Source organism: Pseudomonas sp. ASL3, assembly GCF_056680425.1.
The window spans coordinates 6,387,924-6,605,609 of the sequence record NZ_CM155281.1 but is presented as its reverse complement, the minus strand read 5'-3'; the positions used below and the strand labels follow the sequence as shown (position 1 = coordinate 6,605,609).

Annotated in this window: 196 protein-coding genes, 5 tRNA genes and 1 other RNA gene (1 of these 202 cut by a window edge); 79 read left to right on the top strand and 123 right to left on the bottom strand. The window is 58.2% G+C overall.

Annotated elements, in window-relative coordinates; all coding sequences use genetic code 11:
- Window positions 1–555 precede the first annotated feature (555 nt).
- From AC1MEE_RS30330 to gpgF, 5 genes are all read left to right on the top strand, one after another.
- Entirely contained in the window at window positions 556–753 is a 198-nt protein-coding gene (locus AC1MEE_RS30330) for a hypothetical protein (protein WP_480413094.1), read from the top strand.
- A gap of 240 nt (window positions 754–993) precedes the next feature.
- The gene (locus AC1MEE_RS30325) at window positions 994–2,466 is read left to right on the top strand and encodes an inorganic phosphate transporter (RefSeq protein ID WP_480413093.1); all 1,473 of its coding nucleotides are present in this window, start codon (window positions 994–996) and stop codon (window positions 2,464–2,466) included.
- A 202-nt stretch (window positions 2,467–2,668) separates the two neighbouring features.
- Complete coding sequence (gene gpgS / locus AC1MEE_RS30320; protein WP_480413092.1) at window positions 2,669–3,781, top strand: N-acetylglucosaminyl phosphatidylglycerol synthase; 1,113 nt, start codon at window positions 2,669–2,671, stop codon at window positions 3,779–3,781.
- Entirely contained in the window at window positions 3,774–4,544 is a 771-nt protein-coding gene (gene gpgD / locus AC1MEE_RS30315; protein ID WP_480413091.1) for an N-acetylglucosaminyl phosphatidylglycerol deacetylase, read from the top strand. The genes gpgS and gpgD overlap by 8 nt, the downstream gene beginning before the upstream one ends.
- Entirely contained in the window at window positions 4,541–5,536 is a 996-nt protein-coding gene (gpgF, locus tag AC1MEE_RS30310; protein ID WP_480413090.1) for a glucosaminyl phosphatidylglycerol flippase, read from the top strand. Before gpgD ends, gpgF begins: the two co-directional genes overlap by 4 nt.
- Before the next feature lie 18 nt (window positions 5,537–5,554).
- Here gpgF and AC1MEE_RS30305 read toward each other — a convergent pair whose 3' ends face one another.
- Window positions 5,555–5,731 carry a hypothetical protein gene (locus AC1MEE_RS30305; RefSeq protein ID WP_480413089.1) on the bottom strand — a complete coding sequence of 59 codons (177 nt, stop codon included), beginning with the start codon at window positions 5,729–5,731 and terminating at the stop codon, window positions 5,555–5,557.
- A 46-nt stretch (window positions 5,732–5,777) separates the two neighbouring features.
- On the bottom strand, window positions 5,778–6,629 hold the full coding sequence (gene purU, locus AC1MEE_RS30300) for a formyltetrahydrofolate deformylase (RefSeq protein WP_480413088.1): 852 nt from the start codon (window positions 6,627–6,629) through the stop codon (window positions 5,778–5,780).
- Window positions 6,630–6,990: 361 nt separating this feature from the next.
- Here purU and mvaT point away from each other — a divergent pair, with 361 nt between their 5' ends.
- Window positions 6,991–7,368 carry a histone-like nucleoid-structuring protein MvaT gene (gene mvaT, locus AC1MEE_RS30295; protein WP_480413087.1) on the top strand — a complete coding sequence of 126 codons (378 nt, stop codon included), beginning with the start codon at window positions 6,991–6,993 and terminating at the stop codon, window positions 7,366–7,368.
- A gap of 130 nt (window positions 7,369–7,498) precedes the next feature.
- Here mvaT and sbcB read toward each other — a convergent pair whose 3' ends face one another.
- Complete coding sequence (sbcB, locus tag AC1MEE_RS30290) at window positions 7,499–8,929, bottom strand: exodeoxyribonuclease I (protein WP_480413086.1); 1,431 nt, start codon at window positions 8,927–8,929, stop codon at window positions 7,499–7,501.
- A 200-nt stretch (window positions 8,930–9,129) separates the two neighbouring features.
- Here sbcB and AC1MEE_RS30285 point away from each other — a divergent pair, with 200 nt between their 5' ends.
- Genes AC1MEE_RS30285 through AC1MEE_RS30260 form a run of 6 tightly spaced genes read left to right on the top strand, consistent with a single transcriptional unit; the run spans window position 9,130 to window position 15,990 of the window.
- Entirely contained in the window at window positions 9,130–9,870 is a 741-nt protein-coding gene (locus AC1MEE_RS30285) for an RDD family protein (RefSeq protein ID WP_480413085.1), read from the top strand.
- Window positions 9,867–10,847 (top strand): stage II sporulation protein M, encoded by a 981-nt coding sequence (locus AC1MEE_RS30280; protein ID WP_480413084.1) that lies wholly within the window; start codon window positions 9,867–9,869, stop codon window positions 10,845–10,847. The genes AC1MEE_RS30285 and AC1MEE_RS30280 overlap by 4 nt, the downstream gene beginning before the upstream one ends.
- Window positions 10,834–12,423 carry a DUF4129 domain-containing protein gene (locus tag AC1MEE_RS30275; protein WP_480413083.1) on the top strand — a complete coding sequence of 530 codons (1,590 nt, stop codon included), beginning with the start codon at window positions 10,834–10,836 and terminating at the stop codon, window positions 12,421–12,423. The genes AC1MEE_RS30280 and AC1MEE_RS30275 overlap by 14 nt, the downstream gene beginning before the upstream one ends.
- On the top strand, window positions 12,420–13,628 hold the full coding sequence (locus tag AC1MEE_RS30270) for a DUF4350 domain-containing protein (RefSeq protein ID WP_480413082.1): 1,209 nt from the start codon (window positions 12,420–12,422) through the stop codon (window positions 13,626–13,628). Before AC1MEE_RS30275 ends, AC1MEE_RS30270 begins: the two co-directional genes overlap by 4 nt.
- Window positions 13,625–14,650 carry an AAA family ATPase gene (locus tag AC1MEE_RS30265; protein WP_480413081.1) on the top strand — a complete coding sequence of 342 codons (1,026 nt, stop codon included), beginning with the start codon at window positions 13,625–13,627 and terminating at the stop codon, window positions 14,648–14,650. The genes AC1MEE_RS30270 and AC1MEE_RS30265 overlap by 4 nt, the downstream gene beginning before the upstream one ends.
- Window positions 14,647–15,990 carry a DUF58 domain-containing protein gene (locus tag AC1MEE_RS30260; protein WP_480413080.1) on the top strand — a complete coding sequence of 448 codons (1,344 nt, stop codon included), beginning with the start codon at window positions 14,647–14,649 and terminating at the stop codon, window positions 15,988–15,990. Before AC1MEE_RS30265 ends, AC1MEE_RS30260 begins: the two co-directional genes overlap by 4 nt.
- Before the next feature lie 30 nt (window positions 15,991–16,020).
- Here the strand turns inward: AC1MEE_RS30260 and AC1MEE_RS30255 are convergent, their stop codons facing one another.
- On the bottom strand, window positions 16,021–16,380 hold the full coding sequence (locus tag AC1MEE_RS30255) for a PilZ domain-containing protein (protein WP_480413079.1): 360 nt from the start codon (window positions 16,378–16,380) through the stop codon (window positions 16,021–16,023).
- A gap of 14 nt (window positions 16,381–16,394) precedes the next feature.
- On the opposite strand from AC1MEE_RS30255, the gene AC1MEE_RS30250 reads away from it, so the two are divergent.
- Complete coding sequence (locus tag AC1MEE_RS30250; protein WP_480413078.1) at window positions 16,395–16,517, top strand: hypothetical protein; 123 nt, start codon at window positions 16,395–16,397, stop codon at window positions 16,515–16,517.
- Window positions 16,518–16,684: 167 nt separating this feature from the next.
- Here AC1MEE_RS30250 and AC1MEE_RS30245 read toward each other — a convergent pair whose 3' ends face one another.
- Window positions 16,685–17,059 (bottom strand): tetratricopeptide repeat protein, encoded by a 375-nt coding sequence (locus AC1MEE_RS30245; protein WP_480413077.1) that lies wholly within the window; start codon window positions 17,057–17,059, stop codon window positions 16,685–16,687.
- Window positions 17,060–17,216: 157 nt separating this feature from the next.
- Here AC1MEE_RS30245 and pyk point away from each other — a divergent pair, with 157 nt between their 5' ends.
- The 3 genes from pyk (at window position 17,217) to AC1MEE_RS30230 (ending at window position 22,178) form a co-directional block, all read left to right on the top strand.
- On the top strand, window positions 17,217–18,668 hold the full coding sequence (pyk, locus tag AC1MEE_RS30240; protein ID WP_480413076.1) for a pyruvate kinase: 1,452 nt from the start codon (window positions 17,217–17,219) through the stop codon (window positions 18,666–18,668).
- Between the two features lie 561 nt (window positions 18,669–19,229).
- Window positions 19,230–20,564, top strand: coding sequence for an IS110 family RNA-guided transposase (locus AC1MEE_RS30235; protein WP_480413075.1), 1,335 nt, complete (start codon window positions 19,230–19,232; stop codon window positions 20,562–20,564).
- Window positions 20,565–20,897: 333 nt separating this feature from the next.
- A complete protein-coding gene (locus tag AC1MEE_RS30230; protein ID WP_480413074.1) occupies window positions 20,898–22,178 on the top strand; it encodes an NHL repeat-containing protein in 1,281 nt (426 codons plus the stop codon).
- A 65-nt stretch (window positions 22,179–22,243) separates the two neighbouring features.
- On the opposite strand, the gene AC1MEE_RS30225 is transcribed toward AC1MEE_RS30230, so the two are convergent.
- From AC1MEE_RS30225 to AC1MEE_RS30215, 3 genes are read right to left on the bottom strand one after another with little or no spacing between them, the layout of a single operon-like run.
- Window positions 22,244–22,993 (bottom strand): enoyl-CoA hydratase-related protein, encoded by a 750-nt coding sequence (locus AC1MEE_RS30225; protein WP_480413073.1) that lies wholly within the window; start codon window positions 22,991–22,993, stop codon window positions 22,244–22,246.
- 25 nt (window positions 22,994–23,018) lie between these two features.
- Window positions 23,019–23,957 carry an iron-sulfur-binding ferredoxin reductase gene (locus AC1MEE_RS30220; RefSeq protein ID WP_480413072.1) on the bottom strand — a complete coding sequence of 313 codons (939 nt, stop codon included), beginning with the start codon at window positions 23,955–23,957 and terminating at the stop codon, window positions 23,019–23,021.
- Window positions 23,950–25,056: a GGDEF domain-containing protein gene (locus AC1MEE_RS30215; protein WP_480416385.1), complete on the bottom strand. Its 1,107-nt coding sequence runs from the start codon at window positions 25,054–25,056 to the stop codon at window positions 23,950–23,952. The genes AC1MEE_RS30220 and AC1MEE_RS30215 overlap by 8 nt, the downstream gene beginning before the upstream one ends.
- Before the next feature lie 353 nt (window positions 25,057–25,409).
- On the opposite strand from AC1MEE_RS30215, the gene AC1MEE_RS30210 reads away from it, so the two are divergent.
- Window positions 25,410–26,933: a fumarate hydratase gene (locus AC1MEE_RS30210; RefSeq protein WP_480413071.1), complete on the top strand. Its 1,524-nt coding sequence runs from the start codon at window positions 25,410–25,412 to the stop codon at window positions 26,931–26,933.
- Between the two features lie 109 nt (window positions 26,934–27,042).
- Here the strand turns inward: AC1MEE_RS30210 and AC1MEE_RS30205 are convergent, their stop codons facing one another.
- The 5 genes from AC1MEE_RS30205 to AC1MEE_RS30185 form a co-directional block, all read right to left on the bottom strand.
- Window positions 27,043–27,624: a DJ-1/PfpI family protein gene (locus tag AC1MEE_RS30205; RefSeq protein WP_480413070.1), complete on the bottom strand. Its 582-nt coding sequence runs from the start codon at window positions 27,622–27,624 to the stop codon at window positions 27,043–27,045.
- 115 nt (window positions 27,625–27,739) lie between these two features.
- Window positions 27,740–28,897, bottom strand: a complete 1,158-nt coding sequence (locus tag AC1MEE_RS30200) for a phospholipase D-like domain-containing protein (protein WP_480413069.1) — start codon at window positions 28,895–28,897, stop codon at window positions 27,740–27,742.
- Window positions 28,898–29,152: 255 nt separating this feature from the next.
- The gene (locus tag AC1MEE_RS30195; RefSeq protein WP_480413068.1) at window positions 29,153–30,601 is read right to left on the bottom strand and encodes an amidase; all 1,449 of its coding nucleotides are present in this window, start codon (window positions 30,599–30,601) and stop codon (window positions 29,153–29,155) included.
- A gap of 142 nt (window positions 30,602–30,743) precedes the next feature.
- Window positions 30,744–31,073, bottom strand: a complete 330-nt coding sequence (locus tag AC1MEE_RS30190) for an amidase (protein ID WP_480413067.1) — start codon at window positions 31,071–31,073, stop codon at window positions 30,744–30,746.
- Window positions 31,070–32,179: a serine hydrolase domain-containing protein gene (locus AC1MEE_RS30185; RefSeq protein WP_480413066.1), complete on the bottom strand. Its 1,110-nt coding sequence runs from the start codon at window positions 32,177–32,179 to the stop codon at window positions 31,070–31,072. Before AC1MEE_RS30185 ends, AC1MEE_RS30190 begins: the two co-directional genes overlap by 4 nt.
- Before the next feature lie 330 nt (window positions 32,180–32,509).
- On the opposite strand from AC1MEE_RS30185, the gene olsB reads away from it, so the two are divergent.
- Both olsB and AC1MEE_RS30175 read left to right on the top strand, forming a co-directional pair.
- Window positions 32,510–33,265, top strand: coding sequence for an L-ornithine N(alpha)-acyltransferase (gene olsB, locus AC1MEE_RS30180; RefSeq protein ID WP_480413065.1), 756 nt, complete (start codon window positions 32,510–32,512; stop codon window positions 33,263–33,265).
- The gene (locus AC1MEE_RS30175) at window positions 33,265–34,050 is read left to right on the top strand and encodes a lysophospholipid acyltransferase family protein (RefSeq protein ID WP_480413064.1); all 786 of its coding nucleotides are present in this window, start codon (window positions 33,265–33,267) and stop codon (window positions 34,048–34,050) included. The genes olsB and AC1MEE_RS30175 overlap by 1 nt, the downstream gene beginning before the upstream one ends.
- Here AC1MEE_RS30175 and AC1MEE_RS30170 read toward each other — a convergent pair.
- Entirely contained in the window at window positions 34,014–34,607 is a 594-nt protein-coding gene (locus tag AC1MEE_RS30170; RefSeq protein WP_480413063.1) for an acyl carrier protein phosphodiesterase, read from the bottom strand. The genes AC1MEE_RS30175 and AC1MEE_RS30170 overlap by 37 nt on opposite strands.
- 160 nt (window positions 34,608–34,767) lie before the next feature.
- On the opposite strand from AC1MEE_RS30170, the gene AC1MEE_RS30165 reads away from it, so the two are divergent.
- The 3 genes from AC1MEE_RS30165 to AC1MEE_RS30155 are packed head-to-tail and all read left to right on the top strand — an operon-like array spanning window position 34,768 to window position 37,334.
- Entirely contained in the window at window positions 34,768–35,070 is a 303-nt protein-coding gene (locus AC1MEE_RS30165; RefSeq protein WP_480413062.1) for an ArsR/SmtB family transcription factor, read from the top strand.
- Between the two features lie 26 nt (window positions 35,071–35,096).
- Window positions 35,097–36,263 (top strand): MFS transporter, encoded by a 1,167-nt coding sequence (locus AC1MEE_RS30160; protein ID WP_480413061.1) that lies wholly within the window; start codon window positions 35,097–35,099, stop codon window positions 36,261–36,263.
- Between the two features lie 21 nt (window positions 36,264–36,284).
- Window positions 36,285–37,334 carry an alkene reductase gene (locus AC1MEE_RS30155; protein WP_480413060.1) on the top strand — a complete coding sequence of 350 codons (1,050 nt, stop codon included), beginning with the start codon at window positions 36,285–36,287 and terminating at the stop codon, window positions 37,332–37,334.
- Window positions 37,335–37,735: 401 nt separating this feature from the next.
- Here AC1MEE_RS30155 and AC1MEE_RS30150 read toward each other — a convergent pair whose 3' ends face one another.
- The 3 genes from AC1MEE_RS30150 to AC1MEE_RS30140 form a co-directional block, all read right to left on the bottom strand.
- On the bottom strand, window positions 37,736–38,611 hold the full coding sequence (locus AC1MEE_RS30150) for an ATPase (RefSeq protein WP_480413059.1): 876 nt from the start codon (window positions 38,609–38,611) through the stop codon (window positions 37,736–37,738).
- Window positions 38,612–38,691: 80 nt separating this feature from the next.
- The gene (locus tag AC1MEE_RS30145) at window positions 38,692–39,684 is read right to left on the bottom strand and encodes an NAD-dependent epimerase/dehydratase family protein (RefSeq protein WP_480413058.1); all 993 of its coding nucleotides are present in this window, start codon (window positions 39,682–39,684) and stop codon (window positions 38,692–38,694) included.
- A gap of 85 nt (window positions 39,685–39,769) precedes the next feature.
- The gene (locus tag AC1MEE_RS30140) at window positions 39,770–40,669 is read right to left on the bottom strand and encodes a LysR family transcriptional regulator ArgP (protein WP_480413057.1); all 900 of its coding nucleotides are present in this window, start codon (window positions 40,667–40,669) and stop codon (window positions 39,770–39,772) included.
- A 177-nt stretch (window positions 40,670–40,846) separates the two neighbouring features.
- Here AC1MEE_RS30140 and AC1MEE_RS30135 point away from each other — a divergent pair, with 177 nt between their 5' ends.
- The 3 genes from AC1MEE_RS30135 to AC1MEE_RS30125 all read left to right on the top strand — a co-directional run bounded on the left by AC1MEE_RS30135 (window position 40,847) and on the right by AC1MEE_RS30125 (window position 44,903).
- A complete protein-coding gene (locus AC1MEE_RS30135; RefSeq protein ID WP_480413056.1) occupies window positions 40,847–41,449 on the top strand; it encodes a LysE/ArgO family amino acid transporter in 603 nt (200 codons plus the stop codon).
- 497 nt (window positions 41,450–41,946) lie between these two features.
- Window positions 41,947–42,543 (top strand): superoxide dismutase, encoded by a 597-nt coding sequence (locus tag AC1MEE_RS30130; RefSeq protein WP_480413055.1) that lies wholly within the window; start codon window positions 41,947–41,949, stop codon window positions 42,541–42,543.
- Window positions 42,544–42,851: 308 nt separating this feature from the next.
- Window positions 42,852–44,903, top strand: coding sequence for a putative bifunctional diguanylate cyclase/phosphodiesterase (locus AC1MEE_RS30125; protein WP_480413054.1), 2,052 nt, complete (start codon window positions 42,852–42,854; stop codon window positions 44,901–44,903).
- 105 nt (window positions 44,904–45,008) lie between these two features.
- Here AC1MEE_RS30125 and AC1MEE_RS30120 read toward each other — a convergent pair whose 3' ends face one another.
- The 4 genes from AC1MEE_RS30120 to AC1MEE_RS30105 form a co-directional block, all read right to left on the bottom strand.
- Window positions 45,009–49,964 (bottom strand): DNA repair ATPase, encoded by a 4,956-nt coding sequence (locus tag AC1MEE_RS30120; RefSeq protein ID WP_480413053.1) that lies wholly within the window; start codon window positions 49,962–49,964, stop codon window positions 45,009–45,011.
- 97 nt (window positions 49,965–50,061) lie between these two features.
- The gene (locus AC1MEE_RS30115) at window positions 50,062–51,984 is read right to left on the bottom strand and encodes a flotillin family protein (protein ID WP_480413052.1); all 1,923 of its coding nucleotides are present in this window, start codon (window positions 51,982–51,984) and stop codon (window positions 50,062–50,064) included.
- A 22-nt stretch (window positions 51,985–52,006) separates the two neighbouring features.
- Window positions 52,007–52,648, bottom strand: coding sequence for a hypothetical protein (locus AC1MEE_RS30110; protein WP_480413051.1), 642 nt, complete (start codon window positions 52,646–52,648; stop codon window positions 52,007–52,009).
- Between the two features lie 59 nt (window positions 52,649–52,707).
- Entirely contained in the window at window positions 52,708–53,418 is a 711-nt protein-coding gene (locus AC1MEE_RS30105; protein WP_480413050.1) for a PspA/IM30 family protein, read from the bottom strand.
- Window positions 53,419–53,791: 373 nt separating this feature from the next.
- Between AC1MEE_RS30105 and AC1MEE_RS30100 the strand changes: the two genes are divergently transcribed.
- Window positions 53,792–54,943 (top strand): efflux RND transporter periplasmic adaptor subunit, encoded by a 1,152-nt coding sequence (locus AC1MEE_RS30100; RefSeq protein ID WP_480413049.1) that lies wholly within the window; start codon window positions 53,792–53,794, stop codon window positions 54,941–54,943.
- Between the two features lie 14 nt (window positions 54,944–54,957).
- Window positions 54,958–57,993 (top strand): multidrug efflux RND transporter permease subunit, encoded by a 3,036-nt coding sequence (locus AC1MEE_RS30095; protein WP_480413048.1) that lies wholly within the window; start codon window positions 54,958–54,960, stop codon window positions 57,991–57,993.
- Between the two features lie 27 nt (window positions 57,994–58,020).
- Here the strand turns inward: AC1MEE_RS30095 and AC1MEE_RS30090 are convergent, their stop codons facing one another.
- The 3 genes from AC1MEE_RS30090 to colR form a co-directional block, all read right to left on the bottom strand.
- Window positions 58,021–58,248 carry a hypothetical protein gene (locus AC1MEE_RS30090; RefSeq protein WP_480413047.1) on the bottom strand — a complete coding sequence of 76 codons (228 nt, stop codon included), beginning with the start codon at window positions 58,246–58,248 and terminating at the stop codon, window positions 58,021–58,023.
- 158 nt (window positions 58,249–58,406) lie between these two features.
- Window positions 58,407–59,687 carry a sensor histidine kinase gene (locus AC1MEE_RS30085; protein ID WP_480413046.1) on the bottom strand — a complete coding sequence of 427 codons (1,281 nt, stop codon included), beginning with the start codon at window positions 59,685–59,687 and terminating at the stop codon, window positions 58,407–58,409.
- Window positions 59,677–60,360: a two-component system response regulator ColR gene (colR, locus tag AC1MEE_RS30080; protein WP_480413045.1), complete on the bottom strand. Its 684-nt coding sequence runs from the start codon at window positions 60,358–60,360 to the stop codon at window positions 59,677–59,679. The genes AC1MEE_RS30085 and colR overlap by 11 nt, the downstream gene beginning before the upstream one ends.
- A gap of 356 nt (window positions 60,361–60,716) precedes the next feature.
- Between colR and AC1MEE_RS30075 the strand changes: the two genes are divergently transcribed.
- Entirely contained in the window at window positions 60,717–61,466 is a 750-nt protein-coding gene (locus AC1MEE_RS30075; protein ID WP_480413044.1) for a phosphatase PAP2 family protein, read from the top strand.
- 194 nt (window positions 61,467–61,660) lie between these two features.
- Here the strand turns inward: AC1MEE_RS30075 and groL are convergent, their stop codons facing one another.
- The 4 genes from groL to AC1MEE_RS30055 all read right to left on the bottom strand — a co-directional run bounded on the left by groL (window position 61,661) and on the right by AC1MEE_RS30055 (window position 65,195).
- Window positions 61,661–63,304 (bottom strand): chaperonin GroEL, encoded by a 1,644-nt coding sequence (gene groL / locus AC1MEE_RS30070; RefSeq protein ID WP_480413043.1) that lies wholly within the window; start codon window positions 63,302–63,304, stop codon window positions 61,661–61,663.
- A 50-nt stretch (window positions 63,305–63,354) separates the two neighbouring features.
- Window positions 63,355–63,648, bottom strand: a complete 294-nt coding sequence (locus AC1MEE_RS30065) for a co-chaperone GroES (RefSeq protein WP_020292988.1) — start codon at window positions 63,646–63,648, stop codon at window positions 63,355–63,357.
- 267 nt (window positions 63,649–63,915) lie between these two features.
- On the bottom strand, window positions 63,916–64,398 hold the full coding sequence (locus tag AC1MEE_RS30060; RefSeq protein WP_480413042.1) for an FxsA family protein: 483 nt from the start codon (window positions 64,396–64,398) through the stop codon (window positions 63,916–63,918).
- 65 nt (window positions 64,399–64,463) lie between these two features.
- A complete protein-coding gene (locus tag AC1MEE_RS30055) occupies window positions 64,464–65,195 on the bottom strand; it encodes a HugZ family pyridoxamine 5'-phosphate oxidase (RefSeq protein WP_480413041.1) in 732 nt (243 codons plus the stop codon).
- Window positions 65,196–65,284: 89 nt separating this feature from the next.
- Here AC1MEE_RS30055 and AC1MEE_RS30050 point away from each other — a divergent pair, with 89 nt between their 5' ends.
- Window positions 65,285–66,043, top strand: a complete 759-nt coding sequence (locus AC1MEE_RS30050; RefSeq protein WP_480413040.1) for an SDR family oxidoreductase — start codon at window positions 65,285–65,287, stop codon at window positions 66,041–66,043.
- A gap of 55 nt (window positions 66,044–66,098) precedes the next feature.
- On the opposite strand, the gene AC1MEE_RS30045 is transcribed toward AC1MEE_RS30050, so the two are convergent.
- Window positions 66,099–67,106, bottom strand: a complete 1,008-nt coding sequence (locus AC1MEE_RS30045; RefSeq protein WP_480413039.1) for a DUF481 domain-containing protein — start codon at window positions 67,104–67,106, stop codon at window positions 66,099–66,101.
- A 136-nt stretch (window positions 67,107–67,242) separates the two neighbouring features.
- Here AC1MEE_RS30045 and AC1MEE_RS30040 point away from each other — a divergent pair, with 136 nt between their 5' ends.
- Window positions 67,243–67,611 carry an MGMT family protein gene (locus AC1MEE_RS30040; protein WP_480413038.1) on the top strand — a complete coding sequence of 123 codons (369 nt, stop codon included), beginning with the start codon at window positions 67,243–67,245 and terminating at the stop codon, window positions 67,609–67,611.
- Window positions 67,612–67,653: 42 nt separating this feature from the next.
- On the top strand, window positions 67,654–69,267 hold the full coding sequence (locus AC1MEE_RS30035; protein ID WP_480413037.1) for an AmpG family muropeptide MFS transporter: 1,614 nt from the start codon (window positions 67,654–67,656) through the stop codon (window positions 69,265–69,267).
- A gap of 69 nt (window positions 69,268–69,336) precedes the next feature.
- Here AC1MEE_RS30035 and AC1MEE_RS30030 read toward each other — a convergent pair whose 3' ends face one another.
- Both AC1MEE_RS30030 and AC1MEE_RS30025 read right to left on the bottom strand, forming a co-directional pair.
- On the bottom strand, window positions 69,337–70,179 hold the full coding sequence (locus tag AC1MEE_RS30030; RefSeq protein WP_480413036.1) for a mechanosensitive ion channel family protein: 843 nt from the start codon (window positions 70,177–70,179) through the stop codon (window positions 69,337–69,339).
- A gap of 11 nt (window positions 70,180–70,190) precedes the next feature.
- Window positions 70,191–70,670, bottom strand: coding sequence for a YajQ family cyclic di-GMP-binding protein (locus AC1MEE_RS30025; protein ID WP_480413035.1), 480 nt, complete (start codon window positions 70,668–70,670; stop codon window positions 70,191–70,193).
- Between the two features lie 175 nt (window positions 70,671–70,845).
- On the opposite strand from AC1MEE_RS30025, the gene AC1MEE_RS30020 reads away from it, so the two are divergent.
- The 3 genes from AC1MEE_RS30020 (at window position 70,846) to AC1MEE_RS30010 (ending at window position 74,440) form a co-directional block, all read left to right on the top strand.
- Window positions 70,846–71,763 (top strand): putative 2-dehydropantoate 2-reductase, encoded by a 918-nt coding sequence (locus tag AC1MEE_RS30020; protein WP_480413034.1) that lies wholly within the window; start codon window positions 70,846–70,848, stop codon window positions 71,761–71,763.
- Between the two features lie 62 nt (window positions 71,764–71,825).
- Window positions 71,826–73,862 carry a sensor histidine kinase gene (locus tag AC1MEE_RS30015; RefSeq protein WP_480413033.1) on the top strand — a complete coding sequence of 679 codons (2,037 nt, stop codon included), beginning with the start codon at window positions 71,826–71,828 and terminating at the stop codon, window positions 73,860–73,862.
- Between the two features lie 2 nt (window positions 73,863–73,864).
- Window positions 73,865–74,440, top strand: coding sequence for a cob(I)yrinic acid a,c-diamide adenosyltransferase (locus tag AC1MEE_RS30010; RefSeq protein WP_480413032.1), 576 nt, complete (start codon window positions 73,865–73,867; stop codon window positions 74,438–74,440).
- Window positions 74,441–74,549: 109 nt separating this feature from the next.
- Here the strand turns inward: AC1MEE_RS30010 and AC1MEE_RS30005 are convergent, their stop codons facing one another.
- The 4 genes from AC1MEE_RS30005 to secA form a co-directional block, all read right to left on the bottom strand.
- Complete coding sequence (locus AC1MEE_RS30005; protein ID WP_480413031.1) at window positions 74,550–75,488, bottom strand: Nudix family hydrolase; 939 nt, start codon at window positions 75,486–75,488, stop codon at window positions 74,550–74,552.
- Entirely contained in the window at window positions 75,485–76,117 is a 633-nt protein-coding gene (locus tag AC1MEE_RS30000; RefSeq protein WP_480413030.1) for a glutathione S-transferase family protein, read from the bottom strand. Before AC1MEE_RS30000 ends, AC1MEE_RS30005 begins: the two co-directional genes overlap by 4 nt.
- Window positions 76,118–76,322: 205 nt before the next feature.
- Window positions 76,323–77,540, bottom strand: coding sequence for a bifunctional glutamate N-acetyltransferase/amino-acid acetyltransferase ArgJ (gene argJ, locus AC1MEE_RS29995; RefSeq protein ID WP_480413029.1), 1,218 nt, complete (start codon window positions 77,538–77,540; stop codon window positions 76,323–76,325).
- Between the two features lie 125 nt (window positions 77,541–77,665).
- Entirely contained in the window at window positions 77,666–80,407 is a 2,742-nt protein-coding gene (gene secA / locus AC1MEE_RS29990) for a preprotein translocase subunit SecA (protein ID WP_480413028.1), read from the bottom strand.
- A gap of 306 nt (window positions 80,408–80,713) precedes the next feature.
- Between secA and AC1MEE_RS29985 the strand changes: the two genes are divergently transcribed.
- Window positions 80,714–81,169, top strand: coding sequence for a DUF721 domain-containing protein (locus tag AC1MEE_RS29985; RefSeq protein WP_480413027.1), 456 nt, complete (start codon window positions 80,714–80,716; stop codon window positions 81,167–81,169).
- 199 nt (window positions 81,170–81,368) lie between these two features.
- On the opposite strand, the gene ltrA is transcribed toward AC1MEE_RS29985, so the two are convergent.
- From ltrA to rsmI, 19 genes are all read right to left on the bottom strand, one after another.
- Window positions 81,369–82,790, bottom strand: a complete 1,422-nt coding sequence (gene ltrA / locus AC1MEE_RS29980) for a group II intron reverse transcriptase/maturase (protein WP_480413026.1) — start codon at window positions 82,788–82,790, stop codon at window positions 81,369–81,371.
- A gap of 483 nt (window positions 82,791–83,273) precedes the next feature.
- Window positions 83,274–84,185, bottom strand: coding sequence for a UDP-3-O-acyl-N-acetylglucosamine deacetylase (lpxC, locus tag AC1MEE_RS29975; RefSeq protein ID WP_480413025.1), 912 nt, complete (start codon window positions 84,183–84,185; stop codon window positions 83,274–83,276).
- Between the two features lie 112 nt (window positions 84,186–84,297).
- Window positions 84,298–85,485, bottom strand: a complete 1,188-nt coding sequence (gene ftsZ / locus AC1MEE_RS29970) for a cell division protein FtsZ (RefSeq protein ID WP_480413024.1) — start codon at window positions 85,483–85,485, stop codon at window positions 84,298–84,300.
- Between the two features lie 65 nt (window positions 85,486–85,550).
- Window positions 85,551–86,807, bottom strand: a complete 1,257-nt coding sequence (ftsA, locus tag AC1MEE_RS29965) for a cell division protein FtsA (protein WP_480413023.1) — start codon at window positions 86,805–86,807, stop codon at window positions 85,551–85,553.
- 14 nt (window positions 86,808–86,821) lie between these two features.
- The gene (locus AC1MEE_RS29960) at window positions 86,822–87,688 is read right to left on the bottom strand and encodes a cell division protein FtsQ/DivIB (RefSeq protein WP_480413022.1); all 867 of its coding nucleotides are present in this window, start codon (window positions 87,686–87,688) and stop codon (window positions 86,822–86,824) included.
- Between the two features lie 4 nt (window positions 87,689–87,692).
- Complete coding sequence (locus AC1MEE_RS29955; protein ID WP_480413021.1) at window positions 87,693–88,652, bottom strand: D-alanine--D-alanine ligase; 960 nt, start codon at window positions 88,650–88,652, stop codon at window positions 87,693–87,695.
- The gene (gene murC / locus AC1MEE_RS29950) at window positions 88,649–90,109 is read right to left on the bottom strand and encodes a UDP-N-acetylmuramate--L-alanine ligase (protein WP_480413020.1); all 1,461 of its coding nucleotides are present in this window, start codon (window positions 90,107–90,109) and stop codon (window positions 88,649–88,651) included. Before murC ends, AC1MEE_RS29955 begins: the two co-directional genes overlap by 4 nt.
- Entirely contained in the window at window positions 90,102–91,172 is a 1,071-nt protein-coding gene (gene murG / locus AC1MEE_RS29945; protein ID WP_480413019.1) for an undecaprenyldiphospho-muramoylpentapeptide beta-N-acetylglucosaminyltransferase, read from the bottom strand. Before murG ends, murC begins: the two co-directional genes overlap by 8 nt.
- Window positions 91,162–92,373 (bottom strand): putative lipid II flippase FtsW, encoded by a 1,212-nt coding sequence (ftsW, locus tag AC1MEE_RS29940; protein WP_480416384.1) that lies wholly within the window; start codon window positions 92,371–92,373, stop codon window positions 91,162–91,164. The genes murG and ftsW overlap by 11 nt, the downstream gene beginning before the upstream one ends.
- A complete protein-coding gene (gene murD / locus AC1MEE_RS29935) occupies window positions 92,373–93,719 on the bottom strand; it encodes a UDP-N-acetylmuramoyl-L-alanine--D-glutamate ligase (protein WP_480413018.1) in 1,347 nt (448 codons plus the stop codon). The genes ftsW and murD overlap by 1 nt, the downstream gene beginning before the upstream one ends.
- Window positions 93,720–93,724: 5 nt before the next feature.
- Window positions 93,725–94,807, bottom strand: a complete 1,083-nt coding sequence (gene mraY / locus AC1MEE_RS29930; protein ID WP_480413017.1) for a phospho-N-acetylmuramoyl-pentapeptide-transferase — start codon at window positions 94,805–94,807, stop codon at window positions 93,725–93,727.
- Window positions 94,807–96,174, bottom strand: coding sequence for a UDP-N-acetylmuramoyl-tripeptide--D-alanyl-D-alanine ligase (locus AC1MEE_RS29925; RefSeq protein WP_480413016.1), 1,368 nt, complete (start codon window positions 96,172–96,174; stop codon window positions 94,807–94,809). The genes mraY and AC1MEE_RS29925 overlap by 1 nt, the downstream gene beginning before the upstream one ends.
- Window positions 96,167–97,630 (bottom strand): UDP-N-acetylmuramoyl-L-alanyl-D-glutamate--2,6-diaminopimelate ligase, encoded by a 1,464-nt coding sequence (locus tag AC1MEE_RS29920; protein ID WP_480413015.1) that lies wholly within the window; start codon window positions 97,628–97,630, stop codon window positions 96,167–96,169. Before AC1MEE_RS29920 ends, AC1MEE_RS29925 begins: the two co-directional genes overlap by 8 nt.
- Window positions 97,630–99,366 (bottom strand): peptidoglycan D,D-transpeptidase FtsI family protein, encoded by a 1,737-nt coding sequence (locus AC1MEE_RS29915; protein ID WP_480416383.1) that lies wholly within the window; start codon window positions 99,364–99,366, stop codon window positions 97,630–97,632. The genes AC1MEE_RS29920 and AC1MEE_RS29915 overlap by 1 nt, the downstream gene beginning before the upstream one ends.
- A complete protein-coding gene (gene ftsL, locus AC1MEE_RS29910) occupies window positions 99,366–99,659 on the bottom strand; it encodes a cell division protein FtsL (protein WP_480413014.1) in 294 nt (97 codons plus the stop codon). The genes AC1MEE_RS29915 and ftsL overlap by 1 nt, the downstream gene beginning before the upstream one ends.
- Window positions 99,656–100,597 (bottom strand): 16S rRNA (cytosine(1402)-N(4))-methyltransferase RsmH, encoded by a 942-nt coding sequence (rsmH, locus tag AC1MEE_RS29905; RefSeq protein WP_480416382.1) that lies wholly within the window; start codon window positions 100,595–100,597, stop codon window positions 99,656–99,658. Before rsmH ends, ftsL begins: the two co-directional genes overlap by 4 nt.
- Before the next feature lie 2 nt (window positions 100,598–100,599).
- Entirely contained in the window at window positions 100,600–101,055 is a 456-nt protein-coding gene (gene mraZ / locus AC1MEE_RS29900) for a division/cell wall cluster transcriptional repressor MraZ (RefSeq protein ID WP_480413013.1), read from the bottom strand.
- A 309-nt stretch (window positions 101,056–101,364) separates the two neighbouring features.
- An RNA gene (rnpB, locus tag AC1MEE_RS29895) (RNase P RNA component class A) lies at window positions 101,365–101,723 on the bottom strand.
- Window positions 101,724–101,809: 86 nt separating this feature from the next.
- Window positions 101,810–102,664, bottom strand: a complete 855-nt coding sequence (rsmI, locus tag AC1MEE_RS29890) for a 16S rRNA (cytidine(1402)-2'-O)-methyltransferase (protein WP_480416381.1) — start codon at window positions 102,662–102,664, stop codon at window positions 101,810–101,812.
- 290 nt (window positions 102,665–102,954) lie between these two features.
- On the opposite strand from rsmI, the gene AC1MEE_RS29885 reads away from it, so the two are divergent.
- From AC1MEE_RS29885 to AC1MEE_RS29870, 4 genes are all read left to right on the top strand, one after another.
- Window positions 102,955–104,769: a penicillin-binding protein activator gene (locus AC1MEE_RS29885; protein ID WP_480413012.1), complete on the top strand. Its 1,815-nt coding sequence runs from the start codon at window positions 102,955–102,957 to the stop codon at window positions 104,767–104,769.
- A complete protein-coding gene (locus AC1MEE_RS29880; protein ID WP_480413011.1) occupies window positions 104,769–105,140 on the top strand; it encodes a YraN family protein in 372 nt (123 codons plus the stop codon). The genes AC1MEE_RS29885 and AC1MEE_RS29880 overlap by 1 nt, the downstream gene beginning before the upstream one ends.
- A 142-nt stretch (window positions 105,141–105,282) precedes the next feature.
- Window positions 105,283–105,876, top strand: a complete 594-nt coding sequence (locus AC1MEE_RS29875) for a phosphoheptose isomerase (protein ID WP_480413010.1) — start codon at window positions 105,283–105,285, stop codon at window positions 105,874–105,876.
- Complete coding sequence (locus AC1MEE_RS29870; protein WP_480413009.1) at window positions 105,873–106,451, top strand: BON domain-containing protein; 579 nt, start codon at window positions 105,873–105,875, stop codon at window positions 106,449–106,451. The genes AC1MEE_RS29875 and AC1MEE_RS29870 overlap by 4 nt, the downstream gene beginning before the upstream one ends.
- A gap of 118 nt (window positions 106,452–106,569) precedes the next feature.
- Here the strand turns inward: AC1MEE_RS29870 and AC1MEE_RS29865 are convergent, their stop codons facing one another.
- The 7 genes from AC1MEE_RS29865 to rplM form a co-directional block, all read right to left on the bottom strand.
- Window positions 106,570–106,980 (bottom strand): ClpXP protease specificity-enhancing factor, encoded by a 411-nt coding sequence (locus AC1MEE_RS29865; protein WP_480413008.1) that lies wholly within the window; start codon window positions 106,978–106,980, stop codon window positions 106,570–106,572.
- Window positions 106,981–106,997: 17 nt separating this feature from the next.
- The gene (locus AC1MEE_RS29860; protein WP_480413007.1) at window positions 106,998–107,615 is read right to left on the bottom strand and encodes a glutathione S-transferase N-terminal domain-containing protein; all 618 of its coding nucleotides are present in this window, start codon (window positions 107,613–107,615) and stop codon (window positions 106,998–107,000) included.
- Window positions 107,616–107,847: 232 nt separating this feature from the next.
- Entirely contained in the window at window positions 107,848–108,630 is a 783-nt protein-coding gene (locus AC1MEE_RS29855; RefSeq protein WP_480413006.1) for a cytochrome c1, read from the bottom strand.
- A complete protein-coding gene (locus tag AC1MEE_RS29850) occupies window positions 108,630–109,841 on the bottom strand; it encodes a cytochrome b (RefSeq protein ID WP_480413005.1) in 1,212 nt (403 codons plus the stop codon). The genes AC1MEE_RS29855 and AC1MEE_RS29850 overlap by 1 nt, the downstream gene beginning before the upstream one ends.
- On the bottom strand, window positions 109,841–110,434 hold the full coding sequence (petA, locus tag AC1MEE_RS29845; RefSeq protein WP_480413004.1) for a ubiquinol-cytochrome c reductase iron-sulfur subunit: 594 nt from the start codon (window positions 110,432–110,434) through the stop codon (window positions 109,841–109,843). Before petA ends, AC1MEE_RS29850 begins: the two co-directional genes overlap by 1 nt.
- Before the next feature lie 255 nt (window positions 110,435–110,689).
- Window positions 110,690–111,082, bottom strand: a complete 393-nt coding sequence (rpsI, locus tag AC1MEE_RS29840; RefSeq protein WP_480413003.1) for a 30S ribosomal protein S9 — start codon at window positions 111,080–111,082, stop codon at window positions 110,690–110,692.
- A 14-nt stretch (window positions 111,083–111,096) separates the two neighbouring features.
- Window positions 111,097–111,525 (bottom strand): 50S ribosomal protein L13, encoded by a 429-nt coding sequence (rplM, locus tag AC1MEE_RS29835; RefSeq protein ID WP_025166857.1) that lies wholly within the window; start codon window positions 111,523–111,525, stop codon window positions 111,097–111,099.
- A gap of 248 nt (window positions 111,526–111,773) precedes the next feature.
- On the opposite strand from rplM, the gene AC1MEE_RS29830 reads away from it, so the two are divergent.
- Entirely contained in the window at window positions 111,774–112,811 is a 1,038-nt protein-coding gene (locus tag AC1MEE_RS29830; RefSeq protein WP_480413002.1) for an NADP(H)-dependent aldo-keto reductase, read from the top strand.
- A 126-nt stretch (window positions 112,812–112,937) separates the two neighbouring features.
- On the opposite strand, the gene AC1MEE_RS29825 is transcribed toward AC1MEE_RS29830, so the two are convergent.
- Window positions 112,938–114,074: an acyl-CoA dehydrogenase family protein gene (locus AC1MEE_RS29825; protein WP_480413001.1), complete on the bottom strand. Its 1,137-nt coding sequence runs from the start codon at window positions 114,072–114,074 to the stop codon at window positions 112,938–112,940.
- Between the two features lie 218 nt (window positions 114,075–114,292).
- Here AC1MEE_RS29825 and AC1MEE_RS29820 point away from each other — a divergent pair, with 218 nt between their 5' ends.
- Complete coding sequence (locus tag AC1MEE_RS29820; protein WP_480416380.1) at window positions 114,293–115,213, top strand: GlxA family transcriptional regulator; 921 nt, start codon at window positions 114,293–114,295, stop codon at window positions 115,211–115,213.
- 301 nt (window positions 115,214–115,514) lie between these two features.
- Here the strand turns inward: AC1MEE_RS29820 and zapE are convergent, their stop codons facing one another.
- From zapE to AC1MEE_RS29805, 3 genes are all read right to left on the bottom strand, one after another.
- The gene (gene zapE, locus AC1MEE_RS29815) at window positions 115,515–116,609 is read right to left on the bottom strand and encodes a cell division protein ZapE (protein WP_480413000.1); all 1,095 of its coding nucleotides are present in this window, start codon (window positions 116,607–116,609) and stop codon (window positions 115,515–115,517) included.
- 67 nt (window positions 116,610–116,676) lie between these two features.
- Window positions 116,677–118,020: a tryptophan--tRNA ligase gene (locus AC1MEE_RS29810; protein WP_480412999.1), complete on the bottom strand. Its 1,344-nt coding sequence runs from the start codon at window positions 118,018–118,020 to the stop codon at window positions 116,677–116,679.
- Window positions 118,021–118,057: 37 nt separating this feature from the next.
- A complete protein-coding gene (locus AC1MEE_RS29805) occupies window positions 118,058–118,687 on the bottom strand; it encodes an alpha/beta hydrolase (protein ID WP_480412998.1) in 630 nt (209 codons plus the stop codon).
- A 145-nt stretch (window positions 118,688–118,832) separates the two neighbouring features.
- Here AC1MEE_RS29805 and AC1MEE_RS29800 point away from each other — a divergent pair, with 145 nt between their 5' ends.
- Window positions 118,833–119,267 (top strand): Z-ring associated ZapG family protein, encoded by a 435-nt coding sequence (locus tag AC1MEE_RS29800; protein ID WP_480412997.1) that lies wholly within the window; start codon window positions 118,833–118,835, stop codon window positions 119,265–119,267.
- Window positions 119,268–120,763: 1,496 nt separating this feature from the next.
- Here the strand turns inward: AC1MEE_RS29800 and AC1MEE_RS29795 are convergent.
- From AC1MEE_RS29795 to AC1MEE_RS29780, 4 genes are all read right to left on the bottom strand, one after another.
- On the bottom strand, window positions 120,764–121,264 hold the full coding sequence (locus tag AC1MEE_RS29795; protein WP_480412996.1) for a hypothetical protein: 501 nt from the start codon (window positions 121,262–121,264) through the stop codon (window positions 120,764–120,766).
- Between the two features lie 207 nt (window positions 121,265–121,471).
- Window positions 121,472–123,367: a sulfate adenylyltransferase subunit CysN gene (gene cysN / locus AC1MEE_RS29790; RefSeq protein WP_480412995.1), complete on the bottom strand. Its 1,896-nt coding sequence runs from the start codon at window positions 123,365–123,367 to the stop codon at window positions 121,472–121,474.
- A gap of 14 nt (window positions 123,368–123,381) precedes the next feature.
- Window positions 123,382–124,299, bottom strand: coding sequence for a sulfate adenylyltransferase subunit CysD (gene cysD / locus AC1MEE_RS29785; RefSeq protein WP_480412994.1), 918 nt, complete (start codon window positions 124,297–124,299; stop codon window positions 123,382–123,384).
- A 278-nt stretch (window positions 124,300–124,577) separates the two neighbouring features.
- A complete protein-coding gene (locus tag AC1MEE_RS29780; RefSeq protein ID WP_480412993.1) occupies window positions 124,578–125,336 on the bottom strand; it encodes a Nif3-like dinuclear metal center hexameric protein in 759 nt (252 codons plus the stop codon).
- A 114-nt stretch (window positions 125,337–125,450) separates the two neighbouring features.
- Here AC1MEE_RS29780 and algW point away from each other — a divergent pair, with 114 nt between their 5' ends.
- A complete protein-coding gene (gene algW / locus AC1MEE_RS29775) occupies window positions 125,451–126,608 on the top strand; it encodes a Do family serine endopeptidase AlgW (RefSeq protein WP_480412992.1) in 1,158 nt (385 codons plus the stop codon).
- Between the two features lie 114 nt (window positions 126,609–126,722).
- Here the strand turns inward: algW and hisC are convergent, their stop codons facing one another.
- The 10 genes from hisC to AC1MEE_RS29725 all read right to left on the bottom strand — a co-directional run bounded on the left by hisC (window position 126,723) and on the right by AC1MEE_RS29725 (window position 134,652).
- Window positions 126,723–127,775 carry a histidinol-phosphate transaminase gene (hisC, locus tag AC1MEE_RS29770; RefSeq protein ID WP_480412991.1) on the bottom strand — a complete coding sequence of 351 codons (1,053 nt, stop codon included), beginning with the start codon at window positions 127,773–127,775 and terminating at the stop codon, window positions 126,723–126,725.
- The gene (hisD, locus tag AC1MEE_RS29765) at window positions 127,772–129,106 is read right to left on the bottom strand and encodes a histidinol dehydrogenase (RefSeq protein WP_480412990.1); all 1,335 of its coding nucleotides are present in this window, start codon (window positions 129,104–129,106) and stop codon (window positions 127,772–127,774) included. The genes hisC and hisD overlap by 4 nt, the downstream gene beginning before the upstream one ends.
- Before the next feature lie 123 nt (window positions 129,107–129,229).
- Window positions 129,230–129,865: an ATP phosphoribosyltransferase gene (gene hisG / locus AC1MEE_RS29760; protein WP_219062288.1), complete on the bottom strand. Its 636-nt coding sequence runs from the start codon at window positions 129,863–129,865 to the stop codon at window positions 129,230–129,232.
- A 106-nt stretch (window positions 129,866–129,971) separates the two neighbouring features.
- Window positions 129,972–131,237 (bottom strand): UDP-N-acetylglucosamine 1-carboxyvinyltransferase, encoded by a 1,266-nt coding sequence (gene murA / locus AC1MEE_RS29755; RefSeq protein WP_480412989.1) that lies wholly within the window; start codon window positions 131,235–131,237, stop codon window positions 129,972–129,974.
- 22 nt (window positions 131,238–131,259) lie between these two features.
- Window positions 131,260–131,499 carry a BolA family protein gene (locus AC1MEE_RS29750; RefSeq protein WP_480412988.1) on the bottom strand — a complete coding sequence of 80 codons (240 nt, stop codon included), beginning with the start codon at window positions 131,497–131,499 and terminating at the stop codon, window positions 131,260–131,262.
- A gap of 109 nt (window positions 131,500–131,608) precedes the next feature.
- The gene (locus tag AC1MEE_RS29745) at window positions 131,609–131,917 is read right to left on the bottom strand and encodes an STAS domain-containing protein (RefSeq protein WP_480412987.1); all 309 of its coding nucleotides are present in this window, start codon (window positions 131,915–131,917) and stop codon (window positions 131,609–131,611) included.
- Complete coding sequence (locus tag AC1MEE_RS29740) at window positions 131,914–132,567, bottom strand: MlaC/ttg2D family ABC transporter substrate-binding protein (RefSeq protein ID WP_480412986.1); 654 nt, start codon at window positions 132,565–132,567, stop codon at window positions 131,914–131,916. The genes AC1MEE_RS29745 and AC1MEE_RS29740 overlap by 4 nt, the downstream gene beginning before the upstream one ends.
- An 11-nt stretch (window positions 132,568–132,578) precedes the next feature.
- The gene (gene mlaD / locus AC1MEE_RS29735; RefSeq protein WP_480412985.1) at window positions 132,579–133,046 is read right to left on the bottom strand and encodes an outer membrane lipid asymmetry maintenance protein MlaD; all 468 of its coding nucleotides are present in this window, start codon (window positions 133,044–133,046) and stop codon (window positions 132,579–132,581) included.
- Window positions 133,046–133,843: a lipid asymmetry maintenance ABC transporter permease subunit MlaE gene (gene mlaE / locus AC1MEE_RS29730; protein WP_480412984.1), complete on the bottom strand. Its 798-nt coding sequence runs from the start codon at window positions 133,841–133,843 to the stop codon at window positions 133,046–133,048. Before mlaE ends, mlaD begins: the two co-directional genes overlap by 1 nt.
- Complete coding sequence (locus AC1MEE_RS29725) at window positions 133,843–134,652, bottom strand: ATP-binding cassette domain-containing protein (RefSeq protein WP_480412983.1); 810 nt, start codon at window positions 134,650–134,652, stop codon at window positions 133,843–133,845. The genes mlaE and AC1MEE_RS29725 overlap by 1 nt, the downstream gene beginning before the upstream one ends.
- Before the next feature lie 309 nt (window positions 134,653–134,961).
- On the opposite strand from AC1MEE_RS29725, the gene AC1MEE_RS29720 reads away from it, so the two are divergent.
- The 11 genes from AC1MEE_RS29720 (at window position 134,962) to AC1MEE_RS29670 (ending at window position 143,774) form a co-directional block, all read left to right on the top strand.
- Window positions 134,962–135,936 (top strand): KpsF/GutQ family sugar-phosphate isomerase, encoded by a 975-nt coding sequence (locus AC1MEE_RS29720; protein ID WP_480412982.1) that lies wholly within the window; start codon window positions 134,962–134,964, stop codon window positions 135,934–135,936.
- 11 nt (window positions 135,937–135,947) lie between these two features.
- On the top strand, window positions 135,948–136,472 hold the full coding sequence (gene kdsC / locus AC1MEE_RS29715; protein WP_480412981.1) for a 3-deoxy-manno-octulosonate-8-phosphatase KdsC: 525 nt from the start codon (window positions 135,948–135,950) through the stop codon (window positions 136,470–136,472).
- Window positions 136,473–136,481: 9 nt separating this feature from the next.
- Window positions 136,482–137,054 (top strand): LPS export ABC transporter periplasmic protein LptC, encoded by a 573-nt coding sequence (lptC, locus tag AC1MEE_RS29710; RefSeq protein ID WP_480412980.1) that lies wholly within the window; start codon window positions 136,482–136,484, stop codon window positions 137,052–137,054.
- The gene (gene lptA / locus AC1MEE_RS29705) at window positions 137,041–137,583 is read left to right on the top strand and encodes a lipopolysaccharide transport periplasmic protein LptA (protein WP_480412979.1); all 543 of its coding nucleotides are present in this window, start codon (window positions 137,041–137,043) and stop codon (window positions 137,581–137,583) included. Before lptC ends, lptA begins: the two co-directional genes overlap by 14 nt.
- The gene (gene lptB / locus AC1MEE_RS29700) at window positions 137,583–138,308 is read left to right on the top strand and encodes an LPS export ABC transporter ATP-binding protein (protein ID WP_480412978.1); all 726 of its coding nucleotides are present in this window, start codon (window positions 137,583–137,585) and stop codon (window positions 138,306–138,308) included. The genes lptA and lptB overlap by 1 nt, the downstream gene beginning before the upstream one ends.
- A 185-nt stretch (window positions 138,309–138,493) precedes the next feature.
- Window positions 138,494–139,984, top strand: a complete 1,491-nt coding sequence (locus AC1MEE_RS29695) for an RNA polymerase factor sigma-54 (RefSeq protein ID WP_480412977.1) — start codon at window positions 138,494–138,496, stop codon at window positions 139,982–139,984.
- A gap of 79 nt (window positions 139,985–140,063) precedes the next feature.
- Window positions 140,064–140,372: a ribosome hibernation-promoting factor, HPF/YfiA family gene (hpf, locus tag AC1MEE_RS29690; protein ID WP_065832888.1), complete on the top strand. Its 309-nt coding sequence runs from the start codon at window positions 140,064–140,066 to the stop codon at window positions 140,370–140,372.
- A gap of 12 nt (window positions 140,373–140,384) precedes the next feature.
- On the top strand, window positions 140,385–140,849 hold the full coding sequence (gene ptsN, locus AC1MEE_RS29685) for a PTS IIA-like nitrogen regulatory protein PtsN (RefSeq protein WP_480412976.1): 465 nt from the start codon (window positions 140,385–140,387) through the stop codon (window positions 140,847–140,849).
- A gap of 2 nt (window positions 140,850–140,851) precedes the next feature.
- Window positions 140,852–141,709 carry an RNase adapter RapZ gene (gene rapZ / locus AC1MEE_RS29680; RefSeq protein WP_480412975.1) on the top strand — a complete coding sequence of 286 codons (858 nt, stop codon included), beginning with the start codon at window positions 140,852–140,854 and terminating at the stop codon, window positions 141,707–141,709.
- Between the two features lie 16 nt (window positions 141,710–141,725).
- A complete protein-coding gene (locus AC1MEE_RS29675; protein WP_480412974.1) occupies window positions 141,726–141,998 on the top strand; it encodes an HPr family phosphocarrier protein in 273 nt (90 codons plus the stop codon).
- Window positions 141,999–142,535: 537 nt separating this feature from the next.
- Window positions 142,536–143,774, top strand: a complete 1,239-nt coding sequence (locus AC1MEE_RS29670) for an ISL3 family transposase (RefSeq protein ID WP_480412973.1) — start codon at window positions 142,536–142,538, stop codon at window positions 143,772–143,774.
- A 144-nt stretch (window positions 143,775–143,918) separates the two neighbouring features.
- Here AC1MEE_RS29670 and pmbA read toward each other — a convergent pair whose 3' ends face one another.
- The gene (gene pmbA / locus AC1MEE_RS29665) at window positions 143,919–145,265 is read right to left on the bottom strand and encodes a metalloprotease PmbA (protein WP_480412972.1); all 1,347 of its coding nucleotides are present in this window, start codon (window positions 145,263–145,265) and stop codon (window positions 143,919–143,921) included.
- A 107-nt stretch (window positions 145,266–145,372) separates the two neighbouring features.
- On the opposite strand from pmbA, the gene yjgA reads away from it, so the two are divergent.
- Window positions 145,373–145,894, top strand: a complete 522-nt coding sequence (yjgA, locus tag AC1MEE_RS29660; RefSeq protein ID WP_480412971.1) for a ribosome biogenesis factor YjgA — start codon at window positions 145,373–145,375, stop codon at window positions 145,892–145,894.
- 51 nt (window positions 145,895–145,945) lie between these two features.
- Here yjgA and tldD read toward each other — a convergent pair whose 3' ends face one another.
- From tldD to mreB, 8 genes are all read right to left on the bottom strand, one after another.
- Complete coding sequence (gene tldD, locus AC1MEE_RS29655; RefSeq protein ID WP_480412970.1) at window positions 145,946–147,385, bottom strand: metalloprotease TldD; 1,440 nt, start codon at window positions 147,383–147,385, stop codon at window positions 145,946–145,948.
- Window positions 147,386–147,387: 2 nt separating this feature from the next.
- Window positions 147,388–148,239 carry a carbon-nitrogen hydrolase family protein gene (locus tag AC1MEE_RS29650; protein WP_480412969.1) on the bottom strand — a complete coding sequence of 284 codons (852 nt, stop codon included), beginning with the start codon at window positions 148,237–148,239 and terminating at the stop codon, window positions 147,388–147,390.
- A gap of 45 nt (window positions 148,240–148,284) precedes the next feature.
- Window positions 148,285–152,103 (bottom strand): YhdP family protein, encoded by a 3,819-nt coding sequence (locus tag AC1MEE_RS29645; RefSeq protein WP_480412968.1) that lies wholly within the window; start codon window positions 152,101–152,103, stop codon window positions 148,285–148,287.
- A 145-nt stretch (window positions 152,104–152,248) separates the two neighbouring features.
- Entirely contained in the window at window positions 152,249–153,706 is a 1,458-nt protein-coding gene (rng, locus tag AC1MEE_RS29640) for a ribonuclease G (protein ID WP_480412967.1), read from the bottom strand.
- Window positions 153,703–154,314, bottom strand: a complete 612-nt coding sequence (locus AC1MEE_RS29635; RefSeq protein ID WP_480412966.1) for a Maf family protein — start codon at window positions 154,312–154,314, stop codon at window positions 153,703–153,705. Before AC1MEE_RS29635 ends, rng begins: the two co-directional genes overlap by 4 nt.
- Before the next feature lie 118 nt (window positions 154,315–154,432).
- Window positions 154,433–154,924 (bottom strand): rod shape-determining protein MreD, encoded by a 492-nt coding sequence (gene mreD, locus AC1MEE_RS29630; protein ID WP_480412965.1) that lies wholly within the window; start codon window positions 154,922–154,924, stop codon window positions 154,433–154,435.
- Window positions 154,924–156,036 carry a rod shape-determining protein MreC gene (mreC, locus tag AC1MEE_RS29625; protein ID WP_480412964.1) on the bottom strand — a complete coding sequence of 371 codons (1,113 nt, stop codon included), beginning with the start codon at window positions 156,034–156,036 and terminating at the stop codon, window positions 154,924–154,926. Before mreC ends, mreD begins: the two co-directional genes overlap by 1 nt.
- Before the next feature lie 239 nt (window positions 156,037–156,275).
- Complete coding sequence (gene mreB, locus AC1MEE_RS29620) at window positions 156,276–157,313, bottom strand: rod shape-determining protein MreB (protein ID WP_020292894.1); 1,038 nt, start codon at window positions 157,311–157,313, stop codon at window positions 156,276–156,278.
- 208 nt (window positions 157,314–157,521) lie between these two features.
- On the opposite strand from mreB, the gene gatC reads away from it, so the two are divergent.
- The 6 genes from gatC (at window position 157,522) to AC1MEE_RS29590 (ending at window position 162,759) form a co-directional block, all read left to right on the top strand.
- Window positions 157,522–157,809: an Asp-tRNA(Asn)/Glu-tRNA(Gln) amidotransferase subunit GatC gene (gatC, locus tag AC1MEE_RS29615; RefSeq protein WP_480412963.1), complete on the top strand. Its 288-nt coding sequence runs from the start codon at window positions 157,522–157,524 to the stop codon at window positions 157,807–157,809.
- Between the two features lie 15 nt (window positions 157,810–157,824).
- A complete protein-coding gene (gatA, locus tag AC1MEE_RS29610) occupies window positions 157,825–159,276 on the top strand; it encodes an Asp-tRNA(Asn)/Glu-tRNA(Gln) amidotransferase subunit GatA (protein ID WP_480412962.1) in 1,452 nt (483 codons plus the stop codon).
- A gap of 11 nt (window positions 159,277–159,287) precedes the next feature.
- Window positions 159,288–160,733: an Asp-tRNA(Asn)/Glu-tRNA(Gln) amidotransferase subunit GatB gene (gatB, locus tag AC1MEE_RS29605; RefSeq protein ID WP_480412961.1), complete on the top strand. Its 1,446-nt coding sequence runs from the start codon at window positions 159,288–159,290 to the stop codon at window positions 160,731–160,733.
- 147 nt (window positions 160,734–160,880) lie between these two features.
- Window positions 160,881–161,252: a septal ring lytic transglycosylase RlpA family protein gene (locus AC1MEE_RS29600; RefSeq protein ID WP_480412960.1), complete on the top strand. Its 372-nt coding sequence runs from the start codon at window positions 160,881–160,883 to the stop codon at window positions 161,250–161,252.
- 45 nt (window positions 161,253–161,297) lie between these two features.
- Window positions 161,298–162,359: a calcium/sodium antiporter gene (locus AC1MEE_RS29595; RefSeq protein ID WP_480416379.1), complete on the top strand. Its 1,062-nt coding sequence runs from the start codon at window positions 161,298–161,300 to the stop codon at window positions 162,357–162,359.
- Window positions 162,360–162,372: 13 nt separating this feature from the next.
- Window positions 162,373–162,759, top strand: coding sequence for a carboxymuconolactone decarboxylase family protein (locus AC1MEE_RS29590; RefSeq protein ID WP_480412959.1), 387 nt, complete (start codon window positions 162,373–162,375; stop codon window positions 162,757–162,759).
- Here the strand turns inward: AC1MEE_RS29590 and AC1MEE_RS29585 are convergent.
- The 4 genes from AC1MEE_RS29585 to ptsP all read right to left on the bottom strand — a co-directional run bounded on the left by AC1MEE_RS29585 (window position 162,756) and on the right by ptsP (window position 169,539).
- Window positions 162,756–163,697: an AEC family transporter gene (locus tag AC1MEE_RS29585; protein ID WP_480412958.1), complete on the bottom strand. Its 942-nt coding sequence runs from the start codon at window positions 163,695–163,697 to the stop codon at window positions 162,756–162,758. The genes AC1MEE_RS29590 and AC1MEE_RS29585 overlap by 4 nt on opposite strands.
- A 246-nt stretch (window positions 163,698–163,943) precedes the next feature.
- The gene (locus AC1MEE_RS29580; protein ID WP_480412957.1) at window positions 163,944–165,683 is read right to left on the bottom strand and encodes a PTS fructose-like transporter subunit IIB; all 1,740 of its coding nucleotides are present in this window, start codon (window positions 165,681–165,683) and stop codon (window positions 163,944–163,946) included.
- Between the two features lie 11 nt (window positions 165,684–165,694).
- Window positions 165,695–166,636 carry a 1-phosphofructokinase gene (gene pfkB / locus AC1MEE_RS29575; RefSeq protein ID WP_480412956.1) on the bottom strand — a complete coding sequence of 314 codons (942 nt, stop codon included), beginning with the start codon at window positions 166,634–166,636 and terminating at the stop codon, window positions 165,695–165,697.
- Window positions 166,636–169,539, bottom strand: coding sequence for a phosphoenolpyruvate--protein phosphotransferase (gene ptsP, locus AC1MEE_RS29570; protein ID WP_480412955.1), 2,904 nt, complete (start codon window positions 169,537–169,539; stop codon window positions 166,636–166,638). The genes pfkB and ptsP overlap by 1 nt, the downstream gene beginning before the upstream one ends.
- Window positions 169,540–170,181: 642 nt before the next feature.
- On the opposite strand from ptsP, the gene cra reads away from it, so the two are divergent.
- Together cra and AC1MEE_RS29560 are read left to right on the top strand one after the other, a co-directional pair.
- Window positions 170,182–171,177 carry a catabolite repressor/activator gene (cra, locus tag AC1MEE_RS29565; protein WP_480412954.1) on the top strand — a complete coding sequence of 332 codons (996 nt, stop codon included), beginning with the start codon at window positions 170,182–170,184 and terminating at the stop codon, window positions 171,175–171,177.
- A gap of 1 nt (window position 171,178) precedes the next feature.
- Window positions 171,179–171,955, top strand: a complete 777-nt coding sequence (locus AC1MEE_RS29560; protein ID WP_480416378.1) for a TatD family hydrolase — start codon at window positions 171,179–171,181, stop codon at window positions 171,953–171,955.
- A gap of 9 nt (window positions 171,956–171,964) precedes the next feature.
- On the opposite strand, the gene AC1MEE_RS29555 is transcribed toward AC1MEE_RS29560, so the two are convergent.
- The 4 genes from AC1MEE_RS29555 to AC1MEE_RS29540 form a co-directional block, all read right to left on the bottom strand.
- Entirely contained in the window at window positions 171,965–172,669 is a 705-nt protein-coding gene (locus AC1MEE_RS29555; RefSeq protein ID WP_480416377.1) for a methyl-accepting chemotaxis protein, read from the bottom strand.
- A 1,740-nt stretch (window positions 172,670–174,409) separates the two neighbouring features.
- On the bottom strand, window positions 174,410–175,246 hold the full coding sequence (gene ampE / locus AC1MEE_RS29550) for a regulatory signaling modulator protein AmpE (protein WP_480412953.1): 837 nt from the start codon (window positions 175,244–175,246) through the stop codon (window positions 174,410–174,412).
- 16 nt (window positions 175,247–175,262) lie between these two features.
- Window positions 175,263–175,811 (bottom strand): 1,6-anhydro-N-acetylmuramyl-L-alanine amidase AmpD, encoded by a 549-nt coding sequence (gene ampD, locus AC1MEE_RS29545; RefSeq protein WP_480412952.1) that lies wholly within the window; start codon window positions 175,809–175,811, stop codon window positions 175,263–175,265.
- An 80-nt stretch (window positions 175,812–175,891) separates the two neighbouring features.
- The gene (locus AC1MEE_RS29540; protein ID WP_480412951.1) at window positions 175,892–178,123 is read right to left on the bottom strand and encodes a DUF1631 domain-containing protein; all 2,232 of its coding nucleotides are present in this window, start codon (window positions 178,121–178,123) and stop codon (window positions 175,892–175,894) included.
- 336 nt (window positions 178,124–178,459) lie between these two features.
- Here AC1MEE_RS29540 and nadC point away from each other — a divergent pair, with 336 nt between their 5' ends.
- Window positions 178,460–179,308: a carboxylating nicotinate-nucleotide diphosphorylase gene (gene nadC, locus AC1MEE_RS29535; protein WP_480412950.1), complete on the top strand. Its 849-nt coding sequence runs from the start codon at window positions 178,460–178,462 to the stop codon at window positions 179,306–179,308.
- 622 nt (window positions 179,309–179,930) lie between these two features.
- The gene (locus tag AC1MEE_RS29530; RefSeq protein WP_480410955.1) at window positions 179,931–181,265 is read left to right on the top strand and encodes an IS110 family RNA-guided transposase; all 1,335 of its coding nucleotides are present in this window, start codon (window positions 179,931–179,933) and stop codon (window positions 181,263–181,265) included.
- A gap of 113 nt (window positions 181,266–181,378) precedes the next feature.
- Here AC1MEE_RS29530 and AC1MEE_RS29525 read toward each other — a convergent pair whose 3' ends face one another.
- The 4 genes from AC1MEE_RS29525 to AC1MEE_RS29510 all read right to left on the bottom strand — a co-directional run bounded on the left by AC1MEE_RS29525 (window position 181,379) and on the right by AC1MEE_RS29510 (window position 183,141).
- Window positions 181,379–181,714 (bottom strand): hypothetical protein, encoded by a 336-nt coding sequence (locus AC1MEE_RS29525; RefSeq protein WP_480412949.1) that lies wholly within the window; start codon window positions 181,712–181,714, stop codon window positions 181,379–181,381.
- Between the two features lie 95 nt (window positions 181,715–181,809).
- Window positions 181,810–182,253 carry a Panacea domain-containing protein gene (locus tag AC1MEE_RS29520; RefSeq protein ID WP_480412948.1) on the bottom strand — a complete coding sequence of 148 codons (444 nt, stop codon included), beginning with the start codon at window positions 182,251–182,253 and terminating at the stop codon, window positions 181,810–181,812.
- A gap of 287 nt (window positions 182,254–182,540) precedes the next feature.
- Window positions 182,541–182,617 (bottom strand) — tRNA-Thr (locus AC1MEE_RS29515).
- An 86-nt stretch (window positions 182,618–182,703) separates the two neighbouring features.
- On the bottom strand, window positions 182,704–183,141 hold the full coding sequence (locus AC1MEE_RS29510) for a pilin (RefSeq protein WP_480412947.1): 438 nt from the start codon (window positions 183,139–183,141) through the stop codon (window positions 182,704–182,706).
- 221 nt (window positions 183,142–183,362) lie between these two features.
- Between AC1MEE_RS29510 and pilB the strand changes: the two genes are divergently transcribed.
- The 5 genes from pilB to yacG are packed head-to-tail and all read left to right on the top strand — an operon-like array spanning window position 183,363 to window position 187,978.
- A complete protein-coding gene (gene pilB / locus AC1MEE_RS29505) occupies window positions 183,363–185,063 on the top strand; it encodes a type IV-A pilus assembly ATPase PilB (protein ID WP_480412946.1) in 1,701 nt (566 codons plus the stop codon).
- Between the two features lie 2 nt (window positions 185,064–185,065).
- Window positions 185,066–186,283, top strand: a complete 1,218-nt coding sequence (locus AC1MEE_RS29500; protein WP_480412945.1) for a type II secretion system F family protein — start codon at window positions 185,066–185,068, stop codon at window positions 186,281–186,283.
- Window positions 186,284–186,285: 2 nt separating this feature from the next.
- Window positions 186,286–187,158 (top strand): prepilin peptidase, encoded by an 873-nt coding sequence (locus AC1MEE_RS29495; RefSeq protein ID WP_480412944.1) that lies wholly within the window; start codon window positions 186,286–186,288, stop codon window positions 187,156–187,158.
- Window positions 187,155–187,778 carry a dephospho-CoA kinase gene (coaE, locus tag AC1MEE_RS29490; protein ID WP_480412943.1) on the top strand — a complete coding sequence of 208 codons (624 nt, stop codon included), beginning with the start codon at window positions 187,155–187,157 and terminating at the stop codon, window positions 187,776–187,778. The genes AC1MEE_RS29495 and coaE overlap by 4 nt, the downstream gene beginning before the upstream one ends.
- A complete protein-coding gene (gene yacG / locus AC1MEE_RS29485; protein ID WP_480412942.1) occupies window positions 187,775–187,978 on the top strand; it encodes a DNA gyrase inhibitor YacG in 204 nt (67 codons plus the stop codon). The genes coaE and yacG overlap by 4 nt, the downstream gene beginning before the upstream one ends.
- A gap of 26 nt (window positions 187,979–188,004) precedes the next feature.
- Here the strand turns inward: yacG and AC1MEE_RS29480 are convergent, their stop codons facing one another.
- A complete protein-coding gene (locus AC1MEE_RS29480) occupies window positions 188,005–188,703 on the bottom strand; it encodes an energy-coupling factor ABC transporter permease (RefSeq protein WP_480412941.1) in 699 nt (232 codons plus the stop codon).
- Window positions 188,704–189,023: 320 nt separating this feature from the next.
- On the opposite strand from AC1MEE_RS29480, the gene AC1MEE_RS29475 reads away from it, so the two are divergent.
- From AC1MEE_RS29475 to AC1MEE_RS29465, 3 genes are all read left to right on the top strand, one after another.
- Complete coding sequence (locus tag AC1MEE_RS29475) at window positions 189,024–189,653, top strand: DUF1780 domain-containing protein (RefSeq protein ID WP_480412940.1); 630 nt, start codon at window positions 189,024–189,026, stop codon at window positions 189,651–189,653.
- Between the two features lie 91 nt (window positions 189,654–189,744).
- A complete protein-coding gene (locus AC1MEE_RS29470; protein ID WP_480416376.1) occupies window positions 189,745–189,918 on the top strand; it encodes a DUF3094 family protein in 174 nt (57 codons plus the stop codon).
- Window positions 189,919–189,992: 74 nt separating this feature from the next.
- Window positions 189,993–191,291: an NAD(P)/FAD-dependent oxidoreductase gene (locus tag AC1MEE_RS29465; protein ID WP_480412939.1), complete on the top strand. Its 1,299-nt coding sequence runs from the start codon at window positions 189,993–189,995 to the stop codon at window positions 191,289–191,291.
- Window positions 191,292–191,573: 282 nt separating this feature from the next.
- Here AC1MEE_RS29465 and AC1MEE_RS29460 read toward each other — a convergent pair.
- The 7 genes from AC1MEE_RS29460 to rluD form a co-directional block, all read right to left on the bottom strand.
- A tRNA-Pro gene (locus AC1MEE_RS29460) sits at window positions 191,574–191,650 on the bottom strand.
- Window positions 191,651–191,744: 94 nt separating this feature from the next.
- Window positions 191,745–191,820, bottom strand: a tRNA-Lys gene (locus AC1MEE_RS29455).
- A gap of 5 nt (window positions 191,821–191,825) precedes the next feature.
- Window positions 191,826–191,902, bottom strand: a tRNA-Pro gene (locus AC1MEE_RS29450).
- Between the two features lie 10 nt (window positions 191,903–191,912).
- Window positions 191,913–191,988, bottom strand: a tRNA-Asn gene (locus AC1MEE_RS29445).
- Window positions 191,989–192,236: 248 nt separating this feature from the next.
- Window positions 192,237–194,801 carry an ATP-dependent chaperone ClpB gene (gene clpB, locus AC1MEE_RS29440; RefSeq protein ID WP_480412938.1) on the bottom strand — a complete coding sequence of 855 codons (2,565 nt, stop codon included), beginning with the start codon at window positions 194,799–194,801 and terminating at the stop codon, window positions 192,237–192,239.
- Between the two features lie 322 nt (window positions 194,802–195,123).
- Entirely contained in the window at window positions 195,124–195,861 is a 738-nt protein-coding gene (pgeF, locus tag AC1MEE_RS29435) for a peptidoglycan editing factor PgeF (RefSeq protein WP_480416375.1), read from the bottom strand.
- An 8-nt stretch (window positions 195,862–195,869) separates the two neighbouring features.
- A complete protein-coding gene (gene rluD / locus AC1MEE_RS29430) occupies window positions 195,870–196,832 on the bottom strand; it encodes a 23S rRNA pseudouridine(1911/1915/1917) synthase RluD (RefSeq protein WP_480412937.1) in 963 nt (320 codons plus the stop codon).
- Between the two features lie 151 nt (window positions 196,833–196,983).
- Between rluD and AC1MEE_RS29425 the strand changes: the two genes are divergently transcribed.
- From AC1MEE_RS29425 to AC1MEE_RS29410, 4 genes are all read left to right on the top strand, one after another.
- Window positions 196,984–198,003 (top strand): outer membrane protein assembly factor BamD, encoded by a 1,020-nt coding sequence (locus tag AC1MEE_RS29425; protein ID WP_480412936.1) that lies wholly within the window; start codon window positions 196,984–196,986, stop codon window positions 198,001–198,003.
- A 117-nt stretch (window positions 198,004–198,120) separates the two neighbouring features.
- Window positions 198,121–198,372 (top strand): PP0621 family protein, encoded by a 252-nt coding sequence (locus AC1MEE_RS29420; protein ID WP_480412935.1) that lies wholly within the window; start codon window positions 198,121–198,123, stop codon window positions 198,370–198,372.
- Window positions 198,362–199,960, top strand: coding sequence for a sensor histidine kinase (locus tag AC1MEE_RS29415; protein WP_480412934.1), 1,599 nt, complete (start codon window positions 198,362–198,364; stop codon window positions 199,958–199,960). Before AC1MEE_RS29420 ends, AC1MEE_RS29415 begins: the two co-directional genes overlap by 11 nt.
- 2 nt (window positions 199,961–199,962) lie before the next feature.
- Window positions 199,963–201,303, top strand: coding sequence for a sigma-54-dependent transcriptional regulator (locus AC1MEE_RS29410; RefSeq protein ID WP_480412933.1), 1,341 nt, complete (start codon window positions 199,963–199,965; stop codon window positions 201,301–201,303).
- 162 nt (window positions 201,304–201,465) lie between these two features.
- Here AC1MEE_RS29410 and thiO read toward each other — a convergent pair whose 3' ends face one another.
- From thiO to AC1MEE_RS29375, 7 genes are all read right to left on the bottom strand, one after another.
- The gene (gene thiO, locus AC1MEE_RS29405) at window positions 201,466–202,569 is read right to left on the bottom strand and encodes a glycine oxidase ThiO (protein WP_480412932.1); all 1,104 of its coding nucleotides are present in this window, start codon (window positions 202,567–202,569) and stop codon (window positions 201,466–201,468) included.
- A 27-nt stretch (window positions 202,570–202,596) separates the two neighbouring features.
- Window positions 202,597–203,022, bottom strand: a complete 426-nt coding sequence (locus tag AC1MEE_RS29400; protein WP_480412931.1) for a type IV pilin protein — start codon at window positions 203,020–203,022, stop codon at window positions 202,597–202,599.
- Window positions 203,023–203,034: 12 nt separating this feature from the next.
- Window positions 203,035–206,106 carry a pilus assembly protein gene (locus AC1MEE_RS29395; RefSeq protein WP_480412930.1) on the bottom strand — a complete coding sequence of 1,024 codons (3,072 nt, stop codon included), beginning with the start codon at window positions 206,104–206,106 and terminating at the stop codon, window positions 203,035–203,037.
- Window positions 206,093–206,539 (bottom strand): pilus assembly PilX family protein, encoded by a 447-nt coding sequence (locus AC1MEE_RS29390; RefSeq protein ID WP_480412929.1) that lies wholly within the window; start codon window positions 206,537–206,539, stop codon window positions 206,093–206,095. The genes AC1MEE_RS29395 and AC1MEE_RS29390 overlap by 14 nt, the downstream gene beginning before the upstream one ends.
- Window positions 206,540–206,601: 62 nt before the next feature.
- Window positions 206,602–207,312: a PilW family protein gene (locus AC1MEE_RS29385; protein WP_480412928.1), complete on the bottom strand. Its 711-nt coding sequence runs from the start codon at window positions 207,310–207,312 to the stop codon at window positions 206,602–206,604.
- Window positions 207,309–207,791, bottom strand: coding sequence for a type IV pilus modification protein PilV (gene pilV / locus AC1MEE_RS29380; RefSeq protein WP_480412927.1), 483 nt, complete (start codon window positions 207,789–207,791; stop codon window positions 207,309–207,311). Before pilV ends, AC1MEE_RS29385 begins: the two co-directional genes overlap by 4 nt.
- A complete protein-coding gene (locus tag AC1MEE_RS29375; protein WP_480412926.1) occupies window positions 207,791–208,270 on the bottom strand; it encodes a GspH/FimT family pseudopilin in 480 nt (159 codons plus the stop codon). The genes pilV and AC1MEE_RS29375 overlap by 1 nt, the downstream gene beginning before the upstream one ends.
- 132 nt (window positions 208,271–208,402) lie before the next feature.
- On the opposite strand from AC1MEE_RS29375, the gene AC1MEE_RS29370 reads away from it, so the two are divergent.
- Complete coding sequence (locus AC1MEE_RS29370) at window positions 208,403–208,948, top strand: GspH/FimT family pseudopilin (protein WP_480412925.1); 546 nt, start codon at window positions 208,403–208,405, stop codon at window positions 208,946–208,948.
- Here AC1MEE_RS29370 and ispH read toward each other — a convergent pair.
- From ispH to murJ, 6 genes are all read right to left on the bottom strand, one after another.
- A complete protein-coding gene (ispH, locus tag AC1MEE_RS29365) occupies window positions 208,925–209,872 on the bottom strand; it encodes a 4-hydroxy-3-methylbut-2-enyl diphosphate reductase (protein WP_480412924.1) in 948 nt (315 codons plus the stop codon). The two genes, AC1MEE_RS29370 and ispH, sit on opposite strands and share 24 nt — an antisense overlap.
- A gap of 84 nt (window positions 209,873–209,956) precedes the next feature.
- A complete protein-coding gene (locus tag AC1MEE_RS29360; RefSeq protein ID WP_480412923.1) occupies window positions 209,957–210,424 on the bottom strand; it encodes an FKBP-type peptidyl-prolyl cis-trans isomerase in 468 nt (155 codons plus the stop codon).
- Window positions 210,417–210,935 (bottom strand): signal peptidase II, encoded by a 519-nt coding sequence (lspA, locus tag AC1MEE_RS29355; RefSeq protein ID WP_480412922.1) that lies wholly within the window; start codon window positions 210,933–210,935, stop codon window positions 210,417–210,419. The genes AC1MEE_RS29360 and lspA overlap by 8 nt, the downstream gene beginning before the upstream one ends.
- Window positions 210,928–213,759 carry an isoleucine--tRNA ligase gene (ileS, locus tag AC1MEE_RS29350; protein WP_480412921.1) on the bottom strand — a complete coding sequence of 944 codons (2,832 nt, stop codon included), beginning with the start codon at window positions 213,757–213,759 and terminating at the stop codon, window positions 210,928–210,930. The genes lspA and ileS overlap by 8 nt, the downstream gene beginning before the upstream one ends.
- Window positions 213,760–213,794: 35 nt before the next feature.
- Complete coding sequence (gene ribF / locus AC1MEE_RS29345; RefSeq protein WP_480412920.1) at window positions 213,795–214,721, bottom strand: bifunctional riboflavin kinase/FAD synthetase; 927 nt, start codon at window positions 214,719–214,721, stop codon at window positions 213,795–213,797.
- A 133-nt stretch (window positions 214,722–214,854) separates the two neighbouring features.
- Window positions 214,855–216,393 (bottom strand): murein biosynthesis integral membrane protein MurJ, encoded by a 1,539-nt coding sequence (gene murJ, locus AC1MEE_RS29340; RefSeq protein ID WP_480412919.1) that lies wholly within the window; start codon window positions 216,391–216,393, stop codon window positions 214,855–214,857.
- A 248-nt stretch (window positions 216,394–216,641) separates the two neighbouring features.
- On the opposite strand from murJ, the gene rpsT reads away from it, so the two are divergent.
- Window positions 216,642–216,920, top strand: coding sequence for a 30S ribosomal protein S20 (gene rpsT, locus AC1MEE_RS29335; RefSeq protein WP_029292043.1), 279 nt, complete (start codon window positions 216,642–216,644; stop codon window positions 216,918–216,920).
- Between the two features lie 139 nt (window positions 216,921–217,059).
- On the opposite strand, the gene AC1MEE_RS29330 is transcribed toward rpsT, so the two are convergent.
- Window positions 217,060–217,533, bottom strand: a complete 474-nt coding sequence (locus AC1MEE_RS29330; RefSeq protein WP_480412918.1) for a CreA family protein — start codon at window positions 217,531–217,533, stop codon at window positions 217,060–217,062.
- Window positions 217,534–217,574: 41 nt separating this feature from the next.
- Window positions 217,575–217,686: the end of a glutamate 5-kinase gene (gene proB / locus AC1MEE_RS29325; RefSeq protein ID WP_480416374.1), read on the bottom strand. Its footprint extends 1,007 nt past the window's final position; the window shows 112 of its 1,119 coding nt (coding positions 1,008–1,119); the start codon falls outside the window, past its right edge; the stop codon is at window positions 217,575–217,577.

Here is a 217,686-nt window from a genome sequence, read left to right as displayed (position 1 = left end):
CTACACCGCGAAAATCGTGGCTTATACCCGCCCCCCTATTGACCGCCCACCACTGGAAACAATGCAGTGGCCCGGATAAGGAAGTTCTTTTGATATTCGGATTCCCACGAAACTTCGGAACTGTCGTACAAAAAAAACAGTACAGATAGCAGACTTATCGTAACAAACCCGAACATAAAGTTGACGGCACCGAGTATCTTGGAGATAGTGTTCTTCACTCGACTGGCTATAATGCCCCGCAGTGATTGAAGCTCCACCGCGCTAAGCGTGGATCCAATCATATGAACCCCGCACGGAGTCAACGCAGGGTTCTGTTTGCAAGCGGATGAGTTGTCGAGTCATTGTTAGCCACCGCGCTTGCAACCCGTAACTGTTGCTACGACAGCTGTTTTTTCTGGTGCCCGTAGCCGCGTGCAGCAAGAAGGTGTTTACACGCAATTTGTAAAGGAGGGGCAGGCTGTTTAAACAGCCCGCCAGACTGGACATAGGCTGTGCAAGCACTTCCAGAGCTCTGCGTTTCCACCAGAATTAATCTCGACTTTATTAGGTAACACCGTGACGAAAGATGAACTGCGCGCGGAACTTGAGCGCCAGGAACAACGTTACAAGGATGTATACGGCGGGGAAGTCACCACCTACGCCGCACAACCAGAGCCCGAACGTAAGCCTTGGCGCAAAAGAGCCAGCCTTCTCGACCAGGCTTTCCAGCAAGAACTGCAGAAAATGGAAAAAGACCTCAAGGAAGAACCTTAACCGCTGCGACTGAAAGGAGTCACAGTGCACTGTTGCGCCCCCTGTCTTGATTGGCGCAGAGCCCGGTTTTGTTGAGGTTCGAGGCAAGCATGAGCGCAGGGCGACCTTGCCGGTAGCCCGAAAGGGCGGTAGCTGTGCATTAATTTCGTTGAAGAATGTTACCAACGAATAGCTAATGCATCGATTTGTAGGGTTTTCTGGCATAATCGCGCCCCCTTATGACCGGGTCAGAAAACCTTCATGATCGATTTATTCAGCGGGCTAGATGCTTGGGTGCTTGTGAGCTTGCTGCTTGCCCTGGCATTCGTCCTCACCTTCGAGTTCATCAATGGCTTTCATGACACCGCTAACGCGGTAGCGACTGTCATTTACACCAAAGCCATGGCGCCTCACCTGGCCGTATTCCTTTCCGGTGCGTTCAACTTTCTCGGCGTGTTGCTGGGCGGTGTCGGCGTGGCCTATGCCATCGTCCACCTGCTACCCGTCGAGTTGCTGATCAATGTGAATACCGGACATGGCCTGGCCATGGTGTTCTCACTGCTTGCAGCGGCGATTACCTGGAACCTGGGTACCTGGTATTTCGGGATCCCGGCTTCAAGTTCACACACCCTGATCGGCTCGATTCTGGGCGTCGGCCTGGCCAATGCACTGATCAACAACATCCCGCTGGCCGACGGTGTCAACTGGCAGAAAGCGATCGATATCGGGGCGTCTCTGGTATTTTCGCCCGTTGCCGGCTTCGTCGTGTCAGGTCTCGTACTGCTCGGCCTGAAGTGGTGGCGCCCGCTGTCGAAGATGCACAAGACGCCTGACCAGCGCCGCCTGCTCGATGATAAAAAACACCCGCCTTTCTGGAACCGTCTGGTATTGGTGGTTTCTGCCATGACCGTCAGTTTCGTGCACGGCTCCAACGATGGTCAAAAAGGTATCGGCTTGATCATGTTGGTATTGATCGGCATCGTACCGAGCCAGTTTGTTCTCGACCTGAGCAGCACCACGTACCAGATCGAACGCACCCGCGATGCGACCTTGCACTTGAGCCAGTTCTATCAACGCAACAACGATACCCTGGGCGAGTACCTGGCCTTGGGCAAATCGAAGGAAAGCGATCTGCCGGAGCGCTTCAGCTGCCACCCGGAGCAAACCGAGCCGACCATCAACGCCCTGCTCGGCACCCTCAAAGGTGTAGTGGACTACCACTCCCTGCCGGCCGAAAACCGCATCGAAGTGCGTCGCTACCTGCTCTGCCTGGATGACACGGCCAGAAAAGTCGGCAAGCTTCCAGGTTTGGCTGCTCGTGAAAAGTCCGACCTTGAAAAACTGCGCAAAGACCTGACCGCCACGTCAGAGTACGCACCGTTCTGGGTAATTCTCGCTGTCGCCCTGGCCTTGGGCCTGGGCACCATGATTGGCTGGAAACGCGTGGTGCTGACCATTGGTGAAAAAATCGGCAAGCAAGGCATGACCTATGCCCAGGGCATGTCGGCACAGATCACCACGACCCTGGCCATCGGTCTGGCCAACGTCTGGGCCCTGCCAGTGTCGACCACCCACATCCTGTCCTCGGGCGTTGCCGGGACCATGATTGCGAATAAAAGCGGCTTGCAGGGTGGCACCGTGCGCAACATTCTGCTGGCCTGGGTACTGACCCTGCCTGCGACCATTGCGCTGTCGGCCGGGCTGTTCTGGTTGGCCTCCAAAGCACTGGCTTAAACAGCAACATTCAAAAAGGCGCCCTCATCCGGCGCTTTTTTTTTGCACGCTGTCCCGAAAATGACGCTAGCGGACACGTCAAGCCACGCTCAGAAACTTTAAGTCCGGTTCTGCCCTCCGGCTTCTTACCTTTGTGCACCGAACATCTATTCTTGTCAGTGGTCAACCTTAGGAGTGACGACGAAATGGAGGGGCTATTACCGTGCATATCGCTGACATGACCATGTTCTACGCCCCTGCCAGCGGTGGCGTGCGCACTTACCTGGATGCCAAACATCGTCGCCTGGGACGTTATCCAGGAGTTCGTCACAGCCTCCTGATCCCCGGCGCCAGCCTGAGCCACAAGGACGGGATTTATAAGGTCCCGGCCCCGGCGCTGCCTTTCGGCAACGGTTATCGATTTCCTTTACGCCTCGCGCCGTGGCGAAACGTCCTGCAAGATTTACAGCCCGATCTGATCGAAGTCGGCGATCCTTACCTGACAGCATGGGCCGCGCTGGACGCTCGTCGCCAACTGGATGTACCGGTCATTGGCTTCTATCACTCCGACCTACCGCTACTGGTGAGCAATCGCGTCGGCAATTGGCTCGGCACCAATGTCGAAGCTTACGTCAGCAAGCTGTACAGCAACTTCGACCGGGTATTGGCCCCAAGCACCCTCATGGCCGACAAGCTGATTAGCCTGGGCGTGGAAAATGTGCATGTTCAACCGTTGGGCGTAGACCTTCAGACGTTTAACCCGAACTTGCGCGATCCTGGCCTCAAAACCGAACTGGGACTCGCCGAAGACACCCGACTGCTGATTTTTGCCGGACGCGGTTCGCGTGAGAAGCATCTGCCGGTGTTACTCGACTGCATGAAGCACCTGGGCGATGGCTATCACCTGCTGTTGGTCGGCTCACACATGCCAGCCGGGGTCCCGGACAATGTGTCGGTGATCGATCATTTTTGCCCGGCCAGCGAAGTCGCCCGCCTGTTGGCCAGCTCTGACGCCCTGTTGCATGCCGGCGATCAAGAAACCTTCGGCCTGGTAATTCTCGAAGCCATGGCCAGCGGCATTCCGGTGATTGCCGTGGCGGCGGGTGCCTTTACTGAAATCGTTCCTGATGCGTGCGGCCTGCTCTGCGAGCCGAACAACCCTTTGGCCATGGCCAGCGCCGTGCAGGAATTGTTCAGCCATGACAGCACGCAGAAAGGCGCCTTGGCGCGGCAATATGTCGAACAACAATACTCTTGGGAGACCGTGGTCGCAGGCCTGCTCGGCCACTATCAAGCCGTCCTCGGCCGTCGCTTGCCGGTGCTCGCTCATGGCTGAAACCGAGCGTAGCGTGCTGCTGGTGCTGCATGACGTGGCGCCTGAGACCTGGGTCGACTACCAGCCTTTTGTCGAGGCCGTGGACGCATTGGGCGACATTCCCATGACCTGGCTGGTGGTTCCCGACTTCCATAAACGCAATCCGTTGAGCAGCGACAGCCACTTTCAGCAGGTCCTGGAACGTCGCCTGACCCGCGGCGACGAGTTGGCCCTGCACGGCTACTACCACTGCGACGACGGCCCGCCGCCGCGCACCCCGCGTGACTATTTCATGCGGCGCATCTTTACGTGGGAAGGCGAGTTTTACGCACTCGACCGTGTTCAGGCGCTGGCCCGGCTGCACGCGGGTATCGAACTGTTCCAGCGGTTCGGCTGGCCGCTCCACGGGTTCGTCGCTCCCGCCTGGCTGATGAGTCAAGGCACGCGGGAAGCCTTGCGCGACCTGCCCTTGCGCTACACCAGCGACTCACAGCACCTGTATCGACTACCGGACTTTTCAGAGGTCGAAGCTCCGGGCATCGTCTGGAGCGCGCGCAGCCCTTGGCGTCGTGCCTTGTCGAAAGTCCTCAGCGATCGGCTCGAGCAAGAGTTTCAGACGGCATCGACCATTCGCCTGGGCGTGCATCCGGTCGACATGCGCCATGAGTTTTCCCGCAACTACTGGCTGAAAACCTTACAACGACTGATGGAAAACAGTCGTAAACCGATGACCAAAGCGCACTGGTTGAACACCCAGCGTCCGGCACTGAGGTCTGCGGCGTGAAACGGGTCGCCTGGTTGTTGGCGGGTTTGCTCGCCGCCATCCTGATTCCGTTTCTGTTGGGTGGCAGCGAAATATTCCAGCGCCTGCGCAGCTTCCCGCTGGACCTGTTGCTGGGAATGCTCGGCATGATCGTACTGTGCTGGAGCCTGAATGCACTGCGCTTGCGCCTGTTGCTGGGTGACAGTATTGGCAAAATAAGTCCGCTGAAAAGTCTCGGCGTGGTCATGGCCACTGAGTTTGCCATTTGCGCCACGCCGGGCGGCAGTGGTGGACCGTTGACCCTGATGGCCCTGTTGTCACGAAACGGCGTGCGCCCGGCCAAAAGCAGCGCAGTCTTCGCCACCGACCAACTCAGTGATCTGCTGTTCTTCCTGTGCGCCCTGCTGGGCATTCTGCTGTATGCGCTGTTTCACAAACTGAGTCAAAAGCTGGAATGGATGCTCGGCGTGAGCGCGATTCTGGTGCTCGGTGGGTTGTGCCTGTGCGTCGGCTTTGCCCGCTACCATCGACAGATCATCAAGTTCAACGGGTACCTGCTCAAGCGCTTCAAGACCAAAGCCATCTTCCGGAGGCGCTGGGCGCGCAAACTTCTGCACTTTCGCGATGCTTTCACCGACACGTTGAAGATGCCCCGAAAAAAACTGGTTCAGGTGTTCATCCTGACCTGCCTGCATTGGGGCTTGCGTTACAGCGTACTGTATCTGGCGTTACGCGGGCTGGGCGTGGATATCCAGTGGGCCTGGAGTTTCCTGATTCAGATGCTGTCCCTGAGTGCCGGGCAATTGAGCCTGTTACCGGGGGGCGCGGGCGCCGCCGAACTGACATCAGCCGCGCTGCTGGCTCCGATGGTCGGCAAATCCACAGCCGCCGCAGCGATCCTGATCTGGCGCGCAGTGACGTACTACTTTTACTTGATTGCCGGTGGCCCGGTGTTTTTGCTGCTGGTCGGACGCCCCTTGCTGAACAAGCTGATGCGTTTGAGAGAAGCTTAGTCATTTCGAGAAACGTAGCTATTTTGCGGCTTTATCAGGTTGTGGTGTTTCTTGCAATCGCTGCCACAGCTCCACAGCGCCCTCAAACTCGGTACCGTCCTCCGGACTCAGGGCATCCGGGTCGTAGCGGCTCAAGCAACCTTCGCCGAGGGTAGGTGGCGCACTTGAAGTGGCTTTGTCGAGTGGGTCGGTCATTTTCTGCTCCTGAAAAAAGGCCTTCTCATGGAAGGCCTTTGGCAGGTTAGTCGAACACCACCGTCTTGTTGTCGTGCACCAGCACCCGATCTTCCAGGTGGGCGCGAAGCCCGCGTGCCAGGACCATTTTCTCCACGTCGCGCCCGAAGCGCACCATGTTTTCGATGCTGTCACGATGGCTGACACGCACCACGTCCTGTTCGATGATCGGACCTGCGTCGAGCTCTTCAGTCACGTAATGGCAGGTTGCGCCGATCAGCTTCACGCCTCGCAGAGAGGCCTGATGATATGGCTTGGCGCCGACGAAGGACGGCAAGAAGCTGTGATGGATGTTGATCACTTTATGTGCATATTCGCGGCACAGTTGCGGCGGCAGAATTTGCATGTAACGCGCCAACACCACGACATCCGCCTGATGGTGTTTGACCAGACGCGAGACCTCGGCGAACCCAGGCTCCTTGTCCTTCGAATCCACCGGCACATGGTAGTACGGGATGTTGTGCCACTCGACCATGCTGCGCAGGTCTTCATGGTTGGAGATCACGCAGGCAATTTCGCAATCGAGCTCATCGCTGTGCCAGCGGTGCAACAAATCCGCCAAACAGTGGGATTCACGGCTGGCCATCAACACCACACGCTTCTTCTGCGCCGAATCGGTGATCCGCCAGTCCATGGAGAACTCTTCGGCAATCGGCGCAAAGGCCTCGCGGAACGCTTCAAGTTCAAGGGGCACTGTATCGGCACGAATCTCGTGACGCATAAAGAACCAGCCGCTGAGATTGTCCGAATGATGGCTCGCTTCGGTAATCCAGCCATTATAGGCGGCCAAAAAGTTACTGACTTTAGCAACGATGCCGACGCGGTCCGGGCAAGCAATCACTAGCCGAAAAGTGCGCATGTGGGGGAAACTCCAGAACTTCGCAAAGGCCACCATTCTAGCGATTACGCGGCAAAACTGCAGTACTCCTCTTGCCTTGATTGGAACCGCCCGGGCCATTGAGCGCCTGTCGGACGAAGCACGGTCATTTCTCCTCACTCGCCGCCCTGCCACCCTTGCAGCCCTGCGTTAGAAACGGGGGGCATTAGGCGCACGCGCTTTACCGCCTGCGGTGCATTATCTAGTGTCGCGCAGGCAGTAGCGTAGGCGAGGCTTTTAAATAATTGCCCTAAAACTTTTCTTTAATGTTTACTTGGCCAAAGTGTCTGACTATTATTACGCCACTGTCTCCCTATCACCTTCACAACATCGGGTAACCCTCATGTCCTTGATCAACGAATACCGCGCCACAGAAGAAGCTATCAAAGAACTGCAAGCCCGTTTGAAGAATCTGTCCCAAGACGACAAACTGCAAACTGAGCTGGAATTCGAAGGCAAACTGCGCACCCTGATGGGCGAATATCAAAAATCGCTGCGCGACATCATTGCACTGCTTGATCCACAATCCAAAGTTGACAAGACCCCTCGCGGCGCGGCGAAAACTACCGGCACCAAGCGTGCTCGTAAGGTCAAGCAATACAAAAACCCGCACAACGGCGAAGTCATTGAAACCAAAGGCGGCAACCACAAGACTCTGAAAGAGTGGAAAGCCAAGTGGGGCGGTGACGTGGTTGAAGGCTGGGCAACTCTGCTGGGCTAAGTGAATACCGGTCGTCAGTAATGACGGCTCATAAAAAACGCCAGCTTGCTGGCGTTTTTTATTACCTGGTTTTTCTTTACCAGCCCTTTATTACAACAAAAATGTCTCAAAGCCCCAGACAGCAAGGCCTTCAGAGGCTGAATCGCTCCCGCAACTGCTCTGCATAATCCTGCCACTGACCCAATACCTTAAGCTGGGCGGGCGTGGCACTAAGGGATAATTTGACCAGGGTGTCTGTAAAACTTTGTAAGGTATTAGGCGCTCCGCTCTCCGCCTCTGACAAACGCAGCCTACAAAACGCATGCCAGCGTTGTTGCTCCTCGACGGTCAAGGTGTCGGCAAAGTTTCGGGCGCGGTATCTGAATAATAATTCAGGCAGACGCTCGTCATCGAAGGGCCATTCGTCACGGGCCAGTTGTTCCGGCTCGGCAGTGCGCACTTGTTCACAGAGCCGTCGATCACGATCGCCAAGAAAACCGTCATATAACTGCTGTTCGGGATCTTCACTGGGCGTGAAATTTTCGCGGCCATAAACGGCTTTCAATTTATCCTGCCAGAGTTCCCGCGCATCGGTTAACCGTTGCACACGCTGCCGATAGTGCGCCATGTCCAATTGCAAGCGCTGCTGATCTTCAGGCCGCAGCACGTTGAGTGGCGCGATCACCGGGCAGCGGTTTATATGCAACAATTTGAGCGGAACCGGCAACTCGCCTTCGACCAGATCATCTCGCCGGGTATATAAACGCTGACGCAATGTATCGACGTCCTGTTCGAGCAACGGCGCAGGGTCCAGGTGCAGATCGCAGACAATCAGCGCATTGCGATTATGCGGATGCCAGGCCAACGGCAGTACCACCCCCAAGTAACTGCGAGCAGCGGAAAAACGCCCGGAGATATGCACCAACGGTTGCATCAAACGGATCTGATCCTGCACCCGTTGCTTACTGCGCAGTTGAAACAGGTAGTCATAAAGTTTCGGCTGTTTCTCGCGAATCAAACGCGCCAGAGCAATGGTGGCACGCACATCGGACAATGCATCGTGAGCCTGACCATGGTCGATGCCATTGGCTGCGGTCAAACGTTCCAGCTTCAACGTAACGCGCCCATCTTCCTCGGGCCAGACGATCCCTTCAGGGCGCAACGCATAGGCCGTTCGCACCACATCGATCAAATCCCAGCGACTGTTGCCGCCCTGCCATTCCCGGGCATAGGGATCGAAGAAATTGCGATACAGGCTGTAACGGGTCACTTCATCGTCGAAACGCAGCGTGTTGTAGCCGGCGCCGCAGGTGCCCGGTGCCGACAGTTCGGCGTGTACCCGGGTCATGAAGTTGGCTTCGCTCAAACCATGCTCGGCCAAACGGCCAGGGGTAATACCGGTGATCAAACACGCCGCCGGGTGCGGCAGGATGTCCTCGCTCGGCTGGCAATAGAGGTTGACGGGCGCGGCGATCTCATTGAGCTCAGCGTCCGTGCGGATACCGGCAACCTGAAGCGCGCGATCGTTGCGCGGGTTGATACCGGTGGTTTCATAGTCGTACCAGAAGATGCTGGAGGTCACGGGCTATTCCTGAACAGAAGACCGGCAAAGTGTAGGGCGTGTATGGCGCAAATGGCCAATCGGCTAATTCAGACGCACAGGTTTTGGCAGCCGACACGCTTGCTCACACGCTGACACCTACTCGTTTGGAGAGTCTGGTTGCTTCACTGGCCGGTGCTGGCTAGCATCGGACTTTGTCTTCAGGCGTGCACCTCTCGATAATGTCCCTCCCTTCCAATTCATCAGGAACTGCAACGCCAAAGATTGCAGCGCCGTACGCGCCATTGGATACCCGCGCCCGAATTGAAACCCCGGAAGGTATCGATTTGATGCTGCGCCCCGCAGGTCTGGTGCCGCGCACACTGGCTTTCACCCTCGATCTATTGATCCGCGGGCTGCTCATGGGCGGGCTGTTCATATTTCTCAGCCTGTTCGACAAGTTCGGCATGGGCCTGAGCGCGCTCGTGCTGTTTCTCGGGACCTGGTGGTACATGGTCCTGTTCGAGGTCTTGAATCAAGGGCGCACCCCCGGCAAACAGATTATGGGCCTGCGCGTGGTACACGACGATGGCACGCCGATTGGCTGGGCTGCTTCATTGACCCGCAACCTGCTGCGATTCGTCGACATGCTGCCCTTCGGGTACTTCTTCGGCGCAGTGAGTTGCCTGCAGCACCCCATGTTCAAACGCCTGGGCGATCTGGCCGCAGGCTCCCTGGTGATCTACTGCGACCCGCCCATCGTCCGTCCGATCCTGCCACAAGCCGTGCCGCGGGTGGCTCCGTTCGCCCTGACCCTGGATGAACAGCGCGCGCTGCTAGGCTTCGCCGAACGGCAGGCCAGCCTGTCCGCCGAGCGCACCCAGGAGCTGGCTGCAATCCTCGCGCAGCCGTTGCAGATCCCTGCGGATCAAGCCGTTGCGCACCTCAATGGGATCGCGCGCGGCCTGTTGGGACCGACATGAAACAGAGCCAGTTCGAAAGTCGCCACCAACCCGACTGGCAGCGCTTCGCCCAACTGTTGGACGCGCTGGAACGCGGCAAAGCCGAGCCTAAGGCGAGCGAGGCATTCGCCAGCGACTATCGACGAATCTGTCAGCAATTGGCGTTGGCGCAAGAACGTGGATACAGCAGCCATCTGGTCGACCCGTTGCAGCAGCTCGCGATGCGCGGCCATCAACAGCTCTATCGGCACCGCAGTCAATTGGGCGCTCATCTATTAAGTTTCATCCTCGCCGACTTCCCCAAGTTGGTCCGGGCGCAATGGCGCTTCGTGCTCGCCGCCAGCCTGCTGTTTTTCGGCAGTCTGATCGGCATGGGGTTACTGGTCTATTTCTTCCCGGATCTGGTCTACAGCGTCGTCAGCCCCGAACAGGTCGCGGAGATGGAAAGCATGTATGACCCCGCCGCGCGACGCCTCGGTCAGGCGGCAGTGCGCGGTTCCAGCGAAGACTGGATGATGTTCGGTTACTACATCATGAACAACATCGGCATCGCTTTTCAGACCTTCGCCACCGGGTTGCTGTTCGGCCTGGGCAGTCTGTTCTTCCTGTTCTTCAATGGGCTGATGATCGGTGCGGTCGCCGGCCACCTCAGCAGCATCGGTTATGGGCAGACCTTCTGGTCGTTCGTCATTGGCCATAGTGCGTTCGAGCTGAGCGCCATCGCCCTGGCGGGTGCGGCGGGCCTGAAATTGGGCTGGGCCTTGCTCGCACCCGGCTCTTTATCGCGCAGCGAGGCACTACGCCTGGCGGCAAAAACCAGCGTGCAGCTGATTTGCGGAGTCATGCTGTTTCTGCTGATCGCGGCCTTTATCGAGGCGTATTGGTCATCGATGAGCGCTATTCGACCACTGACCAAATACCTGATCGGCGCTGGCTTATGGATACTGGTCGCGTCTTATCTGATCTTCGCCGGACGGACTCGCCATGCGCCTGACTGATGCCAGCGTCGCGATTCGCCCGCGCAATCCCTGGGAAGCCATCGACCTTGGCGTGCTGTTGGCTCGCGAACATCGCGGTTTGCTGATGAGCAGTTGGGCCATCGTCACGCTGCCGATCTTCGCCCTGCTCACCCTGACGTTCTGGGACTCTCCAACGATTGCGATTCTGCTGTTCTGGTGGCTCAAACCAGCTTATGAACGCCTGCCGCTGCTGATTCTTTCGCAAGCGCTTTTTGGCTCGACACCCAGCCTCAAACAAGCCCTGAAAGCCTGGCCGCAAACACTCAAACCCCAGTTGCTGTCCAGCTTGATCTGGCGGCGGTTGAGCCTCAGCCGCAGCTTCAAACTGCCGGTACAGCAACTCGAACAACTGTCCGGCGCGGCACGCCAGCAGCGCATCGGCATTCTCAGCCAACGCAATCTGAACGCCGCCCGCTGGTTGACATCCGTCGGCAGCTCGCTGGAAATGACCTTGTGGCTCGGGCTGATGGTCGTTTTCTACTGGTTGATCCCGCAACAGGTCGAGCTGAACTGGAGTTGGAACAGCCTGCTCGACATTGAGGGCAATTGGAACTGGCTGGAACACTTGGGCAATGCCTTTTATGCGCTGGTGCTGATTTTCTGGGAACCGATTTACGTGGCCTGTGGCTTCACCCTCTATCTGAACCGGCGTACTGCGCTGGAAGCCTGGGACATCGAACTGGTATTGCGCCGCTTGCGCCAACGTCTGATCGGCAGCGCTTACGTCATGTTGATTGGGTTGGGTCTGGTTTTTTCAGCGTTCGCACCCCCCGTTTGGGCCGCTGAGCAAGGTTACAGTTGCCCGCTGCCGCCGCAGGATCCCGCATCGCTCGAGCGCACATCGGCCGGGCCCGACAGCCCACGCCTGACGCATCAAAAGCTGACCAGCAGCGCGGCACGCGACAGCATCAAGACGCAACTGGCGCAACCACCATTCAAGAACCCCAAGACCATGACCGGTTGGCGCCTCAGCGAAGACAAAGCCGCGACCAACATCGAAAAAACGGCGGATATCGTCCACTGGCTGCAGCGTTTGATCAGCGGGTTCGCGCAGGCAGCCAAGCTGTTTGCCCATGTGTTTGAAGTGTTGCTGTGGGCCGGGGCCTTCGTCTTGATCAGCGTATTGATCTGGCGATACCGGATCTGGATCAACACCTTCGTCAGCCGTCGCCGAGACGATAAAATTATTCAGCGCAGTGTTCCGCAGCAATTGTTCGGCTTACAGGTCAACGCCGAAAGTCTGCCCGATGATGTGGCAAGCACCGCCGAACAACTCTGGGCAACCCAGCCGCGCGAGGCGCTCGGTCTGTTGTATCGGGCGCTGCTCAGTCGTCTGCTGATCGACTACCGATTACCGCTGAAGAACGCCGACACTGAAGGCGAGGTTTTGCAGCACGTCGAGCAGCTCAAACTGTTGCCATTGAGTGAGTTCAGCCAAAGCCTGACCACCCATTGGCAGAACCTTGCCTACGGCCATCGCCTGCCCGCTGCGCACCTGCAGCAGGAGTTGTGTGAGGGCTGGCGCCAACTGTTCGGTTCAGGGGCTCCCCGATGAACAGGCGCAACCTTCTGCTGATTGGCCTGTTATTAACAGTCGCGTTCGGGCTGGCCGGGCATTATCTCTACACCCACCTGGAACGCTACAGCGAAGTCATTGATCTTGGCCTATCGCCCGAGGCGCGCGCCAATCCTTACCTGGCCGCCGAAAACTTCCTGCGCCAACGCTCCGTGCCGGTGCAGGTTACCAATACCCTTCAGAACCTGCCCGATGCCCGCCAGGAACAGCAGACTCTGCTACTGCTCGCCAGTCGCGAAAACATGACGCCCCGGCAAGTCGAACGACTATTGAGCTGGACCCAATCCGGCGGCCATCTGTTGTTCGTCGCCGAACAACTCTGGGATGAACAGAAAGGCCGCAGCGGCGACCTGCTGCTGGACCGAGTACAGATTCATCAATTCCTCAGCCCGGGCCTTGAAGCGCAGGACCGTGAAACCCCCAAAGCACCCAAGCCACCGAGCGGCACGCCACCTACCCTCTTGGCGCCAACGGACTACCCTGAGCTGACCAAGCTGTATTTGGAAAACGAAGACGATCCGGCCTATTTCAGTTTCGATACCCACTTTCACCTGGACGACCCCAAGGACCATGCTCAGTCCTGGGCCAACAGCGACGTGGCGACGCACATGATGCAACTGGCCTACGGCGACGGCTTGATCACCGTACTGACCGATAGCGACCTGTGGAAGAACAAAGCCATCGGCCGCTACGACAACGCCTGGCTGCTGTGGTACCTGACTCAGGACAGCTCGGTGACAATGCTGTTGCGCACTGAACACAACGATCTGTTCAGTCTCCTGCTGCGTTACTTCCCCGAGGCACTGACGACACTGGCGCTGCTGATCGGTTTACTGCTGTGGCATGTCGGCATGCGTCACGGGCCCTTGCAGGCCCCGGCATCACGGGCGCGTCGGCAGCTGACCGAACACCTGCGCGCCAGCGCCGACTTCCTGCTCAGACACAACGGACAACACGCCCTGTTGCGCGCGTTGCAGCAAGACATTTTGCGTCGCGCCCGACAGCGTCATCCCGGTTTCGAACACCTCGGCGTCGCCGACCAATGGCAGGCGCTTGCGCGCCTGACGCGCCAACCCACCAGCGCTATCAGTCAGGCCCTGCGCCCACGGCCCAGCCAGCGACTGTCGAGTGCCGAATTCACCCGCCAGGTTGCCCACCTGCAAACTCTCAGGAATGCCCTATGAGCGAATACCCGACGGACCCGGAAAGCACCACCGAGCCCACGACAGCGCCCAGCAACCAGGCCCAGCAACGACAACGCGCCAGCCATCTGGCTCAGACCCTGCGCCAGGAGCTGCAAAAAGTCGTGATTGGCCAGAATGCGGTGATCGACGATGTGTTGACCGCATTGATAGCCGGCGGCCACGTGCTGGTCGAAGGTGTTCCGGGGCTGGGCAAAACCTTGCTGGTCCGCGCCCTCGCCCGCTGCTTCGGCGGGGACTTCGCGCGGATTCAGTTCACTCCCGACCTGATGCCCAGTGATGTCACCGGTCACGCGGTGTACGACATGCATACCGAGCAATTCAAATTGCGCAAAGGCCCACTGTTCACCAACCTGCTACTGGCCGACGAAATCAACCGCGCGCCGGCGAAAACCCAGGCCGCGCTGCTCGAAGCCATGCAAGAACGGCAGGTCACACTGGAAGGCCGCGCCCTGCCCATCGCGCAGCCATTCATGGTACTGGCCACGCAAAACCCCATCGAGCAGGAAGGTACTTATCCCCTGCCTGAAGCCGAACTCGACCGCTTCATGCTCAAGTTGCGCATGGACTATCCCGATGCCGCCGAAGAGCTGAGCATGGTCCGTCAGGTCTCGCGCTCGACCAAGGCCGACATGCTTGATGTGCATCCTCTGCGCACCGTCCTGCAAGCCAAGGACGTGTTGGCACTGCAACGGATTGCCAGTGAATTGCCGCTGGACGAACAGGTGCTGGATTACGCCGTGCGCCTGGCTCGCGCAACCCGCAGTTGGCCAGGCCTGACCATCGGCGCCGGGCCTCGCGCGTCGATTGCGCTGGTTCGCGGGGCACGGGCGCGAGCGCTGCTGCGTGGCGGCGAGTTCGTGATCCCGGACGACATCAAAGGCTGCGCGCTGGCGGTGTTGCGTCATCGGGTCAGGCTCTCACCCGAACTGGATATCGAGGGACTGTCGGTGGACCAAGTGCTCAAGCAACTGCTCGATCAGGTTCCGGCGCCGCGCCTATGACGCAGGCGCTCAAGCCTTCTCGCTTATTGCTCTGGTGGCTCGGGGGGCTGACCGGCGTGGCCGTGATCCTCGGCACCCTGACCGCGCTGGGCATCGACCTGCCAGCAAAACTCTCGGCGGTGTGTTGGGGGTTGCTGCTGGCGCTGATCATGCTCAGCCTGATCGACGCCTTCAGACTCATCCGCGTGCCGTCGCCGCGCCTGCAACGCCAGCTGCCGGGCAGCCTGGCATTGGGACGCTGGAGCGAAGTGCGCATCAGCATCGAGCACGACTTCAATCAGCCTATGACGCTGAGCGTGTTCGATCATGTGCCCGAGGGCCTGACCTTTGAAAATCTGCCGCAGCCCATCACCTTGCACCCCGGCGAACACGGCCAGCTCGGGTATCGCTTGCGTCCGTTGAGTCGTGGGCACTTCGACTTCGAGCGTTGCGAAATCAGCCTGCCCAGCACCTTGCGCTTATGGACCACGCGCCGCTATTTGCCGCTCGTCGATGCGACCCGCGTCTACCCGGATTTCGCGCGCCTGTATGGCGGCCAGCTACTCGCGGTGGATAACTGGCTCAGCCAACTGGGCGTGCGCCAGCGTCAGCGCCGTGGTCTGGGACTGGAATTTCATCAACTGCGCGAATTTCGCGAAGGCGACAGCCTGCGTCAGATCGACTGGAAAGCAACGGCCCGGCAACGCACACCCATTGCCCGCGAATATGAAGATGAGCGTGATCAGCAGATTGTGTTCATGCTCGATTGCGGCCGGCGCATGCGCAGCCAGGATGGCGATCTGGCGCACTTCGACCATGCGCTCAATGCCTGCCTGCTGCTCAGTTACGTCGCGCTGCGCCAGGGTGACGCGGTGGGGATTACCACCTTTGCCGGCGAGCAGAACCATTACCTTGCACCCGTCAAAGGCACCGGCCAGTTGAATGTATTGCTCAACAGCGTCTATGACTTGAAAAGCACGCAACGCCCGGCCGACTACGGCGTCGCGGTGCAGCAATTACTCGCCCGGCAGAAGCGCCGGGCGCTGGTGGTGTTGGTCACCAATCTGCGTGATGAAGACGATGAGCAACTACTCGGCGCGGTCAAACAGCTGAGCCGTCAGCATCGGGTATTGGTCGCCAGCCTGCGCGAAGAAGTGCTCGACAGCTTGCGCCATACCCCGGTGCAGACCTGGCAGGACGCTCTCGCCTACTGTGGCACCATCGACTTTCTCAACGCTCGCGCGGGTTTGCACGAACGTTTGATTGCCCATGGCGTACCTGTACTGGATGCGCGCCCCGGAGAACTCGGGGCGCAATTGGTCAGCCGATATCTAAGCTGGAAAAAGGCCGGCACGCTTTAATTCAGTGCCCGCTTCAAACCCATTCCGCACTCAGGCCGAGGCTTCCAGAGGATAGAAGCTGAAGTAACGCTGCAACGCCCGAATCAACAGGACGTACTCGATGGGCGTGGCCTGCAACATGAACCCCGAGTCGTAGTTCCCCGGCGTTTCGTCTTCGCGACACCAGAGACAGTTGGCATTGATATCGATGGTCTTCTGTTCGCCATCGCTGCCCGGGATCTTCAGACGCAGCTCAAAATCGGCACCTACCAGAATCGGCAAGTCGCTGATCAACATCAAACCGTGTTCTGAAACGTTGCCCAGGCACCCCAGCGGTTTATCGGTATATCGATTGAAAACCTGCAAAAAGTAAGGCAGTTGGTGACGCTCGATTCGTCGCTCGATAAGCATGTCTGACGGTCGCTATGAATGAACCATTAAGCATGGTTGCGCTAGTGCTATTTGAGTTCGCGCTGGACATGTCGATGACCGCTGCCGAGGCGAAGTCTCCCTTTGTACCGCACGCCACCGAACGCCTCACCGCCTGACCAACCCATGCAGAGCCTTGTCACAGAGCGTTAGTTTGCGTGTTACACGCCTGTCCGTGGCTGCTTGTGCGACTGCACGTCAGTATCTTCAATCCTTGAACTCAGAGCCTAGCTCAACGCTGGCACACGGCCGCTCAAAAAACGACCGTCTATCCAATCGAGTGTAACTAAAATGAAGCAGGACTCGGTTGGGCAGGCACTCCACCACGGTAGTGCCCTAGCTGCTGCAAGGTCTCCAGACGCGCACGCGCCCGAAATGCATATTCGCTATCAGGGTACTGGGTAATGATGAATATGTAAGTCTGCGCCGCATCGACGAACAGCTTCTGGCGCTCCAGACATTGACCGCGCAGCATCGATACTTCGGGCTGGATGAACCGGCGCGAACGGCTTTCGCGCTCGACCCGGGACAACTCAAGCATCACGCTATCGCAATTACCATCGGCGTACGAGCGGTAAGCGCTGTTCAAATGCTCGTCCATCGACCAACGGGTGCAGCCGACGACACTGGCCATCAAGGCTAAAACGATCAAAATTCGCATGGGTCTCTCCTGGGCTCTGCAGTGTATCGACCCGAACGCCGATTTCTTCAGGCTGTTTATTGCCCAGTGACGGAGCGCTAAGGTAGTGCAAAGGAACAATGACTACAGGATCAGACAGTAGTAGCCTCACGCTGCGCTTCAACTCAGGAGTCTGTGCATGACCGTTCGTCGTACCAAAATCGTCGCCACCCTTGGCCCGGCCAGTAACTCGCCGGAAGTTCTCGAACAACTGATTCTGTCCGGCCTGGACGTCGCTCGTCTGAACTTTTCCCACGGCACGCCGGACGAGCACAAAGCTCGCGCCCGCCTGGTCCGTGAGATTGCCGCCAAGCACGGGCGCTTCGTCGCACTGCTGGGCGACCTGCAAGGCCCGAAAATCCGTATCGCCAAATTCGCCAACAAGCGGATCGAGCTGAAAGTCGGTGATCACTTCACCTTCTCGACCACTCATCCGCTGACTGAAGGCACCCAGGAAGTCGTCGGTATCGACTACCCGGATCTGGTCAAGGACTGCGGCGTGGGCGACGAGCTGTTGCTCGACGACGGCCGCGTGGTCATGCGCGTCGACACCGCCACCGCCGATGCATTGCATTGCACGGTGTTGATCGGTGGTCCGCTGTCCGACCATAAAGGCATCAACCGTCGCGGCGGTGGCCTGACGGCGCCAGCCCTGACCGAGAAAGACAAGGTCGACATCAAGCTGGCAGCGGAAATGGAGCTGGATTACCTGGCCGTTTCCTTCCCACGCGATGCCGCCGACATGGAATACGCGCGTCAACTGCGCGACGAAGCTGGCGGTACTGCCTGGCTCGTGGCGAAGATCGAACGCGCCGAAGCCGTGGCCGACGACGAAACCCTCGATGCCCTGATTCGCGCCAGTGACGCGGTCATGGTTGCTCGTGGTGACCTCGGCGTTGAAATCGGTGACGCAGAACTGGTCGGTATCCAGAAGAAAATCATCCTGCACGCACGCCGCCACAACAAAGCGGTGATCGTGGCGACGCAGATGATGGAGTCGATGATCCAGAACCCGATGCCGACTCGCGCTGAAGTGTCCGACATAGCCAACGCCGTGCTCGACTACACCGATGCGGTGATGCTCTCGGCGGAAAGCGCCGCAGGTGCATACCCTATCGAAGCGGTCCAGGCCATGGCACGGATTTGCGTCGGCGCTGAAAAGCACCCGACCAGCAAAACCTCCAGCCACCGTATCGGCAAGACCTTCGAGCGTTGCGACGAAAGCATCGCGCTGGCGGCCATGTACACGGCGAACCACTTCCCCGGTGTGAAAGCGATCATCGCCCTCACCGAAAGTGGCTACACGCCGCTGATCATGTCGCGGATCCGCTCTTCGGTGCCGATCTACGCGTTCTCCCCGCACCGCGAAACCCAGGCGCGCGCCTCGATGTTCCGTGGCGTCTACACCGTACCGTTCGACCCGGCGGCCCTGCCAGAGGGCAAGGTTAGTCAGGCGGCAGTGGACGAGTTGCTAAAACGCGGTCTGGTCGAGAAAGGCGATTGGGTGATCCTGACCAAGGGTGATAGCTATCACACCATTGGCGGTACCAATGGCATGAAGATCCTGCACGTCGGCGATCCAATGGTTTAACACCGCCTTCGGCAGTAACAAAAAGCCCCGGTTCGAAAGAGCCGGGGCTTTTTGCGTTTTAACGTCACAATCCTGTAGGAGATGCCGCCCCGTCTTCGACGCCGCGCTGTTGCGCAGCAAACACGGTCAATTGTAGGAGCGCGCTTGCCCGCGATGGACCGCGATGGACCGCGAAGCGGGCCCGAAAATGCTGAGCACAGTTCTATTGCCAGAATAGAGTTCGCTGATTTTGCGACTGCTCCGCAGCCGATCGCGGGCAAGCGCGCTCCTACAAAATAATCTTTTTACTTCAGCTGGTTATGCATTGTTTGATAGGAGGCCTCGCCGCGTCTTCGACGCCGCGCTGTCGCGCAGCAAACAGGGGCACGTCGTAGAATCGAAGTGCGCGCGGGGACCAAGACCGTAGCCATCACTGGTGTGTACGCACCCGCATGGGAGAGTGGTCCGCACGGTATCGGCGTGGAGTCGTTGTCGGCACAGCAAGCTGTGACCACGTATGAGAGAGTGAATCCATTCGCCACCGTGCTCCCCGCGCGCCCCTCAATCCTGCGAGGAATTGTCATGGCGCGCAAGAACCAGCAGAAACGTTTTGAAGTGGTTCACCCTCATTGTGCGGGTATCGATATTGGCAGTCGCGAGCATTGGGTGGGGGTCAACCCCGACCAGAGCGACACCCCTGTCCGCTCGTTTAAAACGTTCACCGACGAGTTGCTCGCATTAGCCGATTGGCTCGAAGCGTTGAAGATCAATGTCGTGGCCATGGAGGCAACCGGGGTCTACTGGATACCGCTGTTTGAAATCCTCGATGCACGGGGCTTCGAGGTGTATTTGGTGAACTCCCGCGCCACCCGCCAGACCTCCGGGCGCAAATCCGATGTGCTGGACTGCCAGTGGATTTGGCAGCTCATGACCCACGGCTTGCTCAGAGGCGCCTTTCGGCCCGCCGACGACATTTGCTCGATGCGCTCTCTGGTTCGCCAGCGCGCAATGAAAGTTCGCGATCAGGCCAAGAGCGTCAATCGCATGCAGAAAGCCTTGACCCAGATGAACATCCAGCTAGCCACTGTCATCAGTGACATCACCGGCCTGACGGGCAAGAAAATCCTCAACGCGATCATCGGCGGCGAGCGTGATCCGTACGTATTGGCCGGTTTTCGAAACGGTCACATCAAGGCCGATCATGAAACCATTGCCCGCAGCCTGCGCGGTAACTGGCGAACCGAGCATCTGCATGCCCTGGCTCAGGAAATGGCGACGCATGATTTTCTGGAACAGCAAATTGCCGAATGCGATCAGGCCATCGCTCACGCCATTGATCGACTGCCGGTATTGAACGATGAACCTATGCCGCCGGCCAAGGCACTGCGCAGCCCGCACCGCTCGTCAGCCGAGCAAGCCCGTTTGCACCGTGCGCTGGGAAAAATAATGGGCGTTGATTTGACCGCTATTCCCACCATCGGCGTCGAAACCGCTTTGGCACTGGCGAGCGAAATCGGGCCTGATTTATCGCGATTTCCCACGCAACAACACTTCTGTTCCTGGCTCGGCCTGGCACCTGCGACCCGGATATCCGGCGGCAGGCAGCTGCCTGGTAGTCCGCCAAAGGTCTCGAATCGAGCCGCGCAGGCCTTGAAGCAGGCCGCGTCCAACGCGCGCAACGACAAGAGCTTCATCGGCGCCAGCCATCGAGCCCGGTTGGCGCGCATGGATACCGCGTGCGCCATCAAAGCCACCGCGCATCAACTGGCCCGCCTGATCTACGTCATGTTGACCAAAGGCCAACCCTACGTGGAGCGAGGTATGGAAGCCTATGAAGCCGAGAGTCGACACCGTCAACTGCGTGCCCTGGAACGCAAGGCACACAAGCTTGGGATGCAGTTAGTTATGGCCAAATAAAAGGCATAAAAAACAATGCGTTATTTTTTGTTTGATGAGAGCAGGCTTGCCCGCGATGGCGATAGGCCTGAAACACCGCGATCGCGGGCAAGCCTGCTCCTACAACGGGCCTGCGGCGATCACGAAGTTCTTCCGAAGCAGTGATAGCGCTTGGCCCCCTGTCATTTCTGACAGCTTACGGCGGGCTGGCTTTGAGTGCAGAGTATTCCCAGCACAGTCATGAGCCCCGCCGTATTTCTCTGGACGCTGAAGTCTTGGCGTGCTTAACCCGAACCGGTCCAATTGGATTGTTCTGGTTGGGTAATGGACGCTTTATTTATCTGGAGAAAGAAAATGAACATCCCAAAAAAAGGAACCCAGGCGGCAGGTGACATTGACTCAAGCTTTGGTAACGGGGGAAAGATGATTCTGGACTTCCCGGACGCCATTTTTCAGTCGGTTTGGGGTATGGATTTAACACCAGAACGGAACATATTGGTCATCGGTTCAACGATGGGTAATAGATTTGTCGTGGGACGTTTGACCGAAAGTGGAGCAATCGATACTTCCTTCGGCAACGGCGGTGCAATAAAGGGCCAGTTTCAGGGCTATCCCTCGGTAGGCCGATCCGTCAAACATCTGGACGACGACAAAGTCTTGCTCGTCGGCACGTACATCATTAACTCGCAAATTTACCCGGCAGCAAGCCGCCTGCGCCCCAATGGCGACTTGGACCTAACGTTCGGAGACGGTGGCACCTTTCTTTTTCCACCCGTTATCGAGCCCGCTGGAAAAATTGCCATCAACGACCCGATATTAAAACACCGGGAATCAAGTAGCAGTTCAACCATTCGCAGCACCCTCCTCCCCGACGGAAAAATTCTCATCATTCACACGATGCTCGATTACGGCTACGGGCTACTTATTCGGCTGACAGCAGACGGTGTTCTGGATAAAAGTTTCAATAGCACCGGTTATACGACCATCCGCTACCCCCACGATCAAGCCTGGCGCACCGCCATATATTCTTTCATTGTGACTTCCAGGGGCGAAATAATCATCGGCGGGCAGGTGGATCTGGTGGAGAAAAGACATCGAGGGTTATTGGCCCGTTATCATGCAGATGGCCGCCCTGATGACAGCTTTGGCGATAAGGGTTTTATAGGGCTCAGCGTAGGACCGCGCTTTTTAAGAGTGGACGATCTGGTCCCAAGTGAAAATGGCAGTTTTGTTGGCGTTGGCGTTATTGGCGGGGTTAAGAAAAACGAAGCCATGATCTTCGGCAGAATCGCTAATGGTCTCAACGACCCTGCCTTCAATAACGGCGACATCATAGGGATTAAGCTTGCGAAAAACAGTGAGTGGTATTCGGCCGCAATAACGCCAATGACCAACACCATTCTCGCGACAGGTATCACCTATAACGCAGATCTTGAGGCCAAGGGGGTTATTGTAGGTCGCTACCTGAGAACGGGTGAGCTGGACAAAAGCTTCGGCAACGGTAATGGATGGGTAATACTTGAGCCCGGGCTGGAGCCACGCCTGATCTTGCAAGACGATGGCAAAATCCTTATCTGTTCTTCCCTGATTGTCGCAGGCCGGCAGATTCGTACCGTCACGCGCCTACTGAACTAAAACAGTCCCTCCCTATCAGCCTGCTCCCATAGATGTGGGAGCAGGTTTGCCTGCGAACAGCGCTTTCAGCGCCGAGCCAAAAACCCCGACAACGCCGCAATCGCTTCCGGTGAGCGCAGGCGTTCGGCGAACAGTTCGCCTTCGTGCTGGATCACTTTTAACAACGCCTCACGCTCGGGCGCTTTCATCAGTTGTTTACTGATGCGCACGGCCTCGGGGGCCAGTTGATCGAAGCGCGCAGCGACTTCCCGAGCTTTGTCCAACGCCGCCTGGCCGCTGTCCAGTGCGGCGGTGGCAATCCCCCACGCCGCCGCTTGCTCGCCTGTGAACGACTCACCCAGCAGCAACAACTCAGCAGCTTTGGCGTGGCCGAGCAGGCGCGGCAGGATCAGGCTGGAGCCGAATTCCGGGCACAAGCCGAGGTTGACGAAGGGCATTTTCAGACGCGCATCGCGGCTGACGTAAACCAGATCGCAATGCAGCAACAGGGTCGTGCCGATCCCCACGGCCGCGCCAGCGACGGCGGCGATCACCGGTTTGCTGCAATTGAACAGGCTGCGCATGAAACGAAACACCGGGTTGTCCTGACCGGTGAGCGGTTGTTCGACGAAGTCAGCGATGTCGTTGCCGCTGGTAAAGCATTCGTTGCCGCCGGTCAGCAGCACGGCATTAATGCCAGGGTCGGCATCGGCCTGCTCGAAGGCCACCGCCAGACGCTCGTACATCGCCAGGGTCAGGGCGTTCTTTTTATCCGGGCGGTTCACGCGTAGCGTCAGCAAGCTGCCTTCGCGGTCAATCACTATCGAATCAGGCATGGCGGTCTCGTTTGGGGATCAGCGCTCAACCCCGACTGAGAAACACATCGGCCAATAGTTGATTGCGCGGGAGGCCAGCGAGATAGAGGCGCTTGGCAAAGCACTCGACGCTGGCAGGGTGCCCGCAGAGTAAGGCCATGGTTTGTCGGGAGACAAGCCGCAGTTCAGCCAAAGCTGCCGGTAGCTCGGCCGAGCTGAGTAATTGAATCTGCACCTGCGGATGGCTCGCTGCCAGTTCAGCCAATGGGCCGGCGAGGTAATGCTCGCTGACGTCATGTGCCACATGGATGACGCGGATAGCGCCTCGATGCTCCTGACGCAGCGCCTCGCGCAGCACGCCCCACAGTGGACCAAGCCCGGTGCCCGCCGCCAAAAGCCACAACGGTCGATTGTGCCAGTCCGGATCGTATTGCAGGGCGCCGCCGCGCAGTTCGCCCAATCGTATCGGGTCGCCCGCTTGCAGCTGTCGCGCAACATCGCTGAAAGCGCCGGGGTGGCGGCAATCGAGATGAAACTCCAGGAAGCGGTCTTCTTCTGGCAGGCTCGCCAGCGAGTAAGGTCGGGCGATGCCGTTGGCGGTCCACAGCACCAGATGCTGCCCGGCACGATAACGCAATGGCCGCTCTGGGGTCAGACGCAAGCGTAGTACGGTCGGACTCAGCCAATCGCAGCTGGCGACCTTGGCAGGTAGACCATCGAGTAGGGGATCGAAGATTTCTAGCGTCAGGTCTTCGACCACCCGGCACTGACAGGACAACCGCCAGCCTTGCTGACGCTTGCCCGCGTCCAGCGCTTCGGGCTTGTCGTCCGCTGGTTCACCGCTCAGGCAACGAACCAGGCAGGCGTGACAACTCCCCGCCCGACAGCTGTAGGGCACGGCGATCCCGGCGTTATTCAGGGCGTCGAGCAGATTGCTGGCCGCAGCGACCGGCCATTGCCGGTCGCCAACACGGAGTTCAGGCATCGACGTTTTCCCAGGCCGCGGCACAGCGATTGCGTCCGTTGCGCTTGGCGCGGTAAAGCGCCTGATCGGCGCGTTGCAGGGCTTCGTCGAGGTCGTCGCCCATGTCCAGCAGGGTCATCCCCGCCGACAGGCTCAACTCAGTCACTGCCAGCCCCACCAGCTCGACACGGGTAAACGCCTCGCGCAGCCGTTCGCAGCAGCTGGTCAAGTGTTCGGGGGTACATTGCGGTATCAACAGCACGAATTCCTCCCCGCCGTAGCGGGCCAATACATCGCCCTCCCGCAGACAGGCGTTGGCGACCGCGGCAAAAGCCTGCAGCACCTGATCGCCGGCGGCATGGCCGTGGGCATCGTTGATGCGTTTGAAATGGTCCAGGTCGATCAGCGCCAGACCGTGGGAGTAGCTGTTGTCCATGGCTTCCAGTTCTCGGGAGGCCATGCGCAGAAAGTGCCGACGATTATACAAGCCGGTCAGCTCGTCGGTCGCCACCAAATCTTCGAGCTGACGCATCATCCCGCGCAAGGTGTCCTGATGCGCCTGAAGCGCAAAACGGCGCTGACGCATGCGCTGCTGGGAGGACTGGACATAGCGAGCGTACAGGCACAGCCAAAGCAAAACGATGAACAGTGCCAACACCTGCAGCGCGGCCAGACCTGGATCTGCCAGTGTCAGATGGAAGGCTTCCCACAGATTCAGACCGGCGAAGCTCAAGAACACAAACGCTACGCAGCGCACGAACACCTTCGGCCGCAGATGGAACAGACCGAACAGCATGATCAGCACGTACATCACCAGGAACGTGCCTCGAGCGCTGTCCAGATGGGCCAGCAAGTAGGTTTGCCAACCCAGCGCCAGCAGCACCTGAAGCTCGGTCAGACTCGGGTCCCTGAAGCGCAGGTTGTAGCCGCTGAGGAACACCACCAGCAACAACAATTGGCTGAGGATCACCAGACCGCTGCCAATAATGGCAGTGCGCAGGGGGGCTTGGTAAAAATCGGTAAGGATCGCCACCCAAACGAGTGCCAGCACTAGCACGTAGGTGCCAGCAGCCAAGGCAAACCGTTTTAGCAACAAATTCTGTATGGCTTTATCGGTCACTCGTTGACTCACCGTGCTCAAAGGGACTCCTTCCCGTACTGGCACAAACGGCCTATGTGGCGAATAGAGGCCACTTGCCACTTTAGTGGTACCACCCAAAAATGACTATTCAATTCTCACCCCTGCTTAACCTGAAGCTTTGCATGTCACGCAAAAAGGATGCCTGCCCAGAGGTCGACTTTGGTTTGCGACCAAGCGGATGTACCTGGGCCGGTGCCGCGTTATACTGCCGCGCCTTTTTTGCGTCGACGTTGTGGGTCGGCGCGCTTATTGAAGATGTTCTCAACGGATCACAGCGGTACCGTTGGAAACAGCTAATCGAATGTTCCCGTCCTATCAGAGGAGCGCGCCACATGACCGTGATCAAGCAAGACGACCTGATACAGAGCGTTGCCGACGCCTTACAGTTCATTTCCTACTACCACCCCGTAGATTTCATTCAGGCCATGCACGAGGCCTACCTGCGTGAAGAGTCGCCGGCTGCACGCGATTCCATGGCTCAGATCCTGATCAACTCGCGCATGTCCGCGACCGGCCATCGACCAATTTGCCAAGACACCGGGATCGTCACTGTATTCGTCCGCGTCGGCATGGACGTGCGCTGGACCGGCGCCACCATGAGTCTCGACGACATGATCAACGAAGGCGTGCGTCGCGCTTACAACCTGCCGGAAAACGTCCTGCGTGCTTCGATCCTGGCCGACCCGGCTGGCGCTCGCAAGAACACCAAGGACAACACCCCGGCGGTCATCCACTACTCCATCGTCCCAGGTAACACCGTGGAAGTGGACGTGGCGGCCAAAGGCGGCGGCTCGGAAAACAAATCGAAAATGGCGATGCTCAACCCGTCCGATTCGATCGTCGACTGGGTGCTGAAAACCGTTCCGACAATGGGCGCTGGCTGGTGCCCGCCGGGCATGCTCGGCATCGGTATCGGCGGCACCGCCGAAAAGGCAGCGGTGATGGCCAAGGAAGTGTTGATGGAGTCCATCGACATTCACGAGTTGAAAGCCCGTGGCCCGTCCAACCGTATCGAAGAGATGCGTCTGGAGCTGTTCGAGAAGGTCAACCAGCTGGGCATCGGCGCTCAAGGCCTTGGCGGCCTGACCACCGTGCTCGACGTGAAGATCATGGACTACCCGACCCACGCCGCTTCGTTGCCGGTGTGCATGATCCCTAACTGCGCCGCGACCCGTCACGCGCATTTCGTGCTCGACGGCAGTGGCCCGGCCGCGCTGGAAGCGCCACCGCTGGACGCTTACCCGGAAATCGTCTGGGAGGCTGGTCCGTCCGCGCGCCGCGTCAACCTCGATACCCTGACCCCGGCAGACGTGCTGGACTGGAAACCGGGCGAAACCATCCTGCTCAACGGCAAGATGCTCACTGGTCGCGACGCTGCGCACAAACGCATGGTCGAGATGCTGAACAAGGGTGAAACCTTGCCAGTGGACCTCAAGGGTCGCTTCATCTACTACGTCGGCCCGGTCGATCCGGTGCGTGACGAAGTGGTTGGCCCTGCTGGCCCGACCACGGCCACGCGGATGGACAAATTCACCCGTCAGATCCTCGAACAAACCGGCCTGCTGGGCATGATCGGCAAATCCGAGCGTGGCCCCGCCGCGATCGAAGCGATCAAAGACCACAAAGCCGTGTACCTGATGGCCGTCGGTGGCGCCGCTTACCTGGTCGCTCAAGCGATCAAGAAATCCCACGTCGTGGCCTTCGCCGATATGGGCATGGAAGCGATCTACGAGTTCGACGTCAAAGACATGCCGGTCACTGTCGCGGTCGACAGCAAAGGTGAGTCGGTGCACATCACCGGTCCTGCGATCTGGCAGAAGAAGATCAGTGAGAGTTTGGCGGTAGAGGTTCAGTAACACCGCCGTTCGCAGCGGGACGCGTAGTTGCAAGCCTGCGCCCACAGGGTTTATGCGGTCCCTGTGGGAGCAGGCTTGCCTGCGAATAGCTTCACCCGATACACCCTCCCTACAGAATGATCTCGGTCCCGAGCAGTTTCAGGAAGCCGCTCAGCCAGCTCGGATGCGCAGGCCAGGCCGGTGCAGTGACCAGATTGCCTTCGGTGTGTGCGTCGGTGACAGCAATGTCGACGAACTCGCCACCGGCCAGACGCACTTCCGGCGCGCACGCGGGATAGGCGCTGCATTGCCGGCCTTCGAGGATACCGGCAGCGGCCAATAGTTGCGCACCATGGCAGACTGCCGCGATCGGCTTATCGGCCTTGTCGAACGCGCGCACCCACTCCAGCACAGTCTCGTTCAAACGCAGATATTCCGGCGCGCGCCCACCAGGCACCAACAGTGCGTCGTAATCCTGAACGTTGACCTTGTCAAAATCGAAATTGAGCCCGAAGTTATGCCCCGGCTTTTCGCTGTAGGTCTGATCCCCTTCAAAGTCGTGAATCGCCGTGCGCACGGATTGGCCGCTTTTCTTGCCCGGACAAACGGCGTGCACGGTGTGACCGATCATTTGCAGCGCCTGGAACGGCACCATCACTTCGTAGTCTTCGACGTAATCGCCGACCAGCATAAGAATCTTTTTAGCGGCCATTTGAAGTTCTCCTTGGATGCGGGGCTTGGGGCAATAAGAGTAGTCAAGTTACGGCCGATGAGTACAAGGCAGGTAATAGGCAGGTACTGCGGTGCTGTCTGTCAGGCGCAGCCGATCAATCCCGACGATTGAGGACGTTGAGCACCAATCGATCGATCCAGCCCCAGAGTCGCTGTCTCACCCGCGGCCATAGCGGACGCAACTGCCAGGTTTCCAGATTGATCGGCGAACTGAGGGCGAAATCGTTTTCGAAGCTGGTGGCCACCGCCAGCGTCAAGCCGGGATCGAGGGCTTCGAGGTTGGCTTCCAGATTGAAGCGCAAATTCCAGTGATCGAAGTTGCATGAGCCGATGCTGACCCAATCATCGACCAGCACCATTTTCAAATGCAGAAAACACGGCTGGTATTCGAAGATCTGCACCCCGGCCCGGAGCAGGCGCGGATAGTAGCGATGGCCGGCATACCGCACTGATGGGTGATCGGTACGCGGGCCGGTCAATAGCAGGCGCACGTCAACGCCTCGCGCCGCCGCTTTGCGCAGGGAGCGACGGACTTTCCAGGTGGGCAGAAAATACGGCGTCGCCAGCCAGATCCGGCGTTTTCCACTGTTCAAGGCGCGCACCAGGGATTGCAGGATGTCACGGTGCTGGCGGGCATCGGCATAGGCCACCCGCCCCTGCCCCTGACCGATCAACGGCACCTTGGGCAGGCGCGGCAGGCCGAAGTTGTGCGCGGGCCGCCAGGCGGTGGGCCGTTCATTGGCGTGAAACTGTCGGTCGAACAGCGCCTGCCAGTCGAGAACCATCGGCCCAGTGATTTCCACCATCACTTCATGCCATTCACTGGTGTTCTGCGCCGGCTGCCAGAATTCATCTGTCGCGCCAGTGCCACCGACCACAGCCAGTTGTTTATCCACCAACAGCAGCTTGCGATGGTCGCGATAGAAGTTGCGCACCCCACGACGCCAGTACACCCGATTGTAGAAACGCAGGATCACACCCGCCTCGGTCATCCTTTTGCGCAGGCTCATCGTGAAGGCCCGCGCGCCGAAGTCATCGAACAGGCAGCGCACGATAACGCCACGTCGCGCCGCACGAACCAACACCTGAACCACCGCCTCGGCGCAGGCCCCGGTCTCCACTAGATAAAGCTCCAGTTCGACCTGCTGCTGCGCCTGCTCGATGGCGGCGATCATGCGCGGAAAAAACGCCGGACCGTCGATCAGCAGCGTGAACTGGTTGTCAGCCCGCCACGGAAAAATCGCTCCCCTCATGTCGGCGTGCCGTGCAGGCGGATGGTTTGGTGCATGCAAGCTCCCTGTACGCAATAGGCGCCAACCTTAAACGCCTGACGCTGCAAACGCGATCCCTTCAGTGAAGACCAGACAACGCGGTTTGTCGGACACACCGCAATCCTGTGGGAGCGAATTTATTCGCGAAGACGTCGGCACATCCAACATCCCTAGAGCCTGACCCACCGCATTCGCGAATAAATTCGCTCCCACAGTGGATCTGTGTCTGTTACAAAATCAGAGCAGCGGCGACGGCCTGCGCGTTACCCACTGCGTCAGCTGCTCATGGGCATGGGCCAGTTGCAACACCGCCCAATCCGCTTGCGCCGGGCCGATGATCTGCATGCCCATTGGCAAGCCTGCCAGGTTGAAGCCTACGGGAATGCTCATGGCCGGCAACCCTGCCAGGGTGGCGCCGACGACGACTTCCATCCAGCGGTGATAGGTGTCCATCGAGCGACCGGCAATCGCGCTCGGCCAATGCTGGTCGGCGTCAAACGGAAACACCTGAGCGCTGGGCAGTAGCAGGAAATCATAGCGCTCGAACAATGTGCTCAACGCGCGATACCAGTCACTGCGATCCTGGGACGCTTGGAACACCTGCTCGCCCGTCAGGTGCAAACCACCTTCGACTTCCCACTGCGCTTCCGGCTTGAGCAAACCGCGCAGTTGCGGGTGCGCGTACGCTCTGCCGAGGCTGCCATGGATCAGCCAGTGACGATGCACCAGCCAGCTGCTCCAGAGTGTTTCGAGCGGGTAATCGGGTTGGCAGGCTTCCACCGTGCAGCCCAACTGAGTGAAGTCCTGCAGCGCCGACTCGCACAGCGCCATGACGCCGTCTTCCATCGGCAGGTAGCCGTTGTAATCGCCCATCCAGCCAAGGCGCGCGCCTTTGAAGTCGCGCTGCAACGAACCGACAAACAGCGAGGGACTGTTCTGCGACAGCGGTGCACGTGGATCGAAGCCGGCCTGAGTACTCAGCAGTTGCGCGACGTCAGCCACGGTGCGGCCCATCGGGCCTTCGGTCGACAGTTGCGAGATGAACAATTCAGGCGCCGGCCCGTGTGGCACGCGGCCTTGAGAAGGGCGCAGGCCGAAGATGTTATTGAAGCCTGCCGGGTTACGCAGCGAGCCCATCATATCGCTGCCGTCGGCCACCGGCAGCATCCGTGTCGCCAGCGCAACCGCCGCCCCGCCGCTGCTACCACCGGCGACTTTGCTCAGGTCATAGGCGTTGCGCGTGGTGCCGAACAGGGTGTTGTAGCTTTGCGAACCGAGGCCGAATTCCGGGACGTTGGTCTTGCCAATGATGATCGCGCCACTGGCCCGCACACGCCCAACCGAGATGGCGTCGTGCTCGGGAATCTGGTCGGCGAACAGCGGCGACCCCATGGTCGTGCGCAGCCCGGCAGTGGCTGCCAGATCTTTGATCGCCTGCGGCATGCCGTGCATCCAGCCGCGGGATTGGCCGAGCGCCAATTGGCGGTCGCACTCATCGGCCTCAGCGAGCAACTGCTCGGCAGGGCGCAAAGAAACGATGGCGTTGACCTGCGGATTGATGCGCTCGATCTGCGCCAGATACGCCGCCATCACTTCGCGACAGCTCACCTCACGGGCGTGGATCATGCGCGACAATTCCAACGCGTCGACGTCGACGATCGGGTTGCCGGTTACAGTTGGGGACATGGTTATTTCACCGTTCGAAAAATTGAATGTTGCCCGGCAAATGCTCTGCGCCTGTCCGACCGCCTTCGCGAATGAATTCGCTCCCACGAAGTTGCAATCCCTGTGGGAGCGAATTTATTCGCGAAGGGCGCGATGCGGTGCATCAGGGCAACAACTGACAGCCCTGCCGCTGCCCTTTCCACACCGCGCTACTGGTCCGCCCCAGACCGCTGGCGGTCACGCGCTTCTGCGCGGCGTCATCGGTCAGGCTACTGGGCACGTACTGTTTCACATAGCCCACGCAATACTCAGCCGGGTTGTTCATCACGTAGCGGCACGAACAATATTCCTTGGCGGTGTAAGCGCTGATGATGCTCGGAAACGCCTGCAATGCAAAACGATTCTGCCAAGCGAGGAGCGCAATCGCCAAGGCCACCAGCAATAACAGACTGCTGAAGGGCCGACGCCGGATAAACGCGCTGCGACTGTTCATTGCGTGCCCTCCCCGGCAAATGCCGCAAGCGCTCGCTTGAGCAACTGGTCATGGCTGTAGCTGCCGTCGCGATCATCGGCGTAACGCACGATCACCAGATTGGCGCTGGGTATCACGTACAGCGCTTGCCCCCAATGGCCGAGCGCGGCAAAGGCATCCTGGGGTGCATCGGGCCAAGGTCGCGTGGCTTTATCGAGTTCGCCATCAGGCAAACGACTCAACCACCACTGCGCGCCCGGCACTTCATTCACCGATCCGGTTCTATAGTGAGCGAACGGCGTCAGGTTGAGGTCGACCCAGGCCTTGGGCAGCAGTTGTTTGTCTTGCCAGCGACCGCCGCGCTGCATCAGCAGGCCGATGCGCGCCAGATCCCGCGCCGTCATATAGGCATAGGACGAACCGACGAACGTGCCGCTGCCATCGGTTTCCCACACCGCGCTACGAATGCCCAACGGCTCGAACAACGCGGTCCAGGGATAGTCAGGGTAAGCCTTGTCGCCGACCATGGTTTTCAAGGCCGCAGACAATACGTTGGTATCGCCGCTGGAATAACGATATGAGGTTCCCGGTGCGCTGGCGATGCCATGCCAGCTGGTGAATTTAGCTATATCGCCGCGACCTCGGGTGTAAAGCATGGCCACCACGGATGAGTTGAGCGGCGCGTATTCATAGTCTTCCTGCCAATCCAGACCAGAGGCCCAATGCAGCAAATCCTGAATGCGGATGTCGGGATGGGTTTTGAACGGTGGATAGAATTTGGCCACCGGATCGCCGAGCTGAAAGCGCCCCTCGCCAAAGGCCACACCGAGCACACTCGCCATCACGCTTTTACTGACCGACCAGGTCAGATGTGGCGTGTTGACCGTGGTCACCCCGGCATAGCGCTCGTAGACCAATTGCCCGTCGCGGATTACCAGCAACGCATCGGTGCGGATGCCTTTGCGGGTGGCGTCCTCCCGCGCAGGGAATGCGTAGTCCTCCAACGCTTGTAACGCAGGGCTCTGCGCCACTGGCGCGGTTGACCATTGTTCGCCGGGCCAGTTTTGTGCCAGGGCTGAATAGGTGAACAAGGCCAGGACAACAAACAGACAAAGCCGTGGACTCATGAAGTGATCTCGTGCGGAGGGCTCCACAACCCTAGCAGTGATTCGTGACAGGTCAGGGACGAACCATCACCTGTAGGAGCTGCCGAAGGCTGCGATAAGGTCCGAAGGACCTTCATTAAAGATCAAACACGACGACCGGTTCCCGGCCGTTCGCAGCCTTCGGCAGCTCCTACAGGTGATTACTGGGTGTCAGATGGCCCTGTCATACAAGCATCACCAAAGCTTAATGGTGGTGACATCGGGTCTACCTAGCCTTCGTTTGTGTAGCTAAGCGCTTGAACAACAAAGTCAACCGGCCGCAAATCCCTGGCTGGCTTACGGAGACGACCCATGACCCAGATCGCCCGCACTTGCGACACCGGCGCCGAACGCCGCCTTCAGGCCGAACGCCTTATTGGCGCACAGGCGCTGCACGAAGCCCAGGCTTTGCGTTTCAGCGTGTTCAGTGGCGAGTTCAACGCCAAGCTCAAAGGCGCTGAACTTGGCCTGGATATGGATGACTACGATGTGCACTGCTCGCACATTGGCGTACGTGACCTCGCTACTGGCCGTCTAGTCGCGACCACCCGCTTGCTCGACCATAAAGCGGCCAACACGCTGGGACGTTTTTACAGCGAAGAGGAATTCAGTCTGCATGGCCTCGGCCATTTGCAGGGCCCGATTCTGGAACTGGGCCGCACCTGCGTCGACCCGGCTTATCGCAACGGCGGCACTATCGCGGTGTTGTGGAGTGAGCTGGCGGAAATCCTCAATGAAGGCTGCTACAGCTATCTGATGGGTTGCGCCAGCATTCCGATGCAAGATGGCGGCATCCAGGCCCACGCGATCATGCAGCGCCTGCGCGAACGTTATCTGTGTAACGAGCACCTGCGCGCCGAACCGAAAAAACCGCTGCCGACCATGGACCTGCCCAGCAACGTCATCTGTGAGATGCCGCCGCTGCTCAAGGCCTACATGCGTCTGGGGGCGAAGATCTGCGGCGAACCGTGCTGGGATGAAGACTTCCAGGTGGCCGACGTGTTCATCCTGCTCAAGCGCGACGAGCTGTGCCCACGTTATGCCCGTCACTTCAAGGCAGCAGTCTGATGAGTCGGGTACGCGGTTATGCCCGCGTCGCTAGAGTGTTGTGGGTGGTTGCCCTGGGTCTGACGATTGCTGGCGCGTTTGGCGTCCTCGAGCGCCTGCGCATTGGCAATTCCATGGCACGTCGGCAACGCTGGTCCAGTAGGTTCATGGCTCACCTGAGCAGCGCACTGCCCTTTCGCGTGACCGTCAGCGGCGAGCTACCGCGAGAGCCCATGTTGTGGGTCAGCAACCATGTGTCGTGGACTGATATCCCGCTGCTGGGGATGCTCGCGCCGTTGTCGTTTCTGTCCAAGGCCGAAGTGCGCACCTGGCCGGTGGCAGGCTGGCTGGCATTGAAGGCCGGCACGCTGTTTATCCGTCGTGGTTCGGGCGACAGCCGTTTGATCCAGCGGCAAATGACCCAGCACCTGCAGGCGCGCGATGCGCTGATGATTTTCCCGGAAGGCACCACCACCGATGGCCGCAGCCTGCGCACGTTCCATGGTCGTCTGATGTCCAGTGCCATCGACGCGGGTGTGCCGTTACAGCCGGTGGCCATTCGTTACATGCGTGACGGCAAGCCTGACCCCATCGCACCGTTCATCGGCGATGACGATTTGCTCTCGCACCTGCGTCGCTTGTTCGCCAATGAACAGGGCGATGTGCATATCCAGTTGCTCAAACCGATTGCCAGCCTGCATCAGGAACGCGCCGCCCTGGCATTTCAGGCTCAACAAGCAGTGCAGAGCGCGTTGTTTGGCGAAGTCGCTCAACCGAGGGAATCGCGCTCAGCCAAGGCGGCCTGAGCAAAGTTCTGCAACAACGGGTAAAACGCGGCGAAGTCCGCGCTCAATGGCTGATACAGCGCCTGCAACTCCTGCATGGCGCCGGCCAACCCTTCCGGCCGTGACAGGCGCCGGGAAATCCCGTTCAACACCTGCTCCAGCACATCGAACTCCCGATAAGAACCCAGCCAATCCTGAGCCGCCATACGCGGCGCGATCAATGCCAGTCGATCCGGCAACGCAGGCTCGGCGGCCAGCACCCGGTAAACCCTCGAGGTGAACTCATCCAGCGGTTGTTCGGCATACACCGACCAGTCCCGCGCCAGGCAATGATCGAAAAACACATCCAGCATGATCCCGGCATAACGTCGTCGCTCAGCCGGGAAGCGTGCGATGGCCTGCTTGATCAGCGGGTGCGCATCGGTGAATGAATCAATGCTCCGATGCAGCTGGATCGCCGCTTCAAGCTCAGGGGTAAAGCGCCCAGGCAGCGGCCCTTTGACGAAATCGCCATACAGACTGCCGAGCAATTGTGCCGGACGCTGACCGCCCAAATGGAGGTGTGCGAGGTAATTCATGGGGCGAAGCTTACGCCTATTCTGCATCGCGGCCCATATCGATATAACCCGATATAGCGTTTTATGCGATGCTTAGCACCCATTAATATTTGTATATCGCGAAATATAGATATAAAGTTCGCCACATCGCGATATACCGCTATACGGATTTGAGAACGACATGCCTATCGACCTCGACGAAATAATAAAAGCCCTCGCCCACCCGGTTCGCCGCGAGATTCTCGTGTGGCTCAAAGATCCTCATGCGTGCTTCCCCGACCAGGATCACTCGCTGGAAAACGGCGTTTGCGCCGGGCAGATCGACCAACGCGCCGGCCTTTCCCAGTCCACCGTTTCTGCGCATTTGGCGACCCTGCAACGCGCCGGTCTGATCACCAGCAAAAAGGTCGGTCAGTGGCACTTCTTCAAACGCAACGAAGACGCGATCCAGGCGTTCCTGCAAGAAATGAACAAGCAGCTCTGACTTTTTAACCTTCAAGGAGACGCGTCGTGCCCCTTTCGCTACTCATCCTGGCCCTGAGCGCCTTCGCTATCGGTACCACCGAGTTCGTGATCATGGGGCTGCTGCCCAATGTGGCGACCGACCTCGGTGTGTCGATTCCCGGTGCCGGATGGCTGGTCACCGGTTATGCGTTGGGTGTTGCCATCGGCGCGCCTTTTATGGCCCTGGCCACAGCCAAACTGCCGCGCAAGGCTGCGCTGGTTGTCCTGATGGGAATCTTCATCATCGGTAACCTGCTTTGCGCCCTGGCCAGTGACTACAACGTGCTGATGTTCGCCCGTGTGATCACCGCGCTGTGTCACGGTGCGTTCTTCGGTATCGGTTCGGTGGTGGCTGCGGGTCTGGTGCCCGCCAATCGTCGCGCATCGGCTGTGGCGCTGATGTTCACCGGTTTGACCCTGGCCAACGTGTTGGGCGTGCCATTGGGGACTGCGCTGGGTCAGTACGCCGGCTGGCGTTCGACCTTCTGGGCCGTGACCGTGATTGGCGTGATTGCGCTGATCGGTCTGATCCGTTTCCTGCCGGCCAAACGCGACGAGGAAAAGCTCGACATGCGCGCCGAACTGGCGGCCCTCAAAGGCGCCGGAATCTGGCTGTCACTGAGCATGACCGCGCTGTTCTCCGCGTCGATGTTCACCCTGTTCACCTACATCGCACCGCTGCTGGGCGAAGTCACCGGCGTATCGCCAAGTGGCGTGACCTGGACCCTGCTGTTGATCGGCCTGGGCCTGACCGTCGGCAACATCATCGGCGGCAAGCTGGCTGACCGTCGTCTGGCGGCGACCCTGATCGGCGTGTTCGTTTCCATGGCCGTGGTTTCCACCCTGCTGAGCTGGACCAGCGTGGCGCTGATCCCGACTGAGATCACCCTGTTTCTCTGGGCCACCGCTGCCTTCGCCGCCGTACCTGCGTTGCAGATCAACGTGGTGACCTTCGGCAAGGCCGCACCCAACCTGGTGTCGACCCTGAACATCGGCGCCTTCAACGCCGGTAACGCGCTGGGCGCCTGGGTCGGCGGCAGCGTCATCGCCCACGGCTTCGGCTTGACCCGCGTGCCTCTGGCCGCTGCAGCACTGGCGGTACTCGCACTGCTGGCGACCCTGATTACTTTTCGCCAGAGCGGCAATGCCGAGCTGGCACCGGCTACCAACTGATCATTTAGAGGGTTTCACACCATGACCACTATCTTTGACCCGATCACCCTGGGTGATCTGCAACTGCCAAACCGCATCATCATGGCACCGCTGACCCGCTGCCGCGCCGATGAAGGTCGCGTGCCCAATGCGCTGATGGCTGAGTACTACGTACAGCGCGCCTCGGCAGGCCTGATCATCAGCGAAGCGACCTCGGTCACGCCGATGGGCGTCGGTTACCCGGACACCCCCGGCATCTGGTCCAACGACCAGGTCCGTGGCTGGAGCAACATCACCAAAGCGGTACACGCTGCAGGCGGGCGCATCGTTCTGCAACTGTGGCACGTTGGACGGGTTTCCCACCCGTCGTACCTCAACGGTGAAACGCCGGTCGCCCCAAGCGCGATTGCCCCTGCGGGTCACGTCAGCCTGGTTCGCCCACTCGCTGACTACCCAGTGCCACGCGCCTTGGAATACGCTGAAATCGCCGAGATCGTCGATGCTTATCGTCAAGGTGCGGAAAACGCCAAGGCCGCAGGTTTCGATGGTGTCGAAATCCACGGTGCCAACGGCTACCTGCTCGACCAGTTCCTGCAGAGCAGCACCAACCAACGCACCGACGAATATGGTGGTTCTCTGGAAAACCGTGCTCGCCTGATGCTGGAAGTGACCGATGCCGTGGTCGAAGTCTGGGGCGCGGGCCGTGTCGGGATGCACCTGGCGCCACGTGCCGACTCCCATGACATGGGCGACGAGAACCTGTCTGAAACCTTCAGCTACGTGGCCCGCGAACTGGGCAAACGCGGGATCGCTTTTATCTGCTCCCGTGAAAAAGAAGCCGGTGACAGCCTTGGCCCACAACTGAAAAAAGCCTTCGGCGGCCACTACATCGCCAACGAGCGCTTTACCAAAGACAGCGCCAACGCCTGGCTGTCCAGTGGCAAGGCCGATGCGGTCGCCTTCGGTGTGCCGTTCATCGCCAACCCGGATCTGCCGGAGCGCCTGCAACAAGATGCGCCGCTGAACACGCCGAACCCGGAAACCTTCTACGGCAAGGGGCCGGTCGGCTACATCGACTACCCGCGCCTGTAAGGCAGCCGTGCTGACATGAAAAAGCCCCGGCTCCTGAGCGTCGGGGCTTTTTCATTTGGGCATCAGGCAAGACCGTGTCGCGACCTTTCGCAGCGGGACGCGTAGCTGCAAGCCTGCTCCCATCAAACAACCTATAAGCCGTTGAAAAATAAAGAGTATATTTTATGGAATTTTCAGCCTGACGCTAATTCCTTGTAGGAGCTGACTTGTCTGCGATCCAGTGCGAAGCGCTGGCAAAAATAGTGAATTCACCACCGCTGGAAGGTCCTTCGGCCCTTATCGCAGACAAGTCAGCTCCTACGCCCTCCGGGCAGAATCGAGACCGTGTTTGCTGCGCGACAGCGCGGCGTCGAAGACGGGGCGGGCCCTCCCACAAGTCTGAGTCGATCACAAATCCTGCATCACTGCCGCGCATGGATCTGCTGCTGCAAGTTTTGAATCTGGCTTTGCAGGGTGTTGATGTTGCGAGTGACTTGCCCGCGGAACGCATCGAACTCAGCCGTACTGCCACCTTGAGACGCGGCCGGACGATTGTCCTGTTGGCTTTTGAGCACCAATAGTTCTTGTTCAAGACGGTCGATGGCTACGCTTGGGTTACCCTGTTTTTTCAGCGCGGCCACCTCGGCATTCAGGCTTTTCAACTGAGTATCAAGCTGAGCCTGAGCGGACTGCAAGGCCTTCGAATCGGACTGGGCGGCTTTCAACTCCACGAGTTCGCTGCTCAGGCTTTTCACCTGATCTTGCAACTGAGCGTTGGCGGTCTGCAACTGAGCGTTGGAGGTCTGCAACTGAGTCGTCTGCGCAGACATCTGTTCCAGACGCTTGCCCAGGCCGCTTTGTTGGCCGACGACACCTTCTTGCTGTTTGTCCTGATCATTCAGTTTGCTTTCCAGCTTCTGGATTTGCAGCTTCAACGCTTCGCTGCCGGTGCTGGCTACCGACTCGGTCGCCACCACTTTGCCGGAGATGTCTTGCAACCGTCCTGCCGCGTCTTCACTGATGCGCGCAAAGCTTTCCTGGGTCGCGACCAGTTGCTGCTCCATCAACGAAATTTGCTGGAAACTCCACCAGGCCAGCCCCGCGAAGGCAATCAACAATGCGCCGACCAACGCCCAGATCGGCCCGGTATTAACGCGCTTGACCTTCACCACTGGCGTACTGCGCGAGTACACCGTGGTGCGTTCGCGGGCGCCGGCAGTTGGCACAAAATCATGATCGTCGTCTTTAGCACTGAGATTCGGCACATCATCGAAGTCGTCGTGAGGATCGTTGCGCATGGTTAAACCTTTAGGAGACCACTGAAGACTGAGAAGGATTGCAGTATAACCACTCAAACCGCAGGCTAAAGCGGCACGGGTCAAATCGATTGTTGCGCTTTCCACCAGGCGCAAAACTCGTCGAGTGCCGTCCACAGGCTGACCCGTGGTTGATAGTCCAGATAGTGCCGGGCGCGGCTGATGTCCAGGGTGAAGTCCTTGCTCATCACCTGCATGCCCAGACGTGACAGAGTCGGCTCCGGCCGACCCGGCCACAGCATACAAACGCCTTCACTCAAGGCCGCAGCACTGTAAGCCAGACCATAGGAGCGATAACGGGTGACCTGCGGCAGCTCCATCCGGCGCATGACATAGTTCACCGCATCCCACAGCGGGACAGGCGTGCCGTTGCTGATGTTGTAGGCCTTGCCCAAGGCGGAACCTGCGGCCAACAAGCTGCTGAGCATGGCCTCGTTGAGGTTCTGGATGCTGGTGAAATCGACCTTGTTCAGGCCGTTGCCGACAATCGACAGACGCTTTTTGCGCTGCATGTTCAACAACCGCGGAAAGATGCTGTTATCGCCTGCCCCAGTGACCAGACGTGGACGCAAGGCGATGACTTCCAGACCGAATTCTTCGGCACCGAAGACCTTTTGTTCAGCCAGGTATTTGGTCGCGGCGTAGTGATTGTTGAAACGTTTGGGCACTTGTTCTTCTTTGATGTCCAGATGTGAGCGGCCATCGAAATAAATCGACGGCGAGGACAAATGCACCAGCCGTCGCACCTGTTGTTTCAGGCAGCCTTCGACGACGTTCTCCGTCACTTGCACATTGCCCTGCTGGAAATCCTGACGCCGGCCCCAAACGCCCACCGCCCCGGCACAATGCACCACCGCCTCGACGTCGTGGCACAGCCGCTGTACCAGTTCGGGGTCGGACAAATCACCCTGGATGAATTCCGCACCACGGCGCACCAGATGTTCGACGCCCTCGGCACGACGGCCGTTGACTCGTACGCTCAAGCCCTGCTCTAACGCGAAACGCGCAAAGCGTCCGCCGATGAAGCCGCTTGCGCCGGTGACCAGAATCTTCATTTACCGCTCCGTTAACTGTGTGTTCGTGACGTGTGTCGTTTATTGCGTGTGCTGTTTGTTACAGGGGGCCAGAAACAGGTGACGCTCACTGACTGTTCAGCGGCACCAGCCATTGACCCGCCCGGTGGGTCAGATGCTCGGTCAACTGCGTCAGCAACCGACCACCATTACGCCAATAATGCCAATACAAAGGGACATCGATTGGCCGATCAGGCAGCAGCTCTACCAGCAAGCCCCGCTGCAGCTGATCGCGCACTTGCACCTCAGGCACCAACCCCCAACCGAGCCCGGCCTCGGTCAAGCGCAGAAAACCTTCGGACGACGGGCACAAATGATGCTCGAAGCCGCCTTCCACACCCAACGACGCCAGATAACGATGTTGCAGAAAATCATCAGGGCCGAATACCAGTGCCGGAGAACGTGCCAGTTGCACGGCCGTCACGCCCTGGGGAAAGTGCCGGGCGATAAAACCGGGGCTGGCCAACGCACGATAGCGCATGGCGCCGAGCAACACGCTGCGAGCGCCCGCCACCGGTCTTTCAGTGCCGCACACACACGCCGCCACTTCACCCGCACGCATGCGCTTGAGCCCCACGTCCTGATCTTCGACCACCAGATCCATCAATAGATGCTGTTCGGCACAAAAATCACCGACTGCTGCTGCCCACCAGGTCGCCAGGCTGTCGGCATTGAGGGCGATACGCAGGCGCTCAGGCATGCCTTCCTCGTCCAGCGCGGGCACCTGGCTTTGTAAATCCCGCTCAAGCAGACGCACCTGCTGCACATGGTTGAGCAAGCGTCGACCAATCTCCGTCGGGCTCGGCGGTGTCGCGCGTACCAGCACCGGTTGCCCGACCCGCGCTTCGAGCAATTTGATCCGCTGCGACACCGCCGACTGGGACAAACCCAGCACTTGAGCAGCCCGTTCGAAGCCGGCCTGCTCGATCACGGCCGCCAGCGCTGAGAGTAATTTATAGTCGAACATCAGTTTCTCTAATGAGCGATCAGCATTATTGGTTTTTCTTATACATCCAAGCGCCACACACTCGCCACACAAAACCACCACAAAAACCGCATCAATCGAGGACGCGCACAAAGCGCTGCCCATGTTGCGGCAATTGGCGGCCCAAGCGTGATGAGCATTACAGAGGAGTGATGGACTATGTGGCAAAGCTATCTCAACGGCCTGTTAGTAGCGGCAGGGCTGATCATGGCGATTGGCACGCAGAACGCGTTCGTCCTCGCACAAAGTCTGCGCCGTGAACATCACTTGCCGGTGGCTGCGCTGTGCATCGTGTGTGATGCCCTGCTAGTGGCCGCTGGGGTTTTCGGCCTGGCAAATCTACTGGCGCAAAACCCGCTGTTGCTGGCGGTTGCCCGTTGGGGCGGCGCGGGGTTCCTGCTTTGGTACGGCAGCCTGGCGCTGCGCCGTGCCTGCTCTCGGCAAAGCCTGCAACACAGCAATGGGACAGGCCTGCGTTCACGGCGCGCGGTGCTGCTCAGTGCGCTGGCGGTGACGTTGCTCAACCCTCATGTGTATCTGGACACTGTGTTATTGATCGGCTCGCTCGGCGCGCAGCAAAGTGTGCCCGGTGCATACGTCGTCGGTGCAGCCAGTGCCTCGTTGTTGTGGTTCACGACACTGGCCGTGGGCGCGGCGTGGCTCGCTCCATGGCTGGCGCGGCCCGCGACCTGGCGCCTGCTCGATCTGTTGGTGGCGGTGATGATGTTCAGCGTGGCGGCGCAGTTGATTCATGCCAGTTGAGTCAGGGAGACCGCGTGAATCTATTCGCAGGCAAGCCTGATCTCTCAAACAAGCTATAACCAATTGATAAATAAAATATAAATCTTAAGTCAGGCACCGATCCAATGTAGGAGCTGACTTGTCTGCGAAGACCATACGCTGCGGTCTTTCAGGCATACCGAGTCACGGCTTTCGCAGACAAGTCAGCTCCTACGCCCTCCGGGCAGAATCGAGACCGAGTTTGCTGCGCGACAGCGCGGCGTCGAAGACGGGGCGGAATCTCCCACAATCCAAGACTGTTATCAGCATCCAATTGCTGATCAATAATTGTCATCGACTTTGCGACAAGGCTCTGGAACCTCTATCCCACACAGTTGTTGCGTGGTTATGGCGCAAACCCGGTGCTATGATCCAGCCCCTGCGTCGCAAAGAGTACAAACTCCCCGGCGCATGTTTATGTCTGGCCGCCCGTGATCGGCCTTGCGCTCACCGCAACTGACCTGATTAGGAGATTAACCATGGCTTTTGAATTGCCAGCGCTGCCCTACGCACACGATGCTCTGCAGCCACACATTTCCAAAGAAACTCTGGAATACCACCACGACAAGCACCACAACACCTACGTCGTGAACCTGAACAACCTGGTGCCAGGCACCGCGTTCGAAGGCAAAACCCTGGAAGAGATCGTCAAGACTTCTTCGGGCGGTATCTTCAACAACGCCGCTCAGGTCTGGAACCACACTTTCTACTGGAACTGCCTGGCGCCAAACGCTGGCGGTCAACCTACCGGTGCTCTGGCTGACGCAATCAACGCTGCGTTCGGCTCCTTTGACAAGTTCAAGGAAGAGTTCAGCAAAACCTCCATCGGCACCTTCGGTTCCGGTTGGGGTTGGCTGGTGAAAAAAGCTGACGGCTCCCTGGCTCTGGCCAGCACCATCGGCGCCGGCAACCCGCTGACCAGCGGCGACCTGCCACTGCTGACCTGCGACGTCTGGGAACACGCTTACTACATCGACTACCGCAACCTGCGTCCAAAATACGTGGAAGCATTCTGGAATCTGGTCAACTGGAAATTCGTGGCCGAGCAGTTCGAAGGCAAAGCCTTCACCGCCTAAGCTTCGATCCAGACAAAAAACCCGGCAATGCCGGGTTTTTTTTCGTCTGCACTTTACTCTTTCCCCTATTGTCTCCGAGCAATAGCAGACTAATATCAGACTGTTCACGATTGTGTAGAACAACTCTCAAGTTCCACGGGCATTCGACCGACATAGTAGAGATAGCCCGACCTCGATCTTTTGAACGACCTCAAAGCCAGGCACACGCAGTTGACATTCAGGTGTGATTGTCCCTTTGACGAGCAGGTTGTATTTGCCAATACTCGTAGACGGTTACACGCTCCCGACACGGATTAAGGAATAACCATTTGAAGCTGGAACTCAAAAACAGCTTGTCGGTGAAGTTACTACGCGTGGTGCTGCTTTCGGCGCTGATCGTAGGGGTGGTATTGAGTTGTGCGCAGATCGTCTTTGACGCCTACAAGACCCGGCAAGCCGTCGCCAATGATGCTGGGCGTATCCTCGATATGTTCCGCGACCCGTCGACCCAGGCGGTCTACAGCCTGGACCGTGAGATGGGCATGCAGGTCATCGAAGGTCTGTTTCAGGACAATGCGGTACGCATGGCGTCCATCGGCCATCCGAACGAAACCATGCTCGCGGAAAAATCCCGCGAGCTGCAACAAACCCCAACCCGCTGGCTGACCGACCTGATCCTCGGCCAGGAACGCACCTTCACCACCCAATTGGTCGGTCGCGGCCCGTACAGCGAGTATTACGGCGATCTGCGCATCACCCTCGATACCGCCACCTATGGCGAAGGCTTTATCGTCAGCTCGGTGATTATCTTTATCTCCGGCGTATTGCGCGCCCTGGCCATGGGCCTGGTGCTGTACCTGGTCTATCACTGGCTGCTGACCAAACCGCTGTCGAAAATCATCGAACACCTGACCAATATCAATCCGGACCGCCCCAGCGAGCATCAATTGCCGCTGCTCAAGGGCCACGAAAAGAACGAACTGGGTATTTGGGTCAATACCGCCAATCAGTTGCTGGCCTCGATCGAACGCAACACCCATCTGCGCCACGAAGCCGAGAACAGCCTGTTGCGCATGGCCCAGTACGACTTCCTTACCGGCCTGCCCAACCGCAAGCAGCTACAACATCAGCTGGACAAAATTCTGGTTGACGCCGGCCGCTTGCAACGTCGGGTTGCGGTGCTGTGTGTCGGCCTTGATGACTTCAAAGGCATCAACGAACAATTCAGCTACCAGACCGGCGACCAATTGCTGCTGGCACTGGCTGATCGCCTGCGCGGTCACAGCGGCAGACTGGGCGCCCTCGCTCGCCTGGGTGGCGATCAGTTTGCGTTGGTGCAAGCTGATATCGAACAGCCTTACGAAGCGGCCGAGCTGGCGCAGAACATTCTCGACGACCTGGAAGCGGCCTTCGCCCTCGACCACCAGGAAATTCGTCTGCGGGCCACCATTGGCATCACCTTGTTCCCGGAAGACGGGGACAGCACCGAGAAACTGCTGCAGAAAGCCGAACAGACCATGACCCTGGCCAAGTCCCGTTCGCGTAACCGTTATCAGTTCTATATCGCCAGCGTCGACAGCGAAATGCGTCGGCGTCGCGAGCTTGAAAAAGACCTGCGTGAAGCCTTGCCACGCAATCAGCTGTACCTGGTCTATCAGCCACAGATCAGCTATCGCGATCACCGCGTCGTCGGCGTCGAAGCCCTGTTGCGCTGGCAGCATCCAGAGCATGGTCTGGTGCCCCCGGACCTGTTCATTCCGCTGGCCGAGCAGAACGGCTCGATCATCGCGATTGGCGAGTGGGTACTCGATCAAGCCTGTCGACAGCTGCGCGAGTGGCATGACCAGGGTTTCAGCGACCTGCGCATGGCGGTCAACCTGTCCACCGTGCAGCTGCACCACGCCGAGTTGCCGCGCGTGGTGAACAACCTGCTGCAAATCTACCGCCTGCCGCCGCGCAGCCTGGAACTGGAAGTCACCGAGACCGGTCTGATGGAAGACATCAGCACCGCAGCCCAGCACTTGCTGAGCCTGCGTCGCTCCGGCGCATTGATCGCTATCGATGACTTCGGCACCGGCTATTCGTCTTTGAGTTACCTGAAGAGCTTGCCGCTGGACAAAATCAAGATCGACAAGAGCTTCGTGCAAGACCTGATCGATGACGACGATGACGCGACCATCGTGCGCGCCATTATCCAGCTGGGCAAAAGCCTCGGCATGCAGGTGATCGCCGAGGGCGTGGAAACCGTCGAACAGGAGGCTTACATCATCTCTGAAGGGTGTCACGAAGGTCAGGGCTATCACTACAGCAAGCCACTGCCTGCCCGCGAATTGCTGGCCTATCTGAAACAGGCCCAACGCACCAACGCGGCGATTCTGTAACCAGAATCCCGCGCTTTCCCTGCTGTCATTTCACGGGCTGCTACCGGCGGGGCTCTGGGATAACCATCTGCATCGGGTTTGATGCGGGGTTATCCACAGCGTAGATCAACAGTTTTGCTTGCCCGCAATCAGGTGGATGCCCTGAACCAGGTCGTTCAGCTGGGCCACAATTCGATCTCCAACATAGGCATCGCCTCCACCGATGACCTTGTTGCGCATGAAATCTCTTTTGATCTGGCTCCAGCGCTCACGCTGATTATCAGTAGCATTGCCGCGCAACTCGGCCAGTTTGAGCACGTTTTCTTCCGCGCCCGAGGTGAGTAGCTGTGCTTCGCCTTGGTAGTGGTCCGAGATAAGTTGGTCGAGCTCCTCCTCGTTCATGACCGCCGATATTTTTTCAGCCATCTTGTTCATATTCCGATAGCTTCCCTGAAGCTTGAACGGTGGCTCGACTCGATAGCTGTCAGCCTGAGCCGCACTGGCGATGTAGTGCGAATTTACCTTCAGCACGACATCCCGGACCGTCATCAAGCGTTGCAGAACCGCAGTGATCTCCGAAACTTCTGCATCGCTGTACCCATGACTGAGTTCGCTGCTGTTGAAATCACGACCCTGTGCTTTTTCTACCAGTCGGTACAAATCATTTAGATCCCGGGTCACCAAGGGCGACAGAACCGGGTTGGAGGTCAGGCTGTTTTCGATGTAACTGAGCGCGAAGTCTTCTTCCATTCCGCCTGAAACGTCGCCCAGATTGTAAATATCCGCCCGGTTGACCAGCATGTCGGGGACTTTAAAAGCCTCGCCAGACTCGGTGTAGGGGTTGCCAGCCATGACCACGCAAAATTTCTTGCCGCGCATATCATAGGTTTTCGATTGGTCTTTCCAGACGCCTTCGATTCGTCGCGTCCCGTCGCAGAGCGAGATGAACTTCTGCAGCAGCTCGGCTGACAAATGCTGGATATCATCAATGAGCAGGCAGACGTTATTGCCCATTTCGAACGCCAGATTCAACTTTTCCAGCTCCATCCTCGAAGGACCATTCGACGCTTGAGCGGGATCCAGCGATGTCACAGCGCGACCCAATGATGGGCCGTTGATTTTGACAAAGGCCATACCAAGCCGGCTGGCCACATACTCCATCAGTGTGGTTTTACCGTAACCCGGCGGGGAGATCAGCATGAGCAACCCCATCAGGTCGCTTCGCTTATTTTCACCGACGGTCCCCATTTGCTTGGCCAGGTTGTCGGCGACCAGGGGCAAATACACCCCATTGATCAATTTGTTGCGGACAAATGAAGTCAGAGGCCTGGGGCTGAGGTCGTCAAGGCGCAACGCGGTACGTTCCCGGTTGAGGGTCACCTGCCTGAAGGCTTGATAACGCTTCATGCCGGGCAGGAATTGCTCTCTATGCTGACGAAGTCGGGAAAAAATGCCATCGACCGACAGCATGAGGACGCCCTCTTTAATTGAAGCGTGCTGTCCCAGAAGTCCGGTTACCTGAAACTGAAGCTCATCCGTGTTGCGCTTGAGCGTTTCGATGTTCGCTTCCCGGAGAAGCAGCAGTGCAACAGCCTCGGGGGCATAGCTGATAACTGGACTGAATGCAGGATCACTGCACAGACCGAGGATCCAGGTGTGGACAATTGTCCATTGCTCCCCAGGCTCGGATGCCAAACTCTTCAGTGCGTGGCGAAGGTCAAGCCAGTAACCCTCCTTGCTCAAGCGCTCGGTCAATTCGCAAACAATGCTTTGCGCGTATTTGCTGACTTCAAAACAAGGATCAGGCTGCGATAGGACCGCGATGAAATATTCCGCCGCCTCAGTCACCCGCGCGGAAGAAATCGTCAGGCGGGTAACGTTGGCGTAGCTCTCCAGCACACGCGCAACCTCGTCCTGCATGGACAGCAGACCTTCTCCTCGGTTGAACAGTTTGGAAATTGCGCTATTTGAACGCGCCTTTTCAGGCCACACCTGCATCTGAGCCTCAAACTCCCCAGGCATATGCCAGGCAAGCAATGCCAGGGCGCGAGCTGACGGTGCAAAGCGCAAATTGCCAGCCACTTTGATGCGGGGGAGCAACTGAGTCACGATCAGAGCCGCATCGTGATCATGAATACCTTTCTCATAACCCTCCTTGTACAGAGGGGCAGCAAAGTCCCGAATAAACCGCTCCAGACGACCCTGCGCACCGAGCAAAGATTCAAGTGTCCGGACAGTAATGCCATCGACACCGCAAGCCGCTGCATCCAGTAACTGGCCAACAAGGTATTCCGCACGGTAAAGGTCTGCTGTTTCGGACTCAAAACCTGACTGGAAGTAGGGCTTGAATGCGGTTATCTCATCGTCCATCAGCGGTTCGAGAAAATCAGTACCCGTGACATGCACGCATAACTGATCGGTCCGAGGGATCAGCGTCAAATCCAACGCTTGAACGTTGACGCTGAAGCGGTGGCGCGGACCGAGCTTGATGATGTTACCGCCCTCCTCGAACAGGTCCGCTTTGTCGCGCCAACTCCTTATCGCCTCATCCCGAGCGCTTTTGAGTCGAGCGTCGATATCGTCCGCTTTGACGGTGTCGTCAAGATCGCGCAAGCGGGCGCCAAGCTCACGTAATTTGATGACTTGGGGATCGCCGGCAAAGAACGCATTCAGCTGCTCCGTTGTCTTGAGCCTCGTGACCCGTTGCCCCAACCCCCTCAGGATTCTGGTGGCGGTCTCAGCCAGCGCCTGCGCCTGGACCTGTCGAGCGTCAATCAACGTTTGCTTATGCGTTTCGAACGACTCGATCATCTCCTCACGCTTGGTAAGGATGTCACTCAGGAACGAATCATGTCCTGCGAACTGACTCTCAAGCTCCTCCAACTGCACCAACAGTCTGGACAATTGTTCATCACAACTCTGGGCATCGGTGACCAAGCCCAACGAGTGGGCAATGCTCTGGCTGAAAAGCTTGAATTGGGCCGCGAATTGAGCGACGGACTCTATGGCATTCAGATCTTTGCGACGCTGTTCCGCTCGAGCCTTTGCCTGATTCAGGCGTGCATACACCTCTGCGATCAACTCCACGATCAGCGTTCGTTGAGTAGCATCGTCAATTTTCAAGGAGGCCATCAGACTGGACAGCACGTCCAAATGAGCGGCCATTTCTGAAAGCGCTGCCCAGGGTCCCTCAAGCATGAAGACTGTCTCCGCCATCAGGATCTTCGCGTCCAGTGCCTCCAGTTTTTTACGAAAAGGGATCATCGCGTCACTGGCGCTCAGGAACGTCGCGGTTTCAGCCGCGACTTGATCGTAGGCGCTGACAAGTTCGCGTTCCATCGTGTCGATACAGGCGACATCTATGTAGCGATACTCCCTGATCGTCAACAAATGACCGCGCTGTGCGGTGAGGCTATTGAGGCTTTCGACGAATTGCCAAATATCCGTCCAGGCGGTTGTGACAAGCTCACTCAGCAGCTTTGTTTGCTGCCCTTGCGCATCGTGCAGGACCGCTCCGGAGCGCCCACGAATCTGCTCGACCTTTTCGAACTCGTCAATGACGGCTTCGCTGGTATTGGAAATATCGCGCAGAAGGGGGGCGACCGCCCATTCATTGTCATCGGCAAGCCAGTGAAAGGTATCGAACAACTTTGAAGTATTGATACAGAGCTGACTGTAGCGCTGGGCGGAGACGGTCGGCGCCTCGATCTCCCGGGCGAGGTCGTATAGTTCTGAAATCCCCCGCACGAGTTCTGCATTACCGATTCGGCCCATGAACGTGTTGCTGGAAGGCTGGCGGGATGCAAAGTCATCAGTAAAAAATGGTGTTTGCCATATCTGCATCGGATGATTGCGGGTAGCCTCGTTTTCTGCGGAAAAAATGACCATCCGGCCATCCTCCATCCGGGCATAGCCATGACCGAAAATCGGCGTTTGAAGTTGTCGATTTATGGTGTTGTAAGTGAAGAGTGCAGAACGACCTTCGTCCGGGTGATAGAAGATATACAGCACGTCCTCGCCATTGGGAGAGCGGACTGAACGCTTGAATTGCATGCCCTTCATCGACTGATCGAAGGTTTTGTAGTCCCCGTTCTGAAGATAGATGCCACCGGGGAAGATAATGCCATGGTCTTCAGGAAGCTGCTGACAAGCAAACCCTATGGCGTCGATTCGTGTGATTGTCTGAGTCAGACTGTTGTAAACCAGATAGCGGCAATGGTCTTCCTTATAAGGACGGACTCTCAGCAGAACCAAAGACCCGAGCCGGGCGAACGCCATCTCCGCATCATCGAGAGATTGGGTCTTGTCGACCACCGACTCACGGTAAACCCCCAGCCCCGACTCGGTGTTGTTCTCGACCTTGATAAGCAGGTCGCCGCCTGCTGTCTGCACATAAACCATATCGAGAATATTTATGTGGGGGTGGCGACCACTGACCGTCATTTCCCGGGTAGTCGGAGTCCATTCAAAATCGTATAACGGTGCCGGGGCGATATCCCTTTCACCCCGATTATCGATGTAACGTATCTCCGTCCCATTGGCGGAAACAGACCAGCGAAAAACCCGAATATCGCTGACTCGCTCACCCACCTGGAAGCTGGCGAGCAGCTTACCGTTGCGCACGATGAGCTGCAGCAGCCGAGCATCGCGGTAGTAGGTGTAGAGCTCGTTGAAGTCCCGCTTAAAACCAGGGTCGTTCAGAAAACTGTCTTGGAACGCAACGGCCTGCGTGTCATACCCTTCACCGGTCTCGATCAGGCGATAAAGTGAAAAAACATCTTCGACCCTGGTTTCTTTCTTCAAGCCGAGAAAAACGTTATATCCGAACAAGAGACAATCACCCGCCTGTACGATATCGCGAGCCACGCAGTTGTTTTCCGTGCGGATTCGTACTCGGCCGAGCACACCCATTTGACTGGCACCAAATTCATCCAGCCGGCGAGTATTGAATCCTTCGACCATCTGTCGCAGGCGGCGGCCCTGTTCAGTCAGGCGTTTACGCAAAACTTCATAGGCACCCCCTTGGGCAACGGCTTTGTCCAACTCATCCTGATGGCGAGTTTCGACTTGATCTTGCGACATTGAATAGTCCCTGGGTGGGCCAGGCGGCCACTAATGTGGAAGGAGACTCCCACCTGTTACAGCGAGAGCCTTGGTGATGAAGGGCCGCAGCCCTCAGTCAGCTTTGTTCAGCAGTTGTAGCGTGTGCACCTACCCGCTTGCTCAGCATGCCCAACCCGGCCTGGATATCCTGAGCGGCAAGCGGGCTCGACTGATTCAGCCCTTCAATGGCTTTACCCACAGACAACGACTTCACAAACGCGTCAAAGACCGTATTGTCACCACCGCCGACAAATTGAATATTGGCTTTGCTCATTGCAGCTGAAAGCACCTCGGCCTGCTCCTTGGCAATGTTTTCGTTGGCGGCGATGCCAGCAAGTGTGATGTCGAACTGGTTCTGCAGCGCGAGTCGGAACTCTTCATGATCGCGCGCTTCGCCTGTCAGCTTTTTCATAGCCTCGAACTTCTCGGTAAGGCCGGCAGCTTCCGCTTCGAAACGCTTCTGCAGTACCTGAGCTTCGGCTGTACCTACATCGTGGATGGTGACCGCCTTCGCTTCTCCAATGGCTTTATCGCCTGCGGCTTGTGACAGCAGTCGCTCGCGCAGAACAGTTGCTTCGGCTAAACCTTCCTTTTCGACCGCCGCAGCGAGTTGCACACGGACTTCGGCTTCTGCAAGGCCCGGCGCAGCCGTTTCGGCGCGAATACCTTCAGCACGTTTCACGGCGGCTCGAGACTGGCGTTCAGCCTTGCTCAGATCGGCTTCAGCGAGTGTCACGAGTTCCTGAGCCTTGAACTCCGACACGGTGTTGTCGGCCTCGGCCTGCTTGACCAGACAAACAAGATCACGCTCAGCCTCAGCTTGTGCTGCGGTAACAACGACGATTTTTTTGCGGTCAGCCTCGGCGGTGACACGCAGGGTGGTGATCGCTTCTTCCTCTTGCGCCACAGTCTTCTCGACACTGACCCGCTCGCGGGTGACATTGGCGATCTCACCTCGTTTCTCTTCGAGCTGACGCTGACTTTCGATTTTATTCAGCGAAACCTCCCGCTCGCGTTCAACCTGGGCCAGCGCCTGCGCCCTGATCACCGTTTCTCTTTCAATGACGACTGCTCGCTCACTGTTTTGATCGGCGACATCGACGTCTCGCTGACGGTTAACTTCTGCGATCTCGATTTTCTGGGCCGTCACTATTCGAGCTTCTTCAGCTCGAAGATGCTCCTCGGACTGCACCTTCAATGTTTCGGCCTTCTCACGCGCAATCACAGAAGCAATTTCACGTTTCTGCCGGGCCTCTGCATCGGCCTGTTGCCGCTGCAACGCGAGGCTCGCCTCCGTCGACTCGACATTTTTTTTCTGGATTCTCAGTTCCTGATCACGCTCAAGCTCGTTGGTGATGACGTTATGCGCCGATGTCAGTTCAGTAATTTTGCGGATGCCTTCAGCGTCCAGGATGTTGTCTCGGTCCAATTCGACCTTAGGCGTCTGCTCCAGGTAGTCAATGGCAACGTCTTCCAGAACATAACCAGAAAGATCCTGGCCAATGACGTTCACGATTTCATCACGGAAGCGAACGCGGTCTTCAAACAACTCAACAAAATCGAATTGTTTGCCCACGGTCTTCAAGGCTTCAGAGAACTTCGCATTGAACAGTTCGTTGACCGCTGATTTATCCGATGCGCGCTCGACGCCGATGGCCTTGGCCACCTTGAGAACATCCTCTTGCGTTTCATTGACTCGCAGGAAGAACGCAACGGTGATGTCTGCCCGCATGTTGTCTTTACAGATCAGGCCACCTTTGCCTTTGCGTTCGATTTCCAGCGTGATGACGCTGATTTTCATTTTTTCTTTGAAATACAGATAAGGCAGCACCATGGCGCCGGTGAAGTACACCTTAGGCGTGCTGGACAGGTCGTTGACAATCAAGGCCGTGCCCTGGGGAACCTTGACATAGAAAGCCTTGATCAGCCCGATGATTCCGAATATCGAAAGAACTGCAACACCAAAAATGATCGCGAAGGGAATTATCACGTCCAGCATGTTCACTTACTCCGTTATGGGCTCAGCCCTTGAATTCTGACTCGCTAATGACCTGATAAACGCGCTCCTCAGCGATGTACTGAAGGAGCACCACCCGATCGCCACGCTTAAACCCCCTCGGTTCATCGGTACGCACTTGAAGGATCAACCCTGCTCCGCCGTCATGGAGCATGGCTTCACCTCTGAGCCCTGTGACCATCAAGCTTCTGACCACCGCAACCTGCCCTAACATCGATTGACGAGAAGTGCCTTCGAGCTTGCGCAAAAAGGGTCTGAGAGGGCGCATGACGACAGACGTCACCGGAACTGCGGCCATGAACGCAACGATGGCCAGAACCGCCCCCACCGGGTAATAAAGGAGGTCCAGCGACAGACGACTGAACAACAGCAGTTGCATGAAGTAGCTGAAGAACCACCCGATAAGGACCAGCAGCGTTAAAACGACACTCATGGGCATACCGGCCAATCCCACTTTGAGCAGCAAGCCGGCAATCCCTTCCGGATGCACTCCGTCAGCATCCGGGGTGGAATCTAATTCAAGGTCCAGAGCATCGAAATCGACCAGGCCGAAGCAGGCCAGGGCCCAGTAGAAAATGACAATGCAGAGCAAGAAGCTGAACACCACCACCGGAAATGAAAAGACCAGATCAAGGAAGTGATACATGCCGCTGGCCTCCCTTTAAGGCAAAAGATGGATGACTTTTTTCGTTGATCAGATCAGCACTACGAATGTCGAGAATCGTGGCCGCTCTTGGCTCTGATTCGATCCAGAACAGAGTGAGCACTGGCATCGCCTGGAATGATGTTGGCGTCGCGAAGCTTCTGCTCCAAGGCCGCTCCGCTGAATTGGGCGAACAGTTGTTCCTGCGCATCGAAACGAGCAGCGGTTTCTTGCTGTCGCATGCGCACCGCGTCCAGGGAGTCTGCCGCGGCCTGCAGACGGGCGGAGGAATCACGACTGGATTGAGAAAGTGCAGCCTGAGTTTTTTGGACGACATCGGTGGTTCTGGCCATATCCACTTGTTGCTTCAGTGCCTTGATCCGGGTCTCGCTCTTCTCTAGCGTTGCACGTAGATTTTTGACACTACTCGCGTAATCGTCCGCCTGGCTGATCTCCTCCACCAGGGAAAGCTCTAACTTTCCTATTTCTGCGGCGACCTCCAGAGCAAGGCTTTCCTTCCCTGCCATCAGCGCTTTTTCGGCACTGACGGTCAGCTCCGCGATTCTGATTCGCTTCTGGGTAACGCCTTTTGCCGCGAGGATACTTTTTGCCATGAGGTCGGCAAGACTGGATTTGCTTAGGCGCATTTGCGTATCGGCGTCACGGATTTCCTGGTCCAGTATGCGCAATGCCTGATTGCTCACAATGGCCTCTCCGACTTCGCTGGCTCCCCCGCGCAAAGCGGTCACGATTTTTGCCCAGATACTGCTCATGCCAACTCCCGACCCGAAAGGGTCTGATGTGTAAAGGGACGAAGTTTTTAAGCGAGGCTTAAAGGACGGCAAAAAGTGCCACATGCTAGCCAAATAAAATGCAGGCTAACTGCACCAGCTTTCGTAGGACTATTCACTTAAATTTGAAAGACATGTTTTACAAACTCAATAGTTGCCTCGAAACTCAAAGCCCTCCTGATACATCAGGTCTTTATATGTGCCGCTTTCATGCCACTATTTGCTCACCTGAAACTTCCACCTGTTCTTGCCAGCCAACAGCTGTAATATTTGGTCGCATAGCCCTTGGGCAACCCATGAGCCGTGGGATTAAAGTGCCCGCTTGATTCAACCTGTCTTTCCAAGGAAGTGGAATATGCTGCGTCGCCGCATGCTGATCATGTTGGGTGTTGTGCTGGTCGTGGTGCTGAGCCTGACGGGCTATAAAGCCTTTTCCGTCTACCGCCAGATCCAAGTGTTTTCTTTGCCCAAACCGCCCATCAGTGTTGGCGTGGCGACGGCCAGCGAACGGCCGTGGCAGAGCCTGCTGCCTGCCATTGGCAGCCTCAAGGCGTTGCAAGGGGTCAACCTGAGTCTGGAGATCGCCGGTACGGTCAAGGCCGTGCAGTTCGAGTCCGGGCAGAAGGTTACTGTCGGCCAACCGCTGCTGCAGTTGGACAGCGATGTGGAAAAGGCCCTGCTGGGCACCGCTGAAGCCGATCTCGGACTGGCCAGGATCGAACATGGTCGTGGCAGCCAGTTGGTCGGTAGCCAGGCCATTTCCAAAGGTGACTTCGACCGCCTTGCCGCGCAACTGAAAAAAGCCAGTGCCACTGTCGCGCAACTGAACGCCTCGTTGGCGAAGAAACGCATCCTCGCGCCCTTCACTGGCACCATCGGCATTCGTCAGGTCGACGTTGGCGATTACCTCCCCAGCGGAACGATGATTGCCACCCTGCAGGATTTAAGCAGCCTGTACGTCGACTTCTATGTGCCCGAGCAAGCCGTGCCGAAATTGGCCATCGGCCAGGTGGTACGGGTGAATGTCGCGGCCTACCCGGCGCAAACCTTCGAGGCCAGGATCAGCGCGATCAACCCGAAAGTCGACGATGCCACGCGCAACGTATTGGTCCGCGCCACGCTGCCCAACCCTGACAGCAAACTGCTGCCGGGGATGTTCGCCAACCTGCAGGTGTTGTTGCCGGGCGCCAGTATCCGTGTGGTGGTCCCGGAAAGCGCGATCACCTACACCCTTTACGGCAACGCGGTGTATGTCGTTGTGCCGAAGAAAACCGCTGACGGCCAGCCCGAAAAAGACGCCAAGGGCGAGCCGCAATGGGCCGTGGAGCGACGCTTCATCGAGACCGGGGAGCGCCGCGATGGCCTGACGGTGATCACCAAAGGGCTGCAAGCAGGCGAACAAGTGGTCAGCGCCGGCCAGCTCAAATTGAACAGCGGCGCCCATGTTGCGATCAGCGCCGACAAGACACTGCAAGCCGAACAGAGCAGCCAGCCGAACGCTGACTGATCAAGGAATTCTTCATGGCTTTTACCGATCCGTTCATCCGCCGTCCGGTGCTGGCAAGTGTGATCAGCCTGCTGATTGTGCTCCTGGGTTTTCAGGCGTTCAGCAAGCTGACCATTCGCCAATACCCGCATATGGAAAATGCCCTGATCACCGTGACCACGGCCTACCCCGGCGCCAATGCCGAGACCATTCAAGGCTACATCACCCAGCCGCTGCAACAGAGTCTGGCCAGCGCCGAAGGCATCGATTACATGACCTCGTTCAGCCGCCAGAACTTTTCGGTGGTGTCGATCTATGCACGCATCGGCGCGGACAGCGACCGACTGTTCACCGAGCTGTTGGCCAAAACCAACGCGGTCAAAAACCAGCTCCCGCAAGACGCTAAAGACCCGGTGCTGACCAAGCAAGCCGCCGACGCGTCAGCCTTGATGTACATCAGTTTCTACAGCAGCGAATTGAGCAACCCACAGATCACTGATTACCTGTCGCGGGTGATTCAGCCCAAGCTTGCAACCCTCCCGGGCATGGCCGAAGCAGAGATTCTCGGTAATCAAGTATTCGCCATGCGCTTGTGGCTAGACCCGGTGCGGCTCGCCGGTTTCGGCCTGACGGCCAGTGATGTCACCAACGCCGTGCGCCGCTACAACTTCCTCTCTGCGGCTGGCGAAGTGAAAGGCGAGTACGTGGTTACCAGCATCAATGCCGCCACCGAGTTGAAATCCGCCGAAGCCTTTGCCGCGATCCCGCTGAAAATCTCGGGCGACAGTCGTGTCCTGCTGGGCGATGTGGCCCGGGTGGAAATGGGTGCGGAAAACTACAACATTGTCAGCTCTTTCGACGGCACGCCGTCGGTGTATATCGGCATCAAAGGCACACCCAGCTCCAACCCGCTGGATGTGATCAAGGAGGTGCGCAAGATCTTGCCGGAACTGGAAAGCCAGTTACCGCCGAACCTGAAAGTTTCTGTCGCTTATGACGCCACGCTGTTTATTCAGGCATCGATTCATGGCGTGGTAAAAACCCTGATCGAAGCGGTGTTGATCGTGATCGTCGTGGTATTCCTGTTCCTCGGCGCCCTGCGTTCGGTGCTGATCCCGGTCATCACCATTCCGCTGTCGATGATCGGCGTGCTGTTCTTCATGCAACTGATGGGCTACTCGATCAACCTGCTGACCCTGCTGGCGATGGTGTTGGCAATCGGTCTGGTGGTGGACGACGCGATTGTCGTGGTGGAGAACATCCATCGCCACATCGAGGAGGGCAAAACACCGTTCAACGCGGCCATTGAAGGCGCCCGGGAAATCGCCATGCCGGTGGTGTCGATGACCATCACCCTGGCAGCCGTTTATGCGCCCATCGGCTTTCTCGAAGGCCTGACCGGCGCGTTGTTCAAGGAGTTCGCCCTGACGCTGGCGGGCGCAGTGGTCATTTCAGGAATCGTCGCGCTGACCTTGTCGCCGATGATGTGCGCCCTGCTCCTGCGTCACGACGAAAACCCCAGCGGTCTGTCACACAAGCTCGATCAGATCTTCGGCCACCTCAAAGCTCGCTACCAACGCATTCTGCACGGGACGTTGAATACCCGACCGGTAGTGCTGGTGTTTACCTTGATCGTGTTGTGCCTGATCCCGGTACTGCTCAAGTTCACCAAATCGGAACTGGCGCCCAATGAAGACCAGGGCGTCATTTTCATGATGGCCACTGCGCCACAGCCAACCAACCTCGACTACCTGAACACCTACACCGATGAGTTCATCGCGATCTTCAAGGCGTTTCCCGAATACTACTCGTCGTTCCAGATCAATGGTTTCAGCGGCGTGCAGTCCGGCATCGGCGGTTTCCTGCTCAAACCGTGGAACGAGCGCGACCGCACGCAAATGCAGATTCTGCCTGAGGTGCAGGCCAAGCTGGCGAAGATTGCCGGCTTGCAAGTGTTCGGCTTCAACCTGCCGTCACTGCCGGGTACGGGTGAAGGCTTGCCCTTTCAGTTTGTGATTAATACGCCCAGCGACTACGAGTCGCTGCTGCAAGTCGCCGAGCGGGTGAAGAAACGCGCTGTCGAGTCTGGCAAGTTCGCCTTTCTCGATATCGATCTGGCCTTCGACAAGCCCGAAGTGGTGGTCGATATCGATCGGGCCAAGGCCGCGCAGATGGGCGTGTCCATGCAGGACCTGGGGGGCACGCTGGCAACCTTGCTCAGTGAGGCAGAGATCAACCGCTTCACCATCGAAGGCCGCAGTTACAAGGTCATTGCGCAGGTCGAGCGGGCGTATCGGGACAACCCTGAGTGGCTGAACAATTACTACGTGAAGAACAACAAGGGCGAACTGTTGCCGCTGTCGACGCTGATCAAGGTCAGTGACCGGGCCAAGCCCCGCCAGTTGAATCAGTTTCAGCAGCTCAATTCGGTGATTATCCAGGGCTCCCCGATTGTCAGCATGGGCGAGGCCATCGAGACCATTCACCAGATCGCCACCGAAGAGGCGCCGCTCGGCTTCGCGTTCGACTACGCGGGTGGCGCGCGGCAGTTCGTGCACGAAGGCAACGCCTTGTGGGTAACCTTCGGGCTGGCGCTGGCGATTATTTTTCTGGTGCTGGCGGCGCAGTTCGAAAGCTTTCGCGACCCCTTGGTGATTCTGATGACGGTGCCGCTGTCGATCTGCGGGGCGCTGATCCCGCTGTTCCTCGGCCTGTCGAGCATGAACATCTACACCCAGGTGGGGCTGGTGACGTTGATCGGCCTGATCAGCAAGCACGGCATCCTGATCGTCGAGTTCGCCAACCAGTTGCGCCGATCCAAGGGCCTGAGCGCCCGAGATGCGGTGGAGGAAGCTGCCGCGATTCGTCTGCGCCCGGTGTTGATGACCACTGCCGCCATGGTTTTTGGCATGGTGCCGTTGATACTGGCTACCGGTGCCGGTGCGGTTAGCCGTTTCGATATTGGTACTGTGATCGCAACAGGCATGTCAGTTGGCACACTGTTCACGCTGTTCGTGCTGCCCTGCATCTATACCTTACTGGCGGCGCCGGACAAGAAAAAAGCCCCGTAAACGGGGCCTTTCAGGTACTGAGAACTTTTAATTGTCCTGCCTCTTTCCTTGAGTCAGGCCAAACATCAACAACAATAAATCATGATCTGGCTTCATCGACTCCTCGGCTTTGGCCACACGCGGCAACGGGCAATGACCCTCGCCAGCCTGTACGCTCAATATCCGTGGGCCAGGTTGCTCCCATACAGTCAGGGCCAAGGATGCTACGCCTAGAGCCCCCACTAGAAACAAACCTCTGGCTATTTCGAGTTTCATCACCGTAAGCCTATGATAGCGCTGCCGAACGCTGTCTCATAAAATTAGACCAGTTTCTGCCCATCTGCCGCGCTGAACGACGAGTGGCGGCGCAGTTCTCTGATGTATTTGGGTGACGTATTGGGGTGTCGTATTTAGGTGAAGAGTCCAGCTCTAAATCAATGTGGCGCCACTTTCAAATCAACGTAAAAACGACAACCGTTGGGGTCCATGTTGCTGAGGCTGACGCTCCATCCCTGGTTTTCACAAATCCGCTGAACCAGCGAAAGCCCCAGACCCAACCCTTCACCGCGCTGCTCGTTGCCACGCACGAACGGCTGGAACATGGCTTCGCGTTTTTCCTCAGGAATACCGACGCCGCTGTCCTCAACCACGAAGCCGTCGGCTTCGAGCCTCAGGCGGATGAATCCGTGGTCGGTGTAATGCAGGGCATTGCGCAGCAAGTTACCCATGACTGCATGCAGGAAGGTCGTGTTGTAGCACGTTTCAGAGGGCGTTCCGGGCTCGAAAACCAGCGTCAGCCCCTTACTCTCGATGGGCTCACGCCACAGAGCGATCAATTGCTCAGCCACGGTGCCGAGGGAGATCTTCGATGCCATACCGGCATCTTCACCCTGAGTACGCGCCAACATGAGGAAGGTCTGCACTAAATCACGCATCTCTTCGCAGGCACGGGCAATACGCTCGACCTGAGCGCGAGCGCGTTGATCGAGGGCAGGGTTTTCCAGCAGCAACTCACAGGAACTGGCGAGCACCATCAACGGCGTACGCAGTTCATGGCTGACGTCGCTGGTGAACAGTCGCTCACGGGTCAGGGCCTGACGCAAACGTCCCAGCGTCGCATCGAACGCCACCGCCAGCTCCCCCACTTCATCGGCTGCATAGTCCGGAGCCAAGGGCGGAGCCAGCCCCAACAGTTGGTCACGATGCCGAACCTGTCTGGCCAGCCTTACCACTGGCGCCATCACTCGTCGTGCCAATATCCAGCCCAGGAATACCGCCAGTGCCAGCGCCAGGACGAACCCCACCAGCACCACGGCGAACAACACCCGTTCGCGCTCTTCGAAATCGCTCTGATCCTGCAACAGCACATATCGACGACCGTCAACGATTTCCACAGCGGCGTGATAGGAAAGGCTCTCGCGAAAGACTTCGTGAAACCCTGCTTCCAAATGCCGTAAATCTTTGGGCAACGCAAAGTCACCACGGCCATTGCTGAAATAAAACAACTGATCCGGCTCGGGACGATGGTTCCAGTCATTCACGCTGTCCATCAGCAACAAGCGGGTCAGGTCGCCACCCAGGCCTGAGGAAATCAGTTTTTCTTCGACCAGGTGAACCGTCGCCACGATCCCCAGAGCAAACGACCCAGCGACCAACGCGCTCATCAGCGCAAAAGCGATGATGATCCGCTGGGCAAGGCTCTGCTTAAACTCCATCACGGCCCTCGGCCAAGCGGTAACCAACACCGTGTACCGTTTGCAGCAGTGGCTTGGCGAATGGCTTGTCGATCACCTGACGCAGTTGATGCACATGGCTTCGCAAGCTGTCGCTGTCCGGGCAATCGTCGCCCCACAAGGCCTCTTCGAGAATTTCCCGACGCAGCACATGTGGACTTTTTTGCATCAGCACCGCCAGCAGTTTGAGACCTACCGGGTTGAGCTTGAGCAAGCGCCCATCTCGGGTCACTTCCAGGGTATCGAGGTCGTAAATCAGATCAGCGACCTGCAAGGTACGCCGGCCGCCGCCCTGGGCACGGCGCAACACCGCTTCGATACGCGCGGCGAGTTCGGACAACGCGAAGGGTTTGAGCAGGTAATCATCGGCGCCAGAGCGGAAACCTTGCAGTCGATCATCCAATTGATCGCGGGCGGTCAGCATGATCACCGGCGTATCACGACGCGCATCCTCGCGCAGGCGCTTGCACAGGGTATAGCCGTCAATGCCAGGTAGCATGATGTCGAGCACGATCAGATCGTAATGCTCGGTGGCCGCCAGATGGAGACCGGAGAGACCATCCTGCGCGCAGTCGACGGTATAGCCCTTCAGCCCCAGGTAGTCAGCCAGGTTTGCCAGGATGTCGCGGTTGTCTTCAACCAGCAGAATTCGCATGGGCACTCTCTCCGTATACTGTTATGGCCTTTGAAGCTGGCGCAGCTTAAGGGGAAGTGACGCCCCCGACCAGATCTAACGGTCAGCTTGAGCCACTCAAAAAAGGGACATGGTCGCAGGTTCGAACTCACTTAACGATTTTTTCACAGTGGACTCACGCTCGGGGCACAGTGTTGCCGCCAGACTTTGCCCATTGCGACAGGGAGTCGACGCCAGATCGATCTGGCGCCTACGCTGCTCGGCTTATTGAATCAGAATTACCAATCGACCTTCTTCGGACGTAACCTGTTACAAGACAATAACAATGCTCCAGACCAAAAGGTCTGGAGTTTTTATCTACGCGCTCAGGATCTGTCATGCCCACCCCTTCTGCCCGCCCCTACTCTCGCCCGCTCAATCTTTGGGTGTGCCTGGGTATTCCCTTGATTACAGCGGTCGTTCTGATTCTTCTGGAACTGACCTCCCTGGATATGGATATTGCCAAACTCGCCTATGACCCGGTAGCGGGGGACTTTATCGGTCGGCACAGTGATTTCCTTGAAGACGTTCTTCACAATCGCGCCAAGCATGTGGTGATTGCGTTCAGTCTTTTGGCCCTCGCTGCCTTTGCCGGCGCTTTCTTTGTGCAACGTCTGAAACCGTTTCGTCGTGAATTGGGTTGCCTGGTGCTGTCCATGGCGCTCTCCACCGGTTTCGTGACGCCGATGAAGGTCGTCACCTCAGTGCAGTGCCCGTGGAGCGTGACTGAGTTCGGCGGCAAGGAAACCTACAGCGAGCTGCTGAGCCCGCGTCCTGCCACCGATAAACCCGGGCGTTGCTGGCCGGGTGGTCATGCCGCAACCGGCTTTACCCTGTTCGCACTGTTCTTCGTATTGCGTGATCGCCGCCCTCGCATGGCTCGAGCCGCACTGGTATTCGCCTTCAGCCTGGGCATAATTTTCTCGATTGGCCGGATGCTACAAGGCGCGCACTTCTTCTCCCACAACATATGGACAGCCGTGTTCTGCTGGCTGATTTCCATGGGGGCGTATTACGCCGTGCTGTACCGGCGTGAACCGAAGGACGCAGTGGATGAGCCTCTGAAGGCTGATCGGACGGCTGGCTGACTCTGTAGAGACTGGCTTCCTGATCGCTCCTTCCGGGCGCCGAACCTTCCGCGTGGGAACGCAGCCCGTGACGCTCCGCGTCACATTCGCAGCCTGCTTGATACGCCCCTTTCATCGCGAGCAAACCCAAAGCATAAAAAACCCCGCACAAGGCGGGGTTTTTTGGGTGTAGCTATTGGGAGGGTAAAGCTGGCTTACATCATGCCGCCCATACCACCCATGCCGCCCATGTCCGGCATACCGCCACCAGCGGCCTTGTCGTCAGCCACTTCAGCGATCATCGCTTCGGTGGTGATCATCAGGCTGGCGATGGAGGACGCCGCTTGCAATGCAGAGCGAGTCACTTTAGCCGGGTCCAGGATACCCATTTCGATCATGTCGCCGTATTCGCCAGTAGCAGCGTTGTAACCGAAGTTACCCGAACCCTGCTTGACCTTGTCGACAACTACGCTTGGCTCGTCGCCGGAGTTGGAAACGATCTGACGCAGTGGAGCTTCTACAGCGCGACGCAGCAGAGCGATACCGACGTCCTGATCAGCGTTGTCGCCTTTCAGGCCAGCGATTGCTTGCAGGGAGCGAACCAGTGCCACGCCACCGCCAGGTACCACGCCTTCTTCAACGGCTGCACGGGTTGCGTGCAGGGCGTCTTCAACGCGGGCTTTCTTCTCTTTCATTTCAACTTCGGAACCGGCGCCGACTTTGATCACTGCAACGCCGCCGGACAGCTTGGCCAGACGCTCTTGCAGTTTTTCTTTGTCGTAGTCCGAAGTGGTGTCAGCGACCTGGGTGCGGATCTGAGTGATACGCGCGTCAATGTCGGCACGAACGCCAGCACCGTCGATGATGGTGGTGTTTTCTTTGTTCAGCACAACGCGCTTGGCATTACCCAGGTGTTCCAGGGTAGCGGTTTCCAGGCTCAGGCCGATTTCTTCGGAAATTACGGTACCGCCAGTCAGGACAGCGATGTCCTGCAGCATGGCTTTGCGACGGTCGCCGAAGCCTGGGGCTTTGACGGCAGCAACTTTCACGATGCCGCGCATGTTGTTCACAACCAGAGTCGCCAGGGCTTCGCCTTCAACGTCTTCGGCAACGATCAACAGCGGACGGCCAGCTTTGGCCACTGCTTCCAGAACTGGCAGCATTTCGCGGATGTTGGAGATTTTTTTGTCGACCAGCAGGATCAGCGGGCTGTCCAGCTCGGCAACCATGGTCTCTGGCTTGTTGATGAAGTACGGGGACAGGTAGCCACGGTCGAACTGCATGCCTTCAACAACCGACAGTTCGTTTTCCAGGCCGGTGCCTTCTTCAACGGTGATAACGCCGTCTTTGGTCACTTTTTCCATAGCTTCGGCAATGATGTCGCCGATGGAGCTATCGGAGTTGGCGGAGATAGTACCCACCTGGGCGATGGCCTTGGTGTCGGTGCAAGGCTTGGACAGCAGCTTCAGCTGAGCAACGATAGCGATGGTCGCCTTGTCGATGCCGCGCTTCAGGTCCATTGGGTTCATGCCGGCAGCGACGGCTTTCAGGCCTTCGTTGACAATCGACTGAGCCAGAACGGTAGCAGTGGTGGTGCCGTCGCCAGCGTCATCGTTTGCACGGGAGGCAACGTCTTTGACCAACTGCGCGCCCATGTTCTCGAAGCGATCTTTCAGCTCGATTTCTTTGGCAACGGAAACGCCGTCTTTGGTGATCAGCGGAGCACCAAAGCTTTTTTCGATGATGACGTTACGGCCTTTAGGCCCGAGGGTCGCTTTAACTGCGTCAGCCAGGACGTTCACACCGGTGAGCATTTTCTTGCGAGCGGAGTCGCCGAACTTAACTTCTTTTGCAGCCATGATCGTTATTCCTTAAATACTTTGTAGTAACGGAAATTCGCGGGAAATACTCAGGCTTCGACGACTGCGAGAATTTCGTTCTCGCTCATCACCAGCAGGTCTTCGCCGTCTACTTTCACAGTGTTGCTGCCGGAGTACGGGCCGAACACCACTTTGTCACCCACTTTCACAGCCAGCGCACGCACTTCACCGTTGTCCAGCACGCGGCCGGTACCTACAGCGAGGATCTCGCCACGGTTAGGCTTTTCAGCAGCCGAACCCGGCAAAACGATACCGCCAGCGGTTTTCGATTCTTCTTCGCTGCGACGGATTACGACGCGGTCATGCAGAGGACGAAGCTTCATTGTCGAATTCTCCTAATTGTGGTTTTAAACGTCCGGTGACGACACCGGTGGGTTAGAACATCCGGCGTTGCCGGTTGCGGTTCGACGAGCGAACCGCAGAATACGGTCTGGCGAATCCACCAGAAACCTTGCGGTGACCCATACATAAGGGCGAGCAAGGTGATTACAAGGCTTGGAGCGTAATTTTTTTGCTAAAGGTTACTGCTTTTTATAGCGAACACGGCACCCGAAGGTGCCGTGCAGGTTGCGGCGTGCAGGATAGCGAGGTTACTTGTCGCGATGCTCGAATTCACCCTCGATCACGTTAGGCTGACGGTTGCCAGGGGATGCGGCTCCGGGACGGCCAGGACCACCATCCCCTTGCAGGTCATCGGCAAACGCACGCTGACGGATCGCTTGCTCTTCAGCGCGTCTGCGCAGCTTGTTCACCAATACTCGACGGGTGACTGGCAACAGGCAGATCAAGCCCAGCACGTCGCTGATGAAACCCGGCAGCAGGAGCAACCCACCACCCACGGCAACCATCAGCCCTTCCAGCATCTGCTGGGCCGGCAGTTCGCCACGGGCCAGACTTTCACGGGCACGCAGCGCCGTGGCGAAACCTGCGACTCGGATCAAAAATACGCCGAGCATGGAACTGGCGACCACCAGCAAGAAGGTCGGCAAAAAACCAATGGCCATGCCGACCTTGATCAGAACGAACAGCTCAAGCACCGGAAAAAGCAAAAAGAGCAACAGGAAAGCGCGCATCAAATGAGTTCCTTAACGGAAGAAGACTTCCAATAAACCCTATGTGACGTCGCGAAATCGTGAATTCAAGCTTCCTGGGCCTCATCGACCGGCCATTTTACGGCGTGAGCCAGCTGAACCAAGGCTTCGCGAACTTGTGTCGGGGTATTACAGGGCTGTGCAAAGGGCAACCAGTATACGCCCTGACCGATGCGCAGATGCATGCCTTCACCGTCGATCCCCACCATCTGCGCGGGCTGCGTCTGTGGCAGGCCGGACAGCTCCACGTAGTGAGCGATGGCTTTGGTGTGGTCGTCATTCATGTGCTTGACCATGCTCGCTTCGGCCGCGCCGGCAAACGGGTTTGCCAGAGCTACATCGTCAAGCCAGTGAATCGCGCCAAAACCGCCGATAAAGCGATAACGCACCGGGACCAGCACCCAGAAGTCGAAATCGTGAGCACTGTGATAGCTCTGCGATTCAGGGAAATAACGGTAGTAACGCTCGGCAGCCGCTTCGATGGCAGCGGCGTCGGCCAATTTCTCGGCCTCGGCCAACAGCGTCACACGGCCCACCGCCTGCACGTCTTCAGCACCGCGCTCACCCACCAGCAGCGAACATTTGGGGTCGCGCTGCAGGTTATGAGTGTGCTGGGCGATACGACTGATCAAAATCAGCGGCCTGCCCTGATCATCCAGGCAATAAGGCACGACCGAACCGAACGGGAAGCCAGGCATCGATTTGGAGTGTGTGGACAAAACGCCACGGTATTCCTTGAGCAACAGTTCTCGGGCATGCTTTGCGGCTTTCACGCTCATCTTGTGACTCCTTAGGAAAAAATCGTCGAAAACTGACGGATGCTCGACAATACTGTGTAGCACCACCAACTGTTTAGTGGGCCACGCACATGCAATTGAAAGACAAGATAATCATTATCACTGGCGGCTGCCAAGGTTTGGGCCGCTCCATGGCCGAATACCTCGCGGCCAAAGGCGCAAAGTTGGCGTTGGTCGATTTGAATCAGGAAAAGCTCGATGAGGCGGTCGCGGTCTGCAAAGCCCTCAACGTGGAAGCCCGTGCCTACCTGTGCAACGTCGCCAACGAGGACCAAGTAACCCACATGGTCGCTCAGGTAGCCGATGACTTCGGCGCGATTCACGGCCTGATCAACAACGCAGGGATTCTTCGCGACGGCCTGCTGCTCAAGGTCAAGGACGGAGAGATGACCAAGATGTCCCTCGCGCAGTGGCAGGCGGTGATCGACGTCAACCTGACCGGCGTGTTCCTCTGCACCCGCGAAGTGGCGGCGAAGATGGTCGAGTTGAAGAACCAGGGCGCGATTATCAACATCTCTTCGATTTCCCGCGCGGGGAATGTCGGACAGACCAACTACTCGGCGGCCAAAGCCGGTGTCGCTGCAGCGACCGTGACCTGGGCCAAGGAACTGGCGCGCTATGGCATCCGCGTAGCCGGCATCGCTCCAGGCTTCATCGAAACCGAAATGACCCTCGGCATGAAACCTGAGGCACTGGAAAAAATGACCTCTGGCATCCCGCTCAAGCGCATGGGCAAGCCTGAAGAGATCGCCCATTCGGCGGCTTATATTCTGGAGAACGACTACTTCAGCGGTCGGATTCTGGAGCTGGACGGCGGACTGCGGATTTAGGCCTTAATCGCGTCGAACCCTTCGCAGCGGGACGCTGCGAAGCGATTTCAGACACTTACCAAGCCACGCCAAAACCTGCGGTATAGCGGGTCTTGTTGAGATCACCTTCGGAGGCGCCGCTGATGATGTTCTTTTCAGCTTTCACGTTCAGTGAAGCCCAGTCGGTGACCTTGTAGCGCAGACCCACTTCGGAATCCAGGCTGAAATCTGCGGCACCGCTGAGCGGTTTACCCACTTCGCCATTTGTGAAGAACTCTACTTTCTTGCCGATCAGGTAGCGGTTGTAATCCCATTTGATCGCCGCAGAGTAGAAGTTGGTTGACCGGCCATCGGAGTAGTCGTAGTCAGTACGGTTGATCAATGAGCCCAGCGAGAACGCGCCCAATTCGTCATCCCAGAACTGGTAACCCGGACCGGTACCGACCACGCGCTGACGGGACAGGTCTTCGACCAGGTCGCGCTTGTAGGTCAAGCGACCCTGCCAGAACCATTGTTCAGTCAGAAAGCGGTCAATGGAGTACTCGGCACTCCAGTTATTCGTATTGACGACGTTATTCTGAATCTGGCGGTCGTACTCGCCTTTGGCGTTATGCCGCCAATAACCATGGCGCGCCGAGGTTTTGAAGGCGATGTTGTAATCATCGGTATTGTTTGCCGCACGCTGAAAATCCAGCGCGGCATCGATGCTGCCTTTCCAGATCAGATCCGTGATCACCGGTTTGGGCTTCATGATCTGCTGAATACTGGCTAACTCGACAGTCTTGGGTGCTTCGCCATTGGCCAAGGTCACCTTGCCGTCCTCGGCTGGCTGCAACGACTTGGCGATTTCGCCCTTGTACTTGTCCTGTTTGATCAGAAGCTTCTGGTCACTTTCCAGAGTTTTGATCTGCTTCCAGTCCAGCGGAATCGCTCCACCGTATTCGGTCTCTAATAACAGTTTGCCACCATCGAAAACTGTAATCTTTCCGGTTAAGCGATCACCGTTCTTCAACCAGACGGTGTCGGCAAGTAAAGGCATGGAGACAGCGGTGATAGCGATGCACAGCAAGATTCTAGACAGCATAAGCGACAACAAGACTCAAATTCGCGGGGAAAATCGGGCATCATCCCCCTGGACTCAACTAGCAATCAAAGACCGTAAGGAAAGGCTGTAGTTCCGCATAACCTGTTTTCAACGCCTTATAAACGGAAATAAACGCGTGACCGATCATCTGCTCGGGCAGGACGATATCGCTCAACCGACGCCCGCCGAAGTCCGGCGCACATCGCTTTATCTGACCCTCCATCAAGTCCCGGAAGGCAAGGTCGTGAGCTATGGGCAATTGGCTGAACTGGCAGGACTGGGGCGTGCAGCGCGCTGGGTCGGGCGCACGTTGAGCCAGTTGCCGCAGGGCACGACCCTGCCCTGGCACCGAGTGCTGGGAGCTGGCGGTAGAATCAGTTTGCCAGCAGGAACCGCCTCAGGCGACGAACAGCGTGCTCGTCTACGTGCAGAAGGCATCACTATCTCGAATAATCGGATAGATATGCAACGCCATGGCTGGCGCCCGATAGACCACAGCGGTTAGAGTGCGCCCTTTGTTTTCGTAACCTGAGGCAGACTTCAGCCCATGCCCCGTAAAACCTGGCGCGCCGCGCTCGCCGCTTATGCCAGCCCCTCGACGTTAGTGCTGTTGCTGCTCGGATTCGCCGCAGGCCTGCCTTACATGCTGGTGTTTTCCACGCTGTCGGTCTGGCTTCGCGAAGCCGGCGTTGCCCGTGAAACCATCGGTTATGCAAGCCTGATCGGCTTGGCATACGCCTTCAAGTGGGTCTGGTCACCACTATTGGACCAATGGCGCCTGCCGTTCCTTGGCAGGCTCGGTCGTCGACGATCGTGGCTGGTGCTGTCTCAAGCACTGATAGTGCTTGGCTTGATCGGCATGGCCTTTTGCGACCCACAAAAACACCTGTCCTGGTTGATCGCCATTGCCGTGTTGGTGGCTTTCTCGTCCGCGACACAAGACATCGCCATCGACGCCTATCGCCTGGAAATCGCCGAAGAGAGCAGCCAGGCCGCGCTGGCCGCCAGCTATATGTCCGGGTACCGTGTCGCAGCCCTGCTTGCCACTGCCGGTGCGCTGTACATTGCCGAAGGCTTCGGCTCTACAGGTTTCAACTACAAACATTCGGCCTGGGCTGGTACTTACATATTGTTCGGTCTGCTGATGCTGCCCGCGCTGATTACCACGTTTGTCATGCGTGAGTCGCCAGTGCCGTTGCGTACCCAGCTATCGGCGGCGCGCTATGGGTTCAGCCACCAATTGGCTTCAGTCTTCGTGCTGATCATCCTGCTGGTTTCAGTGCCAGCGATGTTCACCCAGCTGTACTACACCGACTTCGCCAGCGTGCTGTTCAACGGCGGCAGCTGGATCAACCTGCTACTCGAAGATCGAGCCTTTCTGCGCGCCCTCCTCTACATCACGCTCACTACTCTGTGCCTGTCATCCGTGGGCCGACTTGGACTGGCGCCTGTGCTGACCCCGGTCAACGACTTCATTCGGCGCTATCGCTGGCAGGCATTTCTGCTGCTTGGCCTGATCGCAACCTATCGAATGTCAGACACGGTCATGGGCGTCATGGCCAACGTGTTTTATATCGATCTGGGCTTCACCAAGGATCAGATTGCCAGCGTCAGCAAAATCTTCGGCCTGGTCATGACCCTGCTGGGCGCGGGTTTTGGCGGCTTATTGATCGTTCGTTTTGGCATTTTGCCGATCCTGTTCATCGGCGGCTTCGCCTCGTCGGCCACCAACCTGCTGTTTCTGATGCTCGCCGACATGGGTCCGAACCTGAAGATGCTGATCGTGACCATCTCCCTGGACAATTTTAGCTCCGGGATGGCCACCTCAGCCTTTGTCGCGTATCTGTCGAGCCTGACCAACCTGAAGTTCTCTGCGACTCAATACGCCCTGCTCAGCTCAATCATGCTACTGCTGCCGCGCTTGATCGGCGGCTACTCGGGTGTGATGGTAGAAAGGTTCGGCTATCACACCTTCTTCCTGATCACCACCTTGCTCGGCGTGCCGACACTAGTGCTGATCGCTATTCACTGGTCTCAAGAAGTGCGCCGCGCCAGGGTCGCTCAGGCGGTTAAAGCAGCTGAAGCAGCTGAAGCACCCCCTGCGCCCCCAGTAACCACGGCAAACACAGCCACTGAAGCGCCGGCCAGCGAACAGCCTTAAGGTGTGTACCCAAATCAAAAAGCCCCGACTCGCGAGAGCCGGGGCTTTTTAGTGTGGAGCCGGTTCAACTTATTTCACTGCCGATTCCTGCATCACGCGGATCATTCGCTGTGGAGCAGGTATAGCGATATCGGCTGCTTTCAAGCTATCTCGCGCCTCGACGTTGAAATACGCAACTACATCAGCGTAGTCGCCGGTCTTGGTCCAGGCCCGCAACGACAGGGTGATGGCATTCTCGCCCAACGCCGTGACCACCGCTTGTGGCGCCGGGTCCTGCAGCACACGCGGGTCTTGAGCCATCTCCAGCAGCACTTGCAGGGCTTGCTTGAGGTCGGCGTCGTGATCCACACCAATATCGAACACCACTTTGCGGGTCGGCTGACGGTTGGTGTTGGTGATGATGCCGTTGGACAGAATGCCGTTTGGCACGATCACTGTCTTGTTGTCACCGGTGCGTATAACGGTATGGAAAATCATGATGTTGTCGACCGTACCGCTGACGCTTTGGGCTTCGATCCAATCACCAATGCGAAACGGGCGGAACAGCAGAATCAGCACACCGCCGGCGAAATTCGCCAGGCTGCCTTGCAAGGCCAGACCGATGGCCAGACCCGCGGCACCGATGGCAGCCACGAACGAGGTGGTTTCGACCCCGATCATCGAAGCGACGCTGACGATCAGCAGTATCTTGAGGATGATGTTGGCCAGGCTGCCCATAAAACCCTGCAAGGCCAGATCGGCATTGCGCAACGCCAATAGCCCACTCAGCTTGCGAGTGACCACGTTGATCACCCACCAGCCGATACCCAGCGTAATCACGGCCAGCAGCACGCGGCTGCCGTATTGCAAGAACAACGGAATCCAGGCCTCGGTGACCTTTTCCAAGTGATCGACTTGAGCATTCAAATCCATTTATTTCTCCTTTAATCGCGGAAGTTGTTGAACTGCAGTGGCATGCCGAATTCATGGCCACGCAACACCGCCATCGCTTCTTGCAGGTCATCGCGCTTCTTGCCGGTGACGCGTACTTGCTCGCCCTGAATGGCGGCCTGCACCTTTAGCTTGGCGTCTTTGATGTGGGCGACGATTTTCTTCGCCATCTCTTTATCGATGCCTTCCTTGAGCGTGGCTTCCTGCTTCATCAATTTTCCGGACGGGTAAGCGTCCTTGAGTTCAAGACACTGCACATCGATCTTGCGCTTGACCAGGCACAGCTTGAGGATTTCGACCATCGCCTCGAGCTGAAACTCCGCCTCGGCGGTCAGGTTCACGGTCAATTCCTTGAACTCGAAAGTGCCTTTGCCTTTGAGATCGTACCGACGGTCCAGCTCTTTGATGGCATTATCGACGGCATTAGTGACTTCGTGTTTATCCAGTTCGGACACTACGTCGAACGAGGGCATGTAATTTCTCCAGATGAACGGCGCGGCTCGGCATGTAGATGGAGCACGCCTGACTTGACGGTATGAATGCGCCGTCATTATAACGAGACTTTCCCCACCTTCGCTGCGAGCCTGTCATGTTGAATTCCGATTCCTTCGTTCCGCAGCTCGTCAAATCCTCTCCAGTGAACAGCTAATGGCCATCACTTGGCATGTGTTGGGCGTCGGCAGCCTCGGCAGCTTGTGGGCAACTCGTCTGGCGCGAGCGGGACTTCCGGTGCGGCTGATCCTGCGCGACCCGGCACGTCTGGCGGCTTATGAAGCCGTCGGCGGTCTGACCCTGGTCGAGCAAGGCCAGAGCCAGCAGATGGCGATTCCCGCGCAAACCTTCGATGCCGTCGAACCCATCGAACGCCTGTTGGTGGCGTGCAAAGCCTATGACGCAGAAGACGCCGTCGCCCGCCTGGCGCCGCGTTTGAGCGCCAACGCCGAGTTGATCCTGTTGCAAAATGGCCTTGGCAGCCAGGACGCGGTGGCGGCGAAGGTGCCGCAGGCGCGCTGTATGTTTGCGTCGAGTACCGAGGGCGCTTTTCGGGATGACGACTGGCGCGTGGTGTTTGCCGGTCATGGCTACACTTGGCTGGGCGATGCCAGCGACCCGACACCGCCCTCCTGGCTGAATGAGCTGCAGGCCAGCGGCATCCCTCATCAGTGGACCCCGGACATCCTCACCCGTCTCTGGCGCAAACTGGCGCTGAACTGCGCGATCAACCCACTGACCGTACTCCACGACTGCCGTAACGGCGGCCTGCAAGCGCACCATTGCGAAGTCGCAACGCTGTGTGCCGAATTGACCGACTTGCTCGATTGCTGCGGTCAGCCCGCCGCCGCCGAAGACTTGCACAGCGAGGTCGAGAGAGTGATTCAGGCGACGGCAGCCAACTATTCGTCGATGTATCAGGACGTCGCCCACGGCCGGCGCACCGAAATCAGCTACCTGCTCGGCCATGCCTGCGCCATGGCGGCTCGTCACCACTGCTCGCTGCCGCACCTGAAACAACTGCAAACGAGGTTGATCACCCATTTGCAATCACGCGGTTTGCCCACGGACTAGATTGCTCAGCGACTGAACAGCGCGTTACCCTGCTAATTCATTAATCGCTTGTGATTCGCCCAATGCCATTGCGCCAGCGCCTAGAAAACTTGCCAGTGGGCCAGAAGCTCCTGGCAGCTCTGCTGGTCTTGCTGACCACTGTGTTGTTGGTGGCCAACCTGACGTTCATCAGTGCGGCCTATTACATTTCCCAGGAAAGCATGGCACCACAGGCCTTGCAGACCATCGGCCGGCTGATCAGCAACCCCAACCTCGCCACCCAGGCATTGAGCTCGGCCGCCAATGGCCAAGCTCTACTCAAGGAGCTGATAAATTACAGCCCACTGCGTGCGGCGGCGCTGTACGACAACAACGGTGACCGCCTGGCACAGTTGCAGCAAGGCAATAAACTCAAGCTACCCGAGCGCTTCCGGAACGTGGAAAACTGGCGCCTGACCGAATTTCGCAGCACCCAACTGATTAGCATCCCCAAAGACGGGCAGGCGCCGGGCCATTTGTTGCTGGTGGCCAGTAGTGAATTACCGACAGCGTTTTATACCGGCACCTTTACCGCCAGCGCGGGGATTCTGGTGTTCAGCGTACTGCTATGGCTGGTCGTCGCCCGGCAGATTCGGCGCCTGATCACCAAACCGATCTATCAGCTCGAAGAGCTCTCACGCCAGGTCACCCGCGAAGAGAACTACGCGCTGCGTGCCGAACCAGGCAACAACGATGAGATCGGCAGCCTGGCCGAAGCCTTCAACACCATGCTCTCGCGCATTGAGGCCCGGGAGCATCAGCTCAAGCGCGCACGGGACGACTCTCAAGAAGCCTACGATCAGGCGCAGGGGCTGGCGGAGGAAACCCGCCATACCAATCGCAAGCTTGAACTCGAAGTGCAGGTGCGCAGCAAGATCGAGAAAAAACTCACCGGATTTCAGAACTACCTCAACAGCATCATCGACTCGATGCCCTCAGCGTTGATCGCGCTGGACGAACAGCTGTATGTCACCCAATGGAATCAGGAAGCCAGCGCCCTTTCCGGCACGCCGCTGGACGAAGCGCTCAATCAACCGATCTTTCTCGCCTTCGAGCCAATGAAGGCCTTCCTGCCGAAGATCAGACACACGGTCGAACGGCACACTGTCACCAAGATCGAGCGGGTGACCTGGGTCAAAGATGACGTCCCCCACCACTATGCGCTGACCTTCTATCCACTGACCGGCGGGGCTGGCCGAGGGGTGGTGATCCGCATCGATGACATCACTCAGCGGCTGTCACTGGAAGACATGATGGTGCAGTCCGAGAAGATGCTCTCCGTCGGCGGTCTGGCGGCAGGCATGGCCCACGAAATCAACAACCCTTTAGGCGCGATCCTGCATAACGTGCAGAACATTCGCCGACGCCTGTCGCCGGATTTGCCGAAAAACATCGAACAGGCTGAACTAAGCGGCATCGAGCTGGCGACCGTCAATCAATACCTGCTAAGCCGTGAAGTGCCGCAATTGCTCGACGGCATCCAACAGGCTGGCGCACGTGCGGCGAAGATCGTTAGCCACATGCTCAGCTTCAGTCGGCTCAGCAATCGGCAAATGGCACCGTGCGACTTGCCGGCGTTAATCGATCAGGCCGTGGAGATCGCCAGCAACGACTTCGACCTGACCATCGGTTTCGACTTCAAGGGCCAGGCGATCACCCGTCAGTTCGACCCCAACCTTGGACCGGTGCCCGGCACCGCGAACGAGCTGGAGCAGGTGCTGCTCAATTTGTTGAAGAACGCCGCTCAGGCCATCCACCAACGTGAAAATGACCGTGAGCCGGGACGCATCACCCTGCGTACGCGGCTGAACCCGCCATGGGCAGAAATCCAGGTGGAGGACAATGGCATCGGCATGCCGGAAAACGTGCGCAAGCGCACCTTCGAGCCATTTTTCACCACCAAGGAGATCGGCCAGGGCACAGGGCTCGGCCTGTCGGTGTCGTACTTTATTATCACCAACAACCACAAAGGCCAGATGGAGGTGCAGTCGACCCCAGGCCAAGGTACGTGTTTCACCCTGCGTCTGCCGTTGTCTGGCAACATGATCAACGCCCAGGAACCGTCCCTTTCGGAGTTATAACCATGGGCTTTCGCCTGTCAAAAATTTACACGCGTACCGGCGACAAAGGCGAAACCGGCCTCGGTGATGGCCGCCGGGTACCCAAAGACCACCCGCGGATCGAGGCCATCGGCGAGGTCGACACCTTGAACAGCCAAGTGGGTTTATTGCTTGCGGGGCTGGCCGAGCAGGCCGAGCGCTATCCGGGCTTGAATGAACTGATCGAGGTGCTGACGCCTTGCCAGCATCGCTTGTTCGATCTGGGCGGCGAGTTGGCGATGCCGGTGTATCAGGCGCTCAACAGCGCTGAGATCGAACGACTGGAGGCCGCCATCGATCTGTGGAACGAGGAGTTGGGGCCGCTGAAAAACTTCGTTCTGCCGGGTGGTTCGGCGCTGATCGCTCAGGCCCACGTTTGCCGCAGCCTGGCCCGCAGCGCCGAACGTCGCTGTCAGCAGCTCAATGCCATTGAGCCGTTGACGGGGGTTGGCCTGGCCTACATCAACCGCCTGTCAGACCTGCTGTTCGTCGCTGCGCGCTTGATCGCCAAGCGTCAGGGGATTGCCGAAGTTCTTTGGCAGGCTGCGGTGAAGCCATAAATGTCGTGAGGGGACTGATTTATTTTCAGCGCTTCATCGAAAATTAATCTGTCCCCGTTTTTCCGGGACAGATTGATTTTTCAAAGAGCGCGAAAAATAAATCAGTCCCCTAGGGCCAAAACGCCCGAATCCCCGCCACCCCTTGCGCGCCGCTTTCCCAGGCGCGCTGCCGATCATCAGGCCCGACACCGCCGAGCAAAAACACTGGTTTGCTGAACCCGGCGATCAATTGCCTCGCCAGCTCCCAACCCAACGGCACTCCATCAGGATGAGTCTGAGTGGCCTGTATCGGCGATAGGGTGACGAAATCCACGCCCATCTGTTCAGCCAGCGATAATTCTTCAGTGTTGTGACAGGAGGCCGCCAACCAACGCGCTTTGGGGAACGGACGACCCGCGCTAGCAAGTTTTCGCAGCTGGGCTGCTGTCAGGTGCCAGCCAGCCGCCGGGAAGTCTCCCAGCCACTCCAACGGGCCTTTGAGCATCAACTGCGCTTTGCCGGCGCACAAGCCGACCGCATCCACGGCCAGATCGCGATATTGCGGGTCGTACCCGTTCGGCGAGCGCAACTGCACAAGCTTGATGCCGCCGGCTATGGCCTTTTGCAACCCGCGCAGCAACTGCGGGGTCTCCAGGCCATCGGGGGTGATCAGGTATTCGGCAGGCAAGCGCGCCGCAGCCACGATGGGTTGATTGGCCGCCGGAAAGTCGTAATCAGCCAGTTCCCGCCTGGAAACCCAAGCCAACGGCTGGCCTTCCGCGCCATGCGGCTCCCCGGTAAACGACGACACTTCCCAGACATCCAGCAACACCTGTTTGTCCGGGTAATCGTGCTGAACCTTGATCAGCGGACGAGCTGCGGTGACGACAATACCCAGCTCTTCCTGCAGCTCACGCGCCAACGCCGTTTCGACCGCTTCACCGGCCTCGACCTTGCCACCCGGGAACTCCCACAAACCGCCCTGGTGCTGAGTATCGGCACGTCGAGCGATAAGGATTTTGCCGTCATTGCCGCGGATTACCGCCGCTGCTACATGAACTCGTTTCACCGCACCATTTCCTCTAAACCTGCTTTCTGCCAGCGCTGAAAGGCGGGCCACTGGTAAATCGTCTCGACATACGCGGCGGCCTCGGCGGGCAATGCCACGCGATAGGTCCGCAGCCGCACCGCAACCGGGGCGAAGAACGCGTCAGCCAGGCTAACCCGACCGAACAGGTACGGACCGCTCTCAACGGCCGCTGCACGGCATTCAGCCCATAAAGCGATGATACGGTCGATGTCAGCCTGAGCGTCGGCAGGGATAACGTCCAATGCCTCATCACGTCGCAGGTCGAAGCCCATGTTCGAGCGCAAGGCCATAAAACCGCTGTGCATCTGCGCACAAGCCGAACGCGCCTGGGCCCGAGCGGCGATATCGCGCGGCCAGAGATCGGCCTCGGGGAAACGCTCGTTCAGGTACTCAACAATCGCCAGGGAATCGGAGATGGTGCCGTGTTCGGTTTTCAGCAACGGTACTTTGCCGGTGGGCCCGTGTTCGAGAATTTTTTGCAGGGTGTCCGGCTGATTCAAGCGAATCACTTGCTCGGTATACGCCGCGCCAGCCATGTCCAGCGCCAACGCCGGGCGCAAGGACCAGGAAGAAAACCGTTTGTCGCCGATGATCAGATGCAAGCTCATGTTCGGGGTTCTCCAAGAGAAGCTATAAGCCCACTGTAGGAGCGGGGGGGACGCCGAGTTCTTGCCCGCGATAAGGCCAGAATGGCCTTCATGCAATATTGAAGGATCCTGTGAGACAAGATTCAACACCGCGTTCAGCCGTTTTGCGAGCGCTGCGCACTCGATCGCGGGCAAGCCCACTCCTACAGGGGTTACGTCGTTTTTATCAGGTACGGTATTCGGCGTTGATCTTTACGTACTCGTGTGACAGGTCGGTGGTCCAGATGGTTTCGCGGCACTCACCACGGCCCAGCTCGATACGGATGGTAATTTCCGCTTCCGCCATTACCGCGGCGCCCTGCTCTTCGGTGTAAGTGGTCGCACGGCAACCCTGGCTGGCGATGCATACCGCACCGAGGAACACGTCGATCTTGCTCACGTCCAGGTCCGGCACACCGGCACGGCCTACCGCCGCGAGGATACGGCCCCAGTTGGGATCGGAAGCGAACAAGGCGGTCTTGATCAATGGCGAATGCGCCACAGCGTAACCGACGTCCAGGCATTCCTGATGATTGCCGCCGCCATTGACTTCGACGGTGACGAACTTGGTTGCGCCCTCGCCGTCACGAACGATGGCCTGTGCCACTTCCATGCACACGTCGAACACGGCTTGCTTCAGTGCTGCGAACAACGGGCCTTTGGCCTCGGTGATTTCTGGCAGCGCAGCCTGGCCGGTAGCGATCAGCATGCAGCAATCGTTGGTCGAGGTGTCGCCGTCGATGGTGATGCGGTTGAACGACTTGTTGGCGCCGTCACGCAGCAGATCCTGCAACACGCTCTGAGCGACTTTGGCGTCCGTAGCGATGTAGCCGAGCATGGTCGCCATGTTTGGGCGAATCATGCCGGCACCTTTGCTGATACCGGTGACGGTGATGGTCACGCCTTCGTGCTGGAACTGACGGCTCGCACCCTTGGGCAGGGTGTCAGTGGTCATGATCCCGGTGGCCGCAGCGGCCCAGTTATCCACAGACAAGTCGTCGAGGGCGGCTTGCAGTGCACCTTCGATTTTCTCCACGGGCAACGGCTCACCGATCACGCCAGTGGAATAAGGCAGTACTGCATGGGCGTCGACACCCGCCAATTCCGCGAGTTTGGCGCAGGTACGCGCAGCCGCGACCAGGCCCGGTTCGCCGGTACCGGCGTTGGCGTTGCCGGTGTTGGTCAGCAGATAACGCACGGGGCCTTGCACGCGCTGCTTGGCCAGGATCACAGGTGCAGCACAGAACGCGTTGAGGGTGAACACACCCGCCACGCTGGAACCTTCGGCACAGCGCATGACCACCACATCCTTGCGCCCAGGGCGCTTGATGCCGGCGGAGGCGATGCCAAGTTCAAAACCGGGTACCGGGTGCAATGTCGGCAAAGGACCAAGACCAACAGCCATTAAGTGCGCTCCTTGAAAGCTATCTGCGCCGCCCGCATCGGTACGGCTCAATCGATGGAAAAACGCCGCGACGGCTGGGGCCGGTCGCGGCGCGGGTGTTTCACATAAACAACGCCAGGCTGAACTTAGTTGATCTGACCGTGGCAATGCTTGAATTTCTTGCCCGAACCACACCAGCACAATTCGTTGCGACCGAGCTTCTGGTCGTTGCGAACCGGTACTGCTGCGACGGCGACATCATCGTCCTCCTCCAGCAGCAGTGCTTCTGATTGCTCCAGGCCTGGGGCTTCGGCGTGCTCGAACTGCATGCGCTGAGCCAGATCTTCGGCATCGCGACGCAGACGGGCTTCTTCTTCGATCGGATCTTCGCGGCGAACCTGGACGTGGGACAACACACGAATAGTGTCGCGCTTGATCGAGTCGAGCAGTTCCTGGAACAGGGTGAAGGACTCGCGCTTGTATTCCTGCTTCGGGTTCTTCTGCGCGTAACCACGCAGGTGAATACCGTGACGCAAGTGGTCCATGGTCGACAGGTGATCTTTCCACAGGTCGTCGAGGACACGCAGCAGAATCTGCTTCTCGAACGTGCGCAGCGCCTCGGCACTGGCTTGCTCTTCTTTCTCGTTGTACGCCGCCAGCAGCTCTTGCAACAGCTTCTCGCGCAGGGTTTCTTCGTACAGGTGATCGTCTTCGTCAAGCCACTGCTGGATGGGCAGCTTCACGCCGAAATCGGTGCTCAGCGCCGCTTCCAGACCCGCGACATCCCACTGCTCTGGCAGGGACTGAGGAGGAATGTGCTGGCTGACAAGGCTATTGAGTACGTCCATACGGAAGTCAGCGATGGTGTCACCAATGTTGGTCGCAGCCAGCAGGCTGTTACGCATGTGGTAAATCACTTTACGCTGTTCGTTGGAGACGTCATCGAACTCGAGCAGTTGCTTGCGAATGTCGAAGTTACGGCCTTCAACTTTACGCTGAGCCTTCTCGATCGCGTTGGTCACCATGCGGTGTTCGATCGCTTCGCCGGACTGCATGCCCAACGCTTTCATGAAGTTCTTCACCCGATCAGAGGCGAAGATGCGCATCAGGCTGTCTTCCAGCGACAGGTAGAAACGGCTGGAACCGGTGTCGCCCTGACGACCGGCACGACCACGCAACTGGTTATCGATACGACGAGATTCGTGACGCTCGGAAGCGATCACATGCAGGCCGCCCGCTTCGATCACTTGCTGATGGCGTTTCTGCCAGTCGGCCTTGATCTGAGCGATCTGCTCAGGCGTCGGCTCTTCCAGGCTGGCGACTTCCACTTCCCAGTTGCCGCCCAATAGAATGTCGGTACCACGACCGGCCATGTTGGTGGCGATGGTCAGCGCACCCGGACGACCGGCCTGGGCGATGATTTCGGCTTCTTTTTCGTGGAACTTGGCGTTCAGAACCTTGTGATCGATGCCTTCCTTGATCAACAGGCCGGACATGTGCTCGGAGGTTTCGATGGTCGCCGTACCCACCAGTACCGGACGACCCTGGGCCAGGCAGTCTTTGATATCGGTGACGATCGCGGCGTACTTCTCTTCGGCCGTCAGGTAGACCAGGTCGTTGAAGTCTTTACGCGCCAAAGGCTTGTTCGGCGGGATGACCGTCACGGCCAGGGAGTAGATCTGATGGAACTCGAACGCCTCGGTATCGGCCGTACCGGTCATGCCGGACAGCTTGTTGTACAGGCGGAAGTAGTTCTGGAAAGTGGTCGAAGCCAGGGTCTGGCTCTCGGCCTGAATATTCAGGACTTCCTTCGCTTCGATGGCCTGGTGCAGGCCTTCGGACAGGCGACGACCCGGCATGGTACGACCGGTGTGTTCGTCGACCAGCAGGATCTGACCGTCCTGGACGATGTACTCGACGTTGCGGTGGAACAGTTTGTGCGCACGCAGGCCGGCGTAAACGTGGGTCAGCAGACCCAGGTTGTGGGCCGAGTACAGGCTTTCGCCGACTGCCAGCAGGCCGACCTCAGTGAGCATCTCTTCGATGAACTGGTGACCGGCTTCGTTCAGCTCGACCTGACGGGTTTTCTCGTCAACGGTGAAGTGCCCGGCCTTGGTGACGACGCCTTCCACTTCCTCGATGTGTTGCTCGAGTTTCGGGATCAGCTTGTTGATTTCGGTGTACAGCTTGGAGCTGTCTTCAGCCTGACCGGAGATGATCAGCGGTGTACGCGCTTCGTCGATCAGGATCGAGTCGACTTCGTCGATTACGGAAAAGTTAAGCTCGCGCTGGAACTTCTCTTCCATGCTGAAAGCCATGTTGTCGCGCAGGTAATCGAAGCCGAATTCGTTGTTGGTGCCGTAGGTGATATCCGACGCATAGGCTGCGCGCTTCTCTTCCGGCGGCTGGAAAGGCGTGACAACGCCTACCGTCAGACCGAGGAATTCATACAGCGGACGCATCCAGTTGGCATCACGACGAGCCAGGTAGTCGTTCACCGTTACAACGTGCACACCCTTGCCGGACAATGCGTTCAGGTAAACCGCCAGTGTCGCCACCAGGGTCTTGCCTTCACCAGTACGCATTTCGGCGATCATGCCTTCGTGCAGGGTCATGCCGCCAATCAACTGGACGTCGAAGTGGCGCATACCCATGACACGCTTCCCGGCTTCGCGGGCAACCGCGAACGCTTCAGGGAGGAGTTTATCGAGGGTCTCACCTTTGGCTAAGCGGGCCTTGAACTCTTCGGTCTTGGCACGCAATTGCTCGTCCGAAAGGGCCACCATTTGCTCTTCGAAGGCATTGACGATTTGTACCGTCTTGAGCATGCGTTTGACTTCACGCTCGTTCTTGCTTCCAAAAAGTTTTTTTAACAAAGGCGCAAACATATCGACAGGATCTTCCACACATAGGGATGGAGGGCGGCCCCGTGAGTCGCCCGTGCAGCCCTCATGGCCGCATGCGAACGAGCATTCTACCCGGAAACGGTGGTGAGGAAAGTGGCGTTATTCCACGATGCTGGCACAGCGCTGTAACGGGGCAGTTTTACAATAGGGCCGTTTTTTCAGACTTCAACCCATCTGAGGGAGAAGTGACTCGTTGAATCTGCCTATGAAAGCACGGAAAGCCCATCTAACGAAGCCGCGCGAGCGCTTTCTGCTAACATGGCCGCTCTGTAACTCAAGGCGTCCACTATGGCATTTCGCCCCCTCTCGGCACGGGCACCGGCTGTCTTGCTTCGTGAAGCGAAGCCGCTCAAAGCCATATTCCACCACGCCCAACGCCTGGCACATCTGCAGCGCCTGCTTGAAAGCCAATTGCAGCCGGCCGCTCGCGAACACTGCCACGTCGCTTCCTGGCGTGAAGGCAGCCTGCTATTGATCGTGACCGACGGTCATTGGGCCACGCGCTTGCGCTATCAACAAAAACGCCTGCAACGACAGCTGGTAGCTTTTGATGAATTCGCCAGCCTGACGCGCATCCTATTCAAGGTACAGCCTCCGACCGTCCAGCAGGGGGCGGTGGGTCATACGATTAATTTGTCTGCAACTGCGGCGGAAAGTATTCAGGCCACGGCGGATGGTATTACTGATCCCAATCTGCGGGCGGCGCTGGAGCGGTTGGCGAGTCATGGGAAGCCGAAAAACTGAGTAAGGTTCGCTTTTGTAGGAGCGCGCTTGCCCGCGATGGCGGTGTGTCAGTCGCAGAAGGTCCTCCGTGTCGAGCGCGACCCCGGCCTATCGCGGGCAAGCGCGCTCCTACAATGGATTTGAGCCAGATCGAGTAGGAGGCGGATTTACATCCGCCGTCCTCTCACACCACCGTACGTACGGTTCCGTATACGGCGGTTCAGGTTATGCGGCTAAGCCGGTTTATCGTATCCAGTATCGAGACTAGCCCGAGTTGATCCCACAGTTTCTTCGGCAACACTTGATTCATATGTGACGCTCCCGAGTTCCACCAAGGGCCTCGACCATTGACTGCTGACTTCCAAGCGCGAGCCTCGTCGAGCCCCAGACGCTTCAGGTTGCGGGCCCTCGTCGAGGGTTGCTTCCATTGACGCCAGAAGACACAGCGAAGTTTGCGTCGCACCCAGCCATCAAGCTCTTCAAGTGGCCGCTTACTCTGGCTCAACTTGAAATAGCCCGCCCACCCCCTTAGCACAGGGTTGATTCGTTCGATGACGCTCGCCATCTTGTGGCCCCGAGCACCGCGCAGCAGCTCTTTGAGCCGGTCGCACAAGCGACCCAGACTCATCGTCGCTACTCTTAGTCTCGGCTGTCGATGCAAACTCATCCCATAACCCAGATAGTCACACTTCCACGGTCTTGCTACTCGGCTCTTTTCCCGATTCAACGTCAGTTTCAGACGCCGATTCAGGAAGCGCTCGACGCTGTTCAGCACACGCTCGCCAGCACGACAGCTGCTCACATAAATGTTCGCATCATCGGCATAGCGCACGAAGCGATGCCCCCGCCGTTCCAGCTCGCGGTCGAACTCGTTGAGCAGGATATTCGACAGTAACGGCGAGAGCGGGCCGCCTTGCGGCGTCCCTTCCTGCCGCTGGCTGGCGATCCCACCCGACATCACTCCGGCTTCGAGGTAACGGCGGATCAGCTTGAGTACCCGCTTATCTTCGACGTGGCGCTGCACATAGGCCATCAAGATGTCGTGATTAACTCGATCAAAGAACTTTTCCAGATCGAGCTCCACGCACCAACGGTGCCCCGCCGCCACATGGGCGCGGGCGGTTTCGACGGCTTGGTGGGCGCGTCTGTCCGGACGGAAGCCAAAGCTGTAGTCCGAGAACAGCGGGTCGAAGATCGGGGTGAGCTGTTGCAGCAATGCCTGTTGGATCAGGCGATCCACGACGCAGGGAATACCCAGCTGTCTTGTGCCGCCTTTGGGCTTGGGGATATCGACGGCGCGTACACCTTGCGGGTGATACTCGCCGGCCAGCAGCCGTGCCTTGAGGGTCGGCCAATACTGATTCACGTAGCCTGCCAATTCGTCGACCGTCATGCCATCGGCACCCGGCGCGCCCTTGTTGCTGACCACGCGTTGGTACGCACGCCGAAGGTTGGCCGGTGCAAGCACCCGCTCCAGCAGCGTTTCCGGCTCCGCTTTCGTCCACGTCACAGACGCCGCCGACACCTTTGCGCTGTCAGCCGTCATCCTCGGATTCTGTCCGGGACTCGGAGTAACAGTCTTCTCTTGGAGAAATTTCTGCATTTCGGTATTCAACGAGACTCTGTCGCCTACTGGCGGCATAACCTGTTCGGCCCTTGGTGACGGGGTTATTCGCCACTTACTACGGCCTCGGCTGACTTCTGCACGCTCATCCCGTCGCCTCTCGACGCTCGGTAGCACAGTGGCAAACGTGCAGATCTCCCAGGGTAATTCGCGCGACCTTCCTGCTTATGCCTGTCGGATCTACGTCACAGCGTTCCGTGCAAGTATCGGGCTTTGACGATTATGGCCGTCTCACCCCGCTGCGCCGCCTAATCCGCTTCCTGTTCGTCAGGCCAGCATTTTGCCTCGGGCTTCCTTCGGATTCGCAGTCACCCACGACACCCTTGCCTCTGGCTAACACTTCCCCTTGCCGGGTGTGTAGAGGACTTTCACCTCCAAGTCACCAGTGAGGCCACCACAGCCAAACTGGTTGCGCTGACGCGCAACGCGCCATGCCTGGCGCACCATAAAAAAAGGCCACCCGAAGGCAGCCTTAAAAAATAAAAGGAAAGAGAGTACTAATTACACGGCCGCGACAGGACGCATGTAAGAGATCGGTGCGGTGCTGGCGTCTTCGAAGGTCACGACTTCCCATGCGTCTTTCTGCGCGATCAATGCGCGAAGAAGTACGTTGTTCAGTGCATGCCCCGACTTGAAGCCTCGGAACTCGCCTATCAGGCTGTTACCCAGCAGGTAAAGGTCGCCGATTGCATCCAGGATTTTGTGTTTGACGAATTCGTCCTCGTACCGCAGGCCATCTTCGTTAAGCACGCCATCTTTATCGACCACGATGGCATTTTCTACGCTACCGCCAAGCGCGAGGTTGTGCTTGCGCAGGTACTCGATATCGCTCATGAACCCAAAGGTACGGGCGCGGCTGACTTCTTTAACGAAAGAAGTGCTGGAAAAATCCACGGTTGCGCTTTGTGTACGGTTGCGGAAAACCGGGTGGTCGAAATCGATCTCGAAGCTCACCTTGAACCCTTCGAAAGGCAGGAAAGTAGCGCGTTTACCGCCCTCTTCCACTGTGACTTCCTTCAGAATGCGGATGAATTTCTTGGCTGCGTCCTGCTCTTCCAGGCCGGCAGATTGAATCAGGAATACGAAGGGTCCTGCGCTACCGTCCATGATTGGAACTTCGGAGGCGGAGAGTTCGACGTAGGCGTTATCGATGCCAAGGCCAGCCATGGCCGAAAGCAAGTGCTCTACCGTGTCCACCTTGGCGTCCCCGCTGACCAGAGTGGTCGACAGGGTGGTGTCACCGACGTTTTCCGCACGGGCAGGGATCTGCACCACAGGGTCGAGGTCGGCACGACAAAACACGATGCCGGTATTCACAGGTGCGGGCTTGAGGGTCAGGTAAACCTTTTCCCCGGAGTGCAGGCCGACACCTGTGGCACGGATAATATTCTTCAGGGTGCGTTGTTTAATCATGGCATTGGCCGCTTCAGCGCAAGTTGCGAACTGGTATCAACAAAGGCTGGCGATAATAGCAGACCCGGCCTTTGCTGAACACCAATCACCCTAATACCCCTGATACATTTCATCAATCAGCCTGGCGACGCAGGAAAGCCGGGATGTCCAGATAGTCCAAGTCGTCATTCGGATTCATCTTCGCCGCGGCTTGCGCGCCGGCGTGAGCCTGATTGCGCATCACGGTCGGACGATCCAGGTCGCGGTAATTCACCGACGGCATTTCCTGACGGGCAGAAGGTTGTGCCGATACATGTTGCGCCGTTTGCATGGTGTTATCGATCACCTTCACAGGTTTCTCGATTTTCGCGCCCAGACCAGTGGCAACCACAGTCACGTGCAACTCGTCACGCATGTCCGGATCGATAACAGTACCGACCTTGACCATGGCGTGCTCGGAAGCGAACGCTTCGATGATGCTACCCACGTCCGAATACTCACCCAGAGACAGGTCAGGACCGGCTGTGATGTTGACCAGAATACCGCGAGCACCTTGCAGGTTGACGTCTTCGAGCAGCGGGTTGCGGATAGCTGCCTCAGTCGCTTCACGCGCACGGTTCGGACCGCTGGCGCAGCCAGTGCCCATCATCGCCATACCCATTTCGCTCATCACGGTGCGTACGTCAGCAAAGTCGACGTTGATCATGCCCGGACGTTTGATGATGTCGGAGATACCGCGAACGGCACCGGCGAGTACATCGTCAGCCTTGGCGAAAGCCGACAGCAGGCTGGCGTCTTTACCGAGGATGGTCAGCAGCTTCTCGTTGGGAATGGTGATCAACGAGTCGACGCTTTCCGACAGCAGGCGGATGCCTTCATCGGCGATCTGCATGCGCTTGCGACCTTCGAACGGGAACGGACGCGTCACCACTGCAACGGTGAGGATGCCCATTTCCTTGGCCACTTCGGCGATGATCGGTGCAGCACCGGTACCGGTACCGCCGCCCATGCCGGTGGTGATGAACACCATGTTGGTGCCTTGCAGCACTTCAGCAATACGCTCACGGTCTTCCAGTGCCGCCTGACGACCTACTTCAGGATTGGCACCCGCACCCAGGCCTTTGGTCACACCAGTGCCCAATTGCAGGATGGTCCGTGCGCCGATGCTTTTCAGCGCTTGCGCGTCGGTGTTGGCGCAGATGAATTCAACGCCTTCGATGTTGCTCTTAACCATATGGTTAACAGCGTTACCGCCACCACCACCAACGCCGATAACCTTGATTACCGGACTTTGCGGGACATTGTCTACGAGTTCGAACATTTTCCCTCTCCTTTCATTTCTCTAGTTTTTTCGCCTACTGCCGCCTGCCACTACCGCTTTGAATCTTAGAAATTGCCCTGCACCCAGCGCTTGAGGCGCTCGAGCACAGGTGCTTTAGGTTCATCGCTATAGCTATTGCTACTACTGATGCCGGACAGAGAAATGCCGTCGGATTGCTTTTGCAGTCCGTACAGCAATAGCCCCACACCAGTGGAATAGATCGGGTTGCGCACGACGTCCGCGAGCCCTTTGACACTGTGCGGCACGCCCAGGCGCACCGGCATATGGAAGATCTCTTCGGCCAGTTCGACCGCGCCTTCCATCTTCGAAGTACCACCGGTCAGCACGATGCCGGCCGGGATCAAATCTTCATAACCGCTGCGACGCAGCTCCCCCTGAATCAGGGTGAACAGCTCGTCATAACGCGGCTCGACCACTTCGGCCAGCGCCTGACGGGACAGCTCGCGCGGTGGACGGTCGCCGACGCTCGGCACCTTGATGGTTTCACCAGCGCCGGCCAGTTTGGCCAGGGCGCAGGCGTAGCGAATCTTGATCTCTTCGGCGTACTGGGTCGGTGTCCGCAACGCCATTGCGATGTCGTTGGTGACTTGATCACCCGCAATCGGGATCACCGCGGTATGCCGAATCGCACCCTCAGTGAAGATGGCGATGTCAGTGGTACCGCCGCCGATGTCCACCAGGCAGACGCCCAGCTCTTTCTCGTCATCGGTCAACACCGAATAGGCAGAGGCAAGCTGTTCGAGAATGATGTCGTCGATTTCCAGGCCACAACGGCGCACACATTTTTCAATGTTCTGCGCGGCATTGACGGCACAGGTCACCACATGGACCTTGGCTTCCAGACGCACGCCCGACATACCCAGAGGCTCACGCACGCCTTCCTGGTTATCGATCACGTAATCCTGCGGCAGAGTGTGAAGCACACGCTGATCCGCCGGAATCGCCACGGCCTGGGCCGCATCGAGCACACGCTCAAGGTCTGCCATGCTGACTTCGCGATCGCGGATCGCCACGATGCCGTGGGAGTTCAGGCTGCGGATATGGTTGCCCGCCACGCCGACGAAGGCCGAGTGGATGCGGCAGCCAGCCATCAGCTGAGCTTCTTCCACCGCGCGCTGGATCGACTGCACGGTGGACTCGATATTCACCACCACGCCCTTCTTCAGGCCGCGGGATGGATGGGTGCCGATACCGACGATTTCCAGCGTACCATCGGCCGCGACTTCGCCCACCAGCGCCACCACCTTAGAGGTGCCGATATCCAAGCCGACGATCATTTTGCCGCTTTGCACGTTTGCCATGGTCCTGCCTCTTGTCAATTCTTCGCGACGGCGGGTTTGTCCGTCGAAGGCGCTACCGGCTCACGCCATCCCACGGCCAGGCCGTTGGAGTAACGCAGGTCGATGCGCGCAATATTCGTGATCTGTTCTTTGAGCGTTTTTTCGTAAATGGCAATAAAGCGGCGCATTTTTTCCACCAGGTGGTCGCGGCCCAGCAACAACTCGATACCTGGCCCCGAACTGCCTGCACCAGTGGTCAAAAACCAACTGCCACGTTCACGTAACTCCAGGCGCACGATGGAAAAGCCCAAGGGCCGCAACATCTGACTCAACACCTGGTACTGCTGCATCACCTGCTGCTGGGCACGCTGCGGGCCGAACAATTGCGGTAGATGCTCGTAATTGGCCAGCTCGCGCGGGGCAAACGCCTGACCCTGGTTGTTCAGCAGAGCCTCATCCCCCCAGCGCGCCACTGGCAGTTGTTCTTCCAGATGAATCACCACCTGATCCGGCCAGACGCGTCTGACTTCGGCGTGGGCAATCCATGGCATCTGTTCCAGTTCGGTACGCATCCCCGCCAGATCGATGGTGAAGAAGCTCGCGGCCACGTACGGTGCGATGCGCTGCTGCACGGCTTGCTGGCTGATGTAGCTCAGATCGCCCTGCACATTGATCTTCGTGATCGGCCGGTCGGCATACGGCAGCAAACGCTGCGCGGCTTCGTAGGTACCGAAGCCGAGGACGACTAAAATCACCGGCCAGAACAGACGCTTGAAAAACCCGAAATTGGCTTTAGGCAGGCGCATCGAAAGCGGCTCTTTGGCCACCATTCGACTGGCACCACGCGGCACCGGCTTGCGGCCGGGAACGGGTTGCTGATGACGTAGCATCGCGCCTTGCATGGATTTAACCTCGCGCCTCGACACTGTCGGCCAGAATCGCCAACACCAACTGCTGGAAATCCAGCCCCGCAGCACGTGCTGCCATTGGGACCAGACTGTGATCGGTCATGCCCGGTACGGTATTCACCTCCAACAGCCAGAACTTGCCGTCGGCGTCCTGCATGACATCCGCCCGCGCCCAACCCGCGATGCCAACGGCCTCGCAAGCGCGCGCAGTGAGATCTTTAAGCTCTTGTTCTTTGGCGCCATCCAGCCCACACGGAATCCGATACTGGGTATCGGAGGCCAGGTACTTGGCGTCGTAGTCGTAGAAACTGTGGGGAGTGCCCAGACCGATGGGCGGTAATATCTGGTCACGCAGCGTAGCGATGGTGAACTCCGGACCTTGAATCCATTGCTCGACCAACACTTGCGAGTCGTAGGTACTGGCAGCTTTCCATGCGGCAATCAATTCATCAGCGCTGGTCACCTTGGCCATACCGATACTTGAACCTTCATGCGCCGGTTTGACGATCAAAGGGAAACCCAGTTCCCCAGCTGCAGAAATACAATCGGCTTCAGTACTCAAAACGGCGTGTCGAGGAGTCGGCAGGCCCAGGCTTTGCCAGACCTGTTTGGTCCGCAACTTGTCCATCGCCAGCGCAGAGGCCAGTACGCCGCTGCCGGTATAAGGAATCTCCAGGCACTCCAGCAAGCCTTGCATGCTGCCATCTTCGCCGCCACGCCCGTGCAGGACGATGAACGCGCGGTCAATTTTTTCGCTGACCAACCGCTGTAAAAAGTCGTCGCCGACGTCGATACCGAACGCGTCGACACCTGCGCCCTGCAGGGCTTCAAGCACCGCCCGACCAGACTTCAGCGAGACTTCCCGCTCAGCACTTTTGCCGCCAAACAGCACCGCGACCCGGCCGAAGGTTTTCGGCTCCAGCGTGGAGAACAGAGAAGATTGCACGACCACCGTCATTTCAGTTTCCCCTCGGTCGGGGCCACGACAGCGCCTGCAAACAGCGGGCTTTTAAGCAGTTGCGGCGCAAGGCCACCGATATCACCGGCGCCCTGGCACAGCAGAATGTCGCCCGCACGCAGCAGCGGTTTGACCAGCGGGGCCAGCTCGACGCCACGCTCGATGTAGATCGGGTCCAGTTGTCCGCGCTGACGGATGCTGTGGCACAGATGGCGACTGTCCGCCCCGGGAATCGGTTCTTCCCCGGCTGGATAGACTTCCATCAGCAGCAGCACATTGGCCTCGGTCAGCACCTGCACGAAGTCATCGTAAAGATCGCGGGTGCGGCTGAAGCGATGGGGCTGGTAAACCATGACCAGTCGACGGTCCGGCCAGCCGCCGCGTACAGCATTGATCACCGCAGCTACTTCACGCGGGTGATGACCATAGTCGTCGACCAGCATCACATTGCCGCCTTCGACCGGCAGCTCGCCATAGATCTGGAAGCGCCGTCCTACGCCCTGAAAACCTGACAGCCCCTGCACGATGGCCTCGTCGGAAACGCCTTCATCAGTGGCGATGGCAATGGTCGCCAACGAGTTGAGCACGTTGTGGTTGCCCGGCATGTTCACCGAAACATCCAACGGCTCGCGGTCACGACGCAGCACAGTGAAGTAAGTCAGCATGCCTTCCTGGCGCACGTTGATCGCGCGCACGTCGGCTTCTTCACTGAAGCCATAGGTCATGGTCGGACGTTTGATCAGCGGCAGAATTTCGCGCACCACTGGATCGTCGATGCACACCACGGCCAAACCGTAGAACGGCAGGTTGTGCAGGAATTCGACGAAGGTCTTCTTCAGTTTGTTGAAGTCGCCTTCGTAGGTCGCCATATGGTCGGCGTCGATGTTGGTGACCACGGCCACCAGCGGCTGCAAGTGCAGGAAGCTCGCATCGCTTTCATCGGCTTCGGCGATCAGATAACGGCTGGTGCCGAGCTGGGCGTTGGTTCCGGCAGCGTTCAAACGACCGCCGATGACGAACGTTGGGTCCAGGCCACCGGCCGCGAACACCGAAGCGATCAAGCTTGTAGTGGTGGTTTTGCCATGGGTACCGGCGACCGCGATGCCGTGGCGATAGCGCATCAGTTCGGCCAGCATTTCGGCACGCGGCACCACAGGAATGCGACGTTCCAGAGCGCTGGAAACTTCCGGGTTGGAGGTATTCACGGCGCTGGAAACTACCAGCACATCAGCGGTCGCGGTGTTTTCGGCACGATGACCAATAAAAATGTTCGCGCCGAACGATTCAAGCCGTTCAGTCACCGGTGAAGCTTTCAGGTCCGAGCCAGACACTTCATAGCCCAGATTGAGCAACACTTCGGCAATACCGCACATGCCCACGCCGCCGATACCGACGAAATGGATACGACGGATGCGGCGCATTTCTGGCTGGGGCATCGCTCTCTGATTCTCAACCATGAGCCACCTCCAGACAGATATCGACCACAGTGCGCGTTGCGTCAGGTTTGGCCAGGCGGCGAGCCGTGCGGGCCATGCTGTTCATTTGTTCGGGTTGCATCAGAACCTCTTTCAGGCGTGCAGCCATTTCGGCTACGCCAGTTGTCGCTTGTGGCATGACGAAGGCAGCGCCTTCGCGGGCCAGATAGTCGGCGTTACGGGACTGGTGGTCGTCGATCGCATGGGGCAACGGCACCAACAGCGACGGCAGTCCAGCCGCGGCCAGCTCACTGACGGTCAGTGCGCCTGCGCGACAGACCACCAGGTCGGCCCAGCCATAGGCTTGGGCCATGTCTTTGATGAAGGGCGCCACTTGCGCCTCGACACCGGCAGTGCGATAGCGCTCTGCGGTGATCTCGTCATGGTTCTTGCCGGCCTGATGGAACACTTCAGGACGTAACTCCAGCGGCAACAGCGCCAATGCGGCGGGCAGCAGTTTGTTCAGCGGCTCGGCGCCCAGGCTTCCGCCGAGGATCAGCAAACGGGCCTTGCGTCCGGCCAACGCCTGACGCGGCGTTTCGAGAAACAGCTCGGTGCGAACCGGATTGCCAGTGGTGCGCCGTTTTGCCGAAGCCGAAAAGGTTTCCGGGAAGGCTTCGCAAACACGGCTGGCGAACGGCACCAGACTGCGGTTGGCGGTACCGGCGATCGCGTTCTGCTCATGAATGATCAGCGGCACACCTGCCAGTTTCGCCGCCAGGCCGCCAGGACCGGTGACATAGCCACCCAGGCCGAGTACGCAGACAGGCTGCAACTGCTTGACGATCTTGCGTGCCTGCAACAAGGCCTTGAGCAGCACGAATGGCGCTTTGAACAAGGCCAACACACCCTTGCCCCGCAGACCCGTCATGTTGATCAAATGCAGCGGCAAACCCGCTTCAGGCACCAACTGATTTTCGATCCCGCGTGGCGTTCCGAGCCAATGCACGCTGTAACCACGCGCCTGGAATTCGCGTGCGCAAGCCAACGCCGGGAATACGTGCCCGCCGGTGCCGCCTGCCATGATCAGCACGTTAGCGCCCATGGTTGGACTCCTCAGCGAAGTCGCTTTCATTGAATTCTGTTTCTTCACTGCCAGTGTTGGTCCGCGCTTCCCACTCGATGCGCAGCAACAAGCCCAGGCTCGCACAGCAGATCACCAACGAACTGCCGCCATAACTGAGGAATGGCAAGGTCAGGCCTTTGGTTGGCAACAGCCCGACGTTCACCCCGATATTGATCAGGAACTGACCAATCCACAGGAACGCCAGGCCATAAGCCACGTAGGCGCCAAAATACTGCTTGGCCCTCTCGGCCCACATACCGATGTACATGGCCCGGATACTGACGAATACAAACAGGGCAACGGTAAGGAGCGAGCCAACCACGCCCAACTCCTCCGCCAATACCGAGAACACGAAGTCGGTATGCGCTTCGGGCAAATAGAACTGTTTCTGCACGCTGTTGCCCAGGCCGACACCAAACCATTCGCCACGGCCAAATGCGATCAGGGCCTGGGTCAATTGATAGCCAGAGCCGAACTGATCGGACCACGGGTCGGTGAAGGTGATCAGACGTGCCATCCGATACGGCTGTGCTTGAACCAGCACGAACACGGCAGCCACTGCCAGCACCACCATCAGACTGAAACGGAACAGACCGACGCCGCCCAGAAACAGCATCGCCGCGGCGGCGCCCATCATCACCACGGTGGCGCCGAAGTCCGGCTCCATCAGCAGCAAACCGGCCATGGGCAGCAAGACGATGAACGGCTTGAAGAAGCCCATCCAGCTTTCACGGACTTCCTGCTGACGCCGCACCAGATAGCCGCCAAGGAAGATCACCACGAAGACCTTGGCAATTTCCGAAGGCTGTACGTTGAACATACCGAAGCCGATCCAGCGCATCGAACCGTTGACCTCACGCCCCAGTCCCGGCACCAGCACCATCACCAGCAGGCCGAAGGCGCCGATCAGCATCAGCCAGCCCAGACGTTGCCAGGTAGAAACCGGAATCATCATGGTCGCGCCGCAGGCACCAAGGCCCAACACCATGTAAAACAGGTGGCGAATCATCATGTACAGCGGGTTGCCGGACTGCACGGCAGCCACTTCCGACGAAGCGGAAGTGATCATCACCAGACCCAGGCCCAGCAGCGCAAGGCAACCGGCCAGCATCGGGAAGTCGACATCGATGCCGCGGCCGCTGATCAGCGGTGATGGATAAGGCCGAATCACACCGAGGATCATGACAAGGCCCCCACGGCTTGAGCGAACAGGCGGCCGCGCTCTTCGTAATTCTTGAACATATCAAAGCTGGCACAAGCAGGAGACAGCAGCACAGCGTCCCCGTCTTGCGCGCATTCGGCGGCACGTTGCACGGCTTCTTCCAGGGTTTTGACGCGAATTAAAGTCACCGCATCGCCCACTGCCTGAGCAATCAGCTCGGCATCCCGGCCCAGCAACACCACGGCACGGCAATGAGCGGCGACCGGAGCACGCAATGCGCTGAAGTCAGCACCCTTGCCGTCACCACCGGCGATCAGCACCAATTTGCCACTGATATCCGCCCCCAAGCCTTCGATAGCGGCCAGCGCCGCACCGACGTTGGTGGCTTTGGAGTCGTCGTAGTAACTGACACCGGAACGCTCGCGCAGCCATTGGCAACGATGCGTCAGCCCGGTGAATGAACGCAGGCTGCTGAGCATGGCGTCGAATGGCAGGCCAACAGCGTGACCCAACGCCAGCGCAGCCAGGGCGTTGGCTTGATTGTGCGCGCCGCGAATTTTCAGCTCACGGACCGGCATCAACGTGTCGAACTGGAAGGCGAGGTATTTTTCGCCGTTCTCTTCACGCAGGCCGAAGCCGTGGAAATCGGGTTTGTTCAGACCGAAGGTCCAGCATGGCAGGCCCTCGCCGATCAGCGGCCGCGACAGCGCGTCCTGCCGATTGACCACCACCTGCCGGGCGCCACGGAAAATCCGGTGCTTGGCCAAGTGATACGCAGGCAGACCGCTGTAGCGATCCATATGGTCTTCGCTGACGTTCAACACGGTCGCCACTTCAGCGCCGAGTTGATCAGTGGTTTCAAGCTGGAAGCTGGAGAGTTCGAGCACGTACAGCTCGACCGTATCATCGAGCAGGTCCAGTGCTGGCGTACCGAGGTTGCCACCCACCGCGACACGCTTGCCGGCTGCGGCAGCCATTTCGCCGACGATGGTGGTGACGGTGCTTTTCGCATTCGAACCGCTGATTGCGACGATCGGCGCCTTCGCGTTACGCGCGAACAGCTCGATATCGCCCGACAATTTCACGCCGCGTGCCGCCGCTTGCTGCAACGCAGGGGTTGCCAACGCCAGACCGGGGCTCACGTACAGTTCGTCGGCGCGGCAGAGAAACTCCACATCCAGCTCGCCGCAACGCACTTCCACCTGCGGGTATTCCTGACGCAACGTCGCCAGCTCCGGTGGATTTTCCCGCGTATCGGCCACAGCAAACGACACGCCCCGGTTCGCCAGGAAGCGAACCAGGGACATGCCGCTCTTGCCGAGGCCGACAATGATGCGGAAGTGGTCAGAAGCGATCAGAGACACTCGTTCTACCTCAGCTTCAGGGTGGCAAGGCCGATCAGCACCAGAATCACGGTGATGATCCAGAAACGGACAATCACCCGCGGCTCGGGCCAGCCTTTGAGTTCAAAGTGGTGGTGAATCGGTGCCATGCGGAACACACGGCGACCGGTCAATTTAAAAGAGGCGACCTGAATAACCACTGAAAGGGTTTCCATCACGAACACACCGCCCATGATGAACAACACGATTTCCTGACGCACGATCACCGCGATGGTGCCCAGTGCCGCGCCCAGTGCCAGAGCACCGACGTCGCCCATGAAGACTTGGGCCGGATAGGTGTTGAACCAGAGAAAGCCCAGGCCCGCGCCGATCAATGCGCCGCAGAACACAATCAATTCACCTGCGCCCGGTACATACGGGATCAACAGGTATTCAGCGAATTTCACGTTACCCGACAGGTAGCAGAAGATGCCCAGCGCGCCGCCGACCATCACCGTCGGCATGATCGCCAGACCGTCGAGGCCGTCCGTCAGATTGACCGCATTGCTCGAACCGACGATGACGAAGTAGGTCAGCACCACGAAGCCAATGCCGAGCGCGATGCTGACATCCTTGAGCATTGGCACGATCAGGGTGGTTTCCACCGCTGATGGCGCAGTCATATAAAGGAACAGTGCCGCGCCGAGACCGAATACCGACTGCCAGAAATACTTCCAGCGGCTCGGCAAGCCCTTGGAGTTCTTCTCGATGACTTTGCGGTAGTCGTCGACCCAGCCAATGCCGCCGAACAGCAGCGTGACGATCAATACGACCCAGACATAACGGTTGGTCAGGTCGGCCCACAGCAGGGTGCTGATTCCGATCGCTGAAAGAATCAGCGCGCCACCCATGGTCGGGGTGCCCGACTTGGACAAGTGAGATTGAGGACCGTCGTTACGTACCGATTGACCGATCTGGCGATTCTGCAAGGTGCGAATCATCCATGGGCCCAGGCACAACGAGAGCGACAATGCAGTGAGCACGCCGAGAATCCCGCGCAGGGTCAGGTATTGGAAGACCGCGAAGCCTTTGTAGAACTGTTGTAGATACTCCGCCAGAAGCAGCAGCATTAATGTTTCTCCCCGCTCGACCCGCACAAAGCGGCCACGATGTTTTCCATCGCAGCACTGCGCGACCCTTTGATCAAAATAGTGGTGTTAGTGTGCTGCTCGGCGCCAAGCGCTGCGATCAGGTCGGCCTGGTTGGCGAAGTGGCGAGCATGCTGGCCAAAAGCGCTCACGGCATGGGTCATCAAAGGCCCCACCGCATATAACGCCGACACCTTGCCAGCCGCGTATGCGCCGACCTGGCGATGGCCTTGTTCAGCCCACTCGCCCAACTCGCCAATATCTCCGAGCACCAAGACGGTGCGCCCAGAAAAGCCGGCAAGTATATCAACGGCAGCGCACATTGAGGTGGGGTTGGCGTTGTATGTGTCATCAATTACGCGGAGGCCATTAGTGGCCAGTTGCGCCACTGCACGGCCTTTGACCGGTTGCACAGTGTTCAACCCGGCGACAATGCCTTCCAGCGAAACGCCCATCGCATGAGCAGCAGCCGCTGCAGCCAACGCATTGGCAACATTGTGCGCGCCCAGCAGATTGAGCTGGACAGACGCAGCTCCCGATAGACCGTGCAGCGTGAAGCTCGGGCAACCGCGCGCATCGCGAGTCAGATCACGTGCGTAGAAGTCGGCAGCATCGTCGCTCAAGGCGAAGCTCACGACCTGACGCCCATTGGCCCGGGCCTTCCAGATATCGAAGGCTTTGTCGTCACGATTGAGTACCGCGACACCTTTTGCGCCGAGGCCTTCAAGAATTTCACCTTTGGCCTGGACGATTTTTTCCGGCCCGCCGAACTCGCCAACATGGGCAGTCCCGGCATTGGTGATCAACGCGACATGGGGTTTGGCCAGCCTGACGGTGTAGGCAATTTCGCCAACACGCGAAGCGCCCAGTTCGATAACCGCCGCCATGTGTTCCGGCGCCAGTTCGAGCAAGGTCAGCGGAACACCCAGGTCGTTGTTCAAATTACCGCGCGTGGCCAGTACCGAACCGCGTGTGCGCAAGATGCTCGCGAGCATTTCCTTGACGGTGGTTTTGCCGCTGGAACCGGTAATCGCGGCCAGCGGTTTGTCGAAAGCATTGCGATTCAGGGCACCGAGCTGCGCCAACGCGTGACGAGTATCGCCAACCACCAGCTGCGGCAAGGCAGTGCCTGCAACTTCTCGCTCGACCAACGCACCGACCGCACCTTTGCCTGCAACTTCATCGAGATAGTCGTGGCCGTTGAAACGCGGGCCGGTCAGCGCAACAAACAGCTGACCCGGGACAATGGCGCGGCTATCGATGCTGACACCGGTAAATTTGCAATCGGCATTGACCTGCCGGCCATTAAGCGGTGCGATCAGCTCACTGAACGTCAGCGGCTTAAACATGTGCCACCTCCCATGCAGCCAGGGCTTTGCTGGCTTCTTCCAGATCGGAGAAGGCGTGGCGCTGGCCATCGATTTCCTGATAGTCCTCGTGCCCCTTGCCCGCCAACACGATCACATCGGCCGCATCGGCGCTGGCGATCAATTGAGCGATGGCCTGACCGCGACCCGCGACGAAACTGACGTTATCGACGGCGACAAACCCTTTGCGGATGTCGTCAAAAATCTGCGCGGGGACTTCTGTCCGTGGGTTGTCATCGGTGACCAGCACCGTGTCCGCCAACCGTTCGACCACTTCAGCCATCAACGGACGCTTGCCACGATCACGGTCACCGCCACAGCCGAACAGGCACATCAGGCGACCTTTGGCGTGCGGGCGCAGCGCTTCGAGGACTTTTTCCAGGGCATCGGGGGTGTGCGCGTAATCGACCACGACCAACGGCCGGGTGCCACCGCCCAAGCGCTGCATGCGACCGACCGGACCTTCCAGTTTCGGCAGCACGTTCAAAATTTCATCCAGCGGGTAGTCCAAGCCCATCAACGCCCCGACCGCAGCCAGCACATTGCTCAAGTTGAAACGGCCCAACAGGCTGCTACGCAGATGGTGTTCACCTTGCGCGGTGACCACCGTGGCGCGGACGCCATCGTCATCGAAGTGCGCATCGCGGCAGTACAGGGAAGCACTGGAATCGTTCAGGCTGTAGCTGATCAGGCGCGACGCGTGTTTTTCACTGGCCAGTTGCCGGCCGAAATCGTCATCCAGATTGATCACGCGGCAACGCAGATCGGACCAGGCAAACAATTTCGCCTTGGCCGCCGCGTAGGCTTCCATCGTGCCGTGGTAGTCAAGATGATCGCGGGACAGATTGGTCAGCACCGCGACATCGAACGCCAATGCGGTCGCACGCCCCTGATCCAGGCCATGGGAAGACACTTCCATCGCCACCGCGCGAGCGCCGGCTTTCTTCAGATCGGCCAGCATCGCTTGCACGGCAATCGGGTCTGGCGTGGTATGAAGGCCACTTTGTAGCGCACCATAAAACCCAGTGCCCAGGGTGCCGACGATCCCACAGCGTTGCCCCAGTTGATCCAGCGCTTGCGCGACCAACTGAGTGACACTGGTTTTACCGTTGGTGCCGGTGACGCCCACCAGATTCAAGCTGCGGCTCGGGTCGCCATAAAAACGCCCGGCAATATCGGAAAGCTGTGCAGCCAGGCCCTTGACCGGAATCAATGGTGCATCGGTGATGGGCAACACGGTTGCGCCTTCGGCTTCATAAGCAACCGCCGCCGCACCCCGCTTGAGTGCATCGGCGATATGCGCGCGACCGTCGAGCTTGCCACCCGGCACCGCCAGAAACAGATCGCCAGCGCGAACATTACGGCTGTCGAGGGTCAACTCGCGGATCAACAGATCGCGGTCGGCATGGGCAAAAATCTTGTTCAGACTAAAAGGCATTAACCACGTCCTCCTTTAACAACGGGAGCAGCATTGACCTGCTCCTGCGGTGGAAGTGCCGCCAGATTATCCGGGGTAACGTTCATCAGCCGCAGCGTGCCGGACATCACCTTGCTGAACACCGGCGCCGATACCAGACCACCGAAGTAGCCAGCCTTGCCGGGTTCATCGATCACCACGACGATCGCGTAACGCGGATTACTCATCGGACCAAAGCCAGCGAACAAAGAGCGATAGGCGTTCTCGGTGTAGCCCTTGGTACCCGAGGCTGTTTTACGTGCGGTACCACTCTTGCCAGCCACATGGTAGGACGGCACCCGTGCGCGGAACACACCACGCGGGTCTTCGATCACTTGCTGCAACATGCCCTGCACCGTTTTTGCGGTTGCTTCCGGAATCGCCTGAAGGGGCACTGGCGGCGTGTCGGTTTTCAGGATCGTCAGCGGCACGATGCGGCCGTTGTTGGCAATCGCGGAATAGGCGTGGACCAGTTGCAGCGCGGTAACCGACAGGCCGTAGCCGTACGACAAGGTCGCAGTCTCGGCTTTGCGCCACTCACGGTAATTAGGCAGGTTACCTACACGTTCGCCAGGGAAACCGAGACCGGTGTACTGCCCCAACCCGACGCGCTGCATGGCGTGGAAAATCGCTTCACCACCAATGTCGAAGGCTACTTTACTCATGCCGACGTTACTGGAGTTGATCAGAATGCCGGTCAAATCGAGGATCGGGCCCTCGGTCTTGGTCACGTCACGGATGGTGTATTTGCCGATCTGCAGCGTGCCCGGATAGACCTCGACCTTGTCGGAAGGCTTCCAGCGACCGCTGTCCAGCGCGGCGGTCATGGAGATCGGCTTCATGGTCGAACCCGGCTCGAACACGTCGATGATTGCGCGGTTACGCATCGCGGCCGGCACCATGGTGCGACGGTTGTTCGGGTTATAGGTCGGCGAATTGACCATGGCCAGCACTTCGCCGGTCTTCACGTCCATGATCACCAGGCTGCCGGCCTTGGCATCGTTTTCCTGGATGGCGTTGCGCAGCTCGCGGGTGGCCAGGTATTGCAGGCGCAGGTCAATAGACAACGCCAAGGTCTTCCCTGCCTTGGCGTTTTTGGTGACCTGGACGTCTTTGATCAACCGACCACGACGGTCCTTGATGACCTGTCGTTTGCCGGGCACACCCGCCAGCCAGTCGTCATACGCCAGCTCGACACCTTCGCGACCGTGGTCATCCAGGTCGGTGAAGCCCACCATGTGCGCCGTGACATCGCCCGCCGGGTAGAAACGCCGGAACTCTTCGATGCCATAGACGCCTGGGACTTTCAGATCGAGTACGACTTGACCCTGCTCCGGCGTCAGACCCCGGACCAGATAAATGAATTCCTTATCAGCCTGCGCCTCCAGGCGATCAGTCAGCAACTTGGCGTCCTGACCCAGGGCGGCGGCCAGCGCAGGCCATTTGTCTTTGGCCAACTGCATCTCTTTCGGGTTCGCCCACAGCGTGGTCACTGGCGTACTGACCGCCAACGGTTCGCCATTGCGGTCGGTGATCAAGCCACGGTGCGCCGGAATAGGAATGTGTCGAACGCTACGCGCGTCGCCTTGTTCCTTGAGGAACTTATGGTCGACGACCTGCAGGTCGATAATGCGCCAGCAGATCGCACTCACCATGATCGCAAGCAGACCCACCACCACGCGAAAACGCCAGGGATAGAGGGCGCCTTCGAGCTTCATCATGGCGCCACCATTCGTACTTCGGCAGCACTAGGGATGCGCATTTTCAGCTGTTCGCTGGCCAGCGTTTCGATACGGCTGTGGGCAGTCCAGGTGCTTTGTTCAAGAATCAGGCGACCCCATTCCGCCTGCGCCTTGTCGCGCACGCTCAGCTCGTTGTACAGGGAGTTCAGCAACTGCCGGTTCCAGTGCGCGCTGTACGACACACCAATCGCCGAAACCAGCACAGCGATAAACAACAGCAGCATAAAGAAACTGCCGCCAGGCAATGGCTTGAGGAAAAGCCGGCTCACCGAAGCTTCTCCGCCACACGCATGACAGCGCTGCGCGAGCGTGGATTGGCTTTGGTTTCAGCGTCGGAGGCGAACTGCGCTTTGCCGTGGATTTTGATTTTTGGATCGAACGCCTGAAAACGGATCGGCAGGTCACGGGGCATGTTGTCGGCTTCGCCTTTGGCGAGCTTGCGCATGAACAGTTTGACGATGCGGTCTTCCAGCGAATGGAAGCTGATTACAACCAGACGACCACCGATTTCAAGCGCTTCGAGCGCGGCTTCAAGCCCTGCTTCGAGATCGCCCAACTCGTTGTTGACATGGATACGCAACCCCTGGAATGCACGGGTCGCTGGATTCTTGCCTTTTTCCCAAGCCGGGTTGGCGACCTTGAGTACTTCCGCGAGATCGGCGGTGCGCTCGAAAGGCTGGGTCTCGCGGCGCAGGACTACGGCATTGGCCATACGCTTGGCAAAGCGCTCTTCACCGTATTCCTTGAACACGCGAGCGATTTCTTCGGCGGAGGCGGTCGCGATGAACTCGGCAGCGCTGACGCCACGACTCGGATCCATGCGCATGTCCAACGGACCGTCGTTCATGAAGCTGAAACCGCGCTCAGGATCGTCCAGCTGCGGCGAAGAAACACCGAGATCGAGCAAAATGCCGTTGACCTTACCAGCCAGACCGCGACTTTCGACTTCAGCGCCCAGCTCGGCAAAGCTGCGCTGCACAATGACAAAGCGGCCGTCTTCGGCCGCTAGCGCTTGCCCGGTGGCAATCGCTTGAGGATCTTTATCAAACCCCAACAGTCGCCCGTCGGGACCAAGGTGCTGCAATATCAAACGGCTGTGTCCGCCGCGCCCGAACGTGCCATCCAGATAGCAGCCATCGGTACGCACCGCGAGAGCCTCTACGGCTTCATCAAGCAGTACGGTGATGTGGGTAAAGCCGCTATTCATAGTCACAGGATCAAATCACGCAGTTCATCAGGCATAGCGCCCGGTTGTTGAATGGCCGCCAGATCCGCTTCAGCAAGAGCGTTCCAGGCGTCCTCGTCCCACAGTTGAAACTTATTAAGCTGGCCAACTAGCATCACGCGCTTATCCAACTTGGCATATTCGCGCAAACGCGGCGGGACCAGAAAACGGCCGCTGCCATCAAGTTCCAGATCGACCGCATTACCAATCAACAGCCGCTGCAGACGACGGTTTTCTTCACGGAATGTGGCCAGGTCACGCAATTTGGCTTCAATCAATTCCCACTCGGATAATGGGTACAGACATAGGCAGGGGTCGACGGCATCAATGGTCACAATCAATTGCCCGGCGCTTCGCGAATCCAGCTCGTCGCGGTACCGGCTCGGCATTGCGAGACGACCCTTAGCGTCGAGATTGATTGCATTGGCACCACGAAACACAGGCGCGATCTCCGAATATTAACTTTTTACGCTGAAAAAACCCACTTCATGCCACTTTCCGCCACTTGCGCACACTATAGGAATGCGCCCACCACACCGTCAAGGCGCGGTCCTAAGGAAAACCCTTACAGATCGGAGATTTAGGAGAGGAAAAACAGATGGCGGAACAATTTCTCAATTGTTTTGACAGATAAACCTGAATTGACTCAGAACGCTAAGGCTCGAAGTTAAAGTGATTTATCAAGAGTAAGATTTTTTTGGTATTACAAAAGCGCTTCTGCTGTGAAAAAGCAGAGAGGGGAAAAAAAGGTGGAGAGTCGATCTGTAAGCCGGGTTCTGTCGAGGACAGTCATTCCTCTACGACGGCCATCACTGGACGTCTTTAGCAACCTACCCGGTTCCAGCGCGGGCCACGCCTTGGAACCCTATTTGGTCTTGCTCCGAGTGGGGTTTACCTTGACCACGACCTGTTGCCAGACGTGCGGTGCGCTCTTACCGCACCTTTTCACCCTTACCGGCACCGAAGTGCTTAGGCGGTTATTTTCTGTGGCACTTTCCGTAGGCTCGCGCCTCCCAGGCGTTACCTGGCACTCTGCCCTATGGAGCCCGGACTTTCCTCCCCCCCCTATTGCGGAACAATAGAAGGCAGCGACTGTCCAATCGACTCTCCGCCGCCAAGGTTAGCGGCACGGACGCTCAAGAACAAGCTTTAATAAGTCCAGCGCACTTTGGCTATCAGGCCGAAGACATTCGTTTATGCGTCTTTTTGTTTGTCCAGCGCTACCTGATAAAGCAAATTCTTGCGCACCCCGGTGATTTCCGCCGCCAATGCCGCAGCACGCTTGAGGGGCATTTCTTCCAACAGCAAATCCAGAATACGCCGAGCTTCGTTGCCGATGACATCCTCACCTTCCGGCTCGCTCCACCCGCCTACCAGTACCACGCATTCGCCGCGCTGCTGATTGCTGTCGGCTTCGACGAAAGCGCGCAACTCAGCCAGAGGCAGGCCCTTGAGTGTTTCAAAGGTTTTGGTCAACTCACGAGCCAGTAACGCCGGACGCTCCGGGCCGAACACCAGCTCGAGGTCTTGCAGGCATTCGAGAATGCGGTGCGGCGCTTCGTAAAAGATCAACGTGCGGGGTTCTTCCTTAAGCAGCTCGAGTCGCGCCCTGCGTCCCACCGCTTTGGCCGGCAAGAAGCCTTCGAAGATAAACCGGTCCGAGGGCAAACCGGCTGCGGATAAGGCAGCGATCAGCGCACAGGCACCCGGAACCGGCACCACTTGAATGCCAGCGGCGCGCGCCTGACGTACCAGGTGATAACCCGGATCGGAGATCAGCGGCGTCCCGGCATCGGAGATCAGTGCGACGTCATCGCCGGCGAGCAGGCGCGTCAGAAATCGACTCCCCTCCTCACGCTCGTTGTGCTCATGGCAGGCAGCCAAGGGCGTGGAAATCCCGAAGTGCTGCATCAACCGTAACGAGTGGCGAGTATCTTCGGCGGCAATCAACACCACCTCACGCAACACTTTCAGCGCTCGCACGCTCATGTCATCCAGGTTACCGATAGGCGTGGCCACCACATAAAGCGAGCCAGCAGCGGAATTCAAAGGACCTGGAGCAGTCAAAGCGCACACCTCTTGTGTTAACCAAAAAAACGCATTGTACAGATTACGGTCTGAGCGAACGGGTAGCCGGCGAAGGCAAACGCTGAAAATAGAGCGAAAAAAGCATTTGCTTTCGTTGCCGCAAGAGGTGAATGACGCAAAAAAAGACCGGATTCACCCTTATTTACCTGCCCCACGACCAATATGACCGCTTTAACGCCACTAACATCGCGCCCCGGCCAGTGCTTGGGTACAATTCCACGCTAATTTGCTCGAGTATCAGGATCACACACATGATCGCTTGCCTGCGGCTGTTCTCTGCCCTCTGTCTCGCTGCCCTGTTGGCGGCCTGCGCCAGTTCGCCTTCGTCAAGCCTTGGCGAACTTCCACGCACTCCTGAAGCCAGCATCGAGCAACTGCTCGAACAAGCCGCTGCCGCCAAAACGCCCGATAAAGCTGCACTGCTGAGACTCAGTGCGGCCGATCAGGCCTACCGGCAACACGATGCGGGTCGCGCTGCACGCATTCTCGAGCAAGTGCCTCTTGATCAGCTCAAGCCCGCTCAACAGGTGTATGCCAGCACCTTGTCCGCCGAACTGGCTTTGGGCCGCAACCAGCCCAAGGCGGCCTTGGCGGCGCTGAACCATCCAAGCATGCAACGCCTGGCTGAACTGCCGGTCGAGCAACAAATCCGCACCGGCCTGGTCCAGGCTCGCGCACTGGAAGCGGATGGCCAGACACTGCCTGCCGCCAGGGAGCGGGTATTTATCGCCCCCATGCTCAAGGGAGCCGACGCCAGTGCCAACCATGAAGCGATCTGGGCACTGGTTGCCGCCCTGCCCCCAGAGCAACTGCAAAGCACCGGCAATGATGAGCTGGCTGGCTGGCTGAGCCTGGCCCGCGCAGTAAAAGGTGGCGGCACTCTGGAGCAACAGCAGGCGGCCATCGACACCTGGAAAGCACAGAACCCACAACACCCGGCGGCCCTGCAACTGCCGATCCCGCTGGTCAAACTCAAGGCGCTGACCAGCGAACCGCTGACCAAAATCGCCCTGCTGCTGCCGCAAGAAGGCCCACTGGCATCGGTAGCCCGCGCGCTACGCGAAGGCTTCATGGCTGCACACTACCAGGCGCAGCAGGCGGGTCAGAAGCCGCCAGTCATCGAAGTGTTCGACAGCTCGCGCCTGACCTCCCTTGATGATTTCTACCGTCAAGCCAAAGCCTCCGGCGTGCAACTGGTGATCGGTCCGCTGGAAAAACCACTGGTCAAACAACTGAGCAGTCGCCCACAACTGCCTATCACCACGCTGGCGCTGAATTACAGCGACTCGCACCAGGCCGGCCCTCCCCAGCTGTTCCAGTTCGGCCTTGCAGCTGAAGATGAAGCCCGTGAAGTTGCCCGCCGCGCCTGGGCCGATGGCAAGCGCAGCGCTGCAGCCATGGTGCCAAAAGGCGAATGGGGCGACCGCGTTCTGGATGCCTTCCGCCAAAGCTGGCAAGCCGCCGGCGGTACCTTTATCGTTGCTGAGCACGTTGACCAACCGGTCGCCCTGGCCCAGCAAATCGCTGATATGTTCCAACTGCGTAATAGCGAAGCCCGCGCCAAGAGCCTGCAAAGCACCGTTGGCACCCATGTAGCCGCACAACCGACGCGCCGCCAGGACATCGATTTCATCTTCCTCGCGGCAACGCCTCAACAAGCGCAGCAGATCAAGCCGACGCTGGTGTTCCAGTACGCGGGTGACGTTCCGGTATATGCCACTTCGCACCTGTTCACCAACAGCGGTGATCAGGCGCAGTACAAGGATCTGGAAGGCATTCGTTTCTGCGAAACCCCATGGCTGCTCAACACCAGCGATCCGCTTCACCAGCAAGTGGTCACACAATGGCCACAAGCAGCAGGCAGCCTTGGCCGGTTGTATGCCATGGGAATCGACGCCTATCGTCTGGCACCGCGCCTGGCCCAACTCAAAACCCTGTCTGACACCCGCATCGACGGTCTGACCGGCAGCTTGAGCATGAGCCAGGGGCAACGTGTCGAGCGGCAATTGCCATGGGCCGAGTTCACAGGCGGCAAGGTTCAGCGCCTGCCGGACACTGCGCACTGATGCCGAGCGAACCTCGCCAACAAGCCGGGCGTGAGGCCGAAGCCTTCGCCCTGCAGCATCTGCAACAACAGGGCCTGCGCCTGGTCACGCAGAATTGGTTATGCAAACGTGGCGAGCTCGATCTGGTCATGCTCGACGGCGATACAGTAGTATTCGTCGAAGTTCGCTATCGACGCTACGCAGGCTGGGGTGGAGCGCTGGAAAGCGTGGATTTTCGCAAGCGCGAAAAGCTCGTACTCGCCGCACAGTATTTTCTGCAACAAGAGTCGCGCTGGGCGGATTCTCCGTGCCGTTTCGATGTGGTGGCCATCAATGGCGATCCCGGCACCGCGCCTTCGTTGAACTGGCTCAAGAACGCATTTGATAGCTGATTCAGGGTGCCGGATTTGTCGACCCGGGACGTCGTGATTTAAAGCTCTGATTGATAGAAAGCCCCACACACCGATTTCGCTCTTTGCTTTGCAGGCTGCACATCCTTGTGCCTGGAGCAGCCGCCCTACTTAAGGTTACTAGATGGACATGCAATCCCGAATTCGCCAGCTTTTCCAGGCCAGCATCGATACCAAGCAACAGGCGATGGAAGTTCTTGCACCCTACATCGAGCAAGCCAGCCAGGTCATGGTCAACGCCCTGCTCAACGAAGGCAAAATGCTTTCGTGTGGCAATGGCGGCTCGGCCGGTGACGCACAGCATTTTTCCTCGGAGCTGCTCAACCGCTTCGAGCGTGAACGCCCGAGTCTGCCGGCCATTGCGCTGACCACCGACAGCTCGACCATTACCTCGATTGCCAATGACTACAGCTACAACGAAATCTTCTCCAAACAGATCCGCGCGCTAGGCCAACCGGGCGATGTATTGCTGGCAATTTCCACCAGCGGCAACTCGGCGAACATTATTCAGGCCATCCAGGCCGCACATGATCGCGAAATGATTGTCGTAGCCTTGACCGGTCGCGACGGTGGCGACATGGCCTCGCTACTGCTGCCCGAGGACGTGGAGATCCGCGTTCCGGCCAAAGTCACCGCACGTATCCAAGAAGTCCACCTGCTGGCGATCCACTGCCTCTGCGACTTGATCGACAGCCAACTGTTCGGGAGTGAAGAATGACCATTAATCGCCTCAGCCTACTGGCTCTGACACTGTGCCTCGGCCTCAGCGGATGCAGCTCGGTCCTGACTGCAACCCGTGACACGCCTATCGAGGATGACCGCGGCACTCGGACGTTCGGTAGCAAGATCGACGACTCCCTGATCGAAACCAAGGTCGCGGTCAACGTGGCCAAGGCCAACCCTGATCTCGACGTAGGCTCGCACATCATCGTCACCAGCTTCAACGGCATCGTCCTGCTCGCCGGTCAGACGCCACGCGACGACCTGAAAGCCCTTGCCGAACAAGCCGCCGGCTCCGTACAGCGGGTCAAGAAGGTCAACAACGAACTTCAAGTCATGCCGCCCTCTTCGATCCTGGCGCGCAACAACGACGCCTGGCTGACTACCAAGATCAAGGCGCAAATGCTGACTGATAACACTATCCCCGGCTCTCGAATCAAGGTCGTGACCGAGAATGGCATCGTCTACCTGCTGGGTCTCGTGACTCAACAGGAAGCCACCCGTGCGACCAATCTGGTGCAAGACGTGTCGGGCGTGCAGAAAATCGTGAAACTGTTTGAGTACATCGACTAGCCGAACGGCTGCGTATCACTGTGTGAGCAGGCTTGCCTGCGAATAGCTTGATGCGGCATGTCTGACACCGGAAATAAAAAAGGCGATCCCTGGGGATCGCCTTTTTTTGTGCTTCAGATTACTTGACCACTTTCAGACTCGGCCTGCCGGTCGGTCGCGGTGGTTCGCTACCCGGTGGCGGACCATCATCGTCCGGATCGATCCCGTCGTCCTCCAGGGGAGGCTCCAGATCGAAAACCATACCCTGGCCATTCTCCCGAGCATAAATGCCCAGGATCGCTGCGATAGGGACGTACAACGTGTGTGGCACGCCACCGAAGCGACCTTCGAAGCTCACGGCGTCGTTATCCATGTGCAGGTGACGCACTGCACTGGGCGAAACATTCAAGACGATCTGACCGTCATTGGCGAAGCCCTGAGGGACCTGTACCGACGGGTATTCCGCATTGACCAGCATATGCGGGGTGCAATCGTTATCTACAATCCACTCATACAGAGCGCGAATCAGATAAGGGCGACTGGAGTTCATCAACGGCTCCTTAAGCCTTAGCGCATATCACGTTCGGCACCAGACAGGCTTGTCTGGAAAGCTTCGCGTGCAAATTGGCGCTCCATGTAGTCAAGCAACGGCTTGGCTTGCCGCGGCAATTCTATACCCAGGACAGGGAGACGCCAAAGTATTGGCAATAGACAGCAATCGACCAGACTTTGATCTTCACTGAGGAAAAAAGGCTTATCGGCGAACAGTGGAGACACACCGGTCAGGCTTTCACGCAACTCTTTGCGCGCTTGAACGCGAGCGGCCTCTTTACTGCGTGAATCCAGGATCAAATCCACCAGACCACACCAATCGCGCTGAATGCGATGAATCAGCAAACGGCTGTTGGCACGGGCCACCGGATAAACCGGCAGCAAAGGTGGGTGTGGATAACGCTCATCCAGATATTCCATCACCACCGTCGACTCGTACAACGCCAGATCACGATCGACCAGGGTTGGCACGCTGCCATACGGATTCACCTCGATCAATTTTGGCGGATGACGACCCGCCACTACATCAATGATCTCGGCGCTGACACCTTTCTCTGCGAGCACAATGCGCACGCGGTGGGAATAGTGGTCGGCGGGGTCGGAGTAACAGGCCAACCGGTTGGTCACGCCCATGGCGGTCCTCCTCGCTTGTATAAGTTTTCAGAAGCAGAAAAACGAGCGCGCCCAGAGGGCGCCTCCGATATCGACTGCGCAGAAACAGGTGGCCGTTGAAAGTGGCCAGGCGACTCATCCATTGAACATGAATGACTCAACCCGACCTCCCTCGCCCCACCTGCCCCGCGCTCGTTATCTTTAAAGAGGCGCCCCAGGGCGCGCATCGTTAACAGCAGGGGTTACAACTTGATCAATGGACATCTTTCCAGTATTCGCGCTTGAGCAGGTAAGCGAATACGAAGAAGAAGGCCAGGTAGAGCAATACATACGTACCGATGCGCTGATGTTGCAGCTTCACCGGGTTCGCCGAGTAGGCGAGGAAGGTCACGAGATTCTTGACCTTCTCATTGAACTGCTCTTCGTTCAGCGAACCGGTTTTCGGCAACACGGTCAGTTGATCGCAGGCTTCGTGAGTCAGAGGCGAGCCGGTCAGTGGATCGTATTGCTTCTTGCCGCTCTCGACCACCTGTACTTGCTTGCAACCGACGACCTGACGACCTTGCAGGCCTGCCAGAACGTTCGGCATACCAACGTTCGGGAACACCTTGTTGTTCACACCCCAAGGACGCGCCGGATCTTCATAGAACGAACGCAGGTAGCCGTAGAGCCAGTCAGCACCGCGAACACGCGCCACCAGGGTCAAGTCAGGCGGAGCTGCACCGAACCAGGCTTTTGCGTCAGCAGGCTGCATACCGATAGTCATATGGTCGCCGATCTTGGCGCCGGTGAAGACCAGTTTTTCCAGCATCAGATCGTGAGGAATACCCAGGTCGTCCGCAACGCGTTCATAGCGCTGGAACTTGGCACTGTGGCAACCCATGCAGTAGTTGGCGAAGGTACGCGCACCGTCTTGCATCGCAGCCTTGTCAGACACGTCGATATCGACCTGTTCCAACTCGGGGCCGCCATGCTCGGCGGCGAAGGACAATACGGGCAGCAGTGCAAACATCAATACAGCAAATAGCTTTTTCATCAGCCAGTCACCCTTTCTGGAACCGGTTTGGTCTTCTCGAGCCGGGTATAGAACGGCATCAGAATGAAGTAGGCGAAGTACAGGAACGTACAGACCTGCGACAGCACCGTGCGCTCCGGGGTTGGCGGCAGAACACCCAGCACACCCAGAATCACGAAAGCCACACAGAACACCAGCAACCAGATCTTGCTCAGCCAGCCTTTGTAGCGCATGGACTTGACCGGGCTACGGTCGAGCCACGGCAACACGAACAGCACGGCGATTGCAGCACCCATGGCGATAACACCCATGAGTTTGTCTGGAATCGCACGCAGGATCGCGTAGAACGGGGTGAAGTACCAAACCGGAGCAATGTGCTCTGGGGTCTTGAAGGCGTTCGCCACTTCAAAGTTCGGCTTCTCGAGGAAGTAACCACCCATTTCCGGGAAGAAGAACACGATCGAGCAGAAGATGAACAGGAACACCACCACGCCGACGATGTCTTTAACGGTGTAGTACGGGTGGAAGGCGATGCCATCCAGCGGTACGCCGTTTTCGTCTTTGTATTTCTTGATGTCGACGCCGTCCGGGTTGTTCGAGCCGACTTCGTGCAACGCCAGGACGTGCAGTACCACCAGACCCAGAATCACGATCGGCAGAGCAACCACATGCAGGGCAAAGAAGCGGTTCAGGGTAATACCCGAAATCAGGTAGTCACCACGGATCCATTGGGTCAGGTCGCCACCGATCACAGGGATAGCACCGAACAGCGAGATGATCACCTGGGCACCCCAGTAGGACATCTGACCCCAAGGCAGCAGATAACCCATGAAGGCTTCAGCCATCAGCGCCAGGTAGATCAGCATGCCGAAGAGCCACACCAGCTCACGCGGCTTCTGGTAAGAACCGTAGAGCAGGCCACGGAACATGTGCAGATAGACCACGATGAAGAAGGCGGATGCGCCGGTGGAGTGAAGCAGGCGCAGGATCGAGCCGTATTCCACGTCACGCATGATGTATTCGACGGAGGCGAACGCCTCTTCAGCCGACGGCGTGTAACTCATGGTCAGCCAGACACCGGTAACGATCTGATTGACCAGCACCAGCAAAGCCAGTGAGCCGAAGAAGTAGAAGAAGTTGAAGTTTTTTGGCGCGTAATATTTGCTGAGATGGTCTTCCCACATTTTGGTGGCGGGAAAGCGCGCATCAACCCAATCCATGAACTTGCTCATCACGCTTTCTCCTGATCGACGCCAACGACAATAATATTGTCCGACTCATAGGAATGTGGCGGCACGGGCAGATTCAAAGGTGCCGGTTGCGACTTGTAGACGCGTCCGGCCAGATCGTAGTGAGAGCCGTGGCATGGACAGAAATAACCACCGACCCAGTCCTTGCCCAAGTCAGCCGGGGCTACTTCAGGACGGAACGTCGGAGAACAACCCAGGTGCGTACAAATACCGACCAGCAACAGAATTTCTGGCTTGATCGAACGCATCTCGGGGTCAACGTAGGTCGGTTGAGTCGAATTCTTGGAGGCCGGATCGGACAGTTGTCCCTCGATCTTCTTCAGATTTCCCAAAATCTCTGCGGTACGACGGACGATGAATACCGGCTGACCGCGCCACTCAGCAATCATCTGCTGACCCGGCTCGACCTTGCTGATATTCACCTTTACCGGTGCACCTGCGGCTTTCGCCTTGGCACTGGGAAACCATGACCCCACGAACGGGACCGCCGCCCCCACCGCTCCTGCAGCACCCACCACGGACGTGGCTGCTACGAGGAAGCGACGTCGGCCTGCATTCACGCCGTCATTGCTCATTCCGTCCTCTCCCATCAGCTCTGTGACCTGTTTAATCAGGCATCTACTTAATTAACATTCTGAACTGTGTAAAATTTTGCCGAATGGTAATGAAAAGCCCCTCAACTGACAAGGTAATTACCAACCTGAAACGAGCCCAAGCCTTATAACACGCGGCACTCACGGATGTGGCACGTTGTCACACCTAAAGTGAGCGCCCATAAAAAACGCCCAGCTCCGAAAAGGAAACTGGGCGCTTTTGAAAGTAGCAGCGAATTAACGCTTCGAGTACTGCGGACGCTTACGCGCTTTACGCAGACCAACTTTCTTACGTTCTACTTCACGAGCATCGCGAGTCACGAAGCCTGCTTTGCGCAGAGCGCCGCGCAGGGTTTCGTCATACTGCATCAGAGCGCGGGTGATACCGTGGCGGATTGCGCCAGCTTGACCACTCGTACCACCGCCGATCACGGTGACGTAGATGTCGAATTTCTCGGCAGTCTCAGTCAGTTCCAACGGCTGGCGAACTACCATGCGGGCAGTTTCACGACCGAAGAAATTATCCAGCGAACGGTTGTTGATGGAGATGTTGCCAGTGCCCGGACGCAGGAAAACGCGTGCGGTTGCAGTCTTGCGACGGCCAGTGCCGTAATTTTGAGTCGCCGACATAATGAACTATTCCGTTAAAACTTCAGTTCTTGGGGCTGCTGAGCAGTATGAGGGTGTGCAGTGCCCGCATAGACTTTCAGCTTACGATACATGTCGCGACCCAGCGGGTTCTTAGGCAGCATGCCTTTGACCGCGGTCTCGATCACGCGTTCTGGGGCTTTGGCGATCAGCTTTTCAAAGTTGATCGACTTGATCCCGCCCGGAAAACCGGAGTGTGAGTAGTAGATCTTGTCGGTGGTTTTAGCACCGGTAACGCGGATTTGCTCAGCGTTGATAACGACGATGTAGTCGCCGGTATCGACGTGCGGAGTGTACTCCGGCTTGTGCTTGCCACGCAGACGGCTCGCGATCTCGGTGGCCAGACGACCCAGGGTCTGACCAGCAGCGTCGACGACGAACCAGTCGCGCTTAACTGTTTCCGGTTTAGCAGTAAAAGTTTTCATTCTTTATAGCCTCAGGGGCCGCCCTGATAAATTAGACGGCGGATCTTACTGAATAGTGCGTACTTTGACAAGGTCAAAGGCAGCCGGAAACAGACGCTATCGGGGGCTCGGGTCGGCGCGTCCGTTATACGGCAAGATTCTTCGGCAGACGGCGCATCACTTCCACTGCAAAGAGCTGCGGAATTATGCAGATTGCGAAAAAAATTTCAACCTGCTTTTAGGTTTCCCCTCAATTTAAGGAGAAGAAGATGGATTACCGCCTACTGGGCCGGACCGACCTGCAGGTCAGCGCACTGTGCCTGGGCACCATGACCTGGGGCGAGCAGAACAGCGAGCCAGAGGCCTTTGCCCAGATCGAGAGAGCCAAGGCAGCGGGGATCAATTTCATCGATACCGCCGAAATGTATCCGGTTCCGCCAAAAGCCGAAACCTACGCCACCACCGAGCGTTTCATCGGTAACTGGTTCAAGACCCGGGGTGATCGCGCCGACTGGATTCTCGCCAGCAAGATCGCCGGCCCCGGCAACGGCATCGATTACATTCGTGACGGCAGCCTCAAACACAATCGCGAGCATATCGTTACCGCGCTGGACGCCAGCCTCAAGCGCCTGCAGACCGACTACATCGATTTGTACCAACTGCACTGGCCCGAGCGCAGCACCAACTATTTCGGGCAGTTGGGCTACACGCACAAGGAAGGCGAATTCACGCCGCTGGAAGAAACCCTCGAAGCGCTCGACGAGCAGGTCAAGGCTGGCAAAATCCGCCATATCGGCCTGTCCAACGAAACGCCATGGGGCACGATGAAGTTCCTGCAACTGGCCGAAAGCCGTGGCTGGGCGCGTGCAGTGTCGATCCAGAACCCGTACAACCTGCTCAATCGCAGCTTCGAAGTCGGCCTTGCGGAGGTCGCCATTCGTGAACAATGCGGTCTGCTGGCGTACTCGCCATTGGCCTTCGGCATGCTGTCGGGCAAATACGAAGGCGGCGCGCGACCACCCAAAGGCCGCCTGAGCCTTTACAGCCGCTTCACCCGCTATTTCAACCCGCAATCGGAAGCCGCGTGCAGCCGTTACGTCGCACTGGCGCGCGAGCACGGCCTGGACCCGGCGCAAATGGCCCTGGCCTTCGTCACTCGCCAACCTTTCGTCACCAGTAACATCATCGGCGCAACCTCGCTCGAACAACTGGACAGCAATATCGCCAGTTTCGAGCTCAATCTGTCCGATGAAGTGCTGGCCAGCATCGAAGCGATCCACAAGGATCACCCGAATCCGGCGCCGTGAACGCGAGGGGACTGATTTATTTTCAGCGCTTCATCGAAAATTAATCTGTCCCCGCTGTTGTGAGGCCGGGGACAGATTGATTTTTCAAAGAGCGCGAAAAATAAATCAGTCCCCTAACTACGCTAACTACAAAGTCCGGGCAATAATCTCTTTCATGATTTCGTTGGTTCCGGCATAAATCCGCTGCACCCGCGCATCCGCCCAGGCCCTTGCTATCGGGTACTCCCACATGAAACCGTAGCCGCCATGCAGTTGCACGCACTCGTCGAGCACCTTGCATTGCAGGTCCGTACACCAGTATTTCGCCATCGCCGCCGTCGGCACATCCAGTTTGCCTTGCAGATGCAACTCCAGGCAGCGATCGACGAACACGCGACCAATCTGCACTTCAGTGGCGATTTCAGCGAGCTTGAAACGGGTGTTCTGAAACTCGGCAATCGCCTTGCCGAATGCCTTGCGCTCGCGGGTGTAATCCAGCGTCCACTGCAAGGCCGCCTCGGCAGATGCCAACGCCCCCACAGCGACCGTCAGACGCTCCTGCGGCAATTCCTGCATCAGGTAAGCGAAGCCCATGCCAGCCTGCCCCAGCAGGTTCTCCTTGGGCACGCGCACGTCCTGGAAGAACAACTCGGACGTGTCCTGCGCCTTCATCCCGACCTTTTCCAGACGTTTGCCCCTGGCGAAACCTGGCGTATCGGCTTCGACCAGAAACAGACTGGTGCCTTTGGCGCCCGCTTTAGGGTCGGTCTTGGCCACGACTATGATCAAATCGGCCAGAAAGCCGTTGGTGATAAAGGTTTTCGAGCCGTTGATCACGTACTCATCGCCGTCCAGCACCGCCGTGGTTTTAACCCCTTGCAGATCAGATCCGGCGCCCGGTTCTGTCATGGCGATTGCGGTCACCATCTCGCCCGAGACCAATTTGGGCAGGTATTTGAGCTTCAGCGCTTCACTGCCGTAATGCAGGATGTAAGGCGCAACGATGTCCGAATGCAGGGAAAAACCGATGCCGGTCAAACCCAGCCGACCGATTTCCTCGATCACCACGGCGCTGTAGAGAAAGTCAGCCGCCATGCCGCCGTATTCTTCCGGCAGATGCGAGCAAAGCATCCCCTGCTCCCCCGCCTTGTTCCAAAGCGCACGGTCGATGTAGCCCTGCTTTTCCCATTGCGCATGAAAAGGCTCGGCTTCCTGTTCGAGGAATTTACGCACGCTGCTACGGAAAAGTTCGTGCTCGGAACTGAACAGGGTTCTAGGAATCATGCGGCACCTGCAAAATGGGGAAGCCCGGATTGGCATCCAGAGCCTAAGCCCATGAACTGCGCGAGGACACTGGACACATACGACAAAAAATAAGACGATCCAGCCGTTGCTTGACCACTTTCCCATATAAGAACAAAAGAATTATGTCTACCCAACCCTCAGCGCCATTACGGCGCGTCAGCATTCTGGCCATTGACGGGGTGTTCGCTTCGACCCTGATGCAAGCCAAAGACTTTTTCCACCTCGCCAGCCTGCGCTACGGCAAGCAGCTCGGCCAAGGCCTCAAGACCGCCTTCGAAACCCGTATCGTCAGCCCCGACGGGCTTCCGGTGCGCAGTTTCAGCGACGTTATCATGCCTGTAGAGGGCAGCCTGGAGCAGAGCGATGTGATCATCCTGCCTGCGTTCTGGGATGACTTCGATGCGTTGTGCCAGCGCTATCCACAAGTGCTGCCGTGGCTGCGCGAACAACATGCCAATGGCGCCGTACTCTGCGGTGAAGCCAGCGGCGTATTCTGGATGGCGCAAGCCGGCTTGCTCGATGGCAAAGAGGCGACCACCTACTGGCGCCTCTTCAGCGAGTTCGGCGAGCGCTTTCCTACGGTACTACTCAATCAGGAAAAGCACCTGACCGACGCCGACAACCTGTATTGCGCAGGCGGCACGACCTCAGCCTGCGACCTATATATCTACCTGATCGAGCGCTTCTGCGGGGCCAATGTCGCCCAGGCCGTGGCTCGCGACATTCTTTACGAAGTGCAACGCAACTATTCGCCGGGGCGTATGGGTTTTGGCGGTCAAAAGCTGCATCAGGACGTGATCATTCTGCAGATCCAGCAGTGGCTCGAAGAGCATTTTGCTGACAAATTCCGCTTCGAAGACGTCTCCCGCGAACACGGCATGAGCATCCGCAACTTCATGCGCCGCTTCCAGACCGCCACCGGCGACAAGCCCCTGCATTACCTGCAACGTCTGCGCATTGAAACCGCCAAGGGCCTGCTTTCCGCCACTCGCAAAAGCATCAAAACCATCAGCTACGAAGTCGGCTACGACGACGCCAGCTTCTTCGCCAGGCTCTTCCGCCAGCACACCGAGCTGTCGCCGAACCAGTATCGGCAGCAGTTCCAGCAAGCGGCTTGATTGGAATGGGCACGCTCTTGTACAGGCTGTGTGAAAACCCCAACAGAAAACTGAACTGCATGTTCGTACGTCAATTCTGAAATAGATCGGCTGTTGGACAGACCTGAATTTCACGTAGGAACGCGATTTTCAGGTCAGTTTTTAATCAGTTAATCGGTCGCGGAGGTTTTCACACAGCCTGTGTAGGAGCTGCCGAAGGCTGCGATCGACCGCGGAGCGGTCGCTGTATCGGAATTACCGAAGGCCGTACCGGCCTTATCGCAGCCTTCGGCAGCTCCTACAAAGGTTGTGCATCCAACCTTTACGGCTTATGCGGCCGTGACAGGAACTCGTGGGACTGCATTTCCAGCAGGCGGCTGAGGGTGCGCTGGAACTCGAAGTTCAGGCGGCCGCCGGTGTACAGATCCTTGAGCTCCACTTCGGCGGAGATGATCAGCTTTACGTTGCGGTCGTAGAACTCGTCGACCATGTTGATGAAGCGCCGGGCGATGTCGTCGGTGGTGACGGTCATCTGCTCGACGCCGCTGAGCAGCACGGCGTGGAAGATTTTACCGAGCTCGATATAGTCGTTCTGGCTGCGTGGGCCGTCGCACAGCTCACGGAAGTTGAACCAGGCCACGTCATCGCAGGTGAGCAACGCGCGAATTTCGCGGTTCTCGATCATCAGCACATCGTCTTTGACCGCCTGAGTACATTCCGGGGTCAGCGCGCGGAAACTCTTGCGCAGGCTTTCCTCGGCGGCGGCGTCCAGCGGGAAGTGGAACAGCTCGGCTTGTTCCAGATGCCGCAGACGATAATCCACACCACTGTCGACGTTAACGATGTCGGTGTTTTGCTTGATCAGGGCGATGGCCGGCAAAAAGCGCGCGCGTTGCAGGCCGTCCTTGTACAGGCCGTCCGGCACGATGTTCGACGTCGCGACCAGGGTCACGCCATTTTTGAACAGCTCTTCCATCAAGGTGCCGAGGATCATCGCATCGGTGATGTCCGAAACGAAAAACTCATCGAAACAGATCACCCGCGTTTCGTCGGAAAAGCGTTTGGCAATCAAGGTCAGCGGGTTTTTCTCGCCATTGAGGGTCTTCATCTCTTCGTGCACGCGCTTCATGAAGCGGTGGAAGTGAGTGCGGACCTTTTCCTTGAACGGCAAGGCTTCGAAGAAGGTATCGACCAGGTACGTCTTGCCCCGGCCAACGCCACCCCAGAAATACAAGCCTTTGACGGGCGCCTGCTCTTTCTTGCCGAACAGTTTGCCGAACATGCCCGGCTTGCTGTTGTGTGCGGCGACCAGATCGTCGTACAGGCGCTGCAAATGGCGCACAGCGGTTTCCTGCGCGGCATCGTGGAAGAAGTCAGGGCGCTTCAGATCAGCTTGATATCGTTCTAGGGGATTCATATTCGTTAGCAAGGCAACAAAAACGGGCCGCCACTGTAGCGACGGCCCTTGGAAATGGCAATCAGACCTATTGCGGGGTCAACGCCAGTTTCAGGTTTTCGATGGCCGCATCACGCTCGGCACTGTCGGCGAACTGCGGGCTATCCGCCACGCAGGCGTCATCGAGCCACAGCGTAAAACGGTCAGCTTCGCTGCGAATATCCAGCTCGCCGCCCTGCTGCAACTGCTTGCTGACGGCACCTGCCGCCTTGCCATCGGCAAAATTGCGCGACAACAGCAATTGCTCACCATCGGCAGCCAGCAGACGGAAACGGAAGCTGCCATCGTCTTCACGGAAACTGACGAAGCGCGCGCCCTTGCTCGCCTTTTTCTTGCCGCTGTCCGCACTTTGCACAGCGCTGCGGAAAGAACGCAGGCCGACAGCCTCACGCAACTCGCCCAGGAACGGTGTGGCAACGCTGCGCGCTTTCTCTGCGCCGGCCAGAAGAATGTCTTCCAGATCGGCCGGGCGCTCGATCAAACCGTAATAGTGTTCGCGCGCCTCACTCAGCTCGCGATCAAGCAGCTTGAACAACCGCTGCTTGGCATCGCCCCAACCCAAGCCCTGCAACAGCTCAGAACGGAACTCAGCGCCTTCCTCAGCCGTTGCGAAGGCCTGGTAGAGGGTGAACAGGTGCGAATTATCTGGATCCTTGGCTTCGCCCGGCGCGCGCGAATCGGTGACGATGCGCGAAATCGCCTCTTTCATCTCTTTGGGACTACTGAACAACGGGATGGTGTTGTCGTAGCTTTTGGACATCTTGCGCCCGTCCAGACCCGGCAGCGTGGCGACGCTTTCCTCGATCAAGGCTTCGGGCATGACGAAGAACTCTTTGCCCTTGCCGAACAGGTGGTTGAAACGCTGGCCAATATCGCGGGCCATTTCCACGTGCTGGATCTGATCGCGACCAACCGGCACTTTGTGGGCGTTGAACATCAGGATGTCGGCAGCCATCAGTACCGGGTAGCTGTACAAGCCCATGGTGATGCCGGCATCCGGGTCTTCGCCGGTTTCGACGTTTTTATCCACCGACGCCTTGTAGGCATGGGCGCGATTGAGCAAGCCCTTGGCCGCCACGCAGGTCAGTAGCCAGGTCAACTCAGTGATTTCCGGGATGTCCGACTGGCGATAAAAGGTCACCCGATTCACGTCCAGGCCGGAAGCCAGCCAGGTCGCGGCGATCTCCAGACGCGAGCGCTGAATGCGTAGCGGGTCATCGCATTTGATCAGGGCGTGGTAATCGGCCAGGAAGTAGAACGAATCGGCATCGCTCTGGCGGCTGGCGACGATGGCCGGGCGGATGGCGCCGGCGTAGTTGCCAAGGTGCGGCGTACCGGTAGTGGTAATGCCGGTCAGGATACGAGTGGTCATGGCGGGTCACTTACTTATAGGGGTAGGCAGGCTGCAATCAATTCGAAAGGCGTGGCAGGACCAGATCTTTGAGGTCGGTCAGCTTGCCATGAAAAAAGTGTCCGCATTCTGCCACTTTCAGCAGCTCATGGGGACGTTCGAGGGCATCGGACCAGGCGTAGACGGCTTGCGGGTCGATCACCTCGTCGGCTTCAGGCTGAATCAGGGTCAGCGGGCAATTCTGCGGCAGCACATCCTGATCGCCAAGACGCATCACTGCCGCCGCCACCATGAACAGATGAGTCAGCTGCTCACCCTTGGCTTCCAGGCGCCCGCCAAGGCTGGCGGCGACAAAACCGCCGAAGGAGAATCCAAGCAAGGTCATCGGCAGCTCGGGATGCTGTTCGCGTAGCCATTGCGCCGCCGCCTCGGCATCGTCGATTTCGCCGGACCCCATATCGTGCGTACCGGCGCTGGCGCCAACCCCGCGATAATTAAAGCGAAGGGTGATTAACCCGGCGTCGCGAGCAGTGCGTTGCAGCGTCGACACAACTTTATTGAGCATGGTCCCGCCCTGCACCGGGTTAGGATGGCAGATCAGCGCCAGGCCGCGGGCGCCTTCCAGATCGAGGTATAGGGCTTCAAGCTGGCCGACCGGGCCATCAATCAATACAGGGGTTTCGCGCATGAGCAAAAATGAACTCCGTGACCTCGAATTGGGTCGACTCGTCTAGCTGATTGTCTGTGACTTGCATATCCGTGAGCGTGTCGCGGTATACAGCGCAGGTTCGAGCCGTTAACGTAAAGCAAAGCCGTTTATAGAGGAAGGACTCGTGGAACACTCGCTCTTAGTTTGGTTGTTGCCGACTCTTGCCCTGGTTGCCGGTGTCGTCATTGGTTTCCTGGTCGCACGTCTGCTGCCCAACACCGCACCTAACAGCACACAGCGTCAGCTGGATGATGTTCAGGAGCGCTTCAACAGTTATCAGAACGAGGTGGTGACCCATTTCAACAGCACGGCTACGCTGGTGAACAAGCTTGCGCAGAGCCATCAGGAAGTACAGGACCATCTCGCCGAAGGTGCCAACCGTCTGGCTCTGGATGAACTGACCCGTCAACGTTTGCTGGCCACCCTGCATCCCGATGCCGCGCAAGCGCCTCGCGACCGCCTGACCCCGCCACGCAATTCCGAAGCGCCGAAGGATTACGCGCCCAAGACCCCGAATTCACCCGGCATGCTCGATGAGCATTACGGCTTGAAAAAATGATGTGAGCGTCACGCACTACAAAAAGCCCGCCGTTCTGATCGAACGACGGGCTTTTTATTGGCGAAATCACCTGTAGGAGCGGGCTTGCCCGCGATGGCGGCGTGCCCGACATACCGCGTCAAGTCATTCGCAGGCAAGCCTGCTCCCACAAAGGGACTGATTTTATTTTTCGCGCTCTTTGAAAAATCAATCTGTCCCTGGCCTCAGCTCTCTACCTTAGCTCCCGACCTCAACATCGGGGGACAGATTAATTTTCGATGAAGCGCTGAAAACAAATCAGTCCCCTACACAAGATATCGACCGAGCCCTATGCTTGCGAGTTGCCCCGCAACATAGAATCTCCCACAGGTTTTGTGCCGGATCACCAATTGTGTGTCAGCCACAAATCCTCGGCGGGAGCAGATATAGATTTTTCCTACATACCTTTCGGACGTCGGAGTCTATATAACATCTCGACCTGAAATTACGCTCTTCCGAAATTCGGAGGACATATGAAAACAATCGTAACAATCATCATCTGTATACTACTTTCAGGCTGCGTATCGGAAGACTGCTATCCCCGTTGCTTCCCCGATCTGAATTTCAAATGCGACATGAACCCTGACTTACCTGAATGTGCCGCACGCCGAGAACGCCTGACAGTGGAGTCTAGTCATGCCCCTTGAAAAATCACCAGATGTCAAACCTCCAGATGGAATATTCATCTGACTGAAACAAGACTTTATGCATTTTTGGCCCTGAGAGGCGGCCGGGTACAAACCCAAAGCGGGCTCAGCATAAGTGGCCTGTTCGGCCATCATAGGCGATCAAATTTCCATCATTCCACAAGGCGCTGACTTGTCACGCATGTAGTTGCTCTCCGCAATCCAAACACACCTGTTTGAGGGGGCATACAGGAAACCAAGGTTACTCACGAAAAAACGCAGTGGTCATCTACTTACCTCAAACAAATAACAACTGAGCATTTATCTGATCAAGTTAACACCCTGCAGATGCCATACATACAGAGAGAGAAATCAGACTATTGCCTTGCACTTCAATACCCCCTGCTTTGGCTTCTTCTCAAGGCATAACTCTCAAGCCATAAAAAACCCCACGAAGAATCACTTCTTCGCGGGGTTTTCGTCTACGGACAGCGATCAGATCACGCCGCGACCACGCAGCAACTCCAACACTTGCTTGACGCTGTCTTCCAGCGACAGCAATTTGATAGGGACTTTTCCTACATACCTTTCGGACGCCGGAGCCTATATAACATTTCGACTTGAAATTATGCTCCTCAAAAATCTGGAGGACATATGAAAACAATCGTAACGATCATCATCTGCATACTACTTTCAGGCTGCGTATCGGAAGACTGCTATAGCCGCTGCTTCCTGTTAAAAAAACACGACCCCGATCTGGATTTCAAATGCGACATGAACCCTATCAGACCTGAGTGTGCCGAACGCCGATAACGCCTGACAGTGGAGGCTAGTATCATTCCCCTTGAAAAATCACCAGATGTCAAACCTCCAGATGGGTAGCTCAGGTGACTCAAACGAGAATTTATGCATTTTTGGCCCTGGGAGGCGGCCGGGCACAAACCCGAAGCGAGCCCAGCATAAGCGGCCTGTTCGGTTGTCATAGATGATCAAATTCCCATCATCCTGCAAGGCCATAAAGCTGTAGTACCAGACTGATTTATCACGCGTGTGGGTGCTCTCCGCAATCCAGAGACGGTTCCTTGAGGGGTCAGACAGGAAACCACTATTACTCACGAAAAAACGCGGCGCCCCGACCATTCTCTTTTGATGCAGAGTCTTGCTGTAAGGCTGGTTAATGTTGGCGATCCAGGCAACCACTCCGTGATCCTTGATCACCAGATTTCCATCACCCTGCAACTCCAACCGAAAACGCCCATTCGGGGATACAAGGTATTGCCCTGGCGACATTATCTGATTGGGCGGTAGTACGGAAGAACCGCTACCTTGAAACGGAACATACTGAATACTCATTTACTTACCTCAAAAGCAATAATTGAGTACCCACTTGATCAGGTTAACACCACGCACATACCCTACATATATAGTTAATTCAGACTATTATCTTGCGCTTCAATACCTGCCCCCGTGCCTTGGCTTCTTCTCAAGGCATAATTCACAAGCCATAAAAAACCCCGCGAAGAATCACTTCTTCGCGGGGTTTTCGTCAGCGGGCAGTGATCAGATCACGCCACGACCACGCAGCAGTTCCAGCACTTGCTTGACGCTGTCTTCCAGCGACACGGTCTGAGTATCGATCACCAGATCGGCATTCAACGGCACGTCGTACGGGAAGGACTCGCCCGGGATGTTGTCGCCATTGGCGGCATACAGGCCCTGAGGATCACGCGCGCGGCAGGCGGCAGGTGAAGCCTGGACGTAGACGGTGATCAGACGATCGTCACCGATCAGCGCTTTAGCCTGTTCGCGACCTTCGGCATCCGGCGCGACGAACGCCGCCAGCGTCAGCAGGCCCGCTTCGTTGAACTGGTGCGCGATGTGCGCGGCACGACGCCAGTTTTCAGTGCGTCCGGCACGGTTCTGCGGCAGGCCTTTGTTCAGGCTGTGACGCAGGTTCTGGCCATCGAGCACGTAGACCGCACGGCCCATGTCGAACAGTTTGCGCTCCACGGCATAGGCCAGGGTGCTTTTTCCGGCACCCGACAAGCCACTGAACAGCACAGTAGCGGGCTGTTGACCGAAGCGACGCGCACGTTCTTCGGTGGCTACATGGGCTTTATGGTCGTGATGGCTTGCCCCCGGCAGAATCGGCCGAGCGATGATCATGCCGGCCGCGACGGTGCCGTTGGTCAAGCGATCGATAATGATGAAGGAACCGGTGGTGCGGTTGCTTTCATAACCGTCCAGCGCAATGGCGGAATCGAGGCTGATCTTGACCCGACCGATTTCGTTCAGCTTCAACTCGCTGGCAGGACCTTCGGCCAGGGTGTTGACGTCGATCTTGTGGGTAATGCTGGCAATCGAGCCCGGCACGTAGCTGGTGGCGCGCTTGATGTCGTATTTCTTGCCCGGCAGCATCGGCTCTTCAGCCATCCATACCAGCATCGCATCGAAGTTGTCGGAGATCTGCGGAATGCTGTCGGCGTGCACCAGCAAGTCGCCACGGGAAATGTCGATCTCGTCTTCCATGGTCAGGGTCACGGCCTGGCCTGGGCCCGCGTGTTCCAGCTCACCGTCGAAGGTAACGATGGACTTCACCCGGCTGGTCTTGCCAGACGGCAACACGACGACTTCATCGCCTTTGTGCACGATGCCGCTGGCCAAGGTACCGGCGAAACCACGGAAGTTCAGGTTCGGACGGTTGACGTACTGCACCGGGAACCGAAGGTCGGTGAAGTTGCGATCGGCGGCAACTTCCACGGTCTCGAGGATTTCCATCAGCGTCTGGCCGGTGTACCACGGCGAGCGATCGCTGTGATTGACCACGTTATCGCCCTTGAGCGCCGACATCGGCACGAAGTGCATGGTGGTCGGCTTGAGCGCGACGCCCTTGGCAAACTCCAGGTAATCCGCCTTGATCGACTCGAAGACACCTTCATCGAAGCCCTTGAGGTCCATCTTGTTGATGGCGACGACGATGTGTTTGATGCCCAGCAACGAAGCAATGAAGCTGTGGCGGCGGGTCTGGGTCTGCACGCCGTAACGGGCATCCACCAGAATGATCGCCAGGTCACAGGTCGAAGCACCGGTCGCCATGTTGCGGGTGTACTGCTCATGGCCGGGGGTGTCGGCAATGATGAATTTGCGTTTGGCGGTGGAGAAATAGCGGTAGGCGACATCGATGGTGATGCCCTGCTCGCGCTCGGCCTGCAGGCCATCGACCAGCAGTGCCAGGTCAATATCGTCGCCCGTGGTGCCGACTTTTTTCGAGTCGCGAGTAATGGCTTCCAGGTGATCTTCGTAGATCATCTTGGAGTCATGCAACAAGCGCCCGATCAGCGTGCTTTTGCCGTCGTCGACGTTACCGCAGGTAAGAAAGCGCAGCAGTTCCTTGCGTTCGTGCTGGCCCAGATAGGCGAGGATGTCCTCGCTGATCAATTCAGATTGATGCGACATGTGAGACACCCTGTTTAGAAATAGCCCTGACGTTTCTTTTCTTCCATGGAACCGGCGCCATCGTGATCGATGACTCGGCCCTGGCGCTCGGAAGTTCGCGTCAGGAGCATTTCCTGAATGATGTCGGTGAGGCTGGTCGCCTCGGACTCGACCGCGCCCGTTAACGGGTAGTCGCCAAGCGTACGGAAGCGGACTTTCTTCTTGACGATGCGCGCCTTGTCCTCGTCGCTGAGGTGATTCCGCAGGCGATCGTCGTCGATCATGATCCAGGTACCATTCATCTCGATCACCTCACGCTCGGCCGCGAAGTACAGCGGTACGATTGGGATGCCTTCGAGGTAGATGTACTGCCAGATGTCCAGCTCGGTCCAGTTCGACAACGGGAACACGCGGATCGACTCGCCCTTGTTGACCTTGCCGTTGTAAACGTTCCACAGCTCGGGACGCTGATTCTTCGGGTCCCAACGGTGCTTGTTGTCGCGGAACGAGTAGACGCGCTCTTTGGCGCGAGACTTCTCTTCATCGCGACGCGCACCGCCAAAAGCCGCATCGAAACCATACTTGTCCAGCGCCTGCTTGAGGCCCTCGGTCTTCATGATATCGGTGTGTTTGGCGCTGCCGTGGGTCAGGGGGTTGATGCCCTGCGCCACGCCTTCCGGATTGACGTGTACCAGCAGGTCAAGACCCAGCTCTTCGACCATACGGTCGCGAAAGCTGTACATCTCCTTGAACTTCCACTGGGTATCGACGTGCATCACCGGAAACGGCAATTTGCCGGGGAAGAACGCTTTGCGCGCCAAGTGCAGCATTACGGCGGAATCTTTACCGACGGAGTACAGCATCACCGGGTTATCAAACTCGGCGGCGACCTCGCGGATGATGTGGATGCTTTCCGCCTCCAACTGTTTCAGATGCGTCAGTTTGTCGACCATGATTACTCACGAAGAACGTTCATTTGGACCAGGCAGATTCAAAACGTAGCGAGCGAAGGCAAGACAAGGCGAAAACAGGCGAGGAAGCGGAATCTAGGGTTTCTAAATGAGCATTCCGAGCCTGTTTTCAACGCAGTATTGCCGAGCGCAGTAGTTTTGAAACTGCCTGGGCGGCCGGCGGGCCGTGTTCGAGGCCGCACTTTAGCACAGCGCCTACTTCTATTCAGGGACCCATCTAGATCGAAACAGCATATGAATAGATCGCCTCGTTTGGGTCTTCAAATCGGATTCGGACAATCGATGAACAGATGCTCCAGCGCAAAGCGTCGCGCCAGATAATCGCCCAGCGCCTGAATACCGTAGCGCTCGGTGGCGTGGTGACCGGCGGCGATAAAACTGATGTCGTTTTCCCGCGCGCTATGGAAGGTCTGCTCCGACGCTTCACCACTGAGGTACAGATCCACGCCGGCCAGCACCGCCTGATCGATATAACCCTGACCACCACCGGTGCACCACCCGACGCGACGAATCATCTCGCTGCCTTCGATCAGCAGCGGCTCACGACCCAGAGCATCCTGCACCCGGCGGGCGAAATCCCGGGGCGTCATGGGTTCGGCCAAAGAACCGACCAACCCGACAATGCGCGGGTTTTCCGGATCCAGCGGGCCTTCGACAGTGATGTCCAACTGGCGGGCCAGTTGCACGTTGTTGCCGACATCGGGGTGCAGATCCAGCGGCAAGTGGTAGGACAACAGGCTGATGTCATGCTTGAGCAATGTCTTCAGGCGGCGCTGCTTCATGCCGGTGATGCAAGGGTTCTCGCCCTTCCAGAAATAGCCATGATGGACCAGGATCAGATCCGCCTGGGCCTCGACCGCGGCATCGAGCAACGCCTGACTGGCGGTGACGCCACTGACGATGCGCATTACTTGCGGGCGGCCTTCGACCTGTAAACCGTTGGGGCAGTAATCCTGGATCCGCGAGCTGTTCAGATAGCGGTCCGTTTCCTCGACCAGGGTGCTCAGGGCAACAGCCATAAAAGACTCCTAAATATGCAGTTCAGAGCTGCTCGGTACTCGTATAATGCCCGCCATTATGGCGCAGACCCGGCAAAAAGCTGCTGCGCTTGGCATCCATCAGGACTTTGTTCAATGCTCAAGGCACTGCGTTTTTCCGGCTGGCCACTGCTGGCTGGTGTGCTCATCGCTATGCTGATTATTCAGCGCTATCCACAATGGGTGGGGTTGCCTAGCCAAGACGTCAACCTGCAACAAGCGCCGCAGTCGTCCACGGTACAGCAAGGCCCGGTGTCTTATGCCGACGCGGTGATCATCGCCGCCCCCGCCGTGGCCAACCTGTACACCACCAAAGTCATTGGCAAGCCCAGCCATCCATTGTTCGAAGACCCGCAGTTCCGGCGTTTTTTCGGCGACAACCTGCCCAAGCAACGTCGCATGGAATCGAGTCTCGGTTCAGCGGTCATTATGAGCCCGGAAGGCTACTTACTGACCAACAACCATGTAACCAGCGGCGCGGACCAAATCGTTGTGGCGCTCAAAGATGGCCGTGAAACACTGGCACGGGTGATCGGCAGCGACCCGGAAACCGACTTGGCGGTGTTGAAAATCGATCTGAAAAACCTGCCCGCGATCACCATCGGCCGCTCGGACAACATTCGCATCGGCGACGTTGCGCTCGCCATCGGCAACCCCTTCGGCGTCGGCCAGACCGTGACCATGGGTATTATCAGCGCCACCGGGCGTAATCAATTGGGCCTCAACACCTACGAAGACTTTATCCAGACCGACGCAGCGATCAACCCCGGCAACTCCGGCGGCGCGCTGGTGGATGCAAGCGGCAATCTGACCGGGATCAACACGGCGATTTTCTCCAAGTCCGGTGGTTCGCAGGGCATCGGCTTTGCGATCCCGGTCAAACTGGCGCTGGATGTGATGAAGGCGATCATCGAGCACGGCCAGGTGATTCGCGGCTGGTTGGGGATCGAAGTGCAGCCGTTGACTCAGGAGCTGGCTGAATCCTTCGGCCTCAAAGACCGCCCAGGCATTGTAGTCGCCGGCATCTTCCGCGATGGCCCGGCGCAAAAAGCCGGTCTGCAGCTGGGCGATGTGATTCTGAGCATCGACGGCGAGCCTGCCGGCGATGGTCGTCGCTCGATGAACCAGGTAGCGCGCACCAAACCAGGCGACAAGATTGCAATCCAGGTGATGCGCAACGGTAAGGAGCTCACCTTCAATGCTGAAGTCGGCCTGCGTCCGCCGCCTGCACCGGCGGCGACTGAAGTGCAGTGATCGCACACCGATCAACTGTAGGAGCGCGCTTGGTCTGGGCCGCATTCGGACGATGGCGGTGCGTCAGACACACCGCGTCAAGCTGATCGCGGGCAAGCGCGCTCCTACAAAAAACTACAGCGCCCCCAATCCATCCAGCAACGCCTGATTCTGCTCAGGCGTGCCGATGCTGATCCGCAGGAACTGCGCAATGCGCTCCTGCTTGAAGTGCCGAACGATAACGCCCTGCTCCCTCAATTTGGCCGCCAGCGCCGCAGCATCGTGTTGTGGGTGACGGGCGAAGATGAAGTTGGCGGCTGAAGGCAGCACGTCGAAACCTCTGCCTTCCAACTGCTCAACCAACGCATCACGGCTGTCGATCACCTTCTTGCAGGTGCCCTCGAAATACTCACGATCTTCGAACGCAGCAGTGGCGCCAACGATCGCCAGACGATCCAGCGGATAAGAGTTGAAGCTGTTCTTGACCCGCTCCAACGCCTCGATCAGATCCGGGTGCCCCACGGCCAGGCCAACCCGCAGCCCCGCCAGCGAACGCGATTTGGACAAGGTTTGGGTGACCAGCAGATTCGGATAACGGTCCACCAGACTGATAGCGGTTTCGCCGCCGAAGTCGATGTACGCCTCGTCGACCACCACCACCGACTCGGTATGGGCCTTCAACAATTGCTCGATGGCGTCCAGCGCCAGCAGGCAACCGGTCGGCGCGTTCGGGTTGGGAAAAATGATGCCGCTGTTAGGTCGCGCGTAATCCTCGACACGAATCTGGAACTGCTCGTCCAGCGGCACAGCGTCGAACGCGATGCCGTACAGGCCGCAATACACCGGATAGAAGCTGTAGCTGATATCAGGGAACAGCAGCGGCTGATCGTGGCGGAACAATGCGTTGAACACGTGTGCCAGCACTTCATCGGACCCGTTACCGAGGAATACCTGATTGCCCTGCACGCCGTAATACGTCGCGACCGCTTGCTTGAGCAGGTCGCTGTTCGGGTCCGGGTACAGGCGCAAATCATCGGTCAGCTCGGCACGCATCGCCGCCAAGGCTTTTGGCGATGGGCCGTACGGATTTTCGTTGGTGTTGAGCTTGACCAGCTTGGTCAGCTTCGGCTGCTCGCCTGGTACGTAAGGCACCAGACTGCTGACGAAAGGACTCCAGAATTTGCTCATGCTTTTTTTCCCTGTTCTTGATTGTCGACGATCCGGTATTCGGCGCTACGGGCGTGGGCGGTCAGCGACTCACCACGCGCCAGCACCGAGGCGGTCTTGCCCAACTCGGAGGCGCCTTGCTCCGAGCAATAGATGATCGACGAACGCTTTTGGAAGTCATAAACGCCCAGCGGCGACGAAAAACGCGCGGTACCGGAGGTTGGCAATACGTGGTTCGGCCCGGCGCAATAGTCGCCCAGCGCTTCGGAGGTGTGACGACCCATGAAAATCGCGCCCGCGTGACGGATCTGCGGCAACCAGGCCTCAGGGTCTGCCACCGACAATTCAAGGTGTTCCGGGGCAATCCGGTTGGCCACTTCAATGGCTTGCTGCATGTCGGCCACTTTGATCAGGGCGCCACGGCCAGTGATCGAGGTGTTGATGATCTCGGCGCGCTCCATGGTCGGCAGCAGTTTGGCGATGCTCGCCGCCACTTTGTCGAGAAAATCGGCGTCAGGGCTGACCAGAATCGCCTGGGCGTCTTCGTCGTGTTCAGCCTGGGAGAACAGGTCCATGGCGATCCAGTCTGGATCGGTCTGGCCGTCACATACCACCAGAATTTCCGAAGGACCGGCGATCATGTCGATCCCCACTTGGCCGAACACGTGACGCTTGGCGGTGGCGACATAGATGTTGCCAGGGCCGACGACTTTATCGACTTTGGGCACGCTTTCGGTGCCATAAGCCAGTGCCGCGACAGCCTGAGCACCGCCGATGGTGAACACGCGATCGACGCCCGCAATGCAGGCCGCCGCGAGCACCAGCTCATTGATTTCACCGCGAGGCGTGGGCACGACCATGACCACTTCGGTCACACCGGCCACTTTGGCTGGAATCGCATTCATCAAGACCGATGACGGATAAGACGCCTTGCCACCAGGCACATACAGGCCGGCGCGATCCAATGGTGTGACCTTCTGCCCCAACACCGTGCCGTCGGCTTCGGTGTAGCTCCAGGAGTCCTGTTTTTGCTTTTCGTGGTAGCTGCGCACCCGGTCAGCGGCTTTTTCCAGCGCTTCGCGCTGTGCCGGGGTGATACGGGTCAGGGCCAGCTCCAGTCGCTCGCGGGGCAGAATCAGCTCAGCCATGGACGCGACTTGAAGCCCGTCGAAACGCTGGGTGAACTCCACCAGCGCCGCGTCGCCGCGCTCGCGTACCGCTTTAATGATGTCGAGCACGCGCTGATTGACCGAGTCGTCAGACACACTTTCCCAGCTCAGCAGATGATCCAGATGGCGTGCAAAGTCTGGGTCAGCGGCATCGAGTCGGCGTATTGCAGTGGAAGTGGTCATAGCGAGGGCCTCAATAATTGGCGAATGCTCAGGTGCCTAAGCTACCAAGCCATCCGCGCAGGCACCTGAGAAATTTGGCTATGACACGGATAGATGGGCGCGACTCAACGTCGCGCAGGTGGGTCAGCCGCGGTGTCGCGACTCGACTGCTTTACGCAGCGTGTCGATCAGCGCCTGAATGCGCGCATGTTGCATCTTCATCGAAGCCTTGTTCACCACCAGACGCGAACTGATAGTTGCAATCAGCTCCTGGGGCTCAAGACCGTTGGCACGCAGCGTGTTGCCAGTGTCGACCACGTCGATGATCTTGTCGGCCAGACCGATCAGTGGCGCCAACTCCATCGAGCCGTAGAGCTTGATGATGTCGACCTGACGACCCTGCTCGGCGTAATAACGCTTGGCCACGTTGACGAACTTGGTCGCTACGCGCAGACGGCCTTTTGGCTCGACCGCGCCGATGGCACCGGCCGTCATCAACCGGCACTGGGCAATCTGCAGGTCCAGCGGTTCGTAAAGACCCTGGCCGCCGTATTCCATCAGCACATCTTTACCGGCGACGCCCAGATCGGCGGCGCCATGCTCGACGTAAGTCGGCACATCAGTGGCGCGTACGATCAGCAAGCGCACATCGGCCTGAGTCGTGGGGATGATCAACTTGCGGCTCTTGTCCGGATTCTCGGTCGGCACGATGCCTGCTTCAGCGAGAAGCGGCAGGGTGTCGTCAAGAATGCGGCCCTTGGACAGTGCGATGGTTAACATGGGAAACGTAAGTCCTTGGCAATGGGCACATCCTTGTGCCTCATGTGTCCTGTACTGAACGAATTCAGATTCAGGACATTAGTGCAGAACGATCAATACACACGCACTAGCCCGGAACGCGACGGATCTTGGCGCCGAGCATCTGCAGTTTTTCTTCGATGCATTCATAACCACGGTCGATGTGGTAAATGCGATCGATCAACGTGTCGCCTTCGGCAACCAGTGCCGCGATCACCAGGCTGGCCGAAGCACGCAGGTCAGTCGCCATGACTGGCGCACCTTTGAGCAATTCAGCGCCGGTCACAACGGCAGTATTACCTTCAACCAGAATCTGCGCGCCCATGCGGTGCATTTCGTACACGTGCATGAAGCGGTTTTCGAAGATGGTTTCGATGACTGCACCAGTGCCTTCAGCGATCGCATTGAGCGCGATGAACTGCGCTTGCATATCGGTCGGGAACGCAGGGTACGGAGCGGTACGCACATTCACAGCCTTCGGCCGCTTGCCATGCATGTTCAGCTCGATCCAGTCAGCACCGGTAGTGATTTCAGCGCCGGCTTCCTGAAGCTTGAGCAGCACCGCTTCCAGAATGGTGGGATCGGTGTCCTTGAGCTTGACGCGACCACCCGTGGCAGCGGCTGCTACCAGGTAGGTGCCTGTCTCGATACGGTCGGGCATCACCTTGTAGGTAGCGCCGTTCAAGCGTTTAACGCCATCAATGGTGATGGTGTCAGTACCGGCACCCGTGATTTTCGCACCCATGGCGATCAGGCAGTTGGCCAGGTCGACCACTTCCGGTTCGCGGGCAGCGTTTTGCAGCACGCTACGGCCGTTGGCCAGGCTCGCCGCCATCATGATGTTCTCGGTACCGGTCACGCTGACGGTATCGAAGAAGAAGTGCGCGCCACGCAAGCCGCCTTCTGGCGCCTTGGCTTTGATGTAACCGCCTTCGACGTCGATGCTCGCGCCCATGGCTTCAAGACCACGGATGTGCAGGTCGACAGGACGCGAACCAATGGCGCAACCGCCAGGCAATGCGACTTCCGCGTAACCGAAACGAGCGACCATCGGACCCAGTACCAGGATCGAGGCACGCATGGTTTTCACCAGCTCGTACGGTGCGACCAGGGTCTTGATGGTGCGAGCATCGATTTCAACGCTGAGCTTTTCGTCGATCACAGGCTCGATGCCCATGCGCCCGAACAGCTCGATCATGGTGGTGATGTCGTGCAGGTGTGGCAGGTTGCACACCGTCACCGGCCCATCGGCCAGCAAGGTTGCAGCAAGAATCGGCAGGGCGGAGTTCTTCGCCCCGGAAATGCGGATTTCGCCATCAAGACGAACCCCGCCAGTAATCATCAGTTTATCCATAAGAATCTCGACGCCAATTGGCTCAGGTGCGCTCGGCCCATGCAGCGCGGCTGAAAAATTTCATAGTGACCGCATGGATGCTGCCATCGGCAATCCAGGGGTTCAAATGGGCATAGATCTGCTGCTGACGTTTGACCGGGCTCAGGGCAGCCAGTTCGTCACTGATCACATTCAGCTGAAAATTGCAGCCTTCGCCTTCAACTTCTACCTGGGTTTCTGGCAGCTTTCCTTCAAGGAAGCTTTTAACTTCTACGGCCTGCATGCTAAACCTCAATCGGCGCCCTACGCGCGCGGGTCGGCCATCATACAAAAAAGCCCACTCGCTGCGAACCCCGGATTATGGGACTCGGACGGAAAGCTTTTTTGACAGCCTATTGATGTTGCTCAAACAACTCAGTCAACCCGGACACCTGGGCGATTTCGCGCATGTCGTCCGGCAGAGACTGAATGCTGACAATCTTTCCTACGGCCTTGGCGTCACGCATGAACGCCAGCAGCAAGGCCAGGCCGACACTGCTGGACTTCTCCACGGCGGAGCAGTCCAGAATCAGGGCCGGCGCATCGCTGGCCTTGATCAGGGCCTGACCTTGCTTGCGCAAGGCCGGCCCGGTGCGGTAGTCGAGCACGCCGCTCAGGTGCAACTCACCCGCCGCGCCAAGACGAACAGCTGTCTCACTCATTGGGCTGGCTTCTCTGCCGCTTTATCGGCCACATCCTTGGCCTTGGCGACTACGCCTGCCCAACCATTGATGGTCTTATCAAGGTCGTTGCCATTTTGCTGCATGGCGTCGGAGAACTGGTCACGGAACAGCTTGCCGATGTTGATGCCGTTGATGATGACGTTGCGCACTTTCCACTCGTTGTTAATCTTCTCGAGTGTGTAGGTCACAGGATAGATGGCGCCGTTATTGCCTTTAACCTGCATGTCAACGCTGGTACGCGTGTCGCCTTCATCCTTGGCCGGGGACACCGTGATGCCCTGGTTGTTGTACTCAAGCAACGCGTTGCCATAGAACTGCATCAGGCTGCGTTTGAAGTTTTCCTGGAAACGCTGCATCTGCTCAGGCGTCGCTTTGCGCGAATACTTGACGGTCATGATGCTTTTCGAGATGCCATCGGCATCCACCACCGGACCGACGATACGATTCAAGGCATCGTAGAAGGCGCCTGGATTGGATTTGTACTGATCTTTATGGGCTGCCAGATCGCTCAGCAACTCTTTGGTTGTGCGATCTACCAGGTCATGTGCGGTCTGGTCAGCCGCTGCGTTGGCTACCAATGGAAGGGCAGCCAGCAATATCAGCAGACCACGGCGCAAGGTTGAGATCATAGAGAAACTCCTCATTTGGCGTCTTTACTCACAGTGTTGAGCAGGAATTTGCCGATCAGGTCCTCAAGCACCAGCGAAGACTGGGTGTCATGAATCGTGCTGCCGTCTTTGAGCAGGGCTTGTTCCCCACCCACGCTGATGCCGATGTATTTCTCGCCCAGCAAACCGGCGGTAAGGATCGACGCAGTGGAGTCCGATGGCAGATTATTCACCTTCTTCTCGACCTCCATCGTCACCCGACCGGTAAAGCTATCGCGATCCAGATCGATTGCAGTGACCTTGCCGATGGTCACACCGGCCATGGTCACCTTGGCTCTGACAGTCAAACCGGCGATATTGTCGAAGTAGGCATAAAGTTTATAGCTGTCGCTGGTCGCGCTTACGCTCAGGCCACTGACCCGCAAGGCCAGCAACAGCAAAGCCAAGATCCCGGCCAGCAGGAACAGGCCGACACCGGTTTCCAGGGTGCGGTTTTGCATCAGAAGTCTCCAAACATCAAGGCTGTCAAAATAAAGTCCAGGCCCAACACGGCCAACGAGGCATACACCACTGTTTTAGTGGTGGCGCGACTGATCCCTTCTGAAGTGGGTTCACAGTCGTAACCCTGGAACACGGCGATCCAGGTCACTACAAAAGCAAAGACGATGCTTTTAATGACACCATTGATCACGTCGTCACTGAAAGAAACGCTGTTCTGCATGTTCGCCCAGAACGAACCCTGGTAAACACCCAGCCAATCGATTGCGACCCAGGACCCACCCCAGATCCCGACCACACTGAAAATCATCGCCAGCAACGGTAGAGAGATGAATCCGGCCCACAGCCGCGGCGCGATGATGTATTTGAGCGGATCGACGCCGATCATTTCCAGGCTGGACAGTTGCTCGGTGGATTTCATGTTGCCGATTTCGGCGGTCAACGCAGAACCTGCGCGCCCGGCGAACAACAGGGCGGTCACTACCGGCCCCAGTTCACGCAACAGAGTCAACGCGACCATCTGCCCGACGGCCTGCTCCGAGCCATATTTAGCCAGGATGCTGAAACCTTGAAGCGCCAGCACCATGCCGATGAAGGCCCCCGAGACCACAATAATCAGCAGGGACATGACGCCAACCGAATACAGTTGCCGAACCAACAGTTGAAAACCGCCGCCGATGCCGCCGCGACCGAACAATGCATGAACCAGAAACAGCCCGGAACGCCCCAGTACCGCAAGAATATCGATCGCAGCGCGCCCGAACAGGCTGACCCGGTCCAGTAATGACTTTCTGCGCATCAGCGCTTCCCCAAAAGATCTTCGCGATAATCCGGTGCCGGATAGTGAAATGGAACAGGGCCATCAGGCTCGCCGGTCATGAATTGGTGAATGCGAGGATTGTCCGAATTCATCAGCTCATCCGGTGTCCCCTGCCCCAGCACCTGCCCATCGCCAACCACGTAGAGGTAGTCAGCGATACTCGCTGTTTCAGCCAGATCATGGGAAACCACGATGCTGGTAATCCCCAACGCATCGTTGAGCAGCCGAATCAAACGCACCAGCACCCCCATGGCAATCGGGTCCTGGCCCACGAAGGGTTCGTCGTACATGAGGATCTGCGGGTCGAGAGCAATCGCCCTTGCCAGCGCCACGCGACGTTTCATGCCACCGGACAACTCGTCGGGCATCAACTCGATGGCACCGCGCAGCCCTACCGCCTGCAGTTTAAGCAGGACAATGTCGCGGATCATTTCTTCGGGCAACTCGGTATGCACGCGTAGCGGAAAGGCCACGTTCTCGAACACATCGAGATCAGTGAACAAGGCACCGCTCTGAAACAACACGCCCATTTGCTTGCGCGCGTCGAACAGGTCACTGCGCGACAATTCCGGCAAATTCTGACCGTTGACCCAAACCTCGCCTTTGCTGGGGCGCAGTTGCGCCCCCATCAAACGCAGCAAAGTGGTCTTGCCACAGCCGGAAGGCCCCATGATGCCGGTGACCTTGCCCCGTGGAATACGAATATCAACATTATCGAAGATGCTGCGCGTACCGCGCTTGAAGGTCATACCCTTCAGCTCGACCGCGTATGCGTTATCGGCGCTCATCTAAACTCCTTGCGATGCGGCCTCACTCTCAGACACCAAGTCCATGACGCAAGGCATGCACTGGCTGGATGGGCCGAACTGGCGGCGCACTATACCACTGCGCGCGCGCGCGTCCCACGGTAGAAGCCTTTTTCGTTCATGGGGTAGACAGATAATTCGAACAATTGCGAAGCGCTCCCCAGACAACGCAACCTGTCCACTGGCGCCAGAACTACCCGGACATAAAAGAAAGACCGACGATCAAGCGTGAGGGAATCGGTCATTACCGCTATAATCGCCGCCTTTTCATCAGGCTAACCGATTTCTGACATGAGCCAATCCAGCGACCTGATTCAAACAGCACAACGCACTATCCGTCTCGAAATAGAAGCCGTAGAAGGCTTGCTGGCCCATATCGACGCGGATTTCGTACGCGCTTGCGAGATGATTCTGGCCGGCAAGGGCCGCGTTGTAGTGGTTGGCATGGGCAAGTCCGGGCACATTGGAAACAAGATTGCCGCTACCCTGGCAAGCACCGGCACTACGGCATTCTTCGTTCATCCAGCCGAAGCGAGCCATGGCGACATGGGCATGATCACCGCTGACGATATCATTCTGGCGATCTCCAACTCGGGCTCGACGGCTGAAATCGTTACGCTGCTGCCGCTGATCAAACGCCTGGGCATCAAGATGATCAGCCTGACCGGCAACCCGGATTCCGCGCTGGCCAAGGCCGCCGAGATCAACCTCAACGTTCACGTCAAGCAAGAGGCCTGCCCACTGAATCTGGCCCCGACTTCGTCGACCACCGCTGCATTGGTGATGGGTGACGCGCTGGCGGTTGCCTTGCTCGAAGCACGCGGCTTCACCGCGGAAGACTTTGCTTTTTCCCATCCGGGCGGCGCCCTTGGCCGACGCTTGTTGCTCAAAGTCGAACACGTCATGCACACCGGTGAGGACTTGCCCAAAGTCCAGCGCGGCACACTGCTGCGCGACTCACTGATGGAAATGACCCGCAAGGGCCTGGGGATGACTGCCATACTGGAAGCCGATGGCCGTCTGGCCGGGATCTTTACCGACGGCGATTTGCGCCGGACCCTTGATCGCACCATCGACATCCGCCAGGCGACAATCGACGAAGTGATGACAGTCCATGGCAAAACCGCCCGTCCCGAGATGCTCGCGGCCGAAGCGTTGAAAATCATGGAAGACCACAAGATTGGCGCCCTGATCGTCGTCGATGAAAACGACCACCCTATCGGCGCCTTCAACCTGCAAGATCTTCTGCGCGCGGGGGTTATGTAATGAGCGATGCAATGACCACGGATCTGCTGCAACGCGGCAAGAACATCAAACTGGCCATTTTCGACGTCGACGGCGTGCTGACTGACGGCCGCCTATACTTTCTCGAAGACGGCAGCGAATTCAAAACATTCAATACGCTCGACGGCCAAGGCATAAAAATGCTGATCGCGTCGGGCGTGCGCACGGCCATCATCAGTGGACGCAAGACCCCGGTGGTCGAGCGACGCGCACAGAATCTGGGTATCCAGCATCTGTATCAGGGCCGCGAAGACAAATTAGTCGTTCTCGACGAGTTACTTGCGCAACTCAACCTAAGCTATGAACAAGTCGCCTATCTGGGTGACGATCTGCCAGACTTGCCGGTCATTCGGCGCGTCGGCCTGGGCATGGCAGTCGCCAATGCGGCCAGCTTTGTCCGGCAACATGCCCACGGAATTACTCAGGCTCGCGGCGGCGAAGGGGCAGCTCGCGAATTCTGCGAGTTGATCCTGAGCGCCCAAGGCAGCCTTGAAGCGGCCCATGCCGCCTACTTATAGAAGTCATTTATGCTGAGCAAAAAGATCCGCAGATTTTTGATTCTGGGTGTATTTGCCCTGCTACTCGCGGCGGTAGGCTACTGGAATATCAGCCCTGAAACCTTCCTGCAGCAAAAGGCTGCACCTGTTGACGCGGGTGCCATCGACTTTTACGCAATGAACGCTCACAGCCTGCAGTTCCTGCCCGACGGCAAACTTCAATACGATATGACGACCGACAAGGTCGAGCATCTCCAGGTTTCCGACGTCACCCTGCTGACCAAGCCGGATCTGCAGCTGTATCGCGGCGCTGCGTACCCCTGGCATGTGCAGAGCCTGAAAGGCGAGGTCTCGCCCGGAGGCACCCAGGTCGAACTGATCGACTCTGTTCGCGTAGCACGCACTGACGAAAAGAACCGGACAACCATTATTACCAGCAGTCGAATGACGGTATTCCCACAGAAGCAATATGCGGAGACCCAGCAAGCCGTTAGAATCGACGGCTTCGGTGGTGTATCTACCGGCGTGGGCATGAAAGCGTATTTGAACGACGGCAGGATGGACCTGCTGTCCAACGTAAGAGGACAGTATGAGGCTCGTTAAAACCCTCCCTTTTTTGCTCGGCCTGGGCACAGTACTGGGAAGCGTGAGCGCCTGGGCTCTGCCGACGGACCGCGATCAGCCTATTCATATCCAGTCTGACGATGCGCAGCTCGATGACAAGAAGGGCCTTGCGACCTACAAAGGCAACGTCATCATCACCCAAGGCTCGATGAAGATCACAGGCAACACCGTGACCATCACCCGAACTCCAACAGGCGAAGTCGACGTGTTTACCTCCGTTGGCAATCTCGCTTACTACGAGCAGAAGCCAGACCTGAACAAGCCCATAGTTCAGGCGTACGCCGTGACCATCCAGTACTTCGCCGCACAGGACAAGATCGTCCTGATCGACAAAGCCAAGGTCATCAACGACGGCAACACGTCCGAAGGCGAAAAAATCATCTATGACACGGTGAAACAGATCGTCAACGCCGGTCGCGCCAACGGCACCAAGGTGACGGCACCACGCCCGCGGATCGACATGGTCATCCAGCCGAAAAACAAACCCGACGCGCAGAAGGCCCCGTAATGGCGACGCTGAAAGCCCAGCATCTGGCTAAAAGCTATAAGGGCCGTCAGGTCGTACGCGATGTCAGTCTGTCCATTGAAAGTGGGCAGATCGTGGGACTGCTTGGCCCTAACGGTGCCGGCAAGACCACTTGCTTCTACATGATTGTCGGCCTGGTCCAGGCCGACCAGGGACGGGTGCTGATCGACGACCTGGACGTCAGCCACCAGCCAATGCACGGCCGCGCGCGCGCCGGGATTGGCTATCTGCCGCAGGAAGCTTCGATTTTCCGCAAGCTGTCGGTTGCCGACAACATCATGGCGATCCTCGAGACCCGCAAGGAACTCGACCGCACGGCACGCCGCAAGGAACTGGAAAACCTGCTGCAGGAATTCCACATCAGCCATATTCGCGACAACCTGGGCATGAGCCTCTCCGGTGGTGAACGCCGCCGTGTAGAAATTGCTCGCGCCCTGGCGACTTCGCCCAAGTTCATCCTGCTTGATGAGCCTTTTGCAGGTGTCGACCCGATTTCGGTCGGTGATATCAAACAGATCATCCATCACTTGAAAGCCAAGGGCATCGGCGTACTGATCACCGATCACAACGTTCGTGAAACCCTGGATATCTGTGAAACCGCTTACATCGTCAACGATGGGCAACTGATCGCTGAAGGTGATGCAGAAACCATTCTGGCTAACCAACTGGTTAAAGAGGTTTACCTCGGCCATGAATTCCGCCTGTAAGTTCTGCGGTGTTTCGCTCTTCATCGGCGACGGACACTAGGGTTAGCGCTGACAAAAACATTAATTGTCAGCACACTCTAGGCAAACACTTAGGTTTCAGGCATATAATTTGCTTAAGTTGGCGCTTCGGCGCCCTGTAGTGGATGGCGCATGTGCGCCGGCGAATAAGGTGTTAAGCCCCTGCCATGAAACCATCGCTAGTCCTGAGAATGGGCCAGCAGCTGACGATGACACCGCAGCTGCAACAGGCCATCCGCCTCCTCCAATTGTCGACCCTGGATCTGCAACAGGAAATCCAGGAAGCGTTGGAGTCCAACCCTATGCTCGAGCGCCAGGAAGAAGGCGACGACTTCGACAACGCTGATCCGCTGGCCGACAACATAGAGAAACCCAATCCTGACGTTCAGGAACCGACCTACCAGGAAACCGCCCCGACGGTGGATAACCTGGAGGATGGCGAATGGAACGATCGTATTCCCAACGAATTGCCAGTCGATACCGCCTGGGAAGACGTCTACCAGACCAGCGCCAGCAGCCTGCCCAGCAACGATGATGACGAATGGGACTTCACCACGCGCACCTCGGCCGGTGAGAGCCTGCAGAGCCATCTGCTGTGGCAGTTGAACCTGGCACCGATGTCCGACACCGACCGGCTGATCGCCGTCACGCTGATCGACTGCATCAACAATCAGGGTTACCTCGACGAGTCGCTCGAGGAAATCCTCGATGCGTTCGATCCGGAAATGGATGTCGAGCTGGATGAAATCGAAGCAGTTCTGCACCGTATCCAGCAATTCGAACCCGCCGGGATCGGCGCCCGCACCCTGAGCGAATGCCTGTCCCTGCAACTACGCCAGCTGCCCGCGAAAACCCGCTGGCTGGCTGAAGCACAGCGTTTGGTGAGCGATTTCATCGACCTGCTCGGCAGCCGTGACTACGCTCAACTGATGCGGCGCATGAAACTCAAGGAAGACGAGCTGCGCCAAGTCATTGAGCTGGTGCAGAGCCTCAACCCGCGTCCAGGCTCGCAGATCGAATCCAGCGAGGCCGAATACGTCGTGCCCGACGTGATCGTACGCAAGGACAACGAACGCTGGCTGGTGGAACTCAACCAAGAGTCCGTGCCCCGTCTGCGGGTCAATCCACAGTACGCAGGGTTCGTTCGCAGGGCCGACACCAGCGCCGACAACACCTTCATGCGCAATCAGTTGCAGGAGGCCCGCTGGTTCATCAAGAGCCTGCAAAGCCGCAACGAAACGCTGATGAAAGTGGCCACGCAAATTGTCGAGCATCAGCGCGGCTTTCTCGAATATGGCGACGAGGCGATGAAACCACTGGTCCTGCATGACATCGCTGAAGCGGTCGGCATGCACGAATCGACGATTTCACGGGTGACCACGCAAAAATTCATGCATACCCCTCGCGGCATTTACGAACTGAAATATTTCTTTTCCAGCCACGTAAGCACCTCTGAGGGCGGTGAGTGTTCATCCACAGCCATCCGCGCGATCATCAAAAAACTGGTTGCCGCGGAAAATCAGAAAAAGCCGTTGAGTGACAGCAAGATCGCTGGTTTACTGGAGGCACAAGGCATTCAGGTAGCCCGTCGCACAGTCGCCAAATACCGCGAATCACTTGGGATCGCGCCTTCGAGTGAGCGCAAGCGATTGATGTGATGATGGCCTAACGCCGCAGCGTTACAGTGGTAGGCACCAAGCCTGCTTCTATATGCACTGGCAACGAAGGAGAAGCTGTATGCAAGTCAACATCAGTGGACACCAGCTTGAGGTTACGAAGCCCCTGCGCGAATACATTGAGCTCAAACTCAAAAAGCTTGAAGGGCACTTTGACAAGATTACCAATGTGCAGGTAACGATGGCGGTCGAAAAACTGAAGCAGAAAATCGAAGCCACGCTGCACATCCATGGTGGGGAGGTAGTCGCTAACGCAGAACATGACGACATGTATGCGGCAATCGATCTACTCACTGACAAGCTGGACAGACAATTGCTCAAGCATAAGGAAAAGCAGCAGAACATCCTTAAAGGTGCGACGGCTCGCTAACACTCCCAACCCATGATCCGACTTGAAAATATCCTGACTCCCGGCCGTTCACTTGTGAACGTGTCGGGCGGCAGTAAAAAACGTGTACTCGAACAAATTGCAGCTTTGATCGGCAGTGAAGTGCCTGATCTGAATTCGCAAACCGTGTTAGAGAGCCTCTTCGCCCGTGAAAAACTGGGCTCGACCGGTTTCGGCAATGGCATCGCCATTCCTCACTGCCGACTGACTGGCTGCTCGACACCCATCAGCGCCCTCGTGTTGCTCAATGACGCCGTGGACTTTGATGCCATCGATGGCAGACCGGTGGACCTGCTTTTTGTTTTGCTGGTCCCCGAAGCAGCCACCGATGAACACCTGGAGTTGCTGCGCCAGATCGCCAGCATGCTCGACCGCGCAGACGTGCGCACCCGTCTACGCAGCGCCGAAAGCAATGAAGCGCTTTATAAAGTGGTGCTGGACGTGCAGAACGGTCATTAATCATGCGAATGATCATCGTCAGCGGCCGATCCGGCTCCGGTAAGAGCACCGCACTCGATGTGCTGGAAGACAATGGCTTCTACTGCATCGATAACCTCCCGGCCGGCCTGCTTCCCGAGCTGGCTGAACGTGCCCTGATTCACACCGAACTGGCTCAACCCCTGGTCGCCGTCTCCATCGACGCGCGCAACCTGCCGAGCCATTTGTCGCGCTTTCCGCAGTTATTGGAAGAAGTCCGTAGCCGCCATATCCAGTGCGATGTGCTTTATTTAGACGCTGATGAAGAAACCCTGCTCAAACGCTTCTCGGAAACCCGTCGTCGCCACCCACTGAGCAGCGCCAGCCGCTCGCTCGCCGAAGCGATACGTGACGAGAGCAACCTGCTCGGACCGATCGTCGATCTGGCTGACCTGAAAATCAACACCACGCTCCTGAACCTCTACCAGTTACGCGACATGATCAAGCTGCGCCTGCTGAACAAGCCGGAGCCGGGGACTGCGTTTCTGGTTGAGTCGTTTGGTTTCAAGCGCGGCATGCCAGTGGACGCCGACCTGGTGTTCGACGTGCGTTGCCTGCCCAATCCGTACTGGAAGCCTGAACTGCGCGAACAATCCGGGCTCGATCAACCCGTGATGGACTACCTGGCAGCCCAGCCGGATGTCGAAGAAATGTTTCAGGACATCTATACCTACTTGAATAAGTGGCTGCCGCGCTTCGCCGCCAGCAACCGCGCCTACGTCACTATTGCCATTGGCTGCACCGGCGGGCACCACCGCTCTGTCTACCTGACCGAGCGCCTGGGCCAGGTCCTGCAACAATCCCTCAAGAACGTTCAGGTTCGCCACCGCGACCTCAGCTGAAAGGACCTTCATCGCGATGCCCGCTCGTCAAATCACCATCATCAACAAGCTTGGCTTGCACGCGCGTGCCGCCGCCAAATTCGTCGGCGTCGCCGGAAGATTCCCCTGCCAGATCAGAGTGGGTCGCAACGCTGAAAGCATGGTTGACGGCAAAAGCATTATGGCCGTAATGATGCTGGCTGCCGGTAAAGGCACCGACATCCACCTGCACACCGAAGGTGAAGACGACCAGGCAGCGCTGGACGGCTTGATCGAACTGATCAACAACCGGTTTGATGAAGGCGAGTGACAGCATCAGGTCGAGGGGGAAAGGCACAAATCTCAAGTAGGAGATTCCGCCCGTCTTCGACGCAGCGCTTTCGCGCAGCAAACTGGATCTCGATTCCGTCCGGAGGGCGTAGGAGCTGACTTGTCTGCGATAAGGGCCGAAGGACCTTCCAGCGATATCGTGTCCAGCCCATTTACGACTGCTTCGCAGTCGATCGCAGACAAGTCAGCTCCTACAAATTTCGAAATATTCACTTCATATATTTCAATCACTTACAGGTTGTTTGATGAGAGGCCTCGCCGCGTCTTCGACGCCGCGCTGTCACGCAGCAAACTGGGGCTCGATTATGCCCGGAGGGCGTAGGAGCTGACTTGTCTGCGAAAAGGGCCGAAGGACCTTCCAGCGGTGGTGAATTCACCATTTTTGCCAGCGCTTCGCACTGGATCGCAGACAAGTCAGCTCCTACAAATTTTGAAATATTCACTTCATACATTTCAAATACTTACAGGTTGTTTGAGGGGCTTCACCGTTTTGAGTGGGTAATCTATTCTCCTCCCCATGAGAGATATCGATTTATACACCCAAATCCTTGGGCTCCAGGCACCGTGGAAAGTGGTCGCAGTTAACCTTGACCGTGCGTTGGGGCAAGTCGTTGTCGGCGTTGGAGTATCTGATGCTGCTGCGTTCACCTGTCCGCAATGTGGCCTGCACGCTTCGCGTTATGACAAACGCAAACGTCGTTGGCGGCATCTTGATACGTGTCAGTTCGTGACCATTCTAGAGGCTGAGGTGCCCAGAGTTCATTGCGCCGAGCATGGCGTGGTGACTGTCGAGGTCCCGTGGGCAGACGCGGGTTCAGGTTTCACCTTGATGTTTGAAGCATTGGTGATCAACTGGATCCAGGAAGCCAGTATTCAGGCGGTCTCGCGTCAACTCCAGACGAGCTGGGGCAGCATTGACCGGATCATGGCTCGCGCCGTCAGACGCGGATTGGCGCGTCGAAAACCGTTATCGCCGACCCAGATATGTGTGGACGAGACTTCGTTTCAAAAGCGTCGCGAGTACGTCACCGTGGTGACCGACCCCGCAACGGGTCAGGTCTTGCATGTGGAAGACGGCAACCTCACCCAGAGCCTGGAAGCGTTTTATACGAAGCTCAATAGCGACCAGAAGCAAGCTATTACGGGCGTTTCGATGGACATGTGGCCCGCCTTTATCAGCGCGACCCAACGTCATATTCCGGATGCCATGCACAAAATAGCGTTCGACAAGTTTCATGTGGCCAAGCTGTTGAGTGAGGCGCTGGACAGGGTGCGTCATATGGAGAACCGCGAGTTGCTAAAGGCAGGCTCCACGGTGCTCAAGAACACGAAATACGTCTGGCTTAAGCGGGCCGAAAACATGACCGAGCGGCAACAGGCAACCTTCGAGTCGTTGCGAGAGGGTTCGTTGCGTACAGCCAAAGCGTGGGCGATCAAGGATCTGGCCATGCAGTTGTGGCGAGGTAAGGATCGGGATGAGGTCGAACAACAGTGGAACCACTGGCTGGAATGGGCCTTGAACAGTGGGCTGCCACCGATGTGGAAAGTCGCCAAAACGATCAAGCGACGACTGTGGGGCATCGTCAACGCCATCGTGTTGAACCTGCATAACGGTCATGCAGAAAGCATGAACGCACGCATTCAACGGCTCAAGCAACGCTCTTGCGGGTTTCGAAATCGGGAGCGTTTTCGCAATGCCATTTACTTTCATTTTGGTGGTTTGGATTTATACCCGGAACGTCTCCAAAACTCATAACACCCACTTGATCCGGTGAAGCCCCTTGTTTGATAAGAGCTGATTTGTCTGCGATCGACCGCGAAGCGGTCGCCGAGGGCGCAGATGTTCAACCGAAGCTCGAACAAGGCGCCTCATGCGGGGAGCATAAGGCGCACTGATGGATCAGCTACCCGCCACCATCATTCGCTCGATCAACACCGAGCCAGTCCGGATATTGCTGCGCAGTTCCAGATCACTGCCAACGGCGACGATCTGCTTGAACATGTCGCGCAGATTGCCGGCAATGGTGACTTCTTGAACCGGGAACTGGATTTCGCCGTTCTCGACCCAGAAACCCGCCGCGCCACGGGAGTAGTCGCCCGTCACCATGTTCAAACCACTGCCCATCAACTCGGTGACCAGCAAACCGCGCCCCATACGGCGCAATAACGCTGCCTGATCTTCAACCCCATGGGTCACGAACAGGTTATGCACGCCGCCAGAGTTGGCGGTGCTCGGCAAGCCCAGCTTGCGCCCGGAGTAAGTGCCCAAGACATAGGAGACCAGATCGCCGTTTTCCACGAATGGCTTGGCGTAGGTTGCCAGGCCATCGCCGTCGAACGCCGAGCTGCCCATGGCACGCATCAAGTGCGGCCGTTCGTCGATAGTCAGCCATTCGGGGAACAGGCGTTGACCCATGGTGCCTTCGAGGAACGACGATTTGCGGTACAGATTGCCGCCAGAAATGGCCGACAGGAAATGGCCGAACAAGCCACCCGCCAATTCCGCAGAGAACAACACCGGGACTTCGCATGTCGGTACCGGACGCGCACCCAGCCGGCCAGCCGCTCGCTCTGCCGCGCGGCGACCAATGCTTTGTGCGTCCGCCAGCAGCTCACCCTGGCGATTCACGTCGTACCAATAGTCGCGCTGCATCTGCCCTTCGCCCTCTGCGATCATCACGCAGCTCAGGCTGTGACGTGTCGAGGCATAGCCGCCGATAAATCCGTGGCTGTTGCCATACACGCGGCAACCTTGGTGGGTATTGAGCGTGGTGCCATCGGCATTTTTGATCCGACTGTCGGCATCGAACGCCGCCGCTTCACAGATCAAAGCGCGTTCGATAGCTTGTTCCGGGCTGATATCCCACGCGTGGAACAGATCGAAATCCGGCTGTTCCTTGGCCATCAGCGCGGCATCGGCCAGACCCGAGCTTTCGTCTTCGGAGGTGTGTTTGGCGATCGCCAACGCAGCAGCGACCGTTTCGCGAATGGCGTCAGCGCCACTGGCCGATGTGCTGGCCGAGCCTTTACGCTGGCCGACATACAAGGTGATACCAAAACCCTGATCGCGGTTGAATTCGACGGTTTCTACTTCGCGCTGACGAACCGAAGTCGACAGGCCCTGCTCCAGCGATACCGCGACCTCACAGGCGCTGGCGCCCTGACGCTTGGCTTCGGCGATGATGTGTTCGACTTGTTCTTGCAGTACCGGCAACGCTTGCGGGCCGACGCTTTGAGATTCACTCATGACTTTCTCCATCAAATTCTGCTTTCGGCACAGGCCGAATACCGACCGGGCCGGACAAGCGGCCCCCGACTGGTTATCATGGCGGCGTTTATTTACGGACTGCCCCCATGGTTGATTCTTACGACGACTCCCTCGACGGGGAGAAAAGCAAAACTCAGGTCAAACGCGAGCTACATGCTCTGGTTGACCTCGGTGAGCGCCTGACCACACTCAAGCCTGACCTGCTGGCGAAGCTGCCCTTGACCGACGCTTTGCGCCGGGCCTTGGCCGAAGCGCCCAAGCACACCGCAAACATTGCGCGTAAACGGCATATCCTGTTCATCGGCAAACTGATGCGCGATCAAGACCTGGACGCCATTCTGATGTTGCTTGATCAACTCGATGCCTCCACGCGGCAATACAACGAACGCTTCCACGGTCTGGAACGCTGGCGTGATCGTTTGATCACAGGCACCGACGACGTACTCGAAAAGTTTGTCGGCGACTATCCGGAAGCGGATCGTCAGCAACTGCGCTCGTTTATCCGCCAGGCTCAGCATGAGCTTGCGCAAAGCAAGCCACCGGCTGCCAGCCGTAAACTGTTCAAGTACATCCGCGACCTGGACGAAACCAAGCGCGGCTTGCGTTAGCACTCATGCACCGGATGAATCGCACTGCGCGATTCATCCGGTGCAGCTTTTTCAAGAACCCGTACCGCCTACTGTAATCGCATCGATCTTCAAGGTCGGCTGGCCGACGCCTACTGGCACTGACTGACCGTCCTTGCCGCAGGTGCCTACGCCACTGTCCAGCGCCAGATCGTTACCGACCATCGACACTCGACTCATGGCTTCCGGCCCGTTACCGATCAAGGTTGCACCTTTGACCGGCGTAGTGATTTTGCCGTCCTCGATCAAATAGGCTTCACTGGTCGAAAACACGAACTTGCCGCTGGTGATGTCCACCTGGCCACCGCCAAGGTTGGCGCAGTAGATGCCCTTTTTCACCGAGGCGATGATTTCCGCAGGATCACTCTGCCCGCCAAGCATGTAGGTGTTGGTCATGCGTGGCATCGGCAAGTGCGCGTAAGACTCGCGACGACCGTTGCCGGTACGGGCCACACCCATCAACCGTGCGTTGAGCTTGTCCTGCATGTAGCCCTTGAGCACGCCATTTTCGATCAGCGTGGTGCATTCGGTAGGCGTACCTTCGTCGTCCACCGTCAACGAGCCTCGACGACCGGCCAACGTGCCGTCATCGACAATCGTGCACAGCTTGGACGCGACCATTTCACCCATGCGCCCGCTATACGCCGAGCTGCCTTTGCGGTTGAAATCGCCTTCCAAACCATGACCGACCGCTTCATGCAGCAGCACGCCGGACCAACCGGAACCGAGCACCACCGGCAATGTGCCAGCAGGCGCCGGGATCGCCTCGAGGTTGACCAGCGCCTGACGCAAGGCTTCACGGGCGTACCCCATGGCGCGGTCATCGGTCAGGAAATACCGGTAATCCGTGCGTCCGCCGCCGCCGTGGCCACCGCGCTCACGCCGACCATTCTGCTCGACAATAACGCTGACGTTGAAACGCACCAGCGGACGCACATCCGCCGCCAGGCTGCCATCGGTGGACGCAATCAGAATCCGCTCCCAAACCCCGGCCATGCTGACCGTCACCTGTTGGATACGGGTATCCAGCGCACGGGTAGCAACGTCGATACGCTTGAGCAACTCGACCTTTTCCGCGCGCGTCATCACTTCCAGCGGGTTGTCCGGCGCATACAGCTGGGCAACATCCTGAGTGGTGAACGCCTGCACCCGGCCTTCCTGCCCGGCGCGGGAAATCGAGCGCGCAGCACGGGCTGCCAGGCTCAACGCTTCAGGGGTAATCGCATTGCTGTAGGCAAAGCCGGTTTTTTCGCCCGATTGCGCCCGTACACCGACGCCCTGATCGAGGTTGAAACTGCCTTCCTTGACGATGCCGTCTTCCAACGCCCAGGACTCGGAAATCTGCCCCTGAAAATACAGGTCAGCCGCGTCGATCCCAGGTCCGGCCAGCTCGCCCAATACCGACTGCAAGCTGTCGAGGCTCAGACCGCCGGGTGCTAAAAGGTGTTCGCTGACAGAGGACAAGTCGCTCATATTCACTCCGAAGTGTGCGCAGGCCGCAATGCGTCCTGCGAAAAAAATCGCCGATGATTGGACACCGGCATCCGCGCCCTGATGGACGCCTGTTCATCGCTGTCGCGCCTGGCCAGCAGCACCGCTTCGCCTTGGGCCTGCTCCGCCAGCACCCGACCCCAAGGGTCGATGATCGCGGCATGCCCATACGTTTCCCGTGGACCTGGGTGCACGCCGCCCTGCGCCGCCGCCAGCAGGTAGCACTGGGTTTCTATCGCACGCGCCCGGATCAGAATGTCCCAATGCGCAGCGCCGGTCACGGCAGTGAAAGCCGACGGTGCTGTGATCAATTCCGCGCCCGCTTCACGCAGCGCACTGTACAACTCAGGGAAGCGCAGGTCGTAACACACGCTCAGACCCAGACGCCCCACCGGCGTATCGGCGACCACTACGTTGTCACCATGAGCATAGTCATCAGACTCACGGTATCGACCACGGTTGTCGGCAACATCCACGTCGAACAGGTGCAGCTTGTCATAGCGCGCCACTTGCTCGCCGTGTTCATCGATCAGCAAAGAACACGCGGTCACTTTACCCTGCGGCCGATCACTCGGTGGCAGCGGCAACGTGCCGGCAACTATCCATAACTTGAGGTCGCGAGCGGCCAGTTTCAACCATGGCAGGATTGGCCCCTGGCCTTGAGCCTCGGCGCGACCGATATCGGCGACATCACGACGGCCCATGGCGGCGAAGTTTTCCGGCAGCACCGCAAGGCGTGCGCCGGACGCCGCCGCTTGTTCCAGCAGGCGGCGGGCTTGAGTCAGATTCGCCAGAACATCGCTCTGGCTGACCATTTGAATTACGGCAAAAGACATGGCGCGCTCCGGACAAGACATGCAGCCACTGTACTCCATGGCGCGCTATTGGGGTTTTTCAAAGGGCTTGTCGAAGACGACTTTCGGGTCTTTCACGGTCCCTTCGATGCGGTACTGCACACTGGCAAAACGCGCTACCCGATCACCGAGCAGCTTGTCGACCAGGAACAGGGCGCCGCCAATCGCGGGGGCACCAACGATCAACGCCGCGATCGGCAAGTTGTTGGTCACCGGCAAGGTCACCAGCAATTTGGCATCGACCCGGTCCTTGACCATATCCAGCGTACCGTTGATTTCGAGATTACTCGAAGGCCCGGTCAAGGTGATCGGGTCACGGGTCACATACACGCCATCGCTCGACACCAGCAAGCCTTTGACCTGATCGTAGCTCAGGCCCTTGCCGAGCAAGTCCGAGAAGTCCAGACGCAAGCGGCGGCCGATGGAGTTGAAGTTGAGCAGCCCGAAAACCCGCAACGCTTGCGCACCGCCTTCCACCTCAACGAACTGGCCCCTGCGCAAGGTCGCATCCAGGCTGCCCGAATACCGCTTGAGCCCGACCCACGCCGGCGACCCCGGCCAGCGGCCATCGGCGTTCATCTCGAATGTTTCGCTGGTCACGTTTGGCGCAAAACCCCAGGCCTTGAGCACATCCGCCAGATTCTTGCCCTCGACCCGGCCTTTGTACCAGCTGATGGTCGATCCTGGCGTGCCGTCCCAACTGGCGTCGCCCTGCAACAGCATGCCTTTGAGGCCCAGACTCAAGTCAGTGAGCTTTACGCCCGTAGGCGTTGGACGCGCCTTGAGCGACCATCCGCCGACCAGTTGATCCCCCTGAAACAGCTGGGTGATCTTGATATCCATCGCCGGAATCTGCCGCGGGTCGACGTCAGCCAGCGGGTCAGGTGCATTTTCCACCGCCGCGGCATTCGGGTCGGCCGGCGGTAACTTCACAAACAACAAATTGATGGCAATTGGCGCGGTTTTCGCGTCGGGCAGAGTGGCCGTGCCTTTGAGCAGTGAACTCGCGACGGCCAGATTCCAGGCAGTGTCTTTTCGATCGAGTTGCACACTGACCTTTTCGAGGGTGGACCCCAACGCGCTCAATTTACCGATCTGCAGGTCTGCGCTGCTCAACAACTGCTTGGCGCTACCGCCAGGGTCATTGCCCGCGTAGCGCTCGACCATGGTTTTCCACGGGGCAATGTCCAGTTCGGACAGCGCACCACGCACCCTCAAACCTTTGGCGTCAGGAAGCACTGCACTGCCCTGACCGAGAAACACCTCACCCCGTCCTTCAGCCATGTTGCCGCTGGGGGAGGCGAACGTCAGGTTGGCGAGGTCGGCGTAAGTGACCCAGAAACGTCGCTCAGGTCCCTGCAAGGTCATGCGAAACTGGCTGTCGCGCGGGTCATCAGGTCCTTTGCCGAAAGGCGCAGGCAGATCGATGGCCAGACCTTTGAGATTGGAGTTGATCTGCAGTTGGTTGTCTGCCCCACCGAGGGTGAGCTGCAACTGATAAGGTAGCTCGCCAGACACTGGCAACGGCTGAGTATCGCCCAGCCACTCGGCAAGCCTCTTCTCCGCGATCTGGCCACTGGCGGCGATTCGGGTTGTGATCGCCCCCGGTTTGCCTTCAGCATAAATCTGCGCGGTGATCGGGCGTTCGAACGCCTGGGCGCGAATGTTGTTGCCACTCAGGCCCTTGGCATTGTCGAAGCGAAAAGTGCCCTTGAGCTGGGTCAGCTCCAACGGTGGCTCGCTCAGTTTCAAGCGTGCGGCGTCAGTGTTGAAGTCCACCAGAATCTTCGGTTCCTCGCCTTTACCCAGAGGAATGTCCAGTTTGAGCTTGCCCTGCAACGGACCTTCGCCCTGCCAGCCAGCGAACGCTTCAGCTGTACCGATGGGCGCTTCCTGAAGAATTTTCACGCCGTCGCCCAGGCCGCCTGCGAAGTCACCATCGACCAACAGATGGCTGTTTTTCCCTTCAGCAGCATGGGGAATATTGACCAGGACATTGCTCACCTGGGTATTCAGCAGGCGGCCCTTACTGGCCTTGATCCGCACGCCAGTGCCTTCGACAAACACATCCCCATCCACACCCGTGAGCTGCGGCCAGCCCGGCTGGAAAGCCAATGTGGCGTCATGAACCTTGAAGAACAAACTGATACTGCGCGCTGCAGCCACTGCATCGTGGTGCAGTGACCCCTGATACTGGAAGAACCCCTGATCCACCGCGCCACCCAGTATCGCGGTTCTCAGCCACTCGTCCAGTGCCGGGCTGAGCACGGCAGGGAGGTACTTGGCGGTATAACGACCGTCGCCATCGACCATACCGACCCGCAGGTCCATGTAGTCTTCCAGGGGCGAGCCATTGAAGTGCAGGCGGATCAAGAAATCACTGGCGATTTTGCCTTCGTCACCCAGCACCTTGATATACGGGGCGATCAGGGTGAAGCTCTGCTCATCGAGCTTCCAGGTCAGTCGGGCATTGGCCTTCTGGTATTTCCAGGGTTTGGCGAAGATCGGGTACAGATGCAGCATGAAGTCATCGGTGGCCAGGCGCAGTTCGCCCTGACCCAGGTCACCGCTGATGCTGCCACTGACATTGCCGGCCGCCGGCGCACCGTGATAAGCGTTGAAGCCGACCTTGTCGAGATTGGCGGCAAAACTGAAACGTTTGTCGCCCACGGCCTGTGGCCGGTAATCGAGCAGCACATTGCGTAGGCCACCGGTGACTTTCAGGTTGTCGATCACCACCATGAGTTGTTCCGGCAGTGGCGCCAGGGAATCAAGGATCGGGGTGATGGGCGCCAGGTCCAGGCGATCGGCCTGCACATGCCACAGCTCATCAATGTCAGAGGTCGCCGCCTGTTGTTTGAGCTGGATGCGGCTCTCCCAACGCTTATCGCCCATGTTCATGGCCAAGGACTCAAGCGACAGACTGAAGCCATCTTTGCTGCGCTGGAACCAGGCGTTGAGCGCCAAGTTGTCGATCTTCGTCGCCTTGCGTTGGGCATAGGTGCCCTTGAGCTGCGGAGCATTGACGCGCGCCACAGCACTTTGCAGTGTCCCTTTACTCCAAGTCAGCCAAAATTCACCGCCTGCCTTGAGAGAGGACACTGTCCATTGTTGGGTCAGGCTGGTCGGCAACCAGTGCGCCCAGTCACTTTGCGGCAGGCTCAGGTAGGCATCGGCATCGCCATCCCGCCAGTTTTGCGCCTGCACCCGCGAGCGCAGACTGAGCGCCACCGGTTGACCATCAGGCAAGTCCAGGCGTGCATCCAGACGTTGGCTATCGCCCCCGGTCTCCAGACTGAAGCTGACGTAAGTGAAGGCCAGCGGTGACTGTCCATATGGCTGCAAAGTGATCCGACTGTCGAACAATGACAGACGGGAAACCGCCCGCATCTGGGTCAGCACCTGCTCAGGATCGAAGGGTTTATCGTCCTTGACCGGCAGACCCTGGAGCGCCCAATGGCCCTCCTTGTCTTCCTTGAGGTTCAGTTGCAGGCCATCGAGTTCGAGGTGAGCGATGCGCACTTCGTGCGCCATCAGGCTGGCCCAAAGGTCGGGCACCGCCTGTACGTGATCCAGACGCAACGCGCTGGCGCCCTCACCCACCGTCACATCATGGGCCAGCAACACCGGGGTAAAGCCACTCCAGCGGCCTTCCAGGCTGCCGATACTCAGCGGCATGTCCAGCACGGCGCGGGCCTTGATTTCGACCTCGAAGCGATATTCGGCCACTAATGGCACCAGTTGACGACCCACGCTGACGTACAGCGCCGTCAGCACTAAAAACAGGGCGCACACGCCCAGACCCAAACGGATCAAGACGACAAGAAAGCGTATCAGACGCTCCATGTCAGCGGACCCTCCAGGCCGAGGGATGCACGTGTGATCGGCATAGCCGTGCAGTCATCGGCAGGATTGGGGATTGCTCATTTGCCACGCATAGTACTCATTAGAAAGCTTCTTGCCGTTAGTACTGAATCTGACGGATCGCTGATCAGAGCAGCACAACGTCATATTGTTCCTGGGAATACATGGTTTCGACCTGAAAACGAATGGTGCGGCCGATAAAACCTTCCAACTCAGCGACATTGCCCGACTCCTCATCGAGCAAACGGTCCACGACTTTCTGGTTGGCCAATACACGATAGCCTTCCGCTTGGTATGCGCGGGCTTCGCGCAGTATTTCGCGAAAAATTTCGTAGCAGACCGTCTCAGGCGTCTTCAACTTGCCGCGGCCCTGGCAACTGCTGCACGGCTCGCACAACACTTGTTCCAGGCTTTCGCGGGTGCGTTTACGGGTCATTTGCACCAGACCCAACTCGGTAATACCGATGATGTTGGTCTTGGCGTGGTCACGCTCCAGCTGTTTCTCCAGCGTACGCAGGACCTGTCGCTGGTGCTCGCCGTCCTCCATGTCAATGAAGTCGATGATGATGATCCCACCCAGATTGCGCAGGCGCAGCTGACGGGCAATCGCGGTCGCCGCCTCGAGGTTGGTCTTGAAGATGGTTTCTTCCAGATTGCGATGACCGACGAACGCTCCGGTATTGACGTCGATGGTGCTCATCGCTTCGGCCGGATCGATCACCAGATAGCCGCCGGACTTGAGCGGTACCTTGCGCTCCAGGGCTCTCTGGATTTCATCTTCGACGCCATACAGGTCGAAAATCGGCCGCTCGCCCGGATAATGCTCCAGACGGTCGGCAATCTCCGGCATCAATTCGGCAACGAACTGAGTGGTTTTCTGGAAGGTCTCGCGCGAATCGATGCGGATCTTCTCGATACGTGGGCTGACCAGATCACGCAGGGTACGCAGGGCCAGTCCCAGGTCTTCGTAAATCACGCTGGGCGCGCCGACGGTCTGGATCTGCACGCCGATCTGATCCCAAAGACGCCGCAGATAACGGATATCCATCAGGATCTCGTCAGCGCCCGCGCCTTCAGCCGCCGTACGCAGGATGAAGCCGCCGGCTTCCTTGATGCCTTCCTGAGCGACGCAATCGGTGACCACCTGTTTGAGGCGATCACGCTCGGCTTCGTCTTCGATCTTCAAGGAAATCCCGACGTGGGCGGTTCGGGGCATGTACACCAGATAGCGCGACGGAATCGACAATTGCGTGGTGAGGCGTGCGCCTTTGCTGCCGATCGGATCCTTGGTGACCTGTACCACCAGGCTCTGGCCTTCGTGAACCAGCGCACTGATGCTTTCGACGGACGGGCCTTCGCGCATGGAAATTTCCGAGGCGTGAATAAACGCCGCGCGATCCAGACCGATGTCGATGAAGGCCGCTTGCATGCCGGGCAGTACCCGCACGACTTTGCCCTTATAAATGTTGCCAACGATACCGCGACGCTGGGTCCGCTCAACGTGGACTTCCTGCAGCACACCGTTCTCAACCACTGCCACGCGCGACTCCATCGGCGTGATGTTGATCAGAATCTCTTCACTCATGGCTTATTACCTTCCAGGCGTTGCCAACAGGGTATGCCGAAACGGCTGAGCAGTTCTGCGGTTTCGCACAACGGCAAACCAACCACCGCCGAATAACTGCCGTGCAGGCCGTCGACGAAAATCGCCGCCAGCCCTTGAATGGCGTAACCACCCGCCTTGTCCTGCGGTTCGCCGCTGGCCCAGTAGGCCTGAGCTTCCTGAACCTGAATCGGCCGGAACCGCACCAGACTCCGTACCACAAGGGTTTCACAGTTCTGATTGTCGAGGACCGCGATGGCGGTCAGCACTTCGTGTTCACGATCGGACAAGGCGCTCAGCATCGCCAGGGCATCGGCTTCGTCAATCGGCTTACCGAGGATTCGACCATCGAGCACCACTGCGGTGTCGGCGCCCAGCACGCAGGGGCTCGAATCCCCTTCACTGTCCGCCAGCAGCGCCATACCGGCCTCGGCCTTGCCGCGCGCCAGCCGTTCGACGTAGGCCGCTGGCGTCTCGTCGGGCAAAGGGTTTTCATCGATTTGCGCGTTGAGCGCGGTGAAGGGCACGCCGATCTGCGTCAACAATTCACGGCGGCGCGGCGAGCCAGAAGCCAGATAAAGCGGGGGCATAAGGACATCTCCTTGTCGATGATCGTGGGCGTTGCCACTAAGCAATAAGGGCTATGCGACAAGTGCCTCTATGCGAAAAACGCAACCGTGCGAAACGTCGGACGGATTTACGATCCGCTCAATAGATACTCAAGCGTTTACTCAAGCCACGCAGGCCATAACTCACCCATGGCCACAGCAACGCGCTGACCAGCGCCGGCAGCACCAGTGCAAGCGTCGGTTGACGATTGCCAGTCAGGGCACTGAGCCAGAGTTGAACCAACTGCGCCAGACCGAAGATCACCAGGATGACCAGGCTTTGCTGCCACATCGGGAACGTGCGCAGGCGCTGCTGCAAGGACATCACAAGGAAGGTAATCAGGGTCAGAATCAACGCGTTCTGCCCCAGCAACGTGCCGTAAAGCACGTCTTCGGCCAAGCCCAGTAGCCAGGCGGTGGTCATCCCGATCTTTTGCGGCAGCGTCAGCGCCCAGAACGCCAACAGCAGCGCCAGCCACAGCGGACGGAAGATTTCCATGAACTGCGGCAGCGGCGAAACACTCAGCAGCAGACCAAGCGCGAAGCTGAACCAGACCACCCAGCCGTTTTTTGCACGGGCGAGACCAACCATTATTCCCTCCCTCGAGGCGTAGCAGGCGCGGCGACCGGTGGTTTGGTCGCGGCGGGCTTGACGGGCGGTTTGGTAACCGGATTTGCCGGTGCATGAGCGGGACCGGCGGCGGAAGCTGGATTGGCGTGCGAGGCAGCCGGAGTCGCCGGGGCGTGCGGGACAGTGGATGCCGGCAAGCTATGGGGCCCGGCAGGCGAAGCATGGGGTCCGCCAGGGGTGATCACAGCAGGTACTGAAGGATTGGTGGCGGGCGCCGAAGGGTCGGCGGCTTGCCGATCCATCGCTTCCTGGGCTTGCGCGGCATCAGTGGCACGCTGCTCGGGCGAGCGGCCATCACTGAACACCAGCAACAGGTAACGACTGCGGTTCAGCGCGGCAGTCGGCACGGCACGCACAATGGCGAACGGCTGGCCTGAGTCATGAATCACTTCCTTGACCGTCGCCACCGGATAACCCGCCGGGAAACGCTGACCAAGGCCGGAGCTCACCAACAGGTCACCTTCCTTGATATCGGCGGTGTCGGCAACGTGGCGCAGCTCCAGGCGTTCCGGGTTACCGGTGCCGCTGGCGATGGCGCGCAGGCCATTGCGATTGACCTGTACCGGGATGCTGTGGGTGGTGTCTGTCAGCAACAGTACCCGCGAGGTGTACGGCATCAGTTCGACCACTTGCCCCATCAGGCCGCGGGCATCGAGTACCGGCTGACCGAGGACCACGCCATCGCGCTCACCTTTATTGATGATGATGCGATGGGTGAAAGGATTAGGGTCCATGCCGATCAATTCGGCCACTTCGACCTTTTCATTGACCAGAGCGGAAGAGTTGAGCAATTCGCGCAGACGCACGTTCTGCTCGGTCAAGGCCGCCAGCTTTTGCAGGCGCCCTTGCAGCAGCAAGGCTTCAGTCTTGAGTTTTTCGTTTTCGGCGAGCAGCTCGGTACGACTGCCGAACTGGCTGGCAACACCCTGAAAGAGGCGTTGCGGCAGGTCGGCAATCCAGTACGACTGCATCAATACCAGCGACATCTGACTGCGAACCGGCTTGAGCACCGTGAAACGGGCATCCACCACCATCAGCGCAACCGATAACACCACCAGCACCAGCAGGCGCACGCCCAGTGAGGGGCCTTTTGCGAAAAGCGGTTTAATAGGCCGCTCCTCCCAGGCACGCTTTCGATGGATTGAGCTTCGACGGATTGAGCTTCAATTGGCTGTGCTTATTCATGCGGCATGGAACCGGCCTGGATGCAGATGGACAGAAAATACGCCTTATTTCGGCGTCAGCCTAACGCATACGGGCAGCACTGGCGCCACCCGTATACGAGGCTACATGAAGCCTGCGTTCAACGAACTTATTCGCTGGAGAGCAGATCCATGGTGTGCTTATCCATCATTTCCAGCGCACGGCCACCGCCGCGAGCAACGCAGGTCAGCGGGTCTTCGGCAACGATCACCGGCAGACCGGTTTCCTGAGCCAGCAGCTTGTCCAGGTCACGCAGCAAGGCACCACCACCCGTCAACACCAGACCACGCTCGGCGATGTCCGAAGCCAGTTCCGGCGGCGATTGTTCCAGGGCGCTTTTCACCGCCTGAACGATGGTCGCCAAGGATTCCTGCAACGCTTCGAGCACTTCGTTGGAGTTCAGGGTGAAAGCGCGCGGGACGCCTTCGGCCAGGTTACGGCCACGTACGTCGACTTCACGCACTTCACCGCCCGGGTAGGCCGTACCGATTTCCTGCTTGATGCGCTCTGCGGTGGATTCACCGATCAGGCTGCCGTAGTTACGACGCACATAAGTGATGATCGCTTCGTCGAAACGGTCGCCGCCTACCCGTACGGATTCGGCGTAAACCACACCGTTGAGGGAGATCAGCGCGATTTCAGTGGTACCACCACCGATATCGACCACCATCGAACCGCGCGCTTCTTCAACCGGCAGGCCGGCACCGATCGCAGCAGCCATTGGCTCTTCGATCAGAAATACTTCGCGAGCACCGGCACCAAGGGCTGACTCACGAATCGCCCGACGCTCCACCTGAGTGGATTTGCACGGTACGCAGATCAGCACACGAGGGCTGGGCTGCAGAAAGCTGTTTTCGTGAACCTTGTTGATGAAGTACTGCAGCATTTTTTCGCACACGCTGAAGTCGGCAATGACGCCGTCTTTCATTGGGCGAATGGCCGCAATGTTGCCTGGAGTACGGCCTAGCATGCGCTTGGCTTCCATCCCGACAGCAACGACGCTCTTCTGGTTGCCGTGGGTGCGAATGGCCACAACCGACGGTTCATTCAGAACGATACCGCGCTCACGCACGTAAATAAGGGTGTTGGCAGTGCCCAGGTCAATCGAAAGATCGCTGGAAAACATGCCACGCAGTTTCTTGAACATGGGAAAGGGACCCTGGGCAACGCGTGGGTAAAAAAGTGCGGCAAACTCTAACAACGACAGGGATTTTGGGCAAGGAGCCAATATGTTAAATTGGCTGTTTTTCCGAGCACGACCCTAGACGTTCGCGGCCTTATGACCGTAGAAATGCGATAGTGTTCCGCAATCTAACACACAGACTCCGTTTGTCTGTATTCCACTGGAGATTCCCATGGCGCTTGACCGCTCCGACGTGGAAAAAATCGCTCATCTGGCACGACTTGGCCTGAATGACGCCGATATCCCGCGTACTACCGAAGCACTTAATAGTATCCTCGCGCTGGTCGATCAGATGCAGGCCGTCGATACCACCGGTATAGAGCCGCTGGCTCACCCGCTCGAAGCCTCCCAGCGCCTGCGGGCGGACGTGGTGACCGAGCGTAATAATCGCGACACTTACCAAGCCATCGCGCCAGCGGTCGAAAAAGGCCTGTATCTGGTTCCGAAAGTCATCGAGTAAGGGAAAGAGCCTTCAATGCATCATATGACTCTGGCCGAGATCGCCCGCGGACTCGCCGACAAAAAGTTTTCTTCCGAAGAATTGACCCGGGTTCTGCTGGCGCGTATTGCCCAGCTCGACCCACAGCTCAATAGCTTCATCACCCTCACCGAAGACCTGGCCATCGCTCAAGCGCAAGCCGCCGATGCCCGCCGCGCTGCCGGTGAGAACGGCCCCCTGCTGGGCGTCCCGCTGGCGCATAAAGACTTGTTCTGCACCCAGGGGGTTCGCACCAGCTGCGGCTCGAAGATGCTCGACAACTTTAAAGCGCCGTACGACGCCACCGTCGTCGCCAAGCTGGCGGCAGCCGGCACAGTAACGCTGGGCAAGACCAACATGGACGAATTTGCCATGGGCTCTGCCAACGAATCGAGCTACTACGGCGCGGTAAAAAACCCGTGGAACCTCGAACACGTTCCCGGCGGCTCGTCCGGTGGCTCGGCAGCGGCCGTTGCCGCTCGTCTGTTGCCTGCCGCGACCGGCACTGACACCGGCGGTTCGATTCGCCAACCGGCGGCACTGACCAACCTCACCGGCCTGAAACCGACGTACGGTCGTGTTTCGCGCTGGGGCATGATCGCTTACGCCTCCAGTCTCGATCAGGCTGGCCCGATGGCGCGCACCGCCGAAGACTGTGCCCTGCTGCTGCAAGGCATGGCCGGCTTCGATCCCCAGGACTCCACCAGCATCGACGAGCCTGTGCCGGATTACTCCGCCAGCCTCAATGGCTCGCTGCAAGGCCTGCGCATCGGCATCCCGAAAGAATACTTCGGCCCCGGTCTCGACCCGCGCATCGCCGAGCTGGTGCTTGAAAGCGTCAAAGAGCTGGAAAAGCTCGGTGCCGTGGTCAAGGAAGTCAGCCTGCCGAACCTGCAACACGCTATCCCGGCCTACTACGTGATCGCCCCGGCAGAAGCGTCTTCCAACCTGTCGCGCTTCGACGGCGTGCGCTTTGGCTATCGCTGCGAAGACCCGAAAAACCTGGAAGACCTGTACAAGCGCTCGCGTGCCGAAGGCTTCGGCCCGGAAGTTCAGCGACGGATCCTGGTCGGCGCCTACGCGCTGTCGGCCGGTTATTACGACGCTTATTACCTGCAAGCGCAGAAAATTCGACGTCTGATCAAGAACGACTTCATGAACGCCTTCGCTGAAGTCGACGTGATCCTCGGTCCGACCACGCCTAACCCGGCCTGGAAAATCGGCGCCAAGAACAACGACCCGATTTCTGCCTATCTGGAAGACTTCTACACCATCACTGCCAACCTCGCGGGCTTGCCGGGCTTGTCCATGCCTGCCGGTTTCGCCGGGGGCCTGCCGGTCGGCGTGCAATTGCTCGCCCCGTATTTCCAGGAAGGCCGCCTGCTCAATGTCGCGCATCAATACCAGCAGGTCACTGACTGGCATACGCGCACCCCACCAGGCTTCTAAGGAGAAAACACATGCAATGGGAAGTTGTGATCGGGCTGGAGATTCATACCCAGCTCTCGACCCAATCGAAGATTTTCTCCGGCAGCAGCACCACGTTCGGCTCTGAGCCCAATACCCAGGCCAGCCTGATCGACCTGGGCATGCCCGGCGTATTGCCGGTGCTGAACCAGGAAGCGGTGCGCATGGCAGTCAAGTTCGGTCTGGCGATCGACGCCGAGATCGGCCAGCACAACGTGTTTGCGCGCAAGAACTACTTCTACCCTGACCTGCCCAAGGGCTACCAGATCAGCCAGATGGAATTGCCGATCGTCGGCAAAGGCCATCTGGACATCACCCTGGAAGACGGCACGGTCAAACGCGTCGGCATTACCCGCGCGCACCTGGAAGAAGATGCCGGCAAAAGCCTGCATGAAGACTTCAGCGGCATGACCGGGATCGACCTGAACCGCGCCGGCACGCCGCTGCTGGAAATCGTTTCCGAGCCGGACATGCGCTCCGCCAAGGAAGCCGTGGCCTATGTCAAAGCCATGCACGCGCTGGTCCGTTACCTGGACATCTGCGACGGCAACATGGCCGAAGGCTCGCTGCGCTGCGACTGCAACGTGTCGATCCGGCCAAAGGGCCAGGTTGAGTTCGGCACCCGCTGCGAGATCAAGAACGTCAACTCGTTCCGCTTCATCGAGAAGGCGATCAACACCGAAGTGCAGCGTCAGATCGAGCTGATCGAAGACGGCGGCCGGGTCATTCAACAAACCCGCCTGTATGACCCGAGCAAGGACGAAACCCGTCCCATGCGCAGCAAGGAGGAAGCCAACGACTACCGTTACTTCCCCGATCCAGACCTGCTGCCGGTGGTGATCGATGATTCATTCCTGGTCGAAACCCGCGCCACGCTGCCAGAGTTGCCGCCGCAGAAGCGTGAACGCTTCCAGGCGCAGTTCGGGCTGTCGGCCTATGACGCCAGCGTGCTGGCTTCGAGCCGCGAGCAAGCCGATTACTTCGAAAAAGTGGTGAGCATCGGCGGCGACGCCAAGCTGGCCGCCAACTGGGTCATGGTCGAACTGGGCAGCCTGCTGAACAAGCTGGGCCTGGAAATCGAACAATCGCCGGTCAGTGCCGAGCAACTGGGTGGCATGCTGTTGCGCATCACCGACAACACCATCTCCGGCAAGATCGCCAAGATGGTCTTCGAGGCCATGGCCAACGGTGAAGGCAGCGCTGATGAAGTGATCGAGCAACGCGGCCTGAAACAAGTCACCGACAGCGGTGCCATCGAGTCGATGCTTGACGAGATGCTCGCTGCCAATGCGCAACAGGTTGCGGATTATCGTGCTGCCGATGAAGCCAAACGCGGCAAGATGTTCGGCTTCTTCGTCGGCCAGGCGATGAAAGCGTCCAAGGGCAAAGCCAACCCGCAACAAGTGAACGAATTACTGAAAAGTAAACTCCAAGGCTGATACATCCCCCCTGTAGGAGCTGCCGAAGGCTGCGATAAGGCCCGTAGGGCCTTCGGCAATTTCAAGAAGGCGACCGGTCCCCGGTCGATCGCAGCCTTCGGCAGCTCCTACAAGGAATTTGCAGCCGATAATGAAGGACCAAACACCATGTGGAGGCTCTTCAGCGCTCTTGCATTACTGACACTGCTGGCCGGTTGCGCCGGCCATAACATCGACCCGCGTGGTTACAACGAAGTCGGTGGTGCTTCTTACTACGGCATCAAACATCAGGGCAAACGTACCGCCAGTGGCGAACGCTTCAATCAGAATGCCCTGACCGCCGCTCACCGCGAACTGCCTTTTGGCACTCGCTTACTGGTCACCAACCTGAACAACGACAGAACTGTCGTGGTTCGCGTCAACGATCGCGGCCCGCACACCCGTGGGCGCCTGATCGATTTGTCACGCAAAGCCGCCGAACAACTGGGTATGCTGCGTAGTGGAGTAACGCGAGTGCGTGTGCAGACCTTGAGCGACTGACGGGTGATTTGAATTCTCGAGCTATCGAAGCTTCCGCTGCCGAATCTGATTCAGCTGTTTGGCGGCCTGCTCATGCTGGTGATCGGTGCTGAGCTGTCGGTGCGCGCCGCCGTGCGCCTGGCCGCCAGCCTCAAGGTTCGTCCGCTGATCATCGCCCTGACAGTGGTCGCGTTAGGCAGCAGCGCCCCGCAAATGGCCGTCGGCCTGCAAGCGGCCTTTTCCGACAGCCCCGACATTGCCGTGGGCAGCGTGGTCGGCAGCAATATCTTCAATGTACTGGTAACTCTTGGCTTCTCGGCGCTGATCATTCCGCTGCGTGTTGCCCGGCAAGTGGTACGCGTGGATATTCCGCTGATGATCGGCGCCAGCCTGCTGGTCTTCGGTCTCTCGTACAACGGCGAACTCGGCGCCCTCGACGGTTCGATCCTGCTGGTTGCCTTGCTGCTTTACCTGCTGATCCTGCTGCGCCAGTCCGCCCATGGCGGCCGCCACAGCCACCCTCAGAAAAACGCACCCACTCAAGCACAAACCACGCGTGCACCGTGGTTCAGCAGCCTCGCGATGATGGCTTGCGGTCTGGTCCTGCTGGTGCTGGGCGGACGTTTATTGGTGCAAGCGGCCGTGGTGATCGCCCAGAATCTGGGCCTGTCCGAACGGGTCATCGGACTCACCGTTATCGCCGTCAGCACCTCGTTACCGGCACTGACCACCTCATTGATTGCGGCGTTGCGCGGCGAACGGGATATCGCGGTTGGAAACGTGATCGGCAGCAACCTGTTCAATCTGCTGGGCGTGCTCGGCCTGACCGCCCTGATCGCGCCGAGCCCGTTATCGGTATCGCCCAATGCGCTGGATTTCGATCTACCGGTCATGCTGGCCGTTGCCGTGCTATGCCTGCCGGTGTTCTATTCAGGCTACCGGGTAACCCGCGTCGAGGGCTTGCTGCTGCTGGCGTTGTACTTGGCCTATGGGCTACACATCATCTCGTTCACCACCGGGATGCCGCTGGCCGACACCCTTGAAAAGCTGATGATTCATTTCGTGCTACCCCTGCTCGCCGTCTTTCTAGCGTTCGGCACAGTTCGAGCCTGGCGGCGCCAACACTAACGAGGAGAGTGTGATGAGCGATAACCATGACAGCAGTAACGGCGAGCAGATGCGTCGCCAGGTAATGGGTGATGAATTCGTCGACCGCGCGCTGGGCAACGCCACCGACTTCACTCAGCCGCTACAGGACTTCATCAACGAACACGCATGGGGCAGCGTCTGGAAGCGCGAAGGTCTACCGCTGAAAACCCGCAGCCTGATCACCCTCGCCGCGCTCACCGCGCTCAAATGCCCGCAAGAGCTCAAAGGCCATGTGCGCGGCGCGTTGAACAATGGCTGCACCGTCGAAGAGATTCGTGAAGCGCTGCTGCATTGCGCTGTATATGCCGGCGTACCCGCAGCGATCGACGCGTTTCGGGCGGCGCAGGAAGTGATCGACACGTACAAGAAAGCGGACTAAATCCAGCCGCCCCATTGCAGAAAGAAAATGCCGATGTTGGTCGTCACCGCCGCTGCCAGGGTGGTGATGACGATAATCGCCGCCGCCAGTTCATGATTACCGTTGGCCGCTCGCGCCATCACGAAACTGGCGGAGGCGGTCGGACTGCCGAAGTACAGGAACAGGATCCCCAGCTCCGCCCCGCGAAAGCCGCAGAGCCAGGCGCCCAATGTACTGATCACTGGCAGCCAGACCATTTTCATCAGGCTGGCGCTGACCGCCATGTCCCCGCTCTTGCGTAACACCACCAGCGACAAGGTGCCGCCAATGCAGATCAGGGCCAGGGGCAACGTCATCTGCGCCAGGTATTCTCCGGACATTTGCAGCCAGCCGGGCAAACCGATCTTGAAATAGGCAAAAGGCGCAGCCGCCAGCACGCTGATGATCAAAGGATTGCTCAGAACGCTTTTGAACACACTCCACGGGTCGGACTTGACCACCGGGCTATAGACCGCCAAAACGATGGTCGACAGTGTGTTGTAAAACAGAATCACCAACGCTGCGAGGATCGCACCCAGGGAGATGCCGTAGCTGCCATACATACTGCCGGCCAGCGCAAGGCCGATCACCCCGTTGTTACCGCGAAACGAGCCCTGGGTAAAAATCCCGCGATCTTCATACGGGCAACGCCAGATCGCCCACCCCCAGGCCAGGGCAAAGCTCACCACTGTCGCCACGAAGAAATACGCCAACAACGCAGGCTTTAACGCCGCGCTCAGATCCGCATGAATAATGCCGAGAAACAGCAGCGCCGGCATGGTGACGTTGAACACCAGTGCCGACGCTGTGTGGATAAAGCTGTCGTTGATCCAGCCCACCCGCTTGAGTACCACGCCGAGAAACAACATGGCGAACACCGGCGCGGTGATGTTCAGGGTTTCTAAAAATATACCCAGCATGCCGTCTAAACCCTGACCCGTCGTTAGGGGGCTAATGATAAGCGAGCGAAGGCGCCAAAGCCGCAGGGAATTTGCGTTTTGTAGGGCGCACCCGCCCCTTGTAGGAGCGCGCTTGCCCGCGATCGGCTGCGGAGCAGTCGCAAAATCAGCGAACTCTATTCTGACATTAGAACTGTATTCAGCATTTTGGGAGCGCTTCGCACTCCATCGCGGGCAAGCGCGCTCCTACATGAAGTCGGCGGTCCGTCAGACCACCGGCACCCCTTCCAGCTCCACCACTTCGGGTCGTTTCAACACCGCATAAGCCACGCCCGTCAGCAAGCTACCGGCCACGATGGCGAGCAAATACAGCAGCGCATGGTTGATCGCGTTGGGGATCAACATCACGAACAGACCACCGTGGGGCGCCATCAGTTTGCAGCCGAAAAACATCGACAAAGCGCCCGTCAGCGCGCCGCCGGCCACTCCGGCCGGAATCACCCGCAAGGGGTCTTTCGCCGCGAACGGAATGGCGCCTTCGGAGATAAAGCACAAGCCCAGCACCAGCGCAGCCTTGCCGGCCTCGCGCTCACTTTGAGCGAATTTGTGCCGAGCGATGAAGCTGGCGATGCCCATGCCAATCGGCGGCACCATACCCGCCGCCATGACGGCGGCCATCGGTGCATAACTCTGCGACGCCAGCAGCCCGACCGAGAACGCGTAAGACGCCTTGTTGATCGGCCCGCCAAGATCGACGCACATCATCGCGCCGAGCAACACGCCCAGCAGAATGGCGTTGGTCGTCCCCATGCTGTCGAGGAAATGGGTCAAACCCAGGAGCATGCCGGCGACCGGCTTGCCGACCACGTAGATCATCACCAGCCCGGTGAACAAACTCGCGAGCAGCGGAATGATCAGAATCGGTTTGAGCGCCTCGATACTGGCCGGCAGACGCGCATAACGATTGATCGCCTTGGCGCTGTAACCGGCCAGAAAACCGGCAATGATCCCGCCAATGAAACCGGCACCCAAGGTGCTGGCGAGCAAGCCGCCGATCATCCCCGGCGCCAGGCCCGGGCGGTCGGCGATGGAGTAGGCGATGTAGCCCGCGAGCAACGGCACCATCAGTTTGAACGCGGTGTCGCCACCGATTTGCATCAACGCCGCGGCCAACGTGCCCGGCTCTTTGAACGCAGTAATGCCGAAGACGAACGACAGCGCGATCAATAAACCACCCGCCACCACCATCGGCAGCATGAACGACACGCCGGTCAGCAGATGTTTGTAGACCCCGGTTTTTTCCTGCCTCGATGAAGCTTGACCGGCGTTGGCCGAGGACTCGACCTGCCCTTCGGCCAAGGCTTTTTTCAGGGTTGCTTCCGCTTGCTTGAGGGCGATACCGGTGCCGCAACGGTAGATGCGCTTACCGGCGAAACGCTCGGTATTGACCTCAATGTCCGCCGCGAGCAACACCGCATCGGCCTCGGCAATGGCCTGGGCACTGAGCGGGTTACGCGCACCGACCGAGCCCTGGGTTTCGACTTGCAGGTCGTAGCCAAGACGCTTGGCGGCTTGCTGAATGGCTTCGGCGGCCATAAAGGTGTGGGCGACCCCGGTCGGGCAGGCGGTCACGGCAACCAGGCGTGGCTGAGCGGTGCTGCTTATCACCGCCGACTGCGGTTCGGCTTGCGGGGCGGCATAGATCGCTGCCTGCTCGGCCGCCGTTCGCAGAAACCCTTCGACATCCTGCAACGCATGGGCCGGTGTCGCCTGGAACAGGCGCTTGCCGACGAAACGGCTCAGGTCCAGCGGCCCGGTGTTCACCACCAATACCCAATCGGCAGCCAGGATCACCTCGGGCGACATTTGCTTGTCGGGATGCTGCGGATCATGAATTTCGACGCTGGTATTCCAGCCCTGGCGCAGCGCCGCAGCCTCCAGCAACCTTGCGCTAAGCACGCTGCTGACCTTGCCGTTCGGGCAAGCGGTAACAATGACTAACTTCATTACAATCCCTCTTATTGTTCTGTCAGGGCACGCACGCTGACGCCCTTTTCAAGCAGCTTCAGTTGCGCCGCATCGCTGATGCCAAAGCCAATCTGCGTCACCGCCATCGCGGCAATCGCAGTGGCGGTGCGCAAGGTCTGTTGTGGTGAATGACCACTGAGCAGTCCGTGAACCATCCCGGCCAAAAGTGAATCGCCGGCACCCACAGTGCTGGCAACTTCCACTTTGGGCGGCAAGGCTTGCAGCGCCACAGCGGAACTGAACCAGTGCACACCCTCCGAGCCTTGGGAAATCACCACATGCTCGACACCTTGTGCGTGCAGACGGCGCGCGACTTCAGCCTGCGCCTCGATGGAAATGATCGGCGCATCCAGGGCTTCGGCCAGCTCTTCGGTATTGGGTTTGATCAGCCACGGGCCCGCCAGCAATCCGGCGCGCAACGCCATACCACTGCTATCAAGTACCACTTTCAACCCCAGCGTTTTCAAGCGCAGCAGCAACGCTTGCAACCATTCAGGGCTGACGCCGCGGGGCAAACTGCCGGCCACCACCACCACCTCGAAACCCGGGGCGATCTGCTCCAGTCGGGCCATCAGCGCCTGTTGCGCGTCCTCACTGACGTCCGGGCCCGGGCCATTCAGATCGGTAATGCGACCACTGCTTTCCGCCAGTTTGATGTTGCTGCGGGTTTCCCCCGGTACGCGGACGAACTCGTCGACGAACTGCCGCTGCGCAAACAGGGTTTCGAACGGCTGCTGGTTATCGATGCCAAGAAAGCCGGCCACCGTCAGCTCATGCCCGAGGTCGGCCAACACTTGCGCAACGTTGATACCTTTGCCCGCCGCATGGCTGAGCATGGCATCGCTGCGGTTGACCTGCCCCACCTGCAACTGACCCAGTTGCACGGTCAGGTCCAGCGCGGGGTTCAGGGTCAGGGTCAGAATTTTCGCCATTACATGACCTCCAAAAGCCGGGCCTCCATGAACGCGGCCTCCACAAGTGCGCGCACTTCGCTGGCAGTCCCCACGGTCAGTGCTCGCTGCGCCAACTGCCGGGCCGTGCTCAGATTCAATTCACGCACGCAGGCTTTGACTTCGCCAATGCTGCGCGCCGCAACGCTCAACTCATCCACACCCAGGCCGACCAACACCGTCACTGCCAACGGGTCTGCCGCCAGCTCGCCACAAATGCCCACCCATTTGCCATGGGCATGGGCGGCGCGCACGGTGATGTCGATCAATTGCAGCACGGCCGGATGCAAACCATCGGCCTGCCCCGACAACGTGGGATGACCACGGTCGATGGCCAGTGTGTACTGGGTCAAGTCGTTAGTGCCAATGCTGAAGAAGTCCACTTCACGGGCCAGCACCGGCGCCAACAACGCTGCTGACGGCACTTCGATCATGATGCCCAACTGCAAATCCGCGACCGGGATTTCCTCGCGCAAGCGCAGCGTCATGTCTCGCGCCTGGCGCCACTCTTCGACGGTGCCGACCATGGGAAACATGATCCGCAACGGGCGGTTGTCCGCAGCGCGCAACAAGGCCCGCAGCTGGCTTTCCATGATGTGCGGACGTTGCAAGGTCAGACGAATCCCGCGCACGCCGAGGAAAGGGTTTTCCTCTTTATCGATCGGCCAGTACGGCAACGGTTTGTCACCGCCCACATCCAAAGTCCGGACAACCAATGGCCGTCCGGCGAGAGCATCGAGCACGCGGCGGTATTCAACTTCTTGCGTGGCTTCGTCCGGCGCCTGGGTGTGGGCCATGAAAATCAGTTCGGTGCGCAGCAGGCCAATGCCTTCAGCACCCTGCTCGACGGCAACGGCGGTACCCGCGCTGTCGCCGATATTGGCGAACACCTCAACGGCATGCCCGTCGCGGGTCAACGCCGGTTCCAGGCGCAACGCCGCAGCAGCCTGCAAGCGTTGCGCACGGGTGTCGCGTTCCTGCGTGGCACGCTGCAAAGCCGCCGAATCCGGCGCGACGCTCAAACGTCCACGCTGACCATCGAGCAGCAACAGCGTGCCCGGTTTGATCAGCAGCACGGCATCACCCGCGCCGACCAACGCTGGAATACCCAAGGCGCGGGCGACAATCGCACTGTGCGCCGTCGCGCCGCCACGGGCCGTCAGAATACCCGCGACTCGCGCGGGGTCGAGCCGCGCGACGTCGGACGGGCCGACCTCTTCCATCACCAAAATATATGGCTGTTCAGGCTCGACCAGCGTCTCGACGCCACACAGCTGAGCCAGCACCCGACGCCCGATATCACGCAGATCCGCAGCGCGCTCGGCCAGCAACACGTCGGTCAACACCTCCTGTCGCCGAGCGGCAGCTTCAATCACCCCGATCCAGGCCGCAGCCGCGCTTTCGCCCTGCTTCAGGCGAGTGGCGACTTCATCGGTCAAACCAGGGTCATCGAGCATTTCTTGATGGGTGATGAAAATCTCGCGAATGGCTTTGGCCTGGCTGCGCTGGATCAGCCCTTCCAGATCCTGACGAACCTCGACCAATGCTTGCTGCAAGCGCTGGTGTTCGGCAGCAGTGGACTCGCCACGCTCAGGGAAATCGAAGGTCGGCGGCACCTGAATATGCGCCGGACCCACGGCAATACCGGGGGCTGCGGCGATGGCCTGGATCACGCTGCCATCGGCGGGCGCAATCAGGGCTGGCAGTCGCTCTTCCACCACCGACAAGGCGGCGATGATCGGCGTGGTTTCCTGAGGCAATGCTTCGACCGCCTCGCCCAAACCTTCCTGCACCGCCGCGATCAGCGCTGGCAAGGCATCGGCGGCGATGCTCGGTTCAGCAATGAACTCCAGCATCTGGCCGCGTCGCGCCCCCAGGCTGAGCAGCTTGGTCAGGCTTTTGACCGAGACGGCAGTTTCGCTGCTGTCGACCATGCGCACCCGAATCTCGCCCTCGAAACTTTTGGCCAATTGCGCGAGGATCTTCGCCGGACGAGCGTGCAAACCATGGGCATTGGCCAGCGCAACACACTGACTTGGCCAATCCTCCGGCAGCTCGCCGCCCAACACTGCCAGCACCGCGCGGCTGCTGGTGGCGTGGCCCAGCTCGTGACCCCGGCCTTCGATCAGCAGCGCGCACAAACGCTCGAGCAACGCTTGATGGGCCTCACCGAGGCTGGCGAGACAGAACAAACCATTAAGCGGCTGACCCAGAAAGCGAATCGGCTTGTCCGGCGTGACGAATGCCAGGCCCGGACGCTTGACCGTTTGCTCGCTGTGCAGCCACCACAAACCGTCGCCCAACGGCAACGCCTCGACCTGTTGCAGCACCGCAGCGAAGCCATTGCTGACGCAGTCGGCCTTGCGCAACAGCCGCGCACCGCGCCACACCAGCTCTTCAAAGTCATCCGCCGACACGCCGAGACTGATCATCTGCGCATCGAGGGCCAATTCCTGCGGCGCGCCTTGTAGCAATTTGAGCAGCGACTCGGGATTCTTGGCCTGACGCAGCGCCTCGCCCAGGTCGGTCTCGCCCAGTGCACGCGTGAGTAATTGCAGTAAACGCAAATGTTCGTCGGATTTGGCGGCTATACCTATAGCCAGATAAACGATCTGCCCATCCCCCCAATCCACGCCGTCGGGAAACTGCAACAGGCGCACGCCGGTGGCGAACACCAGATCACGGGTTTCGGGAGTGCCATGGGGGATGGCGATACCCTGGCCGAGGAAGGTCGAGCCTTGTGCTTCACGGCCCTGCAAACCCTGAAGATAACCCTCGGCGACCAGGCCATCGGTCTCCAGTTTGCCGGCGAGCAGGTGCAATGCGGCGGACTTATCCACAGCCGTCTGGGCCATGGATATTTGCTCTACGGTGAGTTCGAGCATGCCTTTCTCCTGTGTGGCACCCGTTGGGCGCCTGTTTCTTGTTTTAGGAACCGTTTGACAAAAACTGTTTGAATTGAGCGACAGCTTAGGCGACGAAGAGATAACTGTCTGACAGCCCCTGTTCATTGATTACGGCAGAAATTTTATTTGCTGAATCGTTTAATCTATCAAGAGTGGCACGTTACTCGATAATCTCTTGCCGTTGAAGCCCTACCGTCAGATGACCGAGGGAAGTTTTTGTAAGACGCGTATGAAAAGCTTAGAGCTTCGTCAGGAACGATGATCTCAAACCATGTAGGAGCGGGCTTGCCCGCGATAGCGGTGTAGATGACACATCGCGTCAAGCTGATCGCAGGCAAGCCAGCTCCTATCAAACATCCTTTAAATCCTTGGTTTTAAAAGATTATTTTTGGATGTACCGGATCCACTGTGGGAGCGAATTCATTCGCGAATAGGGTCTATCAGGCGCCCACGATGCTGGATGTGCCGACGCCTTCGCGAATGAATTCGCTCCCACGGGGATTCAGGGTGAACCCAGCACCGTGTTTGCTGCACGACAGCGCGGCGTCGAAGACGGGGCGGGATCTCCCACAGATCGGCGCGCTACGCACTCAAATACTCAAAAACAAAAAGGAACTCGGGTTGAAACTCAGTGATATTGCCCGTCTGGCCGGTGTGTCAGTTACCACCGCCAGCTATGTGATCAACGGCAAGGCCGAACAGCAGCGCATCAGCAGCGCTACGGTCGAGCGCGTGCGCAAGGTGGTCGAGCAGCATGACTTCCGCCCCAACCCTCAGGCCGCCGGTTTGCGCAGCCGTCACACCCGCACCCTCGGCTTTATCCTGCCGGACCTGGAAAACCCCAGCTACGCACGCATCGCCAAGCTGTTGGAGCAAGGCGCCCGCGCCCACGGTTATCAACTGCTGATCGCCAGTTCCGATGACGCACCCGCCAGCGAGCTGCAATTATTGCAGCTGTTTCGCGCCCGGCGCTGCGATGCGTTGTTCGTCGCCAGCTGCCTGCCGGAAAGCGACGATAGCTACCGCGAGCTGCAAAAAGCAGGTCTGCCAATTATCGCCATCGACCGGGAAATGGACGCCACACGTTTCTGCTCGGTGGTCAGCGACGACCATGACGCCAGCCTGCAGCTCACGCGCAGTCTGCTAAAGCCACAGCCGCGGCATATCGCGCTGATCGGTGCGCGTCCTGAATTGAGCGTCAGCCAGGCCCGTGCCGCCGGCTTTCAACACGCGCTTACCGGCTTCAGCGGCACGGTGATACTCGATCATGGCGAAGCCTTCAGCCGCGCTTGCGGTCTGCGTCTGGCTGGCGATTTGCTCGAACGCCTGGGTCAGTTACCCGATGCGCTGATCACCACGTCCTACGTACTGTTACAGGGCATTTTCGATCTACTGCAAAGCCGCGCCCTCAACCCCGCACAATTGCACCTGGGCACGTTCGGCGATACGCAGTTATTGGATTTCCTGCCACTGCCGGTCAACGCCATGGCCCAGCAGCACCAGTTGATTGCCGACAAAGCGCTGACACTGGCGCTGGCGGCCGTGGAAAAGGATGACTACCAACCCGGCGTCCATGCCATCGCGCGGACGTTCAAACAACGGATTCACGAGGTCTGAGCTGGTGTTGATCGATACCCACACCCACCTGGATTTCCCGGATTTCGACGCTGATCGCGAGACGCTTCTGTCGAACTGCCGGGCCTTGGGCGTAGAGCGCCTGGTAGTGTTGGGCGTGTATCAGCGCAATTGGCAGCGCGTGTGGGATCTGGTGCAAAGCGATACCGGACTGTACGCCGCGTTCGGCCTGCATCCGCTGTATATCGATGAACATCGCCCCGAGGATCTGACCGAACTGGGCGACTGGCTGACGCGCTTGAAGGGCCATCGACAACTCTGTGCCGTCGGCGAAATCGGGCTGGATTATTACCTCGAAACCCTGGACCGCGAGCGCCAGCAAGCGGTTTTCGAGGCGCAGCTGCAACTGGCGGCGGACTTCCAATTGCCCGCCCTGTTGCACGTGCGGCGCAGCCACGCGGCGGTGATCGCCACGCTCAAACGCTACAAGCTCGAACGCAGCGGAATCATCCATGCCTTTGCCGGCAGCCGGGAAGAGGCGCGCGAGTACATCAAGCTGGGGTTCAAACTCGGCTTGGGCGGCGCCGCGACCTGGCCGCAAGCACTGCGCATGCACCGGGTCATCGTTGATCTGCCGCTGGACAGCGTCGTGCTGGAAACCGACGCCCCGGACATGGCCCCCGCGATGTATCCGAACCAGCGCAACAGCCCTGAACATCTACCCGATATTTGCCTGGCCCTGGCTGAGTTGATGGGCGTACACGCCGATGATCTGGCCGACGCCAGTACCCGCAACGCCTGCCAGTTGTTCAACTGGTAGGCGTCAGACTCAAACCCGAAACGCGCTGATCAACTGCTTCAGCTGCACCACCTGCGCAGACAGCTGACGACTGGCGTGCTCGGTCTGATTCGCCCCCTCGGCCGTGCGTTCGCCGGCGCGGTTGATCTCGACGATGTTTCGATCGATATCGTGGGCCACCGCTGTTTGCTGTTCCACGGCAGCCGCGATCTGCTGGTTTTGATCGACGATCATGCCTACCGCGCCGAGGATATTTTCCAGCGCCTGCTGGACCTTTTCCGATTGCCCCACCGTGCCGTTGGCCACCTCATGGCTGACGCCCATGGCCTTGACCGCCGCACCAACGCCGCCCTGCAATTTGGCGATCATCTTTTCGATTTCTTCGGTGGACTGCTGGGTGCGTTTGGCGAGGGTGCGTACCTCATCGGCGACCACCGCAAACCCTCGGCCCTGCTCACCCGCGCGAGCAGCTTCGATGGCGGCGTTGAGCGCCAGCAGGTTGGTTTGCTCGGCGATGCTCTTGATCACATCCAACACACGGCTGATGGATGAGCTGTCACTGGCCAGTTGATTGATGACCAGCACCGACTGATCTATCTCATTGGCGAGCCGGGCGATGCTGCCCTGCTGCGATTCGACCAGCCCCCGACCACTCACGGTTTCCTGATTGACGCTGTGCGCGCTGCTCACCGCCGCTGCCGCACTGCGCGCCACTTCCTGCGCGGTCGCCGACATCTGGTTCATGGCGGTGGCCACTTGTTCAATCTGGCTGCGCTGCCCCGCCACCGCCTGATTGCTGACCGCCGACACCGACTCGACCTGGCTGGCCTGGCGTTCGACCTCGGCAACGGTCTTGCTCACCAACTCGATCAGATCATGAATCTTCACCACGGTACCATTGAACACCAGGCCCAACTCGCCCAGTTCGTCACGGCTGTGGGCCGTAAAACTGGCGGTCATATCGCCCGCCGCCACCTTGTCCATGACCTCGCCCAGCCGTTTCAAGGTGGTCCGGGTCGAGGCATAGAAGCCGCTGTAGAGGTAAACGATCAGCAAAAAGACCAGAGCCAATGCCGCCACCAGAAAAACCATGTGCAGGCGGTTTTCCTCCAGTCGCTGCTGCAATTCCTGCCCCAGGAAAGTCAGAGTTGCGTCATTGAATTGATAGGTCTGCGCCATCAACCCAGTGGTCTGCTCATAAAATTTCTGCCATGGCGTGTCCAGGGTGTCAGCCATGACCACCTTATTTTCGAACAGCTCGCTGCTTTGTTTGAGTGTCGCCTGGCTGGCTTTGGCCAGCGCTTCCAGCGTCTTGCGCGCGGCGGGACTGGCGTCCAGGGCATCCTGCAGCTTCAGGCCGTAATCCGCCTGAAGTTTTTCCAGATTCTGTAGCAGCTCATCGAAATGGGTGCTCGCCGAGGAGTTGAGCATGCCTTGGCCCAACGAATACGAGCCCATGGCGCGGCCATCGCCAATGCTCTGCGTGACCATCGGCGTGACGCTGGTGACCAGTTCGGTCAGTTGCCGCACATCGCTGCTGCCGTCCTGGCTGAGACCGGCCTGGCTGACCACGACTTTGCTGAACGTTTGGGCTTTGTTCAGCAGTCGCCCCATCATGTCGCTTTTGCTTTGCAGCGAAGATTCACCCTGCTGCGCCTTGAAATCAGCGATCAACTCGTCACGCTTACTATTGAACGCGGCGACCTGTGCCGGATCTTCCGCCAGCGGTGTCAGGCCCTGCAACGTACCCAGCAGCGTGGTCTCCAGGGCGGAGATACGCGTGTTCAACTCCTCGAATCGCCCGGTTTGACCAAGCACCGCGTTGATCTCGACCAGACCGGTCAAGGTTTCAAGATCCCGACTCAGGTTCAGACTGGTCCCCACCAGCTCAAGGCTTTGCAACTCGGTGCGGGTGCCGACGAACTCGCGATAGGAATCACGCACCAGATAAAAGTTGGTGACCGCCATGGGCAAGAAAAACAGGATGCTGATGAGGGTGAACTTCATCGCGAAGCTCAGACGGTTCATCAACGCGATGGCCGGATACAAAAGGCTCTTCACAAGAAGTCTCCCTTTTCTTTTATTTTTATTGGGTGCTGCCAGTCATCAAATAGCGCAAAGCCACCCTTTGGCGATGTGACCTGTATACCTGATATCGAGTTGGGGTTTTGTAACTAAAGGTAAACGGGATGGGAGGAGCGGAGACAATGCAGAGCTGTTCGCAGGCAAGCCTGCTTCCACAGATTCATGCCGGGCACAAATCCTTGTAGGAGCTGCCGAAGGCTGCGATCGACCGGGAACCGGTCGTAGATGCAGATATTTTTGAAGGCCGTTCCGGCCTTATCGCAGCCTTCGGCAGCTCCTACATGGGTTCGGTGTATTGCCTGGGAACATAGAATCTCCCACAGGAATACTCGGTCTACTGTGGGAGCAGGCTTGCCTGCGAAAAAGCCAACGCGGTCCAAGAAGGAACGATCAGACCAACAACGTCCACAACGCAAAGCCCGCGTACCAGACCACCGCCGAGCGCAGCAGCAGTTCCCAGAGTTCGTCGAGGCTGGTGACGCCATCAGCGCCGACCACTGGCGCGGGAAGCTCGCTGGCAACCCGACCGGTTTTTTCCACCAGTTGCGCAGCGCTGATGTCCCAGTTGAGTAGCTCATGCAGCATCAGCCGGCTGACGGCGACAAAATTGCCGACCAGGGCAAAACTGGCGGCCAACAGCCGCACGGGCACCCAATCGAAAGCGTGGCGCAACTGACCGGCACGCTCGACCAGCGCAGGGGTTTTCCCGTGTTTAACGGCCAGGGCCAGCAGCCGATAACTCAGGGCCGCGACCGGGCCAAGCAGGAAATACCAGAAGATCACGGCAAAGAAGCTTTGATAGGCCTGCCACAGCAGATAACCCTGGACACCTTCGAGCAACTGCTCTTCGCCCTCGGCGACCACACCCAGATCACGCTCCGCCACATGACTGGCAGCCTGCTCGTCGCCTCTGCGCCAGGCATCACGAAAAGGGCCTAGCGAGGCCAACAGGTCACCGCGCCCCAAGCTGTAGATCAACACCAGCAAGTGCACCGGAAAGACCAGCCAGCCATAAGCCACTGGCCCCAGCACGAGCAGGAGCAGTGCCAACAGCAACACGGGCAACAACACCACCAATGCCAAAATCAGCCAGGGCCTGGTGCCCATGCGTGGGCTGGCTTCCAGTTTGGCCAACTCCCGCAGCCACATGTCATCACGCTGAACACGATGGCGCAGGGCCGAAAATTTCTCTATCCAGACCGCCAACAGCAACACCAGAAAACTCATTCCCTGCCCCCTCACTTCAATCCTGTAATGCAGCTCGATAACGCGCCCAATCAAAGCATGGACCCGGATCTGTCTTCCGTCCTGGGGCAATATCGCTATGGCCACAAATTCGCTGCGTGGTAATGGCCGAAAACGACGACTGCAACTGTCGGGTCAACTCTATCAGTGCGTCGTATTGGGCGTCGGTGAACGGCACATCATCGGTGCCCTCCAGTTCGATTCCGATGGAAAAGTCATTGCACGTCTCACGCCCTTCGAAGCGGGACACACCGGCGTGCCAGGCGCGGTCCAGACAAGAGACAAACTGGGTGACCACGCCGTCACGCTCGATCAAAAAATGCGCCGACACGCGCAAATCGGCAAGGCCTTCAAAATAAGAGTGTTCGGTGACATCCAGTTGATTCTGAAAAAACGCCTGCACTTTGCCAGTCTTGAACTGAGCGGGCGGCAAGCTGATGTTATGGATCACCAGCAACGAAATTTCAGCCTCGGGCCGCGCATTGAAATTGGGCGACGGGCAGTGGTGCGCGCCATGGCACCAACCGCTTGCGGAGTCCAGCTGCATGAGGGGTTCCTTGTACCGGCCTATCGATAGGCACAAGTATGCCCGCGATGGGGGTGCGCCTGATACACCGCGTTTGCGGTCTAGCGGTTGCCCTTGAGCCGGCGCAAATTGCCGAGCACCGCTTCCAGTGCCCGATCGAACAGCAGCGCATCGTCGAGCAGGCGGATGGCGCCACGACGAAACTCCACGGCCAGGCCCATGCGCGTTTTTTCAAGAACCTTCATGCCAGTGCGATTGACGAAAACGTAACGGCCCGTCGGTCCAATGATGGTCGCCAGTTTGCAGCGTAGTTTGTGCTCTTCATCCTCTTGCACTTCCACCCAGCAACCGACTCGCAGTTTGTCGACTTGAAGCACAGCGGCATCGTCGTCAGCCAGACAAACCCCTGGCTCACCGAGGGGTTGCTCACCCGGCGCAATCAGAACGATTTCTTCCACCACTGCAACCATTTCAGCGGCGGGCGCTGCGTGACTGTCTTGTTGAATATCCTGCGGACGCGAGAAGTGCTGGAAAGCCTGCACGTGCAAGCCTTCCAACTGACTGAAAAAGTCGCTGGTGGCAAACGGATCGAAGGCCGCACTGGTCAAGCCATCACGCAAGGATTTAAGCAGACCGGGCACCAGATCCAGTAGACGCTTGAGGTCGTCGGACTCTTCATGCGGTTCGACGCTCCAGATCAGGTCGTCCATGGCGCCCAGACCTGCGTGCCACTCCTCCGATTGATCGCCATGCTTCAAGCAGGTCAGTAACAGCACCTTGCTCCAGGCTTCCTGCAGCAAGCGCACCACCACTTCGGGCAAGGTCTTGCCCAACAGGCGCCGATTCAACTCATGCTGCACTCGCTGGCGAGCCAACTCGGCCCTGGCGCGGCCTTCTTCGGCATCACGCGTGCGCTGTTCGAGTAACTCACTGCGCCGACGCTCATCGCCGGTAAAGGCGAGAAACTCCACCAACAGTTCGGAAAAAATCGCCGGATCGTCGACAAAATCATTGAGCAGGCGCTGCACGATCTGTTCGATACGCAGGTACAGGCTGTCGCGCTGATAATCGTCACGCCCGCCCCAGCCCAGCGCGGCGGAAGCGATTTCATTGAGTAGCCGCCGCGCCGGGTGGCTGCCACGGCTGAAGAAACTTTTGTCGATGACCGCAACTTTCAGCATCGGGATTTGCAGTCGCCCGATCAGCGCTTTGAGCGAGTCCGGCAAATTGCGGTCATCGAGAATGAACTCGAAGAGCATCGCGATCAGGTTGATCACATCCTCATCGACCACGGCCACCACGCGAAACTTGCCGCTTTTCACGCTGACGCGGGCCAGCAACTGCTCCAACTGGTTACGCAGATCGAACTCATCCTGCACCTCCTGAGTCGGCACGTACTGCTGCAAGTGCGACAGCAGGCGCAGCAGATCCTGGCTGGAAATCGGTTTGGCTTCGGTATTGGGCTCGTGCAGCGGAGCGACGCTGCTACGCACGTACAAGAGCAACTCCTGCAACGCCGCAAACACCTCATGTACTTCCTGATCGAGCTTTCTACTGACACCTGCAGAAGTCGTCTCTTCAGCCACCTGGGACGAACGCACACTGGCGGCCGCGCGATCGGTGACCCGACGGGCTGGCGCCGCTTTGAGCTCGGGAAGAATACCAGCGGCGATCAGCAGTTGATTGGCTTCGGCGTACAACTGATCGGAGTCGGCCAGGACGTACTTCTCGAACAACTTGAGAATGATCAGCTTGACCTTGATTTCTACCCCCAGGCTACGCCCGGCTTCTAGAAAGAAATCACACAACAAGGCCGGCCCCATCGGGTTGGTCTCGTCGTTCAGCGGCTGGGGAATCAGGGTATTCAAGCGGGTGGTCAACTGACCCAAGGCAAAGCCGTCGCGATTCAGAACCTTGGAAACCATCGCATCCACGGCGACGGTTTTTTCCAGATCATCGTTATGCACCAACGCCAGCTTGTCGTATGTCATCGACGGGGCAATCACCGGTTCGATGACCTCGTATTGCCCCAGACGCAGGAAAGCTTCGTAAAACTTGTCGAGAAAACCGCGCTCGATGCTTTTTCGCTTGAGACGCAGGTCGCGCATGGCCTCAAAGAAAATGTTCTGCTCAACGTTGTTATGCGCCCGATCCGCCATCTCGAACAACGTGTCGTCAGCATTATCGAACAAGGCTTGCAACGCATCCTTGAGCTGTTGCGCGGCTTTGTCGCGGACTTGCAGGAGCACGACGGGCAGCCTGGCAAGCGGCGAATTCACCGTTTGCTCAGGGGTTGCCTTGTTCAACGGCACCACTTTTCCGTCGTTTTGCATCCTGGTCTCCTATTGAGAACATCCACAATCTTTCGACAAACAGGGTGTGTAACCCCTGTCTGCAAAGCGATTCCCTTTGAGATTCGACTTACGCCAAAGCTATGGCGTCAATTGCACGGCAGAGTATCTTGCAAAACATGTCAGTTATGCCAGCACACTCTTCGCCCTGCTTGAAATGACCAACGTTGGGTAGACCCTGAAAATCTCGATCCATCGCAACCCCCTTGGCAAAACCGACGAACTGCATACGCAGGCTTTAGATGGGAGGCGTGTCGTGGGGTGGGTTGCTGGGGTGGGGTGCCTTATACTCCGGCCACTTAGTACGTGGAGCCCTCTATGCCGAATCTACGCCTCGCCCCCCTGACTGCTGAAATCGAAGCCAACGTGCGCCGCGCGTTGCTTGAGGACGTGGGCAGTGGCGATATTACCGCCCAACTGATCCCCGCAGAACGCCTGGCCAAAGCCACGATCATTACCCGCGACGCGGCAGTGATCAGCGGCACAGCCTGGGTCGATGCGGTTTTTCGCCAGTTGGACCCACGCGTTGCCGTGCATTGGCAAGTGACCGATGGCGAACGGGTCAAGCCCAATCAAGCGCTGTTCCACCTCGAAGGCCCGGCACGCTCACTGCTCACCGGCGAACGCAGCGCGCTGAACTTTCTGCAGATGCTGTCGGCCGTCGCCACCCGCGCGCAGTACTACGCCGACAAAGTCGCCGACACCCAAGTGAAGCTGCTGGACACCCGCAAAACCCTGCCCGGCCTGCGCCTGGCGCAAAAATACGCCGTCACCTGCGGCGGTTGCCATAACCACCGCATCGGCCTGTTCGATGCCTTCCTGATCAAGGAAAACCACATCGCAGCCTGCGGCGGCATCGCCCAAGCCATCACCGCCGCCCGCAAAATCGCCCCCGGCAAACCGGTGGAAGTCGAAGTCGAAAGCCTCGACGAACTCAAACAAGCCCTCGACGCCAACGCCGACATCATCATGCTCGACGAACTCAGCCTCGACGACATGCGCGAAGCCGTCCGCCTCACCGCCGGCCGCGCCAAACTCGAAGCCAGCGGCGGCATTAACGACACGACGCTGGTGCCGATAGCCCAGACGGGCGTGGACTACATCTCGATTGGTGCACTGACCAAGGATATAAAGGCGGTGGATTTGTCGATGCGGTTGAGTTTGTGAAGACTCTGTAGGAGCGGACTTGTCCGCGAAGGCCATTCAACGCGGTGCGCCTGGAGGACCTCGGCGTATGGTCTTCGCAGACGAGTCAGCTCCTACGGAAATTGGCTGTATCTCAAGAACGGTGGGAGGGCCCGCCCCGTCTTCGACGCCGCGCTGTCGCGCAGCAAACACGGGCTCGATTCTGCCCGGAGGGCGTAGGAGCTGACTTGTCTGCGATAAGGGCCGAAGGACCTTCCAGCGGTGGTGAATTCACTATTTTTGCCAGCGCTTCGCACTGGATCGCAGACAAGTCAGCTCCTACAAGGAATTAGCGTCAGGCTGAAAATTCCATAAAATATACTCTTTATTTTTCAACGGCTTATAGGTTGTTTGATGGGAGGCCTCGCCGCGTCTTCGACGCCGCGCTGTCGCGCAGCAAACAGGGGCACGTCGTAGAATCGAAGTGCGCGCGGGGACCAAGACCGTAGCCATCACTGGTGTGTACGCACCCGCATGGGAGAGTGGTCCGCACGGTATCGGCGTGGAGTCGTTGTCGGCACAGCAAGCTGTGACCACGTATGAGAGAGTGAATCCATTCGCCACCGTGCTCCCCGCGCGCCCCTCAATCCTGCGAGGAATTGTCATGGCGCGCAAGAACCAGCAGAAACGTTTTGAAGTGGTTCACCCTCATTGTGCGGGTATCGATATTGGCAGTCGCGAGCATTGGGTGGGGGTCAACCCCGACCAGAGCGACACCCCTGTCCGCTCGTTTAAAACGTTCACCGACGAGTTGCTCGCATTAGCCGATTGGCTCGAAGCGTTGAAGATCAATGTCGTGGCCATGGAGGCAACCGGGGTCTACTGGATACCGCTGTTTGAAATCCTCGATGCACGGGGCTTCGAGGTGTATTTGGTGAACTCCCGCGCCACCCGCCAGACCTCCGGGCGCAAATCCGATGTGCTGGACTGCCAGTGGATTTGGCAGCTCATGACCCACGGCTTGCTCAGAGGCGCCTTTCGGCCCGCCGACGACATTTGCTCGATGCGCTCTCTGGTTCGCCAGCGCGCAATGAAAGTTCGCGATCAGGCCAAGAGCGTCAATCGCATGCAGAAAGCCTTGACCCAGATGAACATCCAGCTAGCCACTGTCATCAGTGACATCACCGGCCTGACGGGCAAGAAAATCCTCAACGCGATCATCGGCGGCGAGCGTGATCCGTACGTATTGGCCGGTTTTCGAAACGGTCACATCAAGGCCGATCATGAAACCATTGCCCGCAGCCTGCGCGGTAACTGGCGAACCGAGCATCTGCATGCCCTGGCTCAGGAAATGGCGACGCATGATTTTCTGGAACAGCAAATTGCCGAATGCGATCAGGCCATCGCTCACGCCATTGATCGACTGCCGGTATTGAACGATGAACCTCTGCCGCCGGCCAAGACACTGCGCAGCCCGCACCGCTCGTCAGCCGAGCAAGCCCGTTTGCACCGTGCGCTGGGAAAAATAATGGGCGTTGATTTGACCGCTATTCCCACCATCGGCGTCGAAACCGCTTTGGCACTGGCGAGCGAAATCGGGCCTGATTTATCGCGATTTCCCACACAACAACACTTCTGTTCCTGGCTCGGCCTGGCACCTGCGACCCGGATATCCGGCGGCAGGCAGCTGCCTGGTAGTCCGCCAAAGGTCTCGAATCGAGCCGCGCAGGCCTTGAAGCAGGCCGCGTCCAACGCGCGCAACGACAAGAGCTTCATCGGCGCCAGCCATCGAGCCCGGTTGGCGCGCATGGATACCGCGTGCGCCATCAAAGCCACCGCGCATCAACTGGCCCGCCTGATCTACGTCATGTTGACCAAAGGCCAACCCTACGTGGAGCGAGGTATGGAAGCCTATGAAGCCGAGAGTCGACACCGTCAACTGCGTGCCCTGGAACGCAAGGCACACAAGCTTGGGATGCAGTTAGTTATGGCCAAATAAAAGGCATAAAAAACAATGCGTTATTTTTTGTTTGATGAGAGCAGGCTTGCCTGCGAATAGCTGCAACGCGATTGCCACTGGATGTCCGAAACCAGTGGCTGACCGGGCGTGCTCTACGAATGGTTGTACAAACCACCAAAACGCCGCTCGATCCAAAGCACATGCAGGACTCTGCCATCACGAAATCCAACGTATGGCAGCTTTCCTTTCCAGCGGAAAACCAACAAGTTCACGTCGTCACTGACGCAGGCGGGTCTGGATGCCTTTATTTGATCCACGGGCATACGTTCATAACCCAGCCCATGCCGAGGTGCTGCGTTTATTTGAGACCAGGTCATTTTGCCGATGATATGAAGCGCATCGAGAAAAAGCGCTTTATCAGCCTTCTCCTCAATAAGCGAAATACAGTGACTCTTCTGCAGATGCTCGAACGAGAAAACCGGAGGCATTTGCTCTGGGCTCCCCTCGGTAAGGACAGCCTCGGGCTTGAGGTGCCTCTTTCCATTCTTTGAGGTAGATCGAATCCTTTTGCTCATGACAACGCTCAGTGAACGATCTGGGTTTCAAAGTAACGACGCAGAGAATCAAGGCTGATTTCCCGATTCAGACCTTCCTTGTAGCTTTCACGCCAAGGCATTTCTCCATGAGTGAGCTGACGTAGCCGCCATGCGGAATACTGACCATAAAACTCGTAAACCTCATCCAACAGCTCACGCTCCTCGGCAGAGAAAACATTAAGATCAAATCCTTCGGGATGAGGAATATGACCAGAACCGAAAGTCTTGTACTCACGATAAAGATCGGGGACCACGGGGCCATGCAGCCAAGCCTCCAAATGTTCGGCAAACATTGGCGACCCCGTGAGAGCGAGACTGAACCCCTGGGCGTAATAGACCAGCTTCTGAAGCTTGAGGTTTGAAATCAGGTCGCCCGCGTCAACACTGGACTGAGCGAGGAAGTATTTAGCTACGTCGAAGCAACTGTGCATAACCTCTCCTTGGACACGCGACCATCAGGGTGATCCTGAGGGCCAGACACGCAGCCGAACGACCTTCGCCCGACTGCGCCACTGGATCTACTCCGAGAAGGATCCAGACTCCTGCCAGCTCTCGCTGGTAACCGGGAGATTTTGAGTGCGTCGGCCGTCCAACTCAAGCCGGCGACGGAGGAAAACACCGTAAGAAAGGTCTGAAACTGCCGGCACGGTTGAGTCATTGGGTTTCAGATAAGCAAGAAAAAGCCCCCGGCTCGTGGGAACCGGGGGCTTTGTGTTTCTGGTGCCGAAAATAGGAATCGAACCTACGACCTTCGCGTTACGAGTGCGCTGCTCTACCGGACTGAGCTATTTCGGCGGCTTTGAGAGTTTAACTTTGTTTATCCTGAAAGCAATAAGCCCTGAAAACAGGGCTTATTGCGCATCATTTCGCTCGCGAACAGATTATGGGCAACCGCCTTGACCAGACTTCAGCCCACGGGTTGCACTACAAATCGTGCCGGTCATGGCCCATGTCATGTTGGCCGCGCTTGCAGTGAGTGTTGGGGTGTAAGTAAATGTAAGTGCTGTCCCAGCCGTATCCGTTGCAGCACTGGTACCTGTAATGGCGCCTACCGCAGAAACGGCCAAACCAACAGTGTTGGTGGTAGCGGCTACAGCTGGAACGCCGTTAGTCCCTGCACCGCATGCAGTCAAAGCTCCAGTTTCCTGGGCGCACATTCCGACCGCTAATTTGTAGCCCGCAATATCGTTCACTGTCGATGACGCTTTGGCGCGAGCTGTGTAATCGCTGTACTGGGGAATTGCCACCGCAGCCAAAATACCGATGATCGCTACGACGATCATCAGCTCGATGAGTGTGAAGCCTTTTTGTGATTGCATGGGTACTTCTCCAAGCGTCAATTAAGGTTGTCTAATCAATCGTAAGCACAGCGCGTGCCAACCCATAGACGGCCAATAGCAATACACTTCTTTGAGATTTTCCAGCCTTACCTTCCCCAGCTAAAGCATAAACTGACAATTTTGGTCACTTACCCCCCATGCATTTGGCAGCACCGCCCGACTGCGCTATAAACCTCACACTGTCTGTGTCTGGTGGTTTTATGACTGATGTCGTCCTCACCGGTTTGGCCAAGCAATTAGTGCTGGCCGAGCTGCTCAATGAACAAACTGCGCAACAGGCGTATCAACAAGCTCAACGCAGCAAAATCTCGCTGGTCACCTATCTGGTGCAGAACAAGCTGGTAAAAAGCCTGGTGCTGGCCGAGATTGCATCCGAGCAATTTGGTGTGCCTTTTCTCGATCTGAGCTGCCTGGACAAGGACGGCCCACCCAAAGGGCTGGTCGCTGAAAAACTGATTCGCCAACACCACGTACTACCGCTATGGCGGCGTGGCAACAAGTTGTTCGTTGGGGTCTCGGACCCGACCAACCACCAGGCCATCACCGATATCCAGTTCAGCACCGGGCTCACCACCGAAGCCATTCTGGTGGAGGATGACAAGCTCACCGACGCCATCGAAAAATTCTTCGACAGCCAATCCACCGGGATGGGCGATCTGGCCGATGTCGATCTCGATGGATTGGATGTCGAAACGATCGACGACAAGAAACACGACTCAATCCCGGGCCAGGATGCCGACGATGCGCCCGTGGTGCGCTTCGTCAATAAGATGCTGCTGGACGCGATCAAACTGGGTTCGTCAGACTTGCACTTCGAGCCCTATGAAAAAACCTACCGGGTTCGATTACGCACCGACGGTATCCTGCATGAGGTCGCCAGGCCGCCCATCCATCTGGCGAGCCGAATTGCGGCGCGCTTGAAAGTCATGGCCAGTCTGGATATTTCCGAGCGACGCAGGCCGCAGGATGGCCGGATCAAGATGCGCATTTCGAAAACCAAATCCATCGATTTTCGGGTCAACACCCTGCCGACACTGTGGGGCGAGAAGATCGTGATGCGGATCCTTGATCCCTCCAGCGCACAGATGGGCATCGACGCGCTCGGCTATGAGCCCGAGCAAAAAGCGCTGTACATGGAAGCGTTGAAGCAACCGCAGGGCATGATTCTGGTGACTGGCCCAACCGGTTCGGGCAAGACCGTTTCGCTGTACACCGGCCTGAATATTCTCAATACCGTGGACATCAATATTTCTACCGCGGAAGACCCGGTTGAAATCAACCTGGAGGGCATCAATCAGGTCAACGTCAACCCAAAACAAGGGATGGATTTCGCCCAGGCATTGCGCGCGTTTCTGCGTCAGGATCCGGACGTGATCATGGTCGGTGAGATTCGCGACCTGGAGACGGCGGAAATTGCGATCAAGGCTTCGCAGACCGGGCATATGGTGCTGTCCACGCTGCACACCAACAGCGCGGCGGAGACCCTGACGCGCCTGCACCATATGGGTGTGGCGGCATTCAATATTGCGACTGCGATCAACTTGATCATCGCCCAGCGCCTGGCACGCAAGTTGTGCCTATATTGCAAAAAAGAAATAGATATCCCTCGCGAAACCCTGATCAAAGAAGGCTTTCCCGAGGCGCGCATCGGCCACTTCAAGATTTATGCGCCGGTGGGTTGCGAACACTGCAACGGCGGCTACAAAGGCCGTGTGGGGATTTATGAGGTGGTAAAAAACACCCCGGCCTTGGCGCGGATCATCATGGAAGAAGGTAATTCCATCGATATCGCCATTCAGATGCGCAAGGATGGTTTTAATGACCTGCGCACCTCTGGCCTGATGAAGGTGATGCAGGGCCTCACCAGCCTTGAAGAAATCAACCGCGTGACCAAGGATTAAACATGGCGACCACAGCAGTCAAAGTCAGTGTTTACTCCTGGGAAGGCACCGACAAGAAGGGTGCCAAATTGACCGGGGAGTTGAGCGGACACAACCCCGCGTTGATCAAGGCTCAGCTACGCAAGCAAGGCATTACGCCCGGCAAGGTGCGCAAAAAAGCCGTTTCTATTTTTGGTCGTGGCAAAAAAATAAAACCCTTGGATATCGCCCTGTTCACGCGGCAGATGGCGACCATGATGAAGGCCGGCGTTCCGTTGCTGCAGTCCTTCGACATCATCGGTGAAGGCTTCGACAACCCGAACATGCGCAAACTGGTTGATGAGGTGAAGCAGGAAGTGGCTGCAGGTAACAGCTTTGCTACCGCGCTGCGCAGAAAACCCCAATACTTCGATGATCTTTACTGCAGCCTGGTCGATGCGGGCGAACAAGCGGGCGCACTGGAGACCTTATTAGAACGCGTCGCCACCTATAAAGAAAAAACCGAGGCACTGAAAGCCAAAATCAAAAAAGCTATGACTTATCCGATCGCGGTCTTGATTGTAGCCTTCATTGTTTCAGCTATTTTGCTCATAAAAGTAGTGCCACAATTTCAAGCTGTATTCTCCAGTTTCGGGGCGCAGCTGCCAGCATTTACCCTAATGGTAATAGGCCTCTCGCAACTCCTGCAGGATTGGTGGCTGGCCGTTATTGCAGTACTTATCGCTGCGATAGTTGGTTTTAAACAAGCATTCAACCGTTCACAACGTTTCCGCGACGGGCTGGACAGGGGTCTGCTGAAGCTGCCGGTGGTAGGGCCTCTCATTTATAAATCATCTGTTGCTCGTTACGCCCGGACACTCTCCACCACCTTTGCTGCGGGCGTACCTTTGGTTGAAGCCCTGGATTCGGTAGCCAGCGCGACCGGCAATATAGTGTTCAAAAATGCAGTGCTTCGAGTCAAACAAGACGTCTCGACAGGCATGCAACTTAACTTTTCCATGCGCAGTACTGGAGTATTCCCAACCTTGGCCATTCAAATGGCCGCTATTGGTGAAGAGTCCGGCTCTTTGGATGGGATGCTCGACAAGGTCGCCACTTACTACGAAGACGAAGTCGACAACATGGTCGACAGCATGACCAGCCTGATGGAGCCGTTCATCATGGCGATCCTGGGAGTTGTCGTCGGTGGTCTGGTTATTGCCATGTACCTCCCTATATTCCAACTCGGAAACGCAATCTAAAAATGTCTCTCCTCGACTTCCTGGCCAGCTCCCCGCTGGCCTTTGTTCTGTACATCCTGATCCTCGGCCTGTTGATCGGCAGCTTCCTCAATGTAGTGATCTACCGCCTGCCGAAAATGCTCGAGCGCGACTGGAAAATCCAGGCCCGTGAAATGCTGACCTTGCCCGTCGAGCCGGAGGGCGAAACGTTCAATCTGATGCTGCCCCACTCCCGATGCCCGCACTGCGCGCACAAAATTCGCGCCTGGGAAAATCTACCCGTCATCAGCTACCTGTTCCTCGGTGGAAAATGCTCAAGCTGCAAAGCGCCCATCAGCAAGCGCTACCCACTGGTTGAACTCGCCTGCGGCTTGCTCTCGGCCTTTATCGCCTGGCATTTCGGTTTCGGCTGGCAAGCAGCGGCGATGTTGGTGTTGGCCTGGGGTTTGTTGGCGATGTGCCTGATCGACGCTGATCACCAGCTGTTGCCGGACGCGTTGGTGCTGCCGCTGTTGTGGCTCGGTTTGATCGTCAATGCCTTCGGCCTGTTCACCAGCCTGCACGATGCGTTGTGGGGCGCGGTGGCCGGGTATCTGAGCCTGTGGTCGGTGTACTGGCTGTTCAAGCTGGTCACCGGCAAGGAAGGCATGGGCTATGGCGACTTCAAGTTGCTGGCGTTGCTGGGCGCCTGGGGTGGCTGGCAGATTCTGCCGCTGACGATTCTACTGTCGTCGCTGGTGGGCGCGGTGCTGGGCCTGATTCTGCTGCGGTTGCGCAATGCCCAGACCAGCACACCGATCCCCTTCGGTCCCTATCTGGCGATTGCAGGCTGGATCGCTTTGCTCTGGGGTGGTCAAATAACCGACTCCTACATGCAGTTTGCCGGTTTCAAATGACCAACCCTGCTTTCAAACCCTGGATTCTCGGCCTTACAGGTGGCATCGGTAGTGGCAAAAGTGCTGCGGCGCAGCACTTTATCGAGCTTGGCATTCATTTGGTGGATGCCGATCATGCCGCGCGCTGGGTGGTTGAACCCGGTCGCCCGGCGCTGACACAGATCGTCGAGCATTTCGGCGCCAGCGTGCTTCAGCCTGACGGCCAACTGGATCGCAGTGCATTGCGCGGCCTGATCTTTCAGCACCCCGAGCAACGGCGCTGGCTGGAAGCGTTGCTGCATCCGCTGATCGGCCAGGAGATCATGAGTTACCTGGCCCGCTCCGAATCGCCTTACTCGATTCTGGTCTCGCCGTTGCTGGTCGAATCCGGTCAGTACAAAATGGCCCAACGCGTGCTGGTAATCGATGCCCCGGAGCAGTTGCAGATCCAGCGCACCATGCTCCGTGACAGTACCAGCGAGGAGCAGGTCAAGGCCATCCTCAACGTCCAGGCCCACCGCGAACTTCGCTTGAGCCATGCTGATGATGTGCTGGTCAACGACCGCGATCCCGCCTGGTTGAAAAGCGAAGTCGAGCGCCTGCATCACTTTTATTTAACTTTGTGTGGAGGCCAATCATGAGCCAGCCCTTGACCGTCGAATGCCCAACCTGCGGCGCCCCCGTGGAGTGGAGCGCCGCCAGCCCGTTTCGGCCGTTCTGCTCCGACCGCTGCAAGCTGATCGACCTGGGCGCCTGGGCCGCTGAAGAACATGCGATCCCGGTCAGCCCTGATGCTGAAGATGAAATGTTTTCCGGCGACTTGCCACCACGGGGACATTGATCGATTTAGGCCGCTGATCACCCCGGTCAGCGGTCACCTTTCGGGGGCTCGTCGTCCTTCCACGGTGCAGAAAGGTAGCGGGTACGGTTGAAGGTCTCGAGCCATTCGGGACAAAAAACCACCAGCGCGCTGACCACCATTCCGTTGATGAAGGCCTCGGGGAAAATGATCAGCCACAGATAGCCGATAAAGTCCTCCAGCCACTCCGGCATCGCAAACAGACCATCGAACCACAGCACGCCAAGGCCCAGCAGCAGACACAGCAAGGCCGACAAGGCGGCGGCGAAAAAACCCGAACAGAAGATATACACGAAGGGACTCTTCGGCTGCGCCCGTTCCACCAGCATCGCGCAAGATTCCGTCACCAGCACCGGCAGCACGATCAGCAACAGGCCATTCACGCCCAGGGCTGCGAGATCCTGCCTGCCGAGAAACAGCAACCCCAACTGCGCCACCAGCCCTCCGACAATCGCCAACGGCCAATCGAGCAGCAGGGTGACGGCGGTCATGCCGATGAAGTGGTAAGAGACGCCGGTATCGAAGTCGCGGCGAACCAGCCAGAGCAGGAAAAGCGAGAACACAGTGCCGAACAGCAGATGCTGGCGACGAGTATCGGTGAACAGCTCGACCCACGGCGAGCGCCACACGGCCCACAGCAGCACGGGCACATACAGCAACCAGCCAACGGTCATGGTTTCCGGGGTCAGGACTTGGGCGCTGATCATGGCTGGCAGTGCAATAGCAGTGAGTAAAACTTCAAAGACGTTCTCCTCTGAAAAAACAGGTTTCAGGCCCGGCAGCGCCTGCAGTGGGAGATTCTATTTTGTAGGGCAAAACACCGATCGATTGTAGGAGCTGCCGAAGGCTGCGATAGGCCGGAGAGATCGCAGCCTTCGGCAGCTCCTACAGTGGATGTGTGTACAACATAGTTTCTGCGGCTCCCGGCCATAAGCAAGACGGTCGCGCTCACAGAAATCATGCATCGAAGTCTACACCGCCTCATTCGGGCTTTCAGTTATAGCGATTTGGACGCTAAGCTTGGCTCATGGATGACTCAGACTACTTACGCCTGCTCACGATCCAGGCCGAACAAGCCAACGCGTTTCTTTCCAATGCGCGCAAGTGGGAGCGTGAGCGTTGGGTTTGTCAGCGCTTGCTGCAAGGCCTGAACATCCCTCATCGCAATGAAGACTTCACCGCGGCCGGGCAAGAACCGCCGGACGTGCTGTTTCGCGATGCCAGCTTCGAAGTGTTCTTCGTCCTCGATGAAGGCCGGCGACTCAACGATGAGTGGCGCGAAGAATTGCAGCGGCGGCGCAGTGCGTTCTCTCTGAGCCAACTGGTGCGCCGCGAGGCGAAGCCCAAGCGCATCTCCGCGCCTGAACTGCTGCAACGTCTGGCGCCAACCTTGCGTAAAAAAGCGCACAACTACCGCGAACGCGGGATGGACCTGAGCGAACTGGACATCATCGCCTTCGCCAGCCTCAAGCGTGAAGTACTCGACCTGAACAGCCACTTTCCGCCCCCCACCGAGTACCTGCGCCAAGGCTGGCGCTCGTTATCATTGGTTGGGCCGACCTTTGCCCGCGTGCTGTTCGCGCACCCGGATGCGCCGGACTTTCTGCGAACCAATCTGGGCCGCAGTGTCCTGTTCGATGTTGGAATCAGTTTATGAGCCCGACAGCATTGATCGCGACCATGGCGCAATTACCGCGCGGGTGCTACAAAGCGCAATCAACGTGTTTCGTCTATCCAATGAGGCTTACATGACCAGCCGCCTGAACCCTGACGACCAGCAACGTGTCGAAGAGTATCTGCAAACATCCCAGAATAAAGTCGAGCGCAGGCCTTTCCGGCCATGGCTGCTCCTTGTTGTGGTGGTGGCTGCAACGGTTGGCCTGGGCTTGTTGAGCCGTTTGTTGAGCTATCTGACGCTATGAGCTGCCTGACCCTGCTCGCGCGGATCGACCCTCGACCCTCCCCCCGAATTCCTTAAACCTTATGAGAAATCTCTATGACTCATCGCATTGTCATCGTTGGCGGGGGCGCCGGCGGTCTGGAGCTGGCTACCCGCCTGGGTAAAACCCTGGGTAAGCGCGGCACCGCCAGCGTTGTATTGGTCGACGCCAACCTGACGCACATCTGGAAACCGTTGCTGCATGAAGTGGCGGCCGGTTCGTTGAACTCTTATGAAGACGAATTGAACTACGTGGCCCAGGCGAAGTGGAATCACTTTCAGTTCCAGCTCGGGCGCATGACCGGCCTGGACCGGGCAAATAAGCAACTGCACCTGGCGGCCACCCTGGATGAAAACGGCAATGAGCTGGTGCCGGCCCGCAGCCTGGATTACGACTCGCTGGTGATCGCCGTGGGTAGCACCACCAATGATTTCAACACGCTGGGCGCCGCTGAGCATTGCCTGTTCCTGGACACTCGCAAACAGGCCGAGCGCTTCCATCAGCAATTGCTCAATCGCTACCTGCGCGCCCATGCCGGGCTAACCGATCTCACCGAAGAAATCACCGTGGCCATCGTCGGCGCCGGCGCAACAGGCGTCGAGTTGGCGGCTGAACTGCATAACGCCGCCCATGAACTGGCGTCTTACGGGCTGGGTCGGATCAAACCGGAAAACCTGCGTATTACCTTGATCGAAGCCGGTCCTCGGGTGCTTCCAGCGTTGCCGGAGCGCATTGGCGGGCCGGTGCACACGACCCTGGAGAAACTGGGCGTAACGGTCCTGACCAACGCCGCCGTCAGCGAAGTCACCGCCGACAGTTTGATCACGGCCAGCGGCCAGGTCATTCCGGCGACGCTGAAAGTCTGGGCCGCGGGGATTAGGGCACCGGTTTTTCTCAAGGATCTGGACGGGCTGGAGAGCAATCGCATCAACCAGTTGCAAGTACGCCCCACCCTGCAAACCACGCGTGACGACAATATCTTTGCCTTCGGCGACTGTGCGGCCTGCCCGCAGCCCGGCACTGATCGCAATGTGCCGCCACGGGCGCAAGCAGCGCATCAGCAAGCCTCTTTGTTGGCGAAAGCACTGAAGCTGCGGATCGAAGGCCAGACCTTGCCGGAATACAAATACCGCGATTACGGCTCGCTGATTTCGCTGTCGAGCTTTTCAGCGGTGGGTAACTTGATGGGCAATCTGATGGGCAGTGTGATGCTTGAAGGCTGGCTGGCGCGGATGTTCTACATATCGCTGTATCGTATGCACCAGATGGCGCTGTACGGCACCTTCCGCACCCTGATGCTGATGCTCAGCAGCCGCATTGGCCGTGGGACAGAGCCGAGGATGAAGTTGCACTGAGGCAAGACAACCTTCAATCGGCTTCTGGCCGACAGGCCGTAGGAGCTGACTTGTCTGCGAAGGCCATACGGTGAGGTTTTTCAGATATCCCGCGTCGTATGCTCTTCGCAGACAAGTCAGCTCCTACAGTTCGTCGATCACCTGTGGGAGCAGGCTTGCCTGCGAATCCATCCCAAATCCCAGGCACAAAAAAGGCGTCCCGAAGGACGCCTTTTTTGTTTGGCTTCGATGCGCATGGCATCTGGCCTGTATCTTCAAACCCATAACAACATGAGTAGAAAATGGTCGGGGTAAGGGGATTCGAACTCCTGACATCCTGCTCCCAAAGCAGGCGCGCTACCGGACTGCGCTATACCCCGGTGATACAAAAAGGCACCTCGTAAAAGGCGCCTTTTAATGGGTGATGCTTTTGGCATCACTCCCTAAGATCCGGCCAATACATCTGGCAGAAAATGGTGGGTCGTGTGGGATTCGAACCTACGACCAATTGGTTAAAAGCCAACTGCTCTACCAACTGAGCTAACGACCCAAAAATGGTCGGGGTAAGGGGATTCGAACTCCTGACATCCTGCTCCCAAAGCAGGCGCGCTACCGGACTGCGCTATACCCCGATATGAAATTTGGCTCCGCGACCAGGACTCGAACCTGGGACCCAATGATTAACAGTCATTTGCTCTACCGACTGAGCTATCGCGGAACTATCAATTTCAGCCTCTTCGACCTGCTTGCATCGCTGCGTTCACGTCTCTGAGGCGCGCTATTCTACAATTTTAAAAACACATGTCAACCCTCTAAATTGCTTTTAAGACAATGATTTGCGATTTTTTTCAGATAACACGCCGACAGCCGAAAATCGCGTGTTATGGGTACTCCTTTAGTTGCCCCCATAAAAAGGCCCTGACAAGCAGGGCCTCTTATATAGAAGAAAAGAAAGGACAAACCGAATCAGCCGAAAACAATCTCGCCGTCGACCACCGAGCCGGTCACGCTGGCGCCCGGCAGGAAGCGCCCGGAAAGAATCAACTGCGCCAAGGGGTTTTCGATCCAGCGCTGAATCGCACGCTTCAGGGGCCGTGCGCCATACACCGGGTCGTAGCCCACCGCGATCAACTTATCCAGCGCCTCGGCGCTCAGCGCCAGGGTGAGCTCGCGCTCAGCCAGACGACCGCGCAGGCGACCCAGCTGAATTTCGGCGATGCCGGCAATCTGATCACGCGCCAACGGTTCGAACACCACGACTTCATCGATACGGTTGACGAACTCTGGACGGAAGTGCGAACTGACCGCGTCCATCACCGCCGCATGCTGCGCCTCGCGATCACCGACCAACTCCTGGATCTGCGCCGAGCCCAGGTTGGAGGTCATCACAATCACGGTATTGCGGAAATCCACGGTACGTCCGTGACTGTCCGTCAGGCGACCGTCTTCGAGCACCTGCAGCAGCACGTTGAACACGTCCGGATGAGCCTTCTCGACCTCGTCCAGCAGGATCACCGAGTAAGGCTTACGCCGCACGGCTTCGGTGAGGTAACCGCCCTCTTCGTAGCCTACATAGCCCGGAGGTGCGCCGATCAAACGAGCAACGGAGTGTTTCTCCATGAACTCGGACATGTCGATGCGCACCATCGCCTCTTCGGTATCGAACAGGAACTCGGCCAGCGCCTTGCACAGCTCCGTCTTACCGACGCCGGTTGGGCCGAGGAACATGAACGAACCGCTCGGACGATCAGGGTCAGACAACCCGGCACGGGAGCGGCGCACAGCGTTCGAGACCGCAATCACCGCTTCGTTCTGACCAATCACGCGTTGGTGCAGCAGGCTTTCCATCTTCAACAGCTTGTCGCGCTCGCCCTCGAGCATCTTCGCGACCGGAATGCCGGTCCACTTGGACACGACCTCGGCAATCTCTTCCTCGGTGACCTTGCTGCGCAGTAACTGGTTTTCGCTTTTGCCGTGCTGATCGACCATCTGCAGGCTGCGCTCCAGATCGGGGATGATCCCGTACTGCAACTCCGCCATGCGATTCAGATCACCGCGACGACGCGCCGCTTCCAGCTCCTGACGCGATTGCTCAATTTTCTGCTGGATCTGCGCCGACCCCTGGACCTCGGATTTTTCCGCTGTCCAGATTTCTTCGAGATCCGCGTATTCACGCTCTAGACGGACGATTTCTTCCTGAAGTTTCTCCAGGCGTTTGATAGCCGCCTCATCGTCTTCTTTTTTCAGGGCCTGGGATTCAACCTTCAGTTGAATCAAGCGCCGCTCAAGACGGTCGAGCACTTCCGGCTTGGAATCGATTTCCATACGAATGCGGCTGGCTGCCTCGTCGATCAGATCGATGGCCTTGTCCGGCAATTGACGATCAGTGATGTAGCGGTGGCTCAATTTGGCCGCAGCAATGATCGCGCCGTCGGTAATCGCGACTTTGTGGTGAACCTCGTAGCGTTCTTTCAAACCACGCAGGATCGCAATGGTGTCTTCTTCACTCGGCTCATCCACCAGCACTTTCTGGAAGCGCCGCTCCAGCGCCGCATCCTTCTCTATATATTGGCGGTACTCGTTGAGCGTGGTCGCGCCGACGCAGTGCAGCTCGCCGCGCGCCAGTGCAGGCTTGAGCATGTTGCCGGCATCCATCGCGCCTTCGCCCTTACCGGCGCCGACCATGGTGTGCAGCTCATCAATGAACAGGATGATCTGGCCTTCCTGCTTCGACAGCTCGTTCAGCAGCGCTTTCAAACGCTCTTCGAATTCACCGCGGAATTTGGCGCCGGCAATCAGCGACCCCATGTCCAGCGACAGCACACGCTTGCCTTTAAGACCGTCCGGCACTTCGCCGTTGATGATGCGTTGCGCCAAGCCTTCGACAATCGCGGTTTTACCCACGCCAGGTTCGCCGATCAGCACCGGGTTGTTCTTGGTCCGGCGTTGCAACACCTGAATGGTCCGACGAATTTCGTCGTCACGACCGATCACCGGATCGAGCTTGCCTTCTTCGGCGCGCTTGGTGAGATCGATCGTGTATTTATCCAGCGCCTGACGCGATTCTTCGACGTTGGCATCATTGACTGCCTCACCGCCGCGCAGGTTGGTGATGGCGTTCTCCAGGGCCTTTTTACTGACGCCCTGGCCGAGCAACAATTTGCCGAGCTTGCTGTTTTCATCCATCGCCGCCAACAGCACCAGCTCGCTGGAAATGAACTGGTCACCCTTCTGCTGCGCCAGACGATCAGCCTGGTTGAGCAGGCGCGCCAAATCCTGCGACATATTCACGTCGCCGGTGGGGTTCTGGATTTTTGGCAGATGGTCGAGCTCTTTGCTCAGTTCTTTACGCAGGCTGTTGACGTCGAAGCCGACCTGCATCAGCAAGGGCTTGATCGAGCCACCCTGCTGCTCAAGCAGCGCCTGCATCAGGTGCGCTGGCTCAATGGCCGGGTGATCGAGGCCTACCGCCAACGATTGGGCATCAGATAACGCCAACTGCAATTTGCTGGTTAATCGGTCTATACGCATTAGTCACCTTCCTTTGAGCAGGCCGGAGCGATGGACACACCTATAAAGAAAACCTGCCAGATAGCCCATTAGATGTGGTCGATTCTGCAGGATTCAAGCGCCGCTTGATTGACGCAGGTCAGCTGTCGTGATGAGTGAGGGTAGTCGCTCAGACAATATCGGAGGGCATGACTCAATCCCTGTAGGAGCTGCCGAAGGCTGCGATCAACCGGGGACCGGTTGCAACGGTTGATCTTTTGAAGACCGTTCCGGCCTTATCGCAGCCTTCGGCAGCTCCTACAGGTGCTCTGTGTTGACTGGAGACATAGAATCTCCCGCAGGTTTACAGCGAAGCAGCGTGATCGATCCAGACCAGCGAGGCAAAACGACCGGTGCGAGCGCTCCGGCGATAGGAATAAAAACGTGGATCAGTGACCGTGCAAAAGCCACCGCCATACACCGCCGTCACACCGCAAGCCGCCAGACGCAGGCGCGCCAGGGCATAGATGTCGGCCATGAATTTCCCGGCATTGTGGCTGGGTATAAAAGCTTCAATAGTTTCGGGATGTGTGCTGACAAAGGCTTCACGCACTTCAGGACCGACTTCGAACGCTTGAGGGCCGATGGCCGGGCCGAGCCAGACCATGATCTCGCTCGCCGGTACCGCCATACGCTCGACTGTCGCCTCCAGAATACCGGCAGCCAAACCGCGCCACCCGCCATGGGCCGCAGCCACACGGGTTCCCGCACGATCACAAAACAGCGCTGGCAAGCAGTCCGCCGTCATGACGGTACAGGCAACACCTGGGGTCATCGTCCAGCTGGCATCGGCTTCGACCACCTGACGAGGATCAGCCTGAGCGACCACGACACCGTGCACTTGACTCAACCAGGCCGGCTGAACGTCCAGATTTGATGTCAGACGCAGCCGATTGGCAGTTACCGCCTCGGGGTTGTCATCGACATGATCGCCAAGATTGAAGCTGTCGAACGGCGCCAGACTGACGCCGCCCGCACGGGTAGTGACGCACGACTTGACGCCGACCGGCGCGGGCCAGTCAGGTGTCAGCCAATCCGTCACGAACTCACTCACCCGATGAACGCCTCGCGATCCTGCTTCAATAGCGACAACAGCCAGACAAAATCGTCTGGCAGCGGCGATTCCCACTTCATTCGCTTACCGGTCGTCGGATGATCCAGTTCCAGGAAACGCGCATGCAGCGCCTGACGCGGGAAATGTTTCAACGACTCGACCATGGTTACGCTGGCCGCAGGCGGAATACGGAAGCGACCGCCGTAGGCCGGATCTCCGACCAACGGGAAGTTGATGTGCGCCATGTGCACGCGAATCTGGTGAGTGCGACCGGTTTCCAGCTTGACCCGCACGTGGGTGTGGGAGCGGAAACGTTCGAGCACACGGTAATGACTCACCGCCTGCTTGCCGCCTTCCATGACCGCCATGCGCTGGCGTTGCTGGCCGTGACGACCAATGGGTGCGTCAATCTTGCCGCCAGCGGTGACGACACCGATAACGATGCACTCATAGATCCGGCTGACGCTGCGGTTCTGCAGCTGTGTAACCAGCTGGGTCTGCGCCTGGATTGTCTTGGCGACCACCATCAGACCAGTGGTGTCCTTGTCCAGACGGTGCACGATGCCAGCGCGCGGCACATTGATAATGTCCGGAAAGTGGTGCAATAGAGCGTTAAGCAGCGTGCCATCGGCATGACCCACTGCTGGATGAACCACCAAACCGGACGGTTTGTTGATCACCATGATTTGATCGTCCTCGTAGACGATATCAAGCTCAATATCCTGCGCCACCCATTCACCTTGGGCTTCCTGCTCTGCGGTCAGGTGCAGAACAGCGCCGCCATGCACGATGTCACGTGGGCGCAAGACGCCTCCGTCCACAGTCAGGCGGCCGTCTTTTATCCAGGCGGAAAGGCGCGAGCGCGAGTGCTCAGCGAATAGTTGTGCGGCGACTTGATCGAGGCGTTGACCGCCCAATTCGGACGGCACCTCTGCGCTAAGTTCTATATTCTCGGACATGGCCAGACTAGGAGGCGGCGTAGCCTTTGGTTTCGGCTGCGCGCTTGTGGTTAAATACGGCGTCTTTTGCCCCGGGGTATTCCACGGGGCGCCCATCATAACAGGACGGCCTCGCCCAAGACAGCCGGCCGTCATAGGGACGCTAGCCGCCATGCAAGTGAAACACCTGCTGCTGATCGCCATCCTCGCACTTACCGCTGCCTGTTCATCGAAAGAAGTCATCGACGAAAACCTGAGCGAAGTCGAGCTGTACCAGCAGGCGCAGGCCGACCTGGACAATAGTAGTTACACCAGTGCCACCGCCAAGCTTAAAGCGCTGGAGTCGCGTTATCCGTTCGGACGCTATGCCGATCAGGCACAGCTGGAGCTGATTTACGCCAACTATAAAAACGGTGAGCCAGAGGCTGCAAAGTCTGCGGCTGAACGTTTTATTCGTTTGCACCCGCAACACCCCAACGTCGACTACGCCTACTACCTCAAGGGCCTGACTTCCTTCGACCAGGACGTTGGCCTGCTGGCTCGCTTCCTGCCGCTGGACATGACCAAGCGTGACCCGGGCGCTGCCCGCGACTCTTACAACGAGTTCGCACAGCTCACCAGCCGCTACCCCAACAGCCGCTACGCACCCGATGCCAAGCAGCGCATGATCTATCTGCGCAACCTGCTGGCCGCCTACGAAATCCACGTAGCGGATTACTACCTGACCCGTCAGGCCTACGTCGCAGCCGCCAACCGTGGCCGCTACGTGGTGGAAAACTTCCAGGAAACGCCGTCCGTCGGCGATGGTCTGGCAGTGATGGTCGAGTCTTATCAGCGTATGCACCTGGACGAACTGGCTGCCACCAGCCTGGAAGTCCTCAAGCTGAACTACCCCAACCATCCGAGCCTGGTCGACGGCCAGTTCGTACCGCCGGTTGCCGAAGCGGACAACCGCTCCTGGCTGTCGAAGGTAACCCTGGGCCTGATCGAAACCAGTACGCCGCTGCCGCCGGGTGAAACTCGCGCCAACCAGGACGTGCTCAAACAGTACCAGGACGCCAAAGACTCCATCCCGGCTGATCTGCTGCCCGACAACCAGGATCAGGCAACAGAAGATAAGCACCAGGCGGAAGGCAACAACAACAGCGACCGCTCGTGGTTCAGCTACATGACGTTCGGTGTGTTCGACTGATTCAGTCGCACTGAAAAAGAGGCCTGCGGGCCTCTTTTTTTATTCCGCACTTCTCTGCTGTGCGCCCGTCAGGTCCTTGGCTACACTGCCGAGTCTTCATTCAAAGAGCTGGTAAACATGGTTCGCTTACTTTTGTGGGTCGCTTTGATCGCAGCGGCGGTGTACTTCTTTAAACGCATGGGTAAACGCCCTGCGCCCCGCACGAGAGCCCAGCCGCCTGAAGGCGTTGCTGCGCCCATGGTCCGTTGCGCCCACTGCGGCGTTCACTTGCCCCGCGACCGCGCACTGAGCCTGCAACTGAATCAGGAAAAACAGTGGTACTGCAGTCAGGCGCATCTGGAACAAGGCCCGGGCTCTCGTGACCGCTGATGCACTCTCACTGAGCGGCAACCAGGCCCAACGCATCCTGCGGCTTTATCACCTTTATCGCTTGACCATCGGCGTTATCCTGGCTCTGCTGATCTCCAGCAACCTGGACGGTGACCTGCTGGAACTGACCAACGTAACCCTGTTTCGAACCGGGTGCTGGCTGTATCTGGTCTTCAACGTCCTGGTCGTCGTACTGCTGGACAGGCCGAAACACGCTGCACAGATATTCAGCCTGGCAATGGCCGATGTGGTGATGCTTTCAGCGCTGTTCTACGCGGGCGGCGGCGCCCCCAGCGGCATCGGCAACCTGATGATCGCCTCGGTTGCCATCAGCAATGTGTTGCTGCGAGGGCGTGTCGGACTATTGATCGCCGCCATCGCCGCCATCGGCATCATCGACCTGACGTTCTATCTCAGCTTCAACCAACCTTCCGCCTACAACCACTACCTTCAGGCCGGCATGCTCGGCGCGCTGAGTTTTGCCGCCGCGTTGCTGGTACAGACACTGACCCGACGCCTGTCCCTCAGTGAGTCGCTGGCCGAGGAGCGCGCGGCGGATGTCGACAATCTGGAAGAGCTCAACGCGCTGATCCTGCAACGCATGCGCACCGGCATTCTCGTGCTCGACGCCCGGCGTCAGGTGTTGCTGGCCAATCAGGGCGCCCTGACCCTGTTGGGCCATGAACAACTGGTCGGCGAAACCATCGACGGCTATTCGCCACAATTGGTCGAGCGTCTGCGGCAATGGCTGATCAACCCCATGCTGCGCCCGCACAGCGTTGCGACGTCCGCAGTCGGTCCGGTGCTGCAACCGAGCTTCATCACCCTCAATCGTGGCGAACAACGCCATACCCTGGTTTTTCTCGAAGACCTGTCGCAGATTTCCCAACAGGCCCAGCACCTCAAGCTCGTCGCATTAGGCCGCCTGACCGCCGGGATCGCCCACGAAATCCGCAACCCGCTGGGCGCCATCAGCCATGCCGCTCAGCTGCTCAAAGAGTCCGAGGAATTGACCGGGCCGGATCGGCGTCTGAGTCAGATCATTCACGATCAATCGCGGCGGATGGATCTGGTGATCGAAAACGTCTTGCAGCTGTCTCGCCGACGCCAGGCCGAACCCCAGTTACTTGATCTTAAGAGCTGGCTCGAGCAGTTCGTCAGCGAGTTTCGCAGCTCCGCCCCAGCCAATCCGCAGGTGCAGGTGCATGTCGACATTGGCACCGGTACCCTGTCGACGCGCATGGACCCTGAGCAACTGACGCAGGTGCTGACCAATCTGCTGCAGAACGCATTGCGCTACAGTGCCAAGGACCATGACCTGGCGCAGGCCTGGCTCACGTTGCTTCACGACCCGATCAGCGATTTGCCGATCCTTGAAGTGCTCGATGACGGTCCGGGCGTGGCCAATGAGCAACTGACGAAAATTTTCGAACCGTTCTTCACCACGGAAAGCAAAGGTACTGGCCTGGGCCTTTATATTTCGCGCGAACTGTGCGAAAGCAATCAGGCGTATCTGGATTACAGACCCCGGGAAGGTAGTGGTGGCTGTTTTCGCATCACCTTCGCCCATCCGCTGAAACTGAGTTGAACATGAGCCCACGGCAAAAGATCCTGATCGTCGACGATGAACCGGATATCCGCGAACTCCTGGAGATCACGCTGGGGCGGATGAAGCTCGATACCCGCAGCGCGCGCAACGTCAAGGAAGCCCGCGACTGGCTGTTGCGCGAGACGTTCGATCTGTGCCTGACCGACATGCGCCTGCCCGATGGCAACGGCCTGGAACTGGTACAGCACATCCAGCAGCGTCATCCGCAGGTACCGGTAGCCATGATTACGGCCTTCGGTAATCTCGACACGGCGATCAATGCGTTGAAAGCCGGGGCCTTCGACTTCCTGACCAAACCGGTGGACCTCAATCGTCTTCGCGAATTGGTGGTCAGCGCCCTGCGCCTGCACACCCCTGCGAACGCTGACAGCAGTATCGATAGCCGCTTACTGGGCGATTCCCCCCCCATGCGCGCGCTGCGCAAGCAGATCGGCAAACTGGCCCGCAGTCAGGCGCCAATTTATATCAGTGGCGAGTCGGGCAGCGGTAAAGAACTGGTGGCGCGCCTGATTCACGAGCAAGGCCCGCGCATCGGGCAGCCGTTTATTCCGGTCAACTGCGGCGCGATCCCCTCAGAACTCATGGAAAGCGAATTCTTCGGCCACCGCAAAGGCAGCTTCAGCGGTGCAGTGGAAGACAAACCCGGATTGTTCCAGGCCGCCAACGGCGGAACGCTGTTCCTCGATGAAGTGGCTGACCTGCCGTTGGCCATGCAGGTCAAGCTGCTGCGGGCGATCCAGGAAAAAGCCGTGCGCAGCATTGGCGGGCAGCAAGAGTTGGTCGTGGATGTGCGCATCCTGTGCGCCACCCACAAAGACTTGAGCGTCGAAGTCGCCGCGGGGCGTTTCCGCCAGGATTTGTACTACCGCCTGAACGTCATCGAGCTACGTGTGCCGTCCTTGCGCGAGCGTCGGGAAGACATCGCGCAACTGGCCGACAACGTACTCCGGCGACTGGCCGACGGCTCGGGCCAGCCCGCCGCCAGGCTCAACGCACAGGCGCTGGACACCCTGAAAAGCTACCGTTTCCCGGGCAACGTGCGCGAGCTGGAAAACATGCTCGAGCGCGCCTACACCCTGTGCGAGAACGACCAGATCGAGGCCAGCGACCTGCGCCTCGCCGACTCCTCCAGCGCCAACGATCCCGACGGGCCCAACCTGGCCGAGATCGACAATCTGGAGGACTACCTGGAAAGCATCGAACGCAAATTGATCCTGCAAGCCCTGGAAGAAACCCGCTGGAACCGTACGGCGGCGGCGCAGCGGCTGAATCTGACGTTCAGGTCGATGCGCTATCGGCTGAAGAAGCTGGGGTTGGATTGAGGCGATCTGCCTCTCTCCCGTGTTTGATCGGAGATCCCGCCCCGTGTTCGACGCCGCGCTGTCGCGCAGCAAACTGGGTCTCGATTCTGCCCGGAGGGCGTAGGAGCTGAGTTTACTGCGCGACAGCGCAGCGTCGAAGACGGTATCTACATACCCAACCCCTCAGCCCACCAACCGCCCAGCCGGCGCATACGGCGCCGCATCGATAATCGGCTCACGCCCCAGCAAGAGATCCGCCAGCAACTGGCAGGACGCGGGCGCCAGTACCAGGCCGTTGCGGTAGTGCCCGCAGTTCAGCCATAGACCATCAAAGCCTGGTAAAGGGCCGATGTAGGGAATGCCTTCCGGCGAGCCTGGGCGCAGGCCGGCCCAGTGACCCACGACTTCAGCATCGGCCAATGCCGGGATCAGCTCCACAGCCGAAGCTTTCAGGCTTTCGAGTGCGCTTGCGGTCGGGGTTTTGTCGAAACCTTCATGTTCCAGAGTGCTGCCGACCAGAATGTGCCCGTCACGTCGCGGAATCGCGTAACGCCCCTTGGCGAGGATCATGCTGGGGAGGAAGTCCGAGGCGCACTTGTACAGAATCATCTGGCCCTTGACCGGCTCGACCGGCAATTCCAGACCCAGGGTTTTCAGCAGCTCGCCGCTCCAGGCGCCAGCGGCCAGCACCACGCGATCGCCGAGAATGTCACCTTTCGCCGTGCTGACACCGAGAACCTTGTCACCCTCACGGATAAAGCCACTGACTTCGCATTGCTCGTGAAGCGTAACGTTGGGCAGCGCCAGCAAGGCCGCTTTCAGCGATTTAACCAGGCGCGGGTTGCGCACGTTGGCGACGTCGGCCATGTAGATCGCCCGCGAATACCCCTTACCCAGCACCGGCACGGCATCGTAAGCCGCTGAAATATCGACCGTACTTAAGGGGCGATTTTCTCGAAGAGCCCACTCCAGCGCTTCTTTTTCATCATCCAGATCGAGCCAGTACAGGCCGGTCGTGTGCACCTCAGGATCAACGCCGGTAGCCGCGAACAAACGCTCGGCCAACTGCGGATAAAAATCCTGCGACCAATGCGCCAGAGCGGTCACCGCCGGGCTATAGCGCCAGGGATAAAGTGGCGAGACGATCCCCCCGCCAGCCCAGGAAGACTCCTGACCGACACCCGAGCGCTCGAGCAAAACAACGCTTTCTACTTCGGAGGCCAGATTGAACGCGGTCAACAGACCGATCACCCCACCACCGACAATGACTACTTGCTGCCTGGACATTTTGGACCCAATGCAAAAAAGAAATGGTTAACGACTCCAGCACACGAGGGGAGTAGCCCCACTGGTCACGTTCGTATTGTTACGCAAGCCGGTGTTGTCGATCACGAAGTTACCGCATTTATCGCCAGCCATCACCGTACCCGCTATAGGGGTCGCGGTCAGGGTATATGCCGTAGCGGTACGAGTCGTAGCGGCGATCGTGTAATAAGCATTTCCGGCAGGGAGCGTGAAGGCCACGGCAGGCGGACCGACGACATCAGAATACTGCCCATTGCGCGAATAAAATCGCTCCAGACTTTGTGCCGTTGAGGAGAGCAGCCCGGCGATTTCGGAGCGATGAGTTCTCTTCACATACTCCGTATAACTGGGGTACGCGACCGCCGCCAGAATGCCGACTATCGCCACAACAATCATCAGTTCGATCAGGGTGAAACCTTTGGACATTTTATGCATGAAGCGACTTCCCTACTGTATTTGGCGCCACATGATCCGGCGATTGATGACCCCGCCAAGCTCTGAATAATCGGACGCTGCTCCGCCGACGCCCTGGATTATCACGCGCTGGTTGGTGGCCGAGGTAGAAACGATCGACGTTATAACCGGTATGCCTGTCACGAAATGAATTCCGGCGGCGACGACGCTGTTACCCAATACCGGATAACTGAGCATTTTCCCGCTGGTTGCCTCCAGTTCTATCACGTTGCCCGCCCCGGCACTGGCACAAGGGTCGCTGGCATCAATAATCGCGGTGGTGAAATACACCCTGCCGAAACGCAATAAGGCGGAATAAATGACGCGTTCGCCAGCGGTGACGCCGCCCACGGTCAGTGGCAAGTAGAAGCCTTTCTGGGTGGTGTAGTCGACACTGTTTTGACTTGTCGAAACCAGTGACCCGCTAACACTGGTAATCGACTGAGCCTGCAGTTGGGTTTCAGTGAAATTGCCGTTGCTGTCATCATCCAGCACCCCATAGAAGGCCTGGCGGGTAGTGGTGCTCTTGTCAGCCGTTTCGTTCAGCTTACCGCTACCGAAATACACCAGCTTGCGCCCGTTGGTGTAATTGCCAATGACCGGCTGAGCGGTAATCGCCTGGTTCGCACCACCTGAGGCCGTAAACAGGGGCTTGCCGGAAAATGCCACCTTCCAATTGGCTGGTGCAGGATCAGTGAGATCAAACTTCCACATTTGCCCTTTAAGATCGCCCCCATAGGCGTACTGAACCACGCTTTGAGCATTGACTCTCAACTTTACCGAAGACAATCCATTGGACCCGGTACTGTCGGCCACAATTTCTTTAATCAATGAACCGTCGCGAATATCCACGACGTACAAAGAAGCCACACCCGTGTAACTGCCATAACCATTGGAAATGAACGCAGCCCATCGACCATCCGATAGCCGTGCAATTTCGGGTTTGGCATAGGCGTATCCCAAGTCATTGAACACGTTAGCGGGGGTCGCGACATCTGGCGCGCGCATTTCCCATAACGCATTGATGACGTTACCGGCCCCGGCATCGAACAACTGAAGCGCATAAAAGGCCTTGCTACCGGCCCCGACACCACCGACAGCCACGGTTTTCCATGAGGTACCGAACTTCGCATCGACGACGGATATTTGCCCGTCGACCAAAAACTTGTGGGTGACACCATTGATATAGGCAGGATCGGCTACGTAGTGCAGGTTCGTCAGCACACTCGATGGCATATAGGCATATCGCCGAGTCCCCGCCACTGCATCGATCACATTGACCAGACCATCGTTGGCATTGACCACCAGGCTGGTGTTCATAGTCGCTTTGGTCGTCAGATACGCTGTATAGCTGGTGTCCCCCGCGGCGTCCGAGGCGGTGTGATCCGTTGGCGACGCGTAAGCAAGGGGCGAGTTGATAACATCGCCTAACAATACCGTGCGGACTTTCAGGCCGGTCTTGCTGGTTCCCTTACTCCACTCGATCAAGTCATTACCCGTTATACCTGTAGGCAAGTTCAGGTTCAGGGTCGCTTGCTGAGTCGCTGCGAAGTTGGCGTAAGCCAGTGAAACCGCCGCATTGGTCAGGGTATTCCAGGATTGATACGTCGCGGTTATGCCGGGAACGATGGTCGAGTCGGTGGTCCAGGTGGGTGTCGTGGTATTGAGCGAGCCATCGGTATTGAAGGCGAACGCCTTGACCGTGCCGCGCCAATCCGTCGGGTCGTAAAATGTCTGGAAGTATTGTGTCGTTGAAGACAACGAAGCGGTGCTCGTCGCGCCACCGCCGCCGGAGCCTGCCTTGGAGGTGATGTCATTCAAGGCAGCCGACAGTGCCGTGTTCAAGCCGGCGCTGTTGTTTGCCTGATAGTATTTGCCCTGCCCATACGCCGCGGCATCCGAGAGCATTTGGTTCGCCGCAGTAAAGCCAACGGTATACGTCAGCAAGTTCTGCTTGGGGAAATCCGCTGCATCCCAGCTCTTGCCAGCCAGGTCATTTCCGACTGTACGCATATCGATGTCATAGGCAAATTTGGCGATGTCATCCAGGTATAACGTATCCCCTTCGTTGTCACCGCTGAGGTTATTCCCGTCGTTATTGACTTTGTCCCAGTTCGGCAAGTTTGTCCCGCCAAGCGGGTCATTGGTTGGAAAGGTTCGATCGTAGGTCGGTAAGCCGTCGGTAATCACCACACCATAGTTTTTCTGGCAACGGTACTGGATCGGGCTGGTAAAGGTCGTGGATGGGACGTTTTGAAACGACGTCATTCCACGGAAATAGCGGGTGATTTCATAATAGGTTTCTGCCAACGGCGTATTGGCAATCGCCGCCAAACCACTGATCGACGAGATCAGGGCATTGTAGTTGGCATCCGCTTGAGCCTGAGTCGTGGTGCTAGTGACCGAAAGGTCACTGATGGCCCGGGCGATAGTGCCACCAGGACCAGAGTCCTGATAGGTGGGAGGGTTGAAGGTGGCGAGGCCTATGCGCAGATTTCGGTTGCTGGTGACCAGCGCCGACGAGACAGTACGCGCAACGTTGACTCGATAATCATTGGGGATGGAGCCATCTGTGTAGTCTTTTGTCGCGGTGCTCGTCTGCGCAAGCAAATAAGAGAGGTATGTCGCCGCGTAACGCGTCCCCTCACCGCCTACCGGATCCGGCAGTTTCAAACACGTGATGTTGCCAGTAGAGTTTGTTTTACTAAACCCGTAATACCCAGTGCTACACCTTCCATGACCCAGGCTGTTGAGTGAATAGTTGTCATTGGTCATGTCCAGCGTATTAAAGCCGTTGCAACTGGAGTCTGAATTGCAGGCGTACACTTGTGCAAACCCGGTAGCGGTAGAGTCGTAGCCTGTTGCCCAGATGATGCTATTCATGCTGCCGGAATTGTCCACCAGCAACATGACGTTAGGCGGCACTGATCCAGCACTCAACAAGGGTGAATCCGCGGGCGTGAAGGCATAGACCGGAGCGGCCAGATACAGGCCTAAAAAAGTACCGACAACCAGGTTCAGGATCCGCGCCAGGCGACTGCCATACTGCCTTTTACTTCTTGGCATAAATGCTCTCCAGCACGGTACGCGAATTGCCTTGAATGCCCACGCCGGTTATTCGGTACAGGACCGTAGAGCTGTTAGCCATGTTGACTGGGTCCATGGTCGTACCAATCTTCTGTACGCCATAAAACCCGCTGCCCGCTGCAACCCAAACAATCCCGGAGGTAGCATTGGTGCCGCTCGCCGTGAGAGTGGCGGACTCGCTGGGAGGGCTGCATTTGACACTGCTGAGCGCGGTATCGCAGACCGCAATGCTGTAGGCACTGGCCGCCACCGCGTTCTCGCCCAGCCGAAGCGCCGCTTCGGCCAGTTGAAAAGATTGATTACGCAGCGTCACGCTGCCCGCCATCTTCTCCTGCAAGGTCGCATTCTGCATGGAGGAAATACCCAGCAATGTCAGCAGCAGGAGAAAAACCAGACTCACCAAAAGCGCCATGCCACGTTGCGGCCTGCTGAGGTGTGAAGCGCTGCACCTATTCATCTTCCATGCCTATTCCACTACAGCAGCCTGTTACGCAACGCTGCTACCACATTAAAAGTCTGATCCCGAACATAATTGTTCGGGTCGGTCAGCGTCAGCGTCAAACGTACACTGCGAATGTCCGCATTGGTCGGTGCAGCGGTGTAACTGGTAACCGCCGTGGCTGACGCGGGCCCAACCACCCCGAAGGTAATATTGAAAGCCTTTACGTTACTCACCAGTGCGGCCTGGCCTGCCCCGATGCCCGTGTACAGTTGATTATTCTTGAAGGTGTAAACGACGTTCCTGATGGGGAACGCCACTTGTCCCGAGGCAGGGGCCTGAGTCCCGTCGTAGGCAGTGGCCGACGTCACGCAATCCGAGGCCACCGTCCAGGTCGGTGTCCCCCCACTACTGCCGACGTCAGCGGTATTGATCGTCAGGATATTGGCCCCTGAAGCGTCCGTCACGAAGGTGACAGGGGTATAGAAATTAGGCGTGAAGGTGGATCCCGAGCTGGTATCCGTGACCGTAGCAAGACAGCCGTACATGCCGACCATGCGTATCTCTTGCATCATCTTGCTCAGCGCGTATCGCGCATCTTCCTGCATGATTGCCGCTGCATTCTGAGACAAGTAGGTGCCTCTGGCCGCGATGAATACCTGGATGACACCGGCCACCACGACCAACCCAAGGACCAGGGCAATCATCATTTCGATCAGACCGAATCCCTTTGATTGCCTGCTCATGGAATCCCCGAATCAATCGCTACCCGACTGGTCAGGGTAAACGTCTGGGTTGAAGTGGCCGTGCTGGCTGTGTTGTCCGCATTGGCACTGCTGGTAGCGCGTGTGTCGAGCCAGGTAATGGTGATCGTCACCACGCGACCCGCCACCGTAATAGATCGTGTAGAACCGGTACCGGCGAAGGCAGCGACATTAGCGGAAAAGTCAGACAGGTCCTGATCATGGGCGACGAGAAGGTTCGCCGCCGGAGCCGCAGCCCCGGCGGCGAGGCTATAGTCCACATCCGGATTTGCCCGAATCCGATCCATCATGTCGTACGCAATAAAGCTCGCCTGACTGGTCATGGTCGAGCTGTCAGTGTATTTCAATGCGTTGAGCTGAATCGCCGCCGCGCCGAGTAGGCCGATAGCCAGAACCAGCACCGCGACCAGCACTTCAACCAAGGTCGTCCCGGTCTGGGTATGTTTTTTCCCGTCAAGCATCAGCAGGTTCCGCCGCCAACAACAATCCGTCCATTCAAGCAAGCACTCACGGTTTGAGAGTTGGTCCCCTGCGTGTAAGTCATGACGAGCGATGCGCTCGGCGCAGCCAGCCCGCCAAGGTTATTGAAGTCGATAGCAGTGACGGCGGCGTTAGGGGCCGCGATGGTAATCGCCGCCCCGCTGCTCATGGCTGACACGACCCGCAAGGGGGTTCCAGGGGCTGATACCAGGACGACCTGCAACTGGGTGTTCCAACCAGCACCAGCAGTGCTGGGCGTCACTCGCGTATTCACCCCTCGGTTCATCGCCTCCATCCGTGCGTAGTTGAGCGCGCGCTGCAAGTCGCTGACCTCGGTATCGGCCCTTGAGCGCTGGATCGCACTCTGGAAGTTAGGGACGGCGATCGCCGCCGCAATCCCGAGGACCGCCACAGTAATTAACAATTCAATCAGGCTGAAGCCCTTGGAGCTGTGGCGCATTAGGTGTCTCCTTGACGACCTGACTATAAGGCAGCACTGCGGCGCGAAAATCTACAGCTAGATGTACGGTTATTTAACAGGGATGAATGCCCGGATGGCGTTCGACAATTTATTTCCAGGAAGGAAACCCACATGAAACAACAAGGTTTTGGCCTCATTCAACTGGTGATCGGGATGACGTTGGTCGCGATTTTCGCCCATCTGGCCGTTCCGGGATTTGCGCAGTTAATTGAGGCCCAGCGCAGCGAGGACGCAGCCCGGCAATTGGCCAACGGGATTCGCACGGCGCGCACTGAAGCGATCATGCGCAATCAGGTGGTGTTGATTCATGCGATAGACGATGACTGGAGTCGGGGCTGGCGAATCATCGTCGACCACAACGGCGCGGGCGCGGGGGATGACAGCAATCCGGTGCTGGTGGAAAGGGCGAGCAGTGGGAAAGTCCCGATTGTTGGCAATTATTGGCTGACGCGTTTCGTACGCTTCGACGGACTCGGGGCAGCCGTTAATGCAAGCGGCAGCCACCGAGCAGGAAGTTTGTTTATTTGCGCAACAAATCAAGCCGTCAGCCACCACAGATTGGTGCTATCAAAAACCGGCCGAATCAGAATTGTAAGCGGCAAAGCCGAAGAAAAGCTTTGCCGTCAATCAAACTCAGAGCAACGAGCGGACGCGTAACTCTTTAGGCATCGAAAACGTAACGTTCTCTTCGCGGCCGGCCAGTTCGTCGGCTCCAGTCGCACCCCAGGCCTGCAATTGCTGAATCACGCCACGCACCAGCACTTCCGGGGCCGAGGCTCCCGCCGTGATACCGATCCGCTCGACGCCATCGAACCAACTGCGCTGCAGGTCTTCGGCGCCGTCGATCAGATACGCCGGCGTGGACATGCGCTCTGCCAACTCGCGCAAGCGGTTGGAGTTGGAGCTGTTCGGGCTACCGACCACCAGGACCACGTCGCACTCATCGGCCAATTGCTTGACCGCATCCTGCCGGTTTTGCGTGGCGTAGCAGATGTCGTCCTTGCGAGGGCCGCCGATGCTCGGGAAGCGTGCGCGCAGGGCATCGATGACGCGACCGGTGTCGTCCATGGACAAGGTCGTCTGAGTCACGAACGCCAGGCTGTCCGGGTTAGTCACTTGCAAGTTGGCAACGTCGTTCTCATCTTCGACCAGATAAATCGCGCCGCCATTGCTGGCGTCGTACTGGCCCATGGTGCCTTCGACTTCCGGGTGTCCGGCGTGGCCGATCAGGATGCATTCGCGACCGTCACGGCTGTAGCGCGCGACTTCGATATGCACCTTGGTCACCAACGGACAGGTGGCGTCGAACACTTTCAAGCCTCGGCCGGTCGCCTCGGTGCGCACGGCCTGAGAAACACCGTGAGCGCTGAAAATCACGATGACGTCGTCCGGCACCTGATCCAGCTCTTCGACGAAGATCGCGCCGCGAGCGCGCAGGTCTTCGACGACGAATTTGTTGTGAACCACTTCATGGCGCACATAAATCGGCGGGCCAAACACTTCCAGGGCGCGATTGACGATTTCGATCGCACGGTCCACTCCAGCGCAGAAGCCGCGTGGGTTGGCGAGTTTGATTTGCATGCTGTGCCTCGTGTCTACGCGCAGGAAAACAGGACATCTAACCGACCCGACCGTAGCCGGGCCCTTGGTCTTGGCTCTAAAAAATCAGAGAGCCTTCACCTCAAAGATTTCCACTTCGAAGCTCAGCGTCTTGCCGGCCAGCGGGTGATTGAAGTCGATGGTCACTTGAGTATCGTCGAACGCTTTGACCACGCCCGGCAGCTCAGTATTGGCTGCATCGTTGAAGATCACCAGCAGGCCTTCGGACAGGTCCATGTTCTGGAACTGCGAACGCGGAATAATCTGCACATTCTGCGGGTTGGACTGACCGAAAGCGTTTTCCGGCAGGACTTGGACTGTGCGCTTGTCGCCAGCCTTGAAGCCAAATATCGACGCTTCGAAACCGGGCAACAAGTTGCCGTCGCCGACTTTGAAGGTCGCCGGGGCTTTGTCGAATGTACTGTCGACGGTGTCACCGTTCTCCAGGCGCAGAGCAAAATGCAAGGTGACTTCCGTGTTCTGGCCGATGCGTTGCTCTTTCGAGGCGTTTTGGGCCAATAACTGTTCAGTCATGAACGGGTTCTCCGGACTTTTTACTTTTGAACATATCCAGCGCCAACATGATTGCGCCGACGGTAATTGCGCTATCGGCAAAGTTGAACGCCGGGAAATACCAGCGGTTTTGCCAGTGCACCAGAACGAAATCGATCACATGACCCAGCACGATGCGGTCATAAAGGTTGCCAAGGGCGCCCCCCAGAACCAGCGCCAGTGCCACGGCCAACCAGGTTTCGCTGCGGCCCAGGCGTTTTAGCCAGACCACCAGCACCGCACTGACCACCAGCGCGATTACCGCGAACAGCCAACGCTGCCAGCCCGAGCTGTCGGCGAGGAAGCTGAACGCAGCACCGGTGTTGTAGGCCAGGGTCCAGCTGAAGTAGTCCGGGATCACGATAATTTGCTGATACAAGGTCAGCGCATGCTCGAAATAGAACTTGCTGGCCTGGTCGACGACCAGGACCAGCACGCTCAACCAGAGCCAGCTCAAACGGCCGATACGACTTGCCGCGCCCGCATTAGGCATAGTGACGAACCTCGCCTGCACCGCTGATGTTGTCCACGCAACGACCGCAGATTTCCGGATGCTCAGGATCAACCCCGACGTCCTCGCGATGGTGCCAGCAACGGCCGCACTTCGCATGTCCGGACTTGACCACTTTAAGCTTCAGACCGCTGACTTCGGTGACCACTGCATCGGCCGGAGCATCGAGCAAAGGCTCGACGCTGGCCGTGGAGGTGATCAGCACGAAGCGCAGTTCGTTGCTCAATCTGGACAGGTCGGAGACCAGCGACTCTTCGGCGTACAGGGTCACTTCCGCTTGCAGGTTGCCACCAATGGCCTTGGCTGCACGCAGGTTTTCCATCTCTTTGTTGACCGCGACTTTCACCGCCATGATCCGCTCCCAGTAGGCGCGGTCCAGTTCGAAGTCGGCCGGCAACTCGCTCAGGCCTTCGTACCAGGTGTTGAGCATCACCGATTCATTGCGCTCGCCCGGCAGGTACTGCCACAGCTCGTCGGCGGTGAAGGCCAGGATCGGAGCGATCCAGCGCACCAGCGCTTCGGAAATGTGGAACAGCGCCGTCTGGCAGGAGCGACGTGCAGTGCTGTCGGCCGCCGTGGTGTATTGACGGTCCTTGATGATGTCCAGGTAGAAACCGCCCAGCTCCTGCACGCAGAAGTTGTGCACTTTGGAGTAGACGTTCCAGAACCGATACTCGCCGTAATGCTCTTGCAGCTCGCGTTGCAGCAGCAAGGCACGGTCTACCGCCCAACGATCCAGCGCCAGCATTTCTTCGGCGGGCAGGATGTCGGTGGCCGGGTTGAAGCCGGTCAGGTTGGAAAGCAGGAAGCGTGCAGTGTTGCGAATCCGCCGGTAGGCGTCCGCGCTGCGTTGCAGAATCTGGTCGGAAACCGCCATTTCGCCTGAGTAGTCAGTGGCCGAAACCCACAGACGCATGATATCGGCGCCCAGGGAGTCGTTGACCTTCTGCGGCGCGATGACGTTATTCAGCGACTTGGACATCTTGCGACCGTTCTCGTCGACGACGAAACCGTGAGTCAGCAATTCGCGGTACGGCGCGTGGTCGTCGAGCATACAACCGGTCAGCAGCGAGGAATGGAACCAGCCACGGTGTTGATCCGAACCTTCAAGGTACAAGTCGGCACGCGGACCGCTTTCGTGGCCCATCGAATGGGAACCGCGCAATACATGCCAGTGCGTGGTGCCGGAGTCGAACCAGACGTCCAGGGTGTCGGAGATCTTGTCGTACTTCGCTGCTTCGTCACCGAGCAACTCGGCCGCGTCCATCTTGAACCAGGCTTCGATGCCTTGTTTCTCGACACGCAGCGCGACTTCTTCCATCAGCTCGACGGTACGCGGGTGCAGTTCACCGCTTTCCTTGTGCAGGAAAAATGGGATCGGCACGCCCCAGTTACGCTGACGCGAGATGCACCAATCTGGACGGTTGGCGATCATCGAATGCAGACGTGCCTGACCCCAGGCCGGAACGAACGCAGTGTCTTCGATGGCTTTGACGGCGCGCTGACGCAAGGTGTCGCCCGTCTCTGGCTGCTTGTCCATGCCGACGAACCACTGCGCAGTGGCGCGGTAGATCAGCGGTGTTTTGTGGCGCCAGCAGTGCATGTAGCTGTGAGAAATGGTCTCGGTGTGCAGCAGGCTGCCGACTTCCTTGAGTTTCTCGACCACGTTCGGGTTGGCTTTCCAGATGAACTGACCACCGAAAAACTCCAGCGACTCAGCGTATACGCCGTTGCTCTGGACCGGGGTCAGGATATCGTCGTTGACCATACCGTACTGCTTGCAGGTCACGAAGTCGTCTTCACCATAAGCCGGTGCGGAGTGAACCACGCCCGTACCGGCACCCAGATCGACGTAATCAGCCAGATAGACCGGCGACAGACGATCGTAGAACGGGTGACGGAAGTTGATCAGTTCCAGCGCTTCGCCCAGGGCGGTGGCGATCACCGAACCTTGCAGGTTGTAGCGTGCCAGGCAGGACTCGACCATTTCTTCGGCCAGCACCAGCAATTTATCGCCGACATCGACCAGCGCGTACTTGAACTCCGGGTGGACGTTCAGCGCCTGGTTGGCCGGGATGGTCCACGGCGTAGTGGTCCAGATCACGATAGAGGCCGGTTTGCCCAGCGCAGGCAGACCGAAGACCGCCGCCAGTTTCGCTTCGTCAGCGATCGGGAACGCCACGTCGATGGTCGGGGATTTCTTGTCGGCGTATTCGACTTCAGCTTCAGCCAGGGCCGAACCGCAGTCGAAACACCAGTTGACCGGTTTCAAACCCTTGAACACGAAACCGCCCTTGACCATCTCAGCCAGTGCGCGGATTTCCCCGGCTTCGTTGGCGAAGTCCATGGTGCGGTACGGGTTGTTCCAGTCGCCCAGCACGCCAAGACGGATGAACTCGGCTTTTTGTCCTTCGATCTGCTCGGCGGCGTAGGCACGGCACAGCTCGCGAGTCTTGTCCGACGTCAGGTTCTTGCCGTAGGTGACTTCAACTTTGTGCTCGATCGGCAGGCCGTGGCAGTCCCAGCCCGGAACATAAGGCGCGTCGAAACCCGAAAGAGTTTTCGAGCGGATGATCATGTCCTTGAGAATCTTGTTAACGGCGTGACCGATGTGAATATTGCCGTTGGCGTAAGGAGGACCGTCGTGCAGAACGAACTTTGGACGATCCTTGCCAATTTCACGCAGCTTCTGGTACAGGCCAATGCTGTCCCAGCGCTGCAGAGTTTGCGGCTCGCGCTGGGGCAGGCCGGCCTTCATTGGGAAGGCGGTGTCCGGAAGGTTTAGCGTGGCTTTATAGTCGGTCATTTAAGGCTCTTAATTAGCGATTAGCGCTACTTATGTTACTTGCGCCAATGGGCACGGGCGGCGGCGACATCCGCATTGATCGCCGTCTTCAGCGCCTCCAGAGAGGCGAAACGCTGCTCATCACGCAGCTTGTGGTGGAAGGCCACCTTCAAACGCCGGCCATAAAGATCACCGGTAAAGTCCAGAATATGTATTTCCAGGTGGGCACTGCCATCACCTGCCACGGTCGGACGCACGCCTATATTGGCGACACCCGGCCAGGGTTTACCGTCAATTTCGGTGCTGACCAGATACACCCCGGTCAAGGGCACGCGACGACGTTTGAGTTGTATGTTGGCCGTGGGCGTACCCAACTGCCGAGCCAGTTTCTGCCCATGCAAGACCCGTCCGGCAATCTGGAACGGACGACCCAGCAGACGTTCGGCCAAGGCAAAATCCGCCGCAGCCAGGGCGTCACGGACCTTGGTACTGCTGACCCGAACGCCATCGATTTCTACGGTCTGCGCGGCTTCCACGCTGAAATCCTGGGTCACGCCCGCTTGCTGCAGAAAATCGAAATCGCCGAGCCGGTCGCAGCCGAAACGGAAATCGTCGCCGACTTCCAGGTGCTGCACACCAAGCCCATCGACCAAAATCTTGTCGACGAACTCGGCGGCACTGAGTTTTCTCAGGCGCTGGTTGAAGGCCAGGCATAACACCAGGTCAACGCCCTCGCCCGCCAGCAACTCGAGCTTGTCACGCAAGCGCGTCAGACGCGCCGGCGCGGTCTCGGGCGCGAAGAACTCACGCGGCTGTGGCTCAAAAATCACCACGCAGGTGGGTACGCCCAACTCGACCGCTCGTTCACGAAGGCGCGCCAGAATAGCCTGGTGGCCACGGTGAACACCGTCAAAGTTGCCAATAGTGGCGACACAGCCCCGATGCTGGGGGCGCAGATTTTGGAGGCCTCGAACCAGCTGCATAACGCGCTTCTTGCTCATAAAGTGGCCGATTATAACCACACCCAGCCCCGGACGACAGGCAACAGTCCGAGGCAAAACGCACGCAATCGCCCTTCAACGCAAAAAAACCGACGACTGCGCCTTATATCAGTGCCTACATAACCGCCTTGCGGGCGAAGTCCTTGAGGCGAAAACCGAGCAGCAACAACATACCGAAATAGGCCACGACACCCGCCGCCACCAGCGCGCTCAGACGCATGAGGCGTTCGAGCATCTGCCCCTCGTCCCACGCGGGCATAAAGTGCATCAGGCCCAGCAACACGCCGGACATCACCGCCACCGCTACGATCAACTTGAACAAAAAACTGGTCCAGCCCGGCTGCGGTTGAAACAGCTGCTGCTTGCGCAACTGCCAGAACAGCAGCATGGCATTGATGCAGGCACCGACGCTGATCGCCAGCGCGAGCCCCGCATGGTGCAGAGGGCCAATGAACGCCAGGTTGAGCAACTGAGTAACCGTGAGGGTGAAGATCGCGATTTTCACCGGAGTGCGAATATTTTGTTGCGCATAAAACCCCGGAGCCAGCACTTTGATCACGATGATCCCCAGCAACCCCACCGAATACGCGATCAACGCACGCTGGGTCATGACCGCGTCCAAAGCGCTGAACTTGCCGTACTGGAACAGCGAAACCGTCAGCGGTTCGGCCAGAAGCCCCAGCGCCAGGGTGCATGGCAGCACCAGCACAAAGCACAAGCGCAGGCCCCAATCGAGAATCCGCGAATATTCGTGGCGATCCTTGCTGGCGTAGGTTTTCGACAAAACCGGCAGCAGGATAGTGCCCAAAGCCACACCGAGGACGCCGGAAGGCAATTCCATCAAGCGGTCGGCGTAATACATCCAGGAGACCGAGCCGGCGGCAAGAAAGGAGGCAAAAATCGTGTTGATGATCAGAGAAATCTGACTGACGGACACCCCAAGAATCGCCGGAAGCATCTGCTTCATCACTCGCCAGACGCCACTGTCACGCAGATTCAGGCGCGGCATCACCAGCATGCCGATCTTTTTCAGGTGTGGCAGTTGATACAACAACTGCAACACTCCACCGGCCAATACCGCCCAACCCAGAACCATGACCGGCGGATTGAAATACGGCGTCAGGAACAGCGCGAAGATGATCATGCTGACGTTCAGCAGTGTCGGCACGAAGGCCGGGACCGAGAAGCGGTTCCACGTATTCAGGATCGCCCCGGCCAGCGATGACAGGGAAATCAGCAATATATAAGGGAACGTCACCCGCAGCAGATCGGTGGTCAGCGCGAATTTTTCCGGCGTATTAGCGAAGCCGGGCGCTGTTATCCAGATCACCCACGGTGCCGCGATGATCCCCAACAACGTGACCAGTGCCAGCACCAGCGTCAGCAAACCACTGACGTAGGCAATTAAAGTGCGCGCCGCCTCATCGCCCTGTTGGCTTTTATATTCAGCCAGAATCGGCACGAACGCCTGGGAGAAAGCCCCCTCGGCGAAGATCCGGCGCAACAAATTGGGTAGTTTGAAGGCGATAAAAAAGGCGTCCGTCGCCATTCCGGCACCAAAAGCGCGCGCAATGATGGTGTCCCGAACAAAGCCCAATACGCGGGAAAGCATCGTAATAGAGCTGACGGCGGCTAATGATCTGAGTAGGTTCATTGAAAGAGTTTTTGCCTTGGCTAAAGGACGAGCGATTAAGCTGCCCATTTATGCGATACTCCGCGCCGCAGCAGCACAGAGCCAAAGTCCGCGAGTTTACAGGTCGCACGCTGGAAATAAATAACCCGGCGATGCATCAGGACCACTCAGCGGAACGCATCATCCGCCCTTGACAAGAGTTCAACTCATCGGCATGATTCGCGGCCTATTTTGTTTGCTATTTCCCAAGTCTTTCGAGGAGCTCGACGGTGGCCAACACACCTTCCGCCAAAAAACGTGCAAAACAGGCTGAGAAGCGTCGCAGCCACAACGCCAGCCTGCGTTCCATGGTTCGTACCTACATCAAGAATGTAGTTAAAGCCATCGACGCAAAAGACGCTGAAAAAGCGCAAGCTGCTTATGTTCTGGCCGTACCAGTTATCGACCGTATGGCCGATAAAGGTATCATCCACAAGAACAAAGCTGCTCGCCATAAAGGCCGCCTGAATGGCCACATCAAGGCTTTGAACCTTGCTGTTGCTGCCTAAGCGATCTGCTTGTTAAAAAACCGACCCTAGGGTCGGTTTTTTATTGCCTGCGATTTGATGAACCACCCATACCCTGTAGGAGCCGGGCTTGCCCGCGATGGCGTCATATCTGATCGCGGGCAAGCCCGCTCCTACAAGCTCAAGGAGCAGCCTGGGTCTGCGCCCAAGGCAAAATCGGAATCGCCGTCACGGCGTTCTGCGGGCTGCCTTCGATGATTCGGTCGCTATAGACCAGATAAACCAGCGTGTTGCGCTTTTTGTCGAGGAAGCGAACCACTTGCATGGTCTTGAACACCAACGACGTGCGCTCCTTGAACACCTCTTCGCCGTCCTTCAACTCCCCCTGAAAGCGAATCGGCCCAACCTGACGGCAAGCGAGGGAGGCTTCGGCGCGATCTTCAGCCAGACCCAAGCCGCCCTTCAGCCCGCCCGTCTTGGCGCGAGACAGGTAGCAGGTCACACCCTCGACTTTCGGATCATCGAACGCCTCGACCACGATCCGGTCGTTTGGCCCGACAAACTTGAACACTGTCGACACCGAACCGATTTCTTCAGCCGAAGCCAGCAACGGCAGCGCCAACAACACACCCAACAATCCTTTTATGACTCGCATCACAGCCTCCTGCTTCTTGATAGGACCCGGGTCGCAACCGCTCAAACCAGAATAAGATTGTCCCGATGCACCAGTTCCGGCTCGGCCATATAGCCCAGCACTCGGACAATGGCCTCGGATGATTGGCCGATGATTTTTTGTGCTTCCAGCGCG

Bases quoted from the DNA above. Each gene is read 5' to 3' on its own strand.
- AC1MEE_RS29525 (WP_480412949.1), bottom strand. From the start codon at position 181,714: ATGCCTCCGGTTTTCTCGTTCGAGCATCTGCAGAAGAGTCACTGTATT.
- AC1MEE_RS29870 (WP_480413009.1), top strand. From the start codon at position 105,873: ATGACCATTAATCGCCTCAGCCTACTGGCTCTGACACTGTGCCTCGGC.
- ptsP (WP_480412955.1), bottom strand. From the start codon at position 169,539: ATGCTCGAACTCACCGTAGAGCAAATATCCATGGCCCAGACGGCTGTG.
- AC1MEE_RS29580 (WP_480412957.1), bottom strand. From the start codon at position 165,683: ATGAAGTTAGTCATTGTTACCGCTTGCCCGAACGGCAAGGTCAGCAGC.
- AC1MEE_RS29865 (WP_480413008.1), bottom strand. From the start codon at position 106,980: ATGAACTCCAGTCGCCCTTATCTGATTCGCGCTCTGTATGAGTGGATT.
- ileS (WP_480412921.1), bottom strand. From the start codon at position 213,759: ATGACCGACTATAAAGCCACGCTAAACCTTCCGGACACCGCCTTCCCA.
- AC1MEE_RS29855 (WP_480413006.1), bottom strand. From the start codon at position 108,630: ATGAAAAAGCTATTTGCTGTATTGATGTTTGCACTGCTGCCCGTATTG.
- cysD (WP_480412994.1), bottom strand. From the start codon at position 124,299: ATGGTCGACAAACTGACGCATCTGAAACAGTTGGAGGCGGAAAGCATC.
- kdsC (WP_480412981.1), top strand. From the start codon at position 135,948: ATGACCACGGATCTGCTGCAACGCGGCAAGAACATCAAACTGGCCATT.
- rpsI (WP_480413003.1), bottom strand. From the start codon at position 111,082: ATGTCGGCGACTCAAAATTACGGCACTGGCCGTCGCAAGACTGCAACC.
- rluD (WP_480412937.1), bottom strand. From the start codon at position 196,832: ATGTCCGAGAATATAGAACTTAGCGCAGAGGTGCCGTCCGAATTGGGC.
- ftsZ (WP_480413024.1), bottom strand. From the start codon at position 85,485: ATGTTCGAACTCGTAGACAATGTCCCGCAAAGTCCGGTAATCAAGGTT.
- AC1MEE_RS29590 (WP_480412959.1), top strand. From the start codon at position 162,373: ATGAGCGATAACCATGACAGCAGTAACGGCGAGCAGATGCGTCGCCAG.
- hisC (WP_480412991.1), bottom strand. From the start codon at position 127,775: ATGAGCAAATTCTGGAGTCCTTTCGTCAGCAGTCTGGTGCCTTACGTA.
- AC1MEE_RS30175 (WP_480413064.1), top strand. From the start codon at position 33,265: ATGAGTCGGGTACGCGGTTATGCCCGCGTCGCTAGAGTGTTGTGGGTG.
- AC1MEE_RS29555 (WP_480416377.1), bottom strand. From the start codon at position 172,669: ATGTCGGCGACCGCGCAGGAAGTGGCGCGCAGTGCGGCAGCGGCGGTG.
- AC1MEE_RS30055 (WP_480413041.1), bottom strand. From the start codon at position 65,195: ATGAGCGTGAAAGCCGCAAAGCATGCCCGAGAACTGTTGCTCAAGGAA.
- petA (WP_480413004.1), bottom strand. From the start codon at position 110,434: ATGAGCAATGACGGCGTGAATGCAGGCCGACGTCGCTTCCTCGTAGCA.
- AC1MEE_RS29750 (WP_480412988.1), bottom strand. From the start codon at position 131,499: ATGCAGGCCGTAGAAGTTAAAAGCTTCCTTGAAGGAAAGCTGCCAGAA.
- mlaD (WP_480412985.1), bottom strand. From the start codon at position 133,046: ATGCAAAACCGCACCCTGGAAACCGGTGTCGGCCTGTTCCTGCTGGCC.
- AC1MEE_RS30120 (WP_480413053.1), bottom strand. From the start codon at position 49,964: ATGTCGCAAGATCAAGTCGAAACTCGCCATCAGGATGAGTTGGACAAA.
- AC1MEE_RS29540 (WP_480412951.1), bottom strand. From the start codon at position 178,123: ATGCAAAACGACGGAAAAGTGGTGCCGTTGAACAAGGCAACCCCTGAG.
- lpxC (WP_480413025.1), bottom strand. From the start codon at position 84,185: ATGATTAAACAACGCACCCTGAAGAATATTATCCGTGCCACAGGTGTC.
- AC1MEE_RS29745 (WP_480412987.1), bottom strand. From the start codon at position 131,917: ATGAGTGAGACAGCTGTTCGTCTTGGCGCGGCGGGTGAGTTGCACCTG.
- AC1MEE_RS30305 (WP_480413089.1), bottom strand. From the start codon at position 5,731: ATGACCGACCCACTCGACAAAGCCACTTCAAGTGCGCCACCTACCCTC.
- AC1MEE_RS30010 (WP_480413032.1), top strand. From the start codon at position 73,865: ATGGGCTTTCGCCTGTCAAAAATTTACACGCGTACCGGCGACAAAGGC.
- AC1MEE_RS29885 (WP_480413012.1), top strand. From the start codon at position 102,955: ATGATCGCTTGCCTGCGGCTGTTCTCTGCCCTCTGTCTCGCTGCCCTG.
- AC1MEE_RS30105 (WP_480413050.1), bottom strand. From the start codon at position 53,418: ATGAGCAGTATCTGGGCAAAAATCGTGACCGCTTTGCGCGGGGGAGCC.
- AC1MEE_RS29675 (WP_480412974.1), top strand. From the start codon at position 141,726: ATGCCCGCTCGTCAAATCACCATCATCAACAAGCTTGGCTTGCACGCG.
- secA (WP_480413028.1), bottom strand. From the start codon at position 80,407: ATGTTTGCGCCTTTGTTAAAAAAACTTTTTGGAAGCAAGAACGAGCGT.
- murC (WP_480413020.1), bottom strand. From the start codon at position 90,109: ATGGTTGAGAATCAGAGAGCGATGCCCCAGCCAGAAATGCGCCGCATC.
- AC1MEE_RS30220 (WP_480413072.1), bottom strand. From the start codon at position 23,957: ATGCCTGAACTCCGTGTTGGCGACCGGCAATGGCCGGTCGCTGCGGCC.
- rplM (WP_025166857.1), bottom strand. From the start codon at position 111,525: ATGAAAACTTTTACTGCTAAACCGGAAACAGTTAAGCGCGACTGGTTC.
- AC1MEE_RS30085 (WP_480413046.1), bottom strand. From the start codon at position 59,687: ATGGAGTTTAAGCAGAGCCTTGCCCAGCGGATCATCATCGCTTTTGCG.
- pfkB (WP_480412956.1), bottom strand. From the start codon at position 166,636: ATGGCGAAAATTCTGACCCTGACCCTGAACCCCGCGCTGGACCTGACC.
- murA (WP_480412989.1), bottom strand. From the start codon at position 131,237: ATGGATAAACTGATGATTACTGGCGGGGTTCGTCTTGATGGCGAAATC.
- AC1MEE_RS30195 (WP_480413068.1), bottom strand. From the start codon at position 30,601: ATGTCCCCAACTGTAACCGGCAACCCGATCGTCGACGTCGACGCGTTG.
- groL (WP_480413043.1), bottom strand. From the start codon at position 63,304: ATGGCTGCAAAAGAAGTTAAGTTCGGCGACTCCGCTCGCAAGAAAATG.
- coaE (WP_480412943.1), top strand. From the start codon at position 187,155: ATGACCAACCCTGCTTTCAAACCCTGGATTCTCGGCCTTACAGGTGGC.
- AC1MEE_RS29880 (WP_480413011.1), top strand. From the start codon at position 104,769: ATGCCGAGCGAACCTCGCCAACAAGCCGGGCGTGAGGCCGAAGCCTTC.
- AC1MEE_RS29925 (WP_480413016.1), bottom strand. From the start codon at position 96,174: ATGTTTAAGCCGCTGACGTTCAGTGAGCTGATCGCACCGCTTAATGGC.
- AC1MEE_RS30285 (WP_480413085.1), top strand. From the start codon at position 9,130: ATGTCCCTCCCTTCCAATTCATCAGGAACTGCAACGCCAAAGATTGCA.
- AC1MEE_RS29530 (WP_480410955.1), top strand. From the start codon at position 179,931: ATGGCGCGCAAGAACCAGCAGAAACGTTTTGAAGTGGTTCACCCTCAT.
- ltrA (WP_480413026.1), bottom strand. From the start codon at position 82,790: ATGCCGCCAGTAGGCGACAGAGTCTCGTTGAATACCGAAATGCAGAAA.
- ftsA (WP_480413023.1), bottom strand. From the start codon at position 86,807: ATGGCAAACGTGCAAAGCGGCAAAATGATCGTCGGCTTGGATATCGGC.
- lptA (WP_480412979.1), top strand. From the start codon at position 137,041: ATGAGGCTCGTTAAAACCCTCCCTTTTTTGCTCGGCCTGGGCACAGTA.
- AC1MEE_RS29650 (WP_480412969.1), bottom strand. From the start codon at position 148,239: ATGTCTTTTGCCGTAATTCAAATGGTCAGCCAGAGCGATGTTCTGGCG.
- mreB (WP_020292894.1), bottom strand. From the start codon at position 157,313: ATGTTCAAGAAACTGCGTGGCATGTTTTCCAGCGATCTTTCGATTGAC.
- AC1MEE_RS30265 (WP_480413081.1), top strand. From the start codon at position 13,625: ATGAGCGAATACCCGACGGACCCGGAAAGCACCACCGAGCCCACGACA.
- hpf (WP_065832888.1), top strand. From the start codon at position 140,064: ATGCAAGTCAACATCAGTGGACACCAGCTTGAGGTTACGAAGCCCCTG.
- AC1MEE_RS30145 (WP_480413058.1), bottom strand. From the start codon at position 39,684: ATGAAGATTCTGGTCACCGGCGCAAGCGGCTTCATCGGCGGACGCTTT.
- ribF (WP_480412920.1), bottom strand. From the start codon at position 214,721: ATGCAGCTGGTTCGAGGCCTCCAAAATCTGCGCCCCCAGCATCGGGGC.
- AC1MEE_RS29920 (WP_480413015.1), bottom strand. From the start codon at position 97,630: ATGCCTTTTAGTCTGAACAAGATTTTTGCCCATGCCGACCGCGATCTG.
- AC1MEE_RS30060 (WP_480413042.1), bottom strand. From the start codon at position 64,398: ATGCGCGCTTTCCTGTTGCTCTTTTTGCTTTTTCCGGTGCTTGAGCTG.
- AC1MEE_RS29390 (WP_480412929.1), bottom strand. From the start codon at position 206,539: ATGGCGCTTTTGGTGAGTCTGGTTTTTCTCCTGCTGCTGACATTGCTG.
- AC1MEE_RS30235 (WP_480413075.1), top strand. From the start codon at position 19,230: ATGGCGCGCAAGAACCAGCAGAAACGTTTTGAAGTGGTTCACCCTCAT.
- AC1MEE_RS30020 (WP_480413034.1), top strand. From the start codon at position 70,846: ATGGCCATCACTTGGCATGTGTTGGGCGTCGGCAGCCTCGGCAGCTTG.
- rng (WP_480412967.1), bottom strand. From the start codon at position 153,706: ATGAGTGAAGAGATTCTGATCAACATCACGCCGATGGAGTCGCGCGTG.
- AC1MEE_RS30015 (WP_480413033.1), top strand. From the start codon at position 71,826: ATGCCATTGCGCCAGCGCCTAGAAAACTTGCCAGTGGGCCAGAAGCTC.
- AC1MEE_RS30325 (WP_480413093.1), top strand. From the start codon at position 994: ATGATCGATTTATTCAGCGGGCTAGATGCTTGGGTGCTTGTGAGCTTG.
- AC1MEE_RS30135 (WP_480413056.1), top strand. From the start codon at position 40,847: ATGTGGCAAAGCTATCTCAACGGCCTGTTAGTAGCGGCAGGGCTGATC.
- AC1MEE_RS29875 (WP_480413010.1), top strand. From the start codon at position 105,283: ATGGACATGCAATCCCGAATTCGCCAGCTTTTCCAGGCCAGCATCGAT.
- AC1MEE_RS30140 (WP_480413057.1), bottom strand. From the start codon at position 40,669: ATGTTCGACTATAAATTACTCTCAGCGCTGGCGGCCGTGATCGAGCAG.
- AC1MEE_RS29645 (WP_480412968.1), bottom strand. From the start codon at position 152,103: ATGGAGCGTCTGATACGCTTTCTTGTCGTCTTGATCCGTTTGGGTCTG.
- ampE (WP_480412953.1), bottom strand. From the start codon at position 175,246: ATGAGTTTTCTGGTGTTGCTGTTGGCGGTCTGGATAGAGAAATTTTCG.
- mvaT (WP_480413087.1), top strand. From the start codon at position 6,991: ATGTCCTTGATCAACGAATACCGCGCCACAGAAGAAGCTATCAAAGAA.
- AC1MEE_RS30170 (WP_480413063.1), bottom strand. From the start codon at position 34,607: ATGAATTACCTCGCACACCTCCATTTGGGCGGTCAGCGTCCGGCACAA.
- AC1MEE_RS30230 (WP_480413074.1), top strand. From the start codon at position 20,898: ATGAACATCCCAAAAAAAGGAACCCAGGCGGCAGGTGACATTGACTCA.
- pmbA (WP_480412972.1), bottom strand. From the start codon at position 145,265: ATGAGTGAATCTCAAAGCGTCGGCCCGCAAGCGTTGCCGGTACTGCAA.
- AC1MEE_RS30260 (WP_480413080.1), top strand. From the start codon at position 14,647: ATGACGCAGGCGCTCAAGCCTTCTCGCTTATTGCTCTGGTGGCTCGGG.
- zapE (WP_480413000.1), bottom strand. From the start codon at position 116,609: ATGAATCCCCTAGAACGATATCAAGCTGATCTGAAGCGCCCTGACTTC.
- tldD (WP_480412970.1), bottom strand. From the start codon at position 147,385: ATGAGCGACTTGTCCTCTGTCAGCGAACACCTTTTAGCACCCGGCGGT.
- pyk (WP_480413076.1), top strand. From the start codon at position 17,217: ATGACCGTTCGTCGTACCAAAATCGTCGCCACCCTTGGCCCGGCCAGT.
- AC1MEE_RS30205 (WP_480413070.1), bottom strand. From the start codon at position 27,624: ATGGCCGCTAAAAAGATTCTTATGCTGGTCGGCGATTACGTCGAAGAC.
- clpB (WP_480412938.1), bottom strand. From the start codon at position 194,801: ATGCGTATAGACCGATTAACCAGCAAATTGCAGTTGGCGTTATCTGAT.
- AC1MEE_RS29495 (WP_480412944.1), top strand. From the start codon at position 186,286: ATGTCTCTCCTCGACTTCCTGGCCAGCTCCCCGCTGGCCTTTGTTCTG.
- rsmH (WP_480416382.1), bottom strand. From the start codon at position 100,597: ATGAATAGCGGCTTTACCCACATCACCGTACTGCTTGATGAAGCCGTA.
- AC1MEE_RS30155 (WP_480413060.1), top strand. From the start codon at position 36,285: ATGACCACTATCTTTGACCCGATCACCCTGGGTGATCTGCAACTGCCA.
- AC1MEE_RS29850 (WP_480413005.1), bottom strand. From the start codon at position 109,841: ATGAGCAAGTTCATGGATTGGGTTGATGCGCGCTTTCCCGCCACCAAA.
- AC1MEE_RS29720 (WP_480412982.1), top strand. From the start codon at position 134,962: ATGAGCCAATCCAGCGACCTGATTCAAACAGCACAACGCACTATCCGT.
- AC1MEE_RS29955 (WP_480413021.1), bottom strand. From the start codon at position 88,652: ATGACGGTGGTCGTGCAATCTTCTCTGTTCTCCACGCTGGAGCCGAAA.
- ptsN (WP_480412976.1), top strand. From the start codon at position 140,385: ATGATCCGACTTGAAAATATCCTGACTCCCGGCCGTTCACTTGTGAAC.
- AC1MEE_RS29375 (WP_480412926.1), bottom strand. From the start codon at position 208,270: ATGCGCCACAGCTCCAAGGGCTTCAGCCTGATTGAATTGTTAATTACT.
- AC1MEE_RS29960 (WP_480413022.1), bottom strand. From the start codon at position 87,688: ATGCAAGGCGCGATGCTACGTCATCAGCAACCCGTTCCCGGCCGCAAG.
- AC1MEE_RS29725 (WP_480412983.1), bottom strand. From the start codon at position 134,652: ATGAGCGCCGATAACGCATACGCGGTCGAGCTGAAGGGTATGACCTTC.
- AC1MEE_RS29470 (WP_480416376.1), top strand. From the start codon at position 189,745: ATGACCAGCCGCCTGAACCCTGACGACCAGCAACGTGTCGAAGAGTAT.
- AC1MEE_RS29830 (WP_480413002.1), top strand. From the start codon at position 111,774: ATGGATTACCGCCTACTGGGCCGGACCGACCTGCAGGTCAGCGCACTG.
- gatB (WP_480412961.1), top strand. From the start codon at position 159,288: ATGCAATGGGAAGTTGTGATCGGGCTGGAGATTCATACCCAGCTCTCG.
- AC1MEE_RS30225 (WP_480413073.1), bottom strand. From the start codon at position 22,993: ATGCCTGATTCGATAGTGATTGACCGCGAAGGCAGCTTGCTGACGCTA.
- AC1MEE_RS29420 (WP_480412935.1), top strand. From the start codon at position 198,121: ATGGTTCGCTTACTTTTGTGGGTCGCTTTGATCGCAGCGGCGGTGTAC.
- AC1MEE_RS30255 (WP_480413079.1), bottom strand. From the start codon at position 16,380: ATGCTTATCGAGCGACGAATCGAGCGTCACCAACTGCCTTACTTTTTG.
- mlaE (WP_480412984.1), bottom strand. From the start codon at position 133,843: ATGCGCAGAAAGTCATTACTGGACCGGGTCAGCCTGTTCGGGCGCGCT.
- lptB (WP_480412978.1), top strand. From the start codon at position 137,583: ATGGCGACGCTGAAAGCCCAGCATCTGGCTAAAAGCTATAAGGGCCGT.
- AC1MEE_RS29825 (WP_480413001.1), bottom strand. From the start codon at position 114,074: ATGATTCCTAGAACCCTGTTCAGTTCCGAGCACGAACTTTTCCGTAGC.
- AC1MEE_RS29425 (WP_480412936.1), top strand. From the start codon at position 196,984: ATGCAAGTGAAACACCTGCTGCTGATCGCCATCCTCGCACTTACCGCT.
- AC1MEE_RS29465 (WP_480412939.1), top strand. From the start codon at position 189,993: ATGACTCATCGCATTGTCATCGTTGGCGGGGGCGCCGGCGGTCTGGAG.
- yjgA (WP_480412971.1), top strand. From the start codon at position 145,373: ATGGTTGATTCTTACGACGACTCCCTCGACGGGGAGAAAAGCAAAACT.
- pilB (WP_480412946.1), top strand. From the start codon at position 183,363: ATGACTGATGTCGTCCTCACCGGTTTGGCCAAGCAATTAGTGCTGGCC.
- AC1MEE_RS30090 (WP_480413047.1), bottom strand. From the start codon at position 58,248: ATGAAACTCGAAATAGCCAGAGGTTTGTTTCTAGTGGGGGCTCTAGGC.
- rapZ (WP_480412975.1), top strand. From the start codon at position 140,852: ATGCGAATGATCATCGTCAGCGGCCGATCCGGCTCCGGTAAGAGCACC.
- AC1MEE_RS29805 (WP_480412998.1), bottom strand. From the start codon at position 118,687: ATGCGCGAAACCCCTGTATTGATTGATGGCCCGGTCGGCCAGCTTGAA.
- AC1MEE_RS30200 (WP_480413069.1), bottom strand. From the start codon at position 28,897: ATGAGGGGAGCGATTTTTCCGTGGCGGGCTGACAACCAGTTCACGCTG.
- AC1MEE_RS29330 (WP_480412918.1), bottom strand. From the start codon at position 217,533: ATGCGAGTCATAAAAGGATTGTTGGGTGTGTTGTTGGCGCTGCCGTTG.
- AC1MEE_RS30270 (WP_480413082.1), top strand. From the start codon at position 12,420: ATGAACAGGCGCAACCTTCTGCTGATTGGCCTGTTATTAACAGTCGCG.
- AC1MEE_RS30280 (WP_480413084.1), top strand. From the start codon at position 9,867: ATGAAACAGAGCCAGTTCGAAAGTCGCCACCAACCCGACTGGCAGCGC.
- AC1MEE_RS30025 (WP_480413035.1), bottom strand. From the start codon at position 70,670: ATGCCCTCGTTCGACGTAGTGTCCGAACTGGATAAACACGAAGTCACT.
- AC1MEE_RS29670 (WP_480412973.1), top strand. From the start codon at position 142,536: ATGAGAGATATCGATTTATACACCCAAATCCTTGGGCTCCAGGCACCG.
- AC1MEE_RS29400 (WP_480412931.1), bottom strand. From the start codon at position 203,022: ATGCATAAAATGTCCAAAGGTTTCACCCTGATCGAACTGATGATTGTT.
- AC1MEE_RS30185 (WP_480413066.1), bottom strand. From the start codon at position 32,179: ATGAGTCCACGGCTTTGTCTGTTTGTTGTCCTGGCCTTGTTCACCTAT.
- AC1MEE_RS29360 (WP_480412923.1), bottom strand. From the start codon at position 210,424: ATGACTGAACAGTTATTGGCCCAAAACGCCTCGAAAGAGCAACGCATC.
- nadC (WP_480412950.1), top strand. From the start codon at position 178,460: ATGCCGAATCTACGCCTCGCCCCCCTGACTGCTGAAATCGAAGCCAAC.
- AC1MEE_RS29915 (WP_480416383.1), bottom strand. From the start codon at position 99,366: ATGAAGCTCGAAGGCGCCCTCTATCCCTGGCGTTTTCGCGTGGTGGTG.
- AC1MEE_RS30210 (WP_480413071.1), top strand. From the start codon at position 25,410: ATGACCGTGATCAAGCAAGACGACCTGATACAGAGCGTTGCCGACGCC.
- lptC (WP_480412980.1), top strand. From the start codon at position 136,482: ATGCTGAGCAAAAAGATCCGCAGATTTTTGATTCTGGGTGTATTTGCC.
- pilV (WP_480412927.1), bottom strand. From the start codon at position 207,791: ATGCTTGACGGGAAAAAACATACCCAGACCGGGACGACCTTGGTTGAA.
- mreD (WP_480412965.1), bottom strand. From the start codon at position 154,924: ATGGTTGGTCTCGCCCGTGCAAAAAACGGCTGGGTGGTCTGGTTCAGC.
- AC1MEE_RS29585 (WP_480412958.1), bottom strand. From the start codon at position 163,697: ATGCTGGGTATATTTTTAGAAACCCTGAACATCACCGCGCCGGTGTTC.
- AC1MEE_RS30275 (WP_480413083.1), top strand. From the start codon at position 10,834: ATGCGCCTGACTGATGCCAGCGTCGCGATTCGCCCGCGCAATCCCTGG.
- AC1MEE_RS30165 (WP_480413062.1), top strand. From the start codon at position 34,768: ATGCCTATCGACCTCGACGAAATAATAAAAGCCCTCGCCCACCCGGTT.
- argJ (WP_480413029.1), bottom strand. From the start codon at position 77,540: ATGGCTGTTGGTCTTGGTCCTTTGCCGACATTGCACCCGGTACCCGGT.
- AC1MEE_RS30045 (WP_480413039.1), bottom strand. From the start codon at position 67,106: ATGCTGTCTAGAATCTTGCTGTGCATCGCTATCACCGCTGTCTCCATG.
- AC1MEE_RS30250 (WP_480413078.1), top strand. From the start codon at position 16,395: ATGAATGAACCATTAAGCATGGTTGCGCTAGTGCTATTTGAGTTCGCG.
- ampD (WP_480412952.1), bottom strand. From the start codon at position 175,811: ATGCAGCTGGACTCCGCAAGCGGTTGGTGCCATGGCGCGCACCACTGC.
- AC1MEE_RS30110 (WP_480413051.1), bottom strand. From the start codon at position 52,648: ATGTATCACTTCCTTGATCTGGTCTTTTCATTTCCGGTGGTGGTGTTC.
- gpgD (WP_480413091.1), top strand. From the start codon at position 3,774: ATGGCTGAAACCGAGCGTAGCGTGCTGCTGGTGCTGCATGACGTGGCG.
- AC1MEE_RS30095 (WP_480413048.1), top strand. From the start codon at position 54,958: ATGGCTTTTACCGATCCGTTCATCCGCCGTCCGGTGCTGGCAAGTGTG.
- AC1MEE_RS29740 (WP_480412986.1), bottom strand. From the start codon at position 132,567: ATGATCTCAACCTTGCGCCGTGGTCTGCTGATATTGCTGGCTGCCCTT.
- AC1MEE_RS29410 (WP_480412933.1), top strand. From the start codon at position 199,963: ATGAGCCCACGGCAAAAGATCCTGATCGTCGACGATGAACCGGATATC.
- AC1MEE_RS30035 (WP_480413037.1), top strand. From the start codon at position 67,654: ATGCCCCGTAAAACCTGGCGCGCCGCGCTCGCCGCTTATGCCAGCCCC.
- yacG (WP_480412942.1), top strand. From the start codon at position 187,775: ATGAGCCAGCCCTTGACCGTCGAATGCCCAACCTGCGGCGCCCCCGTG.
- thiO (WP_480412932.1), bottom strand. From the start codon at position 202,569: ATGTCCAGGCAGCAAGTAGTCATTGTCGGTGGTGGGGTGATCGGTCTG.
- gatA (WP_480412962.1), top strand. From the start codon at position 157,825: ATGCATCATATGACTCTGGCCGAGATCGCCCGCGGACTCGCCGACAAA.
- purU (WP_480413088.1), bottom strand. From the start codon at position 6,629: ATGCGCACTTTTCGGCTAGTGATTGCTTGCCCGGACCGCGTCGGCATC.
- AC1MEE_RS30100 (WP_480413049.1), top strand. From the start codon at position 53,792: ATGCTGCGTCGCCGCATGCTGATCATGTTGGGTGTTGTGCTGGTCGTG.
- murJ (WP_480412919.1), bottom strand. From the start codon at position 216,393: ATGAACCTACTCAGATCATTAGCCGCCGTCAGCTCTATTACGATGCTT.
- AC1MEE_RS29860 (WP_480413007.1), bottom strand. From the start codon at position 107,615: ATGGGCGTGACCAACCGGTTGGCCTGTTACTCCGACCCCGCCGACCAC.
- AC1MEE_RS29480 (WP_480412941.1), bottom strand. From the start codon at position 188,703: ATGATCAGCGCCCAAGTCCTGACCCCGGAAACCATGACCGTTGGCTGG.
- AC1MEE_RS30115 (WP_480413052.1), bottom strand. From the start codon at position 51,984: ATGCTGGACGTGATAATTCCCTTCGCGATCATTTTTGGTGTTGCAGTT.
- AC1MEE_RS29500 (WP_480412945.1), top strand. From the start codon at position 185,066: ATGGCGACCACAGCAGTCAAAGTCAGTGTTTACTCCTGGGAAGGCACC.
- hisD (WP_480412990.1), bottom strand. From the start codon at position 129,106: ATGACCACTTCCACTGCAATACGCCGACTCGATGCCGCTGACCCAGAC.
- AC1MEE_RS29820 (WP_480416380.1), top strand. From the start codon at position 114,293: ATGCAAGCCAAAGACTTTTTCCACCTCGCCAGCCTGCGCTACGGCAAG.
- ispH (WP_480412924.1), bottom strand. From the start codon at position 209,872: ATGCAAATCAAACTCGCCAACCCACGCGGCTTCTGCGCTGGAGTGGAC.
- AC1MEE_RS29985 (WP_480413027.1), top strand. From the start codon at position 80,714: ATGGCATTTCGCCCCCTCTCGGCACGGGCACCGGCTGTCTTGCTTCGT.
- AC1MEE_RS30130 (WP_480413055.1), top strand. From the start codon at position 41,947: ATGGCTTTTGAATTGCCAGCGCTGCCCTACGCACACGATGCTCTGCAG.
- AC1MEE_RS29600 (WP_480412960.1), top strand. From the start codon at position 160,881: ATGTGGAGGCTCTTCAGCGCTCTTGCATTACTGACACTGCTGGCCGGT.
- AC1MEE_RS30190 (WP_480413067.1), bottom strand. From the start codon at position 31,073: ATGAACAGTCGCAGCGCGTTTATCCGGCGTCGGCCCTTCAGCAGTCTG.
- AC1MEE_RS29795 (WP_480412996.1), bottom strand. From the start codon at position 121,264: ATGAGTATTCAGTATGTTCCGTTTCAAGGTAGCGGTTCTTCCGTACTA.
- AC1MEE_RS29385 (WP_480412928.1), bottom strand. From the start codon at position 207,312: ATGAGCAGGCAATCAAAGGGATTCGGTCTGATCGAAATGATGATTGCC.
- AC1MEE_RS29475 (WP_480412940.1), top strand. From the start codon at position 189,024: ATGGATGACTCAGACTACTTACGCCTGCTCACGATCCAGGCCGAACAA.
- lspA (WP_480412922.1), bottom strand. From the start codon at position 210,935: ATGCCTAATGCGGGCGCGGCAAGTCGTATCGGCCGTTTGAGCTGGCTC.
- AC1MEE_RS29370 (WP_480412925.1), top strand. From the start codon at position 208,403: ATGAAACAACAAGGTTTTGGCCTCATTCAACTGGTGATCGGGATGACG.
- olsB (WP_480413065.1), top strand. From the start codon at position 32,510: ATGACCCAGATCGCCCGCACTTGCGACACCGGCGCCGAACGCCGCCTT.
- AC1MEE_RS30065 (WP_020292988.1), bottom strand. From the start codon at position 63,648: ATGAAGCTTCGTCCTCTGCATGACCGCGTCGTAATCCGTCGCAGCGAA.
- AC1MEE_RS29635 (WP_480412966.1), bottom strand. From the start codon at position 154,314: ATGCCCCCGCTTTATCTGGCTTCTGGCTCGCCGCGCCGCCGTGAATTG.
- AC1MEE_RS29810 (WP_480412999.1), bottom strand. From the start codon at position 118,020: ATGACCACTCGTATCCTGACCGGCATTACCACTACCGGTACGCCGCAC.
- mraY (WP_480413017.1), bottom strand. From the start codon at position 94,807: ATGCTGCTGCTTCTGGCGGAGTATCTACAACAGTTCTACAAAGGCTTC.
- AC1MEE_RS30245 (WP_480413077.1), bottom strand. From the start codon at position 17,059: ATGCGAATTTTGATCGTTTTAGCCTTGATGGCCAGTGTCGTCGGCTGC.
- murG (WP_480413019.1), bottom strand. From the start codon at position 91,172: ATGGGCGCTAACGTGCTGATCATGGCAGGCGGCACCGGCGGGCACGTA.
- hisG (WP_219062288.1), bottom strand. From the start codon at position 129,865: ATGTTAACCATCGCACTGTCCAAGGGCCGCATTCTTGACGACACCCTG.
- gatC (WP_480412963.1), top strand. From the start codon at position 157,522: ATGGCGCTTGACCGCTCCGACGTGGAAAAAATCGCTCATCTGGCACGA.
- algW (WP_480412992.1), top strand. From the start codon at position 125,451: ATGCTCAAGGCACTGCGTTTTTCCGGCTGGCCACTGCTGGCTGGTGTG.
- AC1MEE_RS29780 (WP_480412993.1), bottom strand. From the start codon at position 125,336: ATGGCTGTTGCCCTGAGCACCCTGGTCGAGGAAACGGACCGCTATCTG.
- AC1MEE_RS29510 (WP_480412947.1), bottom strand. From the start codon at position 183,141: ATGCAATCACAAAAAGGCTTCACACTCATCGAGCTGATGATCGTCGTA.
- AC1MEE_RS30075 (WP_480413044.1), top strand. From the start codon at position 60,717: ATGCCCACCCCTTCTGCCCGCCCCTACTCTCGCCCGCTCAATCTTTGG.
- AC1MEE_RS30000 (WP_480413030.1), bottom strand. From the start codon at position 76,117: ATGAGCTTGCATCTGATCATCGGCGACAAACGGTTTTCTTCCTGGTCC.
- AC1MEE_RS29695 (WP_480412977.1), top strand. From the start codon at position 138,494: ATGAAACCATCGCTAGTCCTGAGAATGGGCCAGCAGCTGACGATGACA.
- AC1MEE_RS30030 (WP_480413036.1), bottom strand. From the start codon at position 70,179: ATGGATTTGAATGCTCAAGTCGATCACTTGGAAAAGGTCACCGAGGCC.
- AC1MEE_RS29395 (WP_480412930.1), bottom strand. From the start codon at position 206,106: ATGCCAAGAAGTAAAAGGCAGTATGGCAGTCGCCTGGCGCGGATCCTG.
- colR (WP_480413045.1), bottom strand. From the start codon at position 60,360: ATGCGAATTCTGCTGGTTGAAGACAACCGCGACATCCTGGCAAACCTG.
- cysN (WP_480412995.1), bottom strand. From the start codon at position 123,367: ATGTCGCATCAATCTGAATTGATCAGCGAGGACATCCTCGCCTATCTG.
- AC1MEE_RS29520 (WP_480412948.1), bottom strand. From the start codon at position 182,253: ATGCACAGTTGCTTCGACGTAGCTAAATACTTCCTCGCTCAGTCCAGT.
- AC1MEE_RS30150 (WP_480413059.1), bottom strand. From the start codon at position 38,611: ATGCGCAACGATCCTCACGACGACTTCGATGATGTGCCGAATCTCAGT.
- AC1MEE_RS30050 (WP_480413040.1), top strand. From the start codon at position 65,285: ATGCAATTGAAAGACAAGATAATCATTATCACTGGCGGCTGCCAAGGT.